General features: G+C 47.1%; 170 protein-coding genes and 3 tRNA genes (1 of these 173 cut by a window edge). 75 read left to right on the top strand and 98 right to left on the bottom strand.

Annotated elements, in window-relative coordinates; genetic code table 11:
* Window positions 1-471 (top strand): calcium-binding protein (locus LZU85_RS11015; RefSeq protein ID WP_237287100.1); only part of this gene is annotated, 471 nt, incomplete at its 5' end.
* Window positions 472-698: 227 nt separating this feature from the next.
* Here the strand turns inward: LZU85_RS11015 and LZU85_RS11010 are convergent.
* The 9 genes from LZU85_RS11010 to malK all read right to left on the bottom strand — a co-directional run bounded on the left by LZU85_RS11010 (window position 699) and on the right by malK (window position 11184).
* Window positions 699-2009, bottom strand: a complete 1311-nt coding sequence (locus LZU85_RS11010) for an O-antigen ligase family protein (RefSeq protein ID WP_237287099.1) — start codon at window positions 2007-2009, stop codon at window positions 699-701.
* Window positions 2002-2451: a VanZ family protein gene (locus LZU85_RS11005; RefSeq protein WP_237287098.1), complete on the bottom strand. Its 450-nt coding sequence runs from the start codon at window positions 2449-2451 to the stop codon at window positions 2002-2004. Before LZU85_RS11005 ends, LZU85_RS11010 begins: the two co-directional genes overlap by 8 nt.
* The gene (locus tag LZU85_RS11000; RefSeq protein WP_237287097.1) at window positions 2448-3224 is read right to left on the bottom strand and encodes a VpsP family polysaccharide biosynthesis protein; all 777 of its coding nucleotides are present in this window, start codon (window positions 3222-3224) and stop codon (window positions 2448-2450) included. The genes LZU85_RS11005 and LZU85_RS11000 overlap by 4 nt, the downstream gene beginning before the upstream one ends.
* Window positions 3225-5435 (bottom strand): GumC family protein, encoded by a 2211-nt coding sequence (locus tag LZU85_RS10995; RefSeq protein WP_237287096.1) that lies wholly within the window; start codon window positions 5433-5435, stop codon window positions 3225-3227.
* A gap of 12 nt (window positions 5436-5447) precedes the next feature.
* Entirely contained in the window at window positions 5448-5966 is a 519-nt protein-coding gene (gene vpsN, locus LZU85_RS10990; protein WP_237287095.1) for an exopolysaccharide export protein VpsN, read from the bottom strand.
* 6 nt (window positions 5967-5972) lie between these two features.
* Window positions 5973-7157, bottom strand: coding sequence for an outer membrane beta-barrel protein (locus LZU85_RS10985; RefSeq protein WP_237287094.1), 1185 nt, complete (start codon window positions 7155-7157; stop codon window positions 5973-5975).
* A gap of 21 nt (window positions 7158-7178) precedes the next feature.
* A complete protein-coding gene (vpsL, locus tag LZU85_RS10980) occupies window positions 7179-8573 on the bottom strand; it encodes an exopolysaccharide biosynthesis glycosyltransferase VpsL (RefSeq protein WP_272909889.1) in 1395 nt (464 codons plus the stop codon).
* 503 nt (window positions 8574-9076) lie between these two features.
* Window positions 9077-9721, bottom strand: coding sequence for a hypothetical protein (locus LZU85_RS10975; protein ID WP_237287093.1), 645 nt, complete (start codon window positions 9719-9721; stop codon window positions 9077-9079).
* A gap of 347 nt (window positions 9722-10068) precedes the next feature.
* Window positions 10069-11184: a maltose/maltodextrin ABC transporter ATP-binding protein MalK gene (gene malK / locus LZU85_RS10970; protein WP_011082430.1), complete on the bottom strand. Its 1116-nt coding sequence runs from the start codon at window positions 11182-11184 to the stop codon at window positions 10069-10071.
* Between the two features lie 670 nt (window positions 11185-11854).
* Here malK and malE point away from each other — a divergent pair.
* From malE to malG, 3 genes are all read left to right on the top strand, one after another.
* Window positions 11855-13036, top strand: coding sequence for a maltose/maltodextrin ABC transporter substrate-binding protein MalE (malE, locus tag LZU85_RS10965; RefSeq protein ID WP_011082431.1), 1182 nt, complete (start codon window positions 11855-11857; stop codon window positions 13034-13036).
* Between the two features lie 72 nt (window positions 13037-13108).
* Window positions 13109-14680, top strand: a complete 1572-nt coding sequence (malF, locus tag LZU85_RS10960; protein ID WP_237287092.1) for a maltose ABC transporter permease MalF — start codon at window positions 13109-13111, stop codon at window positions 14678-14680.
* A gap of 18 nt (window positions 14681-14698) precedes the next feature.
* Window positions 14699-15589 (top strand): maltose ABC transporter permease MalG, encoded by an 891-nt coding sequence (malG, locus tag LZU85_RS10955; RefSeq protein ID WP_011082433.1) that lies wholly within the window; start codon window positions 14699-14701, stop codon window positions 15587-15589.
* Window positions 15590-15955: 366 nt separating this feature from the next.
* Here malG and LZU85_RS10950 read toward each other — a convergent pair whose 3' ends face one another.
* The 3 genes from LZU85_RS10950 to LZU85_RS10940 all read right to left on the bottom strand — a co-directional run bounded on the left by LZU85_RS10950 (window position 15956) and on the right by LZU85_RS10940 (window position 17848).
* Complete coding sequence (locus tag LZU85_RS10950; protein WP_011082434.1) at window positions 15956-16201, bottom strand: hypothetical protein; 246 nt, start codon at window positions 16199-16201, stop codon at window positions 15956-15958.
* Window positions 16202-16340: 139 nt separating this feature from the next.
* Window positions 16341-16826 carry an acyl-CoA thioesterase gene (locus LZU85_RS10945; protein ID WP_176298249.1) on the bottom strand — a complete coding sequence of 162 codons (486 nt, stop codon included), beginning with the start codon at window positions 16824-16826 and terminating at the stop codon, window positions 16341-16343.
* 113 nt (window positions 16827-16939) lie between these two features.
* Window positions 16940-17848 (bottom strand): DMT family transporter, encoded by a 909-nt coding sequence (locus tag LZU85_RS10940; protein ID WP_039450173.1) that lies wholly within the window; start codon window positions 17846-17848, stop codon window positions 16940-16942.
* A gap of 99 nt (window positions 17849-17947) precedes the next feature.
* Between LZU85_RS10940 and LZU85_RS10935 the strand changes: the two genes are divergently transcribed.
* The gene (locus LZU85_RS10935) at window positions 17948-18736 is read left to right on the top strand and encodes an AraC family transcriptional regulator (protein WP_026050763.1); all 789 of its coding nucleotides are present in this window, start codon (window positions 17948-17950) and stop codon (window positions 18734-18736) included.
* Here LZU85_RS10935 and LZU85_RS10930 read toward each other — a convergent pair.
* On the bottom strand, window positions 18731-19648 hold the full coding sequence (locus LZU85_RS10930) for a M14 family metallopeptidase (protein ID WP_176298248.1): 918 nt from the start codon (window positions 19646-19648) through the stop codon (window positions 18731-18733). The genes LZU85_RS10935 and LZU85_RS10930 overlap by 6 nt on opposite strands.
* 172 nt (window positions 19649-19820) lie before the next feature.
* Here LZU85_RS10930 and LZU85_RS10925 point away from each other — a divergent pair, with 172 nt between their 5' ends.
* On the top strand, window positions 19821-20732 hold the full coding sequence (locus tag LZU85_RS10925) for a DUF808 domain-containing protein (RefSeq protein ID WP_176298247.1): 912 nt from the start codon (window positions 19821-19823) through the stop codon (window positions 20730-20732).
* 3 nt (window positions 20733-20735) lie between these two features.
* Here the strand turns inward: LZU85_RS10925 and LZU85_RS10920 are convergent, their stop codons facing one another.
* Both LZU85_RS10920 and pyrC read right to left on the bottom strand, forming a co-directional pair.
* The gene (locus LZU85_RS10920; RefSeq protein WP_176298246.1) at window positions 20736-21899 is read right to left on the bottom strand and encodes a GGDEF domain-containing protein; all 1164 of its coding nucleotides are present in this window, start codon (window positions 21897-21899) and stop codon (window positions 20736-20738) included.
* Window positions 21900-22031: 132 nt separating this feature from the next.
* Window positions 22032-23060, bottom strand: coding sequence for a dihydroorotase (gene pyrC / locus LZU85_RS10915; protein WP_176298245.1), 1029 nt, complete (start codon window positions 23058-23060; stop codon window positions 22032-22034).
* Window positions 23061-23317: 257 nt separating this feature from the next.
* Here pyrC and LZU85_RS10910 point away from each other — a divergent pair, with 257 nt between their 5' ends.
* On the top strand, window positions 23318-25138 hold the full coding sequence (locus LZU85_RS10910; RefSeq protein WP_237287091.1) for a hybrid-cluster NAD(P)-dependent oxidoreductase: 1821 nt from the start codon (window positions 23318-23320) through the stop codon (window positions 25136-25138).
* Window positions 25139-25250: 112 nt separating this feature from the next.
* Here the strand turns inward: LZU85_RS10910 and nadE are convergent, their stop codons facing one another.
* Window positions 25251-26081 carry an ammonia-dependent NAD(+) synthetase gene (nadE, locus tag LZU85_RS10905; RefSeq protein ID WP_237287090.1) on the bottom strand — a complete coding sequence of 277 codons (831 nt, stop codon included), beginning with the start codon at window positions 26079-26081 and terminating at the stop codon, window positions 25251-25253.
* 149 nt (window positions 26082-26230) lie between these two features.
* Here nadE and LZU85_RS10900 point away from each other — a divergent pair, with 149 nt between their 5' ends.
* Both LZU85_RS10900 and LZU85_RS10895 read left to right on the top strand, forming a co-directional pair.
* A complete protein-coding gene (locus tag LZU85_RS10900) occupies window positions 26231-26755 on the top strand; it encodes a nicotinate-nicotinamide nucleotide adenylyltransferase (RefSeq protein WP_237287089.1) in 525 nt (174 codons plus the stop codon).
* A gap of 20 nt (window positions 26756-26775) precedes the next feature.
* Window positions 26776-27255 carry a hypothetical protein gene (locus tag LZU85_RS10895; protein WP_237287088.1) on the top strand — a complete coding sequence of 160 codons (480 nt, stop codon included), beginning with the start codon at window positions 26776-26778 and terminating at the stop codon, window positions 27253-27255.
* A 60-nt stretch (window positions 27256-27315) separates the two neighbouring features.
* Here LZU85_RS10895 and LZU85_RS10890 read toward each other — a convergent pair whose 3' ends face one another.
* Complete coding sequence (locus LZU85_RS10890; RefSeq protein ID WP_237287087.1) at window positions 27316-27921, bottom strand: AraC family transcriptional regulator; 606 nt, start codon at window positions 27919-27921, stop codon at window positions 27316-27318.
* Between the two features lie 229 nt (window positions 27922-28150).
* Here LZU85_RS10890 and LZU85_RS10885 point away from each other — a divergent pair, with 229 nt between their 5' ends.
* Entirely contained in the window at window positions 28151-29254 is a 1104-nt protein-coding gene (locus LZU85_RS10885) for a 1-acyl-sn-glycerol-3-phosphate acyltransferase (RefSeq protein ID WP_237287086.1), read from the top strand.
* A gap of 115 nt (window positions 29255-29369) precedes the next feature.
* Here the strand turns inward: LZU85_RS10885 and LZU85_RS10880 are convergent, their stop codons facing one another.
* On the bottom strand, window positions 29370-29921 hold the full coding sequence (locus LZU85_RS10880) for an outer membrane beta-barrel protein (protein WP_176298238.1): 552 nt from the start codon (window positions 29919-29921) through the stop codon (window positions 29370-29372).
* 502 nt (window positions 29922-30423) lie between these two features.
* Between LZU85_RS10880 and LZU85_RS10875 the strand changes: the two genes are divergently transcribed.
* On the top strand, window positions 30424-31470 hold the full coding sequence (locus tag LZU85_RS10875; RefSeq protein WP_237287085.1) for a GMP reductase: 1047 nt from the start codon (window positions 30424-30426) through the stop codon (window positions 31468-31470).
* A gap of 229 nt (window positions 31471-31699) precedes the next feature.
* Window positions 31700-33508, top strand: coding sequence for a hypothetical protein (locus LZU85_RS10870; protein ID WP_237287084.1), 1809 nt, complete (start codon window positions 31700-31702; stop codon window positions 33506-33508).
* 155 nt (window positions 33509-33663) lie between these two features.
* Here LZU85_RS10870 and LZU85_RS10865 read toward each other — a convergent pair whose 3' ends face one another.
* Window positions 33664-34185: an RNA methyltransferase gene (locus LZU85_RS10865; RefSeq protein WP_237287083.1), complete on the bottom strand. Its 522-nt coding sequence runs from the start codon at window positions 34183-34185 to the stop codon at window positions 33664-33666.
* A gap of 334 nt (window positions 34186-34519) precedes the next feature.
* On the opposite strand from LZU85_RS10865, the gene LZU85_RS10860 reads away from it, so the two are divergent.
* The 3 genes from LZU85_RS10860 to LZU85_RS10850 all read left to right on the top strand — a co-directional run bounded on the left by LZU85_RS10860 (window position 34520) and on the right by LZU85_RS10850 (window position 37102).
* Window positions 34520-34945, top strand: a complete 426-nt coding sequence (locus LZU85_RS10860) for a GNAT family N-acetyltransferase (RefSeq protein WP_237287082.1) — start codon at window positions 34520-34522, stop codon at window positions 34943-34945.
* A gap of 167 nt (window positions 34946-35112) precedes the next feature.
* Window positions 35113-35868 carry a hypothetical protein gene (locus tag LZU85_RS10855; RefSeq protein WP_237287081.1) on the top strand — a complete coding sequence of 252 codons (756 nt, stop codon included), beginning with the start codon at window positions 35113-35115 and terminating at the stop codon, window positions 35866-35868.
* Between the two features lie 271 nt (window positions 35869-36139).
* On the top strand, window positions 36140-37102 hold the full coding sequence (locus LZU85_RS10850) for a helix-turn-helix domain-containing protein (RefSeq protein WP_237287080.1): 963 nt from the start codon (window positions 36140-36142) through the stop codon (window positions 37100-37102).
* Window positions 37103-37145: 43 nt separating this feature from the next.
* Here the strand turns inward: LZU85_RS10850 and LZU85_RS10845 are convergent, their stop codons facing one another.
* A complete protein-coding gene (locus LZU85_RS10845) occupies window positions 37146-38708 on the bottom strand; it encodes an amidohydrolase family protein (protein ID WP_176298232.1) in 1563 nt (520 codons plus the stop codon).
* A 340-nt stretch (window positions 38709-39048) separates the two neighbouring features.
* The gene (locus LZU85_RS10840; RefSeq protein ID WP_237287079.1) at window positions 39049-39555 is read right to left on the bottom strand and encodes a GNAT family N-acetyltransferase; all 507 of its coding nucleotides are present in this window, start codon (window positions 39553-39555) and stop codon (window positions 39049-39051) included.
* A 189-nt stretch (window positions 39556-39744) separates the two neighbouring features.
* Here LZU85_RS10840 and LZU85_RS10835 point away from each other — a divergent pair, with 189 nt between their 5' ends.
* Complete coding sequence (locus LZU85_RS10835) at window positions 39745-40119, top strand: YbbD-related protein (RefSeq protein WP_474001639.1); 375 nt, start codon at window positions 39745-39747, stop codon at window positions 40117-40119.
* A 2-nt stretch (window positions 40120-40121) separates the two neighbouring features.
* The gene (locus tag LZU85_RS10830) at window positions 40122-40529 is read left to right on the top strand and encodes a ribosome recycling factor family protein (RefSeq protein WP_237287077.1); all 408 of its coding nucleotides are present in this window, start codon (window positions 40122-40124) and stop codon (window positions 40527-40529) included.
* 80 nt (window positions 40530-40609) lie between these two features.
* Here the strand turns inward: LZU85_RS10830 and LZU85_RS10825 are convergent, their stop codons facing one another.
* Entirely contained in the window at window positions 40610-41152 is a 543-nt protein-coding gene (locus tag LZU85_RS10825) for a hypothetical protein (RefSeq protein WP_237287076.1), read from the bottom strand.
* Window positions 41153-41423: 271 nt separating this feature from the next.
* Here LZU85_RS10825 and LZU85_RS10820 point away from each other — a divergent pair, with 271 nt between their 5' ends.
* Window positions 41424-41849: a hypothetical protein gene (locus tag LZU85_RS10820; RefSeq protein WP_176298227.1), complete on the top strand. Its 426-nt coding sequence runs from the start codon at window positions 41424-41426 to the stop codon at window positions 41847-41849.
* 93 nt (window positions 41850-41942) lie between these two features.
* Here the strand turns inward: LZU85_RS10820 and LZU85_RS10815 are convergent, their stop codons facing one another.
* Together LZU85_RS10815 and LZU85_RS10810 are read right to left on the bottom strand one after the other, a co-directional pair.
* Complete coding sequence (locus LZU85_RS10815) at window positions 41943-42554, bottom strand: HAD family hydrolase (protein ID WP_237287075.1); 612 nt, start codon at window positions 42552-42554, stop codon at window positions 41943-41945.
* 148 nt (window positions 42555-42702) lie between these two features.
* On the bottom strand, window positions 42703-43785 hold the full coding sequence (locus tag LZU85_RS10810; RefSeq protein ID WP_237287074.1) for a PQQ-dependent sugar dehydrogenase: 1083 nt from the start codon (window positions 43783-43785) through the stop codon (window positions 42703-42705).
* Between the two features lie 135 nt (window positions 43786-43920).
* Here LZU85_RS10810 and LZU85_RS10805 point away from each other — a divergent pair, with 135 nt between their 5' ends.
* Window positions 43921-44523, top strand: a complete 603-nt coding sequence (locus LZU85_RS10805; protein ID WP_176298224.1) for a DUF1294 domain-containing protein — start codon at window positions 43921-43923, stop codon at window positions 44521-44523.
* A gap of 115 nt (window positions 44524-44638) precedes the next feature.
* Here LZU85_RS10805 and yiaY read toward each other — a convergent pair whose 3' ends face one another.
* The gene (gene yiaY, locus LZU85_RS10800; RefSeq protein ID WP_176298223.1) at window positions 44639-45787 is read right to left on the bottom strand and encodes an L-threonine dehydrogenase; all 1149 of its coding nucleotides are present in this window, start codon (window positions 45785-45787) and stop codon (window positions 44639-44641) included.
* 336 nt (window positions 45788-46123) lie between these two features.
* Between yiaY and yegD the strand changes: the two genes are divergently transcribed.
* Complete coding sequence (gene yegD / locus LZU85_RS10795; protein WP_237287102.1) at window positions 46124-47476, top strand: molecular chaperone; 1353 nt, start codon at window positions 46124-46126, stop codon at window positions 47474-47476.
* 252 nt (window positions 47477-47728) lie between these two features.
* Here the strand turns inward: yegD and LZU85_RS10790 are convergent, their stop codons facing one another.
* A complete protein-coding gene (locus tag LZU85_RS10790) occupies window positions 47729-48118 on the bottom strand; it encodes a rhodanese-like domain-containing protein (protein WP_237287073.1) in 390 nt (129 codons plus the stop codon).
* A 289-nt stretch (window positions 48119-48407) separates the two neighbouring features.
* Here LZU85_RS10790 and LZU85_RS10785 point away from each other — a divergent pair, with 289 nt between their 5' ends.
* The 3 genes from LZU85_RS10785 to LZU85_RS10775 all read left to right on the top strand — a co-directional run bounded on the left by LZU85_RS10785 (window position 48408) and on the right by LZU85_RS10775 (window position 50671).
* Window positions 48408-49355, top strand: coding sequence for an SRPBCC family protein (locus LZU85_RS10785; protein ID WP_237287072.1), 948 nt, complete (start codon window positions 48408-48410; stop codon window positions 49353-49355).
* The gene (locus LZU85_RS10780; RefSeq protein WP_237287071.1) at window positions 49355-49819 is read left to right on the top strand and encodes a hypothetical protein; all 465 of its coding nucleotides are present in this window, start codon (window positions 49355-49357) and stop codon (window positions 49817-49819) included. The genes LZU85_RS10785 and LZU85_RS10780 overlap by 1 nt, the downstream gene beginning before the upstream one ends.
* Window positions 49820-49960: 141 nt before the next feature.
* A complete protein-coding gene (locus LZU85_RS10775) occupies window positions 49961-50671 on the top strand; it encodes an MBL fold metallo-hydrolase (RefSeq protein ID WP_176298220.1) in 711 nt (236 codons plus the stop codon).
* A 54-nt stretch (window positions 50672-50725) separates the two neighbouring features.
* Here the strand turns inward: LZU85_RS10775 and LZU85_RS10770 are convergent.
* From LZU85_RS10770 to LZU85_RS20900, 11 genes are all read right to left on the bottom strand, one after another.
* Window positions 50726-50801: transfer RNA gene (locus LZU85_RS10770), tRNA-Asn, on the bottom strand.
* Window positions 50802-50838: 37 nt separating this feature from the next.
* Window positions 50839-50914: transfer RNA gene (locus LZU85_RS10765), tRNA-Phe, on the bottom strand.
* Window positions 50915-50946: 32 nt separating this feature from the next.
* Window positions 50947-51037, bottom strand: a tRNA-Ser gene (locus tag LZU85_RS10760).
* 527 nt (window positions 51038-51564) lie between these two features.
* Complete coding sequence (locus LZU85_RS10755; protein WP_237287070.1) at window positions 51565-52197, bottom strand: PGAP1-like alpha/beta domain-containing protein; 633 nt, start codon at window positions 52195-52197, stop codon at window positions 51565-51567.
* A gap of 94 nt (window positions 52198-52291) precedes the next feature.
* Window positions 52292-54163 (bottom strand): MFS transporter, encoded by a 1872-nt coding sequence (locus LZU85_RS10750; RefSeq protein ID WP_237287069.1) that lies wholly within the window; start codon window positions 54161-54163, stop codon window positions 52292-52294.
* A gap of 124 nt (window positions 54164-54287) precedes the next feature.
* The gene (locus LZU85_RS10745) at window positions 54288-55043 is read right to left on the bottom strand and encodes a helix-turn-helix domain-containing protein (protein ID WP_237287068.1); all 756 of its coding nucleotides are present in this window, start codon (window positions 55041-55043) and stop codon (window positions 54288-54290) included.
* A gap of 113 nt (window positions 55044-55156) precedes the next feature.
* Window positions 55157-58000 (bottom strand): FAD-binding and (Fe-S)-binding domain-containing protein, encoded by a 2844-nt coding sequence (locus LZU85_RS10740; RefSeq protein ID WP_237287067.1) that lies wholly within the window; start codon window positions 57998-58000, stop codon window positions 55157-55159.
* Between the two features lie 169 nt (window positions 58001-58169).
* The gene (locus tag LZU85_RS10735) at window positions 58170-58829 is read right to left on the bottom strand and encodes a LutC/YkgG family protein (protein WP_176298216.1); all 660 of its coding nucleotides are present in this window, start codon (window positions 58827-58829) and stop codon (window positions 58170-58172) included.
* Window positions 58826-60256 (bottom strand): LutB/LldF family L-lactate oxidation iron-sulfur protein, encoded by a 1431-nt coding sequence (locus LZU85_RS10730; RefSeq protein ID WP_237287066.1) that lies wholly within the window; start codon window positions 60254-60256, stop codon window positions 58826-58828. Before LZU85_RS10730 ends, LZU85_RS10735 begins: the two co-directional genes overlap by 4 nt.
* Window positions 60256-61011 carry a (Fe-S)-binding protein gene (locus LZU85_RS10725; protein WP_237287065.1) on the bottom strand — a complete coding sequence of 252 codons (756 nt, stop codon included), beginning with the start codon at window positions 61009-61011 and terminating at the stop codon, window positions 60256-60258. The genes LZU85_RS10730 and LZU85_RS10725 overlap by 1 nt, the downstream gene beginning before the upstream one ends.
* A 147-nt stretch (window positions 61012-61158) precedes the next feature.
* Complete coding sequence (locus LZU85_RS20900; RefSeq protein ID WP_255199154.1) at window positions 61159-61287, bottom strand: hypothetical protein; 129 nt, start codon at window positions 61285-61287, stop codon at window positions 61159-61161.
* Window positions 61288-61421: 134 nt separating this feature from the next.
* On the opposite strand from LZU85_RS20900, the gene LZU85_RS10720 reads away from it, so the two are divergent.
* Window positions 61422-62321 (top strand): LysR family transcriptional regulator, encoded by a 900-nt coding sequence (locus LZU85_RS10720; RefSeq protein ID WP_011152506.1) that lies wholly within the window; start codon window positions 61422-61424, stop codon window positions 62319-62321.
* A gap of 234 nt (window positions 62322-62555) precedes the next feature.
* Window positions 62556-64592, top strand: coding sequence for a prolyl oligopeptidase family serine peptidase (locus tag LZU85_RS10715; protein WP_108654553.1), 2037 nt, complete (start codon window positions 62556-62558; stop codon window positions 64590-64592).
* Between the two features lie 182 nt (window positions 64593-64774).
* Here LZU85_RS10715 and LZU85_RS10710 read toward each other — a convergent pair whose 3' ends face one another.
* Entirely contained in the window at window positions 64775-66403 is a 1629-nt protein-coding gene (locus LZU85_RS10710) for an ABC transporter ATP-binding protein (RefSeq protein WP_206626770.1), read from the bottom strand.
* A gap of 14 nt (window positions 66404-66417) precedes the next feature.
* Window positions 66418-66918, bottom strand: a complete 501-nt coding sequence (locus tag LZU85_RS10705) for a hypothetical protein (RefSeq protein ID WP_176298212.1) — start codon at window positions 66916-66918, stop codon at window positions 66418-66420.
* A gap of 268 nt (window positions 66919-67186) precedes the next feature.
* On the opposite strand from LZU85_RS10705, the gene LZU85_RS10700 reads away from it, so the two are divergent.
* Window positions 67187-69547: a Lon protease family protein gene (locus LZU85_RS10700; protein WP_206626769.1), complete on the top strand. Its 2361-nt coding sequence runs from the start codon at window positions 67187-67189 to the stop codon at window positions 69545-69547.
* A gap of 323 nt (window positions 69548-69870) precedes the next feature.
* Here the strand turns inward: LZU85_RS10700 and LZU85_RS10695 are convergent, their stop codons facing one another.
* From LZU85_RS10695 to LZU85_RS10670, 6 genes are all read right to left on the bottom strand, one after another.
* A complete protein-coding gene (locus LZU85_RS10695; RefSeq protein ID WP_015728188.1) occupies window positions 69871-71148 on the bottom strand; it encodes a cytosine deaminase in 1278 nt (425 codons plus the stop codon).
* 9 nt (window positions 71149-71157) lie between these two features.
* Window positions 71158-72396: a cytosine permease gene (codB, locus tag LZU85_RS10690; RefSeq protein ID WP_176298210.1), complete on the bottom strand. Its 1239-nt coding sequence runs from the start codon at window positions 72394-72396 to the stop codon at window positions 71158-71160.
* A 286-nt stretch (window positions 72397-72682) separates the two neighbouring features.
* Complete coding sequence (locus LZU85_RS10685) at window positions 72683-73585, bottom strand: AraC family transcriptional regulator (RefSeq protein ID WP_176298209.1); 903 nt, start codon at window positions 73583-73585, stop codon at window positions 72683-72685.
* 473 nt (window positions 73586-74058) lie between these two features.
* The gene (locus tag LZU85_RS10680; protein WP_176298208.1) at window positions 74059-75405 is read right to left on the bottom strand and encodes a magnesium transporter; all 1347 of its coding nucleotides are present in this window, start codon (window positions 75403-75405) and stop codon (window positions 74059-74061) included.
* Window positions 75406-75545: 140 nt separating this feature from the next.
* On the bottom strand, window positions 75546-76769 hold the full coding sequence (locus LZU85_RS10675; RefSeq protein WP_237287064.1) for an HlyD family secretion protein: 1224 nt from the start codon (window positions 76767-76769) through the stop codon (window positions 75546-75548).
* Window positions 76766-77095 carry an MFS transporter gene (locus LZU85_RS10670; protein WP_237287063.1) on the bottom strand — a complete coding sequence of 110 codons (330 nt, stop codon included), beginning with the start codon at window positions 77093-77095 and terminating at the stop codon, window positions 76766-76768. Before LZU85_RS10670 ends, LZU85_RS10675 begins: the two co-directional genes overlap by 4 nt.
* Before the next feature lie 106 nt (window positions 77096-77201).
* Between LZU85_RS10670 and LZU85_RS10665 the strand changes: the two genes are divergently transcribed.
* On the top strand, window positions 77202-78212 hold the full coding sequence (locus tag LZU85_RS10665; protein WP_237287062.1) for a helix-turn-helix domain-containing protein: 1011 nt from the start codon (window positions 77202-77204) through the stop codon (window positions 78210-78212).
* Here LZU85_RS10665 and LZU85_RS10660 read toward each other — a convergent pair.
* Complete coding sequence (locus LZU85_RS10660) at window positions 78209-78880, bottom strand: pyridoxamine 5'-phosphate oxidase family protein (RefSeq protein WP_237287061.1); 672 nt, start codon at window positions 78878-78880, stop codon at window positions 78209-78211. The genes LZU85_RS10665 and LZU85_RS10660 overlap by 4 nt on opposite strands.
* Window positions 78881-78996: 116 nt before the next feature.
* On the opposite strand from LZU85_RS10660, the gene pdxR reads away from it, so the two are divergent.
* Window positions 78997-80454 carry a MocR-like pyridoxine biosynthesis transcription factor PdxR gene (pdxR, locus tag LZU85_RS10655; protein ID WP_237287060.1) on the top strand — a complete coding sequence of 486 codons (1458 nt, stop codon included), beginning with the start codon at window positions 78997-78999 and terminating at the stop codon, window positions 80452-80454.
* A gap of 12 nt (window positions 80455-80466) precedes the next feature.
* A complete protein-coding gene (locus LZU85_RS10650; RefSeq protein WP_237287059.1) occupies window positions 80467-81228 on the top strand; it encodes a class II glutamine amidotransferase in 762 nt (253 codons plus the stop codon).
* A 13-nt stretch (window positions 81229-81241) separates the two neighbouring features.
* Here the strand turns inward: LZU85_RS10650 and yjeH are convergent, their stop codons facing one another.
* Entirely contained in the window at window positions 81242-82495 is a 1254-nt protein-coding gene (gene yjeH, locus LZU85_RS10645; RefSeq protein WP_237287058.1) for an L-methionine/branched-chain amino acid transporter, read from the bottom strand.
* Between the two features lie 255 nt (window positions 82496-82750).
* Here yjeH and LZU85_RS10640 point away from each other — a divergent pair, with 255 nt between their 5' ends.
* The 3 genes from LZU85_RS10640 to LZU85_RS10630 are packed head-to-tail and all read left to right on the top strand — an operon-like array spanning window position 82751 to window position 84816.
* A complete protein-coding gene (locus LZU85_RS10640; protein WP_237287057.1) occupies window positions 82751-83200 on the top strand; it encodes an Lrp/AsnC family transcriptional regulator in 450 nt (149 codons plus the stop codon).
* Between the two features lie 2 nt (window positions 83201-83202).
* Entirely contained in the window at window positions 83203-84144 is a 942-nt protein-coding gene (locus tag LZU85_RS10635) for a LysR family transcriptional regulator (protein WP_237287056.1), read from the top strand.
* Window positions 84145-84201: 57 nt separating this feature from the next.
* Window positions 84202-84816 carry a LysE family translocator gene (locus tag LZU85_RS10630; protein WP_237287055.1) on the top strand — a complete coding sequence of 205 codons (615 nt, stop codon included), beginning with the start codon at window positions 84202-84204 and terminating at the stop codon, window positions 84814-84816.
* An 84-nt stretch (window positions 84817-84900) separates the two neighbouring features.
* Here the strand turns inward: LZU85_RS10630 and LZU85_RS10625 are convergent, their stop codons facing one another.
* From LZU85_RS10625 to LZU85_RS10615, 3 genes are all read right to left on the bottom strand, one after another.
* The gene (locus LZU85_RS10625) at window positions 84901-85374 is read right to left on the bottom strand and encodes a peroxiredoxin (RefSeq protein ID WP_011081694.1); all 474 of its coding nucleotides are present in this window, start codon (window positions 85372-85374) and stop codon (window positions 84901-84903) included.
* A 229-nt stretch (window positions 85375-85603) separates the two neighbouring features.
* On the bottom strand, window positions 85604-86800 hold the full coding sequence (locus tag LZU85_RS10620) for a DEAD/DEAH box helicase (RefSeq protein WP_237287054.1): 1197 nt from the start codon (window positions 86798-86800) through the stop codon (window positions 85604-85606).
* Window positions 86801-86875: 75 nt separating this feature from the next.
* Window positions 86876-88180 carry an alpha/beta fold hydrolase gene (locus LZU85_RS10615; protein WP_237287053.1) on the bottom strand — a complete coding sequence of 435 codons (1305 nt, stop codon included), beginning with the start codon at window positions 88178-88180 and terminating at the stop codon, window positions 86876-86878.
* A gap of 264 nt (window positions 88181-88444) precedes the next feature.
* Between LZU85_RS10615 and nfsB the strand changes: the two genes are divergently transcribed.
* The gene (nfsB, locus tag LZU85_RS10610; protein WP_011081872.1) at window positions 88445-89098 is read left to right on the top strand and encodes an oxygen-insensitive NAD(P)H nitroreductase; all 654 of its coding nucleotides are present in this window, start codon (window positions 88445-88447) and stop codon (window positions 89096-89098) included.
* A 16-nt stretch (window positions 89099-89114) separates the two neighbouring features.
* The gene (locus LZU85_RS10605) at window positions 89115-89405 is read left to right on the top strand and encodes a putative quinol monooxygenase (protein ID WP_026130951.1); all 291 of its coding nucleotides are present in this window, start codon (window positions 89115-89117) and stop codon (window positions 89403-89405) included.
* Here the strand turns inward: LZU85_RS10605 and LZU85_RS10600 are convergent.
* Window positions 89388-90335, bottom strand: coding sequence for a LysR family transcriptional regulator (locus LZU85_RS10600; RefSeq protein WP_011081870.1), 948 nt, complete (start codon window positions 90333-90335; stop codon window positions 89388-89390). The genes LZU85_RS10605 and LZU85_RS10600 overlap by 18 nt on opposite strands.
* 255 nt (window positions 90336-90590) lie before the next feature.
* A complete protein-coding gene (locus LZU85_RS10595; RefSeq protein ID WP_015728340.1) occupies window positions 90591-91025 on the bottom strand; it encodes an acyl-CoA thioesterase in 435 nt (144 codons plus the stop codon).
* A gap of 194 nt (window positions 91026-91219) precedes the next feature.
* Between LZU85_RS10595 and LZU85_RS10590 the strand changes: the two genes are divergently transcribed.
* A complete protein-coding gene (locus LZU85_RS10590) occupies window positions 91220-91999 on the top strand; it encodes a ferredoxin--NADP reductase (RefSeq protein ID WP_011081868.1) in 780 nt (259 codons plus the stop codon).
* Here the strand turns inward: LZU85_RS10590 and LZU85_RS10585 are convergent.
* The 5 genes from LZU85_RS10585 to LZU85_RS10565 form a co-directional block, all read right to left on the bottom strand.
* Window positions 91977-92840, bottom strand: coding sequence for a DMT family transporter (locus LZU85_RS10585; protein WP_237287052.1), 864 nt, complete (start codon window positions 92838-92840; stop codon window positions 91977-91979). The genes LZU85_RS10590 and LZU85_RS10585 overlap by 23 nt on opposite strands.
* A 257-nt stretch (window positions 92841-93097) precedes the next feature.
* On the bottom strand, window positions 93098-93745 hold the full coding sequence (locus LZU85_RS10580; protein ID WP_237287051.1) for a DUF2057 domain-containing protein: 648 nt from the start codon (window positions 93743-93745) through the stop codon (window positions 93098-93100).
* A 157-nt stretch (window positions 93746-93902) separates the two neighbouring features.
* The gene (locus tag LZU85_RS10575) at window positions 93903-94433 is read right to left on the bottom strand and encodes a DUF2799 domain-containing protein (protein ID WP_011081865.1); all 531 of its coding nucleotides are present in this window, start codon (window positions 94431-94433) and stop codon (window positions 93903-93905) included.
* Between the two features lie 90 nt (window positions 94434-94523).
* The gene (locus LZU85_RS10570) at window positions 94524-95420 is read right to left on the bottom strand and encodes a DMT family transporter (protein ID WP_237287050.1); all 897 of its coding nucleotides are present in this window, start codon (window positions 95418-95420) and stop codon (window positions 94524-94526) included.
* 120 nt (window positions 95421-95540) lie between these two features.
* Window positions 95541-96671: a multidrug effflux MFS transporter gene (locus LZU85_RS10565; protein ID WP_237287049.1), complete on the bottom strand. Its 1131-nt coding sequence runs from the start codon at window positions 96669-96671 to the stop codon at window positions 95541-95543.
* 95 nt (window positions 96672-96766) lie between these two features.
* Between LZU85_RS10565 and LZU85_RS10560 the strand changes: the two genes are divergently transcribed.
* On the top strand, window positions 96767-97546 hold the full coding sequence (locus LZU85_RS10560; protein WP_237287048.1) for an AraC family transcriptional regulator: 780 nt from the start codon (window positions 96767-96769) through the stop codon (window positions 97544-97546).
* Between the two features lie 31 nt (window positions 97547-97577).
* Here the strand turns inward: LZU85_RS10560 and LZU85_RS10555 are convergent, their stop codons facing one another.
* Window positions 97578-97922, bottom strand: coding sequence for a hypothetical protein (locus LZU85_RS10555; RefSeq protein WP_011081860.1), 345 nt, complete (start codon window positions 97920-97922; stop codon window positions 97578-97580).
* A gap of 198 nt (window positions 97923-98120) precedes the next feature.
* Here LZU85_RS10555 and LZU85_RS10550 point away from each other — a divergent pair, with 198 nt between their 5' ends.
* Both LZU85_RS10550 and LZU85_RS10545 read left to right on the top strand, forming a co-directional pair.
* A complete protein-coding gene (locus tag LZU85_RS10550; protein ID WP_237287047.1) occupies window positions 98121-98648 on the top strand; it encodes a hypothetical protein in 528 nt (175 codons plus the stop codon).
* A 445-nt stretch (window positions 98649-99093) separates the two neighbouring features.
* Window positions 99094-100050, top strand: a complete 957-nt coding sequence (locus LZU85_RS10545; protein ID WP_237287046.1) for a LysR family transcriptional regulator — start codon at window positions 99094-99096, stop codon at window positions 100048-100050.
* 55 nt (window positions 100051-100105) lie between these two features.
* Here LZU85_RS10545 and LZU85_RS10540 read toward each other — a convergent pair whose 3' ends face one another.
* Window positions 100106-101746 (bottom strand): tannase/feruloyl esterase family alpha/beta hydrolase, encoded by a 1641-nt coding sequence (locus LZU85_RS10540; RefSeq protein WP_237287045.1) that lies wholly within the window; start codon window positions 101744-101746, stop codon window positions 100106-100108.
* A 265-nt stretch (window positions 101747-102011) separates the two neighbouring features.
* Here LZU85_RS10540 and LZU85_RS10535 point away from each other — a divergent pair, with 265 nt between their 5' ends.
* From LZU85_RS10535 to nqrM, 6 genes are all read left to right on the top strand, one after another.
* Window positions 102012-102332, top strand: coding sequence for a hypothetical protein (locus LZU85_RS10535; RefSeq protein WP_045597291.1), 321 nt, complete (start codon window positions 102012-102014; stop codon window positions 102330-102332).
* Between the two features lie 129 nt (window positions 102333-102461).
* Complete coding sequence (locus LZU85_RS10530; RefSeq protein WP_237287044.1) at window positions 102462-102809, top strand: GlpM family protein; 348 nt, start codon at window positions 102462-102464, stop codon at window positions 102807-102809.
* 186 nt (window positions 102810-102995) lie between these two features.
* The gene (locus LZU85_RS10525; RefSeq protein ID WP_017421478.1) at window positions 102996-103190 is read left to right on the top strand and encodes a hypothetical protein; all 195 of its coding nucleotides are present in this window, start codon (window positions 102996-102998) and stop codon (window positions 103188-103190) included.
* 137 nt (window positions 103191-103327) lie between these two features.
* The gene (locus tag LZU85_RS10520; protein ID WP_011081852.1) at window positions 103328-103630 is read left to right on the top strand and encodes a DUF134 domain-containing protein; all 303 of its coding nucleotides are present in this window, start codon (window positions 103328-103330) and stop codon (window positions 103628-103630) included.
* Window positions 103627-104079: a NifB/NifX family molybdenum-iron cluster-binding protein gene (locus LZU85_RS10515; RefSeq protein ID WP_237287043.1), complete on the top strand. Its 453-nt coding sequence runs from the start codon at window positions 103627-103629 to the stop codon at window positions 104077-104079. Before LZU85_RS10520 ends, LZU85_RS10515 begins: the two co-directional genes overlap by 4 nt.
* A 1-nt stretch (window position 104080) precedes the next feature.
* A complete protein-coding gene (gene nqrM, locus LZU85_RS10510) occupies window positions 104081-104278 on the top strand; it encodes a (Na+)-NQR maturation NqrM (protein ID WP_011081850.1) in 198 nt (65 codons plus the stop codon).
* A 169-nt stretch (window positions 104279-104447) separates the two neighbouring features.
* On the opposite strand, the gene fusA is transcribed toward nqrM, so the two are convergent.
* From fusA to LZU85_RS10475, 7 genes are all read right to left on the bottom strand, one after another.
* Window positions 104448-106466, bottom strand: coding sequence for an elongation factor G (gene fusA / locus LZU85_RS10505; protein ID WP_130191787.1), 2019 nt, complete (start codon window positions 106464-106466; stop codon window positions 104448-104450).
* 287 nt (window positions 106467-106753) lie between these two features.
* Window positions 106754-107224: a GNAT family N-acetyltransferase gene (locus tag LZU85_RS10500; protein WP_272909887.1), complete on the bottom strand. Its 471-nt coding sequence runs from the start codon at window positions 107222-107224 to the stop codon at window positions 106754-106756.
* On the bottom strand, window positions 107193-109016 hold the full coding sequence (locus tag LZU85_RS10495) for a GGDEF domain-containing protein (RefSeq protein ID WP_237287041.1): 1824 nt from the start codon (window positions 109014-109016) through the stop codon (window positions 107193-107195). The genes LZU85_RS10500 and LZU85_RS10495 overlap by 32 nt, the downstream gene beginning before the upstream one ends.
* Window positions 109009-110163 carry a substrate-binding protein gene (locus tag LZU85_RS10490; protein WP_176298182.1) on the bottom strand — a complete coding sequence of 385 codons (1155 nt, stop codon included), beginning with the start codon at window positions 110161-110163 and terminating at the stop codon, window positions 109009-109011. Before LZU85_RS10490 ends, LZU85_RS10495 begins: the two co-directional genes overlap by 8 nt.
* A 192-nt stretch (window positions 110164-110355) precedes the next feature.
* Window positions 110356-111585, bottom strand: a complete 1230-nt coding sequence (locus LZU85_RS10485; RefSeq protein ID WP_237287040.1) for an ABC transporter substrate-binding protein — start codon at window positions 111583-111585, stop codon at window positions 110356-110358.
* Entirely contained in the window at window positions 111582-113018 is a 1437-nt protein-coding gene (locus tag LZU85_RS10480) for an ATP-binding protein (protein ID WP_237287039.1), read from the bottom strand. The genes LZU85_RS10485 and LZU85_RS10480 overlap by 4 nt, the downstream gene beginning before the upstream one ends.
* Entirely contained in the window at window positions 113008-113715 is a 708-nt protein-coding gene (locus LZU85_RS10475; protein WP_237287038.1) for a response regulator transcription factor, read from the bottom strand. The genes LZU85_RS10480 and LZU85_RS10475 overlap by 11 nt, the downstream gene beginning before the upstream one ends.
* Window positions 113716-113950: 235 nt before the next feature.
* On the opposite strand from LZU85_RS10475, the gene ptsG reads away from it, so the two are divergent.
* Window positions 113951-115393, top strand: coding sequence for a glucose-specific PTS transporter subunit IIBC (gene ptsG, locus LZU85_RS10470; RefSeq protein ID WP_237287037.1), 1443 nt, complete (start codon window positions 113951-113953; stop codon window positions 115391-115393).
* A gap of 103 nt (window positions 115394-115496) precedes the next feature.
* Here ptsG and LZU85_RS10465 read toward each other — a convergent pair whose 3' ends face one another.
* Entirely contained in the window at window positions 115497-116723 is a 1227-nt protein-coding gene (locus LZU85_RS10465) for an MFS transporter (protein ID WP_237287036.1), read from the bottom strand.
* A 91-nt stretch (window positions 116724-116814) separates the two neighbouring features.
* On the opposite strand from LZU85_RS10465, the gene soxR reads away from it, so the two are divergent.
* A complete protein-coding gene (gene soxR / locus LZU85_RS10460) occupies window positions 116815-117270 on the top strand; it encodes a redox-sensitive transcriptional activator SoxR (RefSeq protein WP_176298176.1) in 456 nt (151 codons plus the stop codon).
* On the opposite strand, the gene LZU85_RS10455 is transcribed toward soxR, so the two are convergent.
* The 6 genes from LZU85_RS10455 to LZU85_RS10430 all read right to left on the bottom strand — a co-directional run bounded on the left by LZU85_RS10455 (window position 117265) and on the right by LZU85_RS10430 (window position 123616).
* Window positions 117265-118815, bottom strand: a complete 1551-nt coding sequence (locus LZU85_RS10455) for a cryptochrome/photolyase family protein (protein WP_237287035.1) — start codon at window positions 118813-118815, stop codon at window positions 117265-117267. The two genes, soxR and LZU85_RS10455, sit on opposite strands and share 6 nt — an antisense overlap.
* Window positions 118816-118903: 88 nt before the next feature.
* Entirely contained in the window at window positions 118904-119698 is a 795-nt protein-coding gene (locus tag LZU85_RS10450) for a helix-turn-helix transcriptional regulator (RefSeq protein ID WP_419795968.1), read from the bottom strand.
* A gap of 17 nt (window positions 119699-119715) precedes the next feature.
* Window positions 119716-120255: a YbhB/YbcL family Raf kinase inhibitor-like protein gene (locus tag LZU85_RS10445; protein WP_011081841.1), complete on the bottom strand. Its 540-nt coding sequence runs from the start codon at window positions 120253-120255 to the stop codon at window positions 119716-119718.
* 187 nt (window positions 120256-120442) lie between these two features.
* Window positions 120443-120844, bottom strand: a complete 402-nt coding sequence (locus tag LZU85_RS10440) for an NUDIX hydrolase (RefSeq protein WP_176298173.1) — start codon at window positions 120842-120844, stop codon at window positions 120443-120445.
* 99 nt (window positions 120845-120943) lie between these two features.
* On the bottom strand, window positions 120944-123094 hold the full coding sequence (locus LZU85_RS10435; protein WP_237287033.1) for an ATP-binding protein: 2151 nt from the start codon (window positions 123092-123094) through the stop codon (window positions 120944-120946).
* A gap of 12 nt (window positions 123095-123106) precedes the next feature.
* Window positions 123107-123616 carry a putative pterin-binding protein gene (locus LZU85_RS10430; RefSeq protein ID WP_176298171.1) on the bottom strand — a complete coding sequence of 170 codons (510 nt, stop codon included), beginning with the start codon at window positions 123614-123616 and terminating at the stop codon, window positions 123107-123109.
* A 516-nt stretch (window positions 123617-124132) separates the two neighbouring features.
* Between LZU85_RS10430 and LZU85_RS10425 the strand changes: the two genes are divergently transcribed.
* Together LZU85_RS10425 and LZU85_RS10420 are read left to right on the top strand one after the other, a co-directional pair.
* The gene (locus tag LZU85_RS10425; RefSeq protein WP_237287032.1) at window positions 124133-125287 is read left to right on the top strand and encodes an efflux RND transporter periplasmic adaptor subunit; all 1155 of its coding nucleotides are present in this window, start codon (window positions 124133-124135) and stop codon (window positions 125285-125287) included.
* Between the two features lie 11 nt (window positions 125288-125298).
* Complete coding sequence (locus tag LZU85_RS10420) at window positions 125299-128436, top strand: efflux RND transporter permease subunit (protein ID WP_237287031.1); 3138 nt, start codon at window positions 125299-125301, stop codon at window positions 128434-128436.
* A gap of 105 nt (window positions 128437-128541) precedes the next feature.
* Here LZU85_RS10420 and LZU85_RS10415 read toward each other — a convergent pair whose 3' ends face one another.
* The 5 genes from LZU85_RS10415 to deoD all read right to left on the bottom strand — a co-directional run bounded on the left by LZU85_RS10415 (window position 128542) and on the right by deoD (window position 134904).
* Window positions 128542-128880, bottom strand: coding sequence for a YggL 50S ribosome-binding family protein (locus LZU85_RS10415; protein WP_176298168.1), 339 nt, complete (start codon window positions 128878-128880; stop codon window positions 128542-128544).
* Between the two features lie 572 nt (window positions 128881-129452).
* Window positions 129453-131036, bottom strand: a complete 1584-nt coding sequence (locus LZU85_RS10410) for a tetratricopeptide repeat-containing diguanylate cyclase (protein WP_176298167.1) — start codon at window positions 131034-131036, stop codon at window positions 129453-129455.
* 2 nt (window positions 131037-131038) lie between these two features.
* On the bottom strand, window positions 131039-132511 hold the full coding sequence (locus LZU85_RS10405; RefSeq protein ID WP_237287030.1) for a hypothetical protein: 1473 nt from the start codon (window positions 132509-132511) through the stop codon (window positions 131039-131041).
* Window positions 132512-132672: 161 nt separating this feature from the next.
* On the bottom strand, window positions 132673-134142 hold the full coding sequence (locus LZU85_RS10400) for an IS1 family transposase (protein WP_176298165.1): 1470 nt from the start codon (window positions 134140-134142) through the stop codon (window positions 132673-132675).
* A gap of 51 nt (window positions 134143-134193) precedes the next feature.
* The gene (deoD, locus tag LZU85_RS10395; protein ID WP_011082389.1) at window positions 134194-134904 is read right to left on the bottom strand and encodes a purine-nucleoside phosphorylase; all 711 of its coding nucleotides are present in this window, start codon (window positions 134902-134904) and stop codon (window positions 134194-134196) included.
* Between the two features lie 413 nt (window positions 134905-135317).
* On the opposite strand from deoD, the gene LZU85_RS10390 reads away from it, so the two are divergent.
* Genes LZU85_RS10390 through LZU85_RS10375 form a run of 4 tightly spaced genes read left to right on the top strand, consistent with a single transcriptional unit; the run spans window position 135318 to window position 139400 of the window.
* Entirely contained in the window at window positions 135318-136271 is a 954-nt protein-coding gene (locus tag LZU85_RS10390; RefSeq protein ID WP_237287029.1) for a YbgA family protein, read from the top strand.
* Window positions 136261-137064: a MerR family transcriptional regulator gene (locus LZU85_RS10385; RefSeq protein ID WP_237287028.1), complete on the top strand. Its 804-nt coding sequence runs from the start codon at window positions 136261-136263 to the stop codon at window positions 137062-137064. Before LZU85_RS10390 ends, LZU85_RS10385 begins: the two co-directional genes overlap by 11 nt.
* An 8-nt stretch (window positions 137065-137072) precedes the next feature.
* On the top strand, window positions 137073-138482 hold the full coding sequence (phrB, locus tag LZU85_RS10380; RefSeq protein WP_237287027.1) for a deoxyribodipyrimidine photo-lyase: 1410 nt from the start codon (window positions 137073-137075) through the stop codon (window positions 138480-138482).
* Complete coding sequence (locus tag LZU85_RS10375) at window positions 138483-139400, top strand: L,D-transpeptidase family protein (protein ID WP_176298161.1); 918 nt, start codon at window positions 138483-138485, stop codon at window positions 139398-139400.
* A gap of 20 nt (window positions 139401-139420) precedes the next feature.
* On the opposite strand, the gene LZU85_RS10370 is transcribed toward LZU85_RS10375, so the two are convergent.
* The gene (locus LZU85_RS10370) at window positions 139421-139699 is read right to left on the bottom strand and encodes an Lpp/OprI family alanine-zipper lipoprotein (protein WP_176298160.1); all 279 of its coding nucleotides are present in this window, start codon (window positions 139697-139699) and stop codon (window positions 139421-139423) included.
* 353 nt (window positions 139700-140052) lie between these two features.
* Here LZU85_RS10370 and LZU85_RS10365 point away from each other — a divergent pair, with 353 nt between their 5' ends.
* The gene (locus LZU85_RS10365; protein WP_237287026.1) at window positions 140053-141396 is read left to right on the top strand and encodes a DEAD/DEAH box helicase; all 1344 of its coding nucleotides are present in this window, start codon (window positions 140053-140055) and stop codon (window positions 141394-141396) included.
* Between the two features lie 49 nt (window positions 141397-141445).
* On the opposite strand, the gene LZU85_RS10360 is transcribed toward LZU85_RS10365, so the two are convergent.
* Window positions 141446-141946: a GNAT family N-acetyltransferase gene (locus LZU85_RS10360; RefSeq protein ID WP_237287025.1), complete on the bottom strand. Its 501-nt coding sequence runs from the start codon at window positions 141944-141946 to the stop codon at window positions 141446-141448.
* A gap of 288 nt (window positions 141947-142234) precedes the next feature.
* Between LZU85_RS10360 and LZU85_RS10355 the strand changes: the two genes are divergently transcribed.
* The gene (locus LZU85_RS10355; RefSeq protein ID WP_237287024.1) at window positions 142235-145501 is read left to right on the top strand and encodes a S41 family peptidase; all 3267 of its coding nucleotides are present in this window, start codon (window positions 142235-142237) and stop codon (window positions 145499-145501) included.
* Between the two features lie 151 nt (window positions 145502-145652).
* Window positions 145653-146834, top strand: coding sequence for an MFS transporter (locus LZU85_RS10350; protein ID WP_045621310.1), 1182 nt, complete (start codon window positions 145653-145655; stop codon window positions 146832-146834).
* Between the two features lie 55 nt (window positions 146835-146889).
* On the opposite strand, the gene LZU85_RS10345 is transcribed toward LZU85_RS10350, so the two are convergent.
* From LZU85_RS10345 to LZU85_RS10325, 5 genes are all read right to left on the bottom strand, one after another.
* Window positions 146890-147732 carry an energy-coupling factor transporter transmembrane component T family protein gene (locus tag LZU85_RS10345; RefSeq protein ID WP_072604560.1) on the bottom strand — a complete coding sequence of 281 codons (843 nt, stop codon included), beginning with the start codon at window positions 147730-147732 and terminating at the stop codon, window positions 146890-146892.
* On the bottom strand, window positions 147729-149453 hold the full coding sequence (locus tag LZU85_RS10340; protein WP_237287023.1) for an ABC transporter ATP-binding protein: 1725 nt from the start codon (window positions 149451-149453) through the stop codon (window positions 147729-147731). Before LZU85_RS10340 ends, LZU85_RS10345 begins: the two co-directional genes overlap by 4 nt.
* 6 nt (window positions 149454-149459) lie before the next feature.
* Complete coding sequence (locus LZU85_RS10335) at window positions 149460-150008, bottom strand: ECF-type riboflavin transporter substrate-binding protein (RefSeq protein WP_011082383.1); 549 nt, start codon at window positions 150006-150008, stop codon at window positions 149460-149462.
* A 233-nt stretch (window positions 150009-150241) separates the two neighbouring features.
* Window positions 150242-151372, bottom strand: a complete 1131-nt coding sequence (locus LZU85_RS10330; RefSeq protein WP_103185947.1) for an HlyD family secretion protein — start codon at window positions 151370-151372, stop codon at window positions 150242-150244.
* Window positions 151372-151755: a DUF3302 domain-containing protein gene (locus LZU85_RS10325; RefSeq protein WP_011082385.1), complete on the bottom strand. Its 384-nt coding sequence runs from the start codon at window positions 151753-151755 to the stop codon at window positions 151372-151374. Before LZU85_RS10325 ends, LZU85_RS10330 begins: the two co-directional genes overlap by 1 nt.
* An 877-nt stretch (window positions 151756-152632) precedes the next feature.
* Between LZU85_RS10325 and LZU85_RS10320 the strand changes: the two genes are divergently transcribed.
* On the top strand, window positions 152633-156250 hold the full coding sequence (locus LZU85_RS10320) for an Ig-like domain-containing protein (RefSeq protein WP_237287022.1): 3618 nt from the start codon (window positions 152633-152635) through the stop codon (window positions 156248-156250).
* Window positions 156251-156307: 57 nt separating this feature from the next.
* On the opposite strand, the gene LZU85_RS10315 is transcribed toward LZU85_RS10320, so the two are convergent.
* The 5 genes from LZU85_RS10315 to artP form a co-directional block, all read right to left on the bottom strand.
* A complete protein-coding gene (locus tag LZU85_RS10315; RefSeq protein WP_040110999.1) occupies window positions 156308-156868 on the bottom strand; it encodes a pyridoxamine 5'-phosphate oxidase family protein in 561 nt (186 codons plus the stop codon).
* A 183-nt stretch (window positions 156869-157051) separates the two neighbouring features.
* Window positions 157052-157720, bottom strand: coding sequence for an arginine ABC transporter permease ArtM (artM, locus tag LZU85_RS10310; protein WP_237287021.1), 669 nt, complete (start codon window positions 157718-157720; stop codon window positions 157052-157054).
* Window positions 157717-158406, bottom strand: coding sequence for an arginine ABC transporter permease ArtQ (gene artQ, locus LZU85_RS10305; protein ID WP_237287020.1), 690 nt, complete (start codon window positions 158404-158406; stop codon window positions 157717-157719). The genes artM and artQ overlap by 4 nt, the downstream gene beginning before the upstream one ends.
* A gap of 1 nt (window position 158407) precedes the next feature.
* Entirely contained in the window at window positions 158408-159139 is a 732-nt protein-coding gene (locus LZU85_RS10300) for an arginine ABC transporter substrate-binding protein (protein ID WP_045595878.1), read from the bottom strand.
* A 123-nt stretch (window positions 159140-159262) separates the two neighbouring features.
* On the bottom strand, window positions 159263-159991 hold the full coding sequence (gene artP, locus LZU85_RS10295) for an arginine ABC transporter ATP-binding protein ArtP (RefSeq protein WP_130349041.1): 729 nt from the start codon (window positions 159989-159991) through the stop codon (window positions 159263-159265).
* A gap of 282 nt (window positions 159992-160273) precedes the next feature.
* Between artP and LZU85_RS10290 the strand changes: the two genes are divergently transcribed.
* The 7 genes from LZU85_RS10290 to LZU85_RS10260 all read left to right on the top strand — a co-directional run bounded on the left by LZU85_RS10290 (window position 160274) and on the right by LZU85_RS10260 (window position 170928).
* Window positions 160274-160780: a copper resistance protein NlpE gene (locus LZU85_RS10290; protein ID WP_011152523.1), complete on the top strand. Its 507-nt coding sequence runs from the start codon at window positions 160274-160276 to the stop codon at window positions 160778-160780.
* A 284-nt stretch (window positions 160781-161064) separates the two neighbouring features.
* On the top strand, window positions 161065-161532 hold the full coding sequence (locus LZU85_RS10285; protein WP_237287019.1) for a DM13 domain-containing protein: 468 nt from the start codon (window positions 161065-161067) through the stop codon (window positions 161530-161532).
* A 165-nt stretch (window positions 161533-161697) separates the two neighbouring features.
* Window positions 161698-162543 carry a mechanosensitive ion channel family protein gene (locus LZU85_RS10280; RefSeq protein WP_237287018.1) on the top strand — a complete coding sequence of 282 codons (846 nt, stop codon included), beginning with the start codon at window positions 161698-161700 and terminating at the stop codon, window positions 162541-162543.
* 323 nt (window positions 162544-162866) lie between these two features.
* On the top strand, window positions 162867-164903 hold the full coding sequence (locus tag LZU85_RS10275) for an EAL domain-containing protein (protein ID WP_237287017.1): 2037 nt from the start codon (window positions 162867-162869) through the stop codon (window positions 164901-164903).
* 434 nt (window positions 164904-165337) lie between these two features.
* Window positions 165338-166417 (top strand): efflux RND transporter periplasmic adaptor subunit, encoded by a 1080-nt coding sequence (locus LZU85_RS10270; RefSeq protein ID WP_176298151.1) that lies wholly within the window; start codon window positions 165338-165340, stop codon window positions 166415-166417.
* Complete coding sequence (locus LZU85_RS10265; RefSeq protein WP_237287016.1) at window positions 166417-169512, top strand: efflux RND transporter permease subunit; 3096 nt, start codon at window positions 166417-166419, stop codon at window positions 169510-169512. Before LZU85_RS10270 ends, LZU85_RS10265 begins: the two co-directional genes overlap by 1 nt.
* Before the next feature lie 141 nt (window positions 169513-169653).
* Entirely contained in the window at window positions 169654-170928 is a 1275-nt protein-coding gene (locus LZU85_RS10260) for an MgtC/SapB family protein (RefSeq protein WP_237287015.1), read from the top strand.
* An 85-nt stretch (window positions 170929-171013) separates the two neighbouring features.
* Here the strand turns inward: LZU85_RS10260 and LZU85_RS10255 are convergent, their stop codons facing one another.
* Window positions 171014-172795, bottom strand: coding sequence for a M4 family metallopeptidase (locus LZU85_RS10255; RefSeq protein ID WP_237287014.1), 1782 nt, complete (start codon window positions 172793-172795; stop codon window positions 171014-171016).
* A gap of 492 nt (window positions 172796-173287) precedes the next feature.
* Here LZU85_RS10255 and LZU85_RS10250 point away from each other — a divergent pair, with 492 nt between their 5' ends.
* Both LZU85_RS10250 and LZU85_RS10245 read left to right on the top strand, forming a co-directional pair.
* Complete coding sequence (locus LZU85_RS10250; protein WP_237287013.1) at window positions 173288-174304, top strand: signal recognition particle; 1017 nt, start codon at window positions 173288-173290, stop codon at window positions 174302-174304.
* A gap of 215 nt (window positions 174305-174519) precedes the next feature.
* Window positions 174520-174888, top strand: coding sequence for a PilZ domain-containing protein (locus LZU85_RS10245; RefSeq protein WP_217904561.1), 369 nt, complete (start codon window positions 174520-174522; stop codon window positions 174886-174888).
* 96 nt (window positions 174889-174984) lie between these two features.
* Here LZU85_RS10245 and LZU85_RS10240 read toward each other — a convergent pair whose 3' ends face one another.
* Window positions 174985-175365 (bottom strand): SpoIIAA family protein, encoded by a 381-nt coding sequence (locus LZU85_RS10240; protein ID WP_237287012.1) that lies wholly within the window; start codon window positions 175363-175365, stop codon window positions 174985-174987.
* 768 nt (window positions 175366-176133) lie between these two features.
* Here LZU85_RS10240 and aroG point away from each other — a divergent pair.
* Both aroG and LZU85_RS10230 read left to right on the top strand, forming a co-directional pair.
* Entirely contained in the window at window positions 176134-177186 is a 1053-nt protein-coding gene (aroG, locus tag LZU85_RS10235) for a 3-deoxy-7-phosphoheptulonate synthase AroG (RefSeq protein ID WP_176298146.1), read from the top strand.
* Between the two features lie 193 nt (window positions 177187-177379).
* Window positions 177380-177634, top strand: a complete 255-nt coding sequence (locus LZU85_RS10230) for a nitrite reductase (protein ID WP_237287011.1) — start codon at window positions 177380-177382, stop codon at window positions 177632-177634.
* 78 nt (window positions 177635-177712) lie between these two features.
* On the opposite strand, the gene LZU85_RS10225 is transcribed toward LZU85_RS10230, so the two are convergent.
* Window positions 177713-178501 (bottom strand): lipase family protein, encoded by a 789-nt coding sequence (locus LZU85_RS10225; RefSeq protein WP_176298144.1) that lies wholly within the window; start codon window positions 178499-178501, stop codon window positions 177713-177715.
* Between the two features lie 155 nt (window positions 178502-178656).
* Entirely contained in the window at window positions 178657-180060 is a 1404-nt protein-coding gene (locus LZU85_RS10220) for an anion permease (RefSeq protein WP_176298143.1), read from the bottom strand.
* A 276-nt stretch (window positions 180061-180336) separates the two neighbouring features.
* On the opposite strand from LZU85_RS10220, the gene LZU85_RS10215 reads away from it, so the two are divergent.
* From LZU85_RS10215 to LZU85_RS10205, 3 genes are all read left to right on the top strand, one after another.
* Window positions 180337-181902, top strand: a complete 1566-nt coding sequence (locus tag LZU85_RS10215; protein ID WP_176298142.1) for an ATP-binding protein — start codon at window positions 180337-180339, stop codon at window positions 181900-181902.
* Window positions 181899-182573, top strand: coding sequence for a response regulator (locus tag LZU85_RS10210; protein ID WP_176298141.1), 675 nt, complete (start codon window positions 181899-181901; stop codon window positions 182571-182573). The genes LZU85_RS10215 and LZU85_RS10210 overlap by 4 nt, the downstream gene beginning before the upstream one ends.
* 175 nt (window positions 182574-182748) lie before the next feature.
* Complete coding sequence (locus tag LZU85_RS10205) at window positions 182749-183360, top strand: sugar O-acetyltransferase (RefSeq protein ID WP_176298140.1); 612 nt, start codon at window positions 182749-182751, stop codon at window positions 183358-183360.
* Window positions 183361-183420: 60 nt separating this feature from the next.
* On the opposite strand, the gene LZU85_RS10200 is transcribed toward LZU85_RS10205, so the two are convergent.
* A complete protein-coding gene (locus LZU85_RS10200; protein WP_176298139.1) occupies window positions 183421-183876 on the bottom strand; it encodes an NUDIX hydrolase in 456 nt (151 codons plus the stop codon).
* Between the two features lie 15 nt (window positions 183877-183891).
* Complete coding sequence (locus tag LZU85_RS10195) at window positions 183892-184263, bottom strand: MazG nucleotide pyrophosphohydrolase domain-containing protein (RefSeq protein ID WP_176298138.1); 372 nt, start codon at window positions 184261-184263, stop codon at window positions 183892-183894.
* Between the two features lie 250 nt (window positions 184264-184513).
* Here LZU85_RS10195 and LZU85_RS10190 point away from each other — a divergent pair, with 250 nt between their 5' ends.
* From LZU85_RS10190 to vctC, 5 genes are all read left to right on the top strand, one after another.
* Window positions 184514-184789: a nitrogenase-stabilizing/protective protein NifW gene (locus LZU85_RS10190; protein ID WP_237287010.1), complete on the top strand. Its 276-nt coding sequence runs from the start codon at window positions 184514-184516 to the stop codon at window positions 184787-184789.
* Between the two features lie 52 nt (window positions 184790-184841).
* Window positions 184842-185027, top strand: coding sequence for a hypothetical protein (locus tag LZU85_RS10185; protein WP_237287009.1), 186 nt, complete (start codon window positions 184842-184844; stop codon window positions 185025-185027).
* A gap of 234 nt (window positions 185028-185261) precedes the next feature.
* Entirely contained in the window at window positions 185262-186197 is a 936-nt protein-coding gene (gene vctD / locus LZU85_RS10180; RefSeq protein ID WP_176298135.1) for an iron chelate uptake ABC transporter permease subunit VctD, read from the top strand.
* The gene (locus tag LZU85_RS10175) at window positions 186190-187140 is read left to right on the top strand and encodes an iron chelate uptake ABC transporter family permease subunit (protein WP_237287008.1); all 951 of its coding nucleotides are present in this window, start codon (window positions 186190-186192) and stop codon (window positions 187138-187140) included. Before vctD ends, LZU85_RS10175 begins: the two co-directional genes overlap by 8 nt.
* Before the next feature lie 7 nt (window positions 187141-187147).
* The gene (gene vctC / locus LZU85_RS10170) at window positions 187148-187903 is read left to right on the top strand and encodes an iron chelate ABC transporter ATP-binding protein VctC (RefSeq protein WP_176298133.1); all 756 of its coding nucleotides are present in this window, start codon (window positions 187148-187150) and stop codon (window positions 187901-187903) included.
* An 89-nt stretch (window positions 187904-187992) separates the two neighbouring features.
* Here vctC and cueR read toward each other — a convergent pair whose 3' ends face one another.
* The gene (gene cueR, locus LZU85_RS10165; protein ID WP_176298267.1) at window positions 187993-188379 is read right to left on the bottom strand and encodes a Cu(I)-responsive transcriptional regulator; all 387 of its coding nucleotides are present in this window, start codon (window positions 188377-188379) and stop codon (window positions 187993-187995) included.
* 82 nt (window positions 188380-188461) lie between these two features.
* Window positions 188462-188595: the end of a MarR family winged helix-turn-helix transcriptional regulator gene (locus LZU85_RS10160; RefSeq protein WP_103193523.1), read on the bottom strand. It continues 283 nt past the right edge of the window; 134 of the gene's 417 nt are visible here — the last part of the coding sequence; its start codon lies beyond the right edge, outside the window; the stop codon is at window positions 188462-188464.

The following is a 188595-nucleotide window of genomic DNA, read 5'->3' as shown; positions in this document are numbered from 1 at the left end:
ATCGAAGGTCGAGACCTGGTGTTGTTGTCTAACAGCGGTGAATCGTTACGAATTCTCAACCATATGGCGGATAGTCATTCAGCGGTCGATCGCATTGAATTTGCCGATGGTGTTGTTGATAAAGACACGATGAAACCACAATTTACAGCGAGTGTGATTCTGGATGATTTGCTAACGGTTGACGCTATCGATGGATCATGGACTTACTTAAATGAACCGACGGAGACACCTATTGGCACGTCCGACTCTCAGCCACTAGTGCTAGCGCGTAGTACTATCCTCTCGTTAGATGACGTTTTGTCTACAACAGCGGCTACTCTAGATGAAGTATTAGTATCAACGGATACCAATAGTGCTGCTACCACGAAGTTTGTTGGAGGTGATGTTTCTGAATATCCAATATATGGCGTTGGTATATCTGCTTTGATTGAAGAAATGCAAGTTCAGCTAGCAAATAACTTAGACTGGTAGTGTGTTAGATAGCGGGCAAGTACGCTTCTTACTTGCCCGCTATTTTAATGTATGGCAGTTTGTTTACTAACGAGTGAGATTATAATAATGAACGTACTAAGTAAGTGTTGCTTGCGGTTTAATGGATTCCCGCTGGAAAGGGAATGGCAACAGTAGGTAAGAGTAGGTATGTTGTGGTAAGCACCGCTTAATGCCAGTACAGCTTATTGCGTAGGTGTTGGCCTTGATTACGAAGTTCGCTCTGAGTGCTTCGCCGATGTCAAGCTCTGGCTGAGCAAACCAATCAGCAAACACAAAATAAAGTAAATCGTCGTGGCTGGAGCTTGCAGCGGAAAGTCAACACTGATGTGAATCAACATGCCGATCACCACCATCAACGAGGCGAGCCCTAAACCGCGTAATGTTTTATCTCTCCGCTGTTGAAAGGCGCGAAACGCGCGATAGCCACAAAACAGCACCATCAGCCCCATCAGCGCCGTCACCAGCGCACCATACTCGAACAAAAACTGCAGGTAGTCATTGTGCGCATGGTCATAAAACAGCGTCACCTGGCTTTGGTTAAACTGCGGATAGGCAGAATAAAAACTGCCCGCACCATAGCCCGTCAGTGGCTCTTGCAGCAATGCTTGCCAAGTATCCAACACCACTTCATCACGCGATTCATGGGTTAAACTCGTCTCCACCAAACGCTGTTTCAGCTTCTCTAGGCCAAACCACTGGCTAATTACCAACGCATCAATCACAAACAAACTGATAATCAGAATGTACAAACTTTTCGGCTTGTTTTTATAAAACAAAAGCAGCAGCAAGCTGCCAACCGTCAAAGCAGTGAAAAACGCCGTGTTGCCCATGCGCGAACGGGTCAGCACCAGCGCAATCACCATAATGATCAGTGCAAGGCGCAGCAGCGCTTTGCTTGAGAGCAGCATCGCCAGTGCTTCCTTCAATTGTCGAGAAAACGAGCTGCTTGAGTTTTCTTTGAGTTGCGCCACCAAAAGGCCAAAGCCGAGGCATAAACACATCATCAAAAAGTTAGCCAAGTGATTTTGGTACACAAAGCTGCCCGATGCGCGATCCGATAACGGATACTGCCACACCGGAGAAACACTGAGGTCGAGTAGGGTAATCACACTGGCATAAAAGGCTTGGAACAGGCCGCTAGCAATCATACACACCGCCAGTAGCGTCAGCTTGCGTGGCGTGTTAATCAGCACCGCCGCTAGCAAACCAATCTGCCAATAGTGCAGTGATTTCAACGCTGCGGTAAACGCTTGATGGCGATCTTGGCTCAGTGGCAATGCCTCAAGGCTCTGCACATAAGACCAAACACTCATCAGCGCCAAGCCGAGCAACAGCCATTTCGCCCGCTTTATCCCTTCCAGCCACTGAGTTGCAGAAATCCCGATCACCGCAGCGCCAAGCAGCAGTGCAATCACCATCTCGTTCAGTGACCATGCCCAAAGGCGGTTACTGCCCAATGGAATGGGGAGCCAAAATACAAACAGCAAAAAGCAGGGCAAAAGCAGTGGCCTAATCACGTTTTGTTGACCTCGTTAAGCAATGGGTAGAAGGTTTGGCAGAGAGAAGATAAAGCGCCGCGAGGCCAATCAACGCCGAGGCGAACACGCCCAACGAGCTGGCCAGCAGATCCCACCAAGAGAAATGCCGCGTGGTAAAAAATCGTTGGCTAAATTCTTCAGCCGCGCAAATCAGTATTAGCAATCCGCTGGAGAGTGTCACACTCAGCAGGTGAGGAAACGCGCCAGAAAGTGCCACCAACAGCGAAAAATTCAGCGCGAAAGCGAGCAGAAAGTGTAAGTACAGATCGCTGCCCAGCCATTGTTCCAGTTCCAGCGCCAACTGCGCGTGAAATTGCCATGTTTTGCTTTGTGAAAGCGCAAAGGTGCTGACCGCCAAAAAACAGAACAGCAGCAGCGCGATAGGGCGAACGGCTCGCAAGTAATACCACTGATTTTTCATAGTGCCGCTTTCCGACACACTCTGATCGGTGTTTGCGGTGCATCAGGTACTCTGCTTGCCAATACACACGCCAGATTGAGCTTATCCAGCGATTGCGCATGGCGGGCAAAACGCTGAGCCACTTGCGGATGACGTAACGCCCGATCAATATGGCGCATCGTCATCATGCGCAGCTCTCGGTCCAACTGATTCCAACGTTCCAAACCGATACTGGCAAGCGTTAAGTTCACTTCGGCCATATAAGGGCCAAACCGATCCGCATTGAGCAGGTACAGGTTCAGATCTGAGCTGTCTAACTGATGTTCAATTTGCGCCAAATCAGACCAAGTAATCGGCCACTCTGGCCGAAGCTGCGCTCCTTTGATGTATGCTTGTTTGGCCAGCTGCAACGCCCGTTGCGGCGATTTTTCTTCAGAAAACGCAGTCGTCATCGAGGCATTTTTCTGTTCAGTGTATTGGACATACGCCTGCCACTGATGGCTTTTTCCCAGTAAATTGTAGTAATGTGGATGGCGAGGATCGTGTTCAATAGCACGTTCTAACCAACCCGTCACCTTATCAACATGCTCATGAGTGACGTTTTGCGGCGTTTTATTCCACAGTTCGATTTGTCGTTCACTGGCCAATATGTAGAGTGACGCAATGGCGAAATGATAGGCCCAAAAGCTAACCCAAAGGCAAGAGAGCAGCGCGATGGCTTTTACCACCACCGCTGGTCGGTTGAATGAACGTGATGTTTGGCCTGTTTGCGTCACTGTCTTGCCCCGCATCATCTAAACTTGCCTTGCGCCATAATAGCCTTGGAAGCTACCGTAATGACCATAGCGGCTCGCTTGTTTCGCATCCAGTTTGTTCAGGATAACCCCATCCATGCGGGTGCCTTGTTGTGCAAAACGCATCACTACTTCTTTCACTTCACTGACTCGGGTGCGATCAGCGTTAATCACGATGATGGTCGAATCGGCATATTGAGCCAATACATAGCTGTCACTCACTGGCAGACAAGGTGGCGAGTCAATCACGATTCGGTCATAGCGTGTTTTCAACTCGTTGATCAACTGCCCAAAGGCGGGTGAAGACACCAACTCTAACGGATTGCTGGTGATCACGCCGGCGCTGAGTACATCCAAGGAGAGGGCTTCGTCATGGAAGAGACATTCTTCTAATTGATGTGTTCCGGTTAGTACGTTGGTTAATCCAGGTTGGGCGTGGGTCAAACCGAAGTAGCCTCCCAAAGAGGGCTTTCTCAAGTCGGCATCAATCAATAACGTACGTTCCATTTGCCCTAAGGAAAGGGCCAAATTGATACTGGAAGTGGTTTTTCCTTCTTCGGGAAGTGAAGACGTGAGCATTACAACTTTGCTCGGTTTGTTGGTATTGGCGAGTAAGTAAGCGGTGCGAATACTACGCACTGACTCCATTAACTGACGATATTTGTCATCAAAATAGTCTTTTGGGCTCAGAGGCATACGTTGCTTCAACTTAGGAATGGTGCCAAGCAGCGTCAGAGAAAGCGCCTTATCAATCTGTTTGACATCGCTAAAGGTGTCTTTGAGCGAATCGGTCACCAGAGCCAACACGCAACCAAGCCCAAAGGAGGCGACAAACGCAAGCAGTACCACCAGTTTGCGGTTGGGTTTGCTTGGTTCTAACGGCGGTTTAGCGAAATCGGTAAATCGAGCCACGGTAGCGTTAAAGTCACTAGAAGCACTGGTTTCTTTCTGTCGGTTTAAAAACAGATCAAACAGATCGCGGTTGGTTTGTACTTCACGCTGTAGCTCAGAGAACTTAGCGTTTTGGATGCTCAGTGTTTGGAACTCGATTTTCCGTTTGTCCATTTCAGCCAGCAGCGTGTGTTCCGATTGCTTTGCTGCTTGCAACTCGCTTTTGATCCCTTTAACTAATTGGCGAATTTCGTTGTTGAGGTTACGCTTCACTGACTCCAGCTCCGCGGTGGCCGCTTTAAGCTTAGGGTGCTTAGGGCCGTAGCGTTTGGAGAGTTCAGAGACTTTTCGCTCAGCTTGAACCTCAGCCAGTTTTACATCTTGAATGGTCGGGTGGCTGGAAATTTCCGGAATCGAGGCAATTACACTCACATCAGGGCCTTTCTTGCTCTGATTCTGTGTGATGTTGAACAGGGTTTCTGCGGCGACACGTCGATCACGTGCATTGTTGAGTTGCGTTGAAAGTTCGGCAAGTTCTTTAGAGGCGAGCCCGGAAATCCCTTGAACATCCACCAACCCTTCCGATTTGAGGAATTGCTGCAACTTCGCTTCAGAAGCGCGCATTTTCTCTCTCAACTCTTCCATGCGCACGTTCAGCCAGCTGTTGGCTTCCTGTGCCACTTGCAGCTTGGCTTCGATGTTTTCTTCAATAAACACCTTGCCCACTTCATTGGCAATCAACGCGGCCAGCTTAGGATCTTTGCTCGTGTAGGAAATATTTACCAGCTGAGTTTTTCGAATTGGTGAAATCGAGAGATTTGCTTTAAATTTGGACAGTACAGCGCGCTGAGTACGATAATCTTGCTCTTCAGCGCTCAGCGGTGTTGTTGGTGTTTGCAACGCTTCGAGTAGAGGAAACGTCTCCTGCAGCCAAGCTTTAATCGAAGCTGGGCTCAAGTCCGCTTCGCCTTCTTCTGGGTTAAACTCAGGGTGATCAACCAACGCTAATCGCTCAATCACTCGCTCTGCAATGCGATCCGATTTGAGGATTTCAAACTGGGTTAAAAAATACTCTTGGCTTTTGGTATCAATACCATAGACCTCTTCAATGGAAACTGCACGTGCTTGGCTCGCTTCAATCATTAACGTGGCGCGCGCGGTGTATTGTGGAGCGATATTAAGCGCGACCAATATTGCCAGCAAAGTGGTCATGAAGGTAAAGCTGAGAATACGCCATTTGAAAGACATCAAGCCATGCCAAATCTGACGGAGATCGATAATCTGTTCCTGCGGGCGAGGCTGTGAAAGGGGATGTTCCATTGATGCTACTACCTAGAAAAAACTTTGTTCGATGGTGAGGATGTCACCGGGTTGAATTTTGTCTAAAAGTGCCACCTTAACAGGCCGAGCACTTGGGTTGTCACTCGGCACAATAAAGATATTGTTTTTGGAGGCGCGTTCTGTAAAACCGCCCGCAATGGTGATGGCTTTGTTTACGGTCAAACCCGGTGTATAAGGATAACCACCAGCTTTCTTCACTTCCCCATTGACAAAAAACGGACGATATTCGACCACACTGACAAATACGTTTGGATTCACCAAATAGCCATCGAGCAAACCATTGTGAATAGCAGTTTTGACTTGCTCAATACTTTTGCCTTTCAGCGCGATGCGGCCCAAAAACGGATAGTCAATTGAACCGCTATCACTAATACGAGTTTCTAATGACAGCTCAGGTTCGTCATAAACTTGGATGCGGATCAAATCGCCAACGCCCAGTTTGTAGTGACTGTCGTTTGCCAACGTCTGTAATGAAAACAATGCCAAAAAGAAAAGTAAAAAATACTTCATAACGAACTACATCACCCCTTCAAGTGAAACAAAATAAATGGTTTGTTCATAATCGACGTTACTTAAATTAGAGTCTTTCGATTCCAACCCAACGCCAGCTTTGACGCTCAACCAGCGCATCACATCGTAGTTGATGGAGGCATCAAAGTTATTGGTGTCATCGGCACGCGAAGAACCATCGTATTGCTCATCAAGCAAACGGTAGCCCAAGCTAGTGTTAACAACCTCGTTCCACTGGTGTTGCCACTTCACAGAATAGGTTGTTGTATCGATGGCGTTGCCGAAACCATCTGGGTCTTCAGCGCGACGGTTGGTTGCAAGTGTCAAGGCAGAGTAGGAACGCATCATATAGGTGACATCAGCATCCCAAGAGAAAGAATGGTAGTCTGATTTGTCACTGGCCTCGAAGTTTTTGCGTTGCAGACCAAGTTTAATATTGCCTTGCAGTGCACCTGTGGCATCCCAACTAGCACCGACATAAGAAAAGTAGTGTTTGCTGTCTTTCGTGCTGGCACTGGGAGCAGTTTCATCGTAGCTCTTGTCATTGGCTATAACTTGGAACAGCATGGAAGTCTTTGGAAAAGCTTTGTAATAGAAAATGGCGTTAAAGCGGTTTTCTTGCCAATCTTGGAAACGAGTAAGGCTACGGTTGTTGCTGTAGGTGTGGTCGCCCCAGCCTAGGTTAGTTTCAATACGCCCTTTTGCTTCATCTCGGCCAAATGTGTACTTGAAATTGAGGTTGTTAGTGGTGTATTCGTCGTGTGGCAAGTTGAGTGTCAGATCGTTATCACCACGCGAATCGTGGGTCAGGGCCAACGCATAAGCAAGGTTAAACTGGTGCCGATCGTTGAGTTCCCACTCGCTATTAAGATCAAAAAAATGGTCGGTAAAGTTATCTTGTGAAGAACTGAAATAGTCTCCGCGAGCAATACGATAGCCAAAAGTATGCTGCTGTGTTCCTGGCGCAAGAGAAATCACTACACCGGGCTCTATAACACTGTACGACGAGCTTTCTGTGTTGTTGCTCGTCTTGGCGAGGTTGTCATTGTGGCCAAGTGAGACATTCACATAAGGTGCAATGGCGATGCCTGATTCGGTTTCATACGGTACAGCTGTTGGTCCAGCTACGGAATGACTGGACATAGCGACCAATATACTGGTTGAGAGCAACTTGAGATTAAAAGAGTTCATTGTTGTATCCTTTAGATAAATCTAGTACGCATTTTGACCAGTAAAGCCGGTGAATACGGTTCTGAAGACAATTTTTAAATCAAACCAAATTGACCATCGCTGGATGTAATCGAGGTCATATTGAATACGTTTTTCCATTTTTTCTAATGTGTCGGTTTCACCACGCCAGCCGTTTATTTGTGCCCAACCGGTAATGCCGGGCTTCACTTTGTGTCTCAGCATGTAGCGGTTGATCAAACTACGATACTCTTCGTTATGCGCGACTGCATGAGGTCTGGGACCAACAATGGACATACGTCCTTGCAACACATTGAAAAACTGTGGTAATTCATCGAGTGAGGTGCGGCGGATAAACGCGCCGAAGCGAGTGATACGCGGATCGCCTTGTGTTGCTTGTACCACTTTGCTGCCGTTTTCCATCACCTTCATGCTGCGAAACTTCCACACTTTGATTGACTTACCGTCTAATCCATAACGGATCTGTTTGAAAATGATAGGCCCAGGTGAAGAAAGTTTGACGCCGATGGCAACCGCGAGTAACACAGGGCTAATCAAGATCAAAATCAGCGAACTCAATATCAAATCTTCCATACGTTTCAACCAAGTTGAAACACCGTTGAAGGGCGTATCGAAGATACTAAACGCGTTGACCTGACCGATGGTATACCAACGGGAATGCAGCAAGTTAAAGGTAAAGAAGTCCGGAACCATATAGGTGTTAACGGTACTGTCGGAGAACGCTTCAAGAATGTCGCAGATTCTCTTTTGTGCTTGCATTGGTAGGGTAATGTAGACTTTTTGCACATCGCCCTGCTTTGCTAGCGCCAGCGCATCGTTTATAGTTCCGAGTACAGGTACCCCTTCGATTAAGCGTTCTGCTGTTCGGTCATCATAGAAACCGAGCAGTTTAATCCCAATCTCTGGGTGTTCACGCAGGCTATTGGCTAGCTGTATCCCTTGAGGTGTCACGCCTACAATCACTGCGTGTTTGATGTGAACCCCTTTTTTGTGTAGATAGTAGACGAAAGAAAAAGCAACACCTCGCCAGAGAAGCAGTCCGGAAACAGTGAAGGCACTCCAGAAGCCAATCACTAGGCGTGAGTAGTTTTCCCCTGTTTTACTGAAATAGGTCAAAAGAGTAAGTGTGCACAAGGTTAAACCCCAAGAAAGTAGGGTACTAACACAGAGTCTTCTTAATTTGGACGTACGCCAGTCACTGTAAATATCAAGACTTTCAGCAAAGAAAGAATAAACAATGACTGCCAAAAATCCCGCGGCTAGATAGCCAAAAGTCGTGACGTGACTATGCAACTTAAGTGCGAGTTGAAGAGCAACTAAAATTACAATACAGTCAATAAAACGGTAAAAAATCTTACCTTGATATTGCGTAAGCCTTATGGTGCTTTGATTGTTCATGATCGAGACATCCTTGCCATTGACGTAGTTTTGTCCCCTTAACTCAGCAGTCCAAAATTTAGTTTTCGTTGACCCTAGAGTTGGGTTCTTATATGTATCATTTTCTTATGTTTTCTTTGTGTGCCTGACATGATTGTCCATTGGATTGGAGCGAATCTTTTCTATTAGGCAAACTTGGTCCGACATCTGGGTGACTCGTCCTAGTGCTTTTTGACATCAACCACTTTTTCAATCGAACACAAATCCTTGGATTGTTCGAACGAGGTTATACACAGACAAGTTTCCGACAGGCTTTCATCTTCAGGTGTCTGTTGTATTAATTATGAGTAGAGGTAACGACAGGCAGTAAGCTGACAACTGCCTAGAGCCAAGGTCTTTGACCATTCTACTTTTCCTAAGCTTGCTAAGGGTTTGAAGTCAAATGTCATTGCGTTATTCGCACTTTGATCTGACTTCAAAAACCACTAGTAAATGTTGCAGAAAAATTCCAAGTGCTCCGCTGTTTAGTTGGGTGAAGCTGTACCGCCACCGCCGCCACTGCCCGCACCAATTGCTGCGTTTGACCCAGGTGTTGTCACCAGTGCTAACGTCGGTGCTACCGCTTGTTGTGGGACATTAGCAATCACTTCTTGCGCTGCATTCTCAATCCCCGGTTGTGGCGCATTGACGATACCCGCTGCGGTTGGTTCAGAGATGGTCGCTGGATCCGCGCCGCCTTGAATAGCAGCAAGTAGGATATCAGTCGGTGCCATCAAGCCCGTTTCTCCTAAAGCGTTTACTACGTTTTGAGCGGTTTCAGTATCTGGTCGTGCTTTGATTGCTGCGGCAACCAACTCAGAACGCATCGTTTCTGGCACTGCTTTGAAGGCAGCTGTAACAACGCTTGTGACCATCTCTGCCGGTACAACCTCAATAATCGCTGCAACTAACTCATTGGCCAATTGAGGATTTTGCTCAATCGCTTGACTGATAATGGTTTCTGCCAGTTCAGGGCAACTCTGAGCAAGAGAAGCCGCTACAGCAGTAGTACTGTCTCCCGCTTGTGAGATTTGCTCACTCACGGATTCTGTTGTGCCGCAGTTTTCTGCAGCGTTTACACCTAGAGGAAGTAGAGCTCCAATAAGTGAGAGGTAAAGGATTTTTTTCATTAGGAATCACCTGTTGCACATTTAACAACGTAGAATCATAAATTCTAATGTTGCTCATGAATATGACACCTCGTACCTATTCGTCTGGTTTCTCATTATAGAGACTCATTTCATGCTAGTTGTTTTATGAGAATAGGCGGATCGAACATTTACAAATATACGTGTAAGCGCGGCTCAACAGTGAAGTAGACAGTGAAATGACCCTTTTCCCTGTTTTGTGTTGGTTATGCATTGAAAGTAAGTGTTGTTATATCTAGTTTATCCTTAGCCTATGATTCGGTGCAGTTAATAGAAAAAGGCCCCTTACATGAGTAGGGGCCTTAATTTAATTGAAGATTTATAGATTCTTAACGCTCTACGCCTTTTTCATTAAATAGGCGCTTACACGCACGGCCATCGCTGTGGAATAGGTGGCAGCGATGAGCTGGGATGCCAATTTCTAAACGATCGCCAGAATCCACGTCCAACGTATCTGGTTGGCGGTAGATCACATCCGCATCGGCACTTTCTAGGTTGAGGTAGACTTGCGTTTCATTACCCAGCTTCTCGACGATCATCACTTCACCGTCGATCACCGCGTCGCCTTGTGCAGAGGAGACTAGGTGCTCAGGACGTACTCCTAGAGACATGCGATCACCTTTGTTGACGGTTGTTCCATCCACTGGGACCCAGAAAGTCACGCCATTTGATAGCTTAACTTGAACGCGCTCGCTCTCTACATCCACGATTTGCACACTCATAAAGTTCATTTTTGGCGAACCAATGAAGCCAGCAACAAAGCGATTTTCAGGGTAATGGTACAGCTCTAGGGGTTTACCAACTTGAGAGACAAAACCGCCATCGAGTACCACGATTTTGTCAGCCATGGTCATCGCTTCGACTTGGTCGTGCGTAACGTAAATCATGGTACAACCAAGTTGACGTTGCAGTTTGGTAATCTGGGCACGCATCTGAACGCGCAGGGCTGCGTCTAGGTTAGACAACGGCTCGTCGAGTAAGAACACTTTTGGTTGTGAAACAAGGGTACGACCAATCGCCACGCGTTGACGCTGACCACCCGAAAGGGCTTTTGGTAGACGCTCGAGTAGGTGACCAAGCTGCAGGATTTCAGCGGCTTGCTCTACGCGTTTGTCGATCTCTTTTTTGTCTGCTTTCGCTAACTTAAGGCCAAATGACATGTTGTCATAGAGATTTAGGTGCGGATAAAGTGCATAAGACTGGAAAACCATGCCTACGCCACGTTTCGATGGCTCTACATCATTCATACGCTCTTCACCGATGTAAAGATCGCCAGAGGTGATGTCTTCTAACCCTGCAATACAACGAAGCAATGTCGATTTACCACAACCCGATGGACCGACAAATACTACGAATTCGCCTTCGTTGATCTCAAGATCAACGTTTTTAGAAATCAATACGTCGCCATACGCTTTACAAACATTTTTTAACGTGACACTCGCCATTTAGCTCGTCCTCGATCAATTTTTTTATAATTCACTGCCCATCATTATATGAATTATGGAGCCGGACAGTAACAGTAGGAATCGGTAAGTTAAGCAACAGTAAGAAAACAGGGCGGCACTTTAAAAATGGAGTTCCTAAAATTAAAGTGCCACCCACCATAGCCAAATACGAGTTTTCTCCCCCACATTCATCAAGATGTCTCCCCCGTGAATAACAAACTACCACTAACATCTTAACTAATGACATTCCACTCGTATGGCAATGAAAACCAGCAAAAACAGTGACCAAGTTGGTCTGCTGGGAAAGGGTTCTTACCATCCACTCTTGGATGGGTGCAGTTTCTTCGATATAGCACTCGCCTACATCCTCCTACGCTAATTAATTGTAGGGGGAGTAGAAAAGGAGGAGGGGGTTCTACGCCTCTTCCCCCAGAGTGGGCAAATATCACAATAATCGCGTCAGTAAATGTGAATTCGATCGCATCGAGTGCCGTTTTTGTGATTTTGCTCTCTTACCTCTAACGATGTAGATCACGAAAATACGCCATAATATCTGGGGCGTAGAGGATAGGAGGATGAGACAGAGCAGGTTTTTTCAGATGATATACGTCGAAATACGGCTCATCCTCTGTGGAGTAGCCCTACATCAAAATATAAAAAGGATACGAACATGAAAAATGCTCTAAGCGCTGTCGCACTAGGTACTCTTGTTGCACTGGGTTCTTTCGGTGCACACGCTGCCATTGAAGAAGGACAACTGACTATCTGGATCAACGGTGACAAAGGTTACAATGGTCTAGCAGAAGTAGGCAAAAAGTTTGAAGCAGACACAGGTATTAAAGTGACGGTGGCTCACCCAGATGCGCTGCAAGATAAATTCCCACAAACGGCAGCAACGGGTGACGGTCCTGATATCGTATTCTGGGCGCACGACCGTTTTGGTGGTTACGCAGAAGCGGGTCTGTTGGCTGAAATCAAACCTTCTAAACAAATTCAAGAAGGCATTGTGGATTTTGCATGGGACGCAGTGAAGTACGATGGCAAGATCATCGGCTACCCAATCGCGGTTGAGTCTCTATCTCTTATCTACAACAAAGATATCGTTCCAAACCCACCGAAGAGCTGGGAAGAAGTGGAAGCGTTAAACGCGAAACTGAAGAAAGAAGGCAAATCTGCCATCATGTGGAATCTAAAAGAACCGTACTTCACGTGGCCACTAATGGCGGCTGATGGTGGTTACGCGTTCAAATACACTTCTGAAGGTTACGACGTTAAAGACGCAGGCATCGCGAAAGATGGCGTGAAAGACGCAATGAACTTCGTTAAATCGCTGGTTGAGAAAGGCATCATCTCTCCAGACATGGACTACTCAGTATCTGAATCTGCATTTAACCAAGGCAAGACGGCGATGACCATCAACGGTCCTTGGGCGTGGGGCAACATTGAGAAGTCTGGTATCAACTACGGCGTGACTACACTGCCTAAGTTCAATGGTCAATCTTCTAAACCTTTCGTTGGCGTTCTTACTGCGGGCATCTCAACGGCATCACCAAACAAAGACCTTGCGGTAGAGTTCATTGAGAACTACCTACTGACAAATGATGGCCTACGTATGGTGAACAACGATAAGCCGCTAGGCGCTGTTGCACTGAACTCGTTCCAACGTGAGCTTGATGCAGATGCTCGTATTGCGGCGACGATGGACAACGCAATGAACGGTGAAATCATGCCAAATATCCCACAAATGAATGCATTCTGGGGTGCGGCGAAAAACGCGATCGTTAACGTAGTGGATGGTCGTCAAACTGTGGATGCTGCTCTGGCTGACGCAGAAAAACAAATGACAAAATAATGTAACTTTTTAAGGAGGGGGTAACTCCTCCTTACTTTTCTTTCTTTTCTATATATCGCTAGCAGGTTCCCTATGCAGTCAGTTCAAGGTACAGATGCTATGACAGCTCCAGCAGCCAGCCTGCCGGGCAGCAAAAAAGTGTTTATTAAATGGGCGCTTCTTGGCACGGTCGGTCTTATTAATGGTTATGCAACGATTCTAATGTATTCTCGCGGTGAGGTTGCTTTTGCAATGCTTACTGTGATTCTTACTGCGTTGGCGTTGTATGTGTTTGGTAGTAAAAAAACTTACGCTCATCGCTACATTTATCCGGGTATTGCCGGGATGATTTTGTTCATCCTCTTCCCTTTGGCATACACCGTTGGTCTTGCGTTTACCAACTACAGCGCTAAAAACCAGCTTTCTCTCGATCGTGCGCAAAGCGTGCTTTTGGACCGTACTTTCCAAAGTGGTGAAAGCTATCCGTTTACTCTGTATAAAACCGATTCTGGTCACCGTATTGTCATTAAAGATGGCGATGTCTTACTGTCGACACCTGAGTTTGTTCTTGGCAGCGCCATCAGCGATCTAGACCTTTCACCGGTGGATACGGTGAGCGGCACGGCAGAACCAATTAAGACCATTGTCAGCAACCGTACCGCACTGAGCAGCATCGATTTGCACTTTGCTAATGGTGATGACATCCGCATGAGCGGCTTACGCAAGTTTGCTGGCGTAGTGCCTCTGTACGCCATGCAAGCGGATGGTGAAACGCTGAAGAATAATCAGACTGGTGAATTGCTCAAGCCCAATATGGATGTGGGTTTTTACCAAGCGATAGATGAAGCAGGCAACTTTGTTGGTAACACCGTTTCTCCTGGTTTTGTGGTGCAAATTGGTACCGATAACTTTGAACGTGTTTGGAAAGATGACGGCATCAAAGAGCCATTCATCAGTATCTTTATCTGGACGGTGGTTTTCTCAATTCTCACCGTTGTGCTTACGCTCATCATTGGTTTGGTGCTGGCGAGTGTCGTGCAATGGGAAGAGCTAAAAGGCCGCGCTATTTATCGTGTATTGCTGATTCTACCTTATGCGGTTCCTGCGTTTATCTCAATTTTGATCTTTAAAGGTCTGTTTAACCAAAGCTTTGGTGAGATCAACATGGTGCTAAATGCGCTGTTTGGCATCAGTCCAAGCTGGTTCTCTGATCCCATCATGGCAAAAAGCATGGTACTGATTGTGAACACTTGGCTTGGTTTCCCTTACATGATGATCCTTTGTATGGGCTTGTTGAAAGCGATTCCAGAGGACTTATACGAAGCCTCGGCGATTGATGGCGCCAATTTTGTGCAAAACTTCACTCGCGTGACGTTGCCACTGATGATTAAGCCGTTGACTCCACTGCTCATTGCGAGCTTTGCATTTAACTTCAACAACTTCGTCATGATCCAGTTGTTGACGCAAGGTGGTCCAAACATGATTGGTACTTCAGAGCCTGCGGGTTACACCGACCTGTTGGTGAGCTACACCTACCGCATTGCGTTTGAAGGTGGCGGCGGCCAAGACTTCGGTTTGGCAAGTGCTATCGCAACACTGATTTTCCTACTGGTTGGCGCGCTGGCTCTACTTAACCTGCGTTTCACTAAGCTGTCTCAGAACTAAGGGTAAGGAGCATACAACATGGCAATGGTACAAGGTAAATCACTTAAATACCGCGTATGGGCAACCCATATTGCATTATGGGCCTTCTTATCGATGATCATCTTCCCTTTGTTGATGATCGTAGCAATCTCGTTCCGCGAGGGTAACTTTGCAACAGGCAGTTTAATTCCAGACAACCCGTCATTGGAGCACTGGAAGCTGGCTCTTGGTTTCTCAGTCACTAATGCAGATGGCTCTGTTACTCCACCGCCATTCCCAGTTCTCACTTGGTTATGGAACTCGGTAAAAGTAGCAGGTATTACATCGATTCTGATTGTTGCGCTTTCAACGACATCGGCTTACGCATTTGCGCGTCTACGCTTTAAAGGTAAGGAGACTATCCTAAAAGCGATGATGATTTTCCAAATGTTCCCAGCAGTATTGGCGCTAGTGGCACTTTATGCTTTGTTTGACAAACTTGGTCAGTATATTCCGTTCCTTGGTTTGAATACGCACGGTGGTTTGATCTTCTCTTACCTTGGTGGTATCGCACTGCATGTTTGGACGATTAAGGGCTACTTTGAGACCATCGATAATTCGTTAGAAGAAGCAGCTGCGTTGGATGGTGCTACACCATGGCAGGCATTCCGCTTAGTACTTCTACCTTTGTCTGTGCCGATTCTTGCGGTGGTGTTTATTCTGTCGTTTATTGGTGTGGTAGGTGAAGTTCCTGTGGCATCTTTGCTACTTTCTGATGTAAACTCTTATACATTAGCGGTTGGTATGCAGCAGTATCTCTACCCTCAAAACTATCTATGGGGTGACTTTGCAGCAGCGGCGGTGCTTTCAGCATTGCCAATTACCATCGTATTCTTACTTGCACAACGCTGGTTAGTAGGTGGTTTGACTGCCGGTGGTGTTAAAGGTTGATCTCTTCTCGCGATTAACTTAAGGATAAGAATAAGAGCGACCGTATCAGGTCGCTCGTTTTATTACTTTTTATTACCCATTTGGTTTGGCCGCCGATCTAGTAATAGAAAGTATCATGGCGTTACGCATAGCTGGCTGTTAGCTTTGTTCCTTACGATTATCACTAACAGTGTTTGTAACCAATTGCCTGAGTTTGTCCTCAGGCTTTTTTGTATCTGATGTTTTTGTCTTGATAGTATGTACAAAGGACAGAAGCAGAGTAACCATTTCAACTTTAGTCGCATAGTTGAGATGGGGCCTGATGCGTATCAGTTCACAAAAATAATTGTCGATGATGAAGTGGCTTGTAGCGAGGTCTGTACTGGATCAAAACTCTTTGCTCGAAGGTGCGCAGCCAAGGTATTGCAAGAGGGTATAGAGGCTTTCTTGTTGCAGAGCGACTCGACGGAAAAGATCGGCGAACGTCACATCGCCACCAAAACAGGCCTGGATATAGTGATTGATTTCGTCACTGGCGTATCCTTCCACATACATGGTGCGCACCCACTGATATTCAACCGACTTGAGATTGGCCAGTGTGCTTTCACTTAATGTGGTTTCCCTTAGTTTCAATGTGTTGTCTCTTGCTCATTTCAGTTGAGCGATTAAAACAAACCAAAATGACGCTTTTATGACGTTTTGATGTTGGAATGATGTCGAAACAGACGAGCGTGAGCCCTTAGCTTAGGTCACACGCTCGATGGTGGGGTGGCTACTTGAGGTATTTGACGTGCGCTTCCATCTCTTCACCGATTTCTTTGCGCATGTTCATCAAGCGAATCGCAGATTGCTCGAGCGCTTTATCTTCGTCGGTTTCAGGAATCCATTTTTGAATGGGGGTAGGTTGGCCATTTTCATCAACAGCGACCATGATAACAATGCAATGGGTGGTGAGTCGGTTTTTGAGATCTTTGGGATCGCTGGCCTGCACATCAATGGCAATGTGCATCGAGGTTGTCCCTGTGTAAATCACCTTGGCGCTGACTTCAACCAAGTTACCCACATGTATCGGTGCAACGAAACGAATGCCACCCGCGTAGGCAGTAATACAGTACTTGCCACTCCAAGCTGCAGAGCAGGCGTAGGCGGCTAAGTCGATCCACTTCATTACGGCGCCGCCGTGGACCTTTCCACCAAAATTCACATCCCCAGGTTCTGCGAGAAAGCGCAGAGTAATACTGCGTTGACCACGACTCATATGCCAATCCTTAACATGTCATTATTGTGCTTATTTGATAACAAAAATGTTACTTATTAGCAATGAGTTTAGCGTATAGACGCTAAGGTGTGCTTGTTACGCATGACAACGAATTATGAAATGGTCGCGGAGGTGACTTCCGACTGAACCATGGCCGCTTTCTTACGAGGTTTCAGTTGCGAAAGAATCACACCGAAGATCACCAATAACCCACCAACAAAGTGGTAAAGGTGTACCTGCTCTCCCAGCATACTTGTCGCTAAAGCCACTGCGACGACCGGAAGCAAATTCATGAACATTGCGCTGGATTCTGCGCCAATGCTGTCGATGGCTTTGACCCACATCCAAGGTGCGAGAATGGAGGCCGCGACGCCCGCATAAAAGATCAAAGGCAGAGCTTCTGCGCTAGGTAGCAACTGCTCGCTGGTCAGCCACAATGGTGTGAGCATGGCAACAGCAAACAGACCTTGCATGTAAATCAGTGTCCAATTGGAAAATGGCATTTTCCAGCGTTTCAATAACACGCAGTAGGCGGCATAGACAATCGCGGCAAGCACCATCAGTCCATCCCCTTGCGTGACGGGTTGTTCAATAAAGAAGGCCACATCACCTTGGCCAAGCATGTAGGCCAAACCAAACAGTGAAATTGCACCACCGATAAGGCTAAGAGCAGACACTCGTTTGCCCAAAAGAGGCACACTGAGAAAGACACTGATCAAAGGGACCAATGAGGTGATCAACGACATGTTAGACGCGCTGGTGGTTAAGCCCGCGTAGTAACCTAAAGATTGGTTTAACACCATGCCTAACGTTGCCAAAAACGCGAGTTTACTGAGGTACGGTTTTATCTGCTGCCATTGGCGAATCACATGAGGTAGGCAAAATGGGGTAAGAATCGCCATGGCCACAAACCAACGATAAAAGCTCATCGCACTCGGCTCAATAGCCGATGCTGCCAACTTATTAACAATGGAGTTGCCGCCCCAAATAAGAACAGTAAAAAGTGGAAGCAGATAAACCATGAGAACTTACTCGCAGAATGACAGTTGTCAGATAGTTTGTCAGGTCGTTATAATTACAAGTATCTCTTAAAAGACATTGCGCGTGATAGGAAGACAAGTTTGAAAAAGTCCCCTCGACATCTTCATCCCTCGTTATCAATCGATACTCCACCATCTGATGTGTTTATGAATTTCGAAGAGTTTCTCTCGAATACCGAAACACGTGAACACAGCCACACTTGGGGTCAGGTTCAATTGATCAGTGGTGGAATCTTAGAAATGGAAGCGCAAGGAACCCGCTTTTTAGCGCCGCCTCACCTGGCGATTTGGGTACCGCCCGGTATTATGCACCGCAGTTTCAATCGACGACCATTGGAGTATTGTTCACTCAATATTGCCAAACAGCTGACGGATAAATTTCCCGCGAAAACTTGTCTAATTCAGGTCACCCCGATTGTGTCGGCCATTATTGATGATTTTCGCCTGCGCGATATTAACGTGGCGACCGAAGAGTCGGATAAACGATTGGTGCAAGTTCTGCTTGATCAACTGGCAACCAAAGAAACCCAACATCATTTTCTACCATCATCCGATCACAAATACTTAGCCCCTATTTTGGCTCATGTAGAAGAGAATCCGACGGACACGACGAGCTTGTCAGAATGGGCAGAAAAAGTGCATACCACTGAGCGAACATTAGCCAGACACTGTCAGAGTGAACTTGGAATGAGCTTTACCGAGTGGCGTTTACGCGTGCGTTATCTTTATTCGATGGAGTTATTGCGCAAGGGGCAGACGGTGAAGGAAGTGGCATTGACGCTCGGTTATAACCAAGCCAGCCCTTTTATCAGTATGTTTAAAAAATACTCCGGGCAAACCCCGGAGCAATATAAAAACCGCCTGTTATAACTGAGTGATCACGTAGTCTAGACCGCCTACGATCGCAGCAACTTGTGCATCATCACACTCTTGTGCGGTCACTTTAGGGCTGTCTGGGTACACTTCTGTCGTGGTGCCAAATTGACAACCAGCCACGCCACCACATAAACCCAGCTTCACCATTGGGTAGTGAATGACGCCGTGTTGAATGACAGGAGAACCGATGATTTCACCGTTCTCATCGGCAGGGGCAATATGCGTGACACGCGATACCGATTTAATCACCGCAGCTTGGAATTCTGGCTGAGGATTCTCAGTGTCCGCGACGGTGTAAAAGCCGTCTGGGATCATCCCTTCGATATAGTCGATGCCATCGCGAGCGGCGAGTGCTGGACGGAATTCGCTCTCATCGGTGTCAGTGGTTTCGTGCAGATCAAAATGAACCAAAATCGGGCCTAGAGTGGCCACTAACCGCATCAGGCTGGCGGACTCTTCGGCGGGACTCTTTGCGTAAAATGAACGATTAGGGTCAACCGCATTTGGGTTCCAGCGATTGATGGTTTCGTAACCCCAAGGGCTGATGCAAGGTGTGCAAACCAAGTTGAAGTAAGGCTCGTATCGGGTGGCTTCGGTCGCCATAAATTTGAGAGCACCATGCACACCACTGGTTTCGTAACCGTGCACGCCACCGGTGATCAATACGGTTGGTTTACTCTCATCCCAAGCTTTGGTTTTTAAGCAGTAAAGCGGATAGCGGGCGGGATCGTAGGAGAGGGCGCCGTACTGTTCAAGCTCAAACTCTACGGCCAAAGCAAGAATCTTAGGGACAACTTCAAGCTGATATTCACGCTTTATGTGGGTTTGCTGTCGCCAAGCGAGGCGTTCCTCATCTCCCCATTTTTGTCCGGCGATACCGATTGGATACGTTGAATGCGTCTTCATAGAATTCCCTATTGGTGGCTGCGCAAATGATGTCGCAAGGTTAGATCGAGTTACCTTGAGATACAACCGTAATGCTAGGCTTACTCAATTTTTTGCACAATATTCACTTGGCGACACCGAAGAGCGCTGTTACATTTTGAAATGATTCGAGTTTATCTATGAGAAATCAATTATGGCTGGAGCAAGTCTATTAACGCTTTTGGATGATATTGCAACGGTGTTAGATGATGTTGCGGTGATGTCGAAAGTCGCGGCAAAAAAAACCGCTGGTGTACTAGGGGATGACCTTGCGCTCAATGCCCAACAAGTGTCGGGTGTGGCGGCAGAAAGAGAAATTCCGGTTGTCTGGTCGGTTGCGAAAGGTTCGTTCAAAAATAAATGCATTTTGGTTCCGGCAGCGCTGCTTATCAGTGCCTTTATTCCTTGGCTCATCATGCCTTTATTGCTGTTGGGTGGTTTGTTCTTGTGCTTTGAAGGGGCGGAGAAGGTACTGGAAAAGCTGTTCCACTCTTCTCACCAAACCGAAAGTAGCAGTGCAGAGCGAGTAATAGAGGACATTGAGCAATACGAAAAACAAAAGATTGCAGGTGCCATTCGTACTGATTTCATTTTGTCAGCAGAAATCATCGTCATTGCGTTAGGCACCGTGCAGGGGCAGAGCACCATGACACAAGTGTTGGTGGTGAGTTTGATTGCGTTGGCCATGACCATTGGTGTGTATGGTTTGGTGGCTGGCATTGTTAAATTGGATGACCTGGGTTTCTATCTCGAGAGAAAATCGCAAGGCAAAGGAGCACTCAATAGCATGGGCCAGGCTCTGATCCGATTTGCGCCAAAACTGATGAAAGTACTAACGGTCGTCGGCACTGCGGCGATGTTTTTGGTGGGTGGCGGCATTGTTGTGCACAACGTCCCTGCGGTTCATCATTGGATTGAACCGATCATCATGAATTTATCGGACCTCTCAATTGTCAGCGCCATCATTCCTACCTTACTAAATGGGTTAGTCGGGTTGCTCGCTGGGTTACTGGTTGTTGCTGTGTGGAGTGTTATCGGTAAGTTTCGTACTCAGTCTCATCACTGAGCGTTAGATATCAGAGACATCACAAACTCGGTTGCGGCCTTTGCGTTTTGCTAGGTATAAGGCTGCATCAGCGCGTTTTAAAAGTTCATCCCATTCGTCATTGTCCAGTAACTGCGCTACTCCAAAACTCGCCGTCCAAGGCTCTTGTTGCTTTGGGGTAAAACGTTGTTCGGCCACCTTTTGTCTAAGCTTTTCCGCGACGATGTGCGCACTTTCTATTGTGGTATCCGGCAAGACAACGAGAAATTCTTCTCCCCCAATACGAAAAGAGATGTCCTGTTTGCGAATTTGGGTGGTCAATAGGTGACCAATGCCAGCCAGCGTGACATCGCCTATCTGATGACCGTAGCGGTCGTTAATTTTTTTGAAATGGTCCAGATCTAAGATGATCACCGAAAACGGTGTCCTCAACCGCTGTGCGCGTGAAAGTTCCCGAGGAATCATCTCCTCTAAGGCTCTACGGTTATAAATATTGGTGAGTGTATCTCGCAAAGAGGTTTGATAAATATTGGCGATTAAGCGAGCGTTGATCATCCAAGGGAAGGTAAAGCCGAGCGTAAGGATAAGCAAAATCATGGCAAGGAAAGAGTACTGATGTACGCTACTTGCAAACATAAAGTCGGTAATTTGCGTGCTCATGTAGGTGATATAAACCCGAGCTAACATCCACAGTGCAAGGATCATAAATGCCGCAATGAGTAAGGCGATGGCTAAAGGGTGATCATCGTTTTTTCCTTCTTTTACAACATATGCAGCGCAGAAACTGCAAAAAGCAATATAGAGGCTGACTGCGATGATTCTCGCGTTGGTTGAGTTTTCAAAGTCGGTAAAGTAAATCAAGCAGAAAACCAACACTGGATAGAAGAATAGCGTTAGTTTTTCGGGCAACGACGGAGAGCAACGGAATCTCAGTAAGCTTGAGACAAACAGAGTAAAGCCTAAGCAAATGAAACTGTTGGCGAAAACTTTAGAAAACCACAGGCTAGTGCTGTTGCCAAAACTAAGAGTAAAGAAACCCACTGCAATAACGAAAACTGCGATAGCGAGAATTCGTAACCCTTTGATGTTATTTTGAATTGACTGCAACATCAAAATGCCGATCCCATAAGCAGAGCAGATCAGCACAGTGACGATAGATAAGGTTTTGATATCAAGATCTAAATCCATAGCACGCTGTTGATGTTGTCATTCTTGTTAGTGTCTTTGTATTAGCTTAGATGACGAAATCACAAAACCATAAAAAAGCCGCTGAAATCAGCGGCATTTTTTATGAGGAGGGTAATACATGGAATGATTAAACTATTTCACTTTCCACTCAACGTGTTCATTGGCGCGAATTGGCACCACAATATCACCACCAAATGGCATTGAAGCAGGAACAGGCCATGCGTCTTTTACCAACGTAATTGTGTCTTGGTTGCGAGGCAAACCGTAAAAATCTGGACCGTTATGGCTGGCAAACGCTTCGAGATTTTCCAACTTGCCCGCTTGCTCAAACACCTCTGCATACAGTTCCACAGCGGCGTGAGCCGTGTAAGACCCCGCACAACCACAAGCGGATTCTTTCGCGCCTTTGGCATGTGGTGCAGAGTCCGTGCCCAAGAAGAATTTCTTGTTGCCGCTCGTCGCTGCTGAGATCAACGCAAGCTGGTGGGTGTTGCGCTTAAGAATTGGCAAACAGTAGAAGTGGGGTTTGATGCCGCCCACTAACATATGATTGCGGTTGTACAGCAGGTGATGAGCGGTAATGGTTGCGGCAACGTTTTCATTGGCATTTTTCACAAACACAACCGCATCTGAGGTGGTGATGTGTTCGAGGACAATTTTCAAATCAGGGAAGTCTTGAACAATCGGCGCCAACACATTGTCTAAAAAGGTTTTTTCGCGATCAAAGATGTCCACATCGTGTGTGGTCACTTCGCCGTGTACCAGTAGCAACATGCCTACTTCTTGCATGGCTTGAAGGACTGGATAAATTTTCTTTACATCCGTCACGCCAGAATCGGAGTTAGTTGTCGCGCCTGCTGGGTACAGTTTTGCTGCGACTACTGCACCGCTGGCCTTGGCTTTGCGCACTTCATCCGCTGTGGTGTTGTCAGTCAAATACAGTGACATAAGCGGAGAAAATTGTTTTGTTTGGTTATGTGCTTGAATGCGATCGCGATAGGCAAGCGCCATTTCAGTCGTGGTGACGGGTGGGACAGTGTTTGGCATGATGAGTGCGCGGCCATTGTAACGGCTGATATCGCGAACGGTATCTGCCAAAACTTCGCCATCGCGCAAGTGTACGTGCCAATCATCAGGACGAGTAATAGTAAGTGTTGTCATTGTTGCTCCCACCATAGAAAAAGAATCCAAAAGGAGCCTAAACAATAGAAAGCAAACGCTTCCGTTTAGGCGACAGGATGATATAGGAAAGCGTGATCTATTTCACCCGATTTCTCTCTTGATGTAAAAAATGTGCTGAATTTTCATACTCTAACCTTCTGAGCAAAGATAACGCATTTCATCAGTTGGTGGTTTTCTCTCTCGCTTCAATTGTCTATCATGGCATCTTATAAATCATAATTCACAAGGAAGTTTCGATGCCGTCAGCCACATTACAACAGATTAATGTGTATCCAGTGAAATCCGTTGGAGGAATCGCTTTAACGTCCGCTTGGGTAGAAAAACAAGGGCTTGCTTTCGATCGCCGATTTATGGTCGCGACGGCGTTAGGTGAAATGGTCACTGCACGTAAATATCCTCAAATGGTGACGATACGCTCCGCTTTGGTTGCTGATGGGATTGTTTTCACTTACCCAGACAAACCCGCCCTGATGCTGAAGTATCAAGACTTCAAGCGACAAGAAACACCGGCGCAAGTGTGGAAAGACAATTTCACCGCTTACACCACCACTGATGAAGCGGACGACTGGTTTAGCGATATTCTGGGGATCCGTGTTGAGCTGTTGTTTTCTGGGGAGCAATCGAATCGAGTCCGTGAGAAGATCGGACACAATGTCAGTTTTGCGGATGGTTACCCACTGTTGGTCATAAGCGATGCGTCACTAAAAGAACTCAATCGACGCAGCCCGGAAACGCATTCGATGGATCAGTTTCGCACCAACTTAGTGGTGAGCAACTGCGACGCGTTTGCCGAAGATGGATGGAAAAAAATTCGCATTGGTGAGGTGATATTTGAAGCGGTGAAGCCCTGTGAGCGCTGCATTCTCACCACGGTCGATGTCGAGAAAGGTCAGTTTCGCGCCAATAAAGAACCACTGAACACCTTATTGACGTTTCGCGCCAATGAACAAGGTGGCGTCTTTTTTGGACAAAATTTAGTCGCGCTGAACGAAGGGATGATCCAAGTGGGAGACCGGGTAGAGGTGTTGGAAGTGAAAGAGAAAGAAGTCTATCCGGACAGTGCTTGTCACGATATTCGCCTTACCTGCGTCGAAAAAGAGACCATTGCACGGGATTTCGTGACGTTTTGGCTCGAACCAGAGCACGGGCAACTACCCGCGTATTTGCCAGGGCAGCATTTGCCACTAGAAATCACCGTTGATGGTGACACCATTTCACGTCGTTATACCTTATCGTCGAGCCCTTCTCGGCCAGGAAGATACGCCATTTCCGTCAAACGCATCGATGGTGGACGAGTGTCAAATTGGCTGGTTGATCATCTTGAGGTAGGCGATGAGCTGCTTGCACAATCCCCACAAGGCCAGTTCCATATTCAAGAGGACAAACATCAACCTTTGTTGCTGCTCTCGGCAGGTAGTGGCGTAACCCCCATGTTGTCGATGCTACGCTATCTTGCGGATCATGATCTTGTCGAGGATGTGGTGTTCTATCACCAATGTCGCTCCGTTGAAGATATCCCATGTAAAGAGGAGCTTGATGCGCTGAAATCACGCTACCCTGGGCTCACGGTTAAAATTTCGCTCACTCAAGCACCGATCGATTGGTTTGGTCTCAAAGGGCGCTTGAGTTTATCGCATCTTAAACAGATCAAGGCGGTGGAATCTCGTCAGGTTTTTGTGTGCGGCCCCGATGGCTTTATGCAAAAGGCGAAGAATCTATTGCTGAAAAAAGGGCTGCCTGAAAGCCATTATCATCAAGAAGCGTTTGGTGTCTCGACGTCGCCTAACAGTGAGCGCAAAACGGTTGAGCTGGAATTTAATGGTGAGACGTTTACGGCTGATAATCAGCAAACCTTACTGGAACACGTTGAAAATCATGGTTTGACGATCGCGCATAGCTGTCGAGCAGGCTTTTGTGGTGCGTGTAAGGTGAACGTCATCAGTGGGCAAGTTCATCAGCCTGAGGTTCCTGCGCTTACTGAGCAAGAAAAACGCGAGGGCAAAGCGCTGGCATGTTGTTGCGTGCCTTTAACGGATGTTCGTTTTCAGTCGTTGTAGCGACGCTTAGATTAAGTAAGCCAGAAACAATGACCTCGCTTAAAGCGAGGTCATTGTTTTATCTCGATTTCTAAGCTCACTTCGCATGGTGCTTGGTGAATCGTAAACTCGGTTAATCGTAGATGGTAGGAATAGGTTGGCGTTTGTGTTGTGTGGCTTTGTAAATACTCACTAGACGCGCACTGACGGCTTCAGAGACGGGTTTGCCTTCTAAGAAATCATCAATCTGTTCGTAGGTCAGATTCAGCGCATCTTCATCGGCTTTTTGTGGTGCCAGCTCTTCTAGGTCAGCCGTCGGTACCTTTTTAACCAAAAGTTCCGGTGCACCAAGCGTTTCTGCGACAAGACGAACCTGACGTTTACTCAAACCAAACAGTGGGGCTAAGTCACAAGCACCGTCACCGAACTTGGTGTAAAAACCCGTTATGTTTTCTGCAGAATGGTCGGTACCGAGTACCAGGCCACCCACATAACCAGCAATTTCATACTGAGCCACCATGCGAGCGCGTGCTTTGACGTTACCTTTAACGAAGTCGATTTTGGCTGCATCTTGTGGGATAAGACCTGTTCCCCCTAACGCAATATGAGAAGCCGCGTGTAAGCCATCGACACCGGCTTTAATGTTGACGGAAACAGAATGCGTTGGTTGGATAAACGATAGGGCAAGTTGCGCTTCTTCTTCGTCTTTTTGCTCGCCATAGGGTAAACGAACAGCGACAAACTGATAGTCATTGCTGTTCGATTCTTGGTTGAGTTGATCCACAGCAACCTGAGCGAGACGGCCACACGTGGTTGAATCGACGCCACCACTGATACCAAGAACAAGCGATTTACAGCCTGATTCAAGCAGCTTCTTTTTGATGAAAGCGACGCGGCGTTCAATTTCAAATTGAGGGTCGATGGTTGGAAGCACACGCATTTCATCGCGGATGAGTTGTTCCATTTCGGGTTCCTTTTCCTGCAAGCTAAATCCAGCTTAAATGACGCCAAAGGCACAAATATCAAGGCTGGTATTACAAATTTACTGTGACTGGTAGTATCATACCCGATTCGTTTTAATAGAAAACTCTCTGACTCGAGTAAATACCATTTATGTTGAAAATCGCCGTATTTGGCAGCGCTTTTAATCCTCCTAGTCTCGGTCACCGTAGTGTTATCGAATCACTTTCCCATTTTGACCTAGTGCTTTTAGAGCCTGCGATTGCCCATGCTTGGGGCAAAGAAATGCTCGATTATCCAATGCGGTGCATGTTGTTGGATGCCTTTATTCAAGATTTATCGTTGTCGAATGTACGGCGCTCAAGTTTTGAGCAAGAGTTGTACCAACCCGGAGAAAGTGTCACAACGTTCGCACTACTCAATCGGATTCAAGAAATTTATCCGGAAGCCGATATCACCTTTGTGATTGGTCCAGATAATTTTTTTAAATTCGCTCATTTCTACCGTGCGGAAGACATTTTACAAACTTGGTCGGTAATGGCCTGTCCAGAAAAAGTGTTCATCCGAAGCACAGATATTCGGACAGCTATTGATCTGGATGGGGATATATCCCATTTAACCACACCTAGCGTGAGAAAATTATTGATCGATAAACAGTTCTATAAGACAATTCCTTAGTTCTAAGAGGTCTGACTAGTATGCTTAAGAAAACACTCCTATGTTGCTTCGTATCAATGCTGTTTGCCGGGCAAGCGGCTGCGTCGTGTGCGTTGCTGGAAGAGCGTTCAATTATGCTGCCAGACAACGAATTTGAAGTGTGTACTACCTTAGAAGAGAAATTAAGCTTTTTGCGAGATAACGCAATAGCTTGGTGGAATAAAGAAAAAGTAGAATCGCGTCAGGATTATTGGGATGAATGGGCTATGAAGCCTAAAGACAACCCAGTACTATCACAAAATCTCTCCGATAAACATTTTGGCCTTGGTTTTTGGTTACCCGATGAGTTAGAAAATCAAGTTGCAAAAATGACCACAGAAGAGTGGCTCAAGAGCCATGGTGTGATGTTTAGCTTAGGCTTTGGCGATAAAAAGGCGGGGGAGCCGAGAATGCGTTTTGACTATCGTTGGCATGATGCCCAAGAAGCGGATCTCATGATGCAGATAGAAGTCCCATTTTAGACACTTGATTTCATACAAAGACGCCAGCTCAATGCTGGCGTCTTTGTTTTCAACTGGGCATTAGAGAATTTGCCCTAGCAGCATTTGGCAAATGAGGTCGCATTGTCCTTCATTTCCATCAAAGAGATCCTCGACGATCTGTGCTTTCTTTCCTCCCGACAAAGCTCGTTTTTGTGCTTCTCTGGCTAATAATGCGAGATGCAGTTCCTTATCAAGAGCTTCTGAATTGGGCGTCCAACCACTTAGTTTGTCGCTGAGTGGGGTGTGTTCAAACACAGGCTTTAACTGCAGTGCTTCACGTTTCAATACCGCGAGTATCTCCAACTGTGCGTCACTGCGCGCTGGATGTTTAGGGAGTTCATCGAAAAGTGCAAGAGCCAAGGGGGACAACGTAATATATCCAGCGCTTTGTGGGAATCTTTCACCGACACGGAGCGAAATAGAGCAGCCATCAAGAGTTGAGCCTGGCAGTAGGGTAAGTGAACACAGGCTGTTTTGAGGAATCCAGAATGATTGACCCGTTTCTAGGCCAAATTCGTGTTTGCCCATTTTGATTAATGCTAAACCAGAGCGGACAAGCAACCACTTGTGTTTTAAGGAGCGTTTTCTCGCCATTGCAGTTAAATGGCTAAAAGTCTCGCGTTTAAACTCAATCGCGTAGTTCATGTAGGGTACCTCAAATCTTGGGGCGCTAAGGTTACCGCCTAGCGTCGCAAAAGCCAACTATTGCGAGAAGGATATGGGCTATCTTGCGTAGAAAGGGAAAGAATTGAGGCACAATTTGTCATATTTGTGAGTTCACTGGTATGACCTTGTTAAAACAAAGGCTAAGTTAGCTGCGAGTATCGCGAACAATGCGTAGAATGTGCCAGTTTTTTTCAACATGACAAAAATAATGACAGACAACATTGATCCTTATAAAGAGATTCGCCCTTACAACGATGACGAGATTCCTGCTGCACTGGAACGTTTGGTGCACGATGATGAATTTATCAGTGCAATATTACAACATCGTTATCCCAACAGTGCTTCGTGGTTCAGGGGGCTTGTCGCACCATTCCTTAAATTCTATCTCAGAAGAAAATGGCGCAGCCTAGATTCGGTAGAAGCGATCCAGCAGGTGGTAAAGAAGTATCTTGAACAGACACTTAAAACAACAACAGATGGGGTAACTTATACCGGTTTAGAGAAGCTAGATAAACAGAGCGCCTATTTGTTTATCTGTAATCACCGTGATATCGCAATGGACCCAGCGCTCGTGAACTATGGCTTGTTCACTCATGGTCACAAGACAGTGCGTATCGCGATTGGTGACAATCTGCTAAAAAAACCTTGTGCAACAGAGCTAATGAAGCTCAACAAGAGCTTTATAGTCAAACGTTCAGTCAAAGCGCCACGAGAAATGATGAAAGTGCTTGGACAACTTTCTTCCTATATCAAGCATTCGCTTGAAACAGGGAACTCGATTTGGATTGCGCAAAAAGAAGGACGAGCAAAGGATGGTAATGATTTTACTGACCCAGCGATTTTGAAAATGTTCCATGTCGAAGGGCGCAAGCAAAAAGTGAGCTTCGCAGACTACATGAAGTCGCTCAAAATCGTGCCTGTTTCCATTTCGTATGAAAATGATCCTTGTGATATTGCCAAAGCGAAAGAGCTGTTTGAAAAAGCGAGCAATGGTAGCTATAAAAAAGGCGAATTTGAGGATATTGAAAGCATTATTCAAGGCATTGTTGGCTACAAAGGTCGTGTGCAGGTTGCGTTTGGTGATCTAATCGACAGTGATTTTGAGACACCAGAAGCGTTAGCGGAAGAGATTGACCGACAAATCCATGCTAACTACCATCTTTACCCGATCAATAAGCTAGCAGCTGGTCATGATGATGACTCGATAGCCCCAGCGGTGCGTGCGTCTTTAAAATCGAAGCTTGAGCAGCTTCCGGAAGGAGCACAGCATCACCTGGTTGCAAGCTATGCCAACCCGTGTAATAACAAGTAGCATCAACCCGCTGTAAACAACCAATGCCAGCGCCATCGCTGGCATTGTTTTTTCCTGCCCATCATGTGTTTGAAGTTTACTATTCACAATAGAAATCGCCGCTTACTTTTGGCGACTAAAAGGAGTAGCGAACACCCGCACTGACGGAGGTTGCATGCTCATCATTCGGTAGCATCTGGTAAGTGACAGCAGCATCTAGCGTTAAGCGTTGGTCAAATGGGGAGGCTAAGCTCACCCCTGCACTGGCATAAGGTTTAAAGCTGTCATCGGTAGTGGTTTGCTCAGTCGATGTGATTGCATTCCACTTGGTAAGCTCTGACTGGATATAACTTGCCCCGGCCTTACCGTAAACACTCAGCGGGCCTAGGTGTTGATCGACTCTTAAACCCAAACCATAAGCATCATAAGTTTGTACAAAATCTTTTGAGTTTGCCGCCACACTGCCGTTGACCGTCTCCACCTTTTTGTAACTCACATCAGCAGAAAGGAAATCGGTAATGCGATGGTTGTAACCCACTTGGAAAAAATAAGCGAGCTCTTGTTGATTGCCATTGTTCACCATTGTCGCGCCGACGTTAGTGTACATGGTACCCACTTCCCCTTTTGCATAGACCGCAGAAGGAAGCGCAGTCAAAAATGTCAGCGTAATTACAGAGAGTTTTTTCATAGTCGACACTGCCTTTGTTGTTCAATTGCCGAGCGGCAAACGTGTTCCTTGTTTATTCCTTAATACCTTACTAAGCAAAAAACAGTCCGCTTTTCATAGTAAAAGTTTAGGAGGGTTAACAAAAAAGTGAGAAGGTTGATAGGCAGCGACCACCTCGTTTAGGTCACATCTTGAGAAAAAAACGGACATGGGTGAACAAATAGCCAAAGCATTGCGCAAGCGTTTGCGAACGGTTTCTTAACTAACGGTATGAATTAAAAGATAAAAAAGAAATTAAGAGAGAAATCAAGGGGAGTGGGTATGGAATCTCTGCGATGGTAGCACAAAAAAATTTAAAAAATCAGACTTGTCGAAAAAAAATCGCGACCTATAATGCTGAAAACCGGAGCGTCTGCCAACGCTCCGGTTTTTTTGTGTCCGAAGAACAGTAACCTCGTCTGCCAACTTGGTTACTACGCACTCTGCGATGACACATACAAGTTATGAATCAAGGAATTACACAATGCGTATCGAACAAGAACTTAAGTTAGGTTTTAAAGATGTCCTGTTTCGCCCGAAACGTTCTACCCTGAAAAGCCGTTCTCAAGTAAATTTAACCCGCGAGTTTACATTCAAACATAGTGGTCGTCAATGGTCTGGCGTGCCTGTCATCGCCGCCAATATGGACTCTGTGGGCAGCTTCGAAATGGCGAAGGCACTTTCTCAGCATGGTGTAATGACCGCCATCCACAAACACTACACCGTTCAAGATTGGACCGATTTCGTCAAAGACGCTGACAGCGAAACCTTGAACAAAGTGATGGTTTCAACCGGCACATCGGAAGCTGACTTCCAAAAAACCAAAGATGTCATGGCGCTTTCCGATGAGCTGATTTTCATCTGTATCGATATCGCCAACGGCTATTCAGAGCACCTAGTACAATATGTTCAGCAAGTTCGCGCTGCGTTCCCAGACAAAGTGATCTCAGCAGGTAACGTCGTTACTGGCGATATGGTGGAAGAGTTGATCCTTGCTGGCGCAGACATCGTTAAAGTGGGTATCGGCCCAGGTTCAGTATGTACTACTCGCGTGAAAACAGGCGTTGGTTATCCTCAGCTTTCTGCCATCATTGAGTGTGCAGACGCCGCGCACGGTCTTGGTGGCCGTATTATCGGTGACGGTGGTTGTGCGTGTGCTGGCGATGTAGCGAAAGCCTTCGGCGGCGGTGCAGATTTCGTGATGCTAGGCGGCATGCTCGCTGGCCACGAAGAATCAGGCGGTGAAATCGTGCTAAAAGACGGCGAAAGCTACATGAAATTCTATGGCATGTCATCAAAGAGCGCGATGGACAAGCATTCCGGTGGGGTTGCAGGCTACCGCGCTGCGGAAGGAAAAACCGTACTATTGCCTTACCGTGGCAGTGTTCACGGCACCATTCAAGATATCCTTGGTGGCGTGCGCTCAACCTGTACTTACGTAGGCGCAGCGGAGCTTCGTGAGCTAACCAAACGCACCACGTTCATCCGCGTTCTCGAGCAAGAAAACAACGTGTTTGGTAAAGAGAAGTAAGCCGACACTTCGAAAATTACAAACTATCTAGAGCCGCTTTTTGCGGCTCTTTTTTGTCAGAAAATTGAGAGATGAGGTTTTTTAACATGTAACCTCCTCTTTATTCGTAATTTTTTCCTCTGTGATGTGAAGTGCTTCGACACTATTAGTTGCGATTACGTCATTTCATTGTGGTGCATGCGTGTTTCAGTACATTCTTTGGCTAAGTTAATGATCCGAGGAATTAATCATGAAACATTTTTGGGGATTATCAGTGCTAATTGCAGCACTTTCTGGTTGTGGCGGCGGTGGTGGTGGAGGCAGTGATGGTTCCAACTTAGCCGGAGATACGGGCGGAAAAATCACGGTGGAACAGACAAGCTTTTCCATAACCACTGATGGGTCGAATTCACACTATTGGCTCGACATACCCCTCAATGTCACGCTGCCCGGTTCCACGCAAGTTATTTATTTATACGTACGCAGTGACAAAGCTGAATCAACAAATGTTAGTGATGTTTACCTCGATCTCATAGGGTCAACACCACATGCTGGGATCGTTTTTAACAACGCGGCAAGTGAATTTTCTGAACGGCTTACTTTGTACTTTTGCTATGACCAAAGTTGTTCCAAGCAAGTCGTCGGCTCGCCAACAGATGTCCAGGTCAAGTTTGACATAACGACACCTTCTATCAGCAAATCAGTAAATACATCGGTTGAAGTGACAGCGCGAAGAGACGCGCCAACCGACACTGAATATGTCATCGAAATCCCAGTGACGGGTGTTAGCCAAAACTCATCCAACCTTGTTTCGTTTACTAGTCAAGATGGTTGGTCGAAGAACTATTGCACATACAATGACGCGAGAGATAAGGCGATATGCAATGTAAAAGAAGACAGTTTTAGTTCAAGGACCGATGCTGAATTGAATGCAGGGCATCGATATACGATGGAGCTCTGTGGAACAAAGGGTTGCGTGGACAATGTAGCAATAGACGTAAGCTATGTTGCGACCACAATACCGACGGCGACATACAGCGATGCTAAGGCTGTCAGCTACATATCGAGTTGGCCAAATCAGGTTAAATACAGCAGCTACTATAATGCGATCGTGGTGTTGAGTAACCTTTATGGCAGCCCTGAAATCAATATCGTGCCAGTTGATGGCAGCCCGACGATCACGATTCCTATTAACAACGAAGCAGACAATGAGACGAGTGATGTCTTTATTGATGAAGCAACCGGTGAAATCATTTTTGTGATTGGTTATGGCGGAAATGTGTACAAGGATTACTTCGTAAAAACGATGCAACCTAACCTTGTGGATCCGAGAGCGTCAGTGATTACATCAGTGCCTGTTGCCATTGATGCTATTTTGGGAAGTCATATTGCCTTGGCTGGTGATACCTTGTTTATTCAAGATCACCGTCTCGTCTATGAAGTGGATATCACTTCAGGTAGCATATTGCGTCAAGCCAATTTTGCTAACGCAAGCTATTTACCGCTGAGTATGGCCGCGAGTAATGGAAGCGTCTATGTACGGTATGACAACGGTACCCTGGGTGAAAATAATAGAGTACTCGTTGAACGCTTTACCAATAACGATCTGACATCGGATCCGGTTAAAACCTTAGCTTATAGTCCTGTAGAAATGGACGCCTGCAAACGTATGTTTAGCTATGACAACGTCTTATACACCAGCTGTGGGGAGCGAATTCCAACCACGATCGATACAGCTACGGACTTGGCTGCGCAGCAAACGGTTCCTAAGCCTGTGTGGTATACCGAGAGCAATAATGCTTATCGCGTATTGGTGGGCGTTGTTAAGTTAGACAACGGAAACTTTCTATACGCTGAAGAATCGAAAGAAAGTTGTTACAGTGATTGCCTCATTTATCTCACCGAAGCGACGCCGAATAACGAGGTGATTGCAGAGTACTTTGCGCCTACAGATCTCGAGCGTTTTAGTGGGCTAATGAAAGCAGACGATGGAAGTGTCTGGTTAGCGGGCCAAAAAGCTGGAGCCAGTGCATTTTTAGCTAAACTCGTTGCGCCTTAACACAGTGAAGGTTTTGTGATTGGCTTCTGCATATAGTTAGCTTCAATGCGGCGCGATTTAAAAATCGCGCCGCTTTTTACTGCTCTTTTATCGTCCAAAATTTGGTCAGTAAGTCGTGACACCCTATCACACGAGAGCTTGGTAAAACTTGTTTTCTAATCGCAGATTTCTTTAACTCGTAAACGGTTTTTGTTATCGCGGTTGGCGATAACTTGCGCGTGGTCGTCTATCGAGTCGAGTGTTTTTGCTAAGCGATCGTACATCACCACATTGACTGTCGCGGCGAGATTCATGCAGCCGTGAGTGGGAATGTAAACAACATGATGTGCTTTGTCGACCACCTCTTGCGGCAGTGAACCATCTTCCGGGCCAAACAGATAAATGGCTTTTTCAGGATGGGCGAAATGCGGCAGTGCAGTGGCGCCGACCACCAATTCGACACAAACAATCTCGACATCGCCGTCAAGGCTGGCGGTGAGGTCTTCCATCTCCAGTAAATCAATCCGCTCATGGCTATTTTGTGTATCGGTCTGAAACCTTGCTGCTCGGCTATAACGGGTACCGTTGTAGCGCACCTGAGTGGCGTTGTAGCAACCTGCCGCGCGCATCACTGCGCCGACATTGGTGGGGCTTTTGGGATTGTGCAGTCCAATTATGACTGTTGGCTCAGTTGTCATCGCTGTCTTTCTACTTCTGTATTGCTATCGTTGAGTTGGGTGCTCACAAAGGGCGGGATTATCGCTCTAACGGGGCAGGAGCGCTAGTGATGAATGCACTTCAGGGTAGATCTATGATGGTTCACTGAAGGTATCATGGAGGATTTGACTTACTTTCGTGGTAGCGCTGATTGGGGTGGAACTCTGGTACGAGTTGGTCTAGATAGGCCTGTTGCTGCAATATGACCTAACTGATTCTCCAAGTGTCAATCATGTAGATAAAATTAAAAGTTTCATCGGCTGCCGTGCGATACTCTGCGCTCAGCATAACGGGGTAAGCAGATACGAGGAAAAGATGAAGATTGATTTTACGACAGGTCCTTTAGGTGAGGGTAAGCAGCGTCAACTCAGTGCTGGGTTTGAGTCTCACAGTGAAACGCAATTGGCACCACCTTACCAAAAAGAACGTTTTAATTGGACGGTGGAGGATGAGCAGGGCAACCTCATCGCTGCGTTAACGGCAGACTTACTCTGGGATTGGCTCTACATTGATGAGCTTTGGGTTGATGAGGTATGCCGAGGCACGGGAATGGGCAAAAAGCTGATGGCTCAAGCAGAGGAGTACGCGAAACAACATTCGTTATCTGGTTTGTGGCTCTGGACACAAAGTTGGCAGGCTCCACAGTTTTATCAAAGCTTGGGGTTTGAAGAATTCACGCGCTTTGATGATTTCCCAGCAGGGCATAGCCGAATTGGTTTAAGGAAAAGGATCGCGAAGTGATGAGCGATTGCTTCTTGTAAGAACAAAAGGAAAGGTTAGCGCAGACAAGAATCAAATTGGTCGGTGAGTTTTTGGCGTAAAATGACTCTCAGATTGGCGCGAAATGACCTAATGTTTGATTGTAAGTCCCCTTATAGTTCTCCACAGTTTTGATACAGGAGAACTTTATGAAACGTTTTGCGAGCCATCTTTTTACAGCATCAGTCTTGGCGTTGTGTGTTTCAACGGCTTACGCCAATGATGATCATGAACCAAAAGTCGATCCTTCAGATCTGACAGCGGTGAGCACCTCTGGATACATCGGCATGAATAACCAAGGGGATGTAAAGTTGTCGGCTTCGCTGGGTTTTGGTCTTGATAACGGCCAGATGGCCATGGGAACGTTGGAAGGCACCATGGACCAAGAAGGAAAATACAAAGATAGCCGTCTACAGTATTTTCATGTATTTAACTTACCTTATCCTCACGTTCCACGAGTGGCAGCTTCTCTCGATCTTATTGATAATGCAAACTTTACCACTCTCGCAGCCGGTGCCGTTGTGATGTTTAACCCCGGTGTGAAAGATGTTGTGATGTTTGGCCGTGTCGGAGCTTTGGCGGGTCAGTATGACGAAAATTTCAGTAGAATGATGGGAGAAAACGATAGCGATATCATGGGGGGGATGGCAGCTGGGTACCTTTCTTGGAAGCCAGGTGCGGATGGTACCTATCTCATGTTCTCGCCAGAATACACCTACATGGACGGCAGCATAGAAACATCAACCTTGAAGACGTCGTTAACACTCGGTACCCCGCTTTCTGCAGATGGTAAACGCTGGGGGCAGTTTAAACTTGAGAACACTTATGGTCAGATGGAATCGAGTCAGAAAACGATCCACATCGATGACACGGTTGCGTGGGCCTTCTACAAAGTGTATTTCTAATCTTTCTGATTTTCCCCGAAGCAAGGATGCTTCCCATGTTGTTTTCTTCTTGTTAGCGATCCCTTTCACCCTCACTCCCACTTAATTTCTGATCTCTTAACTCCTGTGTTGTTTTTGCTATCGCACAGGTGAAGACACACTGATGACTTCCGCAATACCTTTTCAATGCCGTGGTCTACGACATTCTCTTTCTCTGCAGAGCTTTTAGCGATTTGAAGATTGGCTGTAAATCTTCTACCATTAGGTCAGTTTACGCCAAGGATGAGCAATCATGTCGCACAACATTAATACGACCAGCTCGAGCAATTTGCTGCCATTTATCCGGTATTTTGAGAAAAACAGCATTGACTGGAAAGCGGTCGCCGATCAATATCAAATTCCACATGATATCGAGTCTCGCCAAGTGTGGCTCTCTTCTCAACAGTTAATGTCGTTTCTTATGGCGATGGTTCGACACTCGAATAAGAAAGTCGGATTGGAAGTAGGGAAGCTGATTACTTTATCTCAAATCTCGCCTTCTCTAGAGAGCAATATCCGCCGTTGTGGTGATTTGTCGCAAGCGATAGAAACCGTGATACAAATGATCCCAGAGCTGAGCAGCCACGTGGTTATTTGGGTGGAGCAAATTCATGGGGATTGGTATCTCTGCCATCGTGGCGCCTATCATCCTTCGACGCTCGGTTTTGATCAAACAGAGTGGTATCGTTCATACGCTTTGCTCTCAATGTGTCGCCTATTTTTGGGTAAAGAATGGGTTCCAGAGCACGTCTATATGAGCTTTTCGAAACACCTGGCACAAGGACTTCCTTTTGAGTTCTCCAATACACGCTTCAGTTTTGAACATCCGTTCGGTGCTATTAAGATCGAGCTTGATAAGGAGTATCAACCCATTTCATTGACGACAAATGAGGTTGATTGGGTGGAGCGAATTAAGCGTTTGTCCCATACGTACGCAATATTGCCGTGGTTTACTGTCGATTGGTTTGCTGGTTTTCTTCATATGTCCTCACGAACGTTGCAGCGAAAACTGGCGGAGAAGGGCCTGTCATTAAAAGCACTTCGGGATGAGGCGAGGGTCGAGACGGCAAAACAGCTTTTGCAAGAAAAGATGACCTCGGAAGAAGTGGCGTGGTGTTGTGGTTATAACGATCTGTCTAACTTTAATCGTGCTTTTCGTCGTTGGACTGGTGTTACTCCAGCGCAGTATCGTACCCGCAATAAAGAAAGCGCGTAGTATGAACTACGCGCTTTCGACTCTCTTTGGTTACATTGTTGGATTATTTTTTTGTACGGCGAATCGCTTTACCGGCTTTCACTGTCGTGTCTAATTCGCTATTGTTCACCACGATTTCACCGTTGACCAGCAACCAATGTACACCTACTGCAGGGTGGTTTGGATCTTGGTAAGTACCGACATCAGAGATGGTTTCTGGGTCAAAGACAACAATGTCGGCATCCATATTAGGTTGAATTCGGCCTTTATTTTTCATCTGCGGAACGAAATCTTCGAGCAGCTGCGCAGGCATTAGGGTCATCTTACGAATGGCTTCTGACATCGAAAGCAACGCACGCTCTCTGACATACACACGCAACACTTTGGCAAAAGTACCATTCGAACGAGGGTGAGAGAACAAATCTTTTGGTAGCGGCCATTCATCTCCAGCATAGTTGTCTACATGCCCTTCTTCATCCATGTGCATCCAGAACATTTCATCGGATTCGATGAGTACATCTGGGCTTAAAATTGACGCATCCAGTTTCGCCAGATCTTCTGGGTTATTCTCATCTAGGAAGTGCCAAACAATAAAGGTTCCCGGATTGTTCGCTTGATAGTCAGCCAATTGTTTTTCAGACATACGCTCTTTGCCAAGCTGGAAGTTTTCTGCAGTCGAGCCCATTCGCTCACGCCACCCTTCACCTTGGAACATCGCCGCGCCAACAACCGTACTTGCTGCACCGTAGGGATAAGCGCCTACCGTAACATTAATCCCTTGTTCTTTGGCTTTCTCGACCATAGGTAAAATGGTATCGATGTCCTTGAGTGATGTGCTATTAATGTGGCACAAATGCATATGAGCCCCTGTAATCGCCGCATTACCGATGAGTTCTTTTACCGCTTCAAAAGAGCTTTGTGGCTCGGCATTACTGGCATAGCGAACGTGTGTATAGGTTGCCACATCTCGTTGCGCGGCAAGCTCCGCTAGGGCGTAATACTCTTTTTGTCCATGGCCTGGTGCATAGCCAGCATTAATACCGATGCCTAAGCCTCCTTCATCCAATCCTTGCTCGATCAGCTTAAGAATCTTCTCTTGTTGCTCAGGGGTTGCGATATCCATCTTCCAATCGTTGCGTGATTGCGCTTTTTGAAAATAGTCCGCGGTGGCTTCAGGTTGGGTACCACTAAAGGTTGCGATTCGAGCATATGTCCAGCCTGCTGCGGCGCCATAGTTCAATGGTAATCCCTTCTTGCCTTGCTCATCATACCAACTGGAAATGGGTAGCACGCCGGATTCTAACTCCAACATGGTGGTGACCCCTTGCATCGCTTGCATGCGATAGTCACCAATATTCTGCCCGTGGGCGTGAACATCAATAAAACCTGGGGCTACCACTTTTCCAGTGGCATCAATGGTTTTATCGCCGCTGATGGCATCCGTCGTGATGGTGACAATTTGGTTATCCTTGATACCGATATTGGCAATGGCATCAAATTTGGTTTCTGGGTCAATGACTCTACCATTTAGGATGACGGTATCGTAGCTCGCGGCAAGTGCAAAAGGAGAAAGAAGACTTAGGCTTATCACTGACGCTTTTTTTACAAACTGTTTTATTGGTTTCATCACAAAATTCCAGTTAGTTAACATTGATTAAAAGGTGGAAACGAAGGTTTGAGAAAAAAAACGCATCGTTTGTTACCGTTGTTCAGAAGTTGAACTCAATATAATCAGGCGAGCGAATTTTCGTAAGGTCATTTCGCGCCATTACACCTGTGTGATGTTCGAAGAGTGAAGCGCAACTCTTTCTTTTTAGTATAAGAACGTTTTTACATTATCTGCGGAAAAACGTTCGGCGAAATTCACTTAACTTGCTGTTGGTCGTCATTTTGCCAGTCAGAGTTCGACGGAGCTATCGTGATAGATAAGGTGAAATGGTAGTAAAGGTGTGGCTTGGCGTGATCTGCTACCCCACAATACCGTACAAATTATTCTGCATGCCATAGAGTTCTTTGGTGCCAAGTTGGCTAAAGCCGAGTTTTTGCAATAATCCATTGGAGGCTTGGTTGTCTGGTAGCGTGACGGCCAAAATCTGCTCCAACTGATAACGTTCAAAAGCGTTTGCCAATACTGCTTTGGCGGCTTCTTCTGCATAGCCTTGGCGCCAATGTTTTTCTAAAAACGCGTAGCCGAGATCTGGGTGTTCCAACTCTGGTCGTTTTAGCACGCCGCACATACCAACAGGCGTGCCACACGCTTTGAGCGCCACCATGCTTAAACCAAAGCCGTAGTGTTGGTAGCTGGCGATGGGGCCGTTGGTGAGGTATTGAATCGCAGCTTCGGTGGTGCGCACGTTTTTATCAGCAATGTAGCGAATAAACGACGCTTGGTTGAGCAGTTGGATGATGAAATCGCTGTCACTCAGCTCAAAATGGCGAACAATCAAACGCTCGGTTTCACACAATAGTGCCATGCTAATCTTCCTCATTGTTTTTAAATGCGTTGGCACTGTACGCCTTATTACCAATAGAAAAAAGCAGTTTAGTTCTTACCAATCTTTGACAGAGCGGTACAAACGCCAAGTCGTTTTTCTTATACAATTTCGCTGAATGTTTTGGCGATTTTTGCTCGCTTGTTATCACTGAAATAAATGGATAGACCGATGAAAGCGCGTTTTCTTCTTTTGCTCCTCGTTTTAGCGGGATGCTCTGATATAGTTCAAAGCCACTATGATAATTACCAACAGGCTCAAGCGGATCAACTCTTTGAAAGAGGGTGGCTGCCAGATGTTCTGCCTGTGTCGACCACGCAAATTGAGGTGGCGAATGATCTGGACAACAACACCTCTCAAGGTTCGTTTGTCATTGCAGAGAAAGAGATGGCGCAGTTTCTTAGCCAGCTACAGCCTTTAGAGAGCGAAAATCAATATCGATTTGAATCGGACAATAGTGTCTGGATTTTTACTCTCGGTGAGCAAGGCCATGTGCGTTATCAACTGACGTCGAATGATGACATTGTGAAGGACAGTGAAGAATAACAGTGAGAATAAAGCAAACAGCAGACACTATCATTGTGATTGCTTTGCCGTCCTTGATTCATCGTATTGGTGGGGAGACGACAAAGCACTTGAAAAGCGTGGCCGCGGATCATGGTTGTGAACTTAAGCGCGTTCGTCGATCTCGCCATTGGCAAATTGCTGGCGAAGCCTTAGCACTGCAGGCGTTTTATGACCAAGTAAGGCGCTTGGAAGAAAACTCGGCCAGCTACTTGCTCAAAAAAATGCAATTGGCGTTGGCTTCACACAGCGAGAAGCTGGAACCGCTGGAAGACAAATTACAGCGTTTGGTGATGGAAAATCCGGCGATTACCTTGGCGGAGTTGATGTCGCAAACGCACTGCAGCTTATCACAAGCAAGGAGTGCACGCTTTTCTGCTGAGGGTTTGTAAGCGGATTTAGCGGTTAGTGCAAATGAGATAAGAGCCACGATCAATGGCTCTTTTAACTTAATCGATACCTTGGGCTGCATTTAGCAGCCTTCTTTTACCTTTAGCTGCTTCACTGGCAACGCTTCAATAGGCCCCAAGTTGGGGTAGGCATCGGCAAAAATTTGCTTGCTGACCTCTTCCGCGTTGTCGTAGACATCCGTTGATAAACGTCCCGATGAATAACGGTAGTTAAAGTATGCAGTGTAGTAGGTGTTATCTGTAGCGACTTCCGGAACAGAGAAGGCTAAAACCGAACCGCCTTGGTAACAAATAGAAAATTTGTCTCGCTTATCTTTGCTGGTGGCTGGTTTGACATCCAAGATTGCGATCAGTTGGTTGGGCTCTACATTGAACACGGCAAAATCAGAGAGTGGTTGATCGTCATAAATCATTTTATTTGGTACGAAATAGCCATCTTTCTCTGTACCAGAGTAAACCGCTACTTGGAAGTTGCTCGGAAAAATCTGCATTGCTGCTACGGGTTGATTTGTCAATTGATGATCATTGGATAGCTGGCCAAAGGGGTCTGATGCACAGCCAGTGAGCATGACTATCGTTGCAATCGCCAGAGTAGAGGCTTTCATTTTTTGTTTCCTTAATCGTTACTTTTTATCGAAGAATTATAAGCTTACAGAGAACGTTTGCTTGGTAAACGGCATTTTTCGATGTGCAATTGCGAGAGAGATCTACATGGTGGCGCAAGGCAATGGTGATTGAACAACGGGCGGCCATCTTGTTTAGCCGCGATAAAAAGTCGAAACGGCTTAAGCAATATATGCTTACGGATTTTCTATTCGTTTTATAGAGGGTTTTGAGTAGCATTTGATGGAAATCTAATATCAGTGGAGTTTGCAGATGAAAAGTAAGGTTGTAATGTTGGTATCGCTGGCTGCTCTTTGGGGGTGTGACGATGCATCCAAAGCTATTGAGCAAGCACAACTTGCAGCGAACAAAGCTGTAGATGAGATAAGCCAGCAGGTTGAATCGTTCGATTTTAGTACCTTGACCCTAGAGCAGTTCGGTGAAGCCGCCGCGACAGCGACAGAACTCGTAGCGTCAGTGGAAGATTTAATGTCAACGGACTTGAGCGATCCACAAGCACTATTGAGTGCGCAGGAAAAAATCGCAAATACATATTCCTGCCTAGTCAGTGCTTCTTCAGAAAATAGTGCGCAAGCATTATTGGACAAAGTGATGGCAACAGTTGCTGACAAAAATCTTCAACAGTTGATTGAAAAAGCCACTCAAAAAGCTGAGATGGCCACTGAATGCGTTATCTAACGGATTAAACGATCAATCGAATGAAGAAAAGCGCCGGAATGGCGCTTTTCTTTTCAGTAAACGGGCATTGGGTTGACCGCAGTGAGTGGAGAGTTAAGCACGTTGCTGTTGCAACGTTTGCAATAGTTCATCCAGTGTAGCGACGCACAAAGAGGCTTGGCTGGAAAACCCTTTGTCTTCACCATTAGTCACCAAACAAGAGGGCATTGACGCATTGAAAGCTGCTTGCAGGTCATAAAGATAATCACCGACATACAGTATTTGCTCTGGCAACAACTGCCATTGCTTCGTTAACGTGATGAGCGATTGAGGATCTGGCTTGGGTGCACCGTGCTCGCGAGTTAACAGTACCTCTACTTCAATACCAGTGTGGCGCAGTTTCAACTCGCTTGCTTCGAGGCAATTACGGGTCACAATTGCCGTACGAATGCCTTCTTTTCTGAGATAGTGAAGCAAATCGTGACAACCTGAAAGCGGGGAGGCGTGCTGCGCATCGGAAAGTTCGCGATCCAAAATGGTCTGCGCAGCTTGCTGCCTAACATCGTGGTTTTCAATCGCATCCACAAAGCTGAGTAAATCCATCTCTTGCGGGCAACCTAGTTCGGCTCTAAGTTGTGAGAAATTGAGTTCGCAGCTGACAAGGGTGTTGTCCAAATCAAACACTACTGCTTGTATTCTTTTGATTTCTAGTGCTATCGGTGTCATGTGGCGTCCATTTTATTAGCGCTCATCGCAGTTTATCCCTTTCCCGAAAATTTATATGGTGATTATTTGTATCTGCCTCGAAAATCAGAAGAAAAGCGCAGATAACAAGCACGACTTCACTGTATTTGTGGTTGGCAATCCTTTTTGATTACCGAACGATTTTGTAAATGTTGCCGTTATCAGTGGTGAAGTACAGATAGTCATCAGGGCTGATGGCAATATCACGAATCCGTTCATTTAACGCTTCAAATAGGCGGCCAATCTCTTCAAGTTTGCTGTCTTTTACACTTACCACATTGACGTGGGTGAGTTTTAACGCTCCGATAAGCAGCTTGCCGTTGAGGCTTGGGTAACGCTCACCGCGATACAGAACCAAACTGCTCGGTGCGATTGATGGTATATAGACCCAATATGGCTCTTCAATGCCCGGTAATGATTCTGCTTCGCCGACGCGTACTGGGCCCCAATACTCTTTGCCATGGGAGGTTTTCGCCCAGCCGTAGTTCTTTCCGGCTTGGATGAGGTTGATCTCATCGCCGCCTCTTGGACCATGTTCAACAGACCAGAGTTGCTGCGTTTTGCCATCGAAAAACAGCCCTTGCGGATTGCGATGACCATAGCTCCATATCTCCTTTTTCACTTCGCTATTGTTGATGAAAGGATTGTCACTGGGTGTTTTTCCATCGAGTGTCAGGCGCAAAATGGTGGCAGCGTGGTTGCTCGGATCTTGGCCGTTGTCTCGAACGCCACGATCACCGATGGAGATATAAAGGTGATTGTTGTCGTCGAAGGCGATACGACTGCCGAAGTGGCGACCGGTTGTTGACACCGCATCCGCGACAAACAGCTCTCGCCAGTCGGAGAGCGCTTTGTCTTGCAAACGGGCTGTGGCCAGTACCACGGTTGTGCCAGTATCGACTTCTTTCGAAAAGGTAAAATAGAGCTGCTGACGTGTGATGGGGGATAAGGCAACATCAAGCAAGCCGCCTTGACCTGAGTCGTCGACATTGGTGACTTGATAGAGTGGGGTTTTCTGACCTTGAGTGACATCGAGCAACGAAATACGGCCATTTTTCTCGGTAATGACGGCGTTGGCACTGTCGATAAATTCCATTCCCCAAGGAATTTGATAACCCGAAGCGATTTTCGTTAGTTTTAATTCCTCACTTAGAGTGGAAAACGACACCAGCCCCAGCAGCACGGTTCCTAAACACAGACTTGTCCATTTCATTGCAACGTTCCTTTTGGCGGAATCCCTTTGACTTGATTAGTTTGAGTATATACCCAATACCCGTCGAATTCTGACCTATACTTATCCACTAGGAGAGCTGTGTTCTGTTAAATCAATCACTTTTGGGGCATAAGTATGGCGTACAAAGGAAGAATTGCTCAATGGAGCCAAGACAAAGGTAATGGTTTTATAAAAATCGATGGTTCAGGAGAAATGGTTTATTTCAATAAAGCAGAAGTTATTGGCACAGCGGCGCTGCATGATGTGGTTACTTTTGAAGTTGAGCGTAACAAGCATGGTCAAGTTATCGCAGTGACAGTACAAAAAGCGTTTGTTTTCTCTTTTGCTATTGGGGTGGCCATTATTTTTCTCACTGCTGTTTTCGCAGGAATTTGGTTGTTCAGATATCCGGCATTAGCCGTCTTACACTATTTCTTTATCAGCGCAGTCACTTTTGTGATATGCGCATTTGATGTCTCCGCAGCCAAGGAGAGCAAGCCAAGAGTACCAGAAATGTTGTTTTATGTTCTGGCATTGATTGGCGGTTGGCCCGGGGCATTCTTTGCTCATGTGGTTTTGAGTCATAAAGTGGGTAATACACCTTTCCTCGTGATGAGTTGGTTGATGGCGATGATTAACATGGCGGGCTTTGCCTGGACATTAACCGATTATGGCAAGAGCTATCTCTACTTGATGTTGGATCGGTTACCACTTCATTTGATTCCGGGTTTTGGTTAGTGCCTCGAGCATGATGACCTCTGTTTAGGAATACTCCATTTAAACGTCAATGTCACAATGAGAAAAGCGCTCCGAAGAGCGCTTTGTTCATATCAACTCGAACACCTTGAGATGATTACATTGCTGCTTCAAAAATCGCCGAGATCTCTTCGTGTGTTGCTTGTTTCGGGTTAGTGAAACCACAAGCGTCTTTGAGTGCATTGTCAGCCAAGGTTGGGATATCTTCTGATTTTGCACCAAGCTCGCGAATACCTGTTGGAATGCCCACATCTTTTGCTAGCTGTACAATTGCTTCGATCGCTGCGTCTGCTCCTTGCTCTGCGCTCATACCTTCGACATTCACCCCCATTGCTTTCGCGACATCGCGTAGACGCTCTGGGCAAACTTGTGCGTTGTAACGTTGTACGTGTGGCAACAAGATCGCGTTGCAGACACCGTGTGGTAGATCGTAGAAGCCACCCAACTGGTGCGCCATCGCATGCACGTAACCCAGAGAGGCATTGTTAAACGCCATACCCGCCATGAACTGTGCGTACGCCATTTGCTCACGCGCTTCAATATCGTCACCGTGTGCAACCGCAGTACGAAGGTGGGCTTGGATAAGCTCAATCGCTTTGATCGCAACTGCATCGGTAATCGGCGTCGCTGCAATAGAAACGTACGCTTCTACCGCGTGAGTCAGTGCATCCATACCTGTTGCCGCCGTTAGTGATGCGGGTTTTGCCAACATCAGTTCCGGATCGTTCACAGAGATAAGCGGCGTGGTGTGTTTATCAACGATTGCCATTTTGATATGACGTGCTTCATCGGTGATGATGCAGAAGCGAGTCATTTCAGACGCAGTACCTGCGGTGGTGTTAATCGCAATCAGCGGTAGCATTGGTTTCGCTGATTTGTCGACACCTTCGTAATCTGCAATGGTGCCACCATTTGAAGCCACTAAGGCGATACCTTTAGCGCAGTCGTGCGGAGAACCGCCACCTAGCGAGATCACAAAGTCACAATCGTTTTGCTTCAGAAGCTCTAAGCCTGCGTTTACGTTACTGATTGTTGGGTTTGGCTGTGTGCCATCGAACACGACTGCACTCACACCACGCTCAGAAAGAAGGTCTTGCACCTGCTTGACCACACCGATTTGATTTAGGATTTTGTCGGTAACAATCAAACCTTTGGTAAAACCTTGAGCCTTAACGCTATCTGCTGCGTCTTTTAGGCAGCCAGCGCCCATTAGGTTCACGGTAGGGATAAAAAATGCACTTGCCATTTGGATTGCTCCATCGTTGTTAGTTAATAATGATTCCTCTTCTGGTTATTACTTTGTCATAGGAATGGTGAAGTTAAATTTGATCTCAAACAAGTTGGGGGAGGGAAAGCCCTCCCTAAAAGCAGGAACTGTGAACAGGATCTTGTTGCACATAAATTTCGTTATCTTATTGATAATAAAGTCATAATCGATGACTGTTAAAGCAATCGATTACTTGGTGTCTCCTTAATGCAAGCGAAAAATCACGTTTGCTTTGGTTACCAGTTGTTTGGCTTTTACTGGCTATTTGATGGGCGCTGCGTTAGCATTGCCGACCTTTTTTCGGCAGGAGGTGTTATGTACATTGGTTTCGATTATGGAACAGCGAATTGTTCAGTGGCGAGAATGCAAGATGGCGAGCCAGAGCTACTCGCTATTGAAGGATCCAGTCACTATATTCCTTCAACACTTTCCGCCCCGACGCGTGAATCGGTTTCCGAGCATTTATTTCGTCATCGCGATATCAAGCCACTAGACAAAGTGGGTGAACAGGTATTGCGCCGAGCCATCAACGTCAATCGAGAAGAGAGCATTGAGCTGCACCCTGAAGATGTGGTGTTTGGCCAAGCGGCGCTTGATCGCTATTTGGCAGACCCAACGGATCTCTATTACGTTAAATCACCTAAATCGTTTCTTGGCGCCTCTGGCCTGCATGATGTGCAACTGAGCTTCTTCGAAGATCTGGTTTGCGCCATGATGGCCAACATCAAAACCAACGCAGAACATTCGGCGCAAGCGGTGATTCGTGATGCGGTGATTGGCCGTCCGGTCAACTTCCATGGGCGAGGTGGTGAAGAGGCAAACCATCAGGCCGAAGGCATTTTACGTCGCGCGGCGACACGTGCTGGTTTTAAACACATCGAGTTTCAATTTGAGCCGGTAGCGGCAGGTCTAGAGTACGAAGCAAGCCTGCAGCAAGACAAAACCGTGCTGGTGGTCGATATTGGCGGGGGCACGACTGACTGCTCTCTGATTGAAATGGGGCCAAGCTGGCGTGGAAAAACCGAGCGTGCAGGCAGCTTGCTTGCCCATTCCGGCCAGCGAATTGGTGGTAACGACCTCGATATTTATCTCGCGTTTCGTCAACTGATGGCGCCATTTGGGTTTGGCAGCAAAGCACTGAGTGGTATTGATATGCCCAGGACGCAGTTTTGGAACCCGATCGCCATTAACAACGTTCAAGCGCAAAACGACTTCTATGGAAGAGCCAATCTAGCGGCGCTGAAGCTGCTGCACAAAGAAGCCCAAGAGCCAGAGAAACTGGCGCGCCTGCTCAAGGTTTACCATGAAACGCTCGGTTATCAGATCGTCAGACGGGCTGAAGAGGCAAAAATTGCCTTGTCGGATAGTGAACAATATCAAGTTGCCCTCAATCTGTTTTCGGAACACTTACATGTGGATGTGAGCCAGAGCGAAATGATTGAAGCAATTGAGTCACCAAAGAGCAAAATGGTGGAGCTAGTGAAAGAAGCGGTGGAACAAGGTGGCGTGAAACCGGATGTGATCTTTATGACGGGTGGTTCCGCTCGCTCACCGATCTTACGCCAAGCTGTAGAGAGCGAGTTACCGAATGTACCCGTTGTCAGCGGCAACTACTTCGGCTCAGTCACCGCAGGTCTCGCGCGTTGGGCGGAGGTTTGTTTTCGCTGATTACGTTAATGCATTACCGTTTGACCTTACCCCAAGGCAAAGGTTTATACCTATTCTAGTCGTTAATCCAAAAGTAAGGTGACTTATGGGATGTTGTAATCAAGCGCCGAAAGGTGGTAGTGGAAAACCATCCACACTATTCATTACCATTGTAGTGATGATGGTCGTGGTGTTTGCATTAGCTTTTTTCGCTGGCTAAAAAGCACAAAAGGCGCTCTGGATTGAGCGCCTTCTTCATTTCTGCTTGATGGATTATTCTTCTGGTTTGACGGCCAGCATTTCTTCAATGCCTCCACCATTTAACAGCAGCGTGTAGCCAGATTGCGTGAGGAAATCGTACGCTTGGCCGGAACGATTACCACTGCGGCAGTACAGAACTATTGGCTGGCCCTTGTCGATCTTACTAAAGCCTTTCGCCAGTTCATTTAAAGGGATGTTTACTGCCCCTTCAATGTGTTTTTGCTGAAACTCGGCGGGTGTACGCACATCCACAACGAGTGCGCCTTGTTCGATCCATTCCCACGCTTCCATTGCGCGATTTGACGCATGAGCGAAGGAGGAAACGCAACTTAGCAACAGCAGGCTTAAAAATGCGCGCCAATGTGTATACCACTGAGTTTGTTGTTGGTTTTTTTGTCGCATGAAGACTCCTAATGACACCGCTTACCTGTCCGTATTCTCAACAAATTGGAGAGGATGCAAACAATGTGTCCAATCATTCTCCGAACGACAGGAGAAGTCTCGTTTTTAAGTCTAGATTGTGACTTCTATCATTTAATTGTTATTCCTAGAACGACGTTTAGCTTGGTAAGTGGCGATAGTGTTAAATATGTCAAATAGTGCGATCGAAAGTGAATAACTGTTTGCTTTCATTCTGTTTGGGAGTTCGTTAGTATCAATGAGTTGCTTAAATCACATCTAGGGATTTTACATGGGTGTTGCTATGACAGGGGTTTGTGTTAGCAGAAGTCTTTATATCGACAAACATGCCGATAAGGTAATCGATTACATCAGTGACTTTAGCACTTGGGCCAAATGGTCTCCTTGGTTGATTTTGGAACCGAAAAGCGAAGTGACGTTTAGTACCTTTCAGCAACAGCCAGGCGCTCAGTATGCTTGGAAAGGAGAACGGATAGGCGCTGGAAAAATGGAGCTCATGCACCTTTATGATCATCAGTTGGTGTTCAATCTGCACTATCTTAAGCCCTTTAAAGGCGAGGCGACTGTCTATTTCAATGTCTCTCCTGAAGGAAAAGGGGCTCGGGTAGAGTGGCAGTTTCAAGGTAAGTTGCCTTGGTATATGTTCTTTTTCCGTCAGACGTTTGGTGCATTACTCGGTATGGATTACACCCGTGGTTTACGGATGCTAAAAAGTGCTATTGAAACCGGACATGTCTACTGCAAGTTAACGGATCTTGGTGAGCGCGTTATGCCTCAGGTTCATTACATCGGTGTAAAAGGCAGCGCGACAGTCGAGCAGGTTGGGGAGTTGATGCAGCGTCATTTCGACAATCTGCATGATTACATCGCCGAATATCGCGTTCCGGTGTGTGGCGAACTGTTTAATCTCTACCATTCGATGTCGTTGAAAACGGGCATTTTTGAGTTCACTACTTGTATGCCAGTCTCTTATCCAGTTGAAGCAAAGGGCAAATTTGTCGCAGGTATGCTGCCATCGATGGCAGTATATGCGGTTCAGCATAAAGGCGAATATCAGTTTCTTGGTAATGCTTGGTCGTTTGCTTCCTCCTTGACCCAGGCGAAGAGAATAAAAACCAAAGGTAAGCCGATGGGTATTGAGAAGTTCTTAAACCGAAGAAGCGAAGTGCCTCCTGAACAGTGGCTGACCGAAGTGATGCTGATTAAGAGGAGTGAATGATGAATAATTTTGCTATTGAGATTCTATTAATTGCGTTACTCATGATCTTTGTTGCATTGATCGTCACACAAGTATGGCTGTGGTTGAGGCCGTTTATCTATGATGTGACGCTTCCCATAGAGCTCAAACATCAAGTGCGGTCATTAATGAATGAGCTAGATCAGGTCAAGCCGCAAGGTGCAATCGCAATGAAATACGCAGAACAGTTTGAACTTATTAGCTTAAGAAAAACTGCCATGCCGGAGAAACTGCAATTGGTCAAATCGTTGTTTGATGAAGTCAAAATGACACCGGGAGTGTTTGACAATCTGCATGAGCGAGCAACGATCGAACGCTGTGTCAACCAATATCAGGCGCTAATGAGTAGCGCGCCGTTATCATCACGTGCATTATGCTACTCAAATACAGGTTATTTCCTCTCTGCTTGTGGAGTGTGGTTATGCCAAGTTCTATTAGCGAAGTAGATCTGAATCTTCTCTCCTCTACAATTTGCATCATGCCATTTAGCGTTCTGCTGATTTTGATTTAACCAAATTTTTCTTGCCAGTCATCGACTCTCTTCTAGACTAAATATGTAGCTTCGGAACGTTTTGGAGTAGGACGCAATGGCAGGGCAGCTTATTCAAGAGTTTCATCATGTTGTTTCAGGAACCATTAGCTATATTGTTTCGGATATCGGAACGAATCAGGCAATTATTATTGACCCTGTGGCGGACTATTGCCTCAACACTGGCCAAATAAGTTTTGAATCGGCCGATAAGATTTTGCAGCACATACATGATAACCATTTAAGCGTGGTGGCGATTTTTGAAACGCACATTCATGCCGATCACTTAACGGGGTCATTCTACCTGAGCGAGAAGCTACAAGCGCCCATCAACGTGGCTGAAGGGGCGAAGAAAGTCTATGCCTGCTGGAAAGATGAGTTAGCTCTTAAAGAGTTGTATGAGTTTGAACACTTCCTTATGGATCAAGAGCATCTAGAGTTTGGTGAGTCTGATCTAGAAGTGATCAACACACCTTGTCACTCTGCCTCGGATGTGACTTTTAAAATTGGCGAAGCGATCTTTATTGGTGATGCGTTGATTCCTGAAAGCAATTGTCAGCTTTGGGAGGAGAAAACAAACATTGATCATTTACTGCATTCTCTCTATACCCACATTCAAAGCAATGGCGTTGATGTTTACTTGGGTCATGAAGAAAAATGTCATGGCGTTGATGGAGAGTGGAACGATGAGCGTTGTGGTCATGCAGTCTGTGAAGAACTCGTTGCTTCTGCGATTAGTTATAACTTAACTGCTCAGCTTCCGTCGTAGTTCCCATACGCAGAATAGCAAAAAGCCTCATCTTTCGATGAGGCTTTTATAATGTGGCTCCTCCTGCTGGGCTCGAACCAGCGACCTGCGGATTAACAGTCCGTCGCTCTACCGACTGAGCTAAGGAGGAACTATTCTGTTGTTGTATCTGGCACAACTTAAATAAGTGGTGCCTCGAGGCGGAATCGAACCACCGACACGAGGATTTTCAATCCTCTGCTCTACCGACTGAGCTATCGAGGCAAATTGTTCAGCACTAGCTCAACAATGCAATGTGGCGGAGAGATAGGGATTTGAACCCTAGGTACGCTATTAACGTACGCCGGTTTTCAAGACCGGTGCTTTCAACCACTCAGCCATCTCTCCATGGGCCGAGATAATAGGGGGAACCATCTGGGATGTAAAGTGGAAAAAGTTCGTTTGCTTGATTTCTAGCCATTTCGCATTTTGTTTGCTTTAATTTTGCGCGTTTGGTCTCTTTTTTGGACACTAAGGCCACTAGAAGCTGGCCACTCTCGAGTTTTTTAGTCGACTGATTCATATCGAGAGATGATGAAAAACCAAACCGTAAGGCTCAATAGCATCAGCGACAATGTGTCGAGTTTCACTTTCCATTTTTTGTTCTAATAAGGTCTGCTTATCTGTCGATGGCGAACCATAGAGCAAATAAGCAGACCTTGGTTGTCGATGTTCTCTTAGTGAATTATTTTGTTGAGAGTCGACAATACGGTTTCTATGCTTTAGTCATAAACTGCCTAGTCCTTAACCGCTTTGGCCGAGCATCTTGGTTTTGAACGCTGTTTTATAACCGGGTGAGATAATATGTAAAATTAATATTAATTTCCATAAATATATTCAATAAATTTTAACCAATGCGTTTAATTAGCGATTGATTAATTAGTGTTTTCATTTTTTTTAAAACAAGAGTTATGTATGAAATGATTAATCTGGTCTGGAATATAGCGGCTATATATCATGCTGGTATGGCTATTTTTCGTCAAAACATGGTCAGTCATACCTGAGATCTTTGTCTCCTCCACCGTGACCGTCCCATCAGACATTGTCTGTGTATCCATCAGTAAGAAGGGTCTTGCACCCAACGGAATCGTGCCTGCAATACTGCCAAGCTTTTGAGGGAAATCCCAAATATCCTCATGCATATTGAGCCCATGTTTTGGCGAATTGCCAAGCATCGCACCTAAACCAAGCTCTTGAATTTTCGTTACGATGGAAGCGCCTTTGAGCGGCGAGCCAATGGCCACCACATGTGAGATCTGCTGAAGGGCAGGGCGACGAGAGGCAAGATAATGTTTGATCATCAAGCCTCCCAAACTATGGCCAACCAACACATTCTCCGTCGTAGTGCTGAGCGCTTTGTCTATGGATTGGAAAACTTTTTCTTCATCAATATTGACCGTGTTGTAGGTGAGCGTTTGTGTTTGATAGCCCAATTTTTTTAGGCGCAAGCTGAGAGGTTGCATGACTAAACCATGCATATATAAACCGTGTAATATAATGATTTTCATCGCTTCACTCTCCATCCCTTGTCCCCAAGCTACCTGCAATGCCAAGCTACTTGGGGCGACCTAATATCTAGATTATCTCATCAAAAATAATGGCTTACTGTGAACAGGGTACAGCAACCAACTTTTGTACCTCTTGTTGCAGTTGATGTCGGTTGGCGTCTGTGCCTTTTATCGCTTCGCCAACGTTAACGCTGATTTTCGACCAGAATCGGCGTGGCAAAGAGGTGAGCGCATGCCCATGTTTATGACTGAAAAAGGATCCCCATAGTCCAACTAGTCCAACGGGAATAACAGGGACAGGATTGTCTCTGAGAATCGTTTCCACACCGGGTCTAAACTCGCCCAAGCTGCCGTCCGCTGTCAGGCGACCTTCTGGAAAAATACAAACGAGTTCTCCGTTATTTAAGGCTTGAGCAATCTGTTTAAACGCATTTTGATAGGTTTTTTCACATTTTTTCGGCGAGCAGATGGGAATCACGCCTGCATGGCGGAACACATATTTCAGTAGTGGAATCTCTGCTATGCCTTTTGCCATGACGAAGCGAATCGGGCGTGGTGAAATACCCATTAAGATCAGTGCATCAACGTAACTCACGTGGTTCGCAACCAGCAGCGCTGCTCCTTGTTGGGGAATGCCGCTACGACCCTTAATTGTCACTCGATACATGATGTGGCTAATAAGATAGCTGATAAATCGCTGGGTAAACTCGGGTACTTGGCGGTAAACATAAATGGCGATGGCCAAGTTCATCAGTGCCAACAAGGCGAACAATTGTACAATGCTCAGCTCTACCACAGTTAAGACGAAGATGGAGAGTGCTGCGGATGCCACCATAAATAGCGAGTTCATGATGTTATTGGCCGCAATAGCTTGCGCACATTCGCCATCCTCTGCACGAGATTGAATGAAAGCGTACAGTGGAACGATGAAAAGCCCACCGCTGACTCCCACCATAAAAAGATCCGCAATTACGCGCCAGTGCTGAGCGTTCTGGACGAAATCAGCCGCTTGCCAATAGGCGGATGGAAACTGTGCCGGGTTAGGCAGAGCAAAAAGTAGGTCACCACCAAACACGGTAAGGCCGGCAATGCCAAAAGGCAGAATACCGAGTTCCACTTGATCAAAAGAGAGTTTTTCACACAGCCATGAACCCGTAGCGACGCCAATGGAAAACAGTGCCAGCAACACAGAAACGACCGTGCTATCTGCATAGAGGTGTGTTTTTGCGAAGTTGGGGAACTGAGTCAGGTAGGTGGCGCCTAAAAACCAAAACCAACTGATGGCTAAGATCGCCATCCAGATTCCACGATTTTTCTGCGCATTCTTTAGCGTGCTCACTAAGCCAGAAATAGGTTTGAACTGTACTTTTTTAGCAGGTGTTTGCAATGGTAGTGCGGGCATTTTTTGGCTACTGACAACGCCAAGCAACGCCAGCACCAATACTAAGCCTGCGGTAATGTAGAGCCCATTTTCTAGCGCAATCAGCACGCCTGCGGTGAGTGTGCCGAGCAAAATAGAAACGAAGGTGCCCATCTCTACCCAAGCATTGCCTTTGACTAATTCGTTGGCTTTGAGTGCTTGTGGAAGCAGGGAGTATTTTACTGGGCCAAAATAGGCAGATTGAGTCCCGGTGAGAAAGAGCAGTATCAGCATCGCGATGTAGCTTTGCGTTAAAATGGCGATGGCGGCGCAGCCCATCACCAACAGTTCAATCTGTTTTAGGCGCATAATTAATCGTGCCTTGTCCATATTGTCAGCGACTTGCCCAGCATGAGCTGAAAAAAGAAGGAAAGGTAAGATGAATAATCCTGCTGCGAGATTCACAAATAAGTCAATGGGCAGTGGAAGCTGTTCCACTTGGCTATAAGTGACCATCAGCAGTAACACATTCTTATAGACATTATCGTTGAGGGCACCCAAGCACTGAGTGCAGAAGTAAGGGAAAAATCGACGAGAAAATAACATTGTAGCCTCCATGAGTGCGTAGCTTTACTACGTTCCAATGGCAGGCAGAGTGCCGCAAATCCCTTTTAGGCGCGATAATAGCAACAAAAGTAACGTATGTTGTTACCCGAAATGCGATCTATTGTTACTTTTTACGCTGGCTCACGTTTGCTTCTCGCTCGGCGAATAGAGGAAAAGTCCAGCGGCGTATCGCGAGCACCAAGGATGTTCCGTGACGATCTTTGATATCCAGTTCGTTATCACTTTGGCAGGCGGCGTAGAACTCGCCGACCAGTTTTTGCATTTTCTGTTGCATTTTCTGGTTGCTGGGTAATGACATTAGCCCTGTTGCCATCACCAGCTTTTCATCCTCTGCGGAAAAATAGCTGTTGAAAAAGGCGTGTTGCACTTGCTGCTGGAAAAACGATTGAATGGGGCCACCGGCAATCCAGGCGAACTGCTTGGTTAGCTTCAATTTAAAGCGGTTGTTGGGTTGCAGTTCGATGATACCAAGACGATCGAGTTGCGCGCACTTTTGTATTAGATCTGGTTCACTGAACTGATATTGTTCGGCTATCTGTTTAAAGGTATAGCCATTCACAACGCACACCGCGACCAGTAGCAGTGCTTTGTCGTCAATCAGCTCTTTTTCCTGCTGATAACTGAGCGCCGTTAACCCCTGTTTTGGTGCATAGGCGAGCTTAAATAACTCACTCATCTCTAGGTCGATAAGCTGGCATATACGTTCCAAACGCGCCAAGCTGATGTTGTTGCCTTCTGCCAGTAAGCGTTTCACCGAACCTTCACTAAGATCTAAGGCCTTAGCGATGTCGATATAGTGCACGCCGTTCAGTTTGAGTTGAGTTTTTAGTTCAGCAATCAGTTGCTTCGATTCGGTCATGTTTTTTCCCGTATTCTCTGCTGAGTGTCCAGTTTGGCCTAGTATGCCCACCTCAATACAAAATTGCGAACAACAAAAAATGGCCCTAAACAGGGCCATGAGGGAAAACAAGCTTAGCTTTTTGGGGCGGAGGCGTCATCAACCAAGTAGAGAATGGATTGATAAGGTATGCCACTGTGATGCGACAAACCAATTTCACACGTGCGGCTATTGCTAAAGCCTCGCTGGCAATCACTGGGCACTTGCGCTTTTAACGGATGAACTGCGGCGGCGTTGAGTTCTGGGGTGGTGAATCCTTTATCGCCAGCCCAGCCACAACATTGAATATGTTCAGGAACAATGACGCGGGATGCGCACGCGTTGGCTAACGTTATCATGGCATTTTCCAGCCCCATGCGTCTTGAACTGCAAGTGACGTGTAACATGACGGTTTCGTTGAGTGGGGTAATGTCGAGATGTGGTAAGAGATACTTGCTGACAAAGCCTGTCGGCTCAAGCACTTCCATTGGTTGGCTAAACTGCTCAATGCTGCGTTTGGCACAAGGGCTGGTATCCATCAGCACAGGATAGATCCCTTCTCGACTAGCCTGCCACAGTACTTCTTCCAACTGTTTGGCTTTGTTTGTTGCTAATTCGTTCATTCCTTTGCTGTCGTATGGCATGCCACAACATTGATTGCTCAATTGCGCAGGGATGATCACTTCGTATCCTGCTTTCTTTATAAGTGACAATGTCACCTCTGTCAGTGGCCGTTGATCCGTTGCATCTGCCTGTTGCCCCATGTTACGGCTGGCGCATGAAGGCATGTATACCACTTTCTTCTCTGTTGCAGTGATAGGAAATGCGCTGTTACCAAGTGAGTGTTGATTGGCAGTAGGGTACTCTGGATACCAAATGGGTGTCGACCCTTTGGTCAGTGAGCGTAAGCCATTGGTGAGTTTGCCCACTGTTGGCGCGCCAATCACCTTACTCGCTAACTGGTTAGCACGTAGACCATTTCTGGCAATGGCGGTTGTGGTGCTGAAATGGTCCGCAGTCCATTTGGCAATGGGGGTAAACTTCTGATACTTAGCGGTGCGAAGCTTTTTCACCAAATCGCCAGTATTAATGCCAACTGGGCAGCGATCGGCACACAAACCGGTTGCTGCGCAGGTATCAATACCTTGATATTCAAAAACTTTCTCTAACTCGCTGGCTTGAAATTTTTCACCTGCCCGTTCTCTGCGCTGCAATTCTCGATAGAGCACGATGCGTTGACGAGGAGAAAGCGTCAGTGTTCTCGAAGGGCAAACGGGTTCACAAAATCCGCATTCAATGCAGCGATCCACCAAGGGATCGGCAGCAGGCATGGGTTTGAGGTTTTCTATATGCGAGTGGGGATTATCATTGATGATGACCCCAGGATTGAGCAGACCTTGCGGATCGAAAATCGTCTTGATCTGTTGCATCAACTGGTAGCCCTCACGGCCCCATTCTAGCTCGACATAGGGGGCCATGTTACGGCCTGTACCATGTTCTGCTTTAAGCGAGCCTTGATATTTGACCGCAACCAACTCCGCAACCTCATCCATAAACTTGCCGTAGCGGTCAATTTCTGTTTGGCTGTCAAACCCTTGGGTGAAAACAAAGTGCAAGTTACCTTCAAGAGCGTGGCCGAAAATGATCGCTTCACCGTATTGGAAACGATCAAACAAGGCTTGTAAATCACGCACGCCGTTAGCTAAGTTTTCCACTGGGAAAGCAACGTCTTCGATAATCACCGTGGTGCCGACTTCACGTACCGCCCCCACAGCAGGGAACATGCCTTTGCGAATTCCCCATAGTGTCGCAACGGTCGCAGCATCGCTGGTAAACGGCACGGATTCAATGATGGTGTACTCTGCCAATGCATCCATAACAGATTTACATTGTAAATCTAACGTTGTTTGGCAACTTGCATGAGACTCAACCAAAATGGCCGCGGCTTCGAGATCCAACGATGGAATAAAGCTGGGCATGCCCGCTTTGTCGGCAACAGAACGTAGTGCGCGTCCATCCATCAGTTCGACGGCTGCCACGGGTAATTTGGATAATGTCGTTACGGCGCGACAGGCTTCTTCGATGGTCGCAAAGACCAACAACGCCGAGGCTTTATTGGGGTGCTCAATGACGGTGTTATAGGTGATCTCGGCAATAAAACCTAAGGTGCCTTCTGAACCAATCATCAAGTGTTCAATGACTTCAATCGGATCTTGGTAATCCACCAAGGCGTTAAGAGCGTAACCTGTGGTGTTTTTAAGACGATACTTGTGCTTAATTTTATCTGATAATTCTTTATTATCAGCCACTTGTTGGCAAAGCGCTTCGATGCCGGAGACGAGCGAAGCGTGGCTTTGCTTAAAGGCGGCGATGCTGGCTTCATCAGCGGTGTTCAGTATGGTGCCATCACTAAAAACGATCTTCATACTGTCCACGGTGCGGTAAGAGTTTTGCGCGGTGCCGCAGCACATGCCACTGGCATTATTGGCCGCTATGCCGCCGATTTTGCAGGTATTAATCGAAGCGGGATCGGGGCCAATTTTGCGCTGAAAAGGGGCCAAGTATCGATTGGCATCCGCCCCGATTACGCCAGGTTGAAGAATGATCTTATTGCCATCGTCGACAATCTCATGACCACGCCAATCGTCGGTTAGGGTGATGAGCACAGAGTCAGAGACCGCTTGCCCAGACAAGCTGGTACCCGCGGCGCGAAACGTGCAGGGAACGTGGAGCTCGCGGCAACTTTGAATGGCAAAAATGACTTCTTGCAAATCCTTGAGTCGTAAGACGATCTTTGGCACTAAACGATAAAAACTGGCGTCGGTACCGTAGGCTAAGCGTTTGGCCTCTTGGGTAATGATCCGCTCTTGTTCAATGCGGGTAGCAAACACCGCAGCCAGTTTTTGATAGGTGGCGTTATCTAAGTTATTGACCATCATTGCTTCCTTTGTTTTGCAGCGTTTTTCGGTTTATGTTTTTACATCGCTGCGACGTATTTGCTCTTGATGTTTTCTATTTGGGCTAAAGCATCGTGCCATGTTTGTATGAAAACGTCACAATGGCTGAGAAACAAAACCTCAACGATGAGGCTGAGGTTACGTTTTTCGCTTATTGATCGGTAAGTAATAGCACCACGAGTTCACTTGGTCCGTGCGCGCCATAGGCCAGAGTTTGTTGGATATCCGCCGTTTTAGACGGGCCAGAGATCAACAGTGCATTGGTCGGCATATGATGTGCCCACTCTTGCTCCACCATGACCTCTAGGAAATTGCACTTGAGAGTCGACTGTTTGATCACGGCGATGTGCTTAGGAGGCACCAAGGACAAGGTTCTTGGCTCATATTCGCTTGGCCACAACACCAAAGCACCAGTGTCTGCAATACCGGCTAAAACATGAGTAATACCGACATCGATTTGGTTAAAAAGCTCACTCTTCCATTCTTCAATGTGGCGTTCAAATTCCACCACTTTCACTTGAGTGAGTCCGTTGCGAAAGGCGTGAATGTACTCTCCATCCGTGCCAATAGCGGCGGTTTGACATGCTTTGTCTGACACAATACGCGCGATGGTGGATTCGAGTTGTGACGCTTCTATCGTGTGCATTTCGGCGTGGCTGGCTTCCATGGCAGCGATGAAGCGGCGCACTTTTTCATCCTGAGTGACATTCTGTTCGTGTCCCCATGGTTGATAACTCAAGTGCGCAGAACTTTTTTCAATCGCGTTGGCGGCTTTGAGGCGATTGAGTATGTTGTTTTTCGCATGGCTCATGATTCACCTCTTTTGCGTTTTTCTGCCATCAATTGGTGTAAGGATTTTTCTGCCGGTTTTGGCGCAGTGCGGCATTGTGTCCAAGGGCCGAGATTTGCCGGAAGTAGGTTACGCATTTTGCTGGCGATGGCCGTGCCTGAATGGTAGAGCGAGGGATGGCTAGCGGCGTAAGCAAAGCCTTTCATTGCTGCCGTTTCCAAACCACTGTGCGCCGCGTTTTGGCCGCGAAGTGGAGCATGGTTTGGCATGGGATCATTTTTCGCTTCTCGTCGCAGGCGTTGCAACATTTCAGGAATGGGGATGCGTACCGGGCATACTTCTCCACAAGCGCCGCAAAGGCTTGATGCGGTAACAAGATCCTGTGTTTTTTCCAATCCTAGTAAATGAGGAGAGATGATCTTACCAATAGGGCCGGGATAGACGGTGCCATAGGCATGGCCACCAATTTTGGTGTAAACAGGGCAGTGATTCATGCAGGCGCCACAGCGAATACATTGCAGCGTTTTGCGTAACTCTTCATCTTGATAAGCTTGTGAGCGGCCATTATCAAGTAGCACCAAATGCACTTCTTGTGGGCCATCTTTTTCACCATTTTTACGTGGTGAGGTAATCATATTGAAATAGGTGGTAATCGCTTGTCCGGTCGCACTACGGGTTAATGCGCTGTAGAGCGGCGGTACGTCGGTCAAAAATTCCACCACCTTTTCAATGCCAGTAATCGCAATGTGCACATTCGGCACGGTGGTGGACATGCGCCCGTTCCCTTCGTTCTCCACCAAACACAAGGTGCCTGTTTCTGCAACGGCAAAGTTGACGCCAGATAAACCAATATCGGCATCGTGAAATTTTTGTCGTAAGCGCTGGCGGCCAGTTTGAATCAAAGCATCTACATCGGTTGTTGGCGTGAAGTTGTCGAGATTTTTCTCGAAGGTATCACTCACTTCCTGCTTATTTTTGTGGATGGCTGGCATGATGATGTGGGAAGGTTTATCGCCGTCGAGTTGGACGATGTATTCCCCCATATCACTCTCTAAGCACTCAATCCCCAGTTTCGCCATCTCATGGTTCATCTCAATCTCTTCGCTGACCATCGATTTACCTTTGATGATCATTTTCGCCTGATGAGCGTTAGCAATGCTGGCAATGATGCTATTGGCTTCGTCAGCATTTTCTGCCCAATGGACATGAATACCGTTGCGATAGCAGTTGAACTCAAGCTTTTCTAGCAGTTGCGGTAACTTGCTTAAGCAGCGTTGACGAATGGCTTCCGCCAGATCTCGAATCGCTTTTTCCTCGGCAGGATCGGCAAAGGCGAGTTTACGTTTGTCGCGCAGATAATCCATCGCACCACGGAAATTGGCTCTGAGCTGCGGGTCCGCGAGTGCGACTTTGGCTTGCTGATGGAACTGTTGCGGAGTTTGTGACATTAGGCTTTCCCCCCAGTTCGTTCGAGTAGAAAACTGGCCAAGTGGCGACCTTTGATCGCTTTACCTTGATATTCAAATGCCCCGTTGATATTGAGCAAGCAGCCCCAGTCTGCGCTAACGAGTGTCTCAGCGGCAGTGGCCTCGATATGGCGAGTTTTGTCTTCCACCATGGCTTGAGAAATGTTGGGATGACGAACAGAGAATGTCCCGCCAAAGCCGCAGCACTCGCTTTCGTAATCTTGCATGCGCAGTTCAACATTATTGAGTTGTGAAAGCAGTTCTGTTGCGGTGACATGCACATTCATTTCCCGACGAGCCGCGCAGGAAGTGTGCATCACCACTGAGGTTGGTTGACCTTGGTCATTGAGTTTGACGCGACACACATTGACGAGAAATTCGGTGAGCTCAAAAACTCGGTCACAGAATTGGCTCACTTGGGCTTCTTGCGAATCGCCTTTAAAAAGACGGCGGTAATGATGATGCATCATGCCGCCACACGATCCCGATAACACAATCACGGGGTAGCTTTGCGGAAATAATTCAATTTGGCTGAGGGCAACTTGTTTGGCTTCTTCATCGTATCCAGAAGAGTAAGCTGGCTGGCCGCAACAGGTTTGTTTTTCAACAAAGATAACGTCAATGCCTTGCTGCTCGAGTAGTGTCATGGCATCGAGCCCTGCTTCTGGGTCAAACATGTCGACGAGGCAAGTGGCGTAGAAATAAACTTTGTCAGGTTTTGCCGGATAAATACGCATTGGCAGTGCTCCCGTGTAAAGAATGGCGTAGTGGTCAGCGGATAGCGCAGTGACTACGCTATGGTTGTCGGGGTATGCGACCGCTACGCCATATTGGTTTGGCGGCAGGTTGCACCTGCCACTCGTTGTCGTTATGAATCTGGCTATCTACGGTGTCATGAGTGCATCGGTGATCTGCAAACCGTAAATCAGTGTCAAACCGATGATGCCCGTGACTACAAGGTAGTAGAAAGTTGGGATAATGGTTTTGTGTCGTGTCGTATCTTTGATATCCATCGGGCCTGTTTTTTACACAGGTAAAGCGTATTGATTTGTAACTCCGTTGTTAATGCTGTGTGAATTTACCCCTTTATTTTTTATTGATATAGGGAAATAATGAAAATCATTCTTTCCAAAAATGACATAATCCAATGCGTGCAGATGACTTAATCTTATTTAGCCAAGTGGTTGAACAGGGCAGCTTTAGTAAGGTGGCTGAAGAAAATAGCCTTACAAATTCGGTAGTTAGCAAAAGAATTGCGCGACTTGAAGAAGAAATTGGCGCTCAATTATTATATCGAACAACGCGAAAATTAACCCTGACCGAGGCGGGCAAGGCGTTACTGCATAGTGCCAAAAATGTGAAGCAAGCCACTCAGGAGGCTATGGATGCCGTTGCAGGCTTTGGAGAGAATGTCAGTGGCCATATCAAAATGTCGGTACCGACGATTTCGGGAGATTTGATATTGGCGGATGCGGTTGCCGAATTTTGTAACCAGCACCCAGGATTAACCGTCGATATGTCGTTAGATAACCGATTTGTTGACCTCGTGTCAGGCGGCTATGATCTGGTCATTCGCACCGGCTATCTTGAGGATTCCAGCTTGATTGCTAGGCACATTCTCGACTCTCAATGGGTGGTGTGCGCTTCTCCTTCTTACATTGCCAAACATGGTAAACCGCTAATCCCTTCCGATTTAACTCAACACAACTGTTTGCAGTATGCCTACCAAACCACAGGGGCGTCAGAGTGGGAGTTTAAGGGGGAAAAAGGCAACTACATTGTGCGAGTGGCAGGGTGTTTTTCGACCGACAACGCAACGGCTTTGCGCAAAGCGGCGTTAGGTGGCCATGGTATTGCCTATGTTCCTCGCTGCTTGGTGTACCACGATTTTCGTAATGGTCAGCTGGTGGATATTTTTCCAGAACAAGTTGGTAAAAAATTGGGCATCTATGCGGTCTATCCGTTCACTCGCCAGCCACCGAATAAAGTGCGTTTATTAATTGAACATATTCGAGAGCGTTACCTGACCATTTCCCACTATTTTTGAGTGTTGCTGATGTTGAGAGGCGCTGACTTTGATTGATGATAAGTAATAAATTGCGATTGAGTCATCATTTCAAGAAATGTTGCAATCTTTACCTTGAAAACCGCGTAGTAAGCCCTAAGTTAAGGGGTGAAAATTATTCTCATTACAACCATAAGCAAACCCTAAAGCATGAAGGCCATTTGGCCTTCATGCTTTTTATAGAAAGTGCTTCACACAAAGAGTCACAAGGACGTTATGCAATACATCAAAACACGTAAAGACCCAATTGTTGATCATTACTTCGGCCATGCGGTGGCCGATCCCTATCGTTGGTTAGAAGACGATCGCAGTGCAGAAACCACAGAGTGGGTATCAGGGCAAAACGCCATCACATTTGACTATCTAGGCCAGATTGGTTTTCGCCAGCAACTCAGAGAGCAAATCGCCGCGAGTCAAGATTACGAAAAATCTTCTCAGCCTTTTGTGCATGGGGAATACACCTACTTCTACAAAAATGACGGCTTACAAAATCAAAGTGTCCTCTATCGCCGCAAAGGTGACGAAGCTGCGCAGGTATTTCTTGACCCGAACGGGTTTTCTGACGATGGCACGACCTCACTTTCTGGCGTGTTTTTCTCAAAAGATGACTCGCTGGTGGCGTACACCATTTCTGAAGGGGGAAGTGACTGGCGCAAGATTTTTGTGATCGATGCTGAAACAGGTGAGCAAATCGAACCTGAAATTGTCGATGCGAAATTTACCGGTGTGTCGTGGTTGGGCAATCAAGGCTTTTACTACTCGCGTTATGACAAGCCGCAAGGCAGTGAGCTGTCAGCCAGAACAGAACAGCACAAACTCTATTACCATCAACTGGGCACGCCACAATCCGATGATGTGTTGGTTTTCGGCGAGGCGGAAGGCGAACTGCATCGCTACGTTTATGGACAGACAAGCGAAGACGATCGCTACTTGGTAATCAGTGGCCACGAGTCAACGTCGGGTAACCGCTTGTTTTATGTCGATCTGCAAAGTGATGAGCGCCAGATTTACACCTTGTTGGATCACGTTGACTCTGATACGCATTTGCTGGATTCGACCGATCGTGAGTTTCTTCTCTACACCAACTTGGATGCGCCAAACGGTAAAGTAGTGAGTGTGGACATTGAAAGTGGTCAATGGCGTGATTTAATCGCCGAGCAAGATCAGCCTCTCGAGGTGGTTGCGGCAGGTGGTTATCTTTTTGCGACCTACATGGTTGATGTGCTGTCAAAAGTCGTGCAGTACAGCTACCAAGGGGAAAAAGTTCGAGAAATTACGCTGCCCGGCGAAGGCACCGCAACGGGGCTCGAAGGGAAGAAAAGCCAAACCACGCTCTACTACACATTCACCAATTACGTCACACCGCCGACGATTTTCTCGCTGGATGTGAACAGCGGTGAATCGCAGGTGTTCCAAGAGTCTAAAGCGCCGTTTGATCGTCACCAATACGAATCTCAACAGGTGTTCTACCCATCGAAAGATGGCACCTTGATCCCGATGATCATCTCCTATAAGAAAGGGATTGAACTCAACGGTAAAAATCCGACGATTCTCTATGGTTACGGTGGCTTCGATGTCAGTTTGACGCCTGCCTTTTCAGGTATGGTAGCCAGCTGGCTTGAGTTGGGTGGCGTTTACGCGGTCGCTAACTTACGTGGTGGCGGTGAATACGGTAAGGCTTGGCACAATGCTGGAACGCAATTGCAAAAGCAGAATGTGTTTGATGACTTCATTGCCGCCGCAGAATATTTAATTGAACAGCAATACACCAGTTCGGACTATTTGGCGATTCGTGGTGGTTCAAATGGTGGTTTGCTTGTTGGTGCCTGCATGACTCAGCGACCAGAACTGTTCAAAGTGGCACTGCCTGCAGTTGGGGTGTTGGATATGCTGCGCTACCACACTTTCACCTCTGGTGAAGGTTGGAAATACGACTACGGCACCTCGGCGCAAAGTGAAGAAATGTTCCAGTATTTGTTAGGCTACTCTCCGGTACACAACGTGAAGGAAGGCACTGCCTACCCAGCAACCCTTGTGACCACGGCCGATCACGATGATCGTGTTGTGCCTGCGCACTCTTATAAGTTTATTGCCGAGCTGCAAGAGAAGCACCAAGGCGCGAATCCGGTATTGATCCGAATTGATGTCAATGCCGGGCACGGCGCGGGTATGCCGATGAGCAAAATGATCGATCTCTCCGCAGATATCTATGCGTTTACGTTGTTCAATATGGGAATCACCGCATTAAAGTAATCCGTTTATTCATCTAAGGGATGTAAAAATGCCGCGATATGTTCGCGGCATTTTTGTTTGTGACTCTTATTTTCAGCCCAAGTCACTATTGGGTTGGCGGCCAAGCCAAAGAACAGCCATGTTCTACTTTTTCCATTGACGTTGTAATGTGAACTTGCGAGTTGGTCCTCGTTTGAGTCGACTTAAGCGACTTCTTCAATCTGTGGCTCATCGAGATCAAACGACGCGCTGATGAGCTTTTTGGTGTAGTCACTTTGCGGCTGGTGGAAAATATCGTCAGCACTGCCTTGCTCCATCACTTCACCTTTTTGCATCACCAGGACGCGATCAGACAAGGCTTTAACCACCGAAAGATCATGACTGATAAATAGATAACCGATGTTGTATTTTTTCTGCAGATCTTTAAGCAGGTCGATGACCGTAAGCTGAACAGAGCGATCCAGCGCCGAGGTGGGTTCATCGAGCAGAATAAACGCAGGTTTGAGGATCAACGCCCGTGCAATCGCAATGCGTTGACGTTGGCCACCGGAAAATTCGTGTGGATAACGGTTAATCGACGTCGGATCCAAACGCACTTCCTTCAGCGCTTCGCGTGCCATGCTCATACGCTGCTGCTTGCTTAGCTCTGGGCGGTGAACCGTCAACGCTTCGGTGATGATTTCGCCCACTGTCATACGCGGTGACAACGAGCCATATGGGTCTTGAAACACCATCTGTACTTGTTTCTTGAGGTCAAAACGTGCTTTTTCGCTCAATTGAGCAAGTGATTGACCTTGAAATTCGATCTCACCAGTGGAAGGCAGCAAACCGATGAGCGCGCGACCGAGAGTCGATTTTCCAGAACCCGACTCACCGACGATACCGAGTGTTTCGCCTTGCTTTAATTGCAGCGAGATACCTTTAACTGCTTCGAAATATTGGTTTCGACTCGGTAAAAAGTGCGGTTTGACGAGAAACTTAACACGAATGTCTTGTGCTTTGAGCAGCATCGGGGCAGATTCATCAACCGCTTCTTTGCTTCCTTTAGGAATCGAATTGATCAGCATCTTGGTGTAGTCGTGCTGAGGGTTGGCAAACAACGCTTGTGTGCTCCCTTCTTCAACGACTTCCCCTTTGCGCATCACCAGCACGCGATCGGCAAAGTGTTTTACCACGCCCAGATCATGGGTGATGAACAAAATCGCCATGCCCATCTTGGCTTGAATCTCTTTGATCAGATAAAGTACTTCCGCTTGCACCGTGACATCTAATGCCGTGGTGGGTTCATCTGCAATCAAAATTTCGGGTTCATTGATCAACGCCATGGCGATCATGATGCGTTGCAATTGACCACCAGAAAATTCGTGAGGGAATTTTGAATAAGCCTGTTGCGGATTCGGCAAATGAACGAGTTCGAACAACTCGAGTACTCGGTGTTTGGCCTGTTTTTGCGTCACCTTACGGTGACACATCATTGCTTCTGCAACTTGGATGCCCACACGCATAAACGGATTGAGTGACGTCATTGGCTCTTGGAAAATCATCCCGATGCGATCGCCTCGGACCTTGCGCATCGCTTGCTCTGATTTCTCAAGAATCGATTCCCCTTCAAACAAAATTGATGATTCCGAATGGACAATCGCGTTATTGGGTAACAGTTTCATCAAAGCACTGGAAGAGACAGACTTGCCAGAGCCAGATTCACCAACAATCGAGAGGGTTTCTCCGGCTTGGAGATCGAAGCTAACATTCTTAACTGCATCGACGATTCCATCGTTGGTCTTAAAACTGACCGAGAGGTTGTTCACCGTAAGAATGGTTCTTGATGACATTGTAATTCCTTGTCTTAGTTAAGGACGCGAGTAGCGTGCTGTGGAGCGCTACCATGAAAAAGTTGTAGCGTTGCAAACTGCGCGTGAGCGCGGTTGACTTGATCTAACTCCAGCATCCATTGCGCATTTCGCTGTGCTCGGCAAAATGCCGTCATGTACGAGAGCAAATCATCGCAATGTTTGCTTAACATGGAGTGCACACGTTGAATGAGTTCACTTTGCTCCAGTGCCACAAATTGGAACAGAGCATAGGTGTTGTTGAGGGTAGAAAAAGCGTCTTGATAGAGCCCCATACGGTTATACAGTTCTGACTGCATGATACTGGCGTCACGTAATCCGCTGAGTAAACAAACGAGCTGACACGGTTTGAGTTCACAGTCATGCGCGGCTGCCTGAATATGGGTAGGCAAGTAAGTAAGCACTTCACTGAATAAGTGATGAGCTTCCGGCCAATGACCTTGTTCCATTAACTCTTGGGCTTTAAGAAAGCGCATCCAGCATTGTTCGATGTTCACGTTACTCTCCTGTCTAAAACGCGATTCTTGAAGTTTAAATGAAAATTATTATCAAATGCAAATTTATATCATTTGATTTCATTGATTAACAATTGCTGCATTTCTGCTCACTTACGCTGGCGTGTTGCATAAGTCACTAAAAATTCTATTAATTCCGACTAGACTTGAGGTAGTGTGGAGAAAAGAACCTCCTGAGAGCTCAATATCAGCGATGAATGGATTGAGCTAACTGGGAAGAAAGACAAGAACAAGAAACAAGGAGGCAGCGATGGCGATTCAAAGATTATCTGCAGCACAACTCTATTCTGTAGCTGAGTTAGAGCAACTGCCATGTAAGTCAACCAAGGAGTTGGCTCCGATTGACGAGATTGTAGGGCAAGAGCGAGCACAAAAAGCGGTTGAGTTTGCTATGTCAATCAAGGAAAAAGGGTACAACATCTACGCCATTGGTCAGAATGGACTGGGTAAGCGCACGATGATTTTGCGCTACTTAAACCGCCATCAACACGATGTGGATGCGCTCTATGATTGGTGCTATGTCGCGAACTTTGAAGATATTCGTACACCTAAAGTGCTTAAATTGCCACAAGGTGTTGGGGTGCGTTTTCGCAACGATATCGAAAAGTTAATGACCAAGCTTGTTAACGCGATGCCTCTCGCGTTTGACAACGAAATGTATTATTCGCGAGCCGATAAGCTAAAAAACCAATTGGTGCAAAAGCAGGAGCAAGAGCTCGAACGGATTACCAAAGATGCCAAAGAGAAAGGCATCAGTTTGACCATCACCACGCAAGGGGATTATCAGTTCGTTGCGTTGAACGGTGAAGAGCTGCATACAGAAGAGACTTTTGATGCCCTAAGCCGTAAAGAGCAGGAGTACTTTGGTGCCAGTATCGACGAGCTTGAAGTGAACCTTCGTTCGATGGTGCGCCACTTAACGGAGTGGGAAGAGTCTTACAGCGAGAAAATCAAAAAGCTCAATGACGATGTGACTCGCGATGTGATTACGCACTTTATCAAGCAACTTAAACTCGATTATTCACAATATCCTGAGATCAAAACTTATTTAACGGAACTGCAAAAAGACATCATCGAAAACGCCGATATCTTTTTGGAAGAGACGGGTGAGCAAGGTGAAGTGGCCACTGCTTCTCTTGATAAGAAACTGCCGCGCCGCTACAAAGTGAACGTGTTGGTGAGCCGCAAGACGGGTGAGTTTCCAATCGTTGTCGAAGAGACACCAAACTATCACACCTTGTTTGGTTCGATTGAAACCGCGACGTTCAAAGGCACGGTATTTACCGATTTCTCCTTAATTCGTGCGGGTAGCTTGCACAAAGCCAATGGTGGCGTGCTGTTGATGGATGCACAAAAAGTGCTTGAGCAGCCGTACGTGTGGGATGGTTTGAAACGAGCGCTTCGTTCTCGTCAGCTCAGCTTTACCTCGTTAGAAAAAGAGGTGACGTTGACTGGTGCGGTGTCACTTGATCCGGAACCGATTCCGCTCGACATCAAGATCATTTTGTTTGGCGACTATCGCACGTATCAGTTGTTACAACACTACGATCCAGAGTTCAGCGAGCTGTTCCGTGTCACCGCCGATTTTGAAGATGAAATGAAACGCACGCCGGAATCTGAACTGCAATACGCGCGCTTCATCTCCAGCGTGGTGCATGACAATGGCCTGTTGCATTGCGATAAGAAAGCCATTGCTCGTATCATTGAGCACAGCTCGCGTCTGGTGGGCGATCAGAGTAAGTTGTCACTTCATTCTGCTCATATCGCTAACCTGCTGCGCGAGTCTAATTACGTGGCGAAACAATCCAACGCCAATATGATTCGCATTGGTCATGTGGAAGAGGCATTGAGCAATCAAGAAATGCGGGTAAGCCGCTTGCAAGATGCCGTGATGGAAGGCTTTATCAATGGCACTACGCTGATTCGTACCGAAGGTAATGCGGTGGGACAAGTGAACGCTTTATCGGTATTGAGCACCAGTGACCATGCGTTTGGCGCGCCAAACCGTATTACCGCCACCACCTGTTATGGTGAAGGTGAGGTGATCGATATTGAGCGCAGCGTGGATTTGGGTGGCAGCATTCACTCTAAAGGCGTGATGATATTGTCGGCTTACCTCTCCTCGGTGTTTGGCCGCAATGCGAAAGTGCCATTGACCACCACGATCACGTTTGAGCAATCGTATGGCGGCGTGGATGGCGACAGCGCCAGCATGGCGGAGTTGTGTGCCGTTGTGTCGGCGTTTTCCAAGCAGCCAAACCGACAGGATATCGCGATCACTGGCTCGATGAACCAATTTGGTGAGTCACAGCCGATTGGCGGGGTAAACGAGAAGATCGAAGGCTTCTTTGATGTGTGTGTCATCAAAGGTCGTCATGATCAACAAGGGGTGATTATTCCACGCTCGAATGTGCATAATCTGATGTTGAGACCAGATATTGTTAAAGCCGTAGAAAAAGGCGATTTCCATATTTGGGCGATTGACCATGTCACTGAAGCGATTGAGATCTTTACCGGCAAATCGGCGGGCGAGCCCACCGATGATGGCAGCTACCCCATTGACACTATCTTTGGTATTGCTCAAGCGAAACTCAATGCGCTAAGAAAGTAATCATTAATAAAAATCAATAACTTAATAATTAATTTAATCGTAACAAAGACGGCTCCTAAGGGAGCCGTTTAATGTTGAGTTATTATCATTGATATGAGAGTTGTGAGTGTGACGTTGTTAGTGAGTTCTGAAAATTCGCTATCTCTTTTCAGGTTCACTGGGTTGTATTAACACTAGTCGTGATTTTTTTAGTGCGCAAATATTCCACAATTTATTATTAAATTACTTAATATTTATGTGAGATTGATTCCATATTAATGGGGTTGAATGAAAAAATTGGCCCGATGGGCCAATTTCATCTTCAATAGCATGCATCGGCAGTGTTAGCGCTGAAAAGTGACTTGTTCACGCTCTCCAAGGTGGATGTGCGTTGTCGCAGGTTGTGTTTCTGCAATCACTTTACCGTGACGAACAGAGTAACGAACTGGCACTTGGCGACGCACTGCATCAAAACCATTTTCCGCAGGAAGGATCAGTAAGCTACCAGGTTTACCTGCTTCAATGCCGTGTTTGTCTTGAATGTTCAGTGTACGCGCTGAGTTGGTGCTGATCAGATCAAGCGAGTTGTTGATTTGGTCGTACCCCATCACTTGGCAAACATGCAGACCCATGTGCAGTACTTGCAGCATATTGGCAGTGCCTAGTGGGTACCAAGGATCAAACACGTCATCGTGACCAAAACAGACGTTGATGTTGGCATTGAGCATCTCTTTTACGCGCGTGACACCACGGCGTTTCGGGTAATCGTCAAAGCGACCTTGAAGGTGGATGTTGACCAGCGGGTTTGCCACGAAGTTGATGCCCGACATGCGCAGCAAACGGAATAGGCGAGAGGCGTACGCACCGTTGTAAGAACCCATTGCGGTTGTATGGCTTGCGGTTACCTTGTGACCCATGTTGAACTTGTGCGCCAGTGCGGCAAGCGTTTCAACAAAGCGCGATTGCTCATCATCAATCTCATCACAGTGCACATCAATCAAACGGTCGTATTTTTGTGCCAGTTCAAACACATAATGCAGCGACTCAATGCCGTATTCACGAGTAAACTCAAAGTGAGGGATCGCACCAATCACATCCGCCCCCAATTGAACCGCTTCTTCTAGCAACTCTTTCCCGTTCGGGTAAGACAGAATGCCTTCTTGCGGAAACGCTACGATTTGGATGTCTACCCACTCTTTCATCTCTTCACGCACTTCCACCATCGCTTTTAGCGCGATTAGCGTCGGGTCTGATACGTCAACATGAGTACGAACGTGTTGCACACCGTTGGCGATTTGCCACTTGAGCGTTTGCTTCGCGCGCGATTTAACATCTTCAATCGACAGCGTCTCTTTGCGTTCAGCCCAACGCTCGATGCCTTCGAAAAGTGTCCCGGAGATATTCCAGCTTGGCTCACCCGCGGTTTGCGTGGTGTCTAGGTGAATGTGCGGCTCGCAGAACGGGGCGACCGCCATGCCGCCCTCGGCATCAAGAACGTCACCGGTGTAATTGAGTTCGACATTGTTGTTTTCAATACGCGTGAATTGACCATCCTCAATCAAAATTTGCTGGAGACCTTCCTGTCCCTTAAGCGTTGCGTTCTTGATCAATAGTGTTGTCATGATGGTTCCTTACGCTGGCAGTTCGGCCAGTCTCTTTTTATTTAGAATAGGATTGAGAATCAGGTAGCTGATTGTGCCGCCGAGTACCGCGTTGATAGGTACTACACCTGGAAGGAAGTGACCTGCGGCCACTCCAATCGCTACAGCGATAATGCCAGCCCAGTTGACGGTTTGGAACTCTGCTGCGGCGAAATTGGAATAACGTTTACGGTTGATAAAGAAATCCGCAATGATGACGCCACCAATGGGTGGAATGGCAAGCGACAGGAAGGTTAACCAGCCGACAAAGTTATTGTACAGCCATAGTGCGCATAACGTGCCGACCAAACCGTTCACCATGGAGATGTATTTGCTTGGCAAGCCTGTGATGTTAGAGAAGCCTAGACCGGATGCGTAAAGCGCGTTGTCGTTGGTGGTCCAGATATTCAAACCAAGCACAATGATCGCCGGGATAAGCAGACCTTGCGCAATCATCACTTCGGAGATGTCGGATTGACCAGTGACTGCCGCGCCCGCAGCACCAAAGATAAACATCAGTGAGTTGCCGATAAAGAATGCCACCATAGTGACCATCACCGCGCCTTTTGGCTTTCTGCCGAATCGTACGAAGTCTGCGGTCAGCGTCCCTGCACTGATGAAAGAGCCAACCACCATGGCGAGAGCCACAGAGAAGTCCAGCGGTTGCGCAGGTTGTACTTTTTGTAGTTCAGCCACACCACCCACGCTGTTTACCGCTTCTACTACCGAGTATCCGCCGAGTAACGCAATTGCGGGTACAGCAATGGCAGATAACACCATCAGCGCAGAGATACCGAAGTAAACCGTCGCTGTCATTAATAGACCAGAAATGATGATGAGGGTATTGGTATCAATGCCTGTCGCTTTGTTGACTGGAATCGCAAACATCGCCACGCCAACACCAAACCAACCGACTTGTGTACCACCAAGCAGTGCTGAGGGAAGCCAAGAGCCTTTAGAGCCAAAAGAGAAACGAGCAAGAAGGTGAGTAGAGAGACCAGTAGAAGCGCCGATGTAACCTAGGAAAGAAGTGTAAATACCGAGGATGAGGTTACCAATGAGAACAGCGAGGAAGAAATCGTTAAATGAGAGTCCAGTACCGAGTGAACCGCCCGTCCACATACTCGCGGAGAAGAAAGTGAGCCCTAACATCACCATGGTTAAAGACGCAACGCCTTTTCTGGCTGAGTTGGGAACCGGGCCCAAACTGAAGTTATTATCGGCCGCCATTTTTACCTCCACGATACAATAGAATAGTCATTATAGACCCAGATTTTGGGTAAACGGCGCGTATTATGGTGATGAAAATGTTGGTGTCAATCGCGTTTTTGATAATAAAACGTTTGCATTTGATTTTTTTGTTTTTTGTTCAATAAAAACAAATGGATGGGATTTTAATATATTAAAAAATAAAGAATGGTATCGCGTTTGCTTTATTGTTTGCTTTTATGATTTATCTAACATTAATACGCTTTGCTTGTGAGCATGGGTGAGCAGCCGCTCACCCACTTTCGATCTAGGCTGTGACGGCAGTGCAGAAACTGACATCCGCGTGCTGGGTCTGTGGATCATAGGAATGATACAGCTCAAAGCAAGGACGCTCATCCGACTCTAAGCCACGCTCGACAAGCCGTGCCATCAACTCGTCCCACGCGGTGGCATATTGCGCGTTATCGGTAATGGTTTTACGGATGAACGCGTACTCACCGCCAGGAAAGTCTTTGATTTCGATCTCTCCATTGCCCTCCGCCTTTTCACAGTTGAGCAAGCAGATGTCCGTTCGACATTTGTCCGCAGGGGTAATCTCAGGGTTATCGTGATAAATGAAAATACAGGTGTTGCCCGCCAAACCACGCGGTCCTGCCCATTGATATAACTTTTGTGTTGCTGGTTCGTAGTTTTTGCCGTACTCACCAGTGACACGAATATAGGCAATTTTACTGGCTGGGAATGTTTGAATATCCATTGTGCTACTCCATGTTTGTGATTCCCCTCCAGTGTATGAGGGTTCAGTGAATGCTTCGTGTCCATTCTTGCGCAGCGTGTGTCCTATCTTGCTCTCTTGTAGCACCAGAGCAAACTGTTCAAGCGTTTCACACTGTCGAATCTGTGAGGGCGTAAGTCCAAAATGCTGCCGAAATGCTTTCGCTAAGCTTTGCGAGCTGGAGAATCCATAGTCTAGCGCTACCTCAGTCACGCTGGGTTTACTGTAAAACAGCAGATTGGCAATCTTTTCCAGTCGAAGGCGACGCAAGTATTCATTAAGCGTCTCACCAGTGACCGCTTTAAAGATGCGATGGAAATGGTAAGGAGAAAGGTGGGCCAAACGAGCCACTTCTTCTAGGTTTAGAGGCGTGTCAAAGTGGTTCTCGAGATAGCGAATCACAGGGATCAAACGTTGTTGATAATTGGTTTTCATAAGCATGACGGATGGATTGCAATGATGGATTTTGAATAATGAATCTCTCGATAGCCTAAGAGAATTTGACAAAGAAAGGAAAGTGTTTCGTAGGGAAGTTAGAGCAGATAGATAAAAAAAGAGCCAACCGCAAAAGGTGCGATTGGCTTATATATTTGTGAACAAATCAAGTTCACTAACAACGTCAGTTGGCTAGGTGACCCTCGGCTTAATAAGGGTCAATTTTATATAAGCAGAAAGCGTGCCAACTTTGTTTTGTCTTAAAAACCGCGTTTTTAGCTGGGTTTCTGTGACAATGGTTGCTTAATGGAAAATGTCCTTTGCAAAATGAAAATGCAATATGCGAAACATAATTAAAACGCTATTGATAGGTTAATGTAATAATTGGGCAATAAATGTACTGTTTTTTCTTCACTCAATAAAAAACGGAAGACGAAGCTTCCGTTTATCAGCGAGTTGCAGGATGAAGTGCTTTACAACATGACCAAGCTGGCTGTGCCGAGAAAGGCAAAAAATCCGACGACGTCAGTGACGGTGGTCAGAATAACCGACCCCGCTAATGCGGGATCAAGCTCCAGTTTATCGAGGATGATTGGAATCAGCACACCGAACATCGCAGCGGTAATGATGTTGACCACGATAGCAAGCGCAATGGTGCCACCAATAACGGGTGATTGGAACCAAAGCGCGGCTAATCCACCGATGATCACCGCCCATAAAAGGCCGTTAATGGCACCAATACCAAACTCGTTTTTAAATAGCGCAAAACGGTTGCCTGGGGTAATTTGGTTTAATGCCATGGCACGAACCATCAGCGTGAGTGTTTGACTACCGGCAATGCCGCCCATGGAAGCCACAATCGGCATCAATACTGCCAGCGCCACCACTTGCGATATCACGTCTTCAAACAACCCGATAGTGACGGAAGCAAGGATAGCGGTCAGCAAGTTGATGCCGAGCCAAACGCCACGTTTTTTAGAGCTTTTGACCACAGGAGCAAACAGGTCGTCCCCCTCATCCATACCAGTACCGGCCATTAAACGCGCTTCGTAAATCTCCCTTTGCGTGGTAAGGGCGAACTGCCAATCCACTTCGCCAATCAGGGTTTGGTCTTCATCAACAACCGGAAGGGCTGGCAACGAGCTGTGCTCGACGGCTTCGACGGCTTCCGCCAGTGCCATCTTGCTGCTTAGCAGAATGACCGGGTCAATCACCAGATTTTTTAAAATGGTACTGCCTTCACTACGCAGAATTTCGTAGTAATTGACGACGCCACGAAACTGTTTCTTTTTGTTGATAAGATAGACTTGCTGTGGTGTATCAAAGCTGTATTTCTCCATCAACCGTCTTGCACGGTCAACCGAGATATTAAACGGGAGAGTAATGATCTTTCGCTCTGCCCAGCGGCCAAGCTCGTCATCACCATACTGGTTTGCAAGATCGAACAGCTCTAGCTCTGATTTTTCAATCAGAGAAAGGGCTTCATTGATGATCTCTTCTGGCAGAGAGTCTGCCCATTCGATCAACGATAAGTTGTCTAGCTTGGCTAGCGTTAGCTTGAGTTCAATTTCTGACAAGGCATTGATGACGGAATAGCGTGCGTCGGCACGCATGTCGGTCAACACATCAATGTGCATTTCCAGTGGCAGAGCACGCCACAACCGAACACGATCATCGACAGGTTGCGATTCTAAAATTAAAGCGATGGAACCCGATTCTAAGCCAGAGTCGATAGAGTCATTAAGCAAAACAACCTGTTCGGCATCTTCTGCTTTCGCGATCTGCTCAATCAGTAAGGGTAGATCCTGATATTCACTCACAAAGTATCCCCCGAAAAAATAAAAACGAAAAAATTATAATGTTCGATAAGGTACTGGAAAGCGCAGTGAAATCAAAGCGTACAGAGGAAATAAAGTGATTGGGCGGTGAAAGTAAGGCCGTAAAATACGGCCTTGAGTGTTTAAATGGAATAAAAGAAGTAAAGTTGTGACTTCATGCGGATAATGATGCCGCGGATCACATCGAGAAACGCGAGGAATCCGATCGGTTTTTCACCGCTGACCCATGCCAAGCCCACTGAGCCGACAGGCAAGTCGTAGCCTTCTGGTTCATCAATTTTTAAACGCACAAAGTGATGTTTGTTGGCGAGGTTTTTACCCGTGGTCATTCGCACTGAGTCATCCCAACCGAGCAGGTTGCCTTGTGCTTCTCCAGTCGCCTCGACAATGCCTTCGACTTCCGCAGAGAAAATTTTTCCGGGGTAGACCGAAGAGGCGAACTCCGCCATTTGTCCCGGTTTGATATTGCGAATGGCTTGGTGATTAACACGCATCAAAACGTATTTTTCGTTGGTGTACATTTGCAGCCTTGGCATCATCGAAACACGTTGCCCTTCACGCAAAATGAAGTTGGTGACAAAGCCATCGGCTGGTGCGTAAACCAAGGTACTGTCGAGCTCCCATTGCGCTCGCGCGACTTGCTCTTTCGCTTTGGCAAGATCCGCCGTGCGGGTTTCGACGGCTAATTCTGCTTTGGTAATGTCGAGTTTTGCGCGGCTTGCATCGACTTCTTTCTTCTTTAAAGAAGATTGCAAAGTGACGATGTTCTGTTTAGCCAGCTCCACTGCCGTTGTCTGCTTGTCGATGTCATTCTGCGTGATGGTGTTCTTCACCACTCGGTTTTGTTCGACGTATCGCGTTAAGGTTTTGGCTTGTAACTGATGGTCGGCCTTCGCTGCTGCCAGCTGACTTTTTGATGTCTCAAGATCTTGCAGCGCCGCCTCATAGCTCGCCTGAGCAATGGCGATGTCTTCCTGCGCCACTTTAAGTGCCACTTGCGCGGCTTGGCTTGTCACTTGGGCTTGGTTGAGCGCAATTTGAAAGGGGGTGTCATCCAGTTGATAGATGAGTTGGCCTTTATGGATTGCTTGATTGGGCGAAATGTAGATTTTCTCAACTTTACCGTTGACGTTGCTGGAGTCCGGGCGCAATTGAATGTGTGGCGATTGCACCACTGAGCCGCCAGAGATATCCATCGGCGTAAAGTTAATCAGCCCGACCCACACAAACATCAGCCAAGAAACACCACCTAGGTAAGCAAAAGCTTTTGTCCCTTTGTTCCAAGGCATACCCACCATGCGCAGCAAGTAGATGAACAGCGCCCATACCGCTAAACCTTCAATCATTGCGCGTTCTCCTCTTGAGTGACTTCGCGTTCAGGCGTGCCTTTCCAAGTATCACGCAGGTGAATAATCGCTTTGTCCATATCGACAAAAGCGAGGATGACGGCCAGTACCCATACCCAATGCCACAAAAATCCAATCCAGGTGAGGGCGGTAATGAGTCCAATTTGATGGTGATCTTTGCTGTGTGCTTTGTTGATCGGAAGCTCGTGAATCTTCCAAAAACCAAATCCAGCTGCAGCGACGCTTGCGACTAACACGAAGGTCGCGACAACATGCAGTGCCGTGTCTGCGCCTGTTCCAACAAAAGGGACACTAAGTAGACTCATTCATTTCTCCTGTAATCTTTTCGCGTCATTGTGTTCAGGATTTGAAAGTGGTCTTTATTTGTGACAGATTAATTCAAAATTTAACCTTAATTGACGTGATCTGTTTATGGATATCAAATCGGTGCGCTTCATCCGTGCCATTTCTATAGTGAACCTCTACTTCAATGCGAAGCAGAAGTATGGTTTGGACGAGGGGCAACTGATCATTCCTCACTCCGTGTTTCAGCAACCGATGAACCTGATCCCGCTTTCTGAAGTGAATCGTATGTACGCCCAGCTGGAGCAGGCGACCGAACCCGATTTCATTCTTAATTTGACCAGTGGAGTGGACATAGCAAAATTTGGCGCAGTGGGGCGTTGGTTGTTTTCAGGGCATGATCTCTCTACAACCATCCGACGCATCAACTACGGAGTTAGCTGTCTGCAATCGGGGGCGTTTTTGGCGGGTGCTCAGATTGGCTCTATCGTCAAATGGACATACGACAATCCTTTTGTTCACACCGATGTGAAAGTTCACGACAGTATTCGCATCGCGATATTTATGACCAAAGTATTGCGAGAACACCTTGGCGAAGACTTTTGCCCAAAACGGGTGATGATTTCAGGCTCACGACAAAACCGTCAGCGTTATCAAGATTTTTTTGGTTGTGAGATCGGTTGGAATCACAAGCGTACCGAAGTGTGGCTCCATTCTGACGAGCGTTTGGCGGTTAGGCAGAAAAAACCAATAGCCAACAAGCGGCTGGCAATGAACTTTGCTGATCTGGATGATTTACTCAACATGCCGGTGCCAGATGATGAGCTAAAATCGATCTACGAGCTGGTCAACTACAGCTGTCATTATGGTTTACCAACGCTTCACCGAGTTGCTGAATTGATCTCGATGTCAGAACAGCAACTGCAGCGGCGGTTGCATGCACTAGGGCTAAATTTTTCGACGGTTTGCGGATATGTCCTTAGCAACCAAGCGGTTAATGCACTAACGCAAGGGGTATCCATTGAGGACATTTCTCGGCGATTAGGTTATACCAATATTGCTAGCTTCAACCGCATGTTTAAGAAACATCGTGGAGTGACGCCCAAAGAGTATCTACAGCGCTTCCACGATGTTCGTTAATCGTTCAATGGGGCAGAAAACCATCGTTTGCCATACGCTGATGCGTAATCCGGCGATGGAATTTGGCCCGCTTGTTCATCCACACCCACTAATGGCCCGACAACGGTTCGGTAGGGTAAGATGCCCGCCCAAACGGGGCGATCGAGATCGCTGCTATCGTCATTGACACCAAATGCACTGATTTTTACCGAAGCTTCTTCCAAGCCGATGGCGAGCAGCTCGGTGGCATTGAGCTCTTTTTCGTTACTTAAGCGAACCTGCTCGGTGCGACCAGGGGCAATCTGCTCAATAAAATGATTCAACAAACGATCCTTTTCTGCATTCTCTTCTATCACATTAAATTGACCAAAAACCACCGCGCTTCGGTAGTGGGCACTGTGGTGAAAGGCAGAGCGTGCCAACACCCAGCCATCAAATAAAGTAAAAGTGAGGCAGGTATTTTGCCCTGATCTCAGCGCTTTGATTAAGCGGCTGTTTCGTGCGCCATGAATATAGACTTGGTTGTCAACACGCCAAGCAAGCATCGGGATGACAATGGGTCCCGAGGCATCCGAAATGGCGATGTGAGCAATCAAGCTTTCATCAATGATCCGATGTAACTGCTCGACATCGTGCACTGCTTTACGTGCCGCTTTTTTAATTTGAGTCCTGTCCGTTGCTGATAACATACTTCTCTCCCTTTCGTGCGAAGTGCTTAGATGACACGAACAATAAAGACAAATTGGTCTAGCTATAAGGTCCAATTTTGATTTATGTTTAGATCCAATTGGAAAAGGGACTGACCATGCTACCGATTGAAATCGGCGATCTGACACTGACGCCAAAAACAGGTGTGTTACAGCAAGATCTTTACAACGCCATTCGAGAAAAAATCACGCGCGGACTTTGGAATAAGCAGGGGCGCTTGCCTGCCACACGTAAGTTAGCTCAGGCGCTCAATGTGAGCCGCAACACCGTCATCGCGGCGTACGAACAACTCAGTGCGGAGGGTTACATTGAAAGCCGTGCTGGCGCGGGCTACTACGTTGCGGTTGAGCTACCAGAGCACTTTCTAGGAGAAATGGCGATTTCACCAGCCCAAGAAAAAAGCGATGTGGCTTTCACGGCAGAACCTGAACCCATCAAGATCAACCGAGCCTTTGCGCCCGGCGTGCCGGATCTGGAAAAATTCCCGCTGCATGAATGGCAAAAATATCTACAACGCCAACATTCGCGGCGCACCATCTTAGGCAATCAAATCGTCAAAGGGGATTACGCCCTCAGGTGCGCTTTGGTCGATTACTTGGCGTCGAGTCGCTCTGTTAAATGCCAAGCTGAGCAAATCATCATTACCTCTGGCGCACAGCAGGCCTTAACCATCGCGCTGATGTGCGCAAAAGAAGTAAGCGATCCACTGTTAATGGAGCAACCGGGTTACAGCCAAATGCGCAAAGTGGCCCGCTTATTGGGCATGCCGATGGAACCCCTTAACGTCGCAGTGAGAAGTGGCATTGAGGTTGCCGATGTGCTCGCTTCTGAATGTCGTTTTGTCTACCTGACGCCGAGCAATCAATACCCAATGGGTACCACCTTAAGTACTGAGCAAAGAGTGCAGATCATCGAGTGGGCCCGAGTGAAACAGCGCTGGATCATTGAAGATGACTATGACAGCGAGTTCCAGTTTGCCCATCGCCCCTATACCAGCTTACAAGGGCTAGCTAGCCAAATTGGCGCCAGTGATCGCGTTATGTATATTGGTTCATTTAGCAAGATCATGTTTAACGGTTTGCGACTTGGCTACCTTGTCTTGCCCCCTGAGCTGGTGGATAGAGGCTGCGAAATCAAAGATGCCTTGAGTGGCGATTCGCCTACGCATACTCAGGCTGCGTTGGCGGAATTTATCGCCGATGGCGCGTTAATGCGTCATATCCGTAAGATGCGCCGCCTCTATGCGCAGAAGTACCAAACGATGATGGCGAGCATTGAACGCCATTTTGCTCAGCGTTTGGAAGTGATCAGCCAAGCCGCTGGGCTGCATGTGACCGTACGTTGGTTCCAAGGGCCTTCGGAGCAACAGTGGGCCGCCGCAGCTTTACGCCAAGGCATTGTGATTCGACCTTTAAGCTATTATGAAAGTGAAGCCTGCGCGCCACGAGATTGGCAGGGCGCGGTATTGGGATTTGGTAATGTGGCAGAGGAAGAGATTGACGGCAAGCTCGTTCTACTGGCAAGCTTGTTTGTGCAAATGTCGTCCCATCAATAAGGAAGCAAATTTATGTGTCGCTGGTTGGCCTACCAAGGAGAGCCTATCTATCTCGACAAACTGGTTTATGAGCCAGAACATTCGTTGGTGCATCAGAGCCTTGAAGCAAGAAAAGCGGCCACCCGCGTCAATGCTGATGGTTTTGGTTTAGGTTGGTATACCGAGCGGGCAACGCCAGGTCAATTCCATGAGGTGCTTCCCGCTTGGGGGGACGAAAATCTGCGTTCATTAGCGCATCACATTCGCTCTCATCGCTTTATGGCGCACGTCCGTTCATCGACTGGCACTTCGGTATCCCGCTCCAACTGCCACCCATTTATCCTTGAGCAATGGATGTTTTTGCACAATGGTCAGATTGGTCAGTTTGCCGCGGTGAAGTTTGCTTTAGAGCGATTACTGCCCGAAGCCATTTATCTCAAACGTCGTGGGACTACTGACAGCGAGTTGATCTTTTTGTTGATGATGAAAAATGGGCTTCAGCATGATCCCTTAAACGCCATTCGACAGACGATTGACGAAGTGAATCAAACCATGCAAGAAAAAGCGATCACTGAGCCGTTTAAAGCGTCCATTTGCATCTCAAACGGTGACGAGTTTTGGGTCGTAAGATACGCCTCGGCAGGCGACCCACCGACGGTGTTTATTCAAGATTGCCAAGATTCGATCATCCTCGCGTCGGAACCGCTGGACGGCCAGTGTCGCTGGCAAGTGATTGCGCCCCAAACCATCACACACATTCAAGACAGCGCGGTGACTAGCTATCCGATTGCGTAACTTATTGGCTGAGTTAAACCGACTCAGCCTTGTTCATTTGCTTTTTCGCTTGCAGAAAAAACAGAGCAAAAACGCTCAGTGCATACAGCATTGACCAACCAAGACAAACAAACACCAACGAGCAGAGTATCAATGAGACGCCGGCAAGCCACTTAGCATGGCCATTGAGCAGTCTGAAAGCAGCCAGCATGGCAAGCAGATAGATCAACACAAAAACGCTGTTGGCTAATTTAAGGAAAAACTCCAAATCAAGGCCGGATAGTTCACCAATCACACACGCCAATGCCAGTACCAAGCCGACGAGCAAAGTGGCGTTGATGGGCACGCCGCGACGGGAAAGTGTTGCCATTTTACCACTCGGATTATGTTCTCTCGCTTGCGCCCAGATCATGCGTGAGAGGCTTTGGGTATAGAGATTGATGCTGGCAAAACAGGCCGAAAAGCCAATCACACTGATCAGTGTTTTGACTTGTGTACCAAACAGTTGCTCACTCAGCCAAGGGATCGAAGCGCTGTCAAACTCAGCACTGCCGTAAGCACCAAATTTGAGTATCACCACCGAGCACGCCCAGTACGTCGCACCGGCGACAAAACAGCCAATGACGATGGCGACGGGAAAATCGCGTTGTGGATTTTTAAACTCTTCCCCCATATGAGCAAAGGCTTCGATGCCGACAAAGCACCAAAACATCACCGCCAGTGCTGCGCCAATAGGCAGGAGCGAGTCGCTGGTAAAAATGGGCATGTGCAAATCCTCGACACTGACTTCTCCGCGCCATAAGAAAGCACCAACAAGCGCGAAAATAGCCAGAGCAATCAGCGTTTGTAAGTGTCCGGAAGAGCGTGCGCCGAGCAAGTTGACCGCCACTAATAACGCAACGGTGATCAACTGAGCCATCAAGGCGTGATTGAGCGCGCTAGGCAGTAACTGCTGCAAAAAGCCAGCGGCGAGCGCAATCGCAGCGGGAACCCCGACGGGAATCACTGAAACAAACAGCCATGCCACCGCGCTTTCTAAGCGTTTATCAAACGCTTGGCGAACAAAATACGCCGTACCACCGGCGTTGGGGTAGCGTTTGCCCAGTTGAGCAAAGGTGAGGGCCACAGGGCAAATAAGCACAAACAGAAACAACCAAGCCCAGAGGGAATATTGACCGGCAATACTGGCGGCGATGGCGGGGATCATAAACAATCCGGTTCCCATCAAGGTGGTGGATAACTGGCCAATTCCTGACAACAGTGTAATTTCTTGTTTGAGTTCACTCATGACACGCTCCCTGTGCCGCTTCCATAGAAAATGAATAATTATGAGAATGAAAGCGTTAACCAAGCATATCGACTTTTGCAGAAAAAGGCAGCTAGCAAAGTGATGTTGCGCACCGACATTTTGACGCTTTTGTTGTTAATTGCCGTCAAAGTGGCGGTTAGGGCCAATAGAGCCAAGTGGATTTTCACTGCTTCACTAATTGAGCGTTGTGAGTAGAATGTGAGAGAGATTAGGGATGTTCACCACAGAGAAGAAATGGATAAATTTGATAAACAACTCCTCACCATACTGAGAAACGATGCACGTAGCTCGGTGACTGACATGGCGAAGGCGGTCAATCTGTCGCGTTCTGCCGTGACGGCCAGAATCAAAAAGTTGGAAAGTTATGGGGTGATCTTGGGTTACCACGCCGATATCGCGCAGGAGAAGGCCAGCGAAAAAATTGCCGCCTATCTGGCGTTGAAGTTTGATACTTCGGCTTCGAGCCATCATTGCGAAGCGTATGCCAAGGAAATTTATCTTATCGATGGGGTGAAGTGGTGCCACGCGATCAGTGGTGAAACGGACATGATGCTCTATGTGGAGGTGACGACTATGACACGGTTGAACCAGATCAGAGAGCAGTTACAAGCCTTCCCAGAACTGAAACACGTTATTACTCATACGGTACTGACGGAGTTCTTTAATACCACCAAAGTGTCCTGATTATGCTCAACAACATCAACCTCAATTTACTGCGTTCTTTGCTCGTGTTGCTCGAAGAGTGTCATGTTAGCCGAGCGGCCGACAGATTACACATTACACAATCTGCGATGAGTCGTCAGTTGGCCCAGTTACGAGAGCTGTGCTCTGACCCTCTGTTGGTCAGAGAAGGTAACCGACTTGTTGCTACGCCACATGCCGAAGCGCTACGGCCTAAATTAGTGCAGTTACTGAGTGAGTTTGAACATCTCTTTGATCATCAGGCATTTAACCCGCAAGACTGGCAGGGGCAATTGGTGCTCTCGTCGAGCGATTATGTTGCGCAGTTCATTGTACCGACGCTTTCCCGCGTATTGATAGAACAGGCCCCGCGTCTGACATTGTCCTACCGGCTTTGGCAGCCACAATATTTAGACAGCTTGCTCGACACGGGCATTCATTTGGCATCGACCATGTTGCCATCTCCTCCCAAAGAGCTATCCTACACGAAAATCGGTGAAGATTACTCGGTGTGTGTGATGCGTCAAGGCCATCCACTATCGGGCAAAGCAGCGTTGAGCTTGGATGACATGCTGCGCTACTCGCACATTAAAGTGACTGGCGGTGGTGACAAGGACTCCGCGACCGACAGTGTATTAAGAAAGTTGGGCAAAACACGTCACATTGCATTACAAGTGCCTTTCTTTTCCGCTGCGGTTAACGTCCTGATTCAAAGCGATTACATGATGGTGGTGCCTGAGCATATCGCAGTGAACTTGGCGAAGAGCCAACCTATTTGCCATTATCCATTGCCGTTTGAAACGGAAATTCATCAATATTGGCTAATGTGGCACCCCAAATACGATCATGACTCAGCCCATCGATGGGTACGAGAAAAGGTCACCCGCGTCATGCTGAGTTGCGAGTATTCAATCGGTATGATTTCAAATCATGGCAATCATGATTAAGTTTGATTTCAGTTCATTTAAATATTGGCTTACTGTGAATCATCACAGGAGAAGATTATGACATTCACAGTTTGGTTATCACTTTTTACGATCTGCATTTTGGGCGCGATGTCGCCGGGGCCAAGTTTAGCGATTGTCGCTAAGCATGCGTTAGCGGGTGGGCGAGCGAATGGTTTGGCCACCAGTTGGGCACACGCTTTTGGCATTGGGATATACGCTTTCGTGACCTTAATTGGTTTGGCGGTGGTGTTACAGCAATCCCCACTCTTGTTCAAAACCATTAGTTACGCAGGTGCGGGCTATTTAGCCTACTTGGGTTACAACGCGTTGCGCTCTCAAGGTGGTGTGGCGGCCAAGTTGGAATCGGGGGAGCAAACGACAGTTTTGCAGTCGGCCAAAGAAGGCTTTTTGATTTCTATTCTCAGTCCGAAAATTGCGCTGTTTTTCATCGCACTGTTTAGCCAGTTTGTGGCGCTGGGGAATGAGGCGAGTAATCAAGTGATTATCGTAGCGACGCCATTTATCGTTGATGGCCTCTGGTATACCTTCATCACCTTGGTGTTATCGAGCTCAAAAGTGGTGGACAAAATTCGCTCCAAAGCACAGTTGATCGATCGCCTGTCAGGCGTGGTGCTGATTTTGCTGGCAGCGCGTGTGGTGATGACGGTGTAATGGCTGAGTAATCGTTGGTTACCGATGAGCAACAAAAAAAAACGCAAGCGTCAGAGCTTGCGTTTTGTTTTGGACTTATGCGGCTTAAAGCGCTGCAAGAATCGTTTCAGCGTTACTCACTTCAAATGATTTAGGCGCTTCCACATTGAGGGTTGTGACCACGCCATTGTCGATAATCATCGCGTAGCGTTGAGAGCGAAGGCCACCAAAACCAGCGGTATCCATTTCCAAGCCAAGTGCTTTGGTAAAGCTCGCGTCGCCATCCGCCAACATCAGAATTTCTTCCGCATTTTGTGCTTCACCCCAGGCTTTCATCACAAACGCATCGTTGACAGAAACGCAGGCAATCAGATCGACGCCTTTCGCCTTAAGTTGATCGGCCAGTACGATATAACCCGGTAAATGTGCTTCTGAACAGGTTGGGGTGAACGCCCCAGGTACGGCGAAAAGCACGACTTTTTTGCCAGCAAACAGCTCTAAAACAGGGTGGTGGACCATTCCCTCTTTAGTCAGTTGGCTCAGTGTAGCGTTAGGTAAAGTTTGGCCTTGAGCGATCATGTTATTGTCCTTATTTGACGAATTGAGTTCTCAAGCAGTGTAGTACGAAATCAACAAGTTAAAAACGGATGAAAAGCGGGGTTAATCGACATCTGAGATGTTTTTCGCGCCGTGTGGTTGGCAAGCTTAATGTGTGAAGGTGAAGCAATGACGAAATAAGATGGAGTTCATCGCTTGAACGGCTCGCGGGAAGCGTCGCTCAAGCGATGATAGGCAAGGGTCTTAGCGACTAGGCCTGTCTTGGTTCTCTTTTGTGCTTAGGCACATAATTCAAAATAGAAATTGGCACCGCTTTCTTCGGTGTGAATCCTTCCACTTCTCGGCGCTCAAGCAAGTGTCCGAGACGGCTCTCAATCATGCATAGGTTTTTGAAGTTATCCTTTGAAACCAATGAAATCGCTTCGCCCTTGGCATTGGCACGACCGGTACGGCCAATTCGGTGGACATATTCATCGGCAGGGAAAGGCAAGTCGTAGTTCACCACGCGTGGGAGTGCTTCAATATCGATACCACGAGCAGCCACACCCGTTGATACCAAGTATTTGATTTTTCCCGCTTTAAAATCTTCCAGCAGTTGCTCTCGCACCGCTTGGCTGCGGCCACTGTGAAACGCTTCGGCCACGATGCCTCGTTTTTCCAACTGAGAGACCAGCTTGGCGGCTCCATGTTTGGTCTCAATAAAAATCAAGGTTTGATCCCACTGATTTTCTGTGATCAAGTGACTGAGCAAGGCCGATTTTTGGTCTTTGTCTACGGTAATGATCCACTGTTCGATGTTCGACTTTGAGGCTTGATTCGCCGCAATGCTGATCTCGAACGGATTGTGAATGGCGCTTTTGGCCAGATCACGCACTTTATTCGAGAGGGTGGCAGAGAACAGCAAATGCTGAATGTTTTCAGGCAAGCGATCGAGGATCTTATTGAGGTCATCAATAAAGCCCATATCGAGCATGCGATCGGCCTCATCAAGCACTAACATCTCGATTTCTTCGAAATAGACGGCGCGTTGACCGTACATATCCAGCAGTCGTCCTGGCGTGGCGACAAGAATATCTAAACCTTCAATTAAGGCTTGTTTTTGTGCTTTTTCGTCAACGCCACCGAACATGGCCAATGAGCGAAGTGCTAGGTTTTGTCCATACTGCTTAATTTTTTCGTCGACTTGGATCGCCAGTTCGCGTGTTGGAACCAAAATAAGGGCGCGAATACGCTTTTTCTTTTGTGTTTGACCATGACGCAATTTCTCAAGCATTGGCAGAACAAAACTGGCGGTTTTACCTGTCCCCGTTTGCGCCGCAGCAATCAAATCTTGGCCTTCGAGAATGACAGGAATGGCTTGGGTTTGAATGCGAGTAGGTTTTGGGTAACCAAGGGTATCAAGGGCGTCAGTGAGCGACGCACACAAACCGAGTTGAGTAAAGGACATAGTAAATCTCAAACGAATAAAGGTAGCTAGAATGCAAAGGGCTGCATTCTAGCATAGTCCAAGTCAAAACGCTGTTTACAATGAATGCTGATTCGCCAAGGTTTGTTCACCCATGGCGATCAGCGCATCAAGAATGCGTTCTCCATCCGCGCGCAGGCCGTTGTGTTCATACTCATTGGTGATCCAGGCTTTGGCGCTGGGTATTAAGGCCAAGGTTTCACGGCTAAAATCCATTTCAACAAACATATCGTCCGCGTAGACCGCACAACTCACAGGGACGCGGTTTTGCGCCAGTTGCTCTGCGTCATAGAGTGGCGTCCAATCCACTTTTGTCGCTAACAATTCAGCCGCTTGTTTGAGAGGCTGTAGGGTCGAGTATTGTTCAAACATCCAAGGAAACACCATTTCGCCAGTGAAATAAAACGCTTTGCCTTTTTGATAATTAAACGCTTCAAGTGATTGGCGCACACGATGCGCACTCCATTGAGAGGCAAAGCCTTGGCAATAAATGGATTCGTGCAATAGCGCGTAAATAGGGTTGGTGTGGAAAGATTGCTGCTGCAGCATTTGATGCAAAAATTCGTAGCGCAGCACGGTTTGACCATTGAGCTCGATAAAGGCGTTTTCCAACAGGTAATAGGTTGAAAGAAAGGTGTCACTCATGCCGAAATGAATGCCAAGCTGTTGAAACTGTTCAACCGTAAAACGCTGTCCGTTTGGCAGATATTCGTCGTTTTCCAGCAGATGATCTGCAATGCGCTGGCATAGTGCTTGCGCGTGGGGAAATTGCGCGAAAAAGGCTTGGTTTTTGTCCATCGTACGCTTGAACGTCGCCTGATAAACCTCATCGGGATGACGAGAGAGAGAAGGCACACCACCAGTGATATAACTTTGCAGCAAGCTATCTGGATACAGGGAAAGATAGGTCAGGGAGCAAAAACCACCAAAACTCTGGCCGAGAATTGCCCATTTATCGACGCCAAACTGCAGGCGAATAAACTCCGCATCACGCACGATATTGTCGGCGCGAAACAGGCTGAGGTAGTCAGCTTGCTGCTCAGGTGTGAGATGAGCAAGCGTCTGGTGGCTGATGACGCTGCTGTTCCCTGTTCCACGTTGATCAAGCAACAAAACGCGGTATTGCTGCAGTGCTCGTTTTATCCAGCCACTATTGCCCATCGGTCTCCCCGCAGGAAAACCAGGACCGCCCTGAAAATAGACCAGCCAAGGTTTGTTTGCTGCATTGTCGCCATGTTGATTCACTTCTCGCGCGAAGATCACAATGGTGCCTTTGGACGGATCATCATAATCAAGCGGAACGGTAAAAAAATGAGGGACAAATTTTAATCCTTGATGGACGTAATGAGGGAGCGAGGGCATGGTTTCTTTCCTTGTAGAGTGTCCTGACTGACAACAGTCATAGTGGCGGGAGTATAACGGAAATCGCTGCCCAGTTTAATCGCGCTTGATGCCTGATGTGTGCCGGCTTTGACTTACTTACGGTGTCTGTATCTTGACGTATTTTCAAAAAAAATTTGAAAAAGAATTCACTGCTTGATGGTTTTTCACTGTGCTTCAAACGCTTACAGTACTCGCAACAACACGGAGTCCCAACCTATTACCGCCATTTTATCGGAGAAATATATGACTATTGTTCAAGCTGCCCAATCCCGCTACTCCACCAAAGCCTTTGATGCTTCACGCAAATTGCCTGAAGAGAAAGTCGCGGCAGTGAAAGAGTTAATCCGCATGAGTGCATCCAGTGTCAACTCGCAACCTTGGCATTTTATTGTCGCGAGCAGTGAAGAAGGAAAAGCGCGCATCGCCAAAGCAACACAAGGTGGTTTTGCTTTCAATGAGCGCAAGATTTTGGATGCCTCTCACGTTGTGGTGTTCTGCGCCAAAACGGCGATTGATGAAGCGTACCTACTCGACCTTTTGGAAAGCGAAGACAAAGATGGCCGCTTTGCCGATGTCGAAGCAAAAAATGGCATGCACGCTGGCCGTTCATTTTTCGTCAACATGCACCGCTTTGACTTGAAAGACGCGCATCACTGGATGGAAAAGCAAGTTTACCTCAATGTGGGGACGCTGCTATTGGGTGCCTCTGCGATGGAGATCGACGCGGTGCCAATTGAAGGCTTCGATGCCAAGGTGCTTGATGAGGAGTTTGGTCTGCGTGAGAAGGGCTTTACCAGCGTGGTGATTGTGCCGCTGGGTTACCATAGCGAAGACGATTTTAATGCTAAACTGCCAAAATCACGTTGGTCAGCAGAGACCGTTTTTACCGAAATCTAACGATAGGTAACGCATGATGATCCATTTAATTGCTGAAATAAAAGCGCATGCGGATCGTGTTGACGAAGTACGCAGCTTGCTGCAATCGCTCCTAGAACCCACACGTCAGGAACAAGGCTGTTGCCAGTATGAGCTGTTTGTGGACAACCAAATTGAGGGGCTGTTTTTAATGCAGGAAATCTGGTGCTCACAGCAGAGCCTAGATAGACACATCGCCAGTGAGCATTTTCAACGGTTTAAAGACCGTATTGAAGAGGAAGAATTACTGGAATACTTGCACCTTCGCCCATTAACCTTCGTCGCCTGAATAGTCGCAGAGTTCAATGGCTGCCAGTACTGCCTTGCGCTGCTGGCAGCATTTTTGTTGGACGAATTCCTGAAACTGCCGCATTAACGGCGTGAGCGCTCGGCGATCCGTGCACATCATGTAGATCGGCACCGAGCCGCCATCCCATTCGGGTAAAATGCGTACCAATTTACCTTCCAAAATATCTTGGCTGACGTCCATCAGCGATTTGTTGGCGACCCCTTTGCCTTTCAATGCCTGTCGATGCACGACTTCACTGTCATTGGTGGTTGGATTGCCACTGACCAGAACATGCTCACTTTGCCCTTCGAAATGCAATGTCCATTTGTTGTAAATCGCCCCAGACACCATATAGCACAGGCAGTTGTGTTGCAGTAAATCGCTTGGATGCAAGATGGGGGGCTGACTGGCTAAATAGTCGGGAGAGGCGCACAAAATGCGCTCATTGGAACGACAAAGAGGAATGGCAACCAGATTGGAGTCTGCGGGTTCTCCATAGCGAATCGCCAGATCGACAGGTTTGGAGTACATATCGGTCAGGCTATCGGAGAGGTCGAGTTTGATGGTCACTCGAGGGTGTTGTTCGATGAATTCGTCAATCCACTCCAGCAGCATATTGCGACCAAAATCCGAAGGAGCGGTGATGTAGAGTTGCCCAGCTAACTCGCCTCGCGCGCTGTTGATTTCGTCTAGGCCATCTTGGAGCAAACTCAATGCCGCGGTGGTTTTTTGCAAAAATAACGCGCCGTCGCTGGTTAAGCGCAAGCTTCGTGTTGAACGAACAAACAAGGGAAAACCGACTTGCTCTTCTAGTCTTTTGATGGCGGCACTGACCGCAGCTGGAGTGAGATCAAGACTATTGGCGGCCTGCGAGAAGCTACCTTGTCGAGCGGTTTCCACAAAAATATTGAGATCGTTGAGCGCTTTCATGCATTGAAGTGAACGGCGAATAATGGGGTATGACTATAGCGTATTGATAAAAAAAATGCCTCATCCAATCGAGAAGAGGCATACAAAAGAAGGGAGCATCATTACCCGCCGTTCAAGCGTGGCTTCTGTTTGCTGCCACTCTATTGGGGCAACGGGCGTTAATGCGTTTTCGTCATCAAAACGGCTGGGTAACAAACCGCTTGAAAAGAAGTGTAGCGAAACCATTGATGGTTTGTCTGTAAGTCATTGTAAGATTTATGCCTTTTTAGCTTCGATACTGAAAATGGCATCGCGCAATACGGCGGGTAGCTGTGTTTTGCATTGGTTTTTAAAATCGAACATGACGACGGTTGCACTGCCTGTGGTGGTGACTTTACCCATCTTTTTGCTGACCACTTGATACTCCATGGTGAAACGGTCTTCCCCTACCTCACTGACGCGAGAACCAATCAATAGCGTATCCGGAAACGTCACCGGAATACGATATCGGCACTGGGTTTCGCTGAGTACCGGACCAATCTGATTGCGCTTAATTTCATCCATTAGATTGATTTTATTAAAATATTCAATCCGTGCTGTTTCGAAATAGCGAAAATACACCACGTTATTGATGTGTTGTAGGGCATCCATTTCCCCCCAAGCGACGTTGATTTCGGTAACAACCGGAAAATCTTGCAGTAGTAATTCCATATCGTTGTGATTCCGTGACCTTGATAGCTGTTTTGAGTCTTTATTCTAAGTTTTATTAATAGAGTGTGTAATGATGTATTTAACGTTTTGTAAATAAAATGATTAAAAATTGTTGTTTGTTGTGGTGTTTCCACTTTACTTAAAGAGATGTGGCGGTTACTTTTTGCATAACCGTGTCAGAGTGAGAGGTAGATATGGCTGAACTGAAAATCACTGAACATCGAGATTTTGCGAAGGCCGTGGTAGAAAAGCGCACCGATTGGACGGGGGAGCTTTTTAGCCTACGTGTTACTGGTACGCATTTGGATTTTAAAGCGGGTCAATTTACCAAGCTGGCTTTGCTGGATGAGCAAGGCCAAATGGTGAGCCGTGCCTATTCTCTGGTAAATGCCCCTTCGGTGCTGAATGATTGGTTGGAGTTTTTGATCGTCTCTCACCCGCAAGGAAAACTCACACCAAAATTGCAATCGCTCAAAACTGGGGATGAGATTTACGTGGGCAAAAGCGCTCATGGTGATCTCACTTCCGACATCATTCCCAAAACCACCGAAGACCTCTGGCTTTTTGCCACAGGGACTGGCATTGGTCCTTTTCTTTCGCTCCTCGATGACATTACCCATCAACCTCGTTGTGATCGCATCATCTTGGTCCATTGCGTACGATATGAAAAAGATCTTGTTTATCGCTATCTGATTGAGCAGTTGAAAGAGCTGTATGGCGGCCGTTTAGTTTACGTGCCCATCGTGTCGAGAGAGCAAGTACCGAACACGTTACATGGTCGAATTCCGGCATTGCTCTCTTCTGGGATACTGTTCCATCACCTTGGCATGGAGATGTCAGCCAAAACCAGTTTTGCCATGTTGTGTGGTAATCCTGAAATGATTAAAGACACCTCTGCGGCGCTGCAAAACTTGGGTTTGGAAAAATACCGTCGTCAAACAGGGGGAAACATTATTTTTGAGCGTTACTGGTAAAAATCAGTGCAATGCCGCCAAGCACGAGTGCGCTGGCAACAGTGCTCACGATAGTCAGCGGCTCATTTAACCAAATCACCCCAGCAGCCATCGCAATAACAGGGACTGAGAGTTGTGCAATGGACGCTTGCAGCACCGATAACGATTTCACTGCCATATACCACACCACATAACCAATCCCAGACGCTAACACGCCAGAAAGCAAAGCCCAAATAATGCCATTGACGGATACGAATGAGACATTCAGTAGCCAAAAACCACACAGCAGTGCCAGTAAGGATGCAAAGCTAAAGCCTTGAGCGATGGCTTGTGTGGGCGATTGTGCCTGTTTGCCCAATAAGGTAAAAATCGCCCAGCAAACCCCAGCTATCGCCATCATAAACGCATCTATCGCATTGGGTGTTTGTGCCGAAGGCGACATTAAAACGATAAACCCACTGATGGATAGAGCGACGCCTCCCCATTCCAATTTAGAAGGGCGATGGCCAGAAAACAGGTGGAGGGCGATGAGGCTGAATTGCACAACCGCAAACAGAATCAATGCACCAGTACCGGTAGTGAGCCCGACGTACGCATAGGAAAAGGCAACGGCGTAACCAAACAACGCGACACCAGCCAGCACACTTGTTCGGCTTAAAAAGGCTGATTTGCTAAACAGTTGGCGCATTTGACCAGCTTGGCTAAACGATAAGATAACCAGTAAAGTGACCGCGCCTGACAACAAGCGAATGAAAGTAAAGCTACCCGGATCAATGCTTTGTTCTGCCAGTGCTAAACGACAAAAAACCGAGTTTGCGGCAAACGCGATCATCGCGATGGCCGTTAATGGGAATGCAGACATCGTTCTCTCATTTGGTTGTTTTTTCTATTTTAGTCTGGATAAGACCGAAGTGGTGGTGCTGAGCTTTCAGTAAAGAGCAAATAAAAACAATGCTGATGGAAGAAGCTTGGGTATTGGTCGTTCGAAATCAACGGCGAGCAACGAAGGGCTAAAAAGATCGGGAGAGAGGGTAGAGTGGTTGTGATGGATGGCCAGGCAAGATTAGGAGAGAAGAGGAGGTGATGAACACCTCCTACTTGCTTAAGCCATTTTGCGGGTTATTGATTGATGTAGGCTTTAAAACGCGCTTTGGTGGCCTCATCGGCTTTGTCATACCAGAAGTGCAGCATCTCTTCTGCGGTGTTATCTCCCGCCTTCACTTTGGTTTCGACGTTTGCCACTGGCTCAGTCTTAATTGTGGCCACTGACACCGCTGTACCGATTGCCGCGATACCGCCAGTTTGGTTGTAATCTGCTGCTTCACGCGCGTAGTCTCGGCCAATCTGCATGCCGGATTTCACCAGTTTGTCTTCAGATTTGGTCACAGCCGCGCCTTGTTCATCGACCAACTGCCACTGCATTTGTTTGATTTCCTGCTCTGCAACACGGTGATCACGATACTTTGGCAGCTCGAAGTTGAGGTCGGTATCGTTGGCTGAAAATTTCGCGATGATCACGTTACTCTCGACGCCAATACGATCATTACCTTGGCTGAAGTAGGGTTCGTATTGAAAGACGATTTGGTTTTCACCATTTGGCAATTCAATGGTTTTTGAAGAGGCAAATAGGCTACCAGAGAGCTTGGCTTTTTGCCCGTTGGAGACAAACAGAGTGACGTCATCCGGTACATGTAGGGTAACAGCAGCAGTTGCCAAGCCGCTGATACTCATTGCCAAAATGCATGTTAACGGTTTGATGATATTCATATTTATTATTCCAGAATGCGAGAGGTTGCTTCTGCTTGAGAGTGCCCAGTTCAAGGAGGCATTGCAACGTCTGTATGTAAGAAGTTTGAAAAATTCATCAAACTTTCATCTCGTGCAGCACAATCAACCTAATGTTTCGCGCTTGAGCCCGTTATGCTCAAAACGAAAACTTCAGATTGTAAGAACGCGTTGGCACAATCAGTGATGTACGTTCGCGAATGAGCTCTTTACGTCGACTTTCCAGCGTTTTTCTCTGCTGTTTGTTTTCGTTATCGTTTTTGAGCATACGCAGTTGTGTATCAATATCGCTGATTTCTTTGTTGATCTCATTGAGTCGCTTTTGAACCAGATAATCTTGATAACCTTTCTGATAGTTTTCGAGAAAACGTTCGTTGTTGCACACGCCGTAGTATTCGCGGCCTTGCTTACCGACGCGGTAGCCGTTATCTGCTGAGCAGTAGAGTACGGTGCCTTGCTCAAAGCCACGCTGCCACATCTCTTGATCTGGGTAAACACCCGCATCACGACAATCTTTTACATAGTCACTGATCACCGTGGGATTGACGCCATTTTGTCCATCTAAATAGCCAATTTGTTGCCAATTGGCGCTACGACATTCTTCAGGGCTCATCGAAGAGCAGGCAGTCAGAACAAAAGGAAGGAGGAATAGCAATAACGTTTTTTTCATTTCAACAGCTCAAAAAGGAACAAGGAACAGGGCCTTGATCCTAATTGAACGCTGTTTAATTTCAATAATTCATGACAAAACCATACAAAACTATGATTGTTTTGCATGCGGAGATGAAAGCGCAGAGCGTAGCGAAAAGCCCGTCACCATTATGGTGCCACTCAAAACCAAAACGGTGCCAGCTAAGGTATTGATACCAATAGGTTCATTGAGGATTAAATATCCCCAGAGGATGCCAAATACCGGGATCAAAAAAGTCACAGACAAGGCCGACGCTGGGCCAATTTCACTGATCAGACGGAAATACATCAAGTAAGCAATGCCCGTGCACAAAATGCCGAGCGCAAAGACCGAGAGCCATTCAATCGAGGTTGGCATCGCATTCATCGGAACAAAAGGCAGCAAGGGCAACACAATCAGCACGGCAGCCCACATACTGCCATGTGCATTGGCGAAGGCCGGCACTTGTGGCGCTCCTTTGGTGTAGTTTGTTGCTATGCCGTAGCAACATGCGGCCATGACGCCTGCAGTGATAGGCAGTGCAGCTTGCTGACCAAGATTGATGGCATCCCAACCCACGAGCACCACCACACCGGTCACCCCTAACATCAAGCCGATCACCCCTTTGGTGGAAATGGGGGTTTTATGCCAGAAAAAACCAATCACAGTGCCCCAAATTGCCGCGGTCGAGTTGAGTACCGCCAGCGTAGAGGCATTCAAGGTTTGCGCTGCGTAGGCAAAGCACAGAAAAGGCAATGCCGTATTGAACAGGCCAATGATAAAAAAGTGTTTTGGATGACTGAGCAACACACGGATGTGTTTGCGCAGGTAGAGGGAGACCAGCAGTAAACTGATGGCCGCAAACAACACACGAAGCTCAATGAGATACGCAGGACCAAAACTGTGAGCTGCGATGCGCATAAATAGGAATGAACTTCCCCAAATAGCAGCAAGGCAGACGAGACGAAAAAAGCTAGCAGCAGACATAAGTGTATTTTCTTTGTGTTGATATTGTAGTTTTTGTGTAAACGAGAGAAGTATACGCGAATGGAATAAATAAGCGATGGGATCAGCCAACGCTTATTTAGCATGGTGGTGGCAATGTTATCAGTGCAGCGCTTTTTTGTGGAAAGTGGTGATTGTGATAACCAGCAAACTACAACCCACTAATACGACTCCTAAGTGCTGTACGCGAGCGGCGAGCGCAAGGCCAAAGCCAATCAACAGATAGTACATCAGCCCAAATAGTGCTCCAGCACTGCCAGCATGCTCTCGGTAGTGAAGCAAAGCCCCACTAAGAAGATTCGGAATGGCGATCCCAAAGGCCATGACGACGCCCATCATCGGCAGTAAGAACCAAATCGAGCTCAAACAGAGAAAAACCCCAAGTGAACCAAACACGAACAATGTGGCAGCAAGGCGCAACAATGTGGTTTGAGACACTTTTCTCGCGAGCAAGCGTTTATTGATATCGCTGGCACAGAATGTTGCGAGCCCCAGCGCAAGGCCACTATAGCCAAACTCACGAGCGCTATAGCCCAGTTGAACAAACGCAAATCCGCCGAGTTGGTAATAGGCAAACAACGCGATGTTATACAGTGCAACCAGTAGGGCGGCGGTCCAAATCTCGCCGTCTTTGACCATTTTTGTTGCCAGTGGCAGCAGTGCGGTCGAAGTTCGCTTTTGTTGAGTTTCAGGAAGTCGTGCGAAGGCAAGCGTGACCACGGCCATCGCTGCGACAAACAGGGCGATAAACACGGAGCGATAGCCCCCCAAGGAGACGAGTTGTCCGCCAAGCAGCATACCCAACACCGGGCTAATCGCGATACCTAATCCCATCAGAGAGAAAACTTTGGCAAGCTCTTCGCCTTGAAAAGCGTCTCTCAGCATGGTTTGGGTAACAATGGATACAACCGCAATGCCAAAGGCACTGAGGATTCTTGCGATCATTAACATAGTAAAACTGCCGGTCACGATAGCCAGTAGTGATGCGCCAGCGTAGAGAATCAGCCCAAGCAGCATGGTTGGTCGGCGTCCCCATCGATCACATAAAATGCCCCAACACACCACGCCAAAGGCAAAAGCCGCAAAATAGACAGACAGGGTTTGCGCTGCAATGTGCTCGGGCACGGCAAAAGAGGCAGAGATGGCGGTGAGCGCTGGGCTATAAATGGTTTCGACAACCTGCGGCAGCATCAGCAGTAACACCATGAGCCAAAGTGAAGGTATTTGTTTCATAAGTTGCTCTCAAAAATAACTTGGTGCCTAGTGTAGTGAGAGACTAAAATTTCCAGTTAACAACATTAAAACGAAAAATATCAACATTCGGACATATGGCCATCATTAATCATCAAACTGTATTCAATGCCGATCGACTGCCTGGCCGAGTGATCGGCATTGCCGCAGACGTTGGACAGCACGACTCTGGCATGCACCAACACCACAAAGGTCAGTTGCTTTATGCGCCAAAAGGTTGCATGAGCTTTGCCTTAGAAGGGGCAATCTGCATCTTACCGCCCACCAAAGCGGTGTGGATCCCTCCTAGGGTGGTACATCAAGCGGTGATGACCAATGTGGTGGCCTATCGTTCGCTCTACTTTGATTGCTCTGAGATAAATAGCCCAGACAAGGTAACGGTGATTGAGGTCAATGAACTGCTGCGTGCGCTGATTGAGCGAATGGCTTTTTGGCCTTGGGACAAAAATGAACAAGAGATGACGCATACGCTAGCGCTGTTTTGGGAAGAGTTCTTTGCTGCGCAGCAACACGATTATCGTCTGCCGTTGCCCACCGATCGCCGGCTGAAGAAATGGAGTCAGCAACTGGCAAGAAGTGATTTCTTAGCGCCGAGTTGTGGCGAGTTGGCGAAGCAAGTGGGCGCCAGCAGCAAAACCATTACCCGTTTGTTTAGACAAGATACAGGCATGTCGTACCAAGAATGGCGGCAACAATGGCGGGTGTTGAAAGCGATCGAATTATTATCAACACCGTTACCCGTCAGCGAAGTGGCGCACCAACTGGCTTTTTCCTCAGACAGCGCATTTATCGCATTTTTCAAAAAGCAAACGGGGCAGACCCCGCTGGCGTTTGTGATGCAAAAATCGCACGCCTAACCGAGAGATTCACGTTAGGCGTTGCCATGGCTCAGTGAATCTGCCGAGGATAAAATTCCTGCTTGAGGCGGTGAGTAAACTGCTCATCCAGCGCGCCAGTGTCAATGTGGAAGTGATCGAGCCAGTAAACATCGGCAAGCAGGTGCAAATCTGCGGCTAACAGTGCCTGATCGTTTGAGGAGAGCTCATCCAACGACTTGGCCCAACTGCGAGAAATATCCACGATGATCACGCGCGTGTTGGAGAGTGACTCTCGGTGGTACCAGTCGCAGAGCGATTCTAGGTGGAAGGCATGAATCACCACCACCTTGCATTCCCCATCACCCATATCGCAAACGCGATAAGGCCGATCGTTCAAATAAATGGTTAACTCCATATTTCCTCTCATTGTTTTCAGTCATGGCTAGAGCGAGCCTTGGGGCTCAAAAGTGAGAGGAACTATGCATGACAACCATGTGTGGTGACAGGGATTTGAGAAATTCAAATTTGCACAAAGAGCCTAAGTATATCCGCTGTGGTGGCGACAAAATTGAATTACTGTAATTCATCGTTCTTTTGGCGTACGGCCCATAACATGCGAGTTTCTAAACAGCATGACGAGAACAGCAATATGACACTCAAAACCATCCAACTTTTGCTCACTGGGTTGATGATATCTCCAATGGCGATGGGCTCTACAACCAGCGTATTTGTTAATCCACACCAGCATTACACTGGAATGCAAGTCGGTTATGGTGACGGGGAGTTTGATTTGGCATTGCAATATGCTCACCCTCTGCAACACGATTGGAGCCTATTGAGTGGTTATGTTACCAACCACCACTTTGACCGCCATCACTTCAGCTTTGAGGCGCAAAGAAGGGATGGATTAGGTGTCTTGGTTGCCTATCTGAATGATTCTGAATTTGACGGCCGTGATATCCGAGCAAAAGAACTCTCAATAGGAAGTTACTACGAGATGCCCATCAGTCCTATTTTGAGTTTTTATCCGGGGGGCGATCTCAATAAGTTCCGTCATCGAGAGATGAGCGGCAGTTGTACTACGCGCGAGCACATCTCGATATGGTGGTGGATAGCCAGCGCAATATCTGGTTCGGTTTGAAGCCAGAATACAATCACAGCTTTGGGACATTGAGAGAGAAAAATGGGCCAAACAAAAAATTAAGAGATTGGGATGTTCACGCCCACCTTGGATTTAGGCTCAATAGCAACAGTGCTTTGGTCTACCGCTATCAATATGATGACGGTAACAATCTGTCACTCTTCGCCTATGAAGGCGCTTTTTAATATAGCGGAAACGCTTTTCAGGCCAGTGCAGTGATGCGCTGGCTTTTTTGTTTGCCCTTATCTCGCCTTATCTCGGATGATGTGAATGGTTCGTTTGGTGAGTGGGTCGGTGGTTTTTTCTAAACAACCCTTTGAGTTTATTAGCTAATGTCAATATGCTTATTTCATCTCTCTCGCCTTTGCCTATCTTTGCCGTGATTTGCCCAGCTTTGCGGTGAACAGCAGAGCAAGGCTGGCGATGATGAACACAGGAGTGTGACATGAAAGACATAAAGGATTTAGATCTTAACTTACTCAAGCTTTTGCAGGCCGTGGTTGAGACGCGCAATACCCATGCAGCTGCCGACAAACTGGGCATTTCGCAAACCAGCGTTAGCCGAGGGATGGCAAAACTGCGGGAGACATTTGGTGATGGCCTGTTTATTCGTAAAGCTCACGGCGTTGAGCCTTCTGAATTAGCCGAAAAGCTGGCAGAAGCCGCTGAAGAGATGTTTAACCCCATTCTAAAAGTGGTCGAGTCTTACCAAAGTTTTGAGCCAGAGGCGTTTCGCGGTGAGATTACCTTAGCGATGAACATCTATTTCCTCGAACTTTATGGTGATGGCTTGTACGCTGCCCTCAGCCAGGCACTGCCTCAGGCCACGTTTAAGCTGGTGTATTGGCAAGAAGATTCGTTAGCCGAATTGCTTAATGGCAAGATTGACTATCTGATCCATTTCTCGGCGTTTCCTTTGCCGCAAGAAGTCTATACCCATAAATTACAAGACGTAAAACTCTGTTTGGTGGCGCGAAAAGATCACCCCATCTTGAGTCAAACCAGTGATTGGCAAGCCATTCATCCTTTGCCTATCGTACGTTTGGCCATCGACGGCATTAATTCAAAGCGGGTACCGATTGAAGAGCTCTACTTGGCTAAGGGTTATCAAGCCAATTTTACTTTAGTGACTCACAGTGTCCGTGTATTGACCAGCGCCTTAAAGCACTCAGATGCGATTCTTTATGGCAGCAATTTTATGAAGGTGTTTGATTCGCAAATCGGCACATTTCCCTTGCCTGCCATGCCGAAAGAGATGCGAGAAATCGCGATAAGTGGTGGCTATTTGCGTACCAAACGCGGTTTCCCTCTCTATCAACTGATTCATCAAACCGTGCAGAGTTATTTTGATGGGGTGATTCAGCCAGAGCAGAGTTCTGATCGTCATCCCAGTGATGAATAAAAAGCAGGCTCTCAACGTGGAGAGCCTGCTCGAATTTGCAAAGGTCTACTTGGCGCTATTGCGTTTGCTCAGGGGTTTCGCAGCGGAAGCTATCGGCACTGTGCGGGTCTCCCTTACCGTCCCACATGGCGACATTGGGGAAGGCGCAAATCTTACCGTTGCCGCTCAAGCCTTCGGCTGGCGTAAAATCATGCGCGATGATTTCTGTAGGGGCGTTGCCACTGTCTAACCACAAGTTCGCTTCGTCAATCCAATCGACAAGCCAAGGTGCCGCGCCGCCTGCACAGTGGTCCATACCCGGTAGTAAAAACAGCGCCACATCGTTCGCGGCTTCTGGATCGTGCGCTAACACATCTTGATAATAGCGAATGGTGCTGGCCGGCGTCACCGCGACATCGCGCAAGCCATTCCACAAGAGCAATTTGCCACCTTGTTGACGAAATGCACTCAAATCTGGGTTTACTGCACTGATCGACTCAGTAACCTTAGCGCCATCTTTGCGCAGATTATCGAAGTTGTAGCTTGTCGCATCGAATTCGCCATCAAAAACAAAGTTGCGCATAATGCCGTTACCAAACGCGTAGCCAAAGCTCGGCGTCACTGGAGGCGTCATGTCGGGGTCAATCGTCACGCCAGATTGAAATTGGCTCAAGTCATTGATGGCCAAACCGCCCGCGAGCCATTTGTTAAACATCTCGACTCCCGCACCCACGTAGAAACCTTCGGCCAGCACATTGCCTTGGCTGTCACGCAGCCCATTGAAGACAAGATCGAACACTTCAACCTGATCGCCAGTGAGGCACTCATCATTCTTGTCCGCACTGCATTGCAGCGCGGCAAAGTCAATGTGGCAGTTCCAAGGTTCGCTCAGCACCTCGCTGTCTCGGCCATCGCGGTTGGCACATTGTTGTGCCGCTGTACGATTCACTAACTCGATCTCTTTTGCACCCACAATCGCGTGCTGCATGTTGTCTGGATTTGGGAACATTTTGCGCGCGATGGCCGCATGCAATCCGCCCGTCTGGATGGCGTAGTCATAAGCTGGAGAGCCTGCGACAATCACGTCGTAATCCGTTGGGTAGCGCTGTGCGGCGATCAAGCCTTCACCGCCACCACGCGAGCAACCAAAAAAGAGGTTACGTTGGCTTTCTTGCTGGTAGTAGCTTGCAATAATTTGCTTGGCATTTTGCGTCGTTAAATGGGTAGCACGTCCAGCAAAGTTGGCCAAACGTTCCTCGCGATACGGGTTTTGTGCCGCCCAATTCGACTCCAATGCGTGCGCTCGGTGGCCGGAATCTGTGCCTGCGGTCGCGTAGCGTTTGTCACGAGTCGCAAGGTGAATTACGTCCACTACCGAGCCAACAAAACCGCCGCCGCCGCTTTGGGCAAACATGCCATTCCAATCATCTGGCAAGGTTACTTGGAAGTGAATTTCACGTTCAATGACGCCACGAACAATGCAGTGAGTATCGCTACGCTGAGCTTCGGTATAACGCACATTGGCCAGTGGGGGCATTGAATCGATGCTGCACTCACCCACGCGATAACTGGGTTGGTCAGCGTTTGCTTGAGTGGTGTGAGCGGAGCGCTTCTCTTGCGTCTCGTTTTGTGTGGTTGCGCTGTCGCAGCCCGCCAAAATGGCGACGGCAATCAAACTAAAGGCGAATTTTGAGGTGTTCTTTTTCAGGACAGACATTGTTGTTTACCTTTCGTAGTGAGGAACAACCAAGTGGCTTTATGCCGCTGGTTAACCGATGAGGGAATTATTCAGCGCTTTGATGGAAAAGGGCAGGAATTAGAGAAATTCAAATTTGCATGACAACGCGAGAGCTGGTTTGTTGAGCTGTATCGGAAATCATTGACGGCGCGACGTTGTCTGCTAAATAACTGTGTTATGGTGGAAAAATAACCGAAAAGCTCTGTTGCTGTTCAATCCTTTCAACGCCCATGGAGGATTCGTTATGCCCATTCACTTAAGACGACCTTCTACTCGTCGTCTGGTCCTGATTGCCGCGCTGGCTCTGCTCATCGTGCTCAAAGTTAACCTCTATTCGTCACAGCCTGTGGTGCATTGGGGGCAGGTGTCTGAAACGGCAATCGGCTATGACGATGAATTTACTCAGCCGCATACCTTGGTCAATGTCATCTTGCAAAATGGCGATACTCTTCAAATGGAAGTGCCGCGCAAGGGGCAAATCTTGGTGGGGGATCGGGTTGAGATTGTCGAACATCCCCGATGGCTAAGAAAGCCGTTGTTAACCTTTCGCGTTCATCTCGACTAGGCTTGAAGCCTTCACACGCTCGATTTTTCAAAGATTCTCATTTAGTGAGAATCTTGCGTTTCTCTTGCTGGTTTCTTGCGCTTGATCTTTTACGATTTGACCAATCAAGATCAAAAAGGGAAGGCATCGGTGATCAGTTTGTTTCTAAAATCTTTGTTGGGCGCGGCGGCTGTGGTCATTATTGCGCTGTTGTCGAAAAGCAAAAACTTCTACATTGCAGGCTTAGTGCCTTTATTTCCCACCTTTGCCCTGATTGCGCACTTCATTGTCGGCAGTGAAAGAAACATGGAAGACTTGCGCCAAACCGCGCTATTTGGTCTTTGCTCTCTGTTGCCTTATGCCGCCTATCTTGCTGCCGTTTACTATTTTAGTTACCGCTTCAGTCTGGTGACGACACTTTCTGCCGCAACGGTGATTTGGTTGATGGCGGCTTCGCTATTGATCGTCGCGTGGACCAAAGTGATGATTTCGGCATAAGTGACTTTTTGCATTCAATCACAAATTTGATCTTTAAACCGAGTCACCAACAGTGGCTATTTTTGATTTTTTTCTCTGCTGACAAAGGATTAGCGATTTTACTGATAAAACAGTGAACTAGGGCGACTTTGACAGCAAGGTGGCCTTGACTACGCTTTAGATTCCAACGTCAGAAAGGAGATCGTAATGGCAAGACTAAAGCAAGACATTCCAAATCGAGTCACCGTGTATCATGACAATCTAGAGCAGGAGCAGGAACTGAAAAATGCCATGCGGCCTGAAAAACCAAGATATTTCAATGGCTCACCCACCTACAAAGCGGAAAGCCTTGCTGACTTTGAAGCAAGAATTACCCAATTCGGACTGAGTATCGATAAATAGCACCGAGTTTTTGCTTCCTTTAACCCATTCCAAAAGCCGCCAGCGCGGCTTTTGTTGTTATTGCAATCTAAGGTTATTGTTATTGGCGTATGCCAATTATAAATCTACAGTGCCGTAGTCATATTGAGGAGGCACCGATGCCAAGACCGAAAAAGCCCCGCACCATTGGTTGTTTGCCAAAAGCCAGCTGCTTTAAGCCCAATGGGATACCTGCACACAACCTACCGCGCATAGCTCTAGAAGCCGATGAACTTGAAGCCCTGCGACTGGCGGACGTCCTGCAACTGCATCAACTTGAAGCGGCTCAGAGTATGGGGGTGTCGAGGCAGACGTTTGGCAACATCATCAAGCGAGCGCGAAACAAAGTGGCGTTGTGTTTGGTGGAAGGCAAAGTGCTGACCTTACCCAATCAAAGTCAAGATAAGGAGAAGGAAGCATGATTGCGATTCCATTACATCAGGACAAAATCTCTGGACACTTTATGAAAGCGGAGCGATTCGCGTTGATCAATTCTGTTGGAGAGGTGGTGGCGTATCTTGCCAACCCTGCGTTCAATCAAGCTGAGTGCGCCAAGAAAGCGCGTTGTGTTCAGCAACTTTTAGCCGCAGGCGTGACACAACTGATGGTGAAAAACATTGGTCAGAAATCGTTAGCCAAACTACTGTCAAAAGGGGTGAGCGTCTATCAACTGGCAGGTCGTTGTTCACTGCACGAGGTGAGCAACGCAGTAAAAACGCCCATGACTTCTGCAACACAAGGCCGTGAATGTCGGTCTCATTCTCAGTGTGGATCGGCTTGCCGCCAGCGGAGCAAGGTGAACAAGGTAGCGGCGCGCGAGCCAAATCAAAGGGTTTGTTCACCCATATTACGCATTCGTCCAAGGGGGTAACATGGTGAATTTGTTGGTGACATTCGGCGTTTTTCTATTGGTGATTGGCTTGATGGCGATTGGTGTGATGTTCAAACGCAAAGCGATTCAAGGCAGTTGTGGTGGTTTAAATACCGTCGGGGTGGATAAAGTTTGCAACTGTGAAACTGCCTGCTCGGAACATAAGCTCTATCAAATTGCCGAACCGAAAGAGCGTTAGTCAAAAGATGGCCGCGAAGGTTACTTGGCCAGCAAGCAATAAACGAAGAAGTCATTTACGTACAGACAATTTACAACGAAACAAATAAAAAGAAGCGATAAACAAGGGAGCGTGATGCTCCCTTGCGGTGTTGTTGGCTAAAAACGTCTACGGTGACTGAATTTTCCGTTTAGGACGTGGTTTCTTCACAGACTCTTTTTTGCACTGCTGGTGGGGCGGGCTCATAGTGGCTGAGCGACATGTTGAAGCTGCCTTCACCGCCGGTCAGTGCGCGCAGTTTTCTTGCATAGTCTTGCAGCTCATTGAGCGGCGATTTGCCTTTGATTAAAGTTAGGTTGTTCGCTTGTGGCTCTGTGCCCTCAATGAGGCCACGGTTGCCAGACAGATCGCCAGTCACATCCCCGACGTTATTGGTCGGAATGGTCAGCTCCAACTGAACAATCGGTTCCAATACAATCGGGTCTGCCTTCTTGACGGCATCGAGAAACGCCTTTTTACCTGCGATGACAAACGCGATCTCTTTAGAATCGACCGAGTGGTATTTGCCATCGTGTACCGTGACTTCAATGTCGCGGATCGGGTTATTCGAAATCGCCCCTTCTTCAAGTGCTTGATGGATGCCTTTTTCAACCGCTGGAATCAATGAGGTTGGAATCGCTCCGCCTACTACTTTGTTGACGAATTGGAATCCTGCACCTCGCTCAAGAGGTTTCACACTGAGGTGCACTTCGCCAAACTGACCCGCACCACCACTTTGTTTCTTATGGCGATATTGCCCTTCAGCGGGTTTGGTGATGGTTTCAAAGTACTCAACGCTTGGCTGTTCGGTGTCTACCTCCAACTTGTATACGCTTGCCATTTTTTCCAAGGCAATTTTCAGGTGGAACTCGCCTTGTCCACTTAAAATGGTCTCATTGGTGCGCGCGCGATGCTCTAAGCGCAGCGAAGGGTCTTCACTAACAATACGATTTAGCACTTCGCCCAGTTTTTGCTCATCGCCACGTTTGGTGGGTTTGAGGCTTAAGCTGTACATCGGTTGGGGGAAATGAAGGGTTTTCAAGCTCACGTCATCTTCGTCATGTGAGTCGTGCACGATGGAATCAAACTCCAACTCGTCCACTTTAGCCAAGACGCAAAAATCGCCCGCTAACGCGCGTGAAATTTCCGTGCGCTGCTTACCTTGCAATTGATACAGATGGCCGACTTTAAACGCTTTATTGCTCTCGCCGACATAGAGTTGGCTACCTGCGTTGATCTCCCCTTGGAACACGCGTAAATACGCCAGTTTACCCATGTAAGGGTCCACGCTGATCTTGTAAACATGGGCGACAGTGTGTTCGAGGGTGTCGCAATTCACCTTGATCATCTTTCCGTTCTTTTGCAGCAACGGAGGGTTGCCTTCGTTGGGCATTGGCATTAATTCGGCTAAGGTGCGCAGCAGCAATTCAATGCCGGCACCGGTCTGCGCGGAGGCAAAACAGATTGGCACAACGTGCCCGGTACGTAACGCTTCTTCAAATGGATCGTGTAACTGCGTAGGGGTAAGTTCTGAGCCTTGTTCAAGGTAGAGCTCCATCAGTTCTTCATCCACTTCCACCACTTGGTCAATCAAGGTTTCATGGGCGGCTTCAACACTGCTTAGCAATGTCGCTTGTTGGTATTGAGGTTCAAAAAAGCAGTCAACAACCTCGTTGCCATCGGCTGAAGGAAGGTTAATCGGTAGGCAATTGCTACCAAAATGGTCTTGAATCTCATCCAACAGTTTCTCAAGTTGGTTACCGTGGTTGTCCAACTTATTGATGATGATCATCTGGCATTTTTTCTGCTGCTGAGCAAATTGGAACAGTTTGTCGGTCACTTGGGTCAGCGGCATTTGCGGATCCAGCACCAACACCGACGTTTCAACGGCGGGAAAGACACTCAAACTGCGACCGAGTAACTCGGACAATCCCGGAGTATCGATGATGTTTAGACGATGTTTTTGCCAGCTTAACGCGACGGGAGTGGCTTCGATACTGTGCTGATATTGAATCGATTGGTCATCGAAATCGGTCACGGTATCGCCTTTTTCAATGGATCCAAGATGAGTGGTGGCGTCGCAAGCAAAAAGCAATTTTTCGATCAACGTGGTTTTACCGCTACCAGACTGACCCACAAACGCGATATTGCGAATTTTGTTGATAGGCATAGCGCCTCCTTGCAATAGAGAGGAAGAAGAGAAGGACGATAAATCTCATGATCAGGCGGGGTTACCGCCTGGTCGTCTTCCAGGTCATTTTGCGAAGGGCTCCTTGCATTGCGACCTCATGAGTCAATGAGTACCAAATCAGTGTGCACCCATACCCATATTTTTTATGTGACTTAATTCATGCTGGTGGAGATCAAATAACTAAAAGCGGATTCGGTGTCACAAATAAAACAAAAGAAGCGATTAACGCCTCGTTTGTTGATGTGTTGCGCTGATTTGAAGTATGTCTAAAGCACTAAGGTCATAAAACAGCTGTTAGGATCGGCTTGGTAATTACCAAAGGGTCCGCAATATTCAAAGCCAAACTTTTCGTAGAGTGCTCGTGCGGGAGCAAAAAAGGCCATCGAGCCCGTTTCCAAACTGATCTGTTTATACCCTTGTTGTTTCGCCTCGGTAATGAGGTGCTGTAATAAGGTGGATGCGACCCCAGTTCCGCGCGCATGTAGGCTGGTGCGCATCGACTTTAGTTCACCATGTTGGTGCGACAACCGTTTCAAAGCAGTGCAACCAAGTAGGGTTCCTTCACGCCAGCCAGTCCAAAATGTCACATCTGGGTGTTTAAGCGCGCTCAGATCAAGGGCATGAACACTTTCTGCTGGAGAGGTGGCATACATGTCTTGCAAGTGTTCTTCCAGCAACTGAATCACTTGCTGATGTTCCAAATCTTTAGTGGTTATCTTCACAAACCTCTTCCTCATTGAGCCTATGTTTTACTTGGTTTCGACCCTCATTTTTCGCTTGGTAGAGAGCCTGGTCGGCAATGTTCAAAGCCACATCAAATTGGCTGCATTGCCACAAGGTAGCGCCGATGCTGACGGTGACCACCAGGTCATCACCCAAATCAAGCGCTTTTCCAAGTAGCATCTCCGCACTGAGGCGGATCCGCTCAGCAATAAGCAGGGTTTGTGCCAAATTTGCATCTGGCAACACTAAACAAAACTCTTCGCCCCCCACACGACCAAAGAGATCTTGCTGACGTATCTCTTGGTTCACTAATTGGCAAAAAGCGCGCAGTACTTTATCGCCAGCTCCGTGGCCATATTGATCGTTGATTGATTTGAAGTGATCCAGGTCCATCATACAGACGCCAATTCTATCGTTGATCCGGCGCTGCACGTTGGCAGCTTCAATTAAGGCGCGACGGTTGAGTACTCCGGTCAAGGAATCTTGTTGAGCAAGTAATATGAGTTGTTGTTCTTTGCCCTTAATCGCCTCAGCCATGTGATTGAAGGCGTTGAACAGCTCGCCAATTTCATCTTTGCGCTCAACCAGCTCACTTTTTATTGGATTTCCCTTGGCTAAGGCTCGTGCTTGCTTGCGTAGATTCTCAATCGGGATACTGACGTAGTGGGCAAGGTATAAAGTGAGGAGCAAAAAGATAAGCAATGATGCTCCCACATAGATAACAACCTCACGCAAAATAGCGTTTTTCTCAGCATTGAGCTCATCCATGTTGATGAACGCCAGCAGGCACAACCCCAGCTCATGTTGTGCGACATTCAACCCGCTTGCACGGGTAAATCGATGGCTCCAAGAGGGGCTAATATTAATGTCTTGGTTGATGAGCATGCCACCGAGGTCAGGTCGAATCCAAGGTGCAGAAGTGTTGTTGGGACCATATTGTTTGATCCCCTCGGGAGATAAATACTTGGTTGGCACCAAGAGATTGCGCTTGAGCTTGGTTAAAATGGAGACGTCCACTTGGTTGATTTTTTCGTTGGTTAAGCTGCTTTTGATCTCGAAGAGATGGTCTTCGATGAGCGTGCGGTCTAGCACGGCACTATAATAGCCAACTAGCTGTCCATCACAATCGAGCAGTGGCCTAGAAAGGTAATAAGTTTCGCTGTCGAAAATCAATCCAAGGTTTGCGACGTATTCCGCTGGCATCAGTGTCACCACTGGGCGAGGTAAGCTTTTTATCGCTCTCAGCGTATTAAGTTGATTACGTAACTCGCGGCTGGTGATGGAGTTTTCTTCACCGCGAAGTTTGAGCTTTTGCAGCTGCTGGTAGAGCAGCTCTTCTTTGGCCTGATTGACGGGTGAATCGATGCCCCACTGCTGATAAGAATAAGCGAGCTGTTTTTGGGTAAAAGCGTCATAGGCATGTTGCCCATTGATTTCCTGCCGCAGAATATAGCGATTACTTTTGTTGGCCGAAAACACCGAGTCCACGATGTCACCCTGCGTATCGGTTACCAGCAGCATCGAAAATCCAGAAGTAAAACTTAATGCATCTTCCATCTTTTCGCGCATAGATGTTGAAGCATTGCACTGGGCCAGATGCCCACTTAATAGGTCAAATTCCGCAAAGCGACGATCAATGTAATGGCTGATTTCCTTTGCGCCCTGGGCGACAGCTAACTGGCTGCTCCGGCGAATGTGCTCGACCATAATATTCACTTTGGCCTGATAGTAGACGTAGCCAAATATTGCCAAAAATAGGGCAAGTGGTGACAGAATCAGGAACATCTTAAAACTGAGTCTATTCATTCTTTGGGCTTCTTTGATCCTCGGGTTTAATGATGCCTAATTTTTCAACCACCTTGAGTCTATCTGTTTGAAACTGTGCCAAGTACATTGGTAGGTCGAAATGGTGGTCTTCTCTCAACCGCACGGCATCACCACCACTGTAAAGAGTGGTACCGGGTAAATGGATCAGCAGCTGTTCTCGGTCGACACGACCACTTTTTTCAAGCGCTTCTTTTATCAAGTAAATCAGGTCGTAGTGCGCTTTACTCGAGTAAGTTACAACCGCATCACTGCCGTGAAAGCGCTGATAGTCCTGTACAAATTCTCGGGCAACATTGCTGTCCAAACTGCTGAAAAAATGCAGTGCTGTCATTACCCCTTGGAGCGCATCGCGATCAACATTGCTGAGATAGGTTTCATCTGCTGCAAACGCGACAACTTGAATCTCTCGTCCAAATTCAAAGGCTTTCATCTGCTTGAGAAAGTTGAAACCATCACTGCCTGGTAGGATCAACATCAGCACTTTGGCGCCAGACGTTTTAATGTGTTGAAGCACGGGTGTGTAATCTTTGACACCAAAAGCGGTGAATTCGATGCCGCTGATCTCGCCGTTCACTTTCTCGACTTCTTCAACAATGCGTTGCGACATACGATGAGGCCAGATGTAGTCATAGCCAAAAATGTAGAATGAGTTGCCTACGTTGTTAGCTAAATAAGGCACAATAGGCGCAATATAGTGTTCGGGTATGGTGCTGTAACAGATGAGATAAGGGGTGTAGTGACGCCCTTCATAATCGATGCCGTAGAACATGGGGGTGCGTAGCTCGGTGGCGATTTCACTCATCGCATAACGAGACGAACTGCTGACCGGGCCTAATAGCGCGAACACATCCTCATTGAGAATCAGCTCTCGACTGTATTTGACCGTCTTTGCGGGGTCCGTTGCATTGTCTCTGATCACCAGCTCAAGTGGACGCCCCAAGACACCACCTTTGGCATTAATCTGTTCGACAGCAAGTTGCGCACCTTTTACCGCTTGTTCACCATAGACACTAAATGTGCCGGTTAATGGCAGCACAGCGCCAATCTTAACCGGGGGCTGTGGCTCTGAACAGCTGAGTAGGCTAAGCAGTATCCATGGCAGCAAATAGAAACGGATTTTGCTCATAGTGAGTATCCTTGTGTGCTGAGCGTTAATTATTATTTTATTAGTAATTATAAGGGGATGCGCTCGGTAAAAGCGAGCGCATTTTTTATACAGTGTTGCTTTGTCTATTGTCGGCGATAAAGCTTAAACCAATCTCTAAGAACAGAATCGTTCGTGTGATGGCGATTAGCACTGGTCCATCTAATGGGATGACTAATGGTTGACGGATATCGACAAAATACGACGAATGACCTCATTTTCACTGATGTCGGGGTTACGGAAAAATCGAAAAATTTCTGAGTTGATCGCTTGTTGTGCAACGGGGTTGACTGCCATGGAGTCCGTCATACTCGGAACGGCCAAACCGTTAGCGGAGGCGAACTGAAAGTCGTGATAAGACTGCTGCTGACAATCGTTAAAGTGGTTGAGATCGATGTCAATGCGAACGGGAATTGACCCTTTAACGCGATTAAAACGTTGTTGGAACGCTTTGTCTGCCAGCACCCTTGACAACTGTTCCGCCTGTGGTTGAGAAAAGGTTTTACTCGCCATGAAAATGAAACTGTCCATGTTGTAGAGAAAAATTTGGTGAGATTGCGGCGCGGGGTGACAACTAATATGCTCAGGCACCGAGATGTTTCTTGCCAATAAATCGCCAAGAATCCAATCTCCGCCCAACTGAAAGAGCGCTTTGTCTTCGGCCAATGCTTGCGTTGCGCTGTCCCACTTGCTCTGTTTACTCGCGGGTGTGGTTAACAGGCTGATGTGCCTAAGTTGGCTAAGGGCGAGCCTCATTTCCGCTGAATCGATATTTTTCTTATCTAACTGTACCAGAGCGGTTTTGTAAAAGGTGACGCCACCTGCGGCAATCACCAAACTCTCAAAAAGTTGGGCGATTTGCCACGGCTGTTCTCCTATCGCGAGCGGAGCGATACCCGCTTGTTTGGCTTGTTCCATGGCGTTGAAAAGTTCTGGCCATGTTGTTGGCGTGGTTAGGTTGAGCTGCTTGAGCAGCTTTTGATTGGTCCAAAGAAGGTTGAGACGATGTAGTGTGAGTGGCAGGGCAACGTAGCCGTTATCCGTTTTGTTGATGTCGATGGCAAGTGGGTAGAGTACCTCGTCCCATTTCATGGTTTGAGCGGTGTGATTAATCGGATGCAAGATGCCGATCGCATCCCAAGACTTAATGCTTGGCCCTTCAATCTGCGCAAAACTTGGCGTGTTACCCGCCAACGCACGTGCTTGCAAAACCGTCATCGCACTGTCGCCGCCACCTCCGATCACCGCCGAAGGATGAACAGAAAGGTGGTTTTGCCTGAGATGGCTTTCAAGCACTTCCAACGCTGCACGCTCGCCGGGAGAAGTCCACCAGTGAAGAAACTCAAACGTTTGTGAATGCACAGAAAGCGGGAACAGTGCGAGAGGAAGAAGGGTCATTTTCATAACGTTTCCCTCGGAAATGATAAGGTGGCACAGAGTCCATTTTGTGAGGTAAGGGTTAAGTTGAGTTCGCCACCATGGGCTTTGATAATGCTGCTCGAAATGGTCAGTCCTAGCCCGTTACCCTCAACGCGCTCACTGGCACGGTAGTAAGGCTCACACAGTTTTTCCAGTTGCTCGGGGCGCAGGTTTGTTCCCTCATCGGTAACCATGATTTGCACCCGATCATCTTGGTTTTCTAACTGGACATGCGCACGTTTTCCGTATTTTAGCGCGTTGTCGATGAGATTTTGCAACGCCCGTTTGAGAGCGAGAGGTTTGCCTGAGATACAGATATCTGTAGTGGAGTTGAGAGTAATGCGTGTGTTATGAGGGTCTAGCCCTGAGGCGATATGCTCCACTAACTTGGTTAGGTCAACAGACTCAATCTCTTCATGGATGTCCGTCTCTTTGATGCATTGTAATGCCCCTTTAACCATGAGATCCAAATCGTTGGCGATTTTGCTAAATCGCGCGCGTTCAAGTTCATCATCCAGCATGTCGGCACGGAGTTTTAGGCAGGCAATGGGGGTTTTTAAATCGTGAGAAATGGCGCTAAACAGCATTTCTCGATCTTTGATGTGACTGTCGATTCTCGCATTCATTTTATTGAAAGCGCGGATGGCGGCTCTCAGTTCTGTGCTGCCTTCTTCTTTCACTTTGGGTACCTTGAGACGGCTTGACATCAACGTGGCGGCTTTGGCTAACTGGCGGATGGGGCGAATTTCTCGTCGTACGACAAACCAAGTACAAATCAGCAGTAACAGCGCAGACAGCAGCAAGGTAAACCACTCGCGCAAGTCAAAATAATGCGTTTCTAAGTTGACGTAAGGAGCTGGTAATACGGCGGCGAGATAGAACCACTCGTTCTGTTCCACTTCAATTTGCATGACCAAAATCGGTGGATTGAGGTCACCCAGAGAGAGTGAGTAGTGCGCCCACAACATCGGCAGTTCATCAATAGGCAGTTCGTTGTTAAACACTCTCAAATCGTCTCGGCGAGTAAACTCCACTAAGGTATTAGGCGAGCCTTGAAGTTCAGCATTGAGCACGGATTTTACTTCTTCTATCACCAACGTTTTGCGCTGGCTATCCGGCAATGGTCTTACGTAAATCGGGTGATTGTTTAAGGAGACAAAAAAACGTGTGCCTCCCATGTTTCTGAGCTGATTCAATACGAGATGGCGATACTCAGAAGGCAAAGTAGAAAAGAAAGAGATGGTGGATGAAGCGCTTAGGGCCAAGCTGCGAACTGTCGTAAGTAACCCCGCTTTGTCTCGTTCACTCGCATGCTGGTACCAAATGATGCCAGCGAAAAGCTGCGCGGAAATGATCACCAGCAGTAAGAAAAGACTGGTGCGTGTAGCGAGAGAGTTTAATGAGCCACTAGCTCTCATAGTGTGCACCCGCGGTCAGCATGTAACCTTTGTTTCTTACCGTCAGAATCAGCGCTCTTTCTTTATCTTCGAGATGATGGCGCAAACGGCTGATCTGCACATCGATCCCGCGTTCAAATGGGTCTGCGTCTCGCCCCCAAATTTCTCTGGCGATATCATCGCGAGACAAAATGGATTCTGCGTGGGAAAGAAACAGTGCCAGCAAGGAGAGATCGGCACCACTGAGTTGTTTTATTGTTTGGCTAGGGCAGTGAATGAGTTGCCGGGTTACGGTATCAAGTTGCCAGTCATCAAAACGAATGCGACGGGTGAGGCGTGTATCATGGTGGATTTGGCTGCGACGTAAAATGGTTTTTATGCGTGCTAATAACTCACGCGGGCTAAAGGATTTGGTGATGTAGTCATCGGCCCCCATCTCAAGCCCTGCAACGCGATCTGCCTCTTCTGAGACCGCGGTAAGCATGATAATGGGCACATCGGAGTGGCGGCGTATTTTCTGACAGAGCGTAAAACCGTCGTCTCCCGGCATCATAATATCGAGAATGATCAAATCAGGTTGGCATTGCTCTAATTTTTGCCACATGATTTGACCGTTTTCCGCACATTGCACCTCAAATCCCGCTTTTCCTAAATACTCTGAGAGAGCTTCACGCAGGTCTTGGTTGTCATCCACGACGAGAATCAACTTGCTGTCCATAGCGCACCATGATCGTCTGTTTTGTGTGCAATTATGATGCAACGCCTCGCAGCTGAACTCAATCGATAGTGTTGTAATTTGCTGCTTACAAAGGTGTTTTTTTGTAAGAGGTCACTTACAAACTGATAGCGCTTTGTAACCTTCACCGAAAAATTTGGCAGTACTCTTAAATGGAAATTATGAGGCCATCCATAGTGGTCATGGCGAGGATACTTGACTCCAAGTAGGAGGGATTATGTTAGGTAATGCATTTGGACAATTGCAAAAAATAGGTCGCTCGTTGATGCTGCCTGTGGCGGTGCTACCCGTGGCGGGTTTGATGCTCGGTATCGGTAACGCTGGGTTTGCGTTTATCCCCGAAGCACTCAGCAAAGTGATGCTGGCCGCAGGGGAAGGGGTGTTTGGTAACATGCAGCTGATGTTTGCCGTTGGTGTGGCGCTGGGGCTGTCGAAAGGGAATGACGGCGCAGCGGCACTGGCAGGTTTAGTCGGCTTGATCATCATGAACGCCTCTTTGGGCATTGTGACCGGATTGAGAGGGCTGGAAACCGACGCGACGATCATGGGGGTCAATACCCTGCAAACTGGGGTGTTTGGCGGTATCATTATTGGCGCGGTGGCGGCGCTGATGTACAACCGTTTCTATAATATTCGCTTACCAGAATACTTAGGCTTTTTTGCCGGCAAGCGGTTTGTACCGATTGTTACCGGATTAACGGCGATTGTTGTTGGGGCACTACTGGCGTTTGTGTGGCCACCAGTAGGCCAAGCGTTAGATGTTTTTTCTCATTGGGCGGCGTATCAAAATCCCGTGTTAGCTTGGGCAGTGTATGGTGCGGGTGAACGTTCTCTCTTGCCTGTGGGTTTGCATCATATCTGGAATGCGCCTTTCTTCTTTGAAGTCGGTAGCTATGTGGATCCACAAACCGGAAAAGAGTTTACGGGCGAGCTCACTCGTTTCTTCGCCGGCGATAAAACCGCGGGTTACTTGGCGGGTGGCTTCATGTACTCGATGTGGGCATTACCTGCGGCGGCGCTAGCCATTTATCATTGCGCAGCCCCAGAGCGCAAAAAACTGGTTGGTGGCTTGATGATGTCGGCAGCACTCACGTCTTGGTTAACGGGTATTACTGAGCCAATTGAGTTTACCTTCCTGTTCGTCGCCCCAGTGTTGTATATCATCCACATTTTCCTAACGGGCATCGCGTTTGCACTCACCGCCTTTTTGGAGATTAAACACAGTACCGACTTTGCTCACGGCGCGATCCAGTTTTTCTTGTACTATCCTATGTCAACGAACGCGTGGATGTTCTTCATTATTGGCCCGATTTGGGCTGCGCTCTACTACGGGTTGTTTCGATTCTTGATCGTTAAGTTGGATTTAAAAACCCCAGGTCGAGATAACGACGCCGTGGAAGTCAAAATTGCTGGTGCACCAGAAGCGATTGCGTTGGACATCGTGTCGGCACTTGGCGGTAAAGCCAATATCAAATCGGTCGATGCGTGCATTACGCGCTTGCGTGTTTCGGTGAAGGATATTTCACACGTGGATGCCAACAAGCTCAAATCGCTGGGGGCACGAGATGTGTTGATTATTGGAGATAGTCTGCAAGCGATTTTCGGCACCCAGTCCGACAACCTAAAGACGGAAATACACACGGTACTCGCAACCGCTTAGTGATGTGTTCTAACTTGCCAGCTCCTGACACTCCCCCTGTTTGTTTTTGTCTGGTAAGCAGCCAACCTCTTAGGAGGTTGGCTATTTTCATTTTTACTCCGGCTTATGACGCTTCCAAGACGTGGTTAAAGCGTGATGGTTTGGTCAGCACATAGATAGCAAGGCTAGCAGCGGCAATAACGACCGCGGCGCTGATAAAACCCAGCTCCGTAGAAGCCATCGTACTCAGCAAGGCAATAAGTAGGTAGCTTAAGCTTTGAACTAAAGTTGAAAACATCGCCAGTCCACCATCCACTCTTCCTCTTTGTTCAATGGCGATGGTGTGGTGCATCCAGTTGGTTCTTGCGATGCGATTGAGCGCATTAAAAAAACCAAAGACGAGGGTGAGGATGATAAGGCTTAAAGGATCGTTAAACAGGCTCATGCCCATCAACGCGAAGGTGAGTGCAACCATGGCATAGAAAATGGTCGTCGCATACGGGCGCTTGGACAATAAGCGCTGAATAAACAGCCCAGTTAGCAGAGCCCCAACGCCAAACGCGATGCTGTAGCTAGCAAACCAATGGCCAGATACGTGTTTTTCGGCAAACCAAATGGGCACTAGCTTACCTAAAAAGGTGACAACAGGGTACGACAGGCAAGAGAGTAGCACGACCGCAAATAGCCTTGGTTTTGCGGCAAAAATCGTCCGGCTTTCCGTTACTTGATGCCAAAAGTGCCCACTCGAGGTATGTCGTAGTTGACGGCGATAGGGCGTCAGTGCATAACAGAGGGTGGCAATCAACGAGGCCGTGGCCGCAAAGAGCGCGAATTCTCTCACTCCCCAAAGCTCCAATAGCATCACCCCCAATCCGCCGGCACCCAAAGTGGTCGTCTGCAGGACGATTTCTTGTTTACCAGAAATGGCGGCGTACTCGTGTTGCTGATAATTTTCCTGCGTGAAGGCATTGTTACTGTTCCAACCAAGATTACTGGAAAGCCAGAAGATCAACTGAGCGGCAGCCAACAACCATGGTGAGTTCAGGCCCAAGCTATAAATCAGCGCGATGGCCGCCGCAGTGGATGCTTGAACCGCTTGATTGACCACCAAGATTTTTTTGCGTGAATGACGGTCAACCATGGTGGCGAAAATGGGCGCAAAAAGAAAAGCTACCGTGGTACAAGTTAAGGCAGTGAGCGCGACAAACGTGCCCATGTCGGGTGTTTGTAGCATCATCCATGGTAACGCCATCATAAACAGTCCCGATGAGATCCCATCAAAAAAGAGGCCGGTGAGATAAGGCAAGGTACGATGGCGTGTTGCAGGTGGCATATTCATTATTTTCTCCATGTCGACTGACGTATTTGTTGCTACTCTAAAAGCTCAACTTAACTTGAGGTAAAGCGTTTTTTCAGCCAAATAGCAAAGGAGTCTAGGGCAGATGGAATTGAGCGTCGGAGAAGTGGCGAAACGAGCGGGTGTAAAAGTGTCGGCACTGCACTTTTATGAGCAAAAAGGGTTGATTAGCAGTTGGCGTAATCAGGGCAATCAGCGACGATACCATCGCAGTGCGATCCGCCGTATCGCCGTGATCAAAGCGGCTCAACAGGTGGGACTGACTTTAGAAGAGATAGCTCAAGCGCTGGAATCACTTCCCAAACACCAAGCACCAAGTAAAGCGCAATGGGAAGCGATGGCAACAGGTTGGCATGCGATGCTTGAACATCGGATTTTGCAGCTCAAAGCGCTGCAAAATGATTTGGGCGGATGCATTGGCTGCGGATGTTTGTCGCTAGAGAGCTGCAACTTACGAAATCCTCAGGATGAAAAAGCCTCTCACCATCTCGGAGAGTCGTTACTCACTCAACCTGAAGATGAGGATTTTGTCACTTCATAACGACTCAATGTGATGAAGATAATGGCGCGCTGTCGACAGAATTTGCGCCTTTTCTTCATCCGTTTGCTTGTACCAATTGTTCATCACCAGAGACATCCTCGGGTTGTGGTTAAATGCACTCTGGTGTTGATCGATGAAGTGCCAATACAGGCTATTGAACGGGCAGGCACCTTCTCCACTGCGTTGCTTCACTTGATAAAAACAGTGTTTGCAGTAATCGCTCATCTTGTTGATGTAGGCCCCACTGGCCGCATACGGTTTGGTGCCCACAATGCCCCCATCTGCATGCAAGGCCATTCCGCGTGTGTTTGGCATTTCCACCCATTCGATCGCATCGATATAAATACCCAAATACCACGCATCCACTTGATCGGGGTGGATGCCTGTCAGCAGGGCGAAATTGCCAGTAATCATCAGGCGTTGAATATGGTGAGCGTAGGCGTATTCTAGCGATTGCGATACGGCTTCACGCACACAGGCCATTTTGGTCTCTCCGTTCCAAAAATAGCTGGGCAGTGGGCGAGTGGCGGCTAACGCATTGGTGGTGGCATAGCTGGGCATTTCACTCCAATAGACCCCGCGGACGTACTCGCGCCAACCTAAAATTTGCCTTACAAAGCCTTCGATTTGTGCCAGTGTTATTCCATGCTCTGGGTGCTGATAGGTCGAAATTGCCGCATGAATGACCTCCATCGGCGAGAGTATCTTGCTGTTTAGAGCAAAAGAAAGTCGGCTGTGATACAAACTCCATGCGGCATTGTGCTGGTTGGTCATCGCGTCTTGAAACTGGCCAAAATGAGGGAGGCACACTCGACAAAAATGAGCAAGCAAGTTGAGGGCTTGGCCGCGATTGATAGGCCAAATCAGTGTTGATTGAGCGACACCAATGGTTTTAATCCGATGGCGTGTGAGGCGAGCGAGAATCGTCTCAACGGAGTTGGCAAATAACAGCGGTTTTGGCAAGGCGTCGAGATCGGCTGCTGAGAGTTTCTTGCGGTTATCAGCATCGTAGTTCCATTTCCCGCCAAGTGGTTTTTGTGCTTCATCGAGCAGTAACTGATGCGTTTTGCGCATGCGCCGATAAAAGTGCTCCATCAATGGTGGGTTCCCTTTTGGGAAGGACTGTGGGATGTGCTCAAACGGCACAATAAAGTGTTCGCTGTCTACTGCTTGTATCGTGGTATTAGGGATGTCGAGTTGGGCGAGTTGTTGTGCTAAGCGATACTCATCGGGACGTTGGTATTCAAACTGGCTGACCTGATAAGACAGGCAAAGGTGCACTATCCATTCGCAAAGTGATGCTTTTTCTACCGACTGATCCAAATCGATGTACTGGACCTGATGTCCTGCTTGTTGGAGCGTCTGGGCGAACTGTTCCATCGCAGCAAAGAAGGCACAGATTTTTTGCACATGATGTTTCACGTAATCGGTTTCTTGTTTGAGTTCGATGATCAGATATAAGGTGTCATCGCTCACGTGATCGAACCAAGAGTGCTGTGCATTAAGTTGGTCGCCTAAAATGAGTCGTAGCCGAGTGAATGTCATCTTCTCCTCGCGAGTGTGTTTTTGCTGCTGTATACGATTAGCTGTTGCATACGAACCGCGGCGAAAAACGATCAAACTGGCGCTGTGCTCAACTCGGCAGTGTTTTGCAATACTCTCTCGGAGAGAGTCCAAAGCGCTGGCGAAAGCGTTGACTGAATTTATCTGGCGATTGGTATCCGCACATCAATGACAACTCTGCGGTTTTACGATGGCCTTGCTGCATCAGGCTTAGTGCATGGCTAAGCCGTACTTTTGACAACACTTCACGATATTGAGTGCCTTCCTCTTTTAAGCGGCGGATCAAGGTTGCTTTGCTGATGGCGAAGTGCTGACAAGCGTCTTCAATTTGATGATCTTTACTCGGCTGTTGGGCGATAAACTCACTCAGCTTTTGCTCAAAGCTTTGGCCTTGTGACGCAAACATCAAATGCAGCACCCCTCGTTCTGCCAATTGCTGATAGAGGCCGTACAGCCAGAAGGTGATCGTTTCTGTACTCAATTCGCCAAGCGGTAATCCGGCGAGCAAATTCAGCGTATGGTTGAGGGCTTTATCACAGCGAACCACAGGGTGATGAAGGGTGAGATATGGCGTGGTCGTGCCATTACGTTCACTCAGCGACAGCATTTCTGATGTGGGTGGCAGAGAGAAGCAAAATTGGCGAGATGAAAATTGCCCAGCTTGAGGAAGATTCTCGAAATGGAGCGCGTGGTTGGCACGGCACAGTAGCAGGCTGTGAGCATCAATATCCAAGGTGGTTTCTTGCCAATAAAGGCGCTTACTGCCAGTGGTAATTTGGATAATGCTGGGAGTGAGAATCGCCACATTGCGCAATGCTTGCGTGTGAACACCACGGTAGTAGGCAAGTTGCATCAATGATTTCATTGTCACTCCCATACGAATTATCGAACGTAAGTTGCGGTTAACGTTGCTTTATCTAACGCCATCGCGTTGAGCATAAAACCCACTAGAGCGGGTGAGCTGTTGCTATCTAAGTCTAACTTGGCTTCAGGTAATGCCCAAACGGTAAATTGATAGCGGTGCATGCCATCACCCTCTGGCGGACAAACGCCGCCGAATCCTTTTGCGCCATAGTCGTTACGGATCTCCGTTGCGCCTACTTTCTTAAGGTCAACGCCACGCGGTAGTTCCGATACATTGGCTGGTATATCAATGGTAGACCAATGCCACCAACCACTGCCTGTAGGGGCATCTGGATCGTACGCTGTGATGGCAAAACTTTTGGTGCCTTTAGGCGCGTTCTGCCAGCTCAGTTGAGGGGAAAGGTTATCGCCGCTGCAACCGAATCCTGTAAATTCAAAAGTTTTCGCCATACGTTGCCCTTCCATAATGTCATGGCTAGTGAGGCTAAAATCGCCAGCATAGCTGGTGGATGCGGCAACAGAGCTAAGCAGTAGTAGGGCGATAGATGAGTATTTCATGCTGATGTTCTCCTAATGGTGTATGAGAACCATTGTAAGAACCTCAGGATAGTTTTCTCGCTTGAAAGTGTCACTGTTTTTAATATTTACTTGGAAATGATTCTTTTGGTCTGTTTTCTGGTTTTTATGTAACGGTGTGATGCTGCACCGTTTGACGCTCACACGTTACGCGGAGCATCAATGCGAGCTAAAACAACCCCTCAGCTTGTAAGCGAAGTAGTTCTTTAAGTGCGGTCTTATCCGCCTCGGTCGCTGGGGCGAAGTCAGTGACCTTGCTCCAAAAGACAGTGTCCGCTTCGTGGCTTTGGATCTCACCTTGCCATTGGGTCACCACGTAATAATGCAGCAGCTGCAGCTCAGAGGTTGGATGGTAGAGCGAACAGAGATAGTGATACGTCAACGCATCGACGCCAAGTTCTTCGCGGATCTCTCTTAGCAGAGTCTCTGTTTGGCTTTCTCCGGTTTCCATATGCCCACCGGGAATGGCAACCATATCCGGATCGCAAGATTTCTCTTTGCTACGTTGCTCAAGCAACACTTGATCTTTATTCACTAAGAGAAAAGAAACACATTCATGAATGGTGGTCATTGGTCTTACTCGTGTTAGGGATAAGCCTGATCGGCGTTTTGGGAAAAAGGTCAAGGACGATGGAAACAAACTCAGCCACAGAAAACGAGTGTTTTGTCGTCAAACTGTGCGGCTTTTCACTAACTGCGTGTGGCAGTGTGTATCGATGATGGTTTGTAGGGCGTCTAAGTTGAAGGGTTTGGCTAACAGATCATCAAATCCAGCTTGACGATACTTTTGTTGGTCTTCTTCAAAGACGTTAGCGGTGACGGCGATAAAAACAGTGTGATGACCGAGTTGCTCGGTTTTAATCACTCTCATTGCTTGTAATCCATCCATCACGGGCATTTGGATATCCATGAGCACTAAATCGTAACGGTGTTTCCTTAAGTAATTAAGCGCCTCTTCACCGTTGTTGACAACATCGGGTGTAATACCTAAGCGAGAGAGAAAGTGCGTGGCGACCAACTGATTAATATGAACATCTTCCACCAAGAGCACGTGCAGCTCTGGATAGGTTCGATGAGGCACTTTTAGCGGTGTGAAGGTTTGAGTGACTCTACCTGCCAGTAGATCAAAGAGGCGATAAGAGACATAGGGCTTACTCAGGTAGTGGACTCGCGAGTTCCTATCGACGTTTTCTTGCTGTTCAATATCTGTAATGACGATGATCTTTCTGCCTTGTGCCTCTTCGTGCAGTGTGGGTAGCACATTACTGATTAAACGTTGATTAGAGTGATAGTAAATAAAGTAGGGTTCAGAGTGCTCTGCCAAGGCAGCCAGACGGTTGATATCGTGTTGAAGTATAGCGCAGTAGTCACTGCCATCGTTGTGGACCATGATGTCGTGCGGAGAGGGTGGTTTGGGCTCAATGTGTGGTGCATGCAACAGTGGTAGCGTTAGCGTTAGGCTAATTTGCGTGCCACGATTTAGCTCACTTTCGATACGCAAAGAGCCTTGCATCAACTCCGTGAGCTTCTGGCAGATGGCCAAGCCAAGGCCAGTACCACCATATTTGCGCGTGGTCGAATCATCCGCTTGGACAAATTCATCGAACACTTTTTTTAACTGTGCGTCTGACATCCCGATCCCAGTGTCTGAGACTAATATCTGTAGCACAGAGTTGGGTCCACGGTTTTGTACCGCGAACTCAACTTTAATATGTCCTTGATGGGTAAACTTGATGGCATTGGAACAGAGATTACTGATGATCTGAAAAATGCGCAGCGCATCGCCATAAAAAATCATATCACTCTCTTGCGGAGTCAGAATAAAGCTCTCCACGCCGGGATTATGGGTTCGTTCATGAAAAAGGGTGCGTGTATCGTCGATCATGTCTTTAAGAGAAAATTCAGTTTGGTTCAAACTCAGTTTGCCTGAATCAATTTTGCTGACATCAAGAATGTCGTTCATGAGGGCGAGAAGGTGCTTCCCTGAACGGTGAATCAAGTCGATGTATTCACGTATTTGTTCGCTTGCATTGAGGTAATGATCGGTGTCACTCAAGCCAATAATGGCGTTCAGGGGGGTTCGCACTTCATGGGATATATTTGCGAGAAACTTTGATTTGATGTCTGCACTTGCCTCTGCCGCTTTTTTCGCTTCTTTCATCTCAAGTGCTTGTTCTTGAGTGAGTTTGGTTAGGTGTACTTGGTCAATGTAGAGCTTAAATACCAAAGCAATGATCAAGATAGAAATGGCGATGATGGCAAGGTAATACCAATGTTGGCGGTGGTAAAACTGTTCGCGTGAGAGTAAGAAATCGCTTTGATTGTGTTCCACCCGCAAAATAACATTAGAAGTATAGCTATTCCACCGATCGTAAAGCTGATCTATCTCTTGGATGAGGCTTGGCATCTGCTGTTTGGCACTTTCTACATCCTGCAACGAGGTGACGGCAGTTGTGAGTTGCTGTAGTCCTTGGTTCATGGCATCGAGTTGAGCAAAATCACCATAATCGGAATGCAGCTCTATGGTCGCGTGGCTTTTAAGATCATTGATGATACTGGCGCGCATGATCCGCGTGCGAGTTTGGGTTCTACCAAGGTTAGATGGGGTTGGTTGAACCAGAAAGTCTTGCAAGGCACTCTTGATGTGCAGCAGTTTGGTTTTCGCTCCAAGATTATTATTCACGATGGAAACATAGGGTGCGATCGCTTGGCTTGTCATGGTTTGATAGGAAAAAAACGCCATAGCGATCAATAAAAACAGCCCGCAGGTTAAGGTCACAAGCAGAATAGCAATAATGGGCAGCCGGCTGATTTGCTTCATTGAGTGTTTCTCTTATTCCACTTTGATTTCGCGAACTTGCCAAACCGAGCGATTGTAATAGAGATCAAAACGAAGCTCGGAATGGTCAGTAAAGGGGTAAACGACAAAAAGTGGCCCTTTATCGTCTAACGTCATCTGCCGACCATTTTCGTGTGTGGCGAGAATCACCGGATAGTTCGTTATGTCGTCAATGGGAATTGTGGCGACATAATCATCCCAAGCAATCACAATGATATCTCGGCTCTCGGCAGTAATGCCGGCGTAATTGAGCAAGTCAGACAGACGTGGCCCTCGATAACTAAAAACCGAGGCGATGACATGGTTGTCGGTGTTGATGGTCACTTGCTCAAAAGACTCGATTTTGTCTCTGTCAAACAGTAAACCGTTGGGCGAGTTTTTATTGTCGATTTTACCACTGATAGTCAAGATCACTTCGCCTTGCGGAGGTGGATAGATTTCCGCCAAACTCATGTTCGCGTAAAAAACTATCGAGAATGCCAAACCAGCGATTTTTACGTTCATCTCTGTCTTGCCTCATCATTTGCTCATACCTTTGAAAATAGGCCATAAAATCGCCCCTTTCAAACTGAACTGTCGGAAGGTTTACCGATTTTCTGTTGTTTAATGAGCATTCCGCAAAGAGACTTTTTTGTCGCATGTCGTTCCATGCTGTTTTAACGAGGTAAATATCACCGATGGTGGGTGATATTTACCACTTCAATGTAAGATGAAAACGCTTTAAATTTTAACTGTATGATAAGTATTGAAAATGTTTTTGGCATAAATTTTGTTACAAAAGGGGAATTTTGAATTATTTGCGTGGTCTATCTCTGGGTCTGCTGGCATCATGTTTTTTAATGTGCAATGGCAAAAAGTCGTTTTGATTTGCTTTGAACCGTAGGTAAGAGCGAGACGTCTAGGTCACAACTGGTCACAAGTTGTCACAACAACTTAGTCGAACAATTCGTTAATATTTATTCAACTTACCCATTCAACGTCAGTTTGTGGCGAAGGATAAAAACTCAGATAGGGATACTCATGTTACACAATGTCGCACGTTGGATTTTACCTATTGCTTTGCTTGGAGGTGGTTATGGTGCCTACCAAGCGGTCGCTGCTTTGGGGCCTGAAGCTGAAGAGAAAAAAGAGAGTGCTGCAGAGCCAATGGTGGATACTATACCTCTGTTCCCAACAGAACACCGAGTTATGATCACCAGTCACGGTGAGTTGGTGCCATTTGAAACCACACGTTTATCGGCACAAGTGTCGGGAGAAGTGATCGCTTGGCATCCTAATTTTGTTACGGGCGGGATCGTCAAGCGTGGCGAGGTGTTGTTCTCGATTGAAAGTGAGAATTACCAAGCGTCGGTTTTGCAAGCGGAAGCGCAATTGGCTTCTGCCAAAGCCGCGTTAATTGAGGAAAAAGCCAAAGCTAAGGTTGCTGAGCGTCAAGCGAAGGCCCTAAATGATAAGCAAGTCTCGGATCTTTATTTGCGTAAGCCGCAGTTACTGAGTGCAGAGGCACAAGTGAAATCCGCTCAAGCTTCGCTGAAACGTGCTCAGCGAGATCTCGACAACTGCAAAGTGCTAGCACCATACGATGCTTTGGTGGTTTCCAGACAAATTGGCGTAGGGCAGTTTATCTCGGCCGGCAGTGAAGTGGCACTGCTCAATAATATTGAAGCGGCGGAAATCCACATTCCTATAGCGGGTTTCGACAGTGCGTTTTTGCCTGATCAACTGGCAAAGATAGATGCCACCATCCGTTTAGAGGGAATCCGTAAGGTTGTCAGAGAAGGTAAGATCGACCGTGACTTAGCAATGATCGACACGGCAACACGCATGATCAATGTTGTGGTGCGCATTGATGATCCCTATGGAATCAATAATAAACAGCCTGCGATTAAATTTGGTTCGTATGTTGAAGTGCAGTTCGCGGGTAAAGAGCTCAAGCATATTTATCGCTTACCTCAAGAACTCGTCAACAATCGCACGGTATGGGTAGTGAACGAAGAGAATCAACTCTACCCAAGAACGGTGAATGTCTTGCGTGCGGAAGGTGAGTTTGTGCTGATCTCTCAGGGAATTGAGCAAAGCGACAAGCTGGTACTCACTCTGCCTGAATATCCAGCCAAAGGCATGTCGGTGAAGTTATCCCAACAGGACGCTGCTAAAAACGACACGCAAGGATAAAGGAACGGGTTATGGAATCAACACAACAGCGAGGGCTGATCGCCTACTTCGCGCACAATACCGTAGCGGCTAACTTGTTGATGGTGTTCATCATCATTATGGGCATTGTGAGCTTCTTCTTTATTCAGCGGCAGATGTTTCCAAACATTGAGGTCAACTATATCAATGTGAGCGCCAGTTATCCCGGTGCATCGCCGCAAGAAGTTGAAGAAAGCATTTTGTTAAAAATGGAAGAGTCACTAAAAGATGTGACGGGAATAAAAAAGGCAGTTTCAACGGCGTCGCGTGGGAATGCACACATCTCTTTAGAGATCGACGTTAAAGCCAACATCAAAGAGGTGTTGGATGATGTCAAACAGCGAATTAGCACCATCGCCAGTTTTCCGAAAGGGATGGAACCGGTCAACATATACCAGTATGAGTTTCGACAAGATGTTATCGAACTCTCTTTGGTTGGTGACCGTACGCTGGAAGAGCTCAAACCCATCGCAAAGAAAATTGAAGATGAGTTACTGCAGTTGCAAAATGTCATGTTGGTGGAGATGAGTGCACCACAAGAGGAGATTGCGATTGAGGTCGATCCTTTGGTGCTGCGCAAATACGATTTGACGTTAAACGACGTAACCAATGCTATTCGCCGCTATTCCGCCAATTATTCTGCTGGTGAAGTGACGACCAGTGCAGGAATGATTGCGGTACGGATTGAGAACCAATACTACAAAGGCGAAGAGTTCCGCAACATTCCGGTGAAACTGGGCGCTAATGGCGCCAAAGTGCTGCTTCAGGATATTGCGACGATTAAGGATGGTTTCACCGAAGCTGAGCGTTATTTCCAGTTTTCGGGGCAAAATGCTATCTATCTGTCGGTAAAAGCGACCAAAGATCAGGATATTATCCCCGTTGCCGAATCGGTGAAGGCGTATATTGCACATAAGAATGAGCAGCTGCCTGATGATTTGCAGATCAAAACGCTGGTGGATATGACCTACTACTTGCAAGGTCGTCTGGACATGATGCTGAAAAATTTGCTCCAAGGGGCTGTGTTGGTGGCGATCATGCTCAGTATCTTCTTACGAGTGCGTTTGGCTCTTTGGGTGATGATCGGCCTACCAGTTTGTTTCCTTGGTGCCGTAATGGTGATGCCATTTATTGGTGTGACGATCAATATTGTCTCTTTATTTGCTTTCATTATGGTGTTGGGTATTGTCGTTGATGACGCCATCGTCATCGGAGAAAGCGCCTACAGTGAAATCGAAAAGAATGGTGGAGGGGTAAAAAACGTTATTGTTGGGGTGAAGAAGGTTGCTACGCCAGCCACCTTCGGGGTTTTGACCACCATTGCGGTGTTTGCGCCCTTTTTGATGTCTTCAGGTATAGAGCGCGCATTCTTTGTCGGTATTGCCTCGGTGGTCATGCTCTGTTTGATCTTCAGTTTGATTGAATCAAAGCTCATTTTACCCGCACATTTATCGCACACCACATTTAAACCCATCAAACCCGATGGTTGGCGCGCCCGTTTCAACTCTCGTTTTTTTGGTTTTGTGAACGGTCCATATCAACGATTTGTGCGTTTTTGCACCCATTGGCGTTGGAGCGTGATGGCGTTTTTCATCAGTTTGCTGGTGGTCAGTGTGGGCTTGGTTACGTCCAATCACGTGCGCATCATTATGAATCCCAAAGTGCCGACGGATTTCCCAGCGGTCATTTTGAAAATGAATGACAACGTATCCAGTGAGCAAACTATTGCGGCTTTGAAGCAAATAGAACATGTGATTAAAACGGTAGAAGAACAAACCATTGCTGACTATGGACGGGGAATGATCCGCGATATGCTTTCGTACAATCGTGGCCGAACGGAAGGGCGTATTGTAGTTCCATTGGTGGATGAAGAACTAAGACCCTTCAATACGTTCGAGTTGTCGCGCATGTGGCGAGAACAGCTGCCAGCCATCTCTGGGATAAAGAGCCTCACCATTAACGATGCAACGAACAGCAGTGATGGCGGCGATGAGTTTGGTTACCGATTGTTTGGCACGGACATCGAGCAGCTCAATGCGGCGGGTCGGTACTTGATCACGCGTTTGCAAGATCAAAATGGCTTGTTTGATATCTCATCGAGCATGGATTCTGGTAGTAAAGAAGTATTGCTTTCTCTTGCGCCTGTTGCCTACGACCTTGGGTTGGATCTGACTATGATCGCTGAACAAGTCGGCGGCAGCTTCTATGGCGGTGAAGCACAACGTTTCATCCGCGATGGAGAGGAGCTGAAGGTGATGGTGCGTTATCCGAAGTTGACGCGCGAGGCCTTTGCATCGCTTCGTTACGCGGTGATCACTACACCAGCAGGTAAGAAAGTGATGCTGGGTGATGTAGTGAGCATAGAGGAACAGGCAGGTATCACTAGTATCCGACGCGAGCAAGGCTATAAAACCGTCTACGTGTACGGCTCCATTGATGAGGAAATAGTGGAACCAAATGAAGTGGTTAGCACGATTCAAAATTCCCTCTTGCCTGAATTAAAAGAGAAGTTCCCGGACGTGAGAACGCAACTGGGTGGCAGTATTGAAGAACAGCAAGCGCAGCGAAATGAGCAAGTCATTTTCTTTGTCGCTGGGATGATCATTGTCTACATTCTGTTAGCGGTGCCTTTAAAAAGCTATACCCAACCGTTGATTGTGATGTCTGTGATCCCGTTTAGCCTGACGGGGGCAATCTGGGGACACTTCTGGCTTGGCTTGGACATCAGCATGATGTCGACCTTTGGTCTGATCGCGGCGGCAGGAGTGGTGATAAACGATTCACTCGTTATGACCGATTACGTCAACCAAGTGCGCAGAGAGGGGCTCTCAATCAAAGAGGCGGTTGTTGAAGCTGGTTGTGCACGTTTTCGCGCAATTTTACTTACCTCAATCACGACCTTCGTGGGAGTGTTACCTATCATGTTTGAAACCAGCTTGCAGGCTAGATTCGTCATACCTATGGCGGTGGGGCTCGGTTTTGCCGTGCTTTTTGCAACAGTATTGACACTGGTGCTGGTGCCATGTCTTTACTTGATGCTGGAAGACATCAAGCATTTGTTGGCGAAAATGGGTCGAGGTATTCGTTATCCATGGCAACGCTTAGCTCAAGTAGCAAAGGTACGAACGTAAAGTAAGGCTGTTGTGAAAAAGCCAAACAGCTCGATGAGGTGTTTGGCTTTAACAATACGCTTAGTGCGGTCTGTTCAAAAGCCTTAGGCTTTTGGATGACGATATTTACAAGTAGTTTGCGTCGGCAAGATCGCTCGCCAATGCGTTTTTAACTTCAGCACGTGCTTTTAGCCACTCGAGCACAGCAACGCGTTGCTCTTCGGTTGCACTTTGGTAACGCTCTTTAGCGCAGATAAAGCCTTCAAAGTGTTCAAGACCGCCACCGCCAAAACAAAGCCCTTGTGCGTCAATAAAATCAATAAAATCATCAACGAACACATCGTAACGTTCAAAATCATGAATATCGGTTTCACAGCTGATCTCGAAACCGAGAATAGAGAACTCACCTAAAAAGAGTTTTTTGCGTAGGCGGCGATTTTTGTTTTCCACTTTATCTAGTTTCATGATCTTCTCTCTATGTTGTATGACTGAAAGGAGCTTTGCCTGTTTGCTTGTCACTCAGAACCGATTGCAGACTGAAATAACAGTGCTCTGAAGCAAAGTCGAGCCCTTTATACTCTGGTTCGTCGATGAAACCAAATACAATCGAGTCAAAACTCAAGGAATTGACCAGCTGACAACACAAATACAACAAAACCGCCATAATGTTAGCGCGTTTTTGTTATTTCTCACCGCGCGTGAGAATGCACTTTAAGTAAGTTCACTCGCTGTTCTCTGTAGAAGTTATTTACTGACACCGCTTAGATTTAGAGAAGCGAGTGATCACGAATAAACTGCGCAAGGTTTGTCGCGATTGTGTTGTGCTCTCGGACTGTTGGGTGCCAATGACAGCCTTCAAATGGGGAGGGAAAAGTATGGCTATAGACCTGACTTACTGCTTGTTGATTCAATCTGTTTATGGCGCCATTAGTCGCTGGAATAATGTAGTCATAAGGGTAAGCAGGGCGTGGTAGGATAAGAGTGCCGGCGAGTAAAAGAGGTTTACGCTGGTTGAAGGCATTCTTCAACCAGAATAATTAGTCTTCTACACAAACCTGATTACGTCCATTTGCTTTCGCTTTGTACAATGCTTTATCTGCACGATAGAAAGTGCGTTGCGTGTTTTCTCCATCTCGATGAAGGGTAATACCAATAGAAACGGTTAATCCGCGTTCACCGAGGATCTCTTTCCAGCCAAACTGATAAATCCGTTCACGATAATTCTCCGCATGCAACTCGGCTTTGGCCAAGTCGGTATTCTCTAATATCACCAAGAACTCTTCACCGCCGAAACGCACGCATGAGGCGCCCCTAAAGCGAAAATACGCGGCTAATTCAGAAGACACGTTGACGATGGCTTTGTCACCGACCAGATGGCTTAACTCATCATTGATCGATTTGAAATGGTCAATATCAATCACCATTAATGCAAAAGGAGTGTCGTGGAGTAGAAGATCTTTGAGTTTAACGTCGAGCCAACGGCGATTGTGAAGGGCAGTCAGCGGGTCGGTAAAGACATCTTGCTGCAACTGCGCAACCGCATTTTTATGTTGCTGTGTCGTCTCTTTGAGCTCTCTGTTCTCGATCTCTGAGAGAATCAGTTTTAGTTGCAGTTCAAAGCGTGAAATTCTTCTCAGCTGAGAAGGGCCAAGTTCACCGATGGGGATATGCCTCATCAGATCACTTTCAATCCGAAATCCTTTCCTTTCAAACGTCAACGCTTCTTTAAAGTGCCCTTGAGCGGCGAGTACTTCACTCATCGCTTGGTAAAACTGTTTAGCAATGATGGGTGACGTTTTCATCTCTATATTTTTAGACGCGCTATTTAGCAGCAGATCAGCGAGTTCTTTTTTGCCGATGGCGCAGAGCGAGTAAGTCATTTCAATCCGATTCATCACTGACAACCAAGTCGAATTTAGATTGCCATAGATATACTGTACTTTTGAAAGTGACATCAGCGCCGCAGTATAGTCTTGCTCTAAGCGGGAAATTTTCGCTTGGTAGAGCAATATTTGACCTGAAAGGATTTTGTCACTCACTAAGATACTGAGCTCTTCACACTCTCTCATGAGATCTTTTGCCGAGTTTATCCTGCCCAAATTAATGTAACAGGACAACATGTAGAGCTTGTAACGTAAACGCAGAGAACGGCTGCCAATGGCGTGATCGATACTATCAATTTTCTGGTAGTAACGAAGCGCCCGCTGATGATCACCATAGGCATCACATAAGTTGCCCATCCCTAGAACTGCGGTGACGTACTCGTCTAGAAAGCCATGTTCAACAGCGAGATTGGACGCCGTGACATATTCGTGTAGTGCACCAGCATAATCGGCACTATCCATGAGCCGTTCACTAAGGTTGGCTTTCACCGTCAAAATATCTTCGGCATCGTTTGGCAAACTGAGGAGTGAAAGTGCTTGCTTCAATTCGTCAATGCTGAGCTGTAACTGCTTGAGTTTATATCGGTATTCTGCACTGATGATATAACAATACGCTTTCTCGCTATTGGTTGAAGCGATATGCTGTCGAACGTGGTTCCACAAGATGATGGCTTCTTCACCAGACACTGAAACTGGATCAAAACCCGCATCCGTTACTTTGTTTATCAGCTTCTCCATGCTCATTTTTTACCCTTACTATTTTTTGAGTCTTCTAATTGTTCCAGTGTGAAAGGGAAGGTGAGAATATCTTGGAGCGTAAGCTTAGGCAGCGATCCATTTAATCCTCTACGCTGCCATGGATAGAGGGATAGCATGGTTGAGACAGTTTTGAATAGTGCTTCCGCAGATTCACCTTTCTCGCTGATTAACATAGCGACTCGGTCTTTGCTCAATCGAGAAATGAGATCTTTCGGCGTTGAAAGGCTATGAGCCAACTCGGTGCAGACTTCAAGGTAAGCCGCATCTGAGTGCTGAATCATAATAATCGAATGATTAGCGTCTTTAAGTTCCGTTTTGAATAGAACCAACTGCTCCCACCAGTAAGTCTCTGAAACTACGTTTGAAAACTGTCTTTCAGGATCGTATTCATGTTGAGCTCGAATGCGATTGATGAGCTTACGCGCTCGTTGTTCCAGTTGCCGTTTGGAACTGCGTGCTTTGTCTAGACCCACGCGATTGGTTTGCTCTTTGAGCATTTGCAAAGAGTATTGACGATACTTTTTAAACGCGATGTAGGCTGCCTCATACTGCCCTTGTTCTTCAGCCACTTTTGACTGTTGAAAGCAGATTTGGCTAAGAAGTTCGCCATTATCGAACTGTTGTGCAGACAACTCTGCTTGGTCCAATAGTACAGAGGCGTTGAAGGTGTTTTTTCTCAGCAGTTCAAGACGCGCTCGGCTAATAAAAGAGTGCGCTTTCATCCAAGTCAAATTGTGTTCAACTGCGAGGTCGTGCGCTTTCTTGGTCGCCTCATCTGCCGCATCAAGACGCTCTAATCCCAATAGCGCCAAGCCACGGAAATCCCAAATTTCCGCTTGCCATGTGTTGTCGTGATGGTCTCTTAACACTTCGGTCGCACCGTCCAAGACCGTCAGCATTTCGACATAATTGTTCAGTAGGTAGTAATCCCAAGCGAGCAAAATCCGCGCTTTGCCTTCAGCCCAGTTAATACGGGCGCTGTTTGCGACTTTTACAGCAAGTTCGTGGGTTGAAGCGGCTAACTTATAATCATTGGTGATGCGCCAAACATTGCCAAGCCCAATGAGTGCCTCAATCTGAATTTCAGTTTCATCAATTAAAGCGGACTGTTCGAGCGCATTGATCCAAAATTGCTGAGCGGAATAGTATTTCGCTTGCCCCCAATATTGGAGTGCATAGATATGAAGAATCTGCGGGAGTCGATCATCGTTATCGAGACGGTTTTGTTTGTTGTGCGCGTCTTTGATGAGTTTCAGACCGCGCCGGTAATCCATTAAACACCAGCAACAGTGGGACTGGATTAGTAGGGCCTCAATTTCGCCTTCAGGATAGACAATCTGCTCTGCACGCAAGTAGCATTGCTCAGCAATTTTAAGTACCTTGGCTGGCTCATTATTAATGCGAGCTTTGATTTGTCTAAGTTCAGCGTCTAACTGAAGGTGGCTCTTATCCAAAATTTACATCCGTGCGATTCACTTGGCGTACAACACACTCATTATATTGACGTTTCGCATTTTCGCATCATCCGTTGATTAAAATTCGATGATGGGATGGTAAGTGAATATCAATATTGGGTGTCGTTTCACATTCTCAGCCCTGATTAGTGAGACTGCATTTAGGACAAAAGCTGTTTAATCGTCAATGGGCTTTTAGTAACACCTAGACGCTGCGCTGGCGTTTGTCCATGTTTATCTTGATAGCACAAATTATGCCAAGCTCGGAAAATGTCCAGTAATGGCAAGACGCCTCCGGGCCTTAACTTTCTCCTTGGCTCATTAACGAAACCTTCAAAAAGCAAATGAAAACGTGACTGATAGAAAGAGATATTTCGTGTGGTTGCACTATTAAACCACTGTTCTGGTAAGTTTTTATTGCCAGCTAAATAGCAGATACCTTTCAATTTTCTGCCTTGATTGGCGATAGCCCAGCGATCTCGCCACCAACTCATGTAGACAATGTCAAACTTTTCGTATGGCTGATCACGGTCCCAGCCTTTGTCTTCTTCAACATAAAGTAGGTCAACATTTTGACTTTGAATTCGAGGGAGGCAAACACTCAGTGCCGCAGAGCGCAATAGAGGATCTTGTGGCATGTAAAGTGAGACGCGTCCGGCTTCATTACACATGTCCAGCACATGCAAATAATGCGCATAAGAGGTGTAAGGCGGACGAACTACGGCTCCTTTCGTCGGGTAGTTGAAGGTCGCCATATTTCCCATAGGATCTTCAACGTTGCCGCGGGCCAAAATGGTTTGGTATTTCTGGTCAATACGTTCACGCAGATAATCAGACGGTGTGTTTTCAGGCTCTTTTGCCTCAGCGGTATACTGCGGCGAAACAAAGCGTGAAACCGCTTCATAGGGGTTGTGATCAACCGTACCTAATGGCTCTTCTTTGGCAGAGTAGTTCACATGTTGGCAAAGAATATAGCCAGAATGCGCATCACCTGTAGCCATCCAATACACACCATTGTCGCTATTGGGTTGCAAGCGTTGGTAATGAGATGCGAGTTCGTAATTGAGCGCATGATTGACCCATCGCGCATCAATCGTTGCCAATTTACGGCGGCAACGGCTGGCAATGTGTTCAACATGGTCATAAAACGTTTTTGGGTTGATGGCCAGTTTACGGCAAATCTCGCGTACCGAATAACCGGTGAACAACAGGCCCATCAAGTTTTCTTGAAACTGAAGCTTTTTGTTGGCGCCAGACCACTTATCGACAAACGTTGATTGACAGGATTTGCAGCGATAGCGTTGGCGATCACCACTGTAGCCAAAGGCATGGTAGAGATGCTTGTGGGTGTGAACGGAAAGGCCAAAGTTTGCGCAGTCATCGTTGCGACACGCTGGCAAACCATCACTGTGAAGTTGACGTAAGCGATGCAGCTCATTCAACACTTCACGGTTGTTAAGTAAGGGGGGGAAAGCTCCACATTCACGACAGACCATCGCTGGACGCTTAGGATTCGCATGTTGCAAAACATACCGTTTTGCATCGCTCAGACCAAAGTTGTCACACGCCAATGTTTTACAAAAGTTGAGTTGTAACCCATCTGCGTCTTTTGGCAGTTCGCCGTTAGACACGATCGCCCCCTCAGGATTATTCGGATGGCTGGGCGAACCCAGCCTAAAAACTTATAGATTGATTGCTGTTTCTAGAGCAACTTTCATCATGTCGTTGAACGACTTCTGACGATCTTCAGAGCTTAGTTTCTCGCCACGGATGATGTGGTCAGAAACAGTCAGAATAGTCAGTGCTTTTGCTTTTAGATCCGCAGCCACACCGTAGATGCCTGCTGCTTCCATATCCACACCTAGGATGCCTAGTTTTTCCATCTTCTCGAAGATGTCTGCTTCTGGTGTGTAGAAAAGATCCGCTGAGAATACGTTACCGACTTTTACTGGTACGTTTTGCGCACGTGCTTGTTTCACCGCTTCTTCCAACAGACCGTAATCCGCCAGTGCAGCGAAATCGTGATCGTTAAAGCGGATACGGTTTACTTTAGAATCCGTCGAAGCACCCATGCCGATCACAACGTCCATCAGGTTAACGTCGTCGCGCACTGCACCACAGCTACCAACGCGGATAACATTTTTTACGCCGTACTCAGCGATCAGCTCGTGAACATAGATACATGCAGATGGGATACCCATACCGTGGCCCATAACAGACACTTTTTTACCTTTGTAAGTGCCAGTGAAGCCGAACATGTTACGAACGTCACAAACTTGTTTTACATCTTCCAAGAAAGTTTCTGCGATGTACTTAGCGCGTAGCGGATCGCCTGGCATCAGTACGGTTTCTGCGAAATCACCTGGTTGTGCGTTGATGTGTGGGGTTGCCATAGTATTCTCCAATATTTCTATTGAGGTAATTGTCATCAAAAACAGAGTCAAATTACCAATTCTGTTGAAACTGTTTTCGTTCGTTGAGGCAATACTAGCTAGATAATTCGCCATTCCATGAGAGGTGGCTCACAAAAGCTCCTGATTATACATTTATAACCCCTATTGATAACTAAAAATGTTGAAACTCAATAGGCAATCGATTTGCCTTTTCTCACCCTTGGTCATCAGTGCATTGTAAAGCTTTTGTATGTCGCATTTTTATCCTGCTCGTTACAACTTGCTAACTAATGACATGCTTTAGTAACGCTAATTGTGGAAATTTTGCATGTGTTGTACGAAAAAAATATTTGTACAACCCATTTGTGAGTGCTATACCTATACAACAAATATTTTTGTACAAGGTGATTGCGATGAACTCTTCAGGAATTAAAGTTGGAATCAGTGCATGTGTGCTCGGTAGCCAAGTTCGTTTTGACGGCGGCCATAAGCAGAGTCGGTTTGTGGTCAACGAACTGATGCCTCACTTTGAGTTTGTATCTGTCTGTCCAGAAGTCGGTATGGGGATGCCTGTGCCTCGCCCCACGATTCGTCTAATTTCGAATGAAGAACGAATCTCAATGGTAGAAACAAAGAACCCTGACAAAGAATACACCCAAGAAATGCTTGCCTATTCAGAACAGCAAGTCGACGCACTGCAAGCCCAAGAGTTGTGTGGCTACATTGTTTGTGCGAAATCACCGACCTGTGGCATGGAGAAGGTGAAGATATACAAAGCCCATGGAGCGGAGAAAGAAGGTGTTGGTCTGTATACGCAAGTGCTGATGCGCAAGATGCCTTGGCTTCCGGTTGAGGAAGACGGTCGCCTCAATGATCCAGTATTAAAAGAGAATTTTATTACTCGAGTCTACTGCCTACATGATTTCAACAGCAGTGTCATGCGTCACTTATCACGAAAGAGCGTGGTAGATTTCCACTCTAGGTATAAGTTGACTCTCATGGCGCATCATCCAGAGTCTTACAAATCCTTGGGCCGTTTGGTCGCCAAAATCGCTGATTATGATATCAACGAGTTTGTTGTTGAATACCGTCAAGGTTTGATGGCCGCGCTAACCCGTCGAGCAAGCCGCAAAAACAACACCAATGTGTTAATGCATGTTCAAGGCTATTTTAAAACGGCACTGAACAAAGAGCAGAAAAGCGAGTTGGCGCAAGTGATACAAGATTACCGCACAGGTATGCTGCCGCTGTTGGCACCATTGACTCTGATTCGCCACTATCTCAATACCCATCCTGATGGCTATTTGGAAAGCCAAAAATACCTCAAACCTTATCCCCAGGAGTTGAAACTGCGTTATGGATTGTAAACAACCAATGGACAAAAAACTGTATGCCATTCGCGAAGTGTCAGAGTTAACAGGGGTAAAACCTGTGACGCTACGAGCCTGGCAAAGACGTTACAATTTGGTCCAGCCAGAGCGTACTGAAAAAGGGCATCGACTCTACAGCGAAGACAATATTGAGATGATTCGCGAGATTCAGGGTTGGCTCGCCAAAGGCATTGCCATCGGCAAGGTGAAAGATCTGCTGGCAAATCCCGACGCCGAAGGCGCATTTGCGGTGGAGAGTCGTGAGTTAGATGAAGTTGAACGAATGTTGTCGGCTCTGTCTGTACTGAACGCAGGTAAGGCTGAGTCGGTGTTAAATACGGTGCTGAAAGAGTATCCATTTACGGTGGTTTGCGATCAGTTCTTATATCCGGTCATGACGGCATTGAAACGGGTTAAAAGTACCACTCGTAGCCTACAAAAAGGCTTACTTCGATCGATGCTGCATACTCGCCTCACCTTTATTGTCGAAGCGGAGCGCAAAGCGGCCACGAAAGGCAAGTGCTTACTGCTTTCCTATGAAGGCGGAGATTTTATTGCAGGATGGATGGAGGCGGTGACGTTAAGCGAGCAAGGTTGGTATGTCACTTTGATTGATGGAGTCGAAGATCTTTCTGGGCTCGATTTTGCCGATGTCGCCGAACACTATCAGCGTGTGCATATTTTCTCGCATCGAGCGTTGCAAGAGAAACAACTCAACATGGTTAAGTCCATGCTGGATAACAACAAAGTTACGTTGAGCGATGTTTTGGCTCGACTCCAATTTGGGTAGGGATGGCAATGAAGCTGGTTTGGTTACGCAGAGACTTGCGCAGTGTGGACAACACTGCGCTCAATCATGCCATTGCGACATCACAAGAGGTGGTTGCCTGTTTTGTGGCCACCCCCTTGCAATGGCGCGATCATCATATGGCGCCCATGCAGGCCGATCTTATTGCACGGCGTTTGGCGGTGTTGGCGGAAGAACTCAACGCGCTCAACATCCCACTGTTGTACGACGAAGTGGATGACTACGCCAAAAGCGCAACACGCGTTGCGCACTGGGCTGAACAATTGGCGGTTAGTGAAGTGGTGTTTAACCGCGAATATGAAGTCAATGAGTGTGTTCGTGACAAACAGCTAGTCAATCAGCTCTCATCATCAGAGATGGGTGTCCTAGATGTTGAAGATAAGTGTGTGCAGGCACCTGGCTGCGTGTTGAATAAACAGGGGGACTATTTCAAAGTCTTTACACCGTTTAAAAAAGCGTGGCTGAAATCGTTTGTTCCACCACAGATCATTAAAACCTCAGCGGCGCAGCCGGTTGTATTGCCTGAAGCGCTGCAATCATCACTTTGGCATGAGCAGGCACCGTTTAGCTACCCACGAGAAAGCAGCGAGGCATGGTCTGTTGATTCTCGACAGATTCGTGAGACGTTAAGACACTTCTGCCATGAGGTAGTGGATCGCTATCACGAGCAGCGAGATTTCCCTGCCACGGCAGGCACCAGCGTGCTGTCTCCTTATTTGGCGATTGGCGCCATTTCGGTCAGGCAATGCATTGCACGACTGTATTGGCAGCAAAGTTATCTGTCGAACGGACGTGAAGTTTGGTTGAGCGAGCTTATTTGGCGTGAGTTCTATCATCACCTGATTCATTTTGAACCCAAGTTGGTCAAAGGGCAGGGCTTTGTCGAGTGGGAAAAACATCTGTTGTGGCCTGCAAAACCGGACTGGTTTGATCGTTGGTGTCGAGGGGAAACGGGCTATCCCATTGTGGATGCCGCGATGCGTCAACTCAACCAAACGGGATGGATGCATAATCGCTTGCGTATGATCGTGGCCAGTTTTCTCACCAAAGATTTGCACGTCAACTGGCGGTTGGGAGAGCAATACTTTATGCAAAAACTGGTTGATGGTGACTTTGCGGCCAATAATGGTGGCTGGCAATGGTGTGCCTCGACAGGGTGTGACGGTCAACCTTATTTTCGGATCTTCAACCCAATTACGCAGGGAGAGAAGTTTGACCCGAATGGCGAGTTTGTGAAGCATTGGCTACCAGAACTAGCAGAGGTGCCGAATAAGTTCGTTCACCAACCGTGGAACTGGCCAGGTCACAAGCAGCTAGATTACCCAGCACCAATGGTTGATCACAAACAGGAAAGAGAGATAACCTTGTCTTTGTATACCCAAGCCAAGGATTGTCTCTGAATGAAAATGCCAAAACCCACATTGATGACGCTTTTCTGTGCGGCATTGATGAGTTGGACGAGCGACGCTGCGACTTATGATCTTCCCGCGGAAGGCAGTCGGTTGATTGGACGCATCCAGCATCATGTTGTTGAAAAAGGCGAAACCATGGCGAACATCGCCAAGCAATATGATGTGGGTTTTCTGGCCTTGATGGCAGCCAATAAAGGAGTCGACCCATTTCTGCCTCAGGAAGGCTATGTGCTTTCCATCCCTAGTGAAATGGTGCTTCCGCCCGTGGAGTACCAAGGCATAGTGATCAATTTAGCGGAGTTAAGGCTTTACTACTTTGAGCCTGAGTTGGGTAAGGTGCACGTTTTTCCAGTTGGAATCGGCCGAGTCGGGCGTGATACGCCAGAAATGGTGACGTCAATTCGTGAAAAGCGACCGAATCCAACTTGGACACCCCCAGCTTCCATTCGTAAAGAATATCGAGAAAAAGGCATCGAACTGCCTAAAATTGTCCCTGCTGGACCAGACAATCCGCTGGGTGAGTACGCCCTTCGCTTAGCGTATGGCAGCGGTGATTATTTGATCCACGGAACGAACAAAGATTTCGGTATCGGTTTGCGCGTCAGTGCTGGCTGCATTCGCATGGAGCCAAAAGATATTGAATGGCTGTTTTCTCAAGTGGACAAAGGACAGAGAGTGAAGATCATCAACCAACCGGTGAAAGTGTCCCTTGAGCCGGGGCGAATTGTTTACCTTGAAGCGCACGAGCCACTCACCAGAAGCAATGGGGTTCAGGATGAGTTAGTTGTGCCAATAGAGTTGGATTGGTGGTTGAGCGAGTTAAATCTGAATGATTCGAAAGCGAAAGCGGTGATTGCGGCACAAAATGGTGTGCCAGTAGAGGTAGCTGCGCCAGGTTTTGAATAACCTGACGCAGATTACAGCAATTACTTGGTGTACGACTGAGCGATGTTGTCGATACGCTCGTTCGCACGCTCTGCTTCTTCTTGAGCGGCCATCGCTGCGGTTGCAGCTTCTTTGGCTTTCATCTCAGCGTCCGCTTGATTGCTTTTCAGTGCTGCCACTTCTTTAGACAATACTTCCACTTGATTTTTAAGATCTTCTACCTGCGCCATGGCTGCTTTGGTTTGTTCATCTGGCCCCGATGCACAACCGGCAAGTAAAAGAACAGAAGTAGTAGCAGCTGCAATTAGGATCTTATTCATAAAAACTCCTTGTTCTATAATTGTCTGTCATTATTGACACTAATGTCATATGACTCTTTGATTGTAGCGACAATAAATGACATCAGCGAATTAAAAAGTGAGCAACGCCCACATATTGAAGGATTTTTACGTAGCGCTAACAAAGATGAGACTTTTTTATCTGTGATGAATCGAAATCAGAGGGTTCCAATCTTGACATAAGAGCGCTTTCAGTGCCCCTAACGCTAAGTTAGATGAAAACTGGAATAATTTTCTGTGATCTCTATCCTTTATTATGCCGTTTGAGGTATCATTGCGCGTTTTTTATGATTCCTTCGCAGCCGCCAAAATGGCGCTCAAGATAGCTAGAAATAGTGGAGAAACCTTTGCAATTTAAAGATTTAGGCCTAGATAATCGTCTACTGAAGAACCTACAGCACTTAGATTTTAAGAAAGCGACAAAAATTCAGCAGCAAGCGATTCCAGTTGCGATTGCTGGTAAAGATTTGCTGGCATCCTCAAAAACAGGTTCTGGCAAAACGCTGGCGTTTGTTTTACCTATGCTTCACAAGTCTTTAAAAACAAAAGCATTGTCAGCTCGTGACCCGCGTGGTGTCATTCTTGCGCCTACTCGTGAACTTGCAAAACAAGTGTATGGAGAGCTTCGTACCATGCTGGGCGGTCTTTCCTACGACGCAACCTTGATCGTGGGTGGTGAGAACTTTAACGATCAAGTAAAAGCGCTGGCACGCTATCCTAAATTCATTGTCGCGACTCCAGGACGTCTTGCGGATCACTTAGAGCACAAATCTCTGTTCTTAGAAGGTCTTGAGACCTTGGTACTAGACGAAGCGGACCGTATGCTCGATTTGGGCTTTGCACCAGAGTTACGTCGTATCCACAACGCAGCGAAGCACCGTCGTCGTCAAACTTTAATGTTCTCTGCTACGTTGGATCACGCAGAAGTGAACGACATCGCATCAGAAATGCTGGATGCACCAAAGCGTATCGCGATCGGCGTATCGAACGAAGAGCACAAAGACATCACTCAACGTTTCTACTTGTGTGATCACTTGGATCACAAAGAAGCGCTTCTAGAGCGTGTGTTGAGCGAAGCAGAATACCGTCAGGTGATCATTTTCACGGCGACGCGTTCGGATACCGATCGTCTGACTGAAAAACTGAATGAGAAAAAGCTGAAAGCGATCGCGCTAAGCGGCAGTTTAAATCAAAGCCAGCGCAATACCATCATGAGCCAGTTTGAACGTACCGTGTTCAAGATCTTGGTGACGACGGATGTGGCATCGCGTGGTTTGGATATTTCAACCGTGACGCACGTGATCAACTTTGATATGCCAAAGCATACGGAAGAGTATGTTCACCGTATTGGTCGTACTGGCCGTGCTGGTAACAAAGGCGATGCCATCTCCTTGGTCGGCCCGAAAGACTGGGATAGCTTTAAGCGTGTAGAAGCTTACCTTCAGCAAGACATCGCTTTCTCTGAATTTGATGATCTTAAGGGTAAATTCAAAGGCATCAAACCACGTAAACCCGATTTCCGTGGGAAGAAACAAGACACAACGAAGAAAGCACGCCCACAGAAGAAGTCTGTGCCGAAAGCACCAGCGAAGCGCGATAAGAGCTTCTACCAAAACGTAGCAGTGGGTGATTCCGTGTTTATTCCTAAGAAAAAACCGGCCGCGCCAACCGAAGAGTAGTATCAACCGCTCACAGTAAAAAACCGCCAACGCTGGCGGTTTTTTACGGTTACGCTTTATTGGATTTGATGCGTGCCATGTAATAGGTATTAATGAACTTACCTTCTCGGAAGCAGGCATCGGTCGCTTCACCTTCAATCACAAAACCATGCTTTTTATAGAGAGAAATCGCCTTTTCATTATCGACATTCACTTCTATCTGAATTCTTCTTACATTGAGCCAGTTATCTGCCAGTTCCGTGACGGTTTCGATCAACTTGCTGCCAATGCCTAAGCCGTGAAAATCATCGTGTACGCCAATGCCAAATGAAGCACAGTGCGCCGTTCTTGGCCTTTGTGAGTGCTGAAATCCAATATTGCCAACCACTTTCCCATCAACTATTGCTACATAGCTATACACGCCCGCAGGTATGCTCGATAGCCTTTCCTTCCACATCGCCACTGACGGTTTTGGGAGCTGCAGGGTCTCACGTTGCGCCTTAGGTTGAGAATAAAGCTCAACGAGTGCTTCGGCGTCCTCGATTGAGGTTGGACGAATAGTAATCTCCATGCATTTCTCCTTGTTTGTTGTTGTTTTATCAATCTAACGGCATTTGTTAATGAAAACCAGATTTTTATTAACAAACTGAGTAGGTTAGAAATGGCAATAGTGAATAACCCTCAGGGCCTTATGGATTAAGGTGTATTAGTGAATGCTGTATTAATGTTCAATCATTCACTGGTCCTATTTGATTTTTTGATGGAATTTTTCCCTGTTATCTATAGTCAAAAACCTGTATAAAAAACAGTGTTTGATTCATTCAAGCTCATTCTTATTACAATAACGCAAGGAAAACGGATGCGAATTCAACGTTTTACTGCCAACTCGATTGCATTGGTCTTACTGGCCAGTCTTTCAAATCTGAGCTTAGCTCAAGAAAGTGTTGCTACAACGACCACAAACTCTCAACCCACCTGGTTGCGAGACATCGCTTTATCGCCAGACGGTCAACGAATCGCGTTTACCTACGCAGGGCAGATCTGGCTTATCGCAAGCAAAGGGGGAGAAGCCATTCCTCTCACTTCTGCTGACAGCTACAGTGAAAATCCCATTTGGTCACCGGACGGGGAATCCATTGCGTTTACGACCGATCGCTTCGGGCCTGGTGACGTTTTTTTGGTGAGCGCGAACGGCGGAGACGCAAAGCGACTGACTTACCACTTTAGCAAAGATGTTCCTTACGCTTTTAGTCCGGATGGACAAGAAATCTATTTTCGATCGTCACGGATCGGTGATATCGAGAGCAGTGTGAACAATGGCTTCGCGGGTAGCGCATCAGCGCAGATCTATTCAGTGGATGTGAGTGGAGGGCGTGAAAAGCTGCTGCTTGCCAATCCAATCAGCAGTTTGTCGATTAATGGGCAAACAGGCGAGTATCTCTATACCGATTTGCCGTCACCGATGGAGCAAGAGTGGCGTAAACGCGATGTCTCTGACGCCGCGCGCGATATCTGGCGCTTTGACCCTAAAACGGGTAAGCACACAAAACTGACCAATTATCGTGGTGAAGACCGCAATGCGGTGTGGGCTGAAGATGGCCGCTCTATGTTCTATTTGTCTGAGCGTTCAGGCAGCTTCAATGTTTGGCAACGCGTGTTATCCGACCCTTCGGCTGAACCCGTACAGATAACCCAACACGAGTTTTTACCTGTGCGTTTCTTATCGATTAGCCAGCAAGGTGATCTCGCCTATGGCTACGATGGCGATATTTGGTTTAAAGGCAAAGATGAAGTGGATGCTAAACCATTACAGGTGACTATTCGGCAATCCTTTCTCAGCAAAGGGAAGCGATTTGTTAACCTCAATCATGAAGCGACTGAAATTGCGGTTTCGCCGGTGGCGCCAGAAGTTGCCATAGTCGCCAGAGGTGATGTTTACGTGGTTTCTCTGCTCTCAGGGGTGACTAAGCGCGTAACCAAGACCCCGCAAGCAGAGCGTTATCTTTCTTTCTCAAATGATGGCCTTTCATTGCTTTATGCATCGGAGAGAAATGGCAATTGGGATGTCTTCCATAGCTACATTAATGATACGGGCAGAAGCTTTTCCACTTCGTTTGATGTGGTGGAAGAACAGCTTTCGGATGAAGCGGTTGACCAAACTCAGCCGCTGTATTCTCCAGATGGGACCAAGATCGCCTATCGCGAAAACAGCAATTCGATCAAGGTGTATGACATCGAAAACGACAGTTATCACGTGCTGTTAGACTCTTCGCAACTCTATTCCTACGTCGATCAGGATCTGAGTTATGAGTGGTCGCCAGATAGCCAATACTTGGTGACCCGTAATCGTGCCTCCTACAACGCTGATATTGTGCTGCTAAAAGCGGATGGCAGTGAAAAACCGTTGCAAATTACCAATACCGGTTTTATTGAGGGTGAGCCGAAGTTTAGCCACGACGGGCAGATGATCTATTGGAGCACTGATCGAAATAGCTTGAGAGATATCGATAAGTGGGCGGTGCAGTCAGACATCTATCTGACGGTTCTCAACCAAGAAGCGGATTTCAATTGGAAGAAGGACGATGAGCAACGTTGGCTCGAAGAGGAGCGCGCAGCGGATTCCGGCGAAGAGCCAGGCGAGCAAGCCCCACAAGAGACCGTGGTGGAGAGTAAAGGGCTCAAACATCGTACCTATCGAGTTACGCCGTATTCCATGACGCCAATTTTCAGCTACCTTTCTCCGGACAATCAATCCTTGTTGGTGGCAAACTTGGTCGGCGACGAGGTAGAGTTCACCGACATCAATACCCAAACCGGGGAAACGAACGTTCTGTTTACACGCAGCAGTGAAGATGTTGCTGTGGTGAAGATGGAGCCGGATATCGAAACCTTGGTGATTATCGGTGCGCACGGTATTGAAGAATTGCATCTGCCAAGTGGCGAGGGCAACTATGTCGATTACCAAGCAGACGCCAATTATGATTTCCGTGCGGAAGTGGAATACATCTTTGATCACGCTTGGCGTCAAACGGATACCCGCTTTTATGACAAAGGCATGCATGGCGTGGACTGGCAAGGCTATGGTGAGGCGTATAAACGATATCTGCCAGGGATTCATCACTACCAAGATTTTGCGGAGTTACTGAGTGAAATGTCGGGTGAATTGAACGCGTCACACACCGGAGCAAGTTACAGTAGCTACCATTCAACTTGGTCGGAGCCTGCGTCACTTGGGTTGTTTTATGATGACCAATACCGCGGCAAAGGGGTTCGTGTTAAAGCGGTGATTCCAGGTGGTCCTGCGGATATCTACCAATCTCCGATCAAGGCGGGCAGTATCATCTACTCTGTGGATGGCATAGAGGTGGCTCCAGAAATGGATATCTATCCGCTGCTGGATAACAAAGCGGGTAAACGCGTTCGTTTAAGTGTGCTCAAACCGGGTGATAAAGCCGCGCAAAATGTGCTGCTGGTGCCGACGTCGCTTGAACAAGAGGCTCAGTTGGCTTATGAGTTGTGGGTTGAACAACGCAAAGCCCTAACCGAGGAACGTTCGCAAGGCAGACTGGGTTATATCCATATTCCTGAGATGGGACCGGCGTCCTACGAAACCTTAGTCAATGAGTTATTTGGTGAGTACAACGACAAAGAAGGAGTCATCATCGATATCCGCTACAACATGGGCGGGAATTTGCATGATCAACTGATGGAAACCCTTTCCGGCACGCGCCATAGTGCTCAAGTGACGCGTGATGGCTATCAACTGTCGACATTCCCTGAGCGCCGCTGGGCAAAACCGAGCATCATGCTGGCAAACGCCGCGAGCTATTCCGATGGCTCGATTGTGCCTTATTTCTACCAGCGTGAGGGCATTGGTCAGTTGGTGGGTGAACGAGTGCCGGGTACTGGAACGGCGGTGTTGTGGGAACCACAACAAGAGCAGAGTTTGGTGTATGGCATTCCGCAGCTCGGTTTCAAAGATGACCAAGGTCGATGGTTCGAAAACCAAGAAGTGGTGCCTGATGTGTTGGTTTATAACTCACCAGAAGACATTGCGAACAATTACGATCGCCAACTGAAAGTTGCGATTGAAAGCTTGTTAGCACAATTAGACAAAACGCAGTAACTCTCTAGGGTTATCGTTACCAAAGGCTCAATACAACGAAGGTGGTATTGAGCCTTTGCTTTTTTCATCCCGATGGTTTCTTGAAGTGCATCTCATGGGTATGATGGTGGCATAACAATGCTCTTACCTAACGCAGAACTAAGGATAGCCCATGCGTGCACATCGCCATCGCTGGCAAACACCCCAAAATTTTTTATTACTCATTTCTATCATCGTCCCTATCGCATTTTCGACGTGGATGGCGCTGCTCAATAACTTTGTGATTGAAAAGGCACAGTTTGATGGTGCCGATATTGGTTTGCTACAAAGTGTTCGGGAAATCCCCGGTTTTCTTGCCTTTACGGTTGTGTTTGTTTTGCTGTTTGTACGAGAACAGCGCTTCATGCTGATCTCACTGGCGATGTTGACGTTGGGGACGGCATTGACGGGATTCTTTCCTTCACTGTTTGGCTTGTTAGCGACGACGTTACTGATGTCGACAGGCTTCCACTATTTCGAAACGTTGAAGCAATCGCTGTCATTACAGTGGTTAAGCAAAGAAGAAGCACCGGAGATGTTGGGTAAACTGGTCTCGATTGGCGCATTGGCGTCGTTAGTCACTTACGGTGCGATTTGGCTACTGCTTGAGGTGTGGCAATTGAGTTTTCAGATGGTCTATCTGCTGGCGGGTGGGGTTGGCTTTGTGCTGGTGATGGTCATGGCGTTTGCTTTTCCTCAGTTTCAAACGACGGTGGTGCAGAACAAGAAGTTGGTTCTGCGAAAGCGTTATTGGCTCTATTACGCGTTAACCTTTATGAGCGGGGCGCGTAGGCAGATCTTTACTGTTTTCGCAGGCTTCCTCATGGTGGAGAAGTTTGGTTATTCCGCTGCCGATATCACCTTGCTGTTTTTGGCAAACTACCTGTTCAACTTTTTATTTGCCAAACGTATTGGCCGTTTTATCGGTGTGGTGGGTGAGCGCAAAGCATTGACGTTTGAATACGTCGGTTTGATCTTTGTCTTTGTCGGTTATGCGCTGGTGCAATCCGCCGAATGGGCGGCCGCATTGTACATCATCGACCATCTCTTTTTTGCCTTGGCGTTGGCGATTAAAACGTACTTTCAAAAGATTGCAGACCCTGCGGACATGGCGTCAACGGCTGGCGTCGCCTTTACCATTAATCACATTGCCGCGGTGGTGATCCCAGTAACATTCGGTGTGATTTGGCTCGTGTCGCCTGCCAGCGTGTTTTACATTGGCGCGTTTATGGCGGCGATAAGTTTGCTGCTTTCTTTCAACATTCCCGCTAAACCGGAAGAGGGCAACGAGACTCGGGTTCTAAAGTGGAGTTAACAGGCTTGTTCTATTGGGGCAAAAATAAAGGGATGCAGTGTGCATCCCTTTGTGATCATCCGAACGGGTACCAGAAGAGCTGAGGCTCGATGACTCGTTTGGCAATGGCCAGTGTTACGATAAGCGCAATGCCCATCATGCACAGCTTATCGGAGCGACTCAGCGGCTTTAAGCTGTACCAAGTTCGTTGGTTGTGACGGCCAAAACCACGCAGCGTCATCGCGTTGGAGATTTGATCGGCGCGATCGAGGCTCGAGAAAATCAGTGGACCAAGAATTTTCGCAACGTTTTTCATGCGCGTGAACAGGGGTGCTTTTTTACTCAGTTCGACCCCTCTTGCTTGTTGTGCATGCATGATATTGACGAAGTCTTTTTTCACTTCCGGTAAATAACGCAGTGTTAAGCTCACCGCATAAGCGATTTTGTACGGCACGCCTAAACGGTTCAAACTGGCGGCAAATTCGGTTGGATGGGTTGTGAAAACAAACACCAACGCAATCGGGAACATGCTGAAATACTTGAGCGTAACCGTCAGTAAATAGAACAAGGTTTCCTGCGTCAAAGAGTATTGACCGGGCAATGGCAATAAGACGGTCGTCGAGCCCATAAACTCACTGCCTTGCTGTGGTGCAAGGGCAAACATAAACAAGGCATTGATCAACAATACGCTGGCGGTGCCGAGTAGCAATGGCTTGTAAACATGAAAAGGCACCTTGGTCATTTTGAGTAGCCCAAGGCCAACGATGATCAACACGCTGATCAAGCGCAGGTCGAACGTGGTTAAGACGACCGTCACCCAAGCGATGAACAGCAAAAACTTGGTGATGCCGTTAAGCTTATGCAGCGGAGATTGGGTATCGATGTAATTGATACCAAACTTCATTTTGTTGTCTTTCATGCCACATTTCTCTCAACGGTTTTCTCTAAGCGAGAAGCTTTTTCTACATCAATAAAATGCTGCATAAAGGCGTTGGTTTCAGCAATGTTTAAGCGCGTCGCAAGCTCATACAGGCTGGTGGTGGTTAGGTTTGCTCGGTCTAGCAATGCAGGGTTACTGAAAACATCCGTCATCGGCGCATCCGCCACAAGCTGGCTATCTGCAATCACGATGGAGCGTGTGGTGTATTCCAGTACCAAGTGCATGTCATGAGAAATGATCACGACGGTGATGCCTAGCTCTCGATTGAGCTTTTCAATGAAACTCAGCATTGAGGTGTAGTTGCGGTAATCCTGACCTGCGGTGGGCTCGTCGAGGATCAACAGTTCAGGCTCTAGGGCGAGAATCGAAGCGATAGTGACGCGTTTCTTCTGGCCGTAGCTGAGTGCTTCAATTGGCCAATGACGATATTTGCTTAGACCACACAATTCGAGCACTTCAAGCACCTTGTCGTTGACTTGCGGCTCGTCCCAACCTCGATTGCGCAGGCCAAATGCGACTTCGTCAAAAATCATATGGTGCGAAATCATGTGGTTAGGGTTTTGCATCACCACACCCACTTTTTGACTGCGTTCGAAAATGGTCAGCTCGCTAAGATCTTGGCCGTTTAAGTGCATCGTGCCGTCATCGGGTTCAATGACGCCCATGATCAGCTTGGTGATGGTCGATTTTCCGGAACCATTTTTGCCCAATATCGAGACAAATTCGCCGCGTTGCACATTGAAACTTACCCCTTCTAATGCGTTTTTCTCACCATCGTAGGAGTAGGTTAAGTTGCGCACGTCAAGCAAAGTCTCTGAACGAATGTGGTTGCTTGTCGTGTTCGCTTGGTCGAACCAATCTGTCATCGCGTGCTGATAATTGGCCAAGGGTAACGAGCTTAAGCTTGAGGGGTGATCGTCTACCGCAAGATGGCAGCCTGCGGATTTTAGCGCCGTTAGGTAAAGCGGCTCGCGAATACCATATTGTGCCAATAATGGCGAAGCAAGCAGCTCGTTTGGCGTGGTATCAGCAATAATCTCACCGCCATCCATCAGAATGATGCGGTCGACGTGACGATGCAGCACATCCTCGAGACGGTGCTCGATGATGACCACGGTTTTGCCTGTCTTGCGATGGAGCTCATCAATGATTTCAATGGTGCGTTTGCCGGTTTTTGGATCGAGCGCTGCCAAAGGTTCATCAAACAGCAGAATATCGACATCATCCACGAGAATGCCTGCCAACGAAACACGTTGTTTCTGTCCGCCCGAGAGATCGTGTGGCGAGCGTTGCAACATTTGCTCAAGGTCCACCATCTTCGCGGTGGCTTTGACCAGCGAGTACATCTCAATATTGGCGGTGAGCTGGTTTTCAAGTGCAAACGCGATGTCTTCACCGATGCTTAAACCGACAAATTGGCTGTCGGTATCTTGCAGCACGGTCCCCACCTGTTCGGTGAATTGGTGCATGGCGAACGTCGCTGTTTCTTGGCCGTTGATGGTCAAAGAGCCGAACACTTCACCTTTGATTGCGTGGGGGATAAGCCCATTTAAACACTGGCCAAGGGTAGATTTACCACTACCACTTGGACCAATAATGACGATTTTCTCTCCTTTCTCTATCCTTAGATTGATATTTCTTAGCGTCGGTTTGTCCAGCGACTCATATCTAAAAGAGAAGTTAGAAAATTCGATTGTCATTCGACATTAAGCCTCTGTTAGGTTGCGGCTTTGTTTATTGCGTTTCGCTACCGATTTCAAAATGAAGTAGCCAACGATAGCGATTAATACGGTGTTACCAGAAGCAATGATGGTGAGCTGCGTGAACACTTTAGTGAACGGTTCTGCATACAAAATGGTGTCGAGAAACGCGGAACAGCCGTAACCAAATACGTTGCCAAGCAGTGCGAGCACAACAAAGAGAGAGAAATCTTTGAGATTGAATTCGCCTTTCTCTAAGCGATTACGAGTAAGAGAAGGGAATAGACCAATGATAAGGCCGACAATGCCCGAACCAAGAACCCAGGTTAGCCAAACGCCCCAGCCGGCAAAAAGATCCGTGACCCAGTGGCCAATAAAGCCCACCAAGAACCCCACTAAAGGACCAAACAGAACCGAAAATAGGGCAAGAACCGCCATGGCTGGTTTGAGGGTGGTGTTTGCAAACACGGGGATACCAAACATGGGTAACCCACCAATACCATAAAGAGCAGCACCGATGGCAATCACCACAACGGTTTTAGCGGAAAGATTCATAGATAACCTCAGTTCAATTGTCTAAAGAACGTAACTTGCTGTTTTCGTTATTTCCTTCAAGGCTTTAACCAAGAAGTGGCACGATGTTGCGCCTTGGATTATTTTTTCAGCAAGTGGAAAAATAAGGCGCGCATTATACAGAAGAAACCCTCAAGTGGGAATGCTATCTGTCTGGATGTCTAGAAAGCAATCAGGGGCTTAATGTCAGCCCCTGATTACAATAAAACGTAAAATTAATGATCGAGATAGAGGTAGTTTTGCCAGCTCTTCATACGAATAAGCACTTTACGCATGATGGAGACGTGGGTGAAACTGTCTGAGTACACCGCCACTTCCACCGCAGTGCCCATTGGCAGATGATACTCGCTCAAATCATCGGTGATTCGCAACGTCGCAAATACACGGCCACTGGTGCGCAGCGCTTCCGTGCCGAGTAGTGCGCCACGAGCTTGAAATTGGCTTTCACCAATGGCTGGAAGCACCTCAATCACTTCACCTTTAAAGACTTTACCTGGTAAGGCGCGGAACATGAATTCGGCTTCAAAACCCGGTTGTAGGCGTTGAAGTGAGTTCTGACGAAATGCCGCCGTGTAGATTTTCTCTTCACTGTGGACAAACGTCATCACAGGCGCCAGTGGCAATGGCACTGACATCACACCAGGGCGCAGCGCCAATTGGGTGACATAACCGTCGGTCGGAGCGCGCACAACAGTCTGCTCAAGGTCAAACTGTGCTTTGCGCAATTCCGCTAATAGCTGTGCGACCTGAGTGTTTTCACCACCGACTTCGGAATCCAAAGCAATCTGCGCTTGCTCTTGCTTCGATTGTGCGACTTCAAGAGCGGCTTGCGCAGCTTTGAACGCTTGACGAGTGGTGTCCATTTGCTGCTCTGTGAATGCGCCTTTCTCGTAGCCACGCTTATAACGTTCGTATTCGCGTTTCGCTTTATCACGCTCGGCGATGGCTTTGATAACGGCCGCTTCCGCTTCCTTCAGTGTGGACTCCAATCCAAGTGCTCCTTGGCTGGCTTCTTTGACTTTAGCTTCGAGCTTGGCCACTTCTGCTTCAAATGGGATAGGATCAATACGGAACAGCACATCCCCTTGCTGGAGCGGTTGGTTTGCTTGAACGGGCACTTCAATCACGCGACCACGAACGCCCGACACAATTGGAGTGGTTGAGTAAACTTGGTTGCCCAATTGAGTGAATGGGTGGTTATAGTTCATCAATAAAATCAGTGTACCGATGAGCACCACGCCACCCAAAACCGCGGTAGGTACCGTCCATTTATTCAATGGGATCTTAAAAATCTTAAAAATCGCAATACACAATGCGGTGTAAGTGAGGATCAACAGTAAATCCATTATTGCTTCTCCTCTTCACTGGTAACGACGGGCGTGGCAGGCGCACGTTGCGCATTTCTCAATTGATCCACTTCCTCACGAAGCTGTTTGACTTCATCAATTAATTGATCGACACGATGGTGCATGTCGTGCTGTTCTTCTTCGAGTTTTTGGAAGCCCCAACCGCGCTCTTTGCGCCATAAAGTTGCCCAGATCCAAAGGAAAGGCCAAATGGTGTGTAGAGTGAATAAACTTACCCAGCCTGCGTAGTGAATAGCGTCTTGATGTGGGTGTTCACGTTCTTTAGCGATTTCGTAAGGGATATCGTGAATCACGATGATGCCGTAGAAAATCACTAAAGCGACGAAAACAAGCAATCCCAATGCGAAATAATCGAGAAACATCTTACTTCCTTGCGTTGATTGAATGGTGGAAAAGTGTTAACAATTGGTAAAGTCAATCGGTGAATTATTGGTGAAAATCCCTTTATATGCAAGGGGATAATGCAAAACGATCCAAGGCGTATAGAATGAAATAGTGACACCTCCAGAGGCGATCACTATCGTTTCAGGAAACCGACTGCTAGATTGCGAGTATGGCCTTGTTTCTAGAAGGCATCATTTGATGCGGATAAGTCTGTAGCGCAGCCTTTTCAATCGTTCTCTCTATGATTCTTCGGCGAGTCTCTGTGACTGTTTTTAAATAATTCCCTCAATTAATTTATACAATTCAGTGTATAAATTAAAAATATTAATAATCATTGGAGGTGGCTATGATTTTTCGTTCACCTATTAACTGTGCTCTGGTTTGTTTTTGAACAATATGTAACTAAATATTTCATCTTTATTAAAACACACAAATATTTCCTTGAGAGAATATTCCTACAAAACCATATGTCTTTATTTTGTTTTCATCGTATCTATTTGGATAGATGATGAATCGTTATTTTTTCTTTATTAGTATAGGAACTGAGATCTAATTTTTAATCTAAAATTATCTAGGGTGAGAAACCGTTTTGTTGAGAAATAAAACCTGTATTTAATTTTTATTGAAATACTTTGTTACATCGGCGAAATGAAATAAATGGATGAGCGATTCATATAATGGATATATCTCAATGGTTTCAAGATTCTGGGTTCAGAACGATTTTGTTTATATTAAAAGAGTATGATTTATTCAACCATCTAGTGATTGAATGGCAAATTCATCCTATGTTCTGAATCAAACATCTTGAGGCTATTTGGGTATGTAAATTATCATCACTAAATAAGTTGCCCAATTATGAATAATAAAGCTCTAAGGTTAGTGCCTACTGTCCTTGCGCTCGCAGTGAGTATGGCTTTTCCTGTCGCTCAGGCGGCAGTAAATAGCGAAATTTCAATTGTTGGTTCTGAAAGCCAATGGTGGAACACATACAAGGTGAGCCTTACCAATACAGGATCGAAAGCGATTGAATTACGCGATGCCAAAATAGTGTTTGATTCAAACCTCACGATGTCCTCGCCTTCTTGGTCAGCGGCTGGAATCAGCTACCCCAATATGAGTTTCAGTAGCAATGCGCAAGGAAACGTGTTCAAAAACACGCTGGCTTTGGCTTTTGATAACGGAAGCTGGGTGAAATCTCAACTACCTGCTGGTCAGCGCATTGAGCTAACGCTGGGTGTGAGCGGTGTGCTGGATATGACTCTGCTACAAGATACGATTCGCTTGATTGCTGACGATGAAGTGGGGGAGCCAGAGCTTTCTCTGAAAATCGCCTCACCAATGAATGGCGCGGAGTTTGAAGAAGGCCAAGCGGTTAACATGCTTGCAAACGTAACCGCAACCAACACCACTGTTAAAGCGGTGACTTTCTTTGTCGACAACACACAAGTCGCACGCGTAACACAAGCACCTTTCCAAGCAAATTGGCTGTCAGCTGGTGTGGGACCACACACGATTAAAGCGATGGTGGAAAGTAACTCTGGTCTAACACAAGAGCAAGCCGTCAGCATTACGGTCAAAGAGAAGCAGGTTGAGCCACCGGTCGATCCTGTCGTGCGTGAATTGACATTTGTGGCGCCAACACAAGGTCAAACCCTTACCGTTGATCAGGCGACAACAATCCAAGCGCGTGTTGACGGTGATTTGATTTCAACTCTTGAGTTTTGGGCAAACGACCGCAAGCTAGGTCAACGTAGTATCACTTCAACCCAAACGACGTACTCGTACGCTTGGACGCCAAACGAAGTGGGTAACGCAACCCTCAAAGTGGTGGTGCTAGGCCAGGATAACCAACTGGTTGAGCAGCGCAGCATTGCGGTTTCTGTTCAAGATGAGTCAAGCTTTGTAAGCCCGGAAGTGAGCTTTATTTCGCCAGCGAATGGCTCTAAGTTTGAAGACGGTAACACCGTTGCGATCACCGTTCGCGCAACGGACGCTGATGATGATTTGTCGCGCGTTATCGTAACAGCAAACAACCAGCAAATTTGTGAGTTTAACGCGTCGACGGAAAGTCAGTACTCATGCAACTGGACGGCATCTCAAGTTGGTGATGTCACGCTTGAAGCGGTGGCCACCGATGCGCAAAACCTCACATCAACCGCTCGTGTTAGCATCACCGTTGAAAAAGTAGAAACACCGACCCCTCCGCCAACCGGTGGGTTGTGTGCCGATTTCAACGTGTACCCAGATTGGACTCGTGGTGATCACGCAACAGGCGGTGACATTATGGTGCACAAAAACATTGCTTACTCAGCGGTTTACTGGACGCAATCTGTTCCTGGCAGTGATAGCTCGTGGTCATTGCACCTAAACTGTGACGGTACAGAGCCGGGTACTGCGCCTGCACTATCATTGCGTAACCCAATGGACCCAGTGCGTCTAGAAGTGGCTGGCTGGCCAAACACATTCGTAGTGGCGAGCCCATCCACTCAAGCTCCAAGCACGTTAACTATTGCAGCAAGCAGCAGTGATGCATTAACAGACGTAGAGCAACTGACACGTTCGTTTGTCTCTGTCCTAGAGCAGGCCGAGAACGCAGGCTCAGCATCTATCGTGATTCAATCGGATGTTTTGGATCTTGCCACGCGAGACAAAGGTGCGTCGTTTGGTACCGTTGCGGTTAAACAAGCCCTGACGAATGCCATTGATATTACGGGCAGCCGCATTGATATTGATGCGATCAACGCACTGAGTGACGACGTGAAAGGCTGGGCGCATGCACACAACTTGATCTTTACGACACTTGCCCCACAAGCGACATTTGGTTGGTCATTGAGCATTGGTGAGTTCGCGTACGATACGCATTCTGGCCGTCAATCGGTATGGGATGAAGCGTCGGTCTTCTCTGCGGATTTGCTGGATAGCTTCGAGCTTTACAAAGCGGATTCTGTAAATAAAGCGGACTTTGTCGCGTTTACTAAGTCGAGCGAGACAGCGGCGCTAACCAGCGCGCAGTGGCATCACGCGCTTGAGTTCGTCAAACAGGTCACAGATTACGTTGAAGCACCGGCAATGCTCGCGAACATGCCGACAGAGCAAGCCGCGAACTACTTCATGGGCAATACACAAAGTGAGCAGCAAATTCGTAAAGCGGCTTACAGTAACGTGTTTGCACTGATGTTTGATCAAGACTCACCTGCACTCACCAGCAAGATTGAACTGTATCAAACGGCGAAAGTGCCACTGTACTACGTGGGTGAAGAGCTAGAGAAAGGTTCATTGACTCGCATTGAAGCGCTAAACCAAGAGTTAGCCAACGCTGAGAGTGTTATGAACAACGAAGCTTTCCTATACGAAACGCCTCAGTCTCAGTGGGTTCCGTCAACGGTGTACAAGTGGAACGACTTCCTCGATGGCTTGAACGCAATGCACAACATTGGTGTGGCGGGTAACAAGTTCTGGCTGATGGACGACGAAGTCGATGACGCGACCAACATCAAATACGCGAAAGTCGCGATTGCTGCGTTCCTTGCACAAAGTATGCAAGAGACGATTCGTTACAACGCCTGTGATGAAAACAACTGGTCTGAAGTGAAATACGGCGCGCCAACGGATTACCCAATGACTGCCAGCTGTGGTCAACTTGGTCAGAAATACGCAGATTACGGTGTAAACCCAATCTCTGGTCTGGATCATGCGTACTCTTGTCCTCGTGATGACAAAATGGAAGTGAGTGCTCTGACGCATGCGAAATGGTATGGCGCACCCGCTCCTGTCTTTGCAGCGCCTGATGCCGTGCTGGAAGAGCGTGGTTTATTGGTGAACGGTGCGGCAGGTCGTTGGACCAACAACGGTCACTGTAACGATGTTCCTGAAAGCGTGGATACGTCAAAACAAGTATGGGAACGCGACGAATGTAAGACTTATGTTGGTCAAAAAGCTGGTAAGTTCATTTGGGACGGCAGCAGCCAAGAAAGCGTAGAAGGCTGTGGCTGGTGGGGTCGTGGTGTTATCCAAACCACAGGTCGTCAAAACTTCGGTACGCTCAACCACTACCTAGGTCGCTCGCACGTTGATCCATCAACCATTGGTAAAACGATTGACGGTGTCACGGTAGAAGCACCACCAGAGAACCCACTCTACGCACAGTTGGATTTCTGTTCTAACCCAGGTCTGATTTGTAGCTCGGAAGAGAACAAAGAGATCAAGTGGATTGCAGGTCTTTTCTACTGGGTCACCTCAGTGCAAGCCTACAACGATGAAGGCGGTAAGTACGGCGATTGGAACTACTACAATGAGTTGAAGAAGTACGTGGACAGCGGTCTGCAAGGTTCTCAATTTATCGATGACGTTTCAGGTATCGTAAACCGCGGTTGTCCGGATTTGACCTGTTCGACAGGTGACGTTCATAACGTGAAAGAACGCCGCGAGAACTTCAAACTGGTACTGCAAAAGCTGGGTCTTGATCCTCGATAATTGAGACCGAGTCATGTCGACAAGCGAAGCCACCACTGAAAAGTGGTGGCTTTTTTCTCAATTCTCGATGCCCGTGCGAATGACAATTTCCGTTTCAAAACCATCAATACTTTGCTGATTTTTCTTGCGCCAATAGGCCTCAATGCCTTCTTTGCCTTGTTTCTCTGACCATGCTGCCAGTTCGCCTCGATCACCTTGATAATCAAACAATGGAACCGACATTCCACAAGAGGATTGCACTAGGTTGATGTCCAACACAAACAGTTGCCGCGTAGCGACGCTGGCTGGGAAAAGGGCAAGGTACTTTTGCCATAGTGGGTCAGTTTGATGGAGTACGGTGGCGTTGCCGTAAGTGCGAAGAATCAAGGGTGCGCCTTCAAACGCACACCACATTAGAGTCATGCGTGGGTTTTTAATCGTATGAGCCGCGGACTCGTTGCCACTGCCCGTTAAGTTTTGCCAAACAATGGTTTTATGGTCGATAACCCTTAGCGAGTCTCCTCCTTTTGGGGAGAGATTGACGCTGCCTGTTTCCGCGGCGGTTGCGACGAAGAAAATCTTTTGCTGTTGAATAAAGTCGATATGTTGTGGCGTTAACTCCAAATACTGTTTTCCCATCTCTTCTCCTAAAAAATTGGCATTGCGATAGCATTACTTTAGAGCAAAAGATAGGCAACGAAGAGGGGAAAAGTGAGAACGCGGCCAGTTGTCGTCAAAAAAGCGACCGAATAGAACATTTAGCGGCTAAATGGCCGAAAAGATGGAAATTTTTCGGCCGAAATGTGATGCAAGATAGGCTTTTCAGTGTGCTTCAAACGCGAGCGCTTTTTTCTCTACCTGGCGGAAAATCAGCGTCATGATGGCGTTGATGGTGAGATAAAAAGCACCGGCCACACCAAATACCGTCAAGGTATCGTAAGTTTGCGCATTAATGCGTTGCGCGTACCCCATCAGATCCATGATGGTGATGGTGCTCGCTAACGAGGTACCTTTGAACACCAAAATGACTTCGTTGGAATAAGCTGGTACGGCGCGGCGCAGTGCGTAAGGTAGCAACACCTTCAATGTCACTAATTTGTTCATCCCAAGCGCGCGACAAGCTTGCCACTGCCCTGGTGGAATCGCGTTAAATGCGCCTTTGAACAATTGGGTGCTGTATGCAGCGGTGTTTAGAGCCAGTGCCAGCATGGCACAAAACCACGGCTGGCTTAGCCATTGCCAAACAAAGCTGTCGCGAATGGCGTCAAACTGGCCTGGGCCGTAATAAATCAAAAAGATCTGTACGAGCAGTGGCGTGCCGGTGAACAAGGTAATCACGCCGCGACTGAACCAGTGTAAGAGAGGTGTGCGTAGAATAAGCGTCGCGGTCATCAGTAACGATAAAATACAGCCCACCAATAGTGAAACCGCCGTCAGCTCAAGGCTGGTGACTAAGCCTTCTAACAGTTGCCAGAGATGTTGTTCTTTCATGCTTTGGCTCCTTGATCAAGACTCAATCCTTGTGCGGAAAATTTGGCATCGATGATTTTTACTGCGCGCTGGGTTACAAGCGTGATGACTAAGTAAATGGCCGCTGCGGTCGCATACCAAGTAAACGCTTCATGAGTGGCCGCCGACGTCAGTTGCGCTTGCTTGAGAAGATCCGTCACACCGATTAATGACACCAACGCCGTGTCTTTCAATAACACCAACCATTGGTTGGTGAGTCCCGGCAGCGCATGGCGCACCGCTTGCGGTAACACAATTCTAAAAAAAGTACGACTTTTGCGCATGCCTAGAGCACTGGCCGCTTCACGTTGGCCTTTATTAACGGCTTTCAATGCGCCGCGAATGGTCTGAGAAGCGTAAGAAGCAAAAATCAAAGAAAGGGCAATCACACCAGAAAGAAACGGGCTTACCTCGATAAAATCGCCAGTCAGTAGAAACAGAACTTGTGTTGAGCCAAAGTAGATGAACAGTACCACCAAAAGCTCAGGCAAGCCGCGTAGCACCGTTACCAGCGCAGTAGTTGGCCATTTCACTAGTGGGTGGCGAGTCATCTCGCCACCGGCGAAAACAACCGCTAACACTAAACCGACGGCTAAGCTGACCAGCGCAAGCTGGATGGTCATCCAGCTTGCTTGGGCGAGAGAAAGAGAGTAACCCGTTAATGCCATATTAGTTACCGAAGTACTTGTTGAAGATTGCTTGGTATTCGCCGTTTGCTTTCACCGCTTTTAGAGCGGCATTCAGTTGGTCGACCAAGGCTTGGTTGTCTTTGTTGACCGCGATACCAAAGCCATTACCAAAGTATTGTGCGTTGGTGACGTGCTCGCCGACATAAGCGAGATTGTTTTCTTTCTTGAACCATTCAGCCACAACCGCGGTATCACCAAACACGGAATCGATACGACCATTTTTCATATCAAGAAACGCATCTTGATAGCTTGCGTATGGTACGGCAGTAACGCCAGCCATTTGTTCTAGCAAAAAGCTTTGGTGAGTAGAGCCATTTTGTACGCCTACACGCTTGCCTTTCAGTGCTGCTTGGTCGGCGACCTTGCCTGCAAATGACACGAAAGCAGCTGAGTTGTCGTAGTACGCATCGCTAAAAGCCACTTGTTCTAAACGTGCATCGGTAATGTCCATTGCTGAGATTGCTGCGTCATAACGTTTGAATTTCAGAGCAGGAATCAAGCTGTCGAAGGCTTGGTTATGGAAGGAACAGCTTGCGTCCAGTTGCTTACAAAGTGCGTTCGCTAAATCGACGTCGAAACCTTGGATTTGATTATTCTCATCCATGTATTCGAATGGTGCGTAGGTGGCTTCCATCGCAAATTTAATCTCTTGTTGTGCTGCTGCATTGGCAGAAACAAGGCCGATAAGGGACGCCAGTAAAATCTTTTTCATTGCAATACTCCGTGTCTATCTGTGCGCTGACGTCAAAGACGAACAGTCAGCTTATCGTCATTTCCGTTCTGTTCAGGTTTGGCGCGATTTGTCGCCATCAAACTAAACCGATTGGATGGGTTGTTAGTGTTTTAAATATTCGGCAAACGCGCGGGTTTGCGGTTCGCTGAAAGCTTGTTTGGTGCCGTGCTCAACGATATGACCTTTTTCGAGATAAAGGACATGGCTAGCGATTTTCTTAGCGAAATCGACTTCGTGAGTAACGACAACTTGGGTGATGCCAGTATCACTCAGGCCTGAAATGATCTTCACGACTTGATTCGTGATTTCAGGATCCAAAGCGGCGGTAGGCTCATCAAAAAGCAGCACTTCCGGTTTCATCATTAATGCTCTCGCGATCGCAACACGCTGCTGTTGGCCACCAGAAAGTTGCAACGGCCATGCATCCGATTTATCCGCTAGCTGCAAGGTCGCCAAAATTTCTCTTGCTTGCTCAATCGCCTCTGTTTTAGCGACGCCCAGTACTCGTATCGGCGCTTCAATCAGGTTCTCAATCACAGTGAGATGTGGCCAGAGGTTGTATTGTTGAAACACCATGCCGACTTTTCGACGCAGCAGCAGGCCATCGGCTTCACTTGGAGAAGAAGCAAAATCAAAGGCTTGATTCGCGATGGTCAGTTGGCCGTTGTCTGCGGATTCAAGTAAGTTCAACACACGCAGTAGAGAACTCTTACCCGCACCGCTTGGGCCAAGTAAAACCAATGTTTCGCCTTTCGCACACTCAAAGCTAATGTTGTGCAAAATTTGGTTGGAACCATAAGATTTATTAACGCTTTTTACTTGAATAGACATGCTACTAATCTGCATCGGTTGTCATTTTGGCTTATGCTAGCATTTTTGCGGATCTATGCAATAAAAATGTATAAAAATTTAGTTTGTTAAATTATTGTTCACTATTTAATCGCTTTAGTAGTGTCTCCTACTGGTGTGAGCAGTTGGCGTTTTCTTGGCAACACAATACTGACATTGCAGAGAATTTCTAACCGGAAACGAGCACAGCATGACTTTCTACTGACGTGAAAATTGAAAGGCTCGCTACTATAGAGTGACAGTGATGGATATGGAGAATATCAAATGAAAAAGACAATGTTAGCGTTAGGTGGTGTGGTGATTCTTTTGGCGGGCTGCCAAGATGACAAGCAAGCACAAGCCCCTGCAGCCACGCCTAGCGAAGAGACACAAGCTGTTGTTGTGGTGGAGCCAAACCAATCTGCGGATACGGATGTTGTGACCACTGAAACGTTTGTTGATAGTGCGCACAATGCGAAAAACGCATTGGACTGGAATGGTACGTATACCGGTACTCTACCTTGCGCCGATTGCAGCGGTATCGATGTGACCTTAACATTGAACAACGATGGCAGTTACGTTTTAGAAGAAACTTACCAAGGCAAACAAGATGGTACGTTCAAGTCTGAAGGCCACTTTAACTGGGACGAGAGTGGCAGTGTGGTGACATTGGAAGGAGAGGGGTCACTGAACCAATACTTCGTTGGCGAAAATGTGCTGATGATGCTCGACATCAACGGTCAGAAGATCACGGGTGATTTGGCTGATTTCTACCGTCTTAAAAAGCAATAAGCAAAGGTGAAACGGATCCCCTATCAGGATCCATGTTGAATGCTCTAATCTAGTCCGAGGGTGATAACCTTCGGACTTTTCTTTCTCTTGATGTGTATTGATTTGATGTTGCTGATACCGCCTAGATCCCAGCATTTTGAAGTCACTTGGGTATATACTCTCTATTCATTCACCCAATTTAAAACCAACATCACCCATCGTCACGACAATCTTTGATTCGCCAAGCGTTACACGTTGAAGCACGTTAAAAGTTGATGATAGAAAAAGAAACAGGAACACAGAACATGAAATACGGACTTTTAATCATTTCTCACATCGCGATGTTGGTTTGTGGTATTGGGTTAGGGATTTATCTTCTGCCGATTTTGATTCAACCTACGAGCCCCTCTCAACAGGCGGTTGCAAGCGTCATGCTTGCCCCAAGTTATCAAGGGGAATTTAGCCGCGATCGTGCTGACAGCGATTTCTTACATTGGGGAGAAGGCAAGCTTGTGATTGATGCGCAAAGTATTGCTTTTTCGGGTGAACTCGCTCCAGGTCCCGACTATAAGCTTTATCTATCGCCAACGTTTATTGAGACAGAAGCTGACTTCTTAGCCAACAAAGAGCAGTTGGTCCGTGTTGGAGATGTCAAAACATTTGACCGTTTTATTCTGTCCATTCCAAGTGATGTGGACGTGGCAAACTACACAACGGCGATTGTATGGTGTGAAAGCTTCGATCAATTTATCTCGTCAGCCAAATATCGTTAACACCGCGTTGACCACGGTGACACCAACAAGTGTCAAACGATGGCGGGATTGACTGATTTTCCCAAAAGTTAACGTTTTTATCACTACCAATTTCCATTAATGTCGGTTTTTTTATAGAGTAGCGCGCTAAAGTACAGAACATCATTTACACACCGGGGTTTTAGAGTGGAAAAAGTACAGCTGATCATTGAATTCTTATTGCAGCATAAGCTTTTCTTCACAGCATTGATCATCATCTTTGTTGTTTTAGTGAGACAAGTGATCTTGGCTCGTATTCGTGGCGAAGTTGCCTTCATCACGGAAAAGCAACGTAGCTGGATGTCTCGCACCAAAAACGGTGCCTTTGCCATCACCAGTTTAATTCTGTTTGTTTTGTGGCAATCGGAAATCAACCAGTTTGCGCTATCGGTGACCGCCATTGCCGTTGCGATTGTGGTGGCGTCAAAAGAAATTATTCTCTGTTTTACTGGTTCGATACAGCGTGCTAGCTCACGCTCATTTCGCGTAGGGGATTGGATTGAAGTAGGAAAAATATCAGGTCAAGTGATTGATCATAATATGATGGCAACGGTGATCCAAGAAATAGACTTAAACCACGGTCAATATCATTACACTGGAAAGACAGTGACATTGCCCAACAGTATGTTTTTTACTTATCCGGTGAAAAACTTAAATTTTATGAAGCGTTATGTTTATCATAACTTTGCCATTGTTGTGCCTGACTTTGTCAATCTCTATCCAATGTTAGAAGAGTTGGAAAATAAAATAGAAGAACATTGTCATTATTTTTCGGACGTTGCGAAACGTTATAATGCCATGATCGAAAAACACGCAGGTGTAGATTTGCCTGGTGCGGAAGCACATATTCACATCTCGAGTGCGCCAGCAGGTGAGCAAGTCGTTAATTTCATGATTTTTTGCCCAACAGAAAAAGCAGTACACTTAGAAAGTCTGATAAGACAAGATTTTATGTCGCTCTATCAATCCCGTCATCCTAATGCGACAAATTGAAAAATTCTATCGTTACGATTGTATTTTTAAATGGTAATTGTCGAGTTTGGGGCGTATTGTTCACGCCCCAAGATTCATGCTAATGATAATTTTGGTTTATTCGTTTTAATTTAATATTATTTTTATTTCTATGATTGGAAATAAAAATATAATCTTGCCTAAGTTGAAAGAGCAACATTCTTCTGTCTACAGTTGAACTCAAATGGAATTACGGTGTGGCTAATTTTTCTAAATAAGTCATGGTATTTATTTTAATGATGATTTGTAATTTATGGATTGTTATTAAGAATGCAATGGCTTGATGTTTGAAATCATCTGGTCTAATGAAAAAATTACCCTTACTCTCGTTACTAACAAAATTATCAAGCAATGCTTATTTAAATGGTCTGTGTAATACCTTTGTTGTTTTACTACCAATTTCCCTCATCTCTGCGTTTAGCACGCTGATCAGCAATCTTCTTGGTTTGGTTGGGTATGAGGATGTCGCTGGGCAAGTGTTACGAGCCAGCGACATTGTGTGGCGCCTTTTTCCCATTCTGTTACTGGTCTACTACAGCTTATTTTTAGCATCGCTGCACAAACTTTCCAAAGTCACCGTTATTACCCCTGCGCTGCTGATCTATTTTTTGGTCTGCCACAACTGGGGTTTGCTACAACAGGGCACGATTGTGCCGAGTAACTACCCGCTGGCGATCATCATTCCAGTATTAGTGAGTTTGACCATTCGCTGTGCTACACAGCGTGGCTGGTTTGTAAATTCTGGTTTACCGAATGTGGTTGATCAATCACTTAATCTTGTCGCTTCGACATTTTTGTTGGTGGTGCTCTACAGCATTCTCAGTTTCTTGTTAAGCACAGCCGTTGATCTCACGCAGGTCTCTGAGTGGATGCTACCGTCGCTGACCTTGGATTGTTTAACCCATGGCGTTGTCTATGAACTGGCGAGAAACTTGTTTTGGAGCTTGGGCATCAATGGACACATTGTGCTTGCACCATATAAGGCCGAGCTTTATGAAATGACGCAGGCGGCATTTCACATTAGCGCTCAAACAGGCGAACCGTTGCCAATTTTAACCAGCAATTTCTATGATATTTACGCTGGCATCGGTGGGGCTGGAAACACCTTGAGCTTAGTGATTTGCATGGTTTTACTGACGAAACATAAAGCTTACCGTTCTTTAGGTTTGGCGGTATTGCTTCTTAGCGTGTTTAACATCAACGAGCCGGTGATTTTCGGCTTGCCCATCATGTTCAACCCTATTTTGATTGTTCCGTTCCTATTGGTCCCTGTGTTTGGCTTGGTCGTTGCTTACTACGCTACGTTTTTCGGATTGGTGCCACCAATCTCTGCGGTCATCAGTTGGATGTCTCCGCCGATTTGGAGTGGTTACATTGCCACTGGTGGTCATCTGTCGGCGGCGATTTTGCAAATCATCATCATTTTGGCGGGGATCCTGATTTATTATCCATTCTTCCGTCGCATGGACCACATTGCCAGTACGGATAGCACCTTGTTTAAATCCGCTTCGGACGATTTTTTTGACTATGAAGCTATCGAACAAGGCCGACGCACAAGCCCGCTTTTTCCCAACATGATGGAAAAATTCTCAGCTCAACAACGGGTGGCTCAACTGAAGGCAACTGGCAATTTTGTGTTGTTTTATCAGCCTCAGTTTGACTTGGAGCATCACAGGATTAATTCGGTAGAGGTGCTGATTCGACATCAAGATCATGATGGAAAAATCTCCCCCCCTTATTTTCTCGATGATTTTCGAACGCTGAAGCTGACGACAGAATTGGATCTGTGGGTCGTCAGGACGGCCTTAACCGAGGTGTCACCGTTGGCGGTGAACTGCTGTTTTAAAGTGTCGATCAATATTTCTCCAGAAACGTGCTTGATTCCCAACTTCGCTGAACTGGTGATCAGCATGATTGAAGAAAGCGCATTAGAGTTTACTCAAGTGGAACTGGAAATCACCGAAGAGTTACTGATTCAAGACGCACAAAGTACGCAGAGGGTGCTGAATGCGCTTAGAGAAAAAGGTGTCAAAATCGCGCTGGACGATTTTGGCTCGGGCTATTCCTCGATTGGTTATCTCTCCAAGTTTGAGTTTGATAAAGTCAAAATCGACCGTTCATTGGTACTAAACCTCGACAATCCAAAAGGGCAAGAGCTTTTTCGCTTAACCAGTGAACTGGTTAAAATTACTGGCGCAGAGATCGTCGTCGAAGGCGTTGAAACGGAAAACGAGTTACGTTTTATTGCTCAGCAGGGCATTCAATTGGTTCAGGGGTATTACTTCTACAAACCGATGCCGTTTTGTGACGTCGCAAAACTTGCCTTTAACGACCGCTGTTAACGGTTCTTAAGATATCTAACACTTCGATAAAGCGGACACTATTGCTCATTTGATGATGAAAGCCCCTCTACAAACAATGTGGGGCTTTTTATCGTAATCCCTTCCCAGGATAAACAACAGCGGTATGGTTGACGTTGTTGATAGTCCCGTAACCGCAGCCAATCAATGCTCTGGGCGGGCTTATAAGACTGTATGCTTCGACCGCTAACCAATAACACCAAGTTTTCTTAGTATGATATTGATTTTTTATATCTATTAAGAATGAATCTATCCCAAAATCCACTTTTGCTACTGCTCAAATCCGCAAAGTAAGCAAGAATAGACTTAGAGTGTAAACTTTTAAGTTTACCTTTTGCATTTTTTAAATAAAATAAACTCGTAAGTTTACTTTTGGCTGTATAACTAGGTGGAAAATGGCTGTGGAAAAAACGTTTATGAGTGGAAGGCGAAGCAAAGCACTGTTGGTCTCAATGATTTCATCAGCGATGTTAATGGGTTGCAGTGAACCGGCAGCGGATGTGATCAGTGTGCCTGTTGTTCGTCCTGCGTTGGTTGAGCAAGTTGCATCGCAACAGGCACAAACACTGAGTTTCAATGGTGTTGTGCAAGCGGCAGAAAGAGCCGATCTCGCCTTTCGTGTTTCTGGTCGTTTGACACAGCTGTTGGTCAACGAAGGAGACATGGTGAAGAAAGGTCAATTACTGGCCCAGCTTGATGCTCGCGATGCGCAAACCGCGCTTGCTTCCGCTCAGTCAGAGTTTGATAACGTGCAAGTTGAATATGCCCGTGCTAAGGCGGTGTTTGAGAAAAGTCGCGCCATCACCCAAAGCGACCTAGATGCGTTAAGCACTCGCCTTAATTTGGCTAAAAACAGGGTTGAAGAAGCGCAGCGTAAGCTGGAATACACCAGTCTTTACTCGCCATTTACTGGTGTAGTGGGGCTAAAGCAGGTTGACAATCATACGCAGATTCAAGCCAATCAACCGATTATCACGTTGCACAACCTGCATCAGCTCGAGGTCTTGGTCAATATCCCAGATACCGTGATGCTGACAGAACGTCATCGCACACGAGCGTTTGCCGAACTCGCGGCGATTCCGAAGCACCGTTTTCCTTTGACCCTGAAGCACTATTCGACTCAAGCCGATGCGGCAACACAAACTTATGCCGTGACGTTGTCTTTTACTGATGTCAGTGGCTATCGCGTGCTTCCTGGGATGACGGTGAAAGTACGGCCTGATCGCACAGAGTTTGATCAAAGTGCAATGGGTGTGATGACTTTACCTTTAACCGCGGTGGTGTCAGATAACCAAGGGAGCCAATACGTTTGGGTGGTGAACAATGAACATCAAGTGCACAAACGCATTATTGAGGTGGGAAATTTGCAGCAAAATCGCATTGAGATTAACGCCAACTTACAGTTGGGGGAAACCGTGGTGATAGCGGGCACGAGCGCCTTGAGCGAAGGAATGGAGGTACGTCCTTATACTGAATCCGCTCAAGGAGCAATGTAATGAATATTGCCAGTTACACCATTGCGAAACGCACCAGTGTGTGGGTGCTGATTGCTTTAATCTTACTGGGAGGGTACGTCAGTTACCTGAAACTGGGGCGTTTTGAAGACCCGGAGTTTGTTATTCGTCAAGCCGTGATCAACACGCCGTATAACGGTGCCACTGCGCAAGAGGTCTCTGACGAAGTGACCGATCTGATTGAAGGCGCAGTGCAATCGCTTCAAGAATTAAAAGAAGTGAAATCGGTCTCTAAGCAAGGGATGTCGGAAGTCACTGTCGAGATCAAACTCGAGTTCGCTAAGAGTTCGGCGGAGCTCCAGCAGGTTTGGGATAAGCTACGTCGTAAGATTTCCGATGTACAGCGTCAACTGCCTCCGGGAGCTGGGCCATCGATTGTCAACGACGATTTCTCAGATGTTTACGCCCTTTTCTTTGCCGTAACCGGTGACGGTTTTTCTGATAAACAGCTGCAAGATTATGTTGATACATTGCGCCGTGATTTGGTGCTGGTGCCTGGTGTTGCCAAAACCGCGACATTGGCGGAACAACAAGAGCAAATTTTCGTCGAGATCTCTTCGGAGCGTTTGAAACAGTTGGGCATGTCGCTGGATAAAGTGACTCAAGTGCTGCAAAAGCAGAACCTGATTACAGTGGCGGGTAGCATTGAAACCGATGCGATGCGCTTACCAGTGATTCCCGATAGCTCGATCCGCTCTTTAGACGACATTCGCAACCTGCAAGTTGGGCTAGGAAGTGACAGCAAAGTGATTCGCTTAGTTGATATCGCTGAGGTGACTCGTGGCTACAAGACGCCAGCAACAATGTTGATGCGTTACAATGGTGAGCGCGCCATTGGCTTTGGTATTTCCAATGTGATGGGGGGCAATGTGGTGGAAATGGGCGATGCGGTGAAAGCACGCCTAGCTGAATTGGAAAGCCAGCGGCCACTGGGGATGGATCTTCATCTTATCTCGATGCAATCGGATTCGGTACGTGCCTCAGTGGCTAACTTTATCGACAACTTGATTGCTGCTGTTGCTATCGTGTTTGTGGTGCTACTGCTGTTCATGGGGATGCGTTCGGGCATCATCATTGGGTTTGTGCTGTTGCTGACGGTAGCAGGAACGTTGTGCATCATGCTCATCGATGACATCGCGATGCAGCGCATTTCACTCGGTGCTTTGATCATTGCGTTAGGGATGCTGGTGGACAACGCGATTGTGGTGACTGACGGTATTTTGGTGCGATTGCAGCAAGAGCCAAAGGCTGACAAGCTGACGATCGTCAATGAGGTGGTGGATGCGACTAAATGGCCACTATTGGGTGGTACGGTGGTGGGCATTTGCGCCTTCAGTGCGATTGGTCTTTCACCTTCCGATATGGGGGAGTACGCAGGCTCATTGTTCTGGGTGATCCTCTATTCCATGCTGTTAAGCTGGGTGTTTGCTGTCACAGTAACGCCGATGCTCTGTCATGACTTCTTGAAGGTCAAAACGGTGCCGAGCGATCAACCCGTTGGCGGTATGATGAGTGCGTATCGTGGGTTGCTCCGATGGGTGTTGCGACATCGAGTGGTGAGCGTGATGGCAATTCTTGCCATGCTGTTCACGTCGCTATGGGGCATGAAATTCATTCCACCTGGTTTTATGCCGGATTCACAACGTGCGCAGTTTGTCGTAGATGTTTACTTACCTCAGGGATCGGATATTCGTCGAACCGAGCAAATGGTTGCAGACATTGAGCAAGATGTGGCAAGCAAAGAGGGTGTCACAAACATCACCAGTTTTATCGGTGGTGGTGGTTTGCGCTTTATGCTGACCTACTCACCAGAAGCACGCAACACCAGCTATGGTCAGTTGTTAATAGATATTGACGACTATCAAAAGATCGCGGCGCTGTTACCCGATTTGCAACGCGAGTTAGACGCCAAGTATCCCGATGCGTCGATTAAAGTGTGGAAGTTCATGTTGGGCCGTGGTGGTGGCAAAAAGATTGAAGCTGGCTATAGAGGCCCGGATAGTGCGGTGCTGCGTGGTTTAGCTGAGCAAGCAAAATCCTTGATGATGGCAGACAATGATCTGATCGCGGTGCAAGATGATTGGCGTCAACAAATGCCAGTGGTGAGACCGGTTTACTCAACCGAAAAGGCGCAACGCTATGGTTTAACGAATCAGGAGATTAACCAAGCGATCAGCCAAACGCTGTCGGGCAAAAATGTGGGTGTCTACCGTGAAGGAGATGACTTAATTCCGATTGTTTTGCGCGCACCGCAAGAAGAACGCCAACACGCTAGAGCGATTGAAAATACGTTGGTGTTTAGCCATTCAATTGGCCAATCCGTGCCCGTTAGTCAACTGATTGAATCGGTGGATGTGGTGTGGCAAGACGCGATTTTACGCCGCATCGATCGCGTACCAACGATATTGGTGCAAGCCGATCCTGCGCCGGGAGTCATGACTGGCGATGCGTTTAAGCACATTAGAGCGAAAATTGAGGCGATTCCTTTGCCTCCGGGTTATGAGCTAACTTGGTATGGTGAGTACAAGGCTTCGAATGACGCCAATGAAGGTTTGGTGATATCAGCACCATATGGGTTCTCTGCCATGATTCTCTCGGTCATCTTTATGTTTAACGCCTTGAGACAACCGCTGGTGATTTGGCTCACTGCACCACTCGCCGTGATAGGTGTGACCATTGGCTTAATTGTCTTTCAGACTCCGTTCGAGTTCATGGCGATTCTCGGCTTTTTGAGTTTGATCGGTATGATGGTGAAAAATGCGATAGTTTTGGTGGATCAAGCGGATGTGGAAGCTCGATTGGGTAAGCCAGCATTCCAAGCCATCATTGATGCTGCGATGAGCCGAGCAAGGCCAGTATTATTGGGCGCATTGACCACCATCTTAGGCGTTGCGCCATTGCTGGTGGATCCATTCTTCAAGAGTATGGCGGTCACCATCATGTTTGGTTTGTTGTTTGCAACCCTGTTGACATTGGTGGTTATTCCGCTGTTTTACGCCATCTTGTTTCGTGTCAGACCGCAGGATGGAGAAGAGACACAGATGGCGTCACCCGCGAAAATAGTGACCCACGGCTAAGGCAAAGACAAACGCTATTCAACAGGGTAGCGTTTGTTTTTTCAGCTTTTTCTCACCGATTGTATGCAACGGATGCCACTTCACAGAACCTTTTACAAAAGTAGTTAAACTTAAGTTACCCCATCGTCAAAGGAGTCTCTTATGGATTTCAATGAACTGGTCAGTGGTCAACATCAAGTCTGGAATGTCATTATCGCTTTGTTGCTCGGTGCCATCATTGGTACACAGCGTGGCTGGGTAATGAGAAACAGCGCCGAAGGCAGTCGGGTCGCTGGGATTCGGACGTTCTCTTTGGTGGGTCTTTTTGGTGGTTTAACCACGCTACTGGCCAGCCACACCTCACCGTTTGTGCTTGGCTTTGCCCTTATTGCGTTGGTTGCGCTTGCCTCTATCGCCTTCATCATTCAGCAGAAAAATAGCAAAGACATCAGTATTACTGGTGTGGTGAGCCTGCTCGTGACTTTTGTCATTGGCAGCCTTGCGGTTGCTGGGGAAGCTGTGTTGGCAGCGTCTGCCGCCGTAATAACCGCGGTGGTGTTAGACAATAAAAAAGAGCTCCATCAAGGCCTACAACGATTACAAGAATACGAGCTAGACGCCGCATTGCGGCTCATGATGATCTCCGTGGTGTTATTGCCTTTGTTACCCAATCAAACTTATGGTCCTTGGAACGCCCTTAACCCTTATGAGATTTGGTGGATGGTGGTGTTGATCGCTAGCATTTCGTTTGTCGGTTACTTCGCGATTAAGATCGGTGGTGCGAAACGTGGCGTGCTGTTCACCTCGGTCTTTGCAGGCTTAAGTTCTTCAACGGCATTAACCTTACAGTTCTCCAATCTATCGCGGGAGGAGCCCAATATTAGCCCTTTGCTGGCGAGTGGCATTTTATTGAGCTGCGGTACTATGTTTCCTCGTTTACTCATTGTTTTGTCTGTGCTCAATCCGTCTTTAGTGGCTCATTTATGGCCGATTGTCTTGGTCATGATGGCCGCGCTTTATCTACCAGCTTGGTGGATATGGCGATACAGTGAAGTGGCGTTTAACGAACAACCTGGCAAGCAGACTAACCCGTTAGCGTTACAGTCGGCGTTGTTCTTTGGCGTCATTTTGGCGGTGATCATGTTGCTTTCACATGCGCTGTCTGATTGGTTTGGAAGTGCGGGTACGCTCATGCTGGCTGCGCTTTCGGGTATCACCGATGTGGATGCGATATCGCTGGCCTTGGGGCGACAAAGCACACAGGGGTTAAGTGTTACCACTGCAACACTGGGGGTGTTTATCGCCGCATCGGTGAATACGCTAGTCAAAGGTGGCATGGTGATGGCCATTGGTGATCGCAAACTCTGGATCCGTGTTGGGCCTATTATGTTGTCCAGTGTGGTGATTGGCGCTTTGGTTTTTTGGCTGACGAACTAAACGAAAACCTGAACAGCCGTGTTGAAACAGAGGCCCAGCATGAGCTGGGCCTAGGACATTATGGAAGGTTGACAATATGATTCTGCTAGTTTTGGTGAACAAAAGGCCCCGCAGTGGCGCTTGAGGTGACATTACCAGCAGCATCATAGACTTTTGAAGTGACGTAATATTCGTAAGCCACCCCTTTTGAACCATTGAAGTTATACGAATGACTCGTCACCTGTTCATTTTTGACGTAGGTTCCACAGCAGCTGAACGTCACTTCAGTTGAAGAAGCCACATCGGTTTCCCAACTAATTTGGAATTTCACTCCTTTGATGGTGCGGCTACTGACATTGGATATCGCGATATCACCGCCAGTGCCGCCTGAACCACTACCGCCGCCACTACAGAGGGTTTCAGTCACCCCCACTTCATTCCAGGCAGCCAGAACATTTGAAGAGTAAGTTCCAGAAACCGCATCGGTCGCACTGCGCGCCAAGCAAAAATCGGCATTGGGAGGAAGGGTAGTAAAGCCGCTGAAGACAATTTGCGTTGCTGCGCTCAAACCAATGCCAGAGACATCCGTACCAGAAGCAAATTGCCCATCGGAATTTTGTCCTCCGTTGACCAATAAGTAATACCAGTGATTAATGATCCCGCTGTTGATGTGGACGCCTCCATTGTCCCCTGTTCCGGTGTAACGTTCGTTGTAGTGAGATGGGTCGCCATCTTCTCCCGGATCGGCCATATTGCGGATACCATTGGTGTTAGGGGTAATGTCTTCACCGATCGTCCAGTTGCCGCTGCCATAGAAGAACTCGATATTGGTTCCCATGATGTCAGAGAAAGCTTCATTTAATGCGCCAGATTCGCTTTGATAGATGAGATCGCTAGTGGCGTCGGTCAGACCGTGTGAAAGCTCATGTCCGACCACATCTAAATCACCAGACAGATTGACGAAGGTGACGCCGTCCCCATCACCATAAGCCATTTGAGAGCCATTCCAATAGGCGTTGTTATAGTTGTTGCGGACGTGAGCCGATGAAACAATGCCCTGAGCGTAGTGCTCTACCCAATCAAATAAAAGAACCGTACGGAAATAGTGATCGGTGACGTTGGCAAAAAAATGCGCATCGACGAGTGCTGCTTGGCCTGGAGAAGTGCGACCGGGCGTTACCCAATTGTCATCATCGTCGGTGGCTAGAGTCCCGGGCAATCGGCTTCGCCCACCGGCATCGTAGGTGGTCACACGACCATCGCTCGAAACCATCTCAAACTTGCCACGATTATAGGTCGTTAGGCTGGTCAGATCTTTGGTATCACCATGAACGCCGGTGCCGCTGCCAGTGGTGAGACCGTCATAAGCATTGAGGACTTCGCCCGTTTCCGCATCAATCCAATAGTGCCAACGACTGTCGACACGTTGATTTTCGACGATGTAGAAAAATCGGCCGTTATTGGGGTCAATGTAGAGTTCGACGTGCCACTTTCCATGCCCACCGATCTTCATCATCACGATGCCCTTCGCTGCTTCGGCTTTGAGTTGAACCTCGTTGCTCGACAACAGCTTTTCGTAAGGACGACCGATTACAGCGGCGGTTTCTCCACGGGCATTGACGATGACACTGATCTCTCCACCAAACACAGTCGCATTTTCAAAACGTTGCTGATATCGATTTGCCTGCATCCCATCAGCATTGAGTGGATAGTTCTTTATCAGTGTGGCGTGATCGGGTAAGCGAAAATGGGCTGCGGCTTTGCCTTTCAGTACGGGTGCCTGTGCAGTGTTAGATTTGCCAGCAGTGTGAGAAGAATCATTGGCCGCAGAGGCAACCTGTAGCGATGTTGCAACCACAAATGCGGCAGCGATAGGGACGAGTTTCATTCTAACCTCCGGATGAGGAGCCGTTATGTCTGTCCGCCAGAGATAAGAAAGTCGGCCAGAGATAAGCGAGTAGAGCAACGGTCATGGTTGCAATAACCTTTACTACTAAGCTTAGGAAGGAAAGTAGGTGGGATCAAACCTCATTGCGGAGTTGATAATAATTTATCTGAATAATGAAGTGGATATATTGTTAATTGTGTTATTTATGAGACGAATGGGAGAGAGTGATTGATGTGATAAATAAATGAACTATAATCTCAACGAATTTTTATAAGATGTCCCATAAATCAGTTTTCTCTACTTGTGGTTTTGTCACTGGATTGCTTACTTTGGTAGAGTATAAACAAGGAAGTCAGTTTTAGACGTCTTAATCAACCGAAATAACAAGTTGGCTTGTATTGTATATTTGGACTGATTGAGGTTTCCGCTTTGTTGTCTATATCAAACTTATTTTTTTCTTCGTTAAAGTGTAGTGCTTTAGCGGGGTTACTCTTGGCGTCCACAAGTTTTTCGGTGGCCGCTACTTCTGAAACTCGTATTCTGACGCCTGATCAAAACTGGATGCCAGTGACGGATCTTAGCCTACCCAGGCAGATGAAAATCGGTACATTAGACAACGGAATGCGTTTTGTTGTCATGCCTTCGCGAGCGGCACTAAACGCCCTTTCTCTACGCTTCGAGTTACAAACCTCGACCAATCAAACTTGGTTGGTTGCGCAAGAAGCGGATTTGTCGCAAACCCAGTTGAAAGAGGGGTTGTTGCAACTTCGCGAGCAAATCGAAGTGAATGGCAAGCTCCCATCGACACCAAACAGCACTCAAACCCTCATCTTGGTTGGCGATGTGAATGTAAAAGATGCGATTGACCAAATCGACATCGTGTTTAGTTCGGCGGAGATGGCTAATTCAGCGCCTGTAAGCCTGTTTAACCCTACGCCAAAAGCGACAGAGGAAACACAAGCTGTCGCCGTACGTCTTATTGCCACGAGTGCTCATGATGAGATGGATGACGACAGTAAAATGTATCGTAAAGAAGCCACTAAGCGTCATTTGGCGGATGATGTGCTGGTTGCTCGAATCGAGAAGCAGTTGATCGATGCAAACGTGGCGGTTGTGTCTGTGAAAGCAACAGAACGTTGGAATCGTGTCCAACTGATCAGCAGTATTATCGTAGAGCTAAATGATGCCAGTCAGATCTCACAAGCAAAAGAAGTGCTCTCTGCTGCACTGCACAATGCACGCAATGGGAATGTGTCTGCTGATGAGTTTGCAGCGCAAGTTCAGTTACGTCATGAACGATTGAAAAGAGAGCTGAAGTCAACAACGGCTCAACAAGCCGACGAGATCGCCAAAGCAATTCGTTTCAATCGAATCTATGTTCAACCATCGGATGAGTTGCGTTTATTCGAGTTTCACATTGCTCACATGACAGAAGCAGACGTCAACGAAGCGATGATCATTCATTGGTCTCAACGCACACAGCTTCTCACGCATATCACGGGGAACTAACTCCCTTGAATTAGAAAAAGCCAACTTGCTGTTCAAGTTGGCTTTTTTTGATGTCATTTTCTCCAATTTGGCGCGACTTTTGCTTAAAGAATACATTGAGTTTGGTTTGCCATGAAAAACGTTGCCGTGAGTTATCAGATTCTCAAATTGAGAATCGATTTGAGATACAAGACGGCGTTTTTGATAGGTAACACCGATACAGGGAGGCAATCAGTATGCAAAACAATGACGATCAAAAGCGAAAGTATTACCGACTCAAATATCCACTAAAAGCACTACCTCGTATTCGCATTAATGGAGATGTTTACAATGTGAACGAAGTGTCAGAAGGGGGCTTACGGGTTACGCTTTCCAGCATCCATCATTTCCATCAAGGTCTACTCATTCGAGGTACCTTGCAGTTACTCAACTGTGTACTGGCCATTGAGGGGCGAATTCTACGTTTCGATCAAGATGAATTGGTGTTAAAACTGTCTAAAGGGCCGAGCTTTAAACACATGGCCGCAGAGCAACGATATCTTTTGCAGCATTTTCCTACTCATGTCCGTATGCTGCGTCGAGCTTCTGCTAATCAAGTTGCTTAGTATAGTGCTTAGTGATGGGTGGAAGCGTGCTATTTCCTTCAACCCGAGTATTGATTGTAGCAAGGGTGTCATTGACGTCAGTTTGCTTCGGTTCGACTAATTCTTAAGCCATTCAATGGCAGATTCGTAATCGGAAAATGACTTCATTTCGCCAGATATAAACCAGTTGCCTATTTTGGCTGCAAGTTCTTGCCAGTTTTTGTCTCCGTAAATGGCAATTTTCTTGATATTTAAACCCATTTTTAAACCAAGCTGAAAGTCATCCCACGCAGCGCGGGGTTCCCAACCTGAAAACTCGGTGATGTCTGCCAACATTTTCATTTGTTCGGGAGCAATCCCTTGAAGTGCATTGTCCAGAATCGGGGTGATCGCCTGATAATCTTGATGGGTTAATGTGCCAGTCGCCTTAAAGACTAATATGGATTCAGAGCCGATACGATTTACACCAAAGGTTATACCGTGACGCTGAGTATTCATAGTTCTTACTCCTTATTGTGAATTTTAACTTCAGCATAGAGGACAATCGGGACAATCACGAGGATTGTATTTAGAATTTCAGTGGCTCAAGGCCTTTCGATACCGTCAAGCTCGATACGATTCTGATCGACTCGCTTTGCTGACAAGCGTAAGTAAATGGTGAGAGGGGGTGATTGGGAGCGAGATAATATCCCTGAATAAAATGTCACTAATGATTCACCGAGTCGTCATAAAAATTTCATCTATTTATGGATTGTGTTCCAGTGAAGACATATCAATACTGTCAACAGGATGTGAATAAACAGTAACGTGAGGAGTATGGATATGCAGCATCAAGAAATGGTTCAACCCACTCATTTTGGCGTTATCGGCCGAACTTGCCTTCTCGCTCTGGGTGTCGTTGCTGGTTTCCTGCTGTTTATGTGAAGAGCGACGAAGCGAGCGTTTGACCTGAATAACACGCAGTGTAATGCAAAGATGTAAAGGGGTTGGCAGCAATGTCAGCCCTTTTCACGTTTGAACACCATCGATTTGTCGGTTTAAACGTGGAACAGAGTCAGCACTTAGTTTGTTATTGGTCGTGTAATTATTAATTTACACTCTGTGTAAATTGTAAATTTAACACTAAGTTTGCTTTATTTTTAAAAAAGTGCTTGCGGTAATTGTTCTCAGCCGATAAGTTACTTGGCAAAGATAAGAAAAGCGAACGGGCACACAAAGACCTATGGTACGTACTGTTGCCCCACTCAATAGTGATAGGAAGAAGCAATGTTTCAAACTGATGATGTAAGAATTAATAAAGTAAAAGAGTTACTTCCACCAGTAGCTGTATTAGAGAAGTACCCTGCAACAGAAACGGCTTCTTCTACAACATTCCAATCTAGAAATGATATCCACAATATTCTGGTTGGTAACGATGATCGTTTACTGGTTATCGTGGGTCCGTGTTCTATCCACGATCCTGCCGCTGCGGTCGAGTACGGCAAACGCCTTAAAGCATTACGTGATGAGTTAAAAGGTGATCTTGAGATTGTAATGCGTGTTTACTTCGAGAAGCCACGTACAACAGTAGGGTGGAAAGGCCTGATTAATGACCCGTACCTTAATGACACCTACAAGCTCAACGACGGCTTGCGTATGGGAAGAAAACTATTGCTGGACTTAACCGACATGGGTTTACCAACGGCCAGCGAATTCTTAGATATGATTACACCTCAGTATGTGGCCGATCTGATTAGTTGGGGAGCGATCGGAGCACGTACGACAGAGTCTCAGGTTCACCGTGAGCTTGCTTCTGGCCTATCTTGTCCAGTCGGTTTTAAAAACGGTACCGATGGCAACATTAAGATCGCCAGTGATGCGATTCGTTCAGCCAGCTCTTCTCACCACTTCTTGTCAGTCACCAAATATGGCCATTCTGCGATTGTAGAAACAACGGGCAATCCTGATTGCCACATCATTTTACGTGGTGGCAAAGAGCCTAATTACAGTGCTGCCCACGTTTCTGCTGTCAAGGAAGAGCTGGCGGCGGCTGGCTTGCCACAAAAAGTGATGATTGATTTCAGCCACGCAAATAGCTCCAAGCAATACAAACGTCAAATGTTGGTGGCTGATGACATTTGCGAGCAGCTTGCTGCGGGTGAAGAGGCCATTTTCGGTGTAATGATTGAATCTCATCTTGTTGAAGGGCGACAAGATCTTATCGATGGAAAAACCGCCACTTATGGCCAATCTATCACTGACGCCTGTATTGGTTGGGACGATACCGAAACGGTGCTGCGTCAGCTTGCAAGAGCGGTTGCAGATAGACGAGCGCGATAACTTAACGAATGATGTCTATATTGAAAGCCAGCGTTGCTGGCTTTTTTACTTTCTCAACAACCCTTCTTCTTAATAGCCTCGCTAAGATTATGAATAATAAATGGCGCTTTTCGATTTGTGTTACAGAGCCGGTTGTTTTGGCAAAAGTTATATTTTATAAATGAGTTAACGTTTTTGAGTTTAAGGGAACAACATGGAAGAAGTAGGGAATGTTCTAATTGTCTTGATCATCTTCACTGCCATTTTTGGTAGTGGCATGCTGAAGATCTTTTTGAATCACCGGGAAAAAGTCAAAGCACTTGAGTTGACGAAGTCGGAAGGTGAAGCGACAAAAACGCAACAAGCGATGCAGCAGCAGATCGACAAACTCACACAACGCGTCATTGTGCTAGAGAAAATCGTTACGGACCAGAAATACCAGTTGGAAAAAGAGATCGCTTCTCTGTAACCTTCAACCATGCCGTTTTCGCGGAATCAGCAAACATAACGTTGAAGAGGTCGGCGCCTCTTCTTGACATATCTGTGTTTATCGTTCGTCAAAAAAGTCTTTGTTGCGAATGTATTTACTCATCAAATGATAGGTAAAAGGCCTTATCAGCCAACTCAACACAGAACGTCCCAAGCGTTCATAAGTGGGTGTGTTTTCGTAAATTCTGCCGTTGTAGAGCCATAGCAGTTTTCCGCTGTGTGAATAAACAAAAGGAATCGGCGGCATAAAGGTGACAATGTCGAGATCGCAGCAAATTCGATAGGTTTTATGCGCCAATGAGTAGTGTTTTGCAAAACGCCAATCGCCAATTGCGGGTTGACCAAACGTGACCACGCGTTTGATGCTTTTGGGGTATTTTCGCTCAAAGTAATCGGCAAACACACAACCAATCGCACCTCCAGAAGAATGGCCAGTAATGGCGATCCTTTTTCCCTCAAAAAGTCGTTCAAGCAAGGTTTGTTCGAGTTTCTCAAGCACGCTCATGCCAAGCTTGTCTTGATTACGTGATGGCTGACTTTCTTGCATCAGTAAGTGATAAAAACCCGCATGGATTCGATAGGGTAACCCCAGTTGTGTGACGCTTTGAGTCCATAGCGCGAAGTTAAGCAGCCAATCACTCAGGCTATGTGAGCCTTTAATTACGACCACCACTTCATCCGATTCTTTACTCCAAAGCACCCGAATCATGGTTTTGCCAAACTGATTCTTAATAATGCGTTGTCCGTTGGGATCAAAACCATAACGTGTCTGTTTAAATACTCTTGGATAGGCGAGGTTACATAAAACGGCGTAGCGTTCATACTGGTATCGTTTAAGTGGCTTCACGGATTTGATTTCACTTATTTGATTTGGAAGGGCGTATTTGATGGCAATTGTGCAAAGTGAGTGTGAAGCTAAAATGACGATGTGTGTCTCTGTAAAGAAAAACCACAGAGCGCATTGCTCTGTGGTTTGAGAAGGTGAAAGCGAGACGATGTGCTTTACCACAGTCCGAGCACTTTCCACCACATTCCTCCAACAAAGATAAAGACTGGAATCACAATCAGCGAGAAGACAAAGCCAATTTTCCACCAGTTTTGTAGGGTGTGGAATCCTGTTCCAAATAAGATGGGCGCAGGGCCAGAAGAGTAATGGGTTGTCGACATGTACAAGTTACTAAAAATACCCAGCACGATTGCAGCGAGCATCGGAGGTGCGCCTGCGGAGATCGCAATGGCAAGGAAAGCGGAGTACATGGCGCTGATGTGAGCCATGGCACTCGCCATCAAGTAGTGGCTGTAGTAGTAGACCAACAGCAATAGAATCACGGTGGTTGCCCAACCAAACCCAGATAAAGATTCCCCAATGCCATTACTGAACCACTTGATAAAGCCAAGTTTATTCAGTTCAGAAGCCATCATAATGAGTACGGCGAACCAAGTGATGGTGTGCCACGCTTCTTTCTCACTAAGTACTGCGTCCCAAGTAATGGTGCGGCTAAGTAGAAGGAAGACCAAGCCCATCAGCGCCGTCACCGTGGCGTGAATCCCTAGCGTTGGGCCAAGTACCCACAATGTCACCATGCCGATAAATGTTACGCAAACCATGATTTCGTCACGACTCATCGCGCCCATTTGCTGTAATTTTTCTCTGGCGATAGCGCGCATTTCGGGCGTCTTTTTCAACTCAGGTGGGAAAAAGAGATACATCGCTAAAGGAATAAGGAAAAGGCAAAGTAGACCAGGGACAATCGCGGCGGCGGCCCAACCTGCCCACGTAATTTCTACTCCTTGCTCTTTGGCGAAGTTAGCGGCCAGCGGGTTACCAGCCATGGAAGTTAAGAACATGGCACAAGTAATCGCGTTACATTGGAAAATACACTGTACTAAAAATGCACCAATACGGTTTTGTGTTCCTTTTTCTGGATCAGAATCGTACGCGCTAGCGACTGAACGAAATAGTGGTGCAATAATGCCGCCACAGCGAGCGGTGGTACTTGGGGTGGCTGGAGCGAACAGGAGATCGGTCAGAACTAAGCCATAGGCCAACCCCAATGAGTTATGGCCGAGTTTTGAGATGAACCAGTAACCCACGCGTCGGCCAAAGCCAGTGCTAATAAATCCGCGAGAAATAAAGAAAGCGGCCGCAATCATCCAGATAGTTGGGTGGGCAAAGCCGCTTAACGCGGTTTTAATTGGCAGCACACCGGTTAGGGTTGCCGCGGTTAAACCCAGTAATGCCATTGCCCCTAGTGGCAGTGGTGCGAGAATCAAACTGAGTACCGTAACAACAAAAATGACCATCATTTGCCATGCAGGCTCAGAAAGCCCTTCAGGGACGGGTAAAAACCACATCACCACGCCCAGAACAAACAGAACGAGCAGTTTTAAGTTGGTATTATTCATATTAAAACCTCCAAATAGTTACAGCGATAATAGGAGGACGTGGGTGAGATAAAGTGAGCAAAATCAATTTCATATTACTATTGATAAACTCCGTTTTGATTCTGTCGGTGAGCGAATAGTTGCCCTGAAAAAACGCTGAGATTAGAAACGTTAAATAAATAAAACTCATAAAATTTAATCTGGCGATCAGCGTCATATTTTGGTGCCAAGATCAGCTTTGACGCGCACGATTCGGTTTATTCTTTGCCTCGTTGGATTTTTCTTTGGTAGGTCGTCATGACGTTATCTTTTACGCGACAGTTAGCGTTTATTTTGAGTTGTACCGTTTTGATCGGGATTGCCGCTTGGTGGAGTTACAGCGCCTATCAATTAGAGAATGTCCTTAATAGTCAAATCGCGTTGCGAGCTCAGGTACAATCTCAGCAACTGGCCAAACTACCGAGTTTGATTGAGGCGGTAGAAAGCAACAACAGTGAGCGAGTGTCCGAAATTATCTCAGTCGTGCAGCTAGTCAGTGATGCCGATTTTATTACGGTGAGTGACGAGCAAGGAATTCGTTTGGCACATCCAGTCAGCGACCGTGTTGGCTTACCCGTTGTGGGTGGCGACATTCAACGAGCATTGACGATTGGCGAAGCGTATCTCTCACAAAGTGTCGGTTCACTTGGCCCTTCCGTGCGTTTCATTTCTCCGGTTTTTTCTCCAACAGGGGAGATTGTCGGCATGGTCAAAGTGGGCTACCTGCTGGAAACGCTTGATCTGTGGAATCGTGAGAAGTTATGGCCATTACTGCTGTTTGCACTCACCGCTTTGACGCTTTTTCTGTTGTTGTCGTGGCGATTTTCTGGCTACGTGAAACGGCAGATGCAACATCTTGAACCTTGGCAGCTTAAGCAGGCACTAAAAACACATCAAGGCGTACTAGATGCGACTCATGAAGCGGTAATAGCCGCTGATCCACTCGGTCAAATTTACGTCGCCAACAATGCGGCTAAACAGATATTGGGGCATTGCTCTTGGATTGGCACCTCTTTGGATCTGATAGAGGCAACACCGAATTTGTTTGCTTTACAGGGGGATGACTACCTCGACAAAATGGCGCAGGTCAACGGCAAGGCGGTGATCATCAATCGTGTGACCATCTACACCTCATCGGGTGAAAGAGCGGGAGCCGTGTTTACGCTGCGGCAGCACTCTGAGTTGCAAGCTTTATCCGATCGTATTAGTCAGGTTGATAAATATATGGAAAGCATGCGAGTCACACGCCACGAGTATCAAAATAAGCTCTCAATCATTTCAGGCCTACTGCAAATGGGAGAATATGATAAAGCGCTAACGGCCTGTTTGGCGCAAGCGCATCAAAACCAAACGCGTATTGATTCGTTGCAGGGTATTAAGAAACTGCCGCAACTAACAGCGTTACTGTTGGCAAAGTTGAGTAAAGCGCAAGAAAGCAACGTGGTATTGAATATCGCCTGTCAAAGTGAGCTGGAGGGGATCACCGATCGCCTCAGCGAAGAACAGCTTTGTACCTTGGTTGGCAACCTGGTCGATAACGGCTTAGAGGCGTGTTTCGGCCAAGAAAAGGGGACGGTGAATGTCAACTTCAGTGCTTTCACCAACGAGTTTGTGTTGACCTTTGCCAACAATGGTCCTGTCGTTGGGCAAGACCTTGAAACGCTCTGTCAGTACGGTTTTTCCTCCAAAGCCAGTTATGGCGAGCGTGGCATTGGTCTTCACCTTGTGAAAAGTATTGTGCAACTAGCCGGTGGGCACATTGAACTCGACAGCGATGAGCAAGAAACTCTTTTTACCGTCTATCTGGCCAAGGAGACATCATGATCAAAGTGATGATCGTTGAAGATGAAACACGAATTGCAGAGCTTCACCAATATTTCGTGACACAGATTGACGGCTTTGAAGTGATTGGCGTGGCGGCCACCCTGTCTCTTGCTGAGTCACTGATAGAGGTCGGTAAACCGGATTTAGTCATTATCGACAATTATTTGCCTGACGGTTTGGGTGTCGAGCTGGTCAAACATTGTCTAACACTAACCCCCAAGCCCGAGTGCATTTTGGTCACAGCAGCAAATGACGCGACCACGGTCAATCTCGCTCATCGTTACGGTGCGTTTGATTATTTAGTGAAGCCTGTCAACTACAGTCGTTTGCAAACAAGCTTGTCACGTTTGTTGAAGATGAAGCAGCTGCTTGCTGCGCAAACAACGGTAAAACAGAGCGAGTTGGATGGTATTTTCCACAATATTGAAATGAACAGTGACGAAAACTTAGGCGTGGATGAGTTTACGTTGCAACAAGTGATTTCCTTATTCCCACATGCCCATAGTGAGCATACTGCGGCAAGTGTCGCTGAGCTGTTGGGTGTTAGCAAAAGTACTGCCCGGCGTTATTTGGACAAAGCGGTGGAACGGGGGGATTTATACGCCTTCCTTGAGCATGGAAAAGTTGGCCGACCGACACGTTGCTACCGAAATAAGCCATTAAGTCCATGAGTTTAAAAGCGGAAATTTTGTAATCTGCTTCTCTGTTTTTATTGCACAGAGTCAAAGTGCTCCTGCGCATCTGTTAGAGTGAGGGACCGTATTAATGAGTGTTGATTGACGGTTTTTGACTCGCCTACCTTGGTGATCGAATCACTTTTAAATGCATGTATTGATGGAGAGAAAGATGAGCGTAAGAGAGCGGATGCATCAGCAGAAGATCTATTTTTGCGATGATGAAAGCGTGGCGTTGGAGCAGCAAGCCTGCCTTGAAACGCTGTATGACTTTAATCAAACCCGACCATCAGAGATGGCGAAACGCGAAGCGATATTACGCGATCTTTTCGCAGAGATGGGCGATAACTGCTACATCGAACCGCCGTTGAGAACAAACTGGGGCAAACACACGCATTTGGGCAACAACGTTTATGCCAATTTTAACTTAACGCTGGTGGACGATACGCACATCTATATTGGCAACTCAGTGATGATTGCACCTAACGTCACCATAGCAACCGCTGGCCACCCAATCGATCCAGAGTTGCGACGAAAAGTGGCGCAGTTCAACATTCCTGTGCACATCAAAGACAATGTTTGGATTGGGGCAAATAGTGTGGTGTTGCCGGGCGTTACTATTGGCGAAAACAGCGTGATTGGTGCAGGCAGTGTGGTGACCAAAGACATTCCCGCAAACGTAGTCGCGGTGGGAAATCCATGTCGAGTGTTGAGGCCAATTGGCGAACACGACAAACGTTTCTTTTATCGCGATAAGGCGATCGATGATTTACCCCAATCCTAAAACGAATAGGGGTAGTAACGCATCCACCTAATTACCTCATCGATGGATGCGTTCAACTCGCTAGCCATTGAGTGGAATGCGTGAGAGTGGAGAAGGATCTCGCAGTACAAAGTGTTGCCAAACGTGATCATACAGTGCTTCCTGCCCCGGAAACTCGGCCAACGATTTGGCTTGTTCTAAATCACACCAACAATACTCGGTATGCTCATCGTTGAGCGTAACGGTTTGATTATCATCGCAATAGACCACAAAGACAGGGATGTTGACGATGGAGTTCGTTGCAACTTGGTAAAATTGCTCGAGATATTGGCCGTTATAAAGCGTTGCCACTTGAATCCCAGTCTCTTCGGCAAACTCTCGAATGATGGTCTGCCAACCTGCCTCACCGTCTTCGATACTACCGGCCACATGGCACCAATAGTTGCCTTTTGTACGTTTCATCATCAGAATCTTGTGCTGACCATCAAAACGGGAAAGTGCTACACCCGACACAGCATGGGATTGAAAAGGGATCATATCTGTTCCTATACGTTAGTGGGAAGAGTTGGAAAACTCTTGTTCAAGAGCTTGTTTTTGCGTTGCTTTCACGTTATCCCAGTCGCTGCCGGATTCGATGGCCGCGACACGTTGGTCGTATTTCAAATGCGCTCGGCGTAAAATAGAGTCCAAGCGAACATCCGACTCTTTTTCAAGGGCAAGTACGGCGTTCAGGTAATCCCAAAGCACATCGGCAAGCTCATCTTCTAAGTAGCAAGTACGTGCTCTTGGTATCTCTTCAAGCACCTCATCCACTTCTTTTTTAAGTTCATGGAGATAAGTCTGGGGGCCCAAATACCAAGTGTTACTCTGGTCGTATTTTGCTTTGCGTCTCACGACTTCGAGGAATTGTTCAAATTCATCCATTATTTGTGCTCCATGTTCGAGGGGCGGAAGTGTAACGATCAAAGGTGTTTTTTTGTAGCGATCTAAATAGCAGTTTTCTGAATTTTTTGATGAAAAATCATTAAGTTTGCTCAGTGTGATTCACGATATGTGAGGTCACTGGATCCAAGTCAAAAAGAGTGACTCATGCTTAGCTAGCATAAGTCAAAGAACTGGGTGGCATTTCGCTCTACACTGTGCGGCAAAGCGACGAGTGAGTCAGTGAATTTTTATGAGTAGAGAATCCATCCAGCAGGTTATCGAGAGTTTTACCGCCATCGAACAGGCTCTCGACTACTTTGATATCGGCTACGACAGCCGCTTCATTGAAGAGTACCGCAGCGAGCTGGTCAAACGCTTTAATGGCTACGTTATTTTAACTAAACCCGACGATTGGTTTTCTGCGCGTCGCGCGTTAAAAAACGCTTATTGTAAAGTGCAACGTGGCCGGCTAAACGCGCACACGCGGCAAGCGTGCCGGGGATGCACATCATGCCAACGTCGCTAGCGACAGACGGTGAACTAGCCCTAGAGTTTTAAGCAACATTGGAGAGCAAGGAATGGATACCTGTGGCAAATGCCGGCATTTTTGCCGAGCGAAAGAGAACGTGAAAGATCTATGCGGAGCGTGGGAGCAGCCTACTTTCGCTAAGCGCGAGGCTTGTGGTTTTTTCATGCCCAAAGCACGTCATGTTTCTCACGCCCCCCACCATAACGGCATCGACAGAGGGACATCATCCTCATAACGTTCTGCCTCCCTATAATCGTTAATCAGCGGTGTCAGTATGTCGATCTGCAAGGCTCGCCGTTGGCTCTGTGCTTAGAGTGAGAGTCAACACAAGGTTAAAAGTTTGTGTCTGGTTTTAATTTAACTTGTTGAATATCAAAAGATGAATCTGTATATTGCAAACGCGCATGATAATTTGTCTCATTTGGTATTAATGTTGATGTACTCAATTCTGATCAGAGAGAGGTAACGTTTGAAGAGGTTACTGTTCACTCTCATTTTACTTTCTATCGCTTCTCTGTTTGTTGGTGTGGGTGATTTAACACCAAGCATGTTGTTGTCTGGAGATGCTCAGGCGTGGCACTTGTTCTTTACCAGTCGATTGCCAAGATTACTTGCTATTTTGCTTTCTGGGGCAGGGTTGAGTATCGCAGGTTTGATCATGCAGCAGATCAGTCAAAACCGCTTCGCCGCACCTTCTACGTCTGGCACCATTGAGTGCGCGATGTTGGGGTATATTGTCAGCTTGGTCTTTTTAGGCAAAGGAGACAGCTGGCTGCTCATCTTTGGATTTGCGATGGCAGGCACCTTGCTCTTTGTCAGTTTTGTCCAGCGGATCCAGTTCAAAAATGCGGTTTTCGTTCCTTTGATCGGCATTATTTTCGGCAACATTGTTGACTCGTTAGCGACGTTTATTGCCTACAAATATGATTTGCTGCAAAACCTTTCCTCGTGGTCTGTAGCGAACTTTGCCAACTTGTTACAAGGTGACTATGAACTTCTTTATATCGCGCTTCCGGTGGGGATTTTTAGTTACTTATACGCAACGCGCATTTCTGCCGCTGGCTTAGGCAAGGACTTCGCCACCAACCTAGGATTGAACTATCAGCAAGTGATTGTAATCGGTGTTGTGCTGGTTTCAGTATTGTCGGCCAGTGTGGTGATGATTGTCGGCCAATTACCTTTTCTTGGCTTGATTGTGCCCAACTTGGTAAGTTATTTCTACGGCGATAACTTACGTAAAAACATCCCGCTTACTGCGATTTATGGTGGGTTGTTGGTGCTCTCTTGCGATCTTATGGGGCGCCTGATCATCTTTCCTTATGAAGTGCCCATCTCAATGGTGATTTCGATTTTAGGCGGTACGGTGTTTGTGTACCTCATCGTTGGAGGAAAGCAACGTGTCTAATCGAATTAAGTTATTGATCCTGCTGATTGTTACCCTGATTTTTGCTACGCTATTTTTGGTAAAAGGGCTCACGCTGGACAATTATCAATACTTTTTATCACGCCGAATACCCAAAGTGTTGGCGATGATCTTGGCAGGAGTGGCGATATCACAAGCGTCCCTGCTATTCCAAACCGTTACACACAATCGAATCTTGACTCCAGGAGTTCTCGGTTTTGATTCTCTCTATCTGTTAGCGCAAGTCATCGTTGTGGTGGTGTTTGGCGGTCTCAGTCATTACGTGTTAAATGCTTACCTCAATTTTTCCATCATTGTCAGCGTGATGGTGCTGTTTTCCATCCTGCTCTTTGGATTCTATTTCCGCGGTAAAGAGAAGAATTTGATCACGTTATTGTTGGTGGGATTGATACTTGGCCAGTTGTTTTCCAATGTGGCTTCATTTTTTGTGTTGGTAATGGATCCCAATGATTACGCCTCTGTTCAGGCCAACATGTTTGCGAGTTTCAATAATATCGACACCCAATTGGTCTATCTTACCGCGCCGTTGTTATTGATCGCCTCGTTCGTTATGTATCGTATGCACCACATCATGGATGTGTTCTGGCTGGATAAAGATAACGCGACCAGCCTTGGTGTCGATGTTCGCAGTGTCACTAAAAAAGTGCTGATTTTGAGCGCAGTGTTGATTTCGATTTCAACGGCACTCATTGGGCCTGTGCTCTTTTTCGGCTTGTTAGTAACCAATTTAGCGCGTGAAATGTTTAACACCTACCGTCATTCACTGCTGCTGCCTGGCTGCGCTATCTTGGGAGTCTGTTTACTTCTTGTGGGGCAGTGGCTGGTGGAAAACGTATTGGCGTTTCAAACCACGTTGAGTGTGATTATTAACTTTGTCGGTGGCGTCTATTTTCTTTCGATGTTGCTGCGAAACCGTATTGTGTAGGTAAATCATGATCATTTTAGACCGCTTAACCAAGCGTTTTGGTAAGTTTGAGGTTGTGTCAGCAGCGAGCGGCCAATTTGAGAAAGGCAAGGTAACATCCATTATCGGCCCGAATGGTGCGGGTAAGAGCACGTTGCTTTCAATGGCGTCTCGTTTAACGCAGCGAGACGGCGGCTCCGTTCTTATTGACAGTAAAGAGCTTCACGATTGGGATAATAAAACCTTAGCAAAAAAATTGGCGGTATTGCGTCAAGCCAATAGCATCACCATGCGCTTTACCATTCGAGAAATGGTTGCTTTTGGTCGTTTTCCTCACTCGTCTGGTCGCTTGACTGAGCAAGATAATGCTGAAATTGACAAAGCGATTCGTTATCTCGATCTGCAAGAAATTCAAGACAAGTATCTCGACGAACTCAGTGGTGGGCAAAGACAGCTCGCCTTTATCGCCATGGTCATCGCACAAGACACGGATTATGTGTTTCTAGATGAGCCGCTCAATAACTTAGACATTCGCCACTCCAAACAAATTATGCAGACGGTTTGCCGATTAGCGAGAGAAATGAACAAAGCGGTTGTGGTCGTGATTCACGACATCAACTTTGCAGCTTGCTACTCTGACCACATTATTGCGTTGAAAAAAGGCAAAATTGTCGCCAGTGGTCGAGTAGAACAGGTGATTGAAGAGCGGACGTTAGAAGAGATATACGAAACGCCTTTCAGAGTGATAGAACAAGAAGGCAAACGTATGTGTACCTATTTTTAGGACGTTCTGTTTAAGGTATTTCGTTACAGCACGCTTGGTTTTCCATCGCCGATTCTCAAATTGGCGATGGAAAAGCTTATATGACGCGTTTATTTTGTCAGTTCATCGATAATCGGGCAGTGGCTATCGGCGTTGCCGGGGCAAGAAGATACCCAGCTTTCCAGCTGTTTCTTAATCTCGTTGAGATGAGCGAGCTTTTGCTCGATCTCCGCCAACTTCTCCTTGGTCTTTTCTTTTACTTCGCTGCTTTTCCGATTGGGATTTTGCGCCAGTTGGACAAACTCTTTACACTCTTGCAGCGAGAAACCAGCATTTTTGGCCCGAGAGATCAGATTGAGTTCAACAATGTGTTTTTGCCCATATTCGCGATAGCCCGCATCACTGCGTAATGGTGGCGAAATAATGCCTTTTTCTTCGTACATGCGAATGGATTTGGTTGATAACCCAGTTAGTGTTGAAATCGCACCGATGTTCATACTCACCTCACAAATCTCTGTTTGTCATGATTTTACGCTTTGCCACTCGCTTAGCAATGCTTTGTTGCTTGATGCTGTTGTCTTAGAACTCTTGATTCATCTTCTCAAGACAAGAGAGCAGCAGTGCTTGCTGCTCTTCGTCGATATGGCGTGTGAGCTCGCGAACCAAATCAAGATGCAATTGATTGTGCTGGCGATGAATCACTTGTCCTGTTT

The organism is Vibrio floridensis (assembly GCF_021852965.1).
GTDB lineage: Bacteria > Pseudomonadota > Gammaproteobacteria > Enterobacterales > Vibrionaceae > Vibrio > Vibrio floridensis.
The sequence above is the reverse complement of the archived record's forward strand: the minus strand, read 5'-3'. Positions and strand labels throughout refer to the sequence as shown.

Excerpts from the sequence above, each read along its gene's own strand:
- LZU85_RS11005 (WP_237287098.1), bottom strand. The coding sequence starts at position 2,451 with ATGAAAAATCAGTGGTATTACTTGCGAGCCGTTCGCCCTATCGCGCTG.
- LZU85_RS11000 (WP_237287097.1), bottom strand. The coding sequence starts at position 3,224 with ATGATGCGGGGCAAGACAGTGACGCAAACAGGCCAAACATCACGTTCA.
- LZU85_RS10995 (WP_237287096.1), bottom strand. The coding sequence starts at position 5,435 with ATGGAACATCCCCTTTCACAGCCTCGCCCGCAGGAACAGATTATCGAT.
- vpsN (WP_237287095.1), bottom strand. The coding sequence starts at position 5,966 with ATGAAGTATTTTTTACTTTTCTTTTTGGCATTGTTTTCATTACAGACG.
- LZU85_RS10985 (WP_237287094.1), bottom strand. The coding sequence starts at position 7,157 with ATGAACTCTTTTAATCTCAAGTTGCTCTCAACCAGTATATTGGTCGCT.
- vpsL (WP_272909889.1), bottom strand. The coding sequence starts at position 8,573 with ATGAACAATCAAAGCACCATAAGGCTTACGCAATATCAAGGTAAGATT.
- LZU85_RS10975 (WP_237287093.1), bottom strand. The coding sequence starts at position 9,721 with ATGAAAAAAATCCTTTACCTCTCACTTATTGGAGCTCTACTTCCTCTA.
- malK (WP_011082430.1), bottom strand. The coding sequence starts at position 11,184 with ATGGCGAGTGTCACGTTAAAAAATGTTTGTAAAGCGTATGGCGACGTA.
- malE (WP_011082431.1), top strand. The coding sequence starts at position 11,855 with ATGAAAAATGCTCTAAGCGCTGTCGCACTAGGTACTCTTGTTGCACTG.
- malF (WP_237287092.1), top strand. The coding sequence starts at position 13,109 with ATGCAGTCAGTTCAAGGTACAGATGCTATGACAGCTCCAGCAGCCAGC.
- malG (WP_011082433.1), top strand. The coding sequence starts at position 14,699 with ATGGCAATGGTACAAGGTAAATCACTTAAATACCGCGTATGGGCAACC.
- LZU85_RS10945 (WP_176298249.1), bottom strand. The coding sequence starts at position 16,826 with ATGAGTCGTGGTCAACGCAGTATTACTCTGCGCTTTCTCGCAGAACCT.
- LZU85_RS10940 (WP_039450173.1), bottom strand. The coding sequence starts at position 17,848 with ATGGTTTATCTGCTTCCACTTTTTACTGTTCTTATTTGGGGCGGCAAC.
- LZU85_RS10930 (WP_176298248.1), bottom strand. The coding sequence starts at position 19,648 with ATGAAGACGCATTCAACGTATCCAATCGGTATCGCCGGACAAAAATGG.
- LZU85_RS10925 (WP_176298247.1), top strand. The coding sequence starts at position 19,821 with ATGGCTGGAGCAAGTCTATTAACGCTTTTGGATGATATTGCAACGGTG.
- LZU85_RS10920 (WP_176298246.1), bottom strand. The coding sequence starts at position 21,899 with ATGGATTTAGATCTTGATATCAAAACCTTATCTATCGTCACTGTGCTG.
- pyrC (WP_176298245.1), bottom strand. The coding sequence starts at position 23,060 with ATGACAACACTTACTATTACTCGTCCTGATGATTGGCACGTACACTTG.
- LZU85_RS10910 (WP_237287091.1), top strand. The coding sequence starts at position 23,318 with ATGCCGTCAGCCACATTACAACAGATTAATGTGTATCCAGTGAAATCC.
- nadE (WP_237287090.1), bottom strand. The coding sequence starts at position 26,081 with ATGGAACAACTCATCCGCGATGAAATGCGTGTGCTTCCAACCATCGAC.
- LZU85_RS10900 (WP_237287089.1), top strand. The coding sequence starts at position 26,231 with ATGTTGAAAATCGCCGTATTTGGCAGCGCTTTTAATCCTCCTAGTCTC.
- LZU85_RS10895 (WP_237287088.1), top strand. The coding sequence starts at position 26,776 with ATGCTTAAGAAAACACTCCTATGTTGCTTCGTATCAATGCTGTTTGCC.
- LZU85_RS10890 (WP_237287087.1), bottom strand. The coding sequence starts at position 27,921 with ATGAACTACGCGATTGAGTTTAAACGCGAGACTTTTAGCCATTTAACT.
- LZU85_RS10885 (WP_237287086.1), top strand. The coding sequence starts at position 28,151 with ATGACAGACAACATTGATCCTTATAAAGAGATTCGCCCTTACAACGAT.
- LZU85_RS10880 (WP_176298238.1), bottom strand. The coding sequence starts at position 29,921 with ATGAAAAAACTCTCTGTAATTACGCTGACATTTTTGACTGCGCTTCCT.
- LZU85_RS10875 (WP_237287085.1), top strand. The coding sequence starts at position 30,424 with ATGCGTATCGAACAAGAACTTAAGTTAGGTTTTAAAGATGTCCTGTTT.
- LZU85_RS10870 (WP_237287084.1), top strand. The coding sequence starts at position 31,700 with ATGAAACATTTTTGGGGATTATCAGTGCTAATTGCAGCACTTTCTGGT.
- LZU85_RS10865 (WP_237287083.1), bottom strand. The coding sequence starts at position 34,185 with ATGACAACTGAGCCAACAGTCATAATTGGACTGCACAATCCCAAAAGC.
- LZU85_RS10860 (WP_237287082.1), top strand. The coding sequence starts at position 34,520 with ATGAAGATTGATTTTACGACAGGTCCTTTAGGTGAGGGTAAGCAGCGT.
- LZU85_RS10855 (WP_237287081.1), top strand. The coding sequence starts at position 35,113 with ATGAAACGTTTTGCGAGCCATCTTTTTACAGCATCAGTCTTGGCGTTG.
- LZU85_RS10850 (WP_237287080.1), top strand. The coding sequence starts at position 36,140 with ATGTCGCACAACATTAATACGACCAGCTCGAGCAATTTGCTGCCATTT.
- LZU85_RS10845 (WP_176298232.1), bottom strand. The coding sequence starts at position 38,708 with ATGAAACCAATAAAACAGTTTGTAAAAAAAGCGTCAGTGATAAGCCTA.
- LZU85_RS10840 (WP_237287079.1), bottom strand. The coding sequence starts at position 39,555 with ATGGCACTATTGTGTGAAACCGAGCGTTTGATTGTTCGCCATTTTGAG.
- LZU85_RS10835 (WP_474001639.1), top strand. The coding sequence starts at position 39,745 with ATGAAAGCGCGTTTTCTTCTTTTGCTCCTCGTTTTAGCGGGATGCTCT.
- LZU85_RS10825 (WP_237287076.1), bottom strand. The coding sequence starts at position 41,152 with ATGAAAGCCTCTACTCTGGCGATTGCAACGATAGTCATGCTCACTGGC.
- LZU85_RS10820 (WP_176298227.1), top strand. The coding sequence starts at position 41,424 with ATGAAAAGTAAGGTTGTAATGTTGGTATCGCTGGCTGCTCTTTGGGGG.
- LZU85_RS10815 (WP_237287075.1), bottom strand. The coding sequence starts at position 42,554 with ATGACACCGATAGCACTAGAAATCAAAAGAATACAAGCAGTAGTGTTT.
- LZU85_RS10810 (WP_237287074.1), bottom strand. The coding sequence starts at position 43,785 with ATGAAATGGACAAGTCTGTGTTTAGGAACCGTGCTGCTGGGGCTGGTG.
- LZU85_RS10805 (WP_176298224.1), top strand. The coding sequence starts at position 43,921 with ATGGCGTACAAAGGAAGAATTGCTCAATGGAGCCAAGACAAAGGTAAT.
- yiaY (WP_176298223.1), bottom strand. The coding sequence starts at position 45,787 with ATGGCAAGTGCATTTTTTATCCCTACCGTGAACCTAATGGGCGCTGGC.
- yegD (WP_237287102.1), top strand. The coding sequence starts at position 46,124 with ATGTACATTGGTTTCGATTATGGAACAGCGAATTGTTCAGTGGCGAGA.
- LZU85_RS10790 (WP_237287073.1), bottom strand. The coding sequence starts at position 48,118 with ATGCGACAAAAAAACCAACAACAAACTCAGTGGTATACACATTGGCGC.
- LZU85_RS10785 (WP_237287072.1), top strand. The coding sequence starts at position 48,408 with ATGGGTGTTGCTATGACAGGGGTTTGTGTTAGCAGAAGTCTTTATATC.
- LZU85_RS10780 (WP_237287071.1), top strand. The coding sequence starts at position 49,355 with ATGAATAATTTTGCTATTGAGATTCTATTAATTGCGTTACTCATGATC.
- LZU85_RS10775 (WP_176298220.1), top strand. The coding sequence starts at position 49,961 with ATGGCAGGGCAGCTTATTCAAGAGTTTCATCATGTTGTTTCAGGAACC.
- LZU85_RS10755 (WP_237287070.1), bottom strand. The coding sequence starts at position 52,197 with ATGAAAATCATTATATTACACGGTTTATATATGCATGGTTTAGTCATG.
- LZU85_RS10750 (WP_237287069.1), bottom strand. The coding sequence starts at position 54,163 with ATGTTATTTTCTCGTCGATTTTTCCCTTACTTCTGCACTCAGTGCTTG.
- LZU85_RS10745 (WP_237287068.1), bottom strand. The coding sequence starts at position 55,043 with ATGACCGAATCGAAGCAACTGATTGCTGAACTAAAAACTCAACTCAAA.
- LZU85_RS10740 (WP_237287067.1), bottom strand. The coding sequence starts at position 58,000 with ATGATGGTCAATAACTTAGATAACGCCACCTATCAAAAACTGGCTGCG.
- LZU85_RS10735 (WP_176298216.1), bottom strand. The coding sequence starts at position 58,829 with ATGAGCCATGCGAAAAACAACATACTCAATCGCCTCAAAGCCGCCAAC.
- LZU85_RS10730 (WP_237287066.1), bottom strand. The coding sequence starts at position 60,256 with ATGTCACAAACTCCGCAACAGTTCCATCAGCAAGCCAAAGTCGCACTC.
- LZU85_RS10725 (WP_237287065.1), bottom strand. The coding sequence starts at position 61,011 with ATGCGTATTTATCCGGCAAAACCTGACAAAGTTTATTTCTACGCCACT.
- LZU85_RS20900 (WP_255199154.1), bottom strand. The coding sequence starts at position 61,287 with ATGGATATCAAAGATACGACACGACACAAAACCATTATCCCAACTTTC.
- LZU85_RS10720 (WP_011152506.1), top strand. The coding sequence starts at position 61,422 with ATGCGTGCAGATGACTTAATCTTATTTAGCCAAGTGGTTGAACAGGGC.
- LZU85_RS10715 (WP_108654553.1), top strand. The coding sequence starts at position 62,556 with ATGCAATACATCAAAACACGTAAAGACCCAATTGTTGATCATTACTTC.
- LZU85_RS10710 (WP_206626770.1), bottom strand. The coding sequence starts at position 66,403 with ATGTCATCAAGAACCATTCTTACGGTGAACAACCTCTCGGTCAGTTTT.
- LZU85_RS10700 (WP_206626769.1), top strand. The coding sequence starts at position 67,187 with ATGGCGATTCAAAGATTATCTGCAGCACAACTCTATTCTGTAGCTGAG.
- LZU85_RS10695 (WP_015728188.1), bottom strand. The coding sequence starts at position 71,148 with ATGACAACACTATTGATCAAGAACGCAACGCTTAAGGGACAGGAAGGT.
- codB (WP_176298210.1), bottom strand. The coding sequence starts at position 72,396 with ATGGCGGCCGATAATAACTTCAGTTTGGGCCCGGTTCCCAACTCAGCC.
- LZU85_RS10685 (WP_176298209.1), bottom strand. The coding sequence starts at position 73,585 with ATGAAAACCAATTATCAACAACGTTTGATCCCTGTGATTCGCTATCTC.
- LZU85_RS10675 (WP_237287064.1), bottom strand. The coding sequence starts at position 76,769 with ATGATTGAAGGTTTAGCGGTATGGGCGCTGTTCATCTACTTGCTGCGC.
- LZU85_RS10670 (WP_237287063.1), bottom strand. The coding sequence starts at position 77,095 with ATGAGTCTACTTAGTGTCCCTTTTGTTGGAACAGGCGCAGACACGGCA.
- LZU85_RS10665 (WP_237287062.1), top strand. The coding sequence starts at position 77,202 with ATGGATATCAAATCGGTGCGCTTCATCCGTGCCATTTCTATAGTGAAC.
- LZU85_RS10660 (WP_237287061.1), bottom strand. The coding sequence starts at position 78,880 with ATGTTATCAGCAACGGACAGGACTCAAATTAAAAAAGCGGCACGTAAA.
- pdxR (WP_237287060.1), top strand. The coding sequence starts at position 78,997 with ATGCTACCGATTGAAATCGGCGATCTGACACTGACGCCAAAAACAGGT.
- LZU85_RS10650 (WP_237287059.1), top strand. The coding sequence starts at position 80,467 with ATGTGTCGCTGGTTGGCCTACCAAGGAGAGCCTATCTATCTCGACAAA.
- yjeH (WP_237287058.1), bottom strand. The coding sequence starts at position 82,495 with ATGAGTGAACTCAAACAAGAAATTACACTGTTGTCAGGAATTGGCCAG.
- LZU85_RS10640 (WP_237287057.1), top strand. The coding sequence starts at position 82,751 with ATGGATAAATTTGATAAACAACTCCTCACCATACTGAGAAACGATGCA.
- LZU85_RS10635 (WP_237287056.1), top strand. The coding sequence starts at position 83,203 with ATGCTCAACAACATCAACCTCAATTTACTGCGTTCTTTGCTCGTGTTG.
- LZU85_RS10630 (WP_237287055.1), top strand. The coding sequence starts at position 84,202 with ATGACATTCACAGTTTGGTTATCACTTTTTACGATCTGCATTTTGGGC.
- LZU85_RS10625 (WP_011081694.1), bottom strand. The coding sequence starts at position 85,374 with ATGATCGCTCAAGGCCAAACTTTACCTAACGCTACACTGAGCCAACTG.
- LZU85_RS10620 (WP_237287054.1), bottom strand. The coding sequence starts at position 86,800 with ATGTCCTTTACTCAACTCGGTTTGTGTGCGTCGCTCACTGACGCCCTT.
- LZU85_RS10615 (WP_237287053.1), bottom strand. The coding sequence starts at position 88,180 with ATGCCCTCGCTCCCTCATTACGTCCATCAAGGATTAAAATTTGTCCCT.
- nfsB (WP_011081872.1), top strand. The coding sequence starts at position 88,445 with ATGACTATTGTTCAAGCTGCCCAATCCCGCTACTCCACCAAAGCCTTT.
- LZU85_RS10605 (WP_026130951.1), top strand. The coding sequence starts at position 89,115 with ATGATCCATTTAATTGCTGAAATAAAAGCGCATGCGGATCGTGTTGAC.
- LZU85_RS10600 (WP_011081870.1), bottom strand. The coding sequence starts at position 90,335 with ATGAAAGCGCTCAACGATCTCAATATTTTTGTGGAAACCGCTCGACAA.
- LZU85_RS10595 (WP_015728340.1), bottom strand. The coding sequence starts at position 91,025 with ATGGAATTACTACTGCAAGATTTTCCGGTTGTTACCGAAATCAACGTC.
- LZU85_RS10590 (WP_011081868.1), top strand. The coding sequence starts at position 91,220 with ATGGCTGAACTGAAAATCACTGAACATCGAGATTTTGCGAAGGCCGTG.
- LZU85_RS10585 (WP_237287052.1), bottom strand. The coding sequence starts at position 92,840 with ATGTCTGCATTCCCATTAACGGCCATCGCGATGATCGCGTTTGCCGCA.
- LZU85_RS10580 (WP_237287051.1), bottom strand. The coding sequence starts at position 93,745 with ATGAATATCATCAAACCGTTAACATGCATTTTGGCAATGAGTATCAGC.
- LZU85_RS10575 (WP_011081865.1), bottom strand. The coding sequence starts at position 94,433 with ATGAAAAAAACGTTATTGCTATTCCTCCTTCCTTTTGTTCTGACTGCC.
- LZU85_RS10570 (WP_237287050.1), bottom strand. The coding sequence starts at position 95,420 with ATGTCTGCTGCTAGCTTTTTTCGTCTCGTCTGCCTTGCTGCTATTTGG.
- LZU85_RS10565 (WP_237287049.1), bottom strand. The coding sequence starts at position 96,671 with ATGAAACAAATACCTTCACTTTGGCTCATGGTGTTACTGCTGATGCTG.
- LZU85_RS10560 (WP_237287048.1), top strand. The coding sequence starts at position 96,767 with ATGGCCATCATTAATCATCAAACTGTATTCAATGCCGATCGACTGCCT.
- LZU85_RS10555 (WP_011081860.1), bottom strand. The coding sequence starts at position 97,922 with ATGGAGTTAACCATTTATTTGAACGATCGGCCTTATCGCGTTTGCGAT.
- LZU85_RS10550 (WP_237287047.1), top strand. The coding sequence starts at position 98,121 with ATGCGAGTTTCTAAACAGCATGACGAGAACAGCAATATGACACTCAAA.
- LZU85_RS10545 (WP_237287046.1), top strand. The coding sequence starts at position 99,094 with ATGAAAGACATAAAGGATTTAGATCTTAACTTACTCAAGCTTTTGCAG.
- LZU85_RS10540 (WP_237287045.1), bottom strand. The coding sequence starts at position 101,746 with ATGTCTGTCCTGAAAAAGAACACCTCAAAATTCGCCTTTAGTTTGATT.
- LZU85_RS10535 (WP_045597291.1), top strand. The coding sequence starts at position 102,012 with ATGCCCATTCACTTAAGACGACCTTCTACTCGTCGTCTGGTCCTGATT.
- LZU85_RS10525 (WP_017421478.1), top strand. The coding sequence starts at position 102,996 with ATGGCAAGACTAAAGCAAGACATTCCAAATCGAGTCACCGTGTATCAT.
- LZU85_RS10520 (WP_011081852.1), top strand. The coding sequence starts at position 103,328 with ATGCCAAGACCGAAAAAGCCCCGCACCATTGGTTGTTTGCCAAAAGCC.
- LZU85_RS10515 (WP_237287043.1), top strand. The coding sequence starts at position 103,627 with ATGATTGCGATTCCATTACATCAGGACAAAATCTCTGGACACTTTATG.
- nqrM (WP_011081850.1), top strand. The coding sequence starts at position 104,081 with ATGGTGAATTTGTTGGTGACATTCGGCGTTTTTCTATTGGTGATTGGC.
- fusA (WP_130191787.1), bottom strand. The coding sequence starts at position 106,466 with ATGCCTATCAACAAAATTCGCAATATCGCGTTTGTGGGTCAGTCTGGT.
- LZU85_RS10500 (WP_272909887.1), bottom strand. The coding sequence starts at position 107,224 with ATGAGGAAGAGGTTTGTGAAGATAACCACTAAAGATTTGGAACATCAG.
- LZU85_RS10495 (WP_237287041.1), bottom strand. The coding sequence starts at position 109,016 with ATGAATAGACTCAGTTTTAAGATGTTCCTGATTCTGTCACCACTTGCC.
- LZU85_RS10490 (WP_176298182.1), bottom strand. The coding sequence starts at position 110,163 with ATGAGCAAAATCCGTTTCTATTTGCTGCCATGGATACTGCTTAGCCTA.
- LZU85_RS10485 (WP_237287040.1), bottom strand. The coding sequence starts at position 111,585 with ATGAAAATGACCCTTCTTCCTCTCGCACTGTTCCCGCTTTCTGTGCAT.
- LZU85_RS10480 (WP_237287039.1), bottom strand. The coding sequence starts at position 113,018 with ATGAGAGCTAGTGGCTCATTAAACTCTCTCGCTACACGCACCAGTCTT.
- LZU85_RS10475 (WP_237287038.1), bottom strand. The coding sequence starts at position 113,715 with ATGGACAGCAAGTTGATTCTCGTCGTGGATGACAACCAAGACCTGCGT.
- ptsG (WP_237287037.1), top strand. The coding sequence starts at position 113,951 with ATGTTAGGTAATGCATTTGGACAATTGCAAAAAATAGGTCGCTCGTTG.
- LZU85_RS10465 (WP_237287036.1), bottom strand. The coding sequence starts at position 116,723 with ATGGAGAAAATAATGAATATGCCACCTGCAACACGCCATCGTACCTTG.
- soxR (WP_176298176.1), top strand. The coding sequence starts at position 116,815 with ATGGAATTGAGCGTCGGAGAAGTGGCGAAACGAGCGGGTGTAAAAGTG.
- LZU85_RS10455 (WP_237287035.1), bottom strand. The coding sequence starts at position 118,815 with ATGACATTCACTCGGCTACGACTCATTTTAGGCGACCAACTTAATGCA.
- LZU85_RS10450 (WP_419795968.1), bottom strand. The coding sequence starts at position 119,698 with ATGAAATCATTGATGCAACTTGCCTACTACCGTGGTGTTCACACGCAA.
- LZU85_RS10445 (WP_011081841.1), bottom strand. The coding sequence starts at position 120,255 with ATGAAATACTCATCTATCGCCCTACTACTGCTTAGCTCTGTTGCCGCA.
- LZU85_RS10440 (WP_176298173.1), bottom strand. The coding sequence starts at position 120,844 with ATGACCACCATTCATGAATGTGTTTCTTTTCTCTTAGTGAATAAAGAT.
- LZU85_RS10435 (WP_237287033.1), bottom strand. The coding sequence starts at position 123,094 with ATGAAGCAAATCAGCCGGCTGCCCATTATTGCTATTCTGCTTGTGACC.
- LZU85_RS10430 (WP_176298171.1), bottom strand. The coding sequence starts at position 123,616 with ATGAACGTAAAAATCGCTGGTTTGGCATTCTCGATAGTTTTTTACGCG.
- LZU85_RS10425 (WP_237287032.1), top strand. The coding sequence starts at position 124,133 with ATGTTACACAATGTCGCACGTTGGATTTTACCTATTGCTTTGCTTGGA.
- LZU85_RS10420 (WP_237287031.1), top strand. The coding sequence starts at position 125,299 with ATGGAATCAACACAACAGCGAGGGCTGATCGCCTACTTCGCGCACAAT.
- LZU85_RS10415 (WP_176298168.1), bottom strand. The coding sequence starts at position 128,880 with ATGAAACTAGATAAAGTGGAAAACAAAAATCGCCGCCTACGCAAAAAA.
- LZU85_RS10410 (WP_176298167.1), bottom strand. The coding sequence starts at position 131,036 with ATGGAGAAGCTGATAAACAAAGTAACGGATGCGGGTTTTGATCCAGTT.
- deoD (WP_011082389.1), bottom strand. The coding sequence starts at position 134,904 with ATGGCAACCCCACACATCAACGCACAACCAGGTGATTTCGCAGAAACC.
- LZU85_RS10390 (WP_237287029.1), top strand. The coding sequence starts at position 135,318 with ATGAACTCTTCAGGAATTAAAGTTGGAATCAGTGCATGTGTGCTCGGT.
- LZU85_RS10385 (WP_237287028.1), top strand. The coding sequence starts at position 136,261 with ATGGATTGTAAACAACCAATGGACAAAAAACTGTATGCCATTCGCGAA.
- phrB (WP_237287027.1), top strand. The coding sequence starts at position 137,073 with ATGAAGCTGGTTTGGTTACGCAGAGACTTGCGCAGTGTGGACAACACT.
- LZU85_RS10375 (WP_176298161.1), top strand. The coding sequence starts at position 138,483 with ATGAAAATGCCAAAACCCACATTGATGACGCTTTTCTGTGCGGCATTG.
- LZU85_RS10370 (WP_176298160.1), bottom strand. The coding sequence starts at position 139,699 with ATGAATAAGATCCTAATTGCAGCTGCTACTACTTCTGTTCTTTTACTT.
- LZU85_RS10360 (WP_237287025.1), bottom strand. The coding sequence starts at position 141,946 with ATGGAGATTACTATTCGTCCAACCTCAATCGAGGACGCCGAAGCACTC.
- LZU85_RS10355 (WP_237287024.1), top strand. The coding sequence starts at position 142,235 with ATGCGAATTCAACGTTTTACTGCCAACTCGATTGCATTGGTCTTACTG.
- LZU85_RS10350 (WP_045621310.1), top strand. The coding sequence starts at position 145,653 with ATGCGTGCACATCGCCATCGCTGGCAAACACCCCAAAATTTTTTATTA.
- LZU85_RS10345 (WP_072604560.1), bottom strand. The coding sequence starts at position 147,732 with ATGAAAGACAACAAAATGAAGTTTGGTATCAATTACATCGATACCCAA.
- LZU85_RS10340 (WP_237287023.1), bottom strand. The coding sequence starts at position 149,453 with ATGACAATCGAATTTTCTAACTTCTCTTTTAGATATGAGTCGCTGGAC.
- LZU85_RS10335 (WP_011082383.1), bottom strand. The coding sequence starts at position 150,008 with ATGAATCTTTCCGCTAAAACCGTTGTGGTGATTGCCATCGGTGCTGCT.
- LZU85_RS10330 (WP_103185947.1), bottom strand. The coding sequence starts at position 151,372 with ATGGATTTACTGTTGATCCTCACTTACACCGCATTGTGTATTGCGATT.
- LZU85_RS10325 (WP_011082385.1), bottom strand. The coding sequence starts at position 151,755 with ATGTTTCTCGATTATTTCGCATTGGGATTGCTTGTTTTCGTCGCTTTA.
- LZU85_RS10320 (WP_237287022.1), top strand. The coding sequence starts at position 152,633 with ATGAATAATAAAGCTCTAAGGTTAGTGCCTACTGTCCTTGCGCTCGCA.
- LZU85_RS10315 (WP_040110999.1), bottom strand. The coding sequence starts at position 156,868 with ATGGGAAAACAGTATTTGGAGTTAACGCCACAACATATCGACTTTATT.
- artM (WP_237287021.1), bottom strand. The coding sequence starts at position 157,720 with ATGAAAGAACAACATCTCTGGCAACTGTTAGAAGGCTTAGTCACCAGC.
- artQ (WP_237287020.1), bottom strand. The coding sequence starts at position 158,406 with ATGGCATTAACGGGTTACTCTCTTTCTCTCGCCCAAGCAAGCTGGATG.
- LZU85_RS10300 (WP_045595878.1), bottom strand. The coding sequence starts at position 159,139 with ATGAAAAAGATTTTACTGGCGTCCCTTATCGGCCTTGTTTCTGCCAAT.
- artP (WP_130349041.1), bottom strand. The coding sequence starts at position 159,991 with ATGTCTATTCAAGTAAAAAGCGTTAATAAATCTTATGGTTCCAACCAA.
- LZU85_RS10290 (WP_011152523.1), top strand. The coding sequence starts at position 160,274 with ATGAAAAAGACAATGTTAGCGTTAGGTGGTGTGGTGATTCTTTTGGCG.
- LZU85_RS10285 (WP_237287019.1), top strand. The coding sequence starts at position 161,065 with ATGAAATACGGACTTTTAATCATTTCTCACATCGCGATGTTGGTTTGT.
- LZU85_RS10275 (WP_237287017.1), top strand. The coding sequence starts at position 162,867 with ATGAAAAAATTACCCTTACTCTCGTTACTAACAAAATTATCAAGCAAT.
- LZU85_RS10270 (WP_176298151.1), top strand. The coding sequence starts at position 165,338 with ATGAGTGGAAGGCGAAGCAAAGCACTGTTGGTCTCAATGATTTCATCA.
- LZU85_RS10265 (WP_237287016.1), top strand. The coding sequence starts at position 166,417 with ATGAATATTGCCAGTTACACCATTGCGAAACGCACCAGTGTGTGGGTG.
- LZU85_RS10260 (WP_237287015.1), top strand. The coding sequence starts at position 169,654 with ATGGATTTCAATGAACTGGTCAGTGGTCAACATCAAGTCTGGAATGTC.
- LZU85_RS10255 (WP_237287014.1), bottom strand. The coding sequence starts at position 172,795 with ATGAAACTCGTCCCTATCGCTGCCGCATTTGTGGTTGCAACATCGCTA.
- LZU85_RS10245 (WP_217904561.1), top strand. The coding sequence starts at position 174,520 with ATGCAAAACAATGACGATCAAAAGCGAAAGTATTACCGACTCAAATAT.
- LZU85_RS10240 (WP_237287012.1), bottom strand. The coding sequence starts at position 175,365 with ATGAATACTCAGCGTCACGGTATAACCTTTGGTGTAAATCGTATCGGC.
- aroG (WP_176298146.1), top strand. The coding sequence starts at position 176,134 with ATGTTTCAAACTGATGATGTAAGAATTAATAAAGTAAAAGAGTTACTT.
- LZU85_RS10230 (WP_237287011.1), top strand. The coding sequence starts at position 177,380 with ATGGAAGAAGTAGGGAATGTTCTAATTGTCTTGATCATCTTCACTGCC.
- LZU85_RS10220 (WP_176298143.1), bottom strand. The coding sequence starts at position 180,060 with ATGAATAATACCAACTTAAAACTGCTCGTTCTGTTTGTTCTGGGCGTG.
- LZU85_RS10215 (WP_176298142.1), top strand. The coding sequence starts at position 180,337 with ATGACGTTATCTTTTACGCGACAGTTAGCGTTTATTTTGAGTTGTACC.
- LZU85_RS10210 (WP_176298141.1), top strand. The coding sequence starts at position 181,899 with ATGATCAAAGTGATGATCGTTGAAGATGAAACACGAATTGCAGAGCTT.
- LZU85_RS10205 (WP_176298140.1), top strand. The coding sequence starts at position 182,749 with ATGAGCGTAAGAGAGCGGATGCATCAGCAGAAGATCTATTTTTGCGAT.
- LZU85_RS10200 (WP_176298139.1), bottom strand. The coding sequence starts at position 183,876 with ATGATCCCTTTTCAATCCCATGCTGTGTCGGGTGTAGCACTTTCCCGT.
- LZU85_RS10195 (WP_176298138.1), bottom strand. The coding sequence starts at position 184,263 with ATGGATGAATTTGAACAATTCCTCGAAGTCGTGAGACGCAAAGCAAAA.
- LZU85_RS10190 (WP_237287010.1), top strand. The coding sequence starts at position 184,514 with ATGAGTAGAGAATCCATCCAGCAGGTTATCGAGAGTTTTACCGCCATC.
- LZU85_RS10185 (WP_237287009.1), top strand. The coding sequence starts at position 184,842 with ATGGATACCTGTGGCAAATGCCGGCATTTTTGCCGAGCGAAAGAGAAC.
- vctC (WP_176298133.1), top strand. The coding sequence starts at position 187,148 with ATGATCATTTTAGACCGCTTAACCAAGCGTTTTGGTAAGTTTGAGGTT.
- cueR (WP_176298267.1), bottom strand. The coding sequence starts at position 188,379 with ATGAACATCGGTGCGATTTCAACACTAACTGGGTTATCAACCAAATCC.